The following is a 230,686-nucleotide window of genomic DNA, read 5'->3' on the forward strand; positions in this document are numbered from 1 at the left end:
GGTTCTGCGGCTGCCAGCGCGGTGGGTGAAGTGAAATCCTGCCATGTGATCCCACGCCCACACAGCGATGTAGAAGCCATTTTACCGACCTCTGCCTAAGGGCAAGAAGAGGAGCACAGCGTGAAAACGTCACTGGGTTTACTTGAAGTTAGCGGTCTAGCGCTGGCGATCAGTGCGGCAGATGCGATGGCAAAATCAGCATCTATCAACCTGATAGGTATAGAAAAAACCAATGGTTCCGGCTGGATGTTAATTCGTCTGACCGGTGATGTGGCCTCGGTACAGGCGGCAATCAGTACCGGTGCCGCCTTGGCCGAACTGCATCACGGATTAGTGTCCCGCGCGGTACTGGCCCGCCCGACAAAAGCCCTGTTGGCCTATTGGCTGACAGAGGCTGTCGAGGTCGCAGCCCCCGAAATCGCCGTGGCGATAGAGCCAGTTATCGCTACAGCACCCATTAACGAGGAGACGGAAGCCGCAGAGCCTCAGCCCGTTGCGACGACCGCCACAGATGATGTACCTGAACCTGTCTTTAGTGCTGAAAAAATCGGTGCCGAAGAAAGTAGTGTGGAAAGTGAGGCTCTAATCGCTCCTCGGGTGAGCTGTAATCTCTGCCTCGATCCGGCTTGCCGACGCCATAAAGGCGAGCCTCGCTTTCGCTGTATCCACTTGGGTAAACGAGGAAAAGTCTGATGGAAAAAGCGTTACTGGAACCCGTTGTCAATAAGATCCTCGACGAAATGCGTCTTCGTCCGATCCCACTTGGGGTTTCCAACCGACACCTGCATCTTTCGATGCAGGACTACCAACGGCTGTTCCCACAGCAGCCGATTACTGAAAAGAAAGCGCTGCTTCAACCCGGCCAGTACGCCGCCGAACAGACGGTAACGCTGGTCGGGCCGAAAGGCAGCCTGAAAAATGTGCGTATTCTTGGCCCATTGCGTAGCCACAGCCAGGTGGAGATCTCCCGTACCGATGCACGCACGCTGGGTATCAATGCCCCCCTGCGGATGTCTGGCAATCTGGACGATACCCCGGCCATCACGCTAGTCAGCCCATTCGCTGAGCTGACGTTACCCCACGGGGTGATTGTGGCACTGCGCCATATTCATATGTCGCCGCTGGATGCCCTTATCTATCGGGTAAAACACGGTGACCGGGTACAAGTTGCCATTCAGGGCAGTGGCCGTCGCCTGATACTGGATGATGTGGCGATCCGCGTTTCACCCCAAATGAAACTGGAGATGCATATCGATACCGACGAGGCCAATGCAGCGGGTGCCGACGACCCTGCGGCGTTTGCCACGATATTAACGTCATCAGGGACAACGCGGCCATGAATCTGACTCAGGCGCAAACCGAACAACTGGTCAGCCAGATTGTCACGCGGTTAGTTGAGCGCGAACGCCGGGTTCACGCCCTGCTACTGCCTCAATTGCGCGCCGGGCTTGATCCATCGGTATTCGTGCACTATGCCACGCTGCATCTGATGTTGCCGGATCTGGCATTTATCCACCGGCTGGCGCAGTTCGATACCACCTGCCCTGCGGTGGCGGCGTTAAACGAAGCATGGTCGTGGGGGATGAAAGTGCATATCAGCTTACATCGCCAACTGCTGGCTGCGTTGCCTTGTGCCGCACTGCACTCATTGCCGCTCAGTTTCAGCGACAGTCAGGGCGTTGCTATACGGTTGCACGCGGGCAAGGTTCTAAGTTATCGCGATATCGCCACTCTCGACCCCGGCTGGCTACTCATTGCAAGCCACACGCTGGTTACACCGCTGGCGCAGGACACCGTGTCAGCCCGTCACATTCAACTGTTAAGGCAGGAGTAAATCATGCAACTGGCCAGAGTGGTAGGTTCCGTGGTCTCAACGCAAAAATCACCCACGTTGATCGGTAGGAAGCTGCTGCTGGTACGCCGTGTTGCCGGTGATGGCTCACTGCCACCCGACAGCAAAACACCGGACGAAGTGGCCGTCGATTCCGTCGGTGCCGGTCAGGGCGATTTGGTCTTGCTGTCAGGCGGTTCCAGTGCCAGACGGGTATTTTCCGAGCCGAATGATGCCATCGATTTGGCGATTGTCGCCATCGTCGATGAATGTTCTTACTGATGATTAATGTTCTTACTGATTGAGCGGGGACCTTATGAGCATTTATACCAAAACCGGCGATGCAGGCACCACAGCCCTGTTCACCGGGCAACGTGTGAAAAAGAGCCATCCCCGGGTGGAAACTTACGGCACGCTGGATGAACTCAATGCAGCACTGAGCTTGTGTGCCCGCGTGACGCAGGGCGAGGAAAACCGTCAATTACTCGATGCCATACAACATCAGTTGTTTTATTTCAGCGCTGAATTGGCAAGCGAAGGTATCGCAACACCGCCTGCCGGGCGCAAAAGTATTAATGAACCTGAGATCCAAGCGCTGGAGCAAGCCGTAGACCGCTGTATGGCGGGGCTGCCACCGGTACAGGGTTTTATCCTGCCGGGTAGCAGTGAAGCCGGTAGCCGATTGCATTTTGCCCGCACTCTGGCACGGCGCTGTGAACGGCGGCTGATTGAACTGGCTGAACAAGTCCCGGTACGCCCAGTGTTATTGCAATATCTAAACCGTTTATCGGATTGCCTGTACGCACTGGCCCGTGATGAAGACCAGCGCCAACAGTTACAACACACCACGCAAACCGTGGTGGCCCGTTATCTGGCGGCAACAGCCCTCCCCCCAGCCACAAGTCAGCCACAAACAACGGCTTCTCTTGGATTTTCTGATGTTCATCAGTTAGTTAAATTGGCGGTCGATGCCGCCATGAAATTACAAATTGCTGTGGTCGTAGCACTGGCTGACCGCCACGGCAACATGATTATGACCTACCGCATGCCCGACACCTTGCTGGTCAGCAGCGAACTGGCACCGAAAAAAGCCTGGACCGCTGTGGCGATGAAAACAGCAACTCACCAACTTAGCGATGCCGTACAACCGGGGGCCGACCTGTTCCAGCTTGAGGCCAGTACCGGTGGCAAAGTAGTGAGCTTTGGTGGTGGCTACCCGCTATGGCGTAACGGCCAATTAGTGGGGGGGTTAGGCATCAGCGGCGGTAGCGTCGAACAAGATATGCACATAGCAGAAGCGGCCATATCGGCTTTACATCTGAGGAATGAATAATGAATACCAATGACCTTGAATCTCTCATTCGCACTATCCTCATTGAGCAACTGACGCCCACATCTGCGTCTGCCTCCAGCGCCATTTTTGCCAGCGTGGATGAAGCTGTCAATGCCGCTCATAACGCATTCTTGCGTTATCAACAAAGCCCGATGAAAACCCGCAGCGCGATTATCCGCGCCCTGCGTGAACAGCTAAAAGCACAGTTGCCCTCACTGTCAGAACGCGGTGCCAGTGAAACCGGCATGGGGAACAAAGAAGATAAATTACTGAAAAATAAAGCAGCGTTAGAAAACACCCCAGGTATTGAAGATTTGTCCACCACGGCGCTGACCGGCGATGGCGGCATGGTGTTATTCGAATACTCGCCTTTTGGCGTGATAGGTTCCGTTGCCCCTAGCACTAACCCAACCGAAACCATTATTAATAACAGCATCAGTATGTTGGCGGCCGGTAATGCCATCTATTTTAGCCCACACCCAGGCGCTAAATCAGTATCACTGGATTTAATCGCCCAAATTGAAGAAATCATCTTCAACAGTTGCGGTATTCGCAATCTGGTGGTGACCGTGAAAGAGCCAAGCTTTGAAGCCACTCAGCAGATGATGGCGCACGACAAAATCGCCTTGCTGGCCATCACTGGCGGGCCTGCCATTGTGGCAATGGGCATGAAGAGCGGCAAAAAAGTGATTGGTGCCGGTGCCGGTAACCCACCTTGTCTGGTGGATGAAACGGCTGAATTGGTAAAAGCGGCGCAGGATATCGTGGCAGGAGCCTCATTCGATAATAACCTGCCCTGTATCGCTGAAAAGAGCCTGATCGTGGTGGAGAGTGTTGCCGACAGGCTATTGCAACAGATGCAAGCCTTCGATGCGCTGCTGATCAGTAATCCGCAAGAGGTCGATAGCCTGCGCAAAGCCTGCCTGACACCTCAAGGCCACGCCAATAAGAATCTGGTGGGTAAAAGCCCGCTTGAACTGCTGAAAGCGGCGGGCATCGCTTGTCCGGCCAAAGCACCGCGCTTGCTGCTGGTTGAAGTGGCTGGTGACGATCCGCTGGTCACTACCGAACAACTGATGCCGCTGTTACCGGTGGTCCGGGTAAAGGATTTTGATGCTGGCCTGACGCTGGCACTGCAAGTGGAAGGTGGCCTGCACCATACCGCCACCATGCACTCACAAAATGTCTCGCGCCTGAATTTGGCCGCCCGACTGTTACAAACCTCTATTTTTGTTAAAAACGGCCCGTCCTATGCCGGGATAGGCGTCGGCGGTGAAGGCTTTACCACCTTTACCATCGCCACCCCGACCGGCGAAGGCACCACCTCGGCTCGCACCTTTGCGCGCCAGCGCCGCTGTGTGCTGACTAACGGTTTTTCCATTCGCTGAGCGAGGACGTATGAAGACTTTTTTCCTGCAAACACGTATTTACAGCGGGGAAGGCAGCCTTAAGGTGCTGCAACGCTTCCATCAACGCAAAATCTGGATTGTCTGCGATGGCTTTCTGGCCACCTCACCGTTGCTGGATCGCTTAAAACAGGTGCTGGCAGAGGATAACCAAATCAGTCTGTTCAGCGACATTACGCCGGACCCGAACATTAACACCGTGGTTAAAGGCATTGAGCAGATGCATGCCTTGCGCCCCGATGTGGTGATTGGTTTTGGCGGCGGCTCCGCACTAGATGCGGCGAAAGCCATTGTCTGGTTCAGTCGTAAACAAGGGATAGAGATCGAGACCTGTATCGCTATCCCGACCACCAGCGGCACGGGTTCAGAAGTGACCAGTGCCTGTGTGATCAGCGACCCAGAAAAAAGTATTAAATACCCTCTGTTTGACGATGATATTTACCCGGACATCGCCATTCTGGACCCGGCTCTGGTGGTTACCGTACCGCCAGTTATCACCGCCAATACCGGGCTGGATGTGTTGACTCACGCGTTGGAAGCCTATGTTTCCCCGCGTGCCAGTGACTTTACTGATGCGCTGGCAGAAAAAGCGGTGCAGTTGGTGTTCCGCCACCTGCCCACCGCTTGCCGCAAAGGTGATTGCCTGATTACCCGAGGCAAGATGCACAACGCTTCCACGCTGGCTGGCATGGCATTCAGCCAGGCTGGTCTGGGCATCAATCATGCTATCGCACACCAGTTGGGGGGGGCAATTTCATATCGCGCACGGTTTGGCGAATGCCTTGCTATTGGTGCCGGTGATTCGCTTTAACGCGCTTGATGCGCGGGCATGTAAACGCTATGCGCGATTGGCAAAACTGTGCCATTTCAGTGCGGAAAATGGCGATGAGCGCAGCGCAGTCAACCAATTGGTCCATCAGATTGAACAACTCAAACGCCAGTGCGGATTACCTCAGCCGCTGGCCGCGATGAAAATCAATGAGGGCCAGTTAGAGCAACGTATTCCCGACATAATTACCGCCGCACTTGCCGATGTGACACTGCGCACTAACCCGCGTGCGGCTGACGGCAATGATATCCGTGGGATTATCGAGGCGCTTTATGAGTGACCTACACAGTGCGGATACCTGCTTGCTACCCGCCTACGGTGAACTGGCTGATTGTGATGCCGTGACTATTCAGCAACGGGTTCAGCACGCGGGTGTGGTCGGTGCCGGGGGTGCGGGTTTCCCAACGGCAGTGAAGCTACAAGCGCAGGCTGAGATTTTTCTAGTCAATGCGGCTGAGTGCGAGCCAATGCTGAAAGTGGATCAGCAGTTGATGCCGCGCCAGGCAGCCCGACTGGTGCGCGGTGTGCTGTATGGCATGAAAGCCACCGGCGCACGCGAAGGCATCATCGCCTTAAAAGCCAAATATAGTGAGGCGATTGCCGCACTAACCCCACTATTACCGCCACAAATCCGGCTACATATTCTGCCCGATGTCTATCCCGCCGGTGATGAGGTTATCACTATTTGGCTGGCAACTGGCCGCCGGGTGCCACCTGCGGCGCTGCCAGTCAGCATCGGCGTGGTGGTGAACAACGTGCAAACGCTACTCAATGTGGCACGGGCGGTGGAACAGCAGTGGCCGGTGACTCGCCGCACCCTGACCGTAAATGGTGCAGTGGCGAAACCCTTAACCCTGACGGTACCGCTGGGTACCCCGCTGCGCGAGGTTCTGGCGCTGGCAGGAGGGGCTACCATCAACAATCCGGCCTATATCAATGGCGGGCCAATGATGGGTCATGCCCTGCATGACCTTGACCAACCGGTAACTAAAACTACCGGCGGCCTGTTGGTGCTGCCCGCTGACCACTTACTGATTACCCGCCGCGCCCGCAGCGACCAGGATGTGCTAGCCATTGCTCGTACCGTATGTGAGCAGTGCCGCATGTGTACTGAGTTATGCCCGCGTCATTTGATTGGCCATGAGCTTCCCCCGCATCTGCTGGTGCGCGCGATAACCTATCAACAAGTTGCCACACCAGACATTTTACTCAGCGCCCTGACCTGCTCGGAATGCGGGCTTTGTGAAAGTTACGCCTGCCCGGTGGATATTTCACCGATGCGCATTAACCGCCTGCTGAAAACGCAGTTGCGGGCGCAAGGTGCCCGCTATCAAGGGGCGCTACGTGAGGCCGATCCGATGGCTAATTACCGCATGGTACCGATATCAAGGCTGATTGCCCGTCTGGATCTCACCGACTGGTATCAGGCCGCGCCATTCAGCGAACAGGACTATCAGCCACTACAGGTGGTATTGCCATTGCGCCAGCATATCGGGGCTGCCGCCGACGCCATCGTCACGGTCGGCGAACGGGTCGATCACGGTCAACTTATTGGCCAAATTCCGAATAACGCGTTAGGCGCACCGGTGCATGCCAGTATCAGCGGCACGGTCACGGCTATTAGCGCAAATACCATCACCCTTAAACGGGCTGACGTTTATTAAAAGGAAGGGCTATGTCACAAGCCATTGGAATTGTTGAATTAAGCAGTATCGCCAAGGGCATGGAAGTCTGCGATTTGATGCTGAAAAGCGCTAACGTCAGCCTATTGGTGAGCAAAACCCTGTGCCCCGGTAAATATCTGTTGATGGTCGGTGGCGATATCGGTGCCGTTACCCAATCGGTACAAAACGGTGAGCGGCACAGTGGGCATCTGTTGGTCGATAGCATCGTCCTGCCCAACCTTCATCCATCTGTATTGCCGGCGATCAGCGGCCTGAATACGGTGGAGAACCGCCAGGCGGCAGGTGTGGTGGAAACCTGGAGTGTGGCGGCCTGTATTACTGCCGCCGACCGCGCGGTCAAAGCGGCCAATGTCACGCTGGTGCGGATCCATATGGCGTTTGGCATCGGCGGCAAATGCTATCAGGTGCTCAGCGGCGATATTGCTGATGTACAAACTGCCGTGGACGTTGCCAGCCAGTGTGCCGGTGAGAAGGGATTATTGGTTTACAGCTCAGTGATCCCACGGCCCCATGAGGCGCTATGGCGTCAGTTAGTTCAGGAGGCATGATGGAAAAGAGCAGCACCCCCGAGCGCGTGATTCAGGAATATGTTCCCGGTAAACAGATAACCCTGGCGCATCTGATAGCCAACCCCAATAAGGCACTTTACAAAAAACTGGGGCTGAATGATGTCAGTAGCGCCATTGGCATCTTGACCATTACGCCTAGCGAAGCCTCGATTATTGCCAGTGATATCGCCACCAAATCCGGTGCAGTTGAGATTGGTTTTATCGACCGTTTCACCGGTGCAGTGGTGTTTACCGGTGATGTATCAGCGGTGGAATATGCACTGAAACAGGTGATCCATACCCTCGGCGACATGATGAAGTTTACCGCCTGCCCGATGACCCGGACCTGATGCCATGCAACGCATCATGTTGATTGGCCCTAGCCAGTGCGGCAAAACCTCGCTTATCCAGCGTTTGCAGGGTGAAGCACTTAATTACCAGAAAACCCAGTCCATCGTCTGGCAGGACAATGCCATTGATACTCCCGGTGAATACTTGGAAAACCGCTGTTTATACAGTGCGTTACTGGCGAGTGCCTGTGAAGCGGATATCGTCGGACTGGTACAAAATGCGGATGCAACCCAAAGCTGGTTTGCCCCAATGTTGGCGCAGGTTTTCAACAAACCGGTGATTGGCATTATCAGTAAAGCCGACACAGTTAGCCACCCGGACCAATTGCGTTGGGCCGCTGACAGCCTCACACAGGCGGGCGCGCAACACCTATTTGTGACCTCGGCGCTGAGCGGTGAGGGATTAACCGACCTTATTACTTATTTGAATTATTCTGGAGAGTCGCATGCCCGGTAAGATTATGGCGATTAACGCCGGCAGTTCTTCGTTGAAGTTTCAGTTGTTTTCCTTACCTGATGAGCATGTGATCTGTCAGGGATTAATCGAACGTATCGGTATGGATGATGCGATATTTAACCTGCGCGCCACAGATGTGAAATGGCGCGAAATTCTGCCCATTTCCGATTGCCGCCAAGGTGCTGAACACCTACTTCACGCGCTGATTGAACACAATATTATTGATTCGCTGGATGAAATTACCGGTGTCGGCCATCGTGTCGCGCACGGCGGTGAAGCATTCGCCGATTCGGTCGTGATAACTCCCGAAGTGCTGGATAAGATAGAACAGCTTGGCGCACTGGCCCCCCTGCATAATCCGGTTAATGCGCTTGGTATCCGGGTGTTCCAACATGCCCTGCCCCATGCCAGAGCGGTGGCGGTGTTTGATACCGCATTCCACCAAACGCTGAGCCAGACCGCCTATTTGTATCCATTACCGTGGCGCTACTATGAAGAACTGGGTATTCGCCGTTACGGTTTCCATGGCACCAGTCATAAATATGTCAGTGCCGTTTGTGCCGAACGAATGGGGCGGCCACTGGAAGCATTGCGTATTGTCTCCTGCCATCTTGGCAACGGCTCCAGCATTTGTGCTATCGGCAACGGCCAGTCGGTGAATACCTCGATGGGCTTCACCCCGCAGGCCGGTATTATGATGGGCACCCGCAGCGGTGATATTGACCCCTCCATCCTACCGTTTATTCAGCAAGCAGAAGGGAAAAGTGCCAGTGAAATCAACCATTTGATTAATAATCAATCCGGCTTACTGGGTGTCTCCGGTATCTCCCACGATTATCGCGATGTCGAACAAGCCGCCGCCAATGGCAACCCGCGTGCCAAAGTGGCGCTCGAACTCTTTGCCGAACGTATCCGCGCGGTGATTGGCAGCTATATCGTGCAACTGGGCGGAATTGATGCACTGATCTTTACCGGCGGTATCGGTGAAAATGCCCGCACAGCCCGCCAGCAAATCTGCCGTGGTTTGGCCTTCCTCGGTATCGAGTTGGACGAAGAGAAAAATATCAGCAATCAGTCGTTTATCCAACATGACTCGGCGCCAGTACAGATTGCTATCGTCAATACCAATGAAGAATTAATGATTGCCCGTGATGTCATTCGCGTGGCCCTGAATCTGCCGGTACAACCGGCCCTCGCCGCACAATAAGAGGCAATATGAAAAGTGGGAAAGTTTGGTTGGTAGGCGCAGGGCCAGGGGATGCCGCGCTGATTACGGTGAAGGGATTACATGTTATTCGTCGCGCTGATGCGCTGGTCTATGACCGTTTGGTGTGTGCTGAGTTACTGGCAGAAGCCCCTGATGGTTGTGAAATGATCAATGTGGGCAAAAACCCCAACCACCATTTGGTACCACAAACGGAGATCAATCAAATTCTGGTTGATTGCGCTCAACGTGGGCTGAATGTGGTGCGGCTCAAAGGCGGTGATCCTTATGTCTTTGGCCGTGGCGGTGAAGAAGCTGAAACACTGGCGTTGGCCGGTATTCCGTTTGAGGTGGTTCCAGGGATAAGTTCTGCCATTGGCGGGCTGGCTTATGCGGGTATTCCGGTAACACATCGTGATTATGCCTCAGGCTTTCATGTGATAACCGGCCATCTGCGCCAAGGCAATGAGCCACAGGACTGGGCAACATTGGCCAAGCTGGAAGGTACGCTGATTATCCTAATGGGGATGACACAACTGACAACCATTTGCCAGCAGTTGGTCGCCGGGGGGAAAGCCCCCACAACACCTGCCGCCGTGGTGATGTACGCCAGCCACCAGCAACAGCAAGTTGCCAGCGGCACACTGCTCACATTAGCCGATCAGGTTGCCGCACAGGGTTTATCGGCACCGGCGCTGATTGTTATTGGTGACGTGGTACGCCTACGGGATGTGCTCGCCTTCACGCCGGAGCTATTGTCGCTAAACGCTATTCCCTCGCTGATATAGCCAACGTCATTGGCGTTGTAGGTAGGCAGCAAGTAAACGCATCCCGATGAGCTTATTCATATAGGGTCAACGACAAGTAAGTGATTCGGGTAAGTGTGCGTAGCAAACAACCCTACAGCATCAAGGGCGAAGGGTATGGTACTCTAAACACACAAGCTATATAGGGGAATAGAGTAGCAATGAGTGAGCATGGTGGGAATGTGCTGGAAATGGCACTGAAAATCGGCACAGATGCAGCCAATATCATTGACTTCAGTGCCAATATTAATCCGCTGGGCATGCCGGAATCCTTGAAAACGGCGATTATCGAACAATTGGCCCGTGCCGAACACTATCCTGATGTTGAGTATCGCCAATTACACGCAGCGTTGGCCCGCGCTCACCACTGCCTGCCAGAGAATATTATGGCGGGCAATGGTGCTACTGAGCTGATTTACGCGGTGGTGCAGCATCTGCAACCCCGCACTGCGGTGCTGTTGACACCAGGCTTTGCTGAGTACCGCCGCGCCCTGCAACGGGTCGGCTGCCAGATTCATGATTACCAGATGAGTGAGGCAGATGGCTATCAGCCCGATGAACGCCTACTGGCGCTATTAGCCCAACAGCGCCCAGACTGCCTATTTCTGGCGACACCCAACAACCCGACCGGCCTGATGCCGGATGCCAAATTGCTGCAAGCCATTGTGCAGTGTTGCCATCAGCACCACATTGCTTTGATTATCGATGAAGCTTTTATCGATTTCTTGCCAGATGCGCCGGGGCTTACCCCTCAATTAGCAGATTTCCCACACTTATACTTGTTGCGCTCACTGACCAAGTTTTTTGCCATTCCGGGATTGCGCCTTGGCTATCTGCTCAGTGGCGATCAGGCAGCGCTGGCGCAAATGAAACAGCAACGCGAGCCTTGGACTATCAATGCTTTTGCCGCACTGGCGGGTGAGATTATTCTCGACGACCAACCTTATATTCAAGCCACGCATCAATGGTTGGCGCAGCAGCGGCCTTGGTTATATCAGCATTTAGCCGCCCTACCCGCGTTGCAGGTGTGGCAAGGGTGCGCCAATTACATTTTCCTGCGCTGCCTTAAACCTGAACTTAATCTGCAACATGCGTTGTTGCAGCATCATATATTGATTCGCCATTGTGCGAATTACCCCGGTCTAACCCGCAACCACTACCGTGTGGCAATCAAAAGCGCAGCAGATAACCAACGGCTGATCAGTGCCTTACAGCAGATCTTTGGTCATGGCTGAAGCCCGTTGCCCGGCCTCTTGTGGTGAGCTGATTCAGGGCTGGATACTGGGTGGTGAGAAGCTTATCTCCTGCCCGGTCAACTGGTTTAGTACGGTATCGGTAACCGACGGTGTACCGGGCAAGAATGAACGCCCACGCATGCGCCAGATGCTGCGGTCGGTACTGGCCTATTTTGACCAGCCTGCGGAAAGGGTCAATGACCTGCACATCAGTTTTGATTCCACCATTCCGGTAGCAAAAGGGCTTGCCAGCAGTACCGCCGATATCGCTGCCACTGCACTGGCAACCGCCCGCCATCTCGGTGAAACACTCAACGAAGCTGCGCTGGCAGCACTGTGCGTCCGGTTAGAACCCACTGACAGCACGCTGTTTCGGCAACTGACACTGTTTGACCACCAAACTGCCGCAACACAAATCTCCTATGACTGGCAGCCCGCGATAGATATTTTGTTACTGGAAAGCCCGCAGCTCCTCAAAACTGAGGATTTCCACCGCCGTGATCGCCAACCGGCGCTACTGGCAAGTGCCACCTCGCTGGAGCGAGCATGGCAACTGTTTACCCAAGCCGCCGAGCACCGCGATTGTTCACTGCTGGGCCAGGCCACCACATTGAGTGCGCAAGCCAGCCAGCGTTTGCTGGTAAAACCAGACTTTACCGCCCTGCTGCAACTGGTGGAGGAGTTGGATTTATACGGGTTGAACGTAGCCCACAGTGGCAGTGTGGTTGGATTATTACTTGACCGTCAACGTCATGACGTGGAGCAGGTGTACTGGCAATTGCAGCAGCGCAACATCAACCGCCATTATCCACGCCAGCACCTGTTAACCATGGTACCCGGTGGCGTGCGTTAACCCGTAATTCAGCATCAGGCCATGATAGCGAAAAGTGGTGAATCATCTGAACCAGAATATCCATGAAAATATCGCTGTTATTACCTCTTCGCGTACCATTTCTATGTAATTCTCTTTGTCTTGCCCCCAAAAATCATGACTCCAGTCACAAACAGGGAATGCAGCTATTTTGTCCATGTAAATAGCATTCATGTATATGGGGGAAACTGCTATCAAGGTATTAGATTCGTCCTACAGGAAATGTAGTGAAGATGTAAAATCTGTTTCCTGTTAAATCTTCATTTTTTTAAAAACATAAATAAAATTCATGTAATACAGCATTTTGAATATTGCACCAATACCTTAAATAGCAACGACCTCAACCTACATGAGTTCCGGGAGCCTTAGATGAATAAATTGAGTGTGAAAACCCTGTTGGCAGCCAGCTTGTTCAGCATGATGGTGTGCTCAGGCAGCGCGCTGGCACAGGAAGTAGAAGTGGTTAATATCTCCAAAATCGCCGGTATGCCGTGGTTTAACCGCATGGGTGAAGGTGTGGAACGTGCCGGTAAAGATCTGGCTATCAAAGCCTATCAAATTGGCCCTTCCAGTACCGATGCCCCACAGCAGGTTAAGATCATTGAAGACTTAATTGCCAAAAAAGTCAGTGCTATCAGCATCGTACCTAACGATGCCGATGTGCTGGAGCCCGTATTCAAGAAAGCCCGTGAAGCCGGTATTGTGGTGTTAACCAATGAATCTCCAGGGCAACCAAGTGCTAACTGGGATATTGAAATCATCGATAACGCCAAATTTGCAGCAGATAACGTGGAAGAGATGGCAAAAGCCATGGGCGGTAAAGGCGGTTATGTGATTTATGTCGGCAGCCTGACCGTGCCACAACATAATCTGTGGGCCGATCTGTTTGTTAAATATCAGAAAGAGCACTACCCCGATATGTTCGAGGTGACCAGCCGTATGCCCGTTGCCGAAAGTATTGATGATTCACGCCGTACCACGCTCGATTTGATGAAAGCGCACAGTGACCTGAAAGGTATTGTCGCCTTCGGTTCGCAAGGTCCGATCGGTGCAGGCCGTGCAGTGAAAGAGAAACGCGCGAAAAACAACGTCCATGTCTTCGGTATGATGATCCCTTCACAGGCGGCATCTCTGATTAAAAGCGGTGATATCGCGATGGGCGTGACCTATGACCCAGGTTCTGCCGGTTATGCATTGACCGCCGTTGCGAACAAAGTGCTGAAAGGTGAAAAAATTGAGTCAGGTATGGAAATTCCTGGCGTGGGTAAAGCTGAAGTTGACCAAGATAAGCATCTGATCCAGTTCCACAATGTATTACGGGTAACCAAAGACAACGTGGATTCACTGTATTGATTCACTAAGTTATTGCGGGGCCGGACGCCCTGTCTGGCCCCGCAATTAATTCATTAGGGATCAAAAGGATATAGGATATATGCAGCCATTTATTACCCTGGAAAATGTTAGTAAGACCTTTTATGGCGTAAAAGCGCTAAATAAAGTGGCCATGACCCTGTTACCCGGTGAAGTCCATTGCCTCGCAGGGCAAAACGGGTGTGGCAAATCCACCCTGATCAAGATTATTTCTGGTGTCTATCAACCCGATGCGGATGCCACGATTACCATTGATGGCAAAACATACTCAAGCCTGACCCCTATTGAATCCGTTCGGTTAGGGATTCAAGTGATTTATCAGGACTTGTCGTTATTCCCGAACCTGACTGTGGCTGAGAATATCGCCATGAACCACTATCACCATCACTTATGGGTGGACAAACGCCAGATGCGTGCCACTGCTGAGCAGGTGATAAGTAGCATCGATGCGCATCTCAATTTGGATGAACTGGTTGAAAATTTGCCCATCGCCCAGAAGCAACTGGTGGCTATTTGCCGTGCCTTGGCACAGGATGCCCGATTGATTGTGATGGATGAACCTACCGCCTCCCTCACCCGACAAGAAGTTAACGGCTTATTGCGTGTGGTGCATGAACTGAAATCACGCAACATCTGCGTGGTATTTGTCAGCCACCGATTAAGTGAAGTGCTGGAGATATCAGACCGCATCACGGTGCTAAAGGATGGTGATTGGGTTGGCACTTACCCAGCCGCCGAAGTGGACAACCAGCGGCTGGCGTGGCTGATGACCGGCATGAAATTCGATTTTCAGGTGCTCCCCCCCTACAGTGCCGCCCGTCCACCGGTACTGGCCGTGGAGGAGCTTTGTCGCAGTAACGAATATCACAACATCTCATTGACGCTGCATCCGGGGGAGATTGTCTCGTTGGTGGGCCTGCTCGGTTCTGGCCGCACTGAACTGTGTCTTAGTTTATTCGGTTTGACCTCACCGGAGTCAGGCACCATCCGAATTAACGATAAACCGATGTATTTCAACAGTAACCGTGATGCTATTGCGGCAGGGGTCGGTTATGTATCTGAAGACCGAATGAGCACCGGGCTGATTATGGAACAATCCATTCGTGACAATATCAGTGCCACGGTTCTGCATCGCCTGAAAAACGTGTTCCATCTGATGCGTACCGAGCGGGTCGATACGCTGGTCGAGGATATGGTGAAACACCTGTCGATCAAAATCGGCAACAGCGACCTTCCGGTCAATACGCTGTCTGGCGGCAATGCGCAACGCATTGCCATCGCAAAATGGCTGGCAACCGATCCACAAATTTTGATCCTTGACTCACCCACCGTGGGCGTAGATATCGCCAACAAAGCCGGTATCTATAATATTATCAATGCATTAGCTGCTCGCGGCATCGCCGTATTAATGGTATGCGATGAAATTGATGAAGCTTATTTCAATAGCCACCGTATTTTAGTCATGCGGGCCGGGCGACTGGTACAAGAATTTTTACCGGGTAACAGCAGCGAAACAGCCATTGCGGAGGTAGTAAATGGCTAATCCCCATGCAGTTAATAAATCTGCGGCAGGTAAAACAGGTTTATTCAATAAAGAACAACTAAAACGCCATGAAGTGATGCTGGCATTCACTATTTTGCTTATTTCGACTTATCTTGCATTCACCAGCCCAGATTTTCTGACCCTTGCCAATATTTATGATCTGATAAATAACTATGCCATGTTAACCATCTTGGCCTGCGGCTTATTTATCGTATTAATTTCTGGCGGCATTGATATTTCATTCCCTGCGATGACCATTATTTCACAATATGTCATGGTGACATTAATTGTGAAGTTTGGTGGCAACTTCCCGGTAGCTTTTGCGCTGGCTGGCGGTATCGGCCTACTTTTGGGCTTGATTAATGCGCTGCTGGTTAACCGCTTGCGCGTGCCGTCGATCATTATCACTATTTCCACACTGAATATTTTCTATGGCTTACTGTTGTACCTCAGCCGTGGTGTTTGGCTATATAGCTACCCTGAATGGTTTGAACACGGGCCAATGCTGTTCGCCTTTACCGCTGCCGATGGTTATGACTACGGCCTGTCGCTCCCTATTCTAACGCTGCTAATTACCATTATTGTTACCGCTCTACTGATGACCCGCACCAGCATTGGCAGGCAAATCTATGCCTTAGGGGGCAATCAGGAAGCAGCGTCACGCATGGGGTTTAGCATTCTCAAACTGCAACTGTTCGTGTATGGCTATATGGGCTTTTTGTCCGGCATCGCCGGCGTAGTACAGTCTTATACCGTATTAACCGTCGCACCTGATTCATTGCTGGGTTATGAGCTAACGGTGCTGGCAGCCGTGGTGCTCGGCGGTACCAGTATTGTGGGTGGTCGTGGGACGCTAACCGGTACGTTGCTGGGCGTGATTTTGCTGGCAATATTACAAAATGGTTTGAATTTACTGAGTATTTCGTCGTACTGGCATACCGTGGTTATCGGGCTGGTGATTGTCATTAGTATCAGTGTGACGGCCTGGGGCCAACGCCATAAGGTAGGGATATAACCATGTCGAAAACAACGCAACGTGATCATACTGAACGCTGGCTGGTTACCCTGCTGGTGCTGGTCGGCGTGGGATTCAGCCTCTTTATTCCACAGGTATTTTGGTCGGCAGCTAACTTCCAATCCATCGCCTCGCAAATCCCTGTCGCGGGGGTATTAACCCTGGCAATGGCGATTACTATGTTAACCGGTGGCATTAACTTATCGATTATTGCTACCGCTAACGCCAGTGCCCTGGTGATGGCGTGGGTTTGCACCCATCTTGCGCCAACGTTCAGTTCAATGATGTTGATGTTATTGGCGGGTGCCTCGGTAGCATTGGTTGTGGGGCTTATCAATGGGATACTTATCTCGGTGGTGCGAGTATCCCCTATTCTGGCCACTTTGGGCATCATGACATTGCTCAAAGGCGTGAACGTGCTTATCTCCAAAGGTTCGGCTATCTCAAACTTCCCGAACTATGTACTGGCACTGGATCGCAGCAACTTCCTCGGTGTGCCAGTGCCACTTTATCTGTTCGTCGCGGTAGCGCTAACCATCTGGCTAATTCTGGCTAAAACGCCGCTAGGTCGCCAAATCTATTTGTCCGGTTCTAATGAGAAAGCCACCTTCTTCTCTGGGATTAACACGCGCCGCACACTGGTTTGGGTGTATGTGATTTCATCATTACTGTGTGCGGTAGCAGCCTTATTAATGATGTCAAAACTGAACTCAGCCAAAGCATCCTACGGTGAGTCGCTGTTGCTGATCACTATTTTGGCAACCGTACTGGGTGGGGTAAATCCCGATGGTGGATTTGGCAAAGTTTTCGGCATTGTACTGGCGCTGTTCCTGCTGCAAATGCTGGAAAGCGGGTTGAATATCATGGGTGTCAGTAGTTATATCACTATGGCGCTGTGGGGCTCGTTACTGCTGGCGTTTATCTTTGTCAAAGGCGCGAAAATCCCGGCATTTAGTTTCTTGCGGCAGAACAAACCGTCAAGCTAAGGCCGTTTTAGCCAAAAGAAAAGGCTGGCAATTAATGCCAGCCTTTCTCTTAATAGCGTTAAAATAAGCTATTAAACCGTGGTGAAGTTACTTAACTTCGCCCATCGCTTTCAGTTTTTTCGACAATTCACGACGTTCTTTAGACAGATCGGCATTTTTGATGGTGTAATCATCAACACGATCTTCATAAGCAGTACGCATGTCCGCGATAATGGCCTGAATTTCTTCAATACTCATCCCTGGCTTGATGTAATCACTCAGGTTATCGAGCAACAGAACGCGTTTTTGGTTATCACGGATTTTCTTTTCGTTATCAACGATTTCACGCTGCAACTTGTTTTTGCGACGAAACATACGCACAAACTCCAAAACGTCCTGGAAAGTCGGCTTAATTGCATTATCCATTTTTACACCTTCACTTAAGTTTTACACAAATTCAATTGCTGGTGACCAGGCTACCTGCACCATACCGCTTTGTCGTACCTGGTGACAAGATTCATTGGCTTATCTTACCTGCTTTACCCGCCAGACAGAAATTTCATCTGCCTTTAGCGGCGAGAGATCACCTGCGCAATGTCATATTAATCAGATCGTCGAGTTCCTCAAGCTGTTTGGTTCGCTCCATACTCAGCCAAACATAGCCATAAATGGACGTTTCTACCTGCTACCCCTGCGTTACCGCCAACATCCATGATTTCAGTTCGGCCGCAATTTCACTTAACTCGGCGGCAACCTCTCGCTCACGTGCTGATGAGCCATCACGCAAACTGTCGTCACGCGGGGAGAGATACTTACTTAAAATCAACCGCCATTTGTTGCTGGATAGTTATTCCATGGCTGGACTCTACACAACAGGCAATGTAATCGGTGAAGCGTGGTGATCTTGGCATACCCAAACTGAGCAGGCGCTCATTACTGAACCGCACATTTAACACCGCAAAAGAGCCATATAAGCGCATGGCTTTGAGCATTAAGCGCTCATTACAGGGGCCGAAAATATTTTTCAATTGCTTACGCATCTGCACCAGAGCACCGTAGTCTACCTGGCAATACTCTGTACCCATCGGTTTTTGCCGTGCCGCCGAGGACATGGCTTGATCAATTTCAGCAAAACTGACGCTGTCTTGTTCCCCAGCAGAAATATGATAAATATTTTCGGTCAAGTGGGGATGGAGCAAAATACACAGCAACGCGTCCGCGCAATAATCGACCGGGATAACGTCTATATAGTCATCTAATGAGCACATAAACTTACGCAGCATTAGTGCCATGCGAAATACCCAGAAAATACTGCTGGAGGGCTGGCACCCCAAACGGGTATGCCCAACGACAATCGATGGCCGGGCTAATACCAGCGGTAAACTTGGGCATTGCTCTGCCAGCAACCGCTCAATGGCCGATTTGGACTTGGTATATTCCACTAAATGCGCATCATCTTGTGCAGATAATACCTGCTCGCTAACCACCGTTCCGGCATCAGGTGTGCATGACATGGCGGTACCAACGTGGATAAACCGCTGTAAACCTGCCACTTTTGCCATTCTTTTGCCAAATGCCAAGGTGCCGTCTACATTCACTTTCCAGATTAAGGGGTTATTACCAAATGACGCGACAGCAGCACAATTAATAACATGAGTTACATCATCGATACGTGGATCATTAATAAAGCTATCCGGTTCAGCCAGATCACCTAATAAAATATGATCGATATTTATTTTATTTAGCCGCTGAGCAGGGAGATAAAACTTCGCCAAATTCTCGCGGATGCGGCTTAGCCCCTGCTCCGGGGTAGTAGCCCGCACTAATAGTAAATAATTAAAATCGGCGTCTGCCAACAATAATTTTTCAAGCACTGCCCCGCCCAGAAACCCTGTTGCGCCGGTTAGCAGAAGTTTTTTCACCATGAGTCCTACAGTATCATTTAGTAGGCGAATTGTATTAATAGCCGAGTAAACGGTAGGTAAATACTCATTAGATCGACATGCTTTTGGCGAAACATAAGTATGTCAAAATAAATCCTAACGTCTCGGCGCACCTGAAATGATATTCTAACGCTCACGTCATTGGTCACTGCGGCTTACCACCAGAACGGTTATCATCACTAAAGAATGACCATAGTAAAAAGGGTTAAACCGAATAATGTCAGATAAAAATAAGCAACCTACTTTCTACATTCACGATTATGAAACCTTTGGTCAGCGCCCGGCATTGGACCGGCCAGCGCAGTTTGCCGGGGTGCGTACCGATTTGGATTTCAATATTATCGAGGAACCACTGGTCATTTACTGTGCACCTGCCGATGACTATTTGCCACAGCCAGAGGCCGTGATGATAACCGGTATCACGCCACAACACGCTTTAGCTAATGGTGTGAATGAGGCGGAGTTTTCCCGCCAAATCCATCAGGCTTTCAATGTGCCGGGCACTTGTATCCTCGGTTACAACAATATTCGTTTTGATGATGAAGTCAGTCGCAATATTTTCTACCGCAACTTTTACGATCCCTATGCCTATAGCTGGCAAGGGGGGAATTCCCGTTGGGATCTGTTAGATGTGATGCGGGCGTGTTACGCCCTGCGCCCGGAAGGTATTGTCTGGCCGGAAAATGAAGATGGCCTGCCGAGTTTCAAGCTCGAACACCTGACCAAAGCCAATGGCGTGGAGCATTTGCATGCCCATGATGCAATGTCAGATGTGCATGCCACCATTGCGATGGCGAAATTGGTCAAACAGGCGCAACCCCGCCTATTCGACTATCTATATCAACACCGCAGTAAGCATAAAATAAATGCCTTAATTGATATCGCTGAGATGACGCCGCTGGTTCATGTCTCTGGCATGTTTGGCGCAGCTCGGGGCAATACCAGTTGGGTTGCGCCGTTGGCATGGCATCCTGAGAATAAAAATGCAGTGATTATGTGTGATCTGGCCGGTGATATGTCGCCATTACTGGCGTTGGATAGCGATACACTGCGCGAGCGCCTGTATACCCGCCGCGACAAACTCAATACTCAAGATGCAGCAGTGCCACTCAAACTGGTACATATCAATAAATGCCCGGTACTGGCCCCTGCAAAAACGTTATTACCAGAAAATGCTGAACGTTTGGGCATTGATCGCCAACGTTGTCTGCAAAATTTGCAATTATTGCGGCAAAACCCGCAAGTACGCGAAAAAGTGGTGGCACTGTTCGCCGAAGCCGAACCCTTTGCGGTATCCGATGATGTCGATGCACAACTGTATAATGGCTTCTTCAGCGATGCCGACCGCGCCACCATGAAGATCATTTTACAAACTGAACCGCAAAACTTGCCCGCGCTGGATTTAACCTTTCAAGATCCACGACTGGAAACGCTATTTTTCCGTTTCCGCGCCCGTAATTACCCCAATACGCTAACCGACAGTGAGCAACAGCGTTGGCTAGCGCATCGCCGCGAAGCCCTCAATCCTGAAAGAGTGCAGGACTACGTGCTGCAACTGGAGCAATTCTATAACCAGTATGAAGACGATAAAGAGAAGTTAGCTCTGCTGAAAGCACTGTTTGAGTATGCCAGAGGCTTGGTAAGCTAGGGTTATCACAGTCGGTTATCCAATAGAAAACGGAGCCATCAGGCTCCGTTTTAGTCAGCAATTACGCAATATCAGATGCGATTACTGTGCCAGTTCGCCATTAAACTGAGGCAGAGCCTGGCGGAAAGCACGGGTTTTCCAGATCATATAAACCAGGCCAATTGCGCCCCACACCAGTCCCAGCGTCATTGAACTGCTTTCCAGATTCATCCACAGCACCCCCACCGTTCCTGCACCAATCATTGGCAGAACCAGGTAGCTGAAATGGTCCCTGAACGTTTTGTTACGGCGTTCACGGATATAGAACTGTGAAATCACTGACAGGTTAACGAAGGTAAAGGCCACCAGCGCACCGAAGTTAATCAATGCGGTTGCCGTCACCAGATCAAAGGAAATAGCAGATAATGCCACGCCACCGACCAACAGTACGTTGATTGCCGGAGTCCGCCATTTCGGATGCACGTAACCAAATACTTTTTCTGGGAATACCCCATCGCGACCCATCACATACAGCAGGCGCGAAACGCCAGCATGTGCCGCCATTCCTGATGCCAATACCGTGACACAGGAGAAGCACAAGATAACTGACTGGAAGAATTTGCCAGCAACAAACAGCATAATTTCCGGCTGTGACGCATCAGGATCAGTGAAGCGCGAAATATCCGGGAAATAGAGCTGTAAGAAATAAGACACCACAATAAAGATCACGCCGCCAATCAATGCAGTCAAGAAAATCGCTTTCGGGATCACTTTACCGGCATTGGGGGTTTCTTCAGACAATGAACTAATGCCGTCGAAACCCAAGAATGAGAAGCACAGTATCGTGGCCCCGGTTATCATTGGCACCAAATGGGCATTTTCAGAATAGAATGGGCGTGGGCTAACCAATGTACCCGCACCTTCACCCTGATAAACGCCATGAATCAATAGCCCCATAAAGACCACCATGATAGCCACCTGAACCACAACAATAACCGAGTTCAGGTTTGCTACCACGTTGATACCACGCAGGTTGAACAGCGTCATCAAGCTGACCAGCGCGCCAACAAAAATCCACGATGGCACACCGGGGAAAATCGCTTCGAGGTAAATTTTTGCCAACAGAATATTAATCATCGGCATGAACAGATAGTCCAGCAGTGATGACCAACCCACCATAAAGCCAACATTCGGGCTAATGGATTTCTGGGCGTACGTATACGCCGACCCCGCAGACGGGAAGCGTTTAACCAGTTTGCCATAGCTGATTGCCGTGAATAGCACCGCAATCAACGCAATGGCGTAAGAGGTCGCGACATGACCATCGGTCAAGCCAGATACAATGCCAAAAGTATCGAAAATGGTCATCGGCTGTAAATAAGCCAGACCCATCATCACCACTTGGACCAGTGTCAGTGTTTTTCTGAGTTGAACGCGGTTGTTAGTACCCGTTTGGTTAGTACCGACTGCGACAGTAGCGTTATGCGTCATGATTCAGCCTCCCCATACCTTTAACCCGATTCGCAAGTGTAGCGCACAGGTTAGAGGTGACGGGGAAACTTCGTATCTGCCTGGGATACGTAAGTGGGGAAATGAGAGCGGAGTAACGGGTATTTGCCATACCTGCTGCGCCATAATCGCTGCATGTGCAGCGCATACCGGTGGGCACCGGTGCCAGTGTGAATAATTGCCCCATCTTTCTTTCCTCATAACGGCGATTTCAGTATGTGAATAATCGCTCGCGGACCTGTTTATCTATCCGGATCGTTGTCCGGCCTCTTTATTTGTGAAAACATGAATGCAAAAAAATAACCGACGCGTTTAAACGTCGGTTATTGCATGGTGCGTATTTTGCCCTAAGTTGAGAGCAAAAAACAAGATGTTAAAGCACTTGAAACAATATTCTTATGACAGTTTGATCTAAATGGCTATTCCCGCGTGCTATCAGCGCTGAGCCGCTATCTCTACTCGCTCAATTGCCGCCCACAGTTTGTCTGAATTCAATGCAATTGGCAGATAATGAATTGACTCACTCGGCTTCAGAATTCGGCCAATCACCCGCTCAATAGCATCGCGGTCATTGATATCAACATCCAGCGCCGCTAAATGGGTTGGCAAACCTAATGTGTTAAAGGCAATAATCAGCGATTGCAATGCATCATCCTGCTCCAGCAGGGCTGTCTGGACCAAGATACCGTAAGCCACTTTGGTGCCGTGCAGGAAATGTTCTGTTTGTGGCAACAGGGTCAGGCCATTGTGTACCGCATGTGCCGCCGCGACCCGGGTATAACGCTCCCCCAACCCGCCGACCATGCCCCCACCGGCAATAATCGCATCCACCACATCCAGAAAGTCTTGCGTCAGTTCACCTTGTTTAATCGCTTGTAACGCGGCCTCACTTTGCTTTAGCAGCACATTACGAATATCCAACGCAGCCTGTAATCCAAGGCGAACGGTGAGCGATAAAGTTTCCGGCTGTGGGCTAAGTACCACGGCTTCGTACCATTTCGCCAGCGTATCGCCAATACCCGCCAACAGATATTCCACTGGGGCCTGTAAAATGATGCGCGGTTCCACTAATACTAACTGATTGGCGTCATTGAAAATTTCAAAATTCAGTGCCTGCCCAGCGTCGCTATACCAGACGGATAGCGGCGTCCAGGCGGCGCAGGTTGCGGCGATAGTCGGGATAGCGACCAGTGGCAACCCCAGCTTACGCGCCACTACTTTTGCGGTATCCAATACTGCCCCACCGCCGATACCGATCACCACCTGGCGGTCATTGCCCGCCGTTTTCACTAAATCAGCAACAGTAGACTCACTGCAATGGGTTGAAAACGCAGCACGCACCGCTTGTGGCCCGTGGAACGCGGTGGGCAAGTAATCACTGGCTGCCGCCAAGGCGCGTTCACCGAAGATCCACAGTGCCTTATCCAGTACCGCCGGAGGATAGAACTCACTCAGTTTGTCGATAGCACCCGGAAAAGAAAAATAGTTGGCCGGGCCTACCTGTACCCGGATTGCATTCGTGCTCATCGCCGTTCCTTTTGAATGACATTCTTATCGCTGTTTTTCTCATCTTAAGGGGTAAGCCAACAATGTTTAATAATTTTTTGATATACCTTAAGTACTTTAGTTTGTTGCGAATAATAGAAACTGTGTTAAAAAAGAAAGCTATCAGCAGCATTATTGACTGCCTGTTTCTCCGGTGAGTTGGCCTGAGAGAATTCGTAAACCTTTCCCGGAAGAGCCAAAAAGGGTAGGTCGCCAATATACTTTATAGGGCAGTCACAGAAATTTATGTCCAGTATTAACTCCTCCCGCCTTGAGATGCGTAATATCTCTATTTCGTTTTCTGGATTTCATGCCCTGCAACAAGTTGATTTTACACTGGAAGGTGGTTCTACCCATGCTCTGGTCGGTGCTAATGGTGCTGGAAAATCAACCTTGATGGCTATTCTTTCCGGCGCTCACAGTCACTATCGTGGTGAGATCTATATTGACGGCCAACAGATAGATATTCATTCCCCCCGACAAGCTAAAAAACAGGGTATCCATGTGGTTCAGCAAGAGGTTGATGTCGCGCTGATCCCCACCCTGTCTGTGGCGGAAAATATTATGCTGGATACGCTGGCGGAGCGGGGACATCTGTTTAACTGGCCACAGCTTTACCGTCAGGCAGAAGCGCTACTCAGGCAACTTGATCTTAAATTGAATGTGCGTCAACGTTTGGCATCCTGCACGCTGGCAGAGAAACAACAGGTGTTATTAGCCCGCGCCCTTTCCCACCAATGCCGTTTCTTGATTTTAGATGAACCCACCGCACCACTGGATCAAGAAGAGAGCGCACGCTTATTCCGCGTAGTCCGCCGCTTGCAATCGGAAGGCATAGCAATCGTTTTCATTTCACATCGCATCCATGAATTACGCGAAATTTGCGATCAATTAACAGTGTTACGTGATGGGCGGCGTGTGAGCCATGATGCCATGGGTGAGCTAAGCGGCGAGCAGATTGTGGAAAAAATGCTTGGCCATACGCTAGATGATATTTTCCCCCCGCGGCGAGCGGTGGTCAGCCGTAAAACACTGCTGGCAGTACGTGGTTTACATGATCAACACAAATTGCGTGATATTTCCCTGACATTGCATGAAGGGGAGATCCTAGGCATTGCTGGGTTAGCCGGTGCGGGGAAAACCGAACTGTGCAAAGCGTTGTTTGGCGCAACACCCAGCCGTGTCGACAGTGGTGAATTACAAGGTAAAGCCTGGAAACCACGGTCGCCCGACCAATCTGTCGCACAAGGATTGGCATTGGTACCGGAAGAGCGGCGCAAAGAAGGTATTTTTATCCACGAAGGGATTCCGATGAATCTCAGTGTGGCCGCCGATGACAGTTTTTCCCGCTGGAGTATTTTTAGCCGCCGTCAGGAATTGAATTGGGCCAAAGCATTAATTCAGCGCCTTGGGGTGCGCACCTCTTCGCCGCAACAGAAACTCGCGCGCTTGTCGGGAGGCAATCAGCAGAAAGTGGCGATAGGCAAGTGGTTGCGCGGTGATGCGCAGGTACTGATTTTTGATGAACCGACTAAAGGGGTCGACATCAAAGCCAAGCAAGACCTGTTCACTCTGATTGACGGTTTAGCCCAGAGTGGGAAAGGCATTATTTATGCATCCGGTGAATTCTCAGAATTGGTCGGTTTATGCTCTCGCATCTGTGTGTTGTGGGATGGGCGTATTGTCGCCGAACTGAACGCCGCTGATGTTGATGAAGAGACATTATTACTATTCTCTACTGGAGGAACCCCTCAGTGAACAAAGAAATCCCCCTAGCCGACGCACAACCATGGCGTCATCAGCTCTTTGATTTTCTCTACAAATGGGGGATGTTGCTCACCGTTGTGGCGCTAATCGCGTTATTTGGCTTGACATCGGATAACTTCCTCGATCCAAACAATATTATCAATATTTTGCGCTCCATCGCCATCGTGACGGTGATTGCCATTGGGGTGTCGATTTCGCTGTCGATTGGTGGTTTTGATCTGTCGGTGGGTTCAACCGCCTCACTGGCGAATGCCATCGTGGTATCGCTATTTGTCTGGTACGGTTTTGGTACCACCGGTGCCATTATTCTGACGCTCTTGATTTGTACCTTGGTCGGTCTGTTTAACGCGTTTCTGATCGTGGTATTGAAGATCCCTGACATGCTAGCCACCCTTGCCAGTCTATTTGTGATTCAGGGCGTGGCGATGACCTACAGCTATGGCGGATCTATCACGCAAAATATGTTGTTACCCAGCGGCGATATGGCGGAAGGTGTCATACCTGAGATGTTTTCAGCACTGGGCCAAGTACCGGTAATTGTGCTGATAATGTTGGCGGTAACAATTGTAGTGCAGTTGTATCTGTCGCTAACCAAACATGGTCGGCGTATGTATGCGATTGGGGGGAATCCAGAAGCCGCTCGATTGGCGGGTATCCGTACCGTGCGTTATCGGGTGCTGGCCTATGTGCTCTCTTCACTGTTAGCGGCGCTGGGTGGCATTCTGTTGGCATCACGGATTGGTTCATCGCAAGTGAACGCCGGGGGTGGCTACCTAATGGATGCCGTAGCGGCGGCGTATATCGGTTTCTCTTTGGCGGGTTCTGGCAAACCCAATGCTTTCGGCACCTTAATTGGTGCGGTGATCTTGGGCGTATTACAAAACGGGCTGGTGATGCTGTCAGTACCTTATTATGCCATGGATATCATCAAAGGGCTGGTATTGGCGATGGCGCTGGCGCTGACCTATATCCATCAAAAGCGGTGATAGGGTATTGATTCTTATTTTGAATGCTTTCAATGCACATCCATTCAAGGCGTAGCGAGCTAAGTCAGACTGAGTGCGTACAGTGCGCAGTACCCGGAGCATACACGTAGTATGTGAGGAGTACGAGCACTGCACAATCTCAGTATGACAACGCGCAGTAGCCGATAAGATAATTAATTCAAAGGCATCCTGCTTGGATCTGGATATTGATACTCAAACCCCAGTTCGCTACAAATCTTGCTGCCATCAATCTCACGGGGTGCTTCCTCAATATCCTCGGGAGCAAACTCCGGTGGCGTCAATTGTAATGCGCGCGCGCACTCAGGATAGAAATCACGTTTAGCGGGGTGATGTGACGCGCACAGATTATAAATATGGCCGCCTCTGGGCAAATTAAGTAGCAATTCGATGGCAGAAATAACATCTTCCTGATGCACCAAATTAACACCTAAAGATCCACCTTTCACACCGGTTTTCCCTGCCAGAAAACGCCCTGGATGACGATCAGTGCCCACTAGCCCAGCAAGGCGCAAAATATCCACCGAGGTATTGGGTAACTTATGCAACCACAGTTCTAGCTCCATCAGCGTTTTACCGGCAGTGGTCACCGGTTGTAGCGGTGAACTCTCTTTGATTCGGCCACGGGTTTCGCCATACACCGAGGTAGAGCTGGTAAAAATAATGCGCGGCATACCGAAAGCCAATGCGCTGTCGACCACCATCTGTACCGCCTGAAGATATTGATCCCCACGTTCGGCGGTGCGGCTGGCAGGTAAGGTAATGACCAGAGCATCGGCGGTCATCAGTTGCTCCAGATCGTCTGGAGAGCAAATTAGTTGCGGTGTCAGTTGCAATTGAAAACAATCAATGCCGCTCATTCTGGCGGCCTCGACACCGTCTGGCGTAGTCTTGCTGCCAACCACTTGTACTCCACGGCGGATTAATGATTGCGCCAACGGCATACCCAGCCAGCCCAACCCAATAATGGCTACTTTCTTCATTTCAATTGCTCTCCACGGAGTCATACCGATAACACACGTAATACTCATAAGTTACGCCAACTACAGTTCCCTAACAATTACTCTCTATTATGAGTGTCTTTCTATAAATCGGTATAATGACCATTGGTAAATATTTCATGCTTAGGCTGCCATAGAACCAAGTGATAACCACCAAATAGAAAATCATTGCTGGTTGATAAGTCGAATCCAGGCATCGTGAAATAACAGCATCAGGCGAAAAAAAGGTTGCACCATACCAATCAGATGGTTTACGTTGTTTGACAGAGATTATGCCATGTTCTGGCTATGTGTTTATATCAAGGCTATTTTGATTTGCTCAAAACCGCCCAAACAGAGAAATTACTATGAACTGCGTTCAATTTAATCACCATCATCACCATCATCCTGATTAGTCTTACAGGCCGATGTGTGCTGGAAGACGGTTAACGAATCTTCCAGGTGGCGGTAGAACGCAATAGAGAAAGCCCTCGGAAGATTATCTTCCGAGGGCTTTTTTGTTGCTCATCATTTTATATGATTAATTAATAGATTGAGGATTTACCATGCTGGATAAAACACGTTTACGCATTGCGATGCAGAAATCAGGCCGCCTGAGTGATGATTGCCATGAATTGTTATCGCGCTGCGGGATTAAAATCAATTTGCAACAACAGCGCCTGATCGCTTTTGCGGAAAATATGCCAATCGATATCCTGCGGGTACGTGATGACGATATCCCAGGGCTGGTGATGGATGGGGTGGTTGATCTGGGGATTATTGGCGAAAACGTGCTGGAAGAAGAGCTGTTGAGCCGCCGCGCTCAAGGCGAAGACCCACGTTATTTCACATTGCGCCGTCTGGATTTCGGTGGCTGCCGTCTGTCGCTTGCGGCCTCATTGGATACCGAGTATACCGGCCCGCAATGTCTGCAAAATAAGCGCATCGCCACCTCTTACCCGCACATCTTAAAGCAATACCTCGACAAACAAGGGGTTGCCTTTAAATCCTGCTTATTGAACGGTTCCGTTGAAGTGGCACCACGCGCCGGTTTGGCCGACGTCATTTGTGATTTGGTGTCAACCGGTGCCACGCTGGAAGCCAACGGCCTGCGCGAAGTTGAAGTCATTTACCGCTCCAAAGCGTGCCTGATTCAGCGTGATGGCGAAATGCCAGCCGATAAGCAGCAACTGATTGATCGCCTGATGACCCGTATTCAGGGCGTGATTCAAGCGCGTGAATCCAAATACATCATGATGCACGCACCTAGTGATCGTCTGGACGAAATCATTACTCTGCTACCCGGTGCCGAGCGCCCTACCATTCTGCCATTGGCCGGCGATAAGAGCCGGGTAGCAATGCACATGGTCAGTAGCGAGACCCTGTTCTGGGAAACGATGGAAAAACTGAAAGCACTGGGTGCCAGCTCCATTCTGGTATTACCGATTGAAAAAATGATGGAGTAACTGATGCAGCCGACGAATTTCAATACCCTAATCGACTGGCAGCAATGCAGTGAAGAGCAGCAAAAGGCGCTGCTCAGCCGCCCGGCTATTAATGCCTCTGACAGGATCACCGCAACCGTCAGCGACATTCTTGATCGGGTGAAAGCCGAGGGTGACAGTGCCTTGCGTGATTTCAGCCAACGCTTTGATACGGTGCAGGTTGCCGATATCCGCATCAGTAGCGATGAGATAGCTGCCGCTGCCGGGCGCTTGAATGACGACATTAAACAAGCCATGGCGCAAGCGGTACGTAATATTGAAACCTTCCACAACGCGCAGAAAATGCCAGTGGTAGATGTTGAAACTCAGCCGGGCGTGCGCTGCCAGCAAATCACCCGCCCGATTGCCTCCGTCGGCTTGTATATTCCAGGGGGATCTGCCCCGCTGCTGTCTACCGTACTCATGCTCGGTACTCCGGCACGCATTGCTGGTTGTCAGCGGGTCATTTTATGTTCCCCGCCGCCGATTGCCGACGAAATCCTGTATGCCGCGCAACTGTGTGGGATTAAAGAAGTGTTCCAGATTGGTGGGGCACAAGCGATTGCGGCTATGGCATTCGGTAGCGAATCAATACCGAAAGTGAACAAGATTTTTGGGCCTGGCAACGCGTATGTCACTGAAGCGAAGCGTCAGGTAAGCCAACGTTTGGATGGTGCTGCAATTGACATGCCGGCTGGCCCATCAGAAGTGTTGGTTATCGCCGACAGTGGCGCGACACCGGCGTTTATCGCCTCTGACTTACTGTCTCAGGCAGAGCACGGGCCTGACTCACAAGTGGTATTACTGACCCCAGATGCCGCCATTGCCCAAGCGGTCGCCGTTGAAGTAGAGCGGCAGCTTAAGTTGCTGTCACGCGCCGATATCGCTCGTCAGGCACTGGAAAGCAGCCGCTTGATCGTCACCAAAGATTTGCAACAATGTATTGATATCAGTAATCAATACGGCCCAGAGCACTTAATTTTGCAAATCCGCCAGCCGGAAGACATTATCGATCAGATTGATAATGCCGGTTCAGTCTTTATGGGTGACTGGTCGCCAGAATCTGCGGGGGATTATGCCTCCGGCACCAACCACGTGTTGCCGACTTATGGTTATACCTCAACTTATTCCAGTTTGGGTCTGGCCGATTTTGTTAAGCGTATGACCGTGCAGCAATTAACACCACAGGGCTTGCTGGGTCTGGCTCCAACAATTGAAATCTTAGCGCAAGCCGAACAACTCACCGCCCACAAAAACGCCGTTACCCTACGTGTCGCGGCCCTGACAGCCGCCAATAAGGAGCAAGCATGAGCCAATCTACCAACGTCACCGATTTGGCCCGCGCCAATGTCCGTGCCCTGACCCCTTATATGTCTGCCCGCCGTTTGGGCGGTAATGGCGATGTGTGGCTTAATGCCAACGAATACCCGCTGGCAACTGAATACCAACTTACGGCGCAAAACTTCAACCGCTATCCCGAATGTCAGCCGAAACAGGTGATCGAGCGTTATGCCGCCTATGCCGGTTTAGCAACCGATCAAGTGTTAGTCAGCCGTGGTGCCGATGAAGGTATTGAGCTGCTGATCCGCGCATTCTGTGAACCAGGTAAGGATGCGATACTCTTCTGCCCGCCAACCTATGGTATGTACGGCGTTAGCGCGGAAACCTTTGGTGTGGAACTGCGTACCGTACAAACCACCGCTGACTGGCAGTTAGATCTACCAACAATTAAAGAAAACCTGGATCGAGTGAAATTGATCTATGTTTGCAGCCCAAATAACCCGACCGGCAATTTAATCAACCCAGCCGCGTTGCGCGACGTGCTGGAACTGGCACAAGGCCGCGCTATCGTGGCTATTGATGAAGCCTATATCGAGTTCTGCCCACAGGCCTCGGTAAGCGGTTGGTTAAAAGATTATCCGAATTTAGTCATTTTGCGCACCTTATCGAAAGCTTTTGCTTTGGCCGGTTTACGTTGTGGCTTTACCTTGGCTAACAGCGATATCATCCAATTGCTGCTTAAAGTAATCGCACCGTATCCGTTGTCTACACCGGTGGCCGACATTGCTGCGCAAGCGCTCAGCCCACAAGGTCTTGAGCAAATGCGCCAGCGGGTGAAAGAGGTGCAAGCTAACCGCGCATGGTTACAAAACGCGCTGCAAGATTGTGCCTGTGTTGAGCAGGTATTTACCAGTGAAAGTAACTATTTACTGGCCCGGTTTACCGCCTCCAGCAGCGTGTTCAAAACACTGTGGGATCAAGGCATCATTCTGCGTGACCAAAATAAGCAACCGGGGTTATCCAACTGCCTGCGCATTACGGTAGGCACCCGTCAGGAATGTGAGCGAGTGATTGCCGCCCTTGCTCCCCTGCCCGGTATTGATAGCTCCAATAGCACTAATACCTCCAGCCTCCGTAAGGAAACGATATGAGCCAGAAATTTCTTTTTATTGACAGAGACGGCACCTTGATTGCCGAGCCACCGGAAGACTTTCAGGTTGACCGGCTGGACAAACTGGCGCTGGAGCCAGAAGTGATCCCGGCCTTGCTGGCACTGCAAAAAGCGGATTATCGTTTGGTGATGATCACCAATCAAGATGGCTTGGGTACACACAGTTTCCCACAGGAAACGTTTGATCCTCCTCATAACCTGATGATGCAAATATTTAGCTCGCAGGGCGTCAATTTCGAGCAAGTGCTAATTTGCCCGCATCTGCCTGCGGATAATTGTACTTGCCGTAAGCCGAAAACCGCGTTGGTAGAAAGTTATCTGGCTGAAGGCGTGATGAACAGTGCCAATAGCTATGTTATCGGCGATCGCGAAACTGACCTGCAATTGGCTCACAATATGGGCATCAGCGGTTTGCGTTACCAGCGTGATGGCCTGAACTGGTCGCAGATTGCCAAACAGCTAACCCAGCGAGACCGTCATGCCTATGTTAACCGTGTCACCAAAGAGACGGCCATTGACGTAAATGTGTGGCTCGATCGCGAAGGGGGCAGCAAGATCAAAACCGGCGTGGGCTTCTTCGACCATATGCTGGATCAAATCGCCACTCACGGCGGTTTCCGTATGGATATTCAGGTCAGCGGTGATCTCTACATTGATGACCACCACACCGTAGAAGATACGGCGCTGGCACTGGGTGAGGCGATTAACAACGCACTCGGTGACAAACGCGGTATCGGCCGTTTTGGTTTTGTCTTACCAATGGACGAGTGCCTGGCGCGCTGCGCGCTGGATATTTCTGGCCGCCCGCATCTGGAATACAAAGCGGAATTTAATTACCAGCGCGTGGGTGACCTGAGTACTGAGATGGTCGAGCACTTCTTCCGTTCCCTCTCCTATGCCATGGCCTGTACTCTGCACTTGAAAACCAAAGGCCGTAACGATCACCACCGGGTCGAGAGCTTGTTTAAAGTGTTTGGTCGTACTTTACGTCAGGCGATCCGTGTTGAGGGCAATACCCTGCCAAGTTCCAAAGGAGTGCTGTAATGAATGTGGTGATTCTGGATACGGGGTGCGCCAACCTCTCCTCTGTCACCTATGCGGTGCAGCGTTTGGGGTACGCGCCAGTTATCAGCCGTGACCCTGAGATTGTACTGCGTGCAGATAAGCTTTTCCTGCCAGGTGTCGGTACTGCCCATGCGGCAATGGATCAGTTAAAAGAACGCGAACTTATCGAACTGATTAAGAGCTGTACTCAGCCAGTATTGGGTATCTGCCTTGGAATGCAGTTGCTGGCGACCAGCAGCGAGGAAAGTGGCGGTATTGAAACTCTCGGTATTATTGATACGCCGGTAAAACAGATGATGGATTTTGGTTTACCGCTGCCACACATGGGCTGGAATCAGATTACCCCACAGGCGGGTAATCATCTGTTTCGTGGGATCCCGGATGGGACCTATTTCTACTTTGTGCACGGATATGCAATGCCAATATGCCCAGATACCATCGCCCAGGCCAATTACGGCGAGCCATTTACCGCCGCAGTAGAAAAAGACAACTTCTTTGGCGTGCAGTTTCATCCGGAGCGTTCCGGTGCGGCTGGGGCCCAATTGCTGAAAAACTTTCTGGAGATGTGAGCACCATGATTATTCCCGCTTTGGATTTGATCGAAGGCAAGGTAGTGCGTTTGCATCAAGGCGATTACGGCCAGCAGCGTGATTACGGTAATCACCCACTGCCCCGCTTACAGGATTATCAGCAGCAAGGCGCTCAGGTGTTACATCTGGTCGATCTTACCGGGGCCAAAGATCCGGCAGCCCGTCAGATCCCGTTGCTGCGCGAGTTACTGGCCGGTGTGGATGTTCCGGTGCAGGTGGGTGGTGGCATCCGTAACGAACAAGATGTGGTCGCACTGCTGGAAGCCGGTGCAACACGGGTTGTCGTGGGTTCAACAGCCGTTAAACAGCCAGAAATGGTGCAACAGTGGTTTGAGCGCTATGGCGCTGAGGCCATCGTATTAGCACTGGACGTCCGAATTAATGAGGCGGGCCGCAAACAGGTGGCTATCAGTGGTTGGCAGGAAAACTCAGATGCTACGCTGGAACAAATCGTCGAGCAATATCTGCCGTTTGGCCTGAAGCATGTGTTATGTACCGATATTTCCCGTGATGGCACCCTGAGTGGTTCCAATGTAGAACTGTATCAGGAAGTGTGCCAGCGCTACCCACAAGTGGCATTCCAGGCTTCCGGTGGTATCGGTTGTCTGGATGATATTGCCCGCCTGCGTGGCAGTGGTGTGCAAGGTGTGATTGTGGGCCGCGCGCTATTGGACGGCAAGTTTAACGTGAAGGAGGCGATCGCATGCTGGCAAAACGTATAATCCCTTGTTTGGATGTGAAAGACGGCCAAGTCGTCAAGGGTGTCCAGTTCCGTAATCACGAAATCATTGGCGATATCGTGCCGCTGGCGCAGCGTTATGCACAAGAAGGCGCAGACGAGCTGGTGTTTTACGATATTACTGCGTCATCTGACGGCCGTGTGGTCGATAAAAGCTGGGTATCGCGAGTCGCAGAAGTGATTGATATTCCTTTCTGCGTGGCGGGTGGGATTAAAAGCGTTGAAGATGCAGGCCAGATCCTGACCTTCGGTGCCGATAAAATATCTATCAACTCACCAGCGCTGGCTGATCCAACCTTAATTACCCGTTTGGCCGACCGCTATGGCGTACAATGTATTGTCGTCGGTATTGATACTTGGTATGACGCGGAAAGTGGTAGTTATCAGGTATATCAATTTACTGGTGATGAAAAACGGACCAAAGCCACCACCTGGCAGACCGAGGATTGGATCAAAGAAGTCCAGTTACGTGGAGCCGGTGAGATTGTGCTGAATATGATGAACCAAGATGGCGTGCGCAACGGCTACGATTTACGTCAGTTGAAACAGATGCGAGCCATCTGTCATGTTCCGTTGATTGCCTCAGGTGGTGCGGGTACACCGGAACACTTCCTTGAAGCTTTCCGTGACGCAGATGTCGATGGTGCGCTGGCAGCCTCGGTGTTCCATAAACAAATCATTAATATCGGCGAATTGAAGAAGTATTTGTCTGAACAAGGCGTGGAGATAAGAGTGTGTTAAGCGAACAACAAGTTGCCCAACTGGATTGGGATAAAGTCGACAATCTGATGCCAGCCATCGTACAGCATGCCATTTCCGGTGAAGTTCTGATGATGGGGTATATGAATCAGGAAGCATTGGCGGTTACACAGCAAACCGGCAAAGTAACCTTCTTCTCTCGCACCAAACAGCGTTTATGGACCAAGGGTGAAAGCTCCGGTAACGTGCTGAATGTGGTGAATATCTATCCTGACTGCGACAATGATACTCTGCTCATTCTGGCTAATCCTATCGGCCCAACCTGTCATTTAGGCAATAATAGCTGCTTCGCCCCGGCGGCCAGCGATTGGGGCTTCCTATACCAGTTAGAGCAGTTATTGGCCTCACGTAAATCAGCCGACCCAGCCAGTTCTTACACCGCCAAGCTGTATGCCAGCGGCACTAAGCGTATCGCGCAAAAAGTGGGGGAAGAAGGGGTAGAAACCGCCCTCGCCGCAACAGTGAATGATCGTGAAGAGTTGACCAACGAAGCATCGGATTTGATGTATCACCTGCTGGTGTTGTTGCAGGACCAAGATTTGAATCTGAGTAAAGTGATTGGACGCCTGCGCGAACGTCACGAGAAGTAACGCCTTGATTGGTGTTCTTACTGGTAAAAAAACGCCTCCGATTCAGCATCGGGGGCGTTTTTATTAGGGCAAACCTTTTAAATCAGCGACTGTCTGTTCTTGCTAAGTTTGTCTTAACAGCAAGTCCATTCAAGGCGTCGCGAGCGAAAGTAGTTTGATTGCGGACAGCGCACAGTCACCGGAGCGTACACACAGTACGTGAGGATGACGAGCACTGCCCAATATCAAAATACGAACGCGCAGTAGCCGTTAACTTAAAGCCATTCGGTGTGGAACACGCCGTCTTTATCAATACGCTTATAGGTATGCGCACCGAAATAGTCGCGCTGCGCCTGAATCAAGTTGGCTGGCAGTACGGCTGAACGGTAGCTATCGTAATAATTAATCGCCGCAGAGAATGTTGGTGTTGGGATACCGTTTTGAACAGCATAAGACACCACATCACGCAGTGCTTGCTGGTATTCATCAGCGATCTGCTTGAAGTAAGGTGCCAACAGCAAGTTAGCAATATCTGCATTTTCTGCATATGCATCAGTGATTTTTTGCAGGAACTGTGCACGGATAATACAACCAGCACGGAAAATCTTAGCGATCTCACCGTAATGCAAATCCCAGTTATTTTCGTCAGAGGCTGCTTTCAATTGAGAGAAGCCCTGAGCATAAGAGACGATTTTACCCAGATACAACGCACGGCGGATCTTCTCGATAAATTCAGCTTTATCACCAGTAAAAGGCTGCACTTTAGGGCCAGTCAGCACTTTAGAGGCAGCTACACGCTGATCTTTCAGAGAAGACAAATAGCGGGCAAACACAGACTCAGTGATCAGTGTTAATGGCTCACCCAAATCCAAAGAACTTTGGCTGGTCCATTTACCGGTGCCTTTGTTCGCCGCTTCATCCAGAATCACATCGACCAGATATTTACCGGCTTCGTCTTTTTTGGTGAAGATATCTTTGGTGATATCAATCAGGTAGCTGTTTAGCTCTCCTTTATTCCACTCAGCAAAGGTGCTAGCCAGCTCTTCATTGCTCAAGCCTAAAGACTGTTTCAACAGGGAATAAGCTTCTGCGATCAATTGCATGTCACCGTATTCAATGCCGTTGTGAACCATTTTAACGTAATGGCCTGCACCATCGGCACCGATATACGCAACACAAGCATCACCGTCATCAGCACGGGCAGCAATCTTCTCAAGGATAGGCGCAACCAGTTCGTAGGCTTCTTTCTGGCCACCTGGCATGATAGATGGGCCTTTCAATGCGCCCTCTTCGCCACCGGAAACACCGGTACCAATAAAGTTGAAGCCTTGCGCAGAAAGTTCGCGGTTACGGCGGATGGTGTCTTTGTAATAAGTATTACCACCATCAATCAGAATGTCACCTTTATCCAGATGCGGAGTCAGTGAAGCGATAGTCTTATCAGTGGCTTCACCCGCTTTCACCATCAGCAGGATGCGACGCGGTTTTTCCAGTGAATCAACAAACTCTTCCACGGTATAACTCGGCACCAGATTTTTACCTGGATTCTCGGCAACCACTTCGTCGGTTTTGTCTGATGAACGGTTAAAGATAGAAACGGAATAGCCACGGCTTTCGATGTTGAGCGCCAGGTTACGGCCCATCACCGCCATACCGACAACGCCAATCTGTTGTTTGGACATTAAAAAACTCCTGTCTGAAGGATGACACCTGTTACCGGCCTTGAGGCCAACAGGTTTTTGATGTGGGAAACATGTTAACTCAGGATTATGTCAGCTGGGTAGTGATTGGTGCGATAGATAGCACAACTGACCAGTTGCTGTTCGCACACGTTTGCTTTGGTAAAGTGCAAACCAATTTGACTCAATTGACCTGGCTGGCTTATATACAAAAAAAGCAACCCCATGGATTGCTTTTCATTGCTGCTGAAATTGGCTTATGCCACGAACTCTTTCAACCAAGCCTTAAATTCTGCGCCTTGCTTTGGATGGCGAAGACCGTAGGCGACATAGGCCTTCATATATCCGAGCTTCTCACCACAGTTATAGGATTGACCGGTTAAAGCGACGGCATCTACCGGTTTCTCAGCGGCTAATGCATCAATAGCATCAGTCAGTTGGATACGACCCCAAGCACCAGGTTTAGTTTTTTCCAGCATTGGCCAAATATCAGCAGACAAAACATAACGCCCTACAGCCGACAGATTGGATTTCAAGTCAGCCGGGCTTTGCGGTTTCTCAACCATCGCGTTAATCCGGCTACTTTCACCGGGTGCTAAATCTGACACTTCACAGGAGATAACCGAGTAGTTGGATAATGCTTCAGGTTCTACGGCATGCACCAATACCTGGCTGGTACCAGATTCTTCAAATCGTTTAACTAACTGAGCCAAATTATCACGGGTTAAATCCGACTTGGCGTCATCAATCAAGACATCCGGCAACAATACTGCAAAAGGTGAGTCACCCACTAGCGGTTTGGCACATAACACCGCATGCCCCAAACCTTCAGGATGACCTTGGCGGATATGCATGATAGTCACACCCGGCGGACAGATAGATTGAACTTCATCCAATAACTGACGCTTTACACGCGCTTCCAGCATGGCTTCCAGCTCATAAGAGGTATCAAAATGGTTTTCTACCGCATTTTTCGACGAATGGGTTATCAGAATGATTTCTTTAATACCAGCAGCAACACATTCGTTGACCACATATTGGATCAATGGCTTATCGACGATAGGCAACATTTCTTTTGGAATGGCTTTAGTCGCGGGGAGCATTCGCATACCTAAACCGGCGACTGGGATCACTGCTTTCAATTTGGTCATAATTAACCTACTGATTTCTTAAGGCGAATTTAAAATCTATTCCTACTCAGCCGCTAAGCTGGCGTTAGTCGATTTGCTGTTTCAGCCAGGCGTTAAAGCTCTCGCCTTCGGTGTTATGGCGAACGCCATAAGTGACAAAGGCTTTCATATAACCCAATTTGTCCCCGCAATCGTGCGATTTACCGGTCATATGAAAAGCCTCAACATCCTCTTGCTCCATTAACATCGCAATGGCATCAGTAAGCTGAATTTCATCACCCGCCCCGCGTGGCGTTTTCTTCAGCAGCGGCCAAATGTCTTTTGACAATACATAACGCCCAACCACGGCAAGATTAGAAGGCGCATCAGCAAGTGAGGGCTTTTCCACCACTGCCGTCATCAGGGTACTTTCACCCGGTGACAAAGCCACATGACCACAATCAGCAATACCGTACTTGGAAACATCAGCTTTAGGTACCGGCTCCACCATGATCTGGCTACGCCCAGTCTCTTCAAAGCGTTTAATCATACTGGCAAGATTCTCTTTAGATAAATCTGCTGTTGAATCATCGAGTAAAACATCTGGCAGCAGCACGATAAATGGGTTATCACCCACCATCGGTTGGGCACACAATACTGCATGCCCCAGACCTTTGGCATGGCCTTGGCGCACTTGCATAATAGTGACATCCGGCGGGCAGATATTTTGGATCTCTTTCAATAACTGCCGCTTAACACGTGACTCCAGTGCTGCTTCCAGTTCAAATGATGTATCAAAATGGTTTTCTATCGCATTTTTGGACGAATGGCTGACCAGCACTATCTCTTTTACGCCGGCGGCAACACATTCATTAACGATATATTGGATCAGAGGCTTATCCACCACCGGCAGCATTTCCTTTGGGATCGCTTTAGTCGCGGGCAACATACGTGTGCCAAGCCCGGCAACAGGGATCACAGCCTTCAATTTCTTTTCCATCTACCATACCTTTTCTGGAGTGGCCGTTAAGCAGGCCTTTGAATAGATACAAATTCGATCAGGTGATACTAACAATTTAGCGCGCAAGACTGTATTCCAAATCTTACTTATCCTATATTCATATATTATTTCAATGTGTTACCAGCACATCCAGACAAATAAAAAAGTTAACGTTCTGGTTGCGTATTATATTCCACATTCACACTTTGTTCAGCCAGACTGGCGTAATTTGTCGATTTATAAGACTCATTTGGCCATTTTAAGAATAAACTGAGTTGATATATTTAACGACTGAATGTTTTAATGGCTAATTTGATTGTTTTTCAATCGATTAAAATCGATATTTACCACCTCTGATGACTGTAGGTTATTTGCGCCATTTGCAATCAGTCTAGGCTATTACATGATTGGATGTTGAATTTTAGCCTATCAGCGCCCATTATTCACTTTGGCGGCATAAGCCGTAGAAATCAAAGGTGAAATTGGATATATGGAATGGATCGCAGATCCTACTATTTGGGCAGGGCTGGCGACGCTGGTGGTGCTCGAAATTGTATTGGGCATTGACAACCTGATATTTATTGCCATTTTGGCGGAAAAACTTCCTCGTCATCAAAGAGATAAAGCCAGAGTTACCGGTTTACTGTGCGCATTATTGATGCGCTTGGTACTGTTAGCCAGTATCTCATGGCTGGCCACATTAACGACACCCCTAATCACCCTTTCCCAGCACCCATTCAGCGCCCGTGACTTAATCATGCTGATCGGTGGGATATTCCTGCTCTTTAAAGCCACCATGGAGCTAAACGAGCGACTTGAGGGCAAGGACCAGCAGCAAAACCAACAACGCAAGGGTGCACGGTTCTGGCCTGTTGTCGCGCAGATTGTAGTACTGGACGCGATATTCTCGCTTGATTCGGTCATTACCGCCGTCGGCATGGTAGACCACCTCGCGGTCATGATGGCTGCGGTCTGTATCGCGATTGGCTTGATGCTGTTAGCCAGTAAGCCATTGACGCGCTTTGTTAATGCACATCCGACCATTGTCATACTTTGTCTGAGCTTTTTACTGATGATCGGCTTTAGCTTAGTGGCTGAAGGTTTTGGTTACCATATTCCGAAAGGGTATTTGTACGCCGCAATTGGTTTCTCAGTAATTATCGAATCACTCAATCAGTTCTCACAATTCAATCGTCGCCGTTTTTTGTCAACAGTTAGACCATTACGTGAAAGAACCGCGGAAGCGGTGTTACGTATGCTCAGTGGCAAACATGAAGAGGCAGAGTTGGATAATCATACAGCCAACCTAATCGCCGATAATACCAGTGTCGGCCAAGAGGTCTTCAATGAACAAGAACGCCGGATGATTGAGCGGGTATTAGGGCTGGCACAGCGTACAGTGAGCAGCATCATGACATCACGGCATGATGTGGAGTATCTGGACCTTAACGATCCCCCAGAGAAACTGTCTCAGTTGCTGACCAAAAATTTGCATACCCGAATCGTGGTCACTGAAGATAGTCTGACAGATGAACCCTTGGGCGTTATTCATGTCATTGATTTATTAAGGCAGCAGTTAGCAGGCGAAAAGCTCGACTTACGCGCATTGATTCGCCAGCCGTTGATTTTCCCCGAACAGGTTTCGCTGTTGATGGCGTTAGAGCAGTTCCGTCAGGCGCAGACGCATTTTGCCTTTGTAGTAGATGAATTTGGCTCCATCGAAGGGGTGGTTACTCTAACTGATGTGATGGAAACTATTGCCGGTAATCTACCCGTCGCTGGTGAAGAGTTGGATGCCCGCCATGATATTCAGCAAACCGAGGATGGCTGCTGGATTGCGAACGGTTACATGCCGCTGGAGGATTTGGTACTCTATCTACCACTGCCTCTTGATGATAAACGCGAGTATCACACCTTAGCCGGGTTAATCATGGAGTATACCCAGCGCATCCCGCAGGTCGGTGAACAGATGAAAATTGGTGACTATCTCTTTGAGCCATTAGAGGTTAGCAGCCATCGTATCTTGAAGGTAAAGATAACGCCGTTGAAAATACCTGACCCGGATTATGAGGTGTAACAAGTCGTCGAGATTTGGTGCAAAAGCCGGGTAATCTACCCGGCTTTTTTGTCGCAATAAGCGGCGATTACAAGTGCACAGGCACCAGGATTTCAGTGGCAACAATCACCACTACCAACCCAACTAAAACCGGTACCGAGGTACGTTTTACCACTTCAAAAGGTGAAATTTTTGCCATCCCAGCGACTGCAACCACCACGCCAGAAACTGGTGATAAAGTACGCCCTAAATTTGAAGCCTGTAGCATCGGAATAACCAAATAGGCTGGATTTATCCCCATTTGAGCTGCAAGCTTTGGAATCAGTTCAACAAACGCATAGAACGGCGCATTGCCTGACCCAGTGGTCATAGCAGCCAGCATCGTAATCACCACCAGTACTAGCATCATAATAATGCCACCGGTGCCAAAAGATTGAGCTAATCCAATCAGGCCACTGATAAAACCAACGGTACTCAACCCTTGTGCGAATACCCCAGCGGCAACCAATAACATCACCACGGTAGCGAACGCATCAGCCATACCACGATAAGCCACTTCAAGGCCGGTAAATACCGTTTTAGCGCTGAAACTGCGTAAGAACTCAATGACAGCGGCAATCAGCATACAAATCACCAACACCGTAATGATATGCAGCTCCGGCCCCCATTTACCGTCAAATATCAGCACACCGATAATCGGGGTAAAGGGTAAAATGGCATAAAAGCCCGGTGCATTGGTGGTGATGTCATTAACATCCATCATCTCATGCTTTTCCTGACTTTTATTATCCAGATAGCGCTGCCAGAAGAAATGAGCGATAGCCATGCAGACAATCGCAGCAATAGAAATAGGCAAGGTGGTTTTAAAAGCAAAATCCACCAGTGGCATCTCAGAGGCTTTCGCTGCCAGCACCACATCACCTGATGTTGGGGCTAGAATAATCGCCGCCGGTGATGCACAGATTGCGGCTGCGGCACCCCGACTGATACCAACGTTAACCATTACTGGGAACAGTGTCGCCATCAGTAACACGCCCAACCCGGTCGCTGATGATACCGCTAACGACATCAAGCAGGCCACCAGATAAGCCGCAACCATCAGTAAGTATGGTGAGTTGATCATTTGCAGTGGCTTGGATGCAATTTTTACCACTACATCATTGGCACCAATATGAGTCATATAAGCCGCAAAGCCACATAACATCATGATCATCATGCCAAGATCGCCACCACGGCTCATCAGCAAGATTTTGACATATTCAACAATGTCCGTCGCTCGCCAGCCCGTTGATGTTGCACTGGCAGGTAATACATTCTTGCCCATCAAGGCACTGATAATTAATAGCAGTAAGCCACCAACCATCAGCACACCCGTTGCTGAGTAGCCTTTAATGATATAACGGCCTACACCGACGGCTACGACTATCCCAATCAAAAGATCTAACATATACCCTCTCTGAGTCTTGCCTGTTGCTGTGTGTTGCTAAATATTGCTTCAGCATTATTATCGTTAAAATACATAATTGGCTCTGCACTCTGCCCAAAGTCCATCGGCGAGTTTATGACATCTATCAATGATTCGCAGAGATTTTAGAAACAAATAGTAGTTTGTGAGCAAGAGAGAGGATTTTATGTTTTGAATGGCGAGGTTGGCGAACAGTTACACAACAAATACATAACAATATGCCGCTATTGCCCCCGATAAACAGCCACGCCTATCGGAGGTAATAGGTCATTAAATTAAAGCTTATCGATAAGCTTTTTAAGATCTTTGCTGCCACGGCTTTGCTGATTCCGCTCAGCCCAATCATTAAGTGCTTTTTTAGCTCGCTGCTGTAATTCGTTTCGCAACAACTGCTCGACATCCAATTGATAACTGAGTTGAGTCCACGGACCATAAATACGCAGAGGGATATCGGTGCTTTGCAATATTTTGACCAGGCTATCTTGCCCGCTCCAGCCTTGCATCACTCGCACCGCCAGATTCATATCACATTGCTGTGCAGGTAAATTAAGTGACCCGTTACCTTTAATGGAAATCAATGCAGAATCAGCACTCAGATTGCTGACTTTCATCGCGCCTCTGTGCAAAGCCAGATTCGCCTGTAGTTGCTTAACCTCAGTATAACGCTCATAGCGATCCTGACCTTTGACATCACTGGAACTGCGAGTAACCGCCTGTTGAATAAGCTGCTGAATATTCAGCCCTTCCAGCCGTGCATTATTCATGCTGAGCTGCGCATCCCCCTGCCAGCGGTGGTTGAATGCATCAACCGTGATGCCATCCCCCGACAACTGCGCTTTCATGGAAAACTTGCCTGTCATCATCTGTGGCAAGCCAGCGGCCAATAAAACCGGTCCCAGTTGCATATGGTTTATCACTGGGTTAACGGCAGCCAGAACCTTTTTGCCCGTCACATCCAATGAACCTGGCAACGAAAAATCCCCCTCAACCGCACTACCGGTTAAACGGCTAATTTCTACCTTACCGCGCTGATTGGAGGCTTGAAGATTGAGCTGACTGACGTTAATCGCCCGATAGACCAGATTATTCGCCGTTAGTGATATTTGGGCCGTAAAGTCACGTAATGCCTGCAAGTCCTGCCCGACATCATCATCGGCCTGAATAGCGATCACCGGTGCGGTCACAGCAGACTGTCGGGGCGTTTCTTTACTGGCAACTGTACTTTTAGGTTCCCACCCAAAGATAGTGTCCAGATTAAGATTGTCAGCAGCCAAATTGATAACATAATCGGGTACCTCGCCCAAGGTGGCTCTGGCGGTCCCCGTCAACTGGTTGTTATTAGCAGAAAAACTCAGTTGGTTCAGCAATAGTTGCTGAATATCGTGTTGATAACTTGCTTGTAATGTCCCCTCGCCGCTCACACCGCCAACCGGAATATCCGCGCCTTCCAATTTATAGCTGAATTGGCTGATATTGGCGCTGAACTGCTGCGGATAATGGCGCATGTCTGCATCGGCGACCATTGAGAAAGTGACATCACGTTGATTACGATTAACACGGCTGGAGAGAGAGATATGTACCTGGCGTTGGGCATCTTGTTGAAGTTCAAGATTGATATCACGAACATTAACTTGATCATTGTCCGTCCGCTGCCAAATCAACAGGCTATCGGCAACTTGTACTTTATTGATGTCGAGCTTCCAGGCGCGTTGCTCATTAAGCGGTGCATTACCGGATGGCGCAACAGGGGCATCAGGCTGTTGTTGCGCCTCACTCTCTGGCGTCAAGCGGATAACCGCCCCCTTCAGCATCACCTGTTTCACCTCGAGTTGATGCGATAACAGTGGCCAAAGTTTGACATCCAGTCGCATATTTTCCGCACTAATAACCGGTGCCGCTGCACCAGGGGCGGTCAGTGCGGTCCGGCCCGCAATAATGCTAAGCTGTGGCCAAACATGCCAGCGCAAATCCCCTTCCAGTTGCAACTGATAACCACTTTTTTTCTCTACCTGTTTGACCATGTAGGCACGAAAGTCATTAGGATTTACCAGCAATACTAATGCGCTCATCCCTGCAACTAGCACAACCAGCAGGATAATTAACGTCGTCAGTAATCGTCTCATGACATCCTCTTGTCTAATCAGGCTAAAAAGTCCAAACAGGCTAAACTCTCAGCGAGAAATGGCTAGTCTTTATCTATACGACTGGCTACAGCGCCTTGTTGACCACGATATTTTGCGTCCTGACGGCTATTATAAGGGCGAGCTGCCGGGCCGGAGAGTGGTTCAAAACTCAGCGCACCAATTAACATCCCAGGGCGCAGCGCTAATGGCAACTTACCTGAATTATAGAACTCCAGCACAATCCTGCCTTGCCAACCGGGATCTATACGGTGTGCGGTAACATGCACCATTAATCCAAGGCGAGCTAATGAGGAGCGGCCATCAAGCCAGCCAACCAAGTCATCAGGGATTGTCACCGACTCTAGTGTCACGGCCAGCGCCAACTCCCCTGGATGCAGGAAAAATGCCTCCCCTTCCGGCAGATTGATCTCATCACTCATGACTCGTTCCAGCGCTTCGCTGACTTCATCCTTCGGGCCGCTTAAGTCAATAAATGCCGCCGTGTGACCATTGAAGACACGGAATTGGTTGCCTAAGCGAACATCGACTGTGGCACCATTGATACGTTCTACCGGTGGGCGAGGATCAATGCCTAACTTACCGCTGTCCAGCCAGGCTTCTATGTCACGATCGCACAGTCTCATTGCTAAAATCTCCATCAAAATTCGCATGTTACAGCTTACCTACTACGCAAGCTGCCATATTAAGAAGCAAAGGTCCAGACGAACATTACTCAAAGAACTGACTGATTTTCGCTTTTAGAATATCGATCGCAATTCGGTTCTTACCACCGCGTGGAACGATAATGTCAGCATATTGCTTGGACGGTTCTATAAATTGCAGGAACATTGGGCGCACTGTCTTCTGGTATTGCGCCATTACCGAGTCCATTGAACGACCGCGTTCATTGACATCGCGCTTCATACGGCGCATCAGGCAGATATCCAACGGAGTATCAACAAAGATAGAAAAATTCATTTCCTGACGCAGGCGGAGATCCGTTAACAACAAGATCCCTTCCAAAATAATCACTTTTTTCGGTTCTAAATGGACGGTTTCTTTTTTACGGGTGTGCTCAGTGTAACTGTAAAGTGGCAATTCAACCGGCTTGCCTGCTTTCAACGATTGCAAATGCTCCAGCAATAAGTTGTGGTCCATAGCACTCGGGTGGTCATAGTTGGTTTTGACCCGATCTTCCATCGACAGATGACTCTGGTCTTTATAATAACCATCCTCAGGAATAACGCCGATATGTTGGTCACCTACCTGTTCGCGTAATTCGCGATACAGCGTGCTGGCGATAAGACTTTTCCCGGAGGCAGAAGCACCCGCTATCCCGATAATGACGCACTGGTGTGCTTTGTCAGTCATAAAATTAAAGACCTGATTACGAAGTGTGAGGGGAGACAAAGCACGTAACGTGCTTCGAGCGCGGCAATTATAAGGAGTTAGCGGGTTTGATGCCAGCACTATACCCTGCGTCTTTGACGCCGCAGGGGTGTTAGCGGCTCTCACGCACCCGAATCACTGACTTATGTCAGCTCATCGGGATTTATTCGTTTACTGCCTACCTGCAACGCCAATGACTTTGGGTATGATTTTGTGTCTTTGACGCCGCAGGGTATAATTTTGCGTCTTTGACGCCGCTGGGGTGTTAGCGGCTGTTACACCGCGCGGAATGAGATTTCCGTTGGGATAGCTTCCCCTTGCCAGTACATCTCTGCCGCCACATTTGATGCCAGTTGGCGATAGATATCAGCAAATTCACTGTCAGGATGGCTAACAACCGTTGGTTCACCGCGATCAAGGTCTTCGCGTAAAGAAATATGCAATGGAATTTGGCCCAACAGTTTGCAATGGTACTTCTGCGCCAGTTTCTCCGCCCCGCCGGTGCCGAAAATAGGCTCCAGATGGCCGCAATTACTGCAAATATGCATGCTCATATTTTCAATAATACCCAACACCGGCACATGCACTTTCTCAAACATCACAATGCCTTTCATGGCATCGATTAAAGCGATGTCTTGTGGTGTTGTTACCACCAGCGCACCCGTCACCGGAATGTTTTGCGACAACGTCAACTGGATATCACCGGTACCCGGCGGCATATCAATCACCAGATAATCCAAATCTGGCCATAAGGTGTCTTGCAGCATCTGCATCAATGCTTTACTGGCCATCGGGCCGCGCCACACCATAGCGTTCTCATCAGTGACCAGATAACCAATCGAGTTAGTCGCCAGACCGTGAGCCATGATCGGTGCCATATGCTTACCGTCAGGGGACGTTGGCCGCTGATTCATGGTACCAAGCATATTGGGGATGGAAGGGCCATAAATATCGGCGTCCAGAATACCGACTTTGGCCCCCTCTTCCGCCAATGCCAGTGCCAGATTAACGGCGGTACTGGATTTCCCCACACCACCTTTACCCGAGCTGACGGCCACAATATTACGCACACCTTTGATACCCGGCTGATCATTGGCACGCTTGAGTGTGGTGATATTATGCGACAACTTCCAATCAATAGCTGTAGCGCCAGTCACTGCCAGCAATTCCGCGCTGACCGACTCTTTCAATGCATCAAAACCATATTGCCAGGCAAACGGCATCACCAGCTCGATATGCAGCACATTGTCCAATAAGGCACAATGGTGGATAGCACGCAGAGTATGGAGATCCTTTTGCAAGGTTGGGTGAGTAAAGGCCGTAAGGACCTTCGAAATTTGTGATTGCAGCAGGTCAGGGGTGGTCTGCTCGGGGGATTTTGGGCTCATCCCGGCTCCTTGAATTTATCGTTATTAACCAAAGATAGTGTACCAGAACTCAGTTGCCCCTGTGTCACCAAAGTAAACCGATTATGACTTAAGGCAAAGTGCGGGTTGCCTTACCCTAGCGGCAAGCTTGCATATCGGTTAACATCAAAGACCCTTTAATCGACATAAAGAAAGCAATTTCCCACTATGGCTCAAGTCGCGAAAAAAATATTGGTGACGTCCGCGCTACCATACGCTAACGGTTCTATACATCTCGGCCACATGCTCGAGCACATCCAGGCAGATATCTGGGTCCGTTTCCAGCGAATGCGCGGCAACCAGGTTCATTTTATCTGTGCAGATGATGCCCACGGCACCCCGATCATGCTGAAAGCTCAGCAACTGGGTATCGAACCGGAGCAGATGATTGCCGAAATGAGCCAGGAACACCAACAGGATTTCGCCGGTTTCGCTATCAGTTATGATAACTATCACTCCACTCACAGTGATGAAAACCGTGAACTGTCGAGCCTGATATACAGCCGCTTGAAGGCGAACGGCTATATCAAGAATCGTACCATTTCTCAGCTCTATGACCCTGAGAAAGGCATGTTCCTGCCTGATCGTTTTGTCAAAGGCACCTGTCCGAAGTGTAAAGCGCCAGATCAATATGGCGATAACTGTGAAGTATGCGGCGCAACCTACAGCCCGACTGAACTTATCGATCCAAAGTCGGCGGTTTCCGGTGCGACGCCGGTGATGCGCGAATCTGAGCATTTCTTCTTCGACCTGCCAGCCTTCAGCGACATGTTGCAAGCCTGGACGCGTTCTGGTGCACTGCAAGAACAAGTCGCGAACAAAATGCAGGAATGGTTCGAGTCTGGCCTACAACAGTGGGATATCACCCGTGATGCGCCCTACTTCGGTTTTGAAGTGCCGGATGCGCCAGGTAAATATTTCTACGTCTGGCTGGATGCCCCAATCGGCTATATGGGGTCGTTTAAGAACCTGTGCGACAAGCGCGGTGATCTGGACTTTGATGAGTTCTGGCGTGAAGGTTCTGAAACCGATCTTTATCACTTTATTGGTAAAGACATTGTTTACTTCCATAGCCTGTTTTGGCCTGCCATGTTGGAAGGTAGCAATTTCCGCAAACCGACCAATATCTTTGTTCATGGTTATGTCACAGTAAACGGCGCGAAAATGTCGAAGTCACGCGGCACATTCATTAAAGCCAGCACCTATCTGCAACACTTTGATGCCGATTGCTTGCGTTATTACTACGCCGCGAAACTCTCTTCACGAATTGATGACATCGATTTAAATCTGGAAGACTTTGTCCAGCGTGTTAATACCGATATTGTCAACAAAGTGGTGAATTTGGCTTCGCGTAATGCAGGTTTTATCAATAAACGCTTTGGCGGTAAATTAGCCGATAAATTGGCCGATCCGGCGCTGTATAAAACCTTCACCGATGCTGCTGTCAGCATTGCAGATGCCTATAACAGCCGCGAATCAGGTAAAGCCATCCGTGAAATCATGGCACTGGCTGATATTGCCAATCGTTATGTTGATGAACAAGCCCCGTGGGTGATAGCGAAAGAAGAAGGTCGCGATGCCGACTTACAAGCTGTTTGCTCCTTAGGTATCAATCTGTTCCGCGTGCTGATGACTTACCTGAAGCCGGTGTTGCCATCACTGACTGAACGTACTGAGGCTTTCCTCAATACCGAACTGACGTGGGATAGCATTCAACAACCGCTGTTAGGCCATCAGGTCAATACCTTTAAAGCTCTGTTCAACCGTATCGATTTAGATAAAGTTAACGAAATGGTTACTTCGTCTAAAGCGGATATGGCACCCACCGTGATAGCCACCGGGCCGTTAGCTGACTCTCCGATTCAGGAAACCATCAGTTTTGATGATTTTGCCAAAGTGGATATGCGTATTGCGCTGATTCAGCAGGCAGAATTTGTTGAAGGCTCTGATAAGTTATTGAAATTAACTCTGGATATCGGCGGCCAAACTCGCCAAGTCTTCTCTGGCATCCGTTCTGCGTACCCTGATCCGAAAGTATTGGAAGGCCGATTGACCATGATGGTGGCTAACCTGGCACCACGTAAAATGCGCTTCGGCCTTTCAGAAGGCATGGTGATGGCGGCAGGCCCTGGCGGTAAAGATATCTTCCTGCTCAGCCCAGACAGTGGTGCCCAACCTGGCATGCAAGTGAAGTGATTTGATGTATGACGCCGTTCCCTGACGAAAGTGGTTGTCAGGGAATAATTAAATTGTCAGGCAATAGCCAAAATGCCGGTCAGGGGAAACCCAGCCGGCATTTTTTATCACTCGATGTTGGTGACGGTTGACAACCGATCCCGTTGCCATGCCTCCAACCAAAATAACATATTAATAAATAAGCTTAATGAGAAAATAAGAAACAGAATACTGTCCAGCAAGGAAACCTTAATTAGCGCGTTAACAATAATATTCTTATGATGTTTCATCTCGACAAAACCTGATGCAAAAAGCCCAAATATGCCAAGAGCGCCTAATAAATTTAGCATCACAACTGGCCAATGCCATTTGGCCAGTAAAAAGAAAATCCACGATAGTAGCATCAGTGAAATAATGGCATCATCCAGTTCAAATAACAGAAAGAAACTTATATACAAGGTACTAAAGCAAACGATAGTGAGACCAAACGGATACTCTTCTGCCTTAGCAGCAGCAAATTGTTTTTTCCGTTCGCAAGCAGGTAGTTTCACATCATAAATATTGATAAATATCAGATATAGCAAAAATAAATCTGATAAAAATGAGGTAACTGGAGTATATAAAACCATTTCAATAATGGGGAAAATATGAAAAACCAACCAATAAGGCGTCAGATTTTGGTAGATTAACCGATTGAGACAAGGCAGCAATAAGACGACTGAGTAGACGGCGGGAAAAGCCTGAATCGACAAAGACAAGACTTCATCTGCTAAATCAGGAAATAGTATTAGTATTAAAAAAATGAGTACCATTAATGCTAATAAATAGCGAATAAATAGAAATAAAAACTCACTGCGTGACAGATAAAAATAGATGTTTTTATAGGTAAAACAGCTAAAATTCAGTTGTGCGCCATCAGCACGTCCCTGCCTGAATTTATATAGACTGCTAACTTTTTCCATAGTGACTTTAATCCTTTAAATATCATTAACTTTAAAATTGCAAAACCCATCCTATATTATGGATATTGAGCCTCTATTATTGATTACTACGCATTTTCATTAGGGTATCAGTCCTGAGCAAACAACGAAATAAAAAATTAATCCTAATAAAAATAAGGGAATACTCACGGTAAAAATAAGCCTTTGTAATAGAAAGGTTATTAACCCTATTGCCTCACACCATAATAATCCTTTAGTCCTATTTTGCTGCTTATTTAAGCCATCCAAACTAAAAGATATAACCCGATCCAAAAATTCATAACAAAGTTAATTCCTAATCAAAATAGTTATGGTTATGATGCTGTACAGCGACAAATAGACGTCTAGACACAAAGATAGCCATAACAACGAAGATAATACTCATTTTGCCTAACTTATCGACACCATGACGGAGTTTCGGATGAAAAAAATTGCTTTCCCTTTGCTGGCCTTGAGCCTGCTGACAGCACTGCCGGTATTCGCAGCGGACACCGCCACGGTAGCCCCGATCCCGGATGCTATCGCCAAACATCCAGGGCAGATTAAAATTGCGGTGATCCGTAACCTGGGATCAGATGATAACACTACTCAGTTTTTGTCTGGTGTATTGAAAGAAGGCAAAAAGCTCGGTTTCAAAGTCGATACCTTCTTGAGCAACGGTGACGACGCCCGTTTTCAAGACTTTGTGAATCAGGCCATCAGCCAAAAATATGACGGAATCATTCTCTCTCAGGGGCGTGACCCGTATTCAACCGAACTGGTCAAACGAATTGCAGCCAGCGGCATTGCGGTATCTGTGTTCGATACCGCTATTCAGGGTGATATTCCCGGCCTGACCGTCACTCAACAGGATGATGCCTCCCTGACCAATGAATCCTTTGGTCAATTGGTTAAAGACTTCAACGGTAAAGCCAATATCATCAAGCTTTGGGTTGCCGGTTTCCCACCGATGGAGCGCCGCCAGGCCGCTTATCAGGCACTGTTAAAACAGAATCCGGGTATTCATGAACTGGAATCTATCGGGGCTGTGTCTTCTGATGTGCAGGGTGATACTGCCAATAAAGTCGGTGCCGTTTTGGCAAAATATCCGAAAGGCAAAATCGACGCAATCTGGGGAACATGGGATGCCTTTACTCAAGGCGCTTATAAAGCCTTACAGGAGAATGGCCGTACTGAGATCAAACTCTATAGCATTGATATATCGAATCAGGATTTACAACTGATGCGTGAAGCCAATAGCCCATGGAAAGTCAGTGTTGCCGTCGATCCTAAACTGATTGGGGCCATTAACTTGCGTTTAGTTGCCAAGAAGATTGCGGGGGAAGAGACACCAGCCAGCTATGAATTCCGGGCTGCGTCCATTCCACAAGCCTTGTTAGCCAGTCAACCCGGCCCAGTTAACGTGGCAGGGTTAAGTAAAATTATTCCGGGCTGGGGTCAATCCGATGATTTCAACTCACCATGGTTCGCCACCCTTGCCGCCAAAAACGGCCAGTAAATCTAACCGATTGGGAGTGAAATAAATGGCAACGCAAGCTTCCTTGCCACAACCAGAATACAGCCGCAATATGCGGCTGATTGGCCATAGCAATCAAGGCGGTAAACCGGACGGCGTACAGGTAATGGTGCACCGGGGCTATGCCTATGTCGGCCATATGGTATCGCAAGGGGTATCAATTATTGATGTGCGGGATGCAAAAAATCCGCGCCCGGCAGGCTTTATCGCCGCCCCCCCCCAATACCTGGAACGTACACTTACAAGTCCATGATGACCTGCTGCTGGTGATTAACGCCCGCGACCTGTTTGCTGACGCCAGTTTTGCGCAAGAGAAAGTCTATTACACCCGCTCGGTGGCACAAACCGTCAGTACCCGGCAGGAAGGCCGCAGTTGGTGTGCCGGTTTACGTATTTTTGATATTTCGATACCGGATAAACCGCGTGAGATTAGCTTCCTGCCGCTTGATGGTATTGGTATTCATCGTATCTGGTATGTGGGCGGCCGCTGGGCTTATGTTTCTGCATTGCTGGATGGTTACAGTGATTATATTTTCCTGACCATTGATCTGGCTGACCCGCAAAAACCACAGGTGGCGGGGCGTTATGCTTTACCTGGTATGCACACTGCGGCGGGTGAGCAACCAAGCTGGCCAGAAGGCAAACGGTACGCATTGCATCATGCCATTATCAGCGGTGATACAGCCTATGGCAGTTGGCGCGATGGTGGCCTGACCCTGCTGGATGTCGCTGATCGGCATGAGCCGAAACTAATAAGTCATCGCAATTGGAGCCCTCCCTTTGGCGGCGGTACCCATACTGCACTCCCATTACCAGACCGCGACCTATTAGTGGTACTGGATGAGGCGGTACTGGATAATCAGGAAGATGGTGAAAAGCATATTTGGCTGTTCGATATTCGCGAGCCAAGCAATCCGGTGAGTATCTCAACTTTTCCGGTACCGGATGAGCGGGATTACGTCAAAAAAGGGGCACATTTTGGCCCGCATAACCTGCATGAGAACCGCCCAGGCAGCTTTATCAGTTCGTCACTGATTTTTGCCACCTATCAAAATGCCGGAGTGCGCGCTTACGACATCAGTAACCCATACCAACCGAAGGAAACGGGTGCATTGGTACCTGCGGCCCCGGAAAAAATGGTCGATAAACGGCCTGGTCGGCCAAAAGTTATTCAGTCATGTGATGTGTTTGTTGATGCACAAGGGATTATCTATAGCACCGATTATAACGCTGGGCTGTCCATCATCGAATATTTAGGTTAATAATCCCCTTCGTCCTTGCCGTTACTGTTGCGTTAGCGGTATGCCCATGACGTTGGCGATATCAATTAATGGCAGATCGATTCAGGTCGATCTGCTGTTTGCAAAAAATTTTCCTCCCCCCCCTCTCTTTATCGCCGCAATAGTCTAATGTAGTTGGCTGAGCCACTGTCGTAGCGCTGTGCGAGCCGTTCTTTTCATTAGACATAATCCGCATAGATACACCTTATTATCCAAATAATTAAAAAAGAAAACACCATGAAAGGATTTCCATCACGAGTCACCAATTTGCTGATTGCTTCGCTAGTCCTGACTATTGGGCGAGCCATCACCCTGCCTTTTATAACTATCTATTTGGCTGAGCATTTTCAGTTGGCTCCCGATAAAGTCGGGCTGGTGTTAGGGGCAAGTTTAACGTTAGGTATTTTTACTAGCTTATATGGCGGCTATCTGGTGGACAAATTCAATAAAAAGCGCTTGATTTTGCTCGCAATAAGTCTGTTTTCTGCCACGTTTTTCACTTTACCATGGATTGAGCATCCGGCCTGGATCATTCTGATTTTGGCGCTGCTGCATTCGGCCTACTCGGTTTACAGTATCGCACTCAAAGCCTGCTTTGCTGATTGGCTGCCAGTGAATGAACGAATTAAAGCCTTTTCAGCTAACTACACGTTGGTCAATGTCGGCTGGGCGGTAGGTCCGGCGATGGGGGTTTTGGTGGTTGGTTTTGGCTCACAATTGCCTTTTATCATTTCTGGCGTATTGGCGTTGCTGGTGGCGGTTGCGTTGAAATTTAAAATAAGCAGTACCGATATGTCGGTAACAGAACGCTCAGCTAGCGAATCAGTACCGGATCTGCGCCAAACATTTACCATCTTACGTTGTGATAAGCGGCTGATTTACTTTACCCTCGGCAGCATGCTCAGTGCCATTGTCTTTGGCCAATTCTCGGGTTATTTATCCCAATACCTGATTACGGTGTCAGATGCGAAATTTGCCTATCAGGTGATCGGGGCGGTGATGACCGTTAATGCAACCATTGTGATTACCCTACAATACTTATTAAGTCGCCGTATGAATCAACAGAATTTAATGCGCTGGCTGATGTTTGGTACCCTGTTCTTCATCGTTGGCCTGCTCGGATTTATGGCGGCTCAAGATTCAATTCCGCTATGGATGCTGGCAATGGCGATTTTCTCATTGGGCGAAATTATTGTTATCCCAGTCGAATACTTGTTTATCGATTTTATTGCTCCGGCGAATCTCAAAGGCAGTTACTATGGAGTACAGAATCTCGGCCAGTTAGGTGGGGCCATTAACCCGATACTTTGTGGCTTCTTACTCGCCTGGGCCGCACCGCAGATGATGTTCTATATGCTGATTATCGCGGCTATTTTAGGGCTGGCATTTTTCTATCGCGGCTATCGGTTGGCTAAGACGCAGGCAGAAAACCCCCATCAGGTATCAGAACATACCCAATAGGTGCCAAGATGCAGTAAAGAGCCTGCGAATAAGTGGTGTGTAGTAGCAATCACCACGCTCACAGCTTGATACATGATGAGTCTATTATTCATAGTGTGACAGCTAGCACATAATCAAACTTAATTGTATGATGAATGCATTCCGTAACTCAGGACCTTTTCTATGCGCAATGTGACTTCACTTTGCTGGCAGTACCTGCGGGCTTTCGCCATTATTTATCTGTGCTTATGGGCAGGTAAAGCTTTGGCCTTGTTGCTACCTATCACCATCCCCGGCAGTATCATTGGGATGCTGATTCTGTTTGCTCTGCTGGCGTCCCAGATCTTGCCCTCAACTTGGGTAAAACCCGGTTGCCATCTACTGATCCGCTATATGGCGCTGTTGTTTGTGCCAATCGGTGTCGGTGTGATGCAGTACTACGACCAACTCACTAAACAGTTCGGCCCCATCGTGGTTTCCTGCTTTGTCAGCACCCTAATTGTGATGTTGGTGGTGGCTTACAGTTCTCATTATGTTCACCGCGAACGCAAAGTCATTGGTTCTCCTACCCATACAGAGGACGACAAATGATCAGCAATTTATGGTGGTCACTGCCACTGACCTTAATCGTGTTCTTTGGTGCGCGCCGTTTAGCACGCTGGCTGAAAATGCCGCTGCTTAACCCATTATTGATATCCATGGTTGTTATCATTCCATTGCTGCTGGTCACACATATGCCCTATGCCAACTATTTTGCTGGCAGCAAAGTATTAAATGACTTACTGCAACCTGCGGTGGTGGCGCTGGCTTTCCCGTTGTATGAACAGTTGCACCAAATTCGCGCCCGCTGGAAATCCATTATCAGTATCTGTTTTATTGGCAGTATTACCGCCATGGTCAGCGGTACGGCTGTCGCCCTGTGGATGGGGGCAACTCCTGAGATTGCGGCTTCAGTATTACCTAAGTCTGTCACCACCCCCATTGCCATGGCCGTCGCTGAGTCTATCCATGGCTTACCCGCCATCAGCGCAGTATGTGTAATTTTTGTCGGTATTTTGGGCGCAGTGTTTGGGCATAGCTTACTGAATTTATTAAAGATAACGACTAAAGCCTCACGGGGGTTAGCCATGGGTACCGCCTCACATGCATTGGGCACCGCCCGTTGTGCTGAAATGGACTTTCAGGAAGGTGCATTTAGCTCGCTGGCACTGGTAATCTGCGGGATTATCACTTCATTGTTAGCTCCTTTCCTGTTCCCGGTGTTGCTCCATTTGTTCGGCTAACAATGTGGCTCCCTGACGCGCATTAGGGTCTACAGTTACAAGGTAAAATGCCGCCCGTTTTCAGGTTTAAATTTGAGATACATCTCTCATTTGGGGTTTTACTTGCATCAATTTCATTGGTAACGAGATCTAAATCACATCAAGAAGCCCCTAAGCTGCCTAAAATAGTTTCCCGTTACTATTGGAGAGACCCCTATGCAAGCACGTTTTCAAGCCCCTTGGGCTAAGCTGCCCGCTTCACTGCAATCTGCACTTGAACCTATTCTGAGCGCAAACGATTTCCCTGCCATGCTGACAGCGAAACAAGTGGAAACGGTAAAAAGCATCAGTGGGTTAGATGACAATGCGTTAGCATTCGCGTTGTTGCCGCTGGCCGCCGCGTGTGCGCTCGCTCCAATCTCTCATTTTATGGTTGGTGCTATCGCGCAGGGGAGCAGTGGCAATCTCTATTTTGGTGCCAATATGGAGTTTAGCGGCGTTCCGCTACAGCAAACCATTCATGCCGAGCAGTGTGCGGTGACTCATGCCTGGTTACGCGGCGAAGCCAGCCTGGTCGCAATTACCGTTAATTACACCCCTTGTGGTCATTGCCGCCAGTTTATGAATGAACTGAATAGCGGAACCGACCTACATATCCATTTACCGGGCCGCCCTGCCGCAACCCTCGGACATTATTTACCAGATTCTTTCGGCCCAAAAGACTTGGATATCACCACTCTACTGATGGATCCGGTGTTTCATGGCTACACCGTGGCTGAAACCGATGCGCTAACTCAGGCAGCCCTTGAAGGCGCGAACCGGAGTCATGCCCCGTATAGCAACGCTCATAGCGGTATTGCATTGGAAGCGGCAGATGGCACTATCTATGTGGGCCGTTATGCAGAAAATGCCGCCTTCAACCCCAGCCTGCCCCCACTGCAAGCTGCATTGATTCTGACCAACATTACCGGTGGGGATTGCGCTGCAATTCGCCGTGCAGTATTGATTGAGGGCAGTAACCCGGCACTGACTCAGTGGGATGCCACACTGGCAACACTGGCGGCCTTGGGTTGCGATGATGTAAAACACATGACGTTTTTGCCGAAATAATGCCCCACCAATCGGGGGTTACATTGCTAACCCCCGGTTATCATGCTAATCCCGCCTATTCCCTTAAATAGCGGTGAAACGCATTCCCGCGTGTGCGATCTGTTCAATCATCTGGTATTCCATGCCATCAACCGGCCTGAGCGATGCCCATTATAGCACCGCAAGATCCCGCAACGAATGGCACCCGGTTGCGCTAAACTGCTCAGCTAAATCTGCAAGATGCCTCGCATTTTTACCGATTACAGACATATTTAACTAACAAAAGCTGTACATATTTCTCTTATCTTTTAGGATCGGGGTAACAATTACTGTCTATACCCATAGTCATTTAAGAGTAAAACTCATGGAACTTGAATACGAAAGTAAGCGCACCCTCTATATCCCCTACGCTGGCCCGATTCTGTTGGAATTCCCTCTTCTCAACAAAGGCAGCGCTTTTACTAATGATGAGCGCAACCACTTTAACTTACACGGTTTGTTGCCTGAAGCGGTTGAAACTATTGAAGAACAGGCTGAGCGCGCTTACCGCCAGTATCAAGATTTCAAAAACGACGACGATAAGCACATCTATCTGCGTAACATTCAAGATACCAATGAGACTCTGTTTTATCGCCTGCTGGACGCCCATCTCAGCGAGATGATGCCGATTATCTACACGCCAACAGTTGGCGAGGCTTGTGAACACTTCTCTGATATCTATCGCCGTGCGCGCGGGTTATTTATCTCTTACCCGAACCGCGAACACATTGACGATATGTTACAAAATGCCACCAAACAGAACGTGAAAGTTATCGTGGTAACTGACGGTGAGCGCATTCTCGGCCTTGGTGATCAGGGCATTGGCGGCATGGGCATCCCCATTGGTAAATTATCGCTGTATACCGCATGTGGCGGTATCAGCCCAGCCTATACATTGCCGGTAGTGTTAGATGTGGGGACCAACAACCCGCAACGCTTGAATGACCCACTGTATATGGGATGGCGTCACCCGCGTATTTCCGGTGATGAATATTATGCTTTTGTTGACGAATTCATTCAGGCGGTCAAACGTCGCTGGCCAAATGTGTTGTTGCAGTTTGAAGATTTTGCGCAGAACAATGCTACCCCGCTGCTGAACCGCTACCGTGACGAACTGTGTTGTTTCAATGATGATATTCAGGGTACCGCAGCGGTCACTCTGGGCAGTCTGATTGCCGCCAGCCGTGCCGCAGGCAGCCAGTTACGCGACCAAACCGTTACTTTCCTCGGTGCCGGATCAGCAGGTTGCGGTATTGCTGAACAGATCATTGCGCAGATGATTTCAGAAGGTCTGAGTGAAGATCAGGCCCGGGCGCGAGTCTTTATGGTTGACCGTTTTGGTCTGTTGACTGACAAGCTACCTAACTTATTAGATTTCCAAAGTAAACTGGTGCAAAAAAGTGATTCGCTACAAAGCTGGAATCTGGCCAGCGACTCCATTTCACTGCTGGATGTGGTGCGCAACGCCAAGCCGACAGTGCTGATTGGTGTATCAGGTCAGCCAGGGTTGTTTACTGAAGAGCTGATCCGTGAGATGCACCAACACTGCCCACGGCCTATTGTGATGCCATTGTCTAACCCAACATCGCGGGTTGAAGCACGGCCAGAAGACATTATTAACTGGACCGATGGTGCCGCACTGGTCGCCACAGGTAGCCCATTCTCACCGGTTAGTTATAAAGAAAAGCTGTATCCAATTGCACAATGCAATAACTCTTATATCTTCCCAGGGATTGGCTTGGGTGTGCTGGCATCGGGTGCACGGCGGGTGACCGACGGTATGTTGATGGCTGCCAGCCGTGCATTGGCTGAGTGTTCACCACTAGCGTTGAATGGTGAAGGAGCATTACTACCGCGTATCGACGATATTCAGGCGGTGTCAAAAAGCATTGCAATGCAGGTGGGTAAAGCGGCGCAGTTGCAAGGTGTCGCCATTGTGACATCAGAAGAAGCACTGAAAAAAGCCATTGAGCATAACTATTGGCAACCGCAGTACCGCACTTATAAGCGCACATCGTTCTAAATAGTAACCGGCTCATGTTTTGCGTGCGCCGGTTATCCACCAGCAAACACATACTCGATATTCGTCCCGATGAGCTGACTCAGGTCAGTGATTCGGGTTAGAGCGCGTAGCCAACAACGCTGTAGCTTCAAGGACGAAGGGGATATGTATTGCGCAACATGGGCAGGTACAGTAGCCTTACAATATGACCAGTGGATTGAATGCATCAAAGGCCTAAGAATGTGGAAACGCCTGATTATTAGCTTAATTATCATCGCAGGGTTGCTGATGGTGACAGCTATTGTGCTCGATCGCTGGATTAGCTGGAAAACGGCCCCCTTTATCTACGATGAGCTACAAGACTTGCCCCACCGGCAGGTTGGTGTGGTTTTGGGTACTGCCAAGTATTACCGTACTGGCGGTATTAATCAGTTTTATCAATACCGGATTCAAGGGGCGATAAACGCCTATAACAGCGGTAAAGTCAGTTATTTATTGCTTAGTGGTGATAATGCACTGCAAAGTTATAACGAGCCGATGACCATGCGCCGCGACCTGATCGCCGCCGGTGTCGCCCCCGCTGATATCGTGCTGGATTACGCAGGTTTCCGTACATTGGACTCCATCGTACGCACCCGTAAGGTATTTGATACTAACGATTTTATTATCATTACCCAACGTTTCCATTGCGAACGAGCACTGTTTATCGCCCTCCATATGGGCATTCAGGCGCAGTGTTTTGCTGTGCCGTCACCGAAGGATATGCTCAATGTGCGAGTGCGTGAGATTTTTGCCCGTCTCGGCGCATTGTCGGATCTCTATATTCTGAAGCGTGAACCACGCTTCCTTGGGCCATTAATTCCCATTCCGGCGGTACATGTGATCCCCGATGACGCACAAGGTTATCCGGCCGTTTCACCAGAACAATTGGTTGAGCTGGAACACCGGCTGGCAGAAGAAAAACCGAAAAATCCAGCACCAGCACCAGCACCAGCACCATGATGTTGAATTAACTTTTGATATTGGATTGGATTTTGACGTTAAGCGCAATCAGGAATATTACCGACAAAGATTGCAGGCCGAATGAGCCACATGGGCGCATTAGCCTGCAAACTGCCGGAGAGCACCGCAAACAGCAGTAATATTTCGCGTGAGCCGTGAAGCTCTGGCAACCGAAAGTAATCCGCTCCTGCTTTTAATAATATACCAGCCCGGTTACCCCCTTTGCCCCAAAAACGCCCCGACATCACTCTCAACCTCCCCCATCTGCTGTAACAACTGCAATGTTTCCAACGCTTCCTCTTCATCCAGCCGGCTCATGGCAAACCCAACATGCACCAACACCCAATGGCCGATTAATGCCAGACAGGCCTGTGAGTCGCCCGCCACCAGCATGATATTCACCGAACGCCGCACACCGCACACATCCACCCAGGCTGTACCGGGCTGAGTTTCATCCAATGCGACAATTTGACCGGGGATACCTATACACATAGCCTGACCTCTGCGCCATTCAATCGCACAATTTCAGTTAAAAAAAGTAAATTCATTCCACCTCCAACCGCTTAAGTATGACGCCATCATCAGATGCACCGATGCGCAAATGGCTCCCGGCACACAACGGGCAACGAGTCACTTTGCTGCTCAGCAAATTAATCTGCTGCTGGCAATCAAAGCACCACACCTGTGATGGCTGCTGGCTAAGATGCAGCACACAACCTTCCGCCAGCGTGCCTCGGCATACCAACTCAAAACAGAATTCTAATGCCTGCGGTTCGACGCAGGAAAATGCGCCCGTTTCCAGCCACACCCCGGTAATTCGCTGCGCGCCATGTAAACGGGCCTGCTGTTCCATCATGGCAATAGCATTCTGGCACAAGGTTATTTCATGCATGACCGTGCTGCTCCTGTGGCGTATCCATGACAATAGCAATGCAAAGAAGATGCCAGCCACGCGCTGGTTTCCACCAAAGCAACACCAAACCTAACTAACTAATAAATGACACTATTATTTAGATGTAGCCGCAACCAGAGGGTTAAAGTCAGCAATCACTGTCGAAGTGTCACTGATGAGCGGCGGTTTCGTCACTAATGTCGACACTTAACCACCGTAATTACGCCATTTTCACCGCCGTTTAAATCTCCGCACTTTACTGACCTCGCCCCAATGCACAGCAGGCGTGCCTTCACCGCTCTTTTGCAGCTGCAGCAGGCGTGCTGGCACAGAATATGCTTTGCAGCATAGAAATGATTGCTATCAGCCTGACTGTCACCAGATTTTTGTCCCGGAGGGTATGGCTATGAACCGCTTTGTCATTGCGGAGTCGAGGCTTTGTATTGGATGCAATACCTGCATGGCTGCTTGCAGCCAGGTGCATAAAGCCAAGGGTTTACAAGAGCACCCCAGATTGACCGTGATGCGTAATGCCACGGTCACCGCACCGATCCTCTGTCGCCACTGTGAGGATGCATGGTGCGCGCGAGTTTGTCCGGTCAATGCCATCACGTTGACCAATAACGCCGTTGAGTTGGATGAAACCACCTGCATCGGCTGCAAGCTCTGTGGTATCGCCTGCCCGTTTGGCGCAATTACGCCCGCTGGCAGTAAGCCATTAGCCGTGCCGGAGAGCTTTCCTGAATATATTCCGATGACCGAGCTGTCTGATGTGCCATTCAGCCCGGCCAATATGAACCCGTTCCTGGCCTGGACCGCCGGTGTTCGTGCCATTGCGGTGAAGTGTGACTTATGTAGCTTCCAACCACAGGGACCGGAATGTGTACGGGTCTGCCCCACTAACGCGCTGATGTTGGTGGATGAACACAGCATCGAGCAAGCCAATCAGGCTAAACGGCTCGCTGCGGCCCGTGGGTTTGCCAACGACCTGCCCTTTATCACCGGGGACAGTTCGCCCACCCTCTCTCACGAGGAGCAGAAAAGATGATGAACTCTCTGGAGCTACTGTGGCTCTCCTTACTGCTCTATCTGGCTGGTGCGCTACTTTCGCTACTTTTGGCCCGTCGCGAAACGCTGGCGATTTATGCCGCTGGGCTGGCTTCCTTGCTGGGTGGGGTCGCTGGCTTGTTTGCCGCCGCGCCAACCTTACTGGGGGGCGATATCATTACCTTTATCACCGCCGGGCCATTCCCCTTCGCGGCATTCAGCCTGCGCCTTGATCCATTGGCGGCCTTTATGCTGATGGTCATTTCACTGCTGGTGGTCGTCACTTCGCTGTATTCACTGGCCTATGTGCAGGAATACAAAGGGCGTGGAGCGTGGGGTATGGGGGTATTTATGAACCTATTCATCGCCTCGATGGTGGCACTGGTGGTAGTGGATAACGCCTTCTACTTTATTATTTTCTTTGAAATGATGTCACTGGCTTCCTACTTCCTGGTGATTTCCGATCAAGACGACGATGCTATTAGCGCGGGCCTGCTCTACTTCCTGATTGCCCACGCCGGTTCCGTGTTAATCATGATTGCCTTCTTCTTATTGTACCGCCAAAGCGGCAGTCTGGAATTTGCCGCCTTCCGGCAGGTGCATCCAGAACCGGTAATGGCTTCCGCTATCTTCCTGCTGGCTTTCTTCGGTTTTGGTGCCAAAGCCGGGATGCTACCGTTACATGGCTGGCTCCCGCGCGCCCACCCCGCAGCCCCATCTCATGCTTCGGCCTTGATGTCCGGCGTGATGGTAAAAATTGGTATCTTCGGCATCATCAAGGTAGGTATCGACTTACTCGGTGCCAGCCAAATGTGGTGGGGAGTGGTGGTGCTGGCCTTTGGTGCAGTGTCGTCGGTACTGGGAGTGCTGTATGCATTAGCCGAGCACGATATCAAACGGTTGCTGGCTTATCACACGGTTGAAAACATCGGCATTATTCTGATGGGCGTTGGGGTCGGCATGATAGGTATCGCGGGCCACCAGCCAGTATTGGCCGCCCTTGGCCTACTGGGTGCACTCTACCATCTGCTTAACCATGCGGTCTTCAAAGGGCTATTGTTCCTTGGCGCTGGCGCTGTCATCTACCGGGTGCACACCAAAGATATGGAAAAGATGGGTGGGCTGGCAAGGATGATGCCGTATACCGCACTGGCGTTTCTGGTGGGATGTATGGCAATTTCAGCGCTGCCACCCTTCAATGGTTTTGTCAGTGAATGGTTCACCTATCAATCGCTATTTACCATGACCAAAGATGGCGGATTTATTATTCGTCTGGCCGGACCGATTGCCATTGTCATGTTGGCGATTACCGGCGCACTGGCGGCCATGTGCTTCGTTAAAGTCTACGGCATTAGCTTCTGCGGCCTGCCGCGCATAGAAAAAGCCGCACAGGCGCGGGAAGTCCCGTGGCCAATGACGGCAGCCATGCTGTTGCTAGCCCTGCTGTGCCTGGCATTGGGGATTGGTGCCACCCAGGTAGCACCGGTGATTGCCCGCATTGCCAGCAGCCTGATAGCGGCCCCTGAGGCGCAGACTTTACAGGTTGCACAAGGGGCGGTGTTGTTCCCACAACACAGTTCTCAAGCGATGCTGTCTACCCTCTACATCTTCTTCGGCTTATTAATCCTGCCACTGGTGATTTTACTGATAGCCAGCCTCTACAAAGGCAGCCGTCTGGCATTCCGCCATGGCGGTGACCCATGGGCCTGTGGTTATGCCTACGAACAAGCAATGACTGTCTCCGCCGGTGGTTTTACTCAACCCTTGCGGATGATGTTTGCCCCACTCTATCGAATGCGTAAAACACTCGATCCCGCACCGATGATGCAACGTGCTCTTGAGCACTCGGTCAATGGTGCCGGACGGGTAGAGCCGCTATGGGACGACAAAATTGTGGCCCCGCTTATTCGCCTGATCCAATGGCTCAGCCAGCGTATTCAATGGCTGCAACAGGGTGATTTCCGCCTCTACTGTCTGTATGTGGTCGCCGCACTGGTTACCCTGCTGATAATCGCGGCTATTTAAGGAGACGAGCAATGCCAACTACTGATATGCCTGCGGTCTCTATGATTGCCTTCGCCATTGGGCAGGCGCTTTTCATGCTGGCGCTGGCACCATTGATGTCGGGTATTTCGCGCATGGTAAAAGCCCGAATGCACTCGCGCCGTGGGCCAGGTGTGCTACAAGACTATCGTGATTTAGCCAAACTGTTAAAACGCCAGGATGTAGCACCGGCTAACGCAGGCATCATCTTCCGCCTGATGCCTTATGTGTTATTAGGCAGCATGTTGCTGATTGCAATGGCGCTGCCCATTTTCACGCTGGCATCGCCATTTGGCGTGGCGGGTGACCTGATCACCCTGCTTTATCTGTTCGCGCTGTTCCGCTTCTTCTTCTCACTGGCCGGCCTGGACTGCGGCAGCATCTTTGCCGGTATCGGGGCCAGCCGTGAGTTAACCCTCGGTGTATTGGTGGAACCGACACTGATTCTGTCGCTACTGGTGGTGGGGTTAATCGCCGGTTCGACCAATATCGGCACCATCAGTACTGCACTTTCGACCGGCCACTGGCAATCGCCGACCGCTACCGCGCTGGCGTTACTGGCCTGTGGTTTCGCCGTGTTTATCGAGATGGGCAAAATCCCGTTTGATGTCGCCGAAGCTGAGCAAGAGTTACAAGAAGGGCCGCTAACCGAATACTCAGGTGCCGCGCTGGGCCTGGTCAAATGGGGCATCAGCCTGAAACAAGTGGTGGTGGCACAACTGTTCCTCGCCGTGTTTATCCCGTTCGGCAAGCTGGCGGTGCTCACTGGATTTGGCCTGATGTGGGCGCTACTGGCCTGCATTATCAAGCTGGTGGTGGTGTTTGTACTGGCCTCCATCGTGGAAAACAGTATCGCCCGTGGGCGCTTCCTGTTGACCTCCCGTGTTACCTGGCTGGGGTTTGGTGTTGCCGCCTTGTCCCTGGTTTTCTATCTCACAGGTCTTTAAGGAGCTAATAAACCCATCATGGAGAACATGGCTCTTATGAATATCGCCCTAATGAACATCGCCCTTGCGACCATTCTGGTCCCATTTGCCGGTGCCATCCTCACGGCCTGCTTGCCACAGCAATGGGCGAAATGGTCCTGTACTTTCTTTTCACTACTGGCAACCCTCGGGACCGTGTTGCTGGCCTATATCTACTTAAGTGGCGGGAAGATTGATGTCACGGTTGATCTGATTCACTACGGCGATATGGCGCTGTTTGGCCTGACTATCGACCGCATCAGTACCTTGATTGCTTTCGCCGTCGTCTTTCTTGGGCTGTTGGTCAGTATCTATTCCACCGGTTATCTGACCCTGGGTAATCGCGAGCACCCGCACGAAGGCACTAACCGCTACTACGCCCTGCTGCTGGTATTTATCGGTGCAATGGCCGGGTTGGTATTGTCATCCACTCTGCTGGGTCAGTTGTTCTTCTTTGAAATCACCGGCGGTTGTTCGTGGGGATTAATTGGTTACTACCAGAGTCAGAAGTCACTGCGTTCGGCACTCAAAGCGCTGCTGGTAACCCATGTTGCGGCTATTGGCCTGTATCTGGCGGCAGCGGTGTTGCTGGTTAATACCGGCACCTTTGCCCTAACGGCACTGGCGCAATTGGATAACAGCACCAAAATCATTGTGTTCGGCGGCATCCTGTTTGCCGCGTGGGGGAAATCCGCCCAGTTGCCACTGCATATCTGGTTACCGGATGCGATGGAAGCCCCAACACCTGTCAGTTCATACCTGCACGCCGCCTCGATGGTCAAAGTGGGGGTTTATATCTTTGCCCGCGCCATTTATTCCGCTGGCGATGTACCCCAAATAATTGGCACCGTGGGCATGGTGATGGCAGTGATTACGCTGATCTATGGCTTCTTTATGTATCTGCCACAAAAAGATATGAAGCGGCTGCTGGCCTACTCCACCATCACCCAGTTGTCTTACATCTTCTTCGCTCTGTCGTTGGCTATCTATGGCTCAAAAATGGCCTTTGATGGCGGCATTGCCTACATCTTTAACCATGCGTTTGCCAAGAGTCTGTTCTTCTTAGTGGCCGGTGCGCTGAGTTATAGCTGCGGTACCCGTATGTTGCCAAAACTCAAAGGCATCATGGGCAAAATGCCACTGCTGGGCGTAGGGTTTTGTGTCGCTGCACTGGCAATCACTGGGGTGCCACCTTTTAATGGCTTCTTCAGCAAATTCCCTATTTTTGCCGCTGGCTTCTCGCTCTCTCACGAACATTGGCTACTGATACCTCTGCTGGTGCTGGCGCTACTTGAATCGGTGGCGAGTTTTGGCTGGTTCCTCTACTGGTTCGGGCAAACCGTGCCCGGCAAACCATCACCAGAGGTCGCCAGCGCCAAACCACTGCCACTGGCGATGCAGGGGGTGTTGGTGATTCTGGTGATTATGTCGGTGTGCTCAAGCTTTATTGCTGTCGCCTGGCTCGGATAAGGGAGTAGAAAATGACCGGAACACTTTTTGTCAATAATTTGGTCGTAAATAACCTCGCAGGGCTGCTGATCATTACCTCACTACTGGTAATCATCGCAAAGAAACCCGCCACTTCGGCGCTGCTTTATGCCTTGCAGTCACTGGTACTGGTGCTGATTTTTCTGGTACTGGCTGAAACCTTGGGTGCCCATGAGCTGTACCTGTGGTCGCTGAGTGCCTTTGTTACCAAGGTGGTGCTGGTGCCGTGGATTATGTATCGCGCTTTTCGCCAAATGGACGATCCAAAAGCCAATGGCGGCATCATTGGTACCGCCAGCCTGATTTTTATCGCTGCCATCATTATCTTGCTGAGCTACTTCGTGGTTGAACCGGTGCAATTGCCCATGGTCAGCGCACTGAAACCGGCGCTGGCTGTCTCATTGGGGCATTTTCTGATTGGCCTGCTGTGTATCGTTACCCAACGCAATATTCTGAAAAATATCTTTGGCTATTGCCTGATGGAGAACGGGGCTCATCTGATGCTGGCGCTGCTGGCCTTCCGCGCACCGGAATTGGTCGAGATTGGCGTTGCCACCGATGCCATCTTCGCGGTGATTGTGATGACGCTCATGGCGCGCAAGATTTACCGCACGCTGCACACGCTGGATGTTAAACAACTGACGGCGCTAAAGGGGTAATGAAATGAGTAATACTGACCTGCTGTTGTTGCTGCTGGCGATACCTCTGATAGCCTCATTGCTCGCGTTTGCTTGCCGGGCGTTAGGCAGTGCCGCACGGATGGCAACCACTTGGGTGCATTTTACTGGCATCACGCTGTTGCTGGTGGTGGCGCTGACGGTAGTGTGCCGAGTTGCGCTGGGCGGGGAAATTCTGGCGGCGCACAACTGGCTGCATATCGATAGTCTCAGTGCGCTGTTCCTCGCTATTCTGGGCATTATCGGCTTTATCACCGGTATCTATTCCCTTGGTTATATGCGCCATGAAGTGAATAACGGCGAAATCACGGTTGGCACACTGTGCAACTACTACGGTTTCTTCCATCTGTTCCTGTTCACCATGCTGTTGGTGGTCACCAGTAATAACCTGATCCTGATGTGGGTTGGTATTGAAGCCACTACCCTCAGTTCAGCCTTTTTGGTGGGATTATACGGGCAGCGCTCCTCACTGGAGGCGGCGTGGAAATACATTATTATCTGTACTGTCGGTGTGGCATTCGGGCTGTACGGCACGGTGCTGGTATATGCCAATGCCGCGAATGTGCTGGCAGATCCGGGCAGTGCCATCTTCTGGACCGTGGTTTCCGAGCATGCTAAAGAGCTGGACCCCAGCCTGATGCATCTGGCGTTTGTCTTTATCCTGATTGGCTTCGGTACTAAGACCGGGCTGTTCCCAATGCATTCGTGGCTACCGGATGCCCACAGTGAAGCCCCCAGCCCCACCAGCGCCCTGTTATCCGCCGTGCTGCTTAACTGCGCCCTACTGGTTATCATCCGTTACTACATCATTATCAGCGCTGCCATCGGGCCACATTTCCCACAAATGCTGCTGTTGGTGTTCGGCATGATGTCGGTTGCAGTATCCGCCTTCTTTATTCTGGCACAGCGCGATATGAAGCGTTTACTGGCCTATTCCAGCGTCGAGAATATGGGGTTAATTGCTGTTGCACTGGGCATTGGTGGCCCGCTAGGCGTGCTGGCAGCACTGTTTCACACCTTGAATCACAGCCTGGCTAAGACCTTGCTGTTCTGTGGTTCCGGCAATGTGTTATTGAAATACGGCACGCGGGATATGGGCGCGATTAAAGGTATTATCCGCGTCGCACCGCTGACTGCGGTGTTACTGGCCGGTGGCGCATTAGCGCTGGCTGGGATGCCGCCATTCAACGTGTTTATCAGTGAATTTATGGTGGTGGCTGCCGCAATTAATGCCGGCCATATTTGGCTGGTTATCGCCCTGCTCTTGCTGCTAACACTGGTACTGGCCGGATTGGTACGCATGATTGCCAACACCGTGCTGGGAACACCACCGGCAGCGGTCAGCAAAGGCGAACTGGGTATTCTGACCACCGCACCGATGGCGATACTGTTGCTGTTGATGCTGTTGCTTGGCGTGCATATTCCGGCCCCAGTGACCCGTTTATTGACCGATGCGGCCCAGATTGTTCTCAATAACGATGGCAGTGAGCCAACCCAGCAACAATTTATGCTGCCGTGGCAGCACCTTTCCCCACCGCAGCCCGTAACTCAGCCTATTCCATCCGTTGCACAGAGCCATAGTGCGGTGCAACTAACCCCGAATCGTCAGGAGATGTAACGTGACTCGCGAAACCCCTATTTCAGCTATTCCGGTTTCAGGTCAGCCGGTTTCAGGTCAACCGGTTTCAAGCCATCCACACAGCGGTGAAAAGCTGGGTGCGGCCTATGTAGCCCGCCTGCGTGAACAATTTCCTGCGGCAATTTTAGATGAAGAGTGGCAAACCCCAGATCAACTGACCATTACCATCAAACTAAATAGCCTGCCCGATGTGGTAGAGCACCTTTACTATCAACAAGGTGGCTGGTTGTCGGTGCTGTTTGGTAATGATGAACGCAGCTTGAATGGCTATTTTGCCATTTACTATGTGCTGTCGATGGAAGGCCGTGAACAATATGGCGAAGAGACCGGTAAACAGTATGGCGATAAGTGCTGGGTGATTGTCAAAGCACTTATCAGCCCTGAACGACCAGAGTTCCCGTCAGTCACACCCCGAGTACCCGCCGCCGTCTGGGGCGAGCGTGAAGTGCGCGATATGTATGGTCTGCAACCGGTTGGCCTGCCTGATGAGCGCCGTTTAGTGCTGCCCGATGATTGGCCGGATGATCTCTATCCGCTGCGCAAAGACACCATGGACTATCGCCAACGCCCCACGCCCACCAGCGATACGGAAACCTATCAGTTTGAAAACGAAGCCGGTAGCAGTAGCCGGGTGGTGCCTATTGGCCCAATGCATATTACCTCTGACGAACCGGGTCATTTCCGGCTGTTTGTCGACGGCGAAGATATTATTGATGCCGATTACCGCCTGTTTTATGTCCATCGCGGCATGGAAAAACTGGCTGAAACTCGCATGGGTTACAACGATGTTACCTTCTTGTCAGATCGCATCTGCGGCATTTGTGGCTTTACCCACAGCGTGGCCTACACCTCTTCCATTGAGAATGCCTTGGGCATTATCGTGCCGCCTCGGGCGCAGATGATCCGCACCATTTTGCTTGAAGTAGAGCGGCTGCACAGCCATCTGCTCAATATCGGTTTATCGTGTCACTTTGTTGGTTTCGATACCGGTTTTATGCAGTTCTTCCGCGTGCGTGAAAAAGCGATGACGATTGCTGAGATGCTCACTGGCGCACGTAAAACCTACGGTCTGAATCTGATTGGTGGCGTACGCCGCGATATCCTGAAAGCGGATCGTATCAAAACGCTGCAATTGGTATCGGAGATGCGTGCCGATATCGGCCAGTTGGTGGATATGTTGATGAGCACCGCCAATATCGAACAACGCACCGTGGGGGTGGGCCTGCTTGATCGCAAAATCGCCCGCGATTTCAGCCCGGTCGGCCCAATGATCCGCGCCAGTGGCTATGCGCGCGATATGCGCCATGACCACAGCTACGCCAACTATGCCAATGTGCCCAAAGAGTTGTTTACCCTCGATGGCTGCGATGTCCACTCCCGCCTGCTGGTGCGGGTGCGCGAATTCTTTGACTCGCTGGTGATGATTGAATATGGCCTGAATCATATGCCGGGCGGGCCGCTGCTGGAAGAAAAAGTCAATTACCAACCTTACAAGTTCGCCCTCGGATTCTCAGAAGCACCGCGTGGCGAAGATGTGCATTGGAGCATGACCGGCGACAACCAGAAGCTGTTCCGCTGGCGCTGCCGTGCGGCAACTTACGCCAATTGGCCGGTGCTGCGTTATATGTTGCGCGGCAATACCGTCTCCGATGCGCCACTGATTATCGGCAGCCTCGATCCCTGCTACTCCTGTACTGACCGGGTCACTCTGGTGGATGTGCGCAAGCAAAAGTCCATCACCGTGCCGTACAAAGAGATCGAGCGTTATGGCATTGAGCGCACCCATTCGCCGCTCAAATAGAGGGATGAAGAATGTTCAAACTGTTTAAAACCATCCTGAAAGTGGGCGACACCACGGTGAAATACCCGTTTAAGCCGCTTGAGGTCAGCCACGGTTTTCGCGGCAAACCGCAATATGATGCCGAGCAATGTATCGCCTGTGGCGCTTGTACCATGGCCTGCCCTGCCAATGCACTCACCATGGAAACCGATCTTGCTAGTGGCACTCGTCAGTGGCAGTTATTTCTCGGGCGTTGCATTTTTTGTGGCCGCTGTGAGGAGGTCTGCCCGACCCGCGCCATTGTGTTATCGCAAGAGTTTGAACTGGCCGTCTTCAACAAAGCGGATTTATATCAGCGCGCCAGTTTTACCCTTACCCATTGCCAGCAATGCCAGCAACCCTTTGCGCCAAAAAAAGAAGTGGATTATGTCATGGCACTGCTGATTCATTCCGGGATGGCGGCCGATGATGTCGAGCAGCAGCGGCCACATTTTGAAACTTGCCCTGAGTGTAAGCGCAAGCAGAATATCGTTATTAATAACAACGTCATGCTGGATCAGCACAGCGAAGGGAGGGGCAAGCTATGAGCCAACCACATTCATTGAAACCGGGTTGGGGGCACCATGTTAGCCAGCCGATCGCACTTGATCCCTCGGTAGCCCAGTTAAAAAGTAAGTTATTGAAAGATATCAAGCGCTCCGCTTATGTCTATCGGGTGGATTGTGGTGGCTGCAACGGCTGTGAGATTGAGATTTTCTCCTCAATCACCCCACTGTTCGACACCGAGCGCTTTGGTATCAAAGTAGTCGCCTCGCCACGCCACGCAGACATTTTGCTGTTTACCGGCGCGGTCACTCGTGCCATGCGCGCACCTGCGCTACGGGCCTATGAATCGGCCCCGGATCCAAAAATCTGCGTTTCTTACGGCGCGTGTGGTTGTGGTGGTGGCATCTTCCATGACCTGTACTGTGTCTGGGGTGGCAGCGATACCATCGTACCGATTGATGTGTACATTCCCGGTTGCCCGCCGACCCCAGCCGCAACCATCTATGGTTTTGCCGTGGCATTGGGTCTGCTGGAGCAAAAACTGAAAGGCGAAGAGCATCAGGAGACTGCCGATGAACGTGTCGCGCTGATCCATCCCGATGCCCCGCTCAACCTACGAGTGCTGTTGGAACGTGAAGCGCGCCGTATGGCCGGTTATCGCCAGGGGCGGGAAATCACCGACAGTTTCTTGTCGCTGCTGGTCAATCAGCCATTACCGGAATTTGAACAGCGCTGCCAGCACTACCTGCGCCAACAAGATGATCCGCGTTTGAGCGAGATATTCGCCAGCTTGCAACACATTGCCCAGATACAACTGGCGGGAGGCAAGAGAGATGTCCGCTAAGGTTATTTTTTATGCACTGAATCAGAAGTTCCTCGACAGTGATGACGATATGCCCGAGCAAGCACAGCAAGTGATGTATTACTCACTGGCTATCGGCCACCATGTGGGGGTGATTGATTGCTTAAAAGCCATCATGGAATGTCCACTGGCAGAATATGAACAATGGTTTGGTCAGTTGCCCGCCGGCGAGGCTCACCGCAAGATGGCAGGCTTACTGAAGTTTGGTGAAATCACCATCGACAGTACCCATACCCAATTATTGGCAAAAGCCTTCGCGCCGCTGGCTGAAGACCCCGCCTCGCTCCACCAGCCATGGAGCCAACAACTGCTGCAAACCCTGTACGATATCGAGCAGGAACCGGCCATCTATTTAATGGTGAAACGCCGCCCATGAACATGCCACATCCCTCCGCCACTCACACCACCGCCCTCAATCTGGTGTTAACCGTTGGCAACAGCATGATGGGCGATGACGGTGCAGGCCCGTTACTGGCTGAGCGCATGACACAACAACCATTGATTGACTGGCAGGTAATTGACGGTGGTTCGGCACCGGAAAATGTCGTGCATCGTATTCGTGCGTTGCAACCGACACGGTTAGTTATTGTCGATGCTGCCGATATGGAGCTGCCGCCGGGTGAGATTCGCATTATTGATCCTGAGCGAATTGCCGAAATGTTTATCATGAGCACCCATAATCTGCCGCTCAACTTTCTAATTGATCAGTTAAAGGAAGATATTAGCGAAGTCATTTTTGTGGGGATTCAACCCACCTTAGTGGCGTTTTACTTCCCAATGACCGAGCCAGTAAAACAGGCGGTAGAAACGGTGTATCAACAACTGCCACACTGGCAAGGTGACGGCGGTTTCGCGCATTTATAGCTAAATGACGGCATGCCGTCGTCAATTTTGCCGACGTCATGCCTGCCGACAGTTTCCTGTTAATATTCCCTCCCGCATCAATATCCACTAATCCTTTATAAAACAATCATATTCATCCACTTTTACGCCACCATTTCAAGTTGGCATAAACCATGCAGTATGTAGGGCAATGAGCCAGATTAGCTGTTCTAAACGTGAATCTGCCAGATCTATCAATTTATCCCCAATAGATTTCAAGGTGCAGGAAGGCGGTAAGCGAGTGCAGCTAACACACCTGCAACTTGAAAGATGAAGGTATTTATCCCCAATAGATTTCAAGGTGCAGGAAGGCGGCAAGCGAGTGAGTCCCGATGAGCTTACTCAAGTAAGTGATTCGGGTAAGCGAGTGCAGCCAACACACCTGCAACTTGAAAGATGAAAGGGAAGGAGAGAACACAATGAACCGGTTCATAATCGCAGACCCCAAAAAGTGTATTGGCTGTCGCACCTGTGAGGTGGCCTGCGTGCTGGCACACAACGGTGGCAAGCTGGACACGCTAACTAAAGCCAATTTCGCGCCTCGGCTGAAGGTGGTTAAAGGGCTAAATGTCAGTACCGCCATTATGTGTCGGCACTGTGAAGATGCACCTTGCGCCAATGTTTGCCCGAACGGCGCAATTGTTCGGGCAGCGGACAGTATTCAAGTGTTGCAGGAAAAATGCATTGGCTGCAAAACCTGTGTCGTTGCCTGCCCGTATGGTGCGATGAGCGTCGTGACCAAACAGGTCGAAGTGATGTTTAACGGCCTCTCACAAGGATTCTGCCTGAAAGCCGAAGCACAGAAATGTGATTTGTGCGAAGGGCAAGCCGCCGGGCCGGCGTGTATCTCCGTTTGCCCAACACAGGCGCTGCACATGATTGGCCGCGACACCATGCAGGCTATGTTACGCAAAAAACAGATGCGCGCTGCTTTGGATGAAGCCAACGAAATGAGCTTTTAGTCAATAAGGCTGCGGCTCCAAAAACGAAGGATGACCCAAAGTAATTGGTGTTGCAGCAAGGCAGCAATTGAGCGACAACTTGGTTGTAAACCATGTTGAACATCGCTTGCGCTGGCCCGCAGGGTGAGTCTCATTAGAGGCTCATAATCCCGATGAGCTGACTCAGGTCAGTGATTCGGGTGAACGAGAGCAGCTAACACCGCTGCGGCTCCAAAAACGAAGGATGATTAATATGCACAAGGCACTCACTGTCTGTCCTTACTGCGGCTCCGGCTGCAAAATCAATTTACTGGTCGAAAATGGCAAAGTTATTGGCGCTGAAGGCGCAAATGGCGTCACCAATCAGGGCGAACTCTGCCTGAAAGGCTACTATGGCTGGGACTTTCTCAATGACACCAAATTGCTAACTCCGCGCCTTAAACAGCCGATGATCCGTCGCCAAAAAGGCGGCAAGCTGGAGGCGGTATCTTGGGATGAAGCGATTGAATTTGCTAGCAGTAAATTGCGGGCAATCAAAGAGAAATATGGCCCGGAAGCCATTATGCATACCGGTTCATCCCGTGGCCCTGGTAATGAAACCAACTATGTGATGCAGAAATTTGCCCGTGCGGTTACCGGCAGCAACAACATTGACTGCTGCGCCCGTGTTTGCCACGGCCCGTCGGTCGCCGGGTTGCAAGTGACATTGGGTAATGGCGCGATGAGTAATTCAATCTGTGAGATTGAAGATACCAAATGTATTTTAGTGTTTGGCTACAACGCCGCTGACTCCCACCCGATCGTGGCCCGCCGTATTCTGAAAGCCAAAGAAAAAGGCGCGAAAGTAATTGTCTGCGATCCACGCCATATCGAAACGGCGCGTATTGCGGATCTCTGGTTACCCCTGAAAAACGGCTCCAATATGGCACTGGTGAATGCCTTTGCCAATGTGTTGATCACTGAAGAGCTGTACGATAAAGATTATGTCTCCCGCTATACCGAGGGCTTCGACGAGTACCGTGAAATCGTCGCCAAATACACCCCGGAATATGTCGAAAGCATTACTGGCCTGCCGGCGAAATCAATTCGTGAAGCCATGCGTATCTATGCCGCCGCCCCTTCAGCCACTATCTTGTGGGGGATGGGTGTCACCCAGTGGGGCCAGGGCGTAGATGTCGTGAAAGGGTTGTCAGGACTGGCACTGTTAACTGGTAATCTGGGCCGCCCGAATGTCGGTGTTGGCCCGGTACGCGGGCAAAACAACGTGCAGGGTGCCTGCGATATGGGCGCATTGCCAAATATGTATCCGGGTTATCAATCGGTGACCGATCCCGCCACACTGGAAAAATTTGCCAAAGCCTGGGGGGTACCATCCCTATCCGGTAAAGTCGGTTACTCGCTGACCGATGTTCCGCATAAAGTGAAAGAGGGGAAAATTAAAGCCAACTACGTGATGGGCGAAGATCCACTCCAGACCGAACCGGATTTGTCCATGATGCGCGAAGCCTTCAGCGAATTAGAACTGCTGATTGTGCAAGATATCTTTATGACCAAAACCGCAGCCGAAGCAGATGTTATCTTCCCCGCTACCTCATGGGGTGAACATGAAGGGGTCTATTCCGCGGCAGACCGTGGTTTCCAGCGGTTTGAAAAAGCGGTTGAACCACAAGGTGATGTAAAACCAGATTGGGAAATTATTAGTCTGATGGCGACCGCACTCGGCTATCCAATGAAATATAACAATACCAAAGAGATTTGGGATGAACTGCGTGAGTTGTGCCCGCTGTACTATGGCGCAACCTACGAGAAAATGGCTGGTTTGGGCTATATCCCATGGCCATGTACCACTGAAGATAGCCCCGGTACACCCTGGTTATATGCCGGTAATAAGTTTGACCGCCCTGGAGGCAAAGGGTTGTTATTTGCCAGTGAATGGCGTGCGCCAATGGAACTGGTGGATGAGCAATATCCGTTGGTGTTGTGTACCGTGCGTGAGGTCGGCCACTACTCCTGCCGTTCGATGACTGGCAACTGTTCCGCACTGCAAACGCTGGCCGATGAACCGGGTTATGTGCAAATCAGCCCGCAGGATGCGGATAAAATGCGCTTGCAGGATCAACAACTGGTATGGGTAGAATCCCGTCGCGGTAAAGTTATCACGCGGGTCTCAGTCAGTGAACGCATTAATGTCGGTGCGGTATATATGACCTACCAGTGGTGGATTGGTGCCTGTAATGAGCTGACGCTGGACCATCTGGATCCAATTTCCAAAACACCGGAATATAAATATTGTGCGGTGAAACTGGAAGCCATTTCGGATCAGACGTGGGCAGAAAACTATGTACAACAAGAGTATAGCCAATTGAAGGCGCGGTTACGTAGAGAAGCCGAAGTGGGCTGATCGGTTAACGGCTACTGCGCTTTGCCATTCTGGGTTTACGCAGTGCTCGCCACCGCCATGTACTTATGTACACTCCGGTGGCTGTGCGCTGAGCGCGCCCAGACTGGCTTTGTTCGCGGTGCCTCGCAGGCAGAAGGGTTTGGCACTGCTTGGTTCCACACGGTATTCGGTAAATAGATATTAGTTTTATTCGTAGCAAATAAATGAGTTAATCCATCCCATCTTCATCTTCGATACTTTTGACTGATATTCCTAGCCGCTGCATCCGTGATAACAAGGTGGTGCGTTTTAGCCCTAACTTAATGGCGGCCCCTTTTGGGCCTGCAACCACGCCATTGGTTTCACGTAATACCCGAACAATTCGCGCGCGCTCAGACTCTGAAGATTCAGGCTCTTCACTTTCGGGTAATAAGGTTTTATGCACAACCCTTTCTGCCACAGGTTTAGTAGCCTCTAGCGGCGACAAATGATATTCCAACTCTTGTAACTGCAAATTCAGCGTAGTGCCACGGCTAAGGATGACCGCCCGCTCAATAACATTTTCCAATTCACGAATATTGCCCGGCCACGGTAAACGGCTGAGCAAACGTAATGTTTCACCAGGAATTGTGTCGATAGTGCGATTCATCCGTTTGGCTATTTTTTGAGTAAAGAATTTTACCAGCAACGGAATATCTTCCGGCCGCTCACGCAGCGGAGGGATCACAATCGGAAAAACATTAAGCCGATAATAGAGGTCGCTGCGGTATTCGCGATTCACCATCATCAATTTTAAATCACGATTGGTCGCAGCAATCAGGCGAACATCCACCGGAATAATTTTACTGCCGCCAAGGCGTTCTATTTCCCGCTCCTGTAATACACGCAATAATTTAGGCTGTAGTTCCAGAGGAATATCGCCCACTTCATCAAGAAATAGTGTGCCGCCGTCAGCCATTTCAAACCGGCCAATACGTTGTGATGATGCGCCGGTATAAGCCCCCTTCTCATGACCGAACAGATCACTTTCCATCAAACCCGATGGAATGGCTGCACAGTTCATTTTCACCATGCGTTTATTCTTGCGGGTACTCAAATTATGAATAGCCCGGGCAATCAGCTCCTTACCGGTGCCGGTCTCCCCCAGAATCAATACGGTACAATCACTGGAGGCCACCATCTCAACTTGTTCCAGTACCGCTTTAATCCCTGCACTATTACCGATTATCTCGCCAAACTCTCCATTATGAATAATTTGATCCGTTAGATAGAGATTTTCATTTACCAACGAATCTTTTAGGCGGGTAATTTCGTTGTAGGCCAGAGCGTTATCAACAGCAATGGCAATACGCGCCGCAATTTGACGCAACAGTTTTACATTGCTATCAGTGAAGATATCACTCTGACATTGTGCCAGTTTCAAAACACCTAACATTTTGTGGCCGAAAAAAAGCGGCAACAGGCAAACAACTTGTAACCCTTCATCCAGCATATTTGCCAGTTGCTTATCGTCCGGTGCCAAAAGAGAGATATCAGCCAAATTAACCAGCAATAACGTTTTACTCTGTAAAACCTGCCCAGCCAAAGTGCCGGTAATATCCACCCATGCCTGCTGATACTGTACGGCCTTGCCACTCTGGTAGCGGGTAGAAAATACATTTAACTTATTTTTATCCTTATGGGTACCACAGAGCGCTAAGCTAATGTAATCAATATTAAAAAATCGATGTATCTCTTTTGAGACTTCTGCCGCTAATACATCCAACTCCAGCTTAGAAATAACCGTATTGGTCACATCTACTAAAATTCGGTAGTGGTCGCGCTCAAAGCGCAGTTTTTCACGCTCGGAAAATGCCCGATTGATTTCAGCAATATTATCAACGGCGATTGCCACTACATCTGCCAGTAATCCCAGAAAAGTAACTGCTTGTTCATCAAACTCACTGTCATCAGTTTTAATAAATTCAATACAGCCCGACCAGTGATTGTCATGACCCAAGGGGAAATGGCAGCCGGAGTGCAATGCCTGATAAGGTGTCAAATCACAAACAGCAGAAAACTCCCTTTGCATACGGCGATGGTCAGTCTGCAAAGGCGTCTGCTGCTGCCAGGCTAAGCCACCGGGGCCTTCGGCAAACAAGATATTTTGCGATCCCTGCACCTTGTTGGTCGCATCGTCATGGGTATAAAGGGTATTTTGGTTATAAAGAGGGTTAAGCAGTAATAAATTGACCCGCTGAAAACGCACCACAGAAAAAGAGAGCTTTCTGAGTTCATTAACTAAATCGGTTATATCCCGTAGCAATAATAACTTTTTTGATACCGTGAACAGTGTATCTTGCCAAACTTGAGCCAATGTGGGACGGGGTAGTTTTTTTGCTCTATCCATAAACGTCGTTATTAAGCCCAGAAAAATGATCACTACTTTAAGGTATTAAACTGAACAAATATATATCAACAGACGATAAGCTTGATCTGGGTTAACAAACTATTTCTCCGTAATTTGTCCATCTTACCAATCAGTTGAAATCACGTCTCATTTACATCGTAAGATAAATAAAAACATTAGGTTACATGTGATACTCACCCTACATGGAACATCAAATGACAACCAGCGCTATATAAATAAATACATATCGAAAATAAAAATAAGTATTAATATCTGATCCAGAAAAAAACCAATTTTAGGGAAGATACAAAATACCACAGTAAAATCACTCAATGAATCTCTGGTATGAAAAATGCATTACATTTAGGTCAGAAAAATAATTTATTAATATTAGTTTTTATTCCCCTACACCGATAAAATAATAAGTAAGGAGTTATCAATGAGCATTGAAAATCCCTTTGATCTGCGACTTCCGGTTGATATGGCAAAACTGGCAGAGCAAGTCGGTATATATAAAGCCACTAAGAATCCGGCCACCACCTTTTATTTAGCCATGACTGCCGGTGTATTCATCTCTATCGCTTTTGTCTTCTACATTACAGCCACAACCGGCACCGCTGGCGTGGTGGCATTTGGGTTGGCAAAGTTGGTAGGTGGCCTGTGTTTCTCTCTCGGCCTGATTTTAGTGATTATTTGTGGGGCTGATTTGTTCACATCCACAGTACTCATTGTGGTGGCTAAAGCCAGTGGCAAAATCAGTTGGCGGCAATTAATCTGCAATTGGGTGAACGTCTATTTTGGTAATCTTATTGGCGCACTGTTCTTTGTGGCACTGATCTGGTTTGCCGGTCAGCATACAGCGGCAAATGGTTTATGGGGCTTGAATGTGCTGCAAACTGCCGAACACAAATTACATCATACGTTTGTAGAAGCGGTTTGTTTGGGGATTCTGGCCAATCTGATGGTCTGCCTGGCGGTATGGATGAGTTATTCCGGCCATACTTTGACGGATAAAATTGTGGTGATGTTACTGCCTATTGGCATGTTTGTCGCCAGCGGTTTTGAGCACAGTATCGCTAATATGTTTTTGATCCCGTTAGCTATTGTCATCCGCGATTATGCATCACCGGCGTTCTGGTTATCAATTAATGCTACCCCCGATCAGTTTTCCGCTCTGACCCTAAACAACTTTATTATCGATAATCTTATTCCTGTGACAATCGGCAATATTATTGGTGGAGGCTTATTGGTTGGCCTGACTTATTGGATTATTTATCTGCGAAATCCAGCCCATTAAGCCAATAGCGCCATTGATATCGACAAATTTGACGAAATGACGTGGATAAAAGTGACACCCATAACAGAACAGCCAGCCGGGTTTACCCCTGACTGGCTGTTACGTTAATTCACAATAGCCGATTATTTCTTCTTAGCGTATTTCAGTGAATCTAATGCGACGGCAAAGATAATGATCGCACCTTTAATAATATACTGCCAATAAGGGTTCACACCGATATAGGTTAATCCGTAGTTAATAACGGTAAAGATAATTACCCCTGTCACTACGCCGATAACGGTACCGACACCACCACTAAAGGACACCCCACCCACCACACAAGCGGCAATCGCATCCAGCTCGTACATGAAGCCAAGGTTGTTAGTCGCACTGCCGATACGGCCTGCTTCCAACATACCACCGAAGGCATAGAACACACCTGACAAGGCATAGATCATGATCAAGTTTAGTGGCACATTCACACCAGAAACTTTTGCCGCTTCTGGGTTACCGCCGATGGCAAAAATATTCTTACCAAAGCGAGTTTTATTCCACAGCACCCAAACAAAGCCTATAGCAATCAAAGCATAGAAGGTAATATAAGACAGTTTGAAATCACCAAACCGCAGGAACCCTTGTGCAAAGGTTGAGAATGCCGGATCAAAACCTGCAATCGGTGATGCGCCAACGAAATCGTAATACAGGGAGTTAATCCCGTAGACGATAATCATAGTACCTAATGTGGTAATAAATGGTGTCACATTCAGGTAAGCAATGATAATACCGTTGACCAAACCAATAATCGCACCAATCAGACAGACGGTTAAGATAACAATCGGAATCGGTACAGTGTGCAAATCAGGGAAAACTTTATTAACGTTATCCATTGCTTGCAACATGGTTGCCGCAACTACTGCCGCCAAGCCTACCTGACGGCCGGCTGACAGGTCGGTCCCTTGGGTAACAATCAGCCCCGCCACGCCCAGTGCGATAATAATACGCACCGATGATTGGGTCAGAATGTTACTTAAGTTCATCAGACTTAAAAACGTCGGGTCCTTAACAATAATAATTGCCAGTAATACGAACAACACCACATAAATCCCGCTCTCTTTAAGGTAAGTGAGCATACTTTTCTTATTTAACGCATTCATAATAAGAACCTTCGACTAGATTAGAGATGCAAGGATGCAAGACGTAATATTTCATTTTGCGTGGTTTGCTTAGTATCAACAATTCCCGCAACCTGACCATTACTCATTACTAAAATTCTGTCAGTGATCCCTAATAGCTCAGGCATTTCAGAAGAGATAATAATAATCCCTTTGTCTTTCTTCGCTAATTCAGTCATTAACTGATAGATTTCAAACTTAGCACCGACATCAATACCCCGAGTCGGCTCATCCAACATTAATATTTCTGGTTGAGTCAGTAGCCAACGGCCAATAATTACTTTCTGCTGATTACCACCGGATAAAGAGCCAATATTGGTACGGTGACCCGGTGTTTTTACCCGCATCGCATCGATAACCCATTGGGTGTCGCTTTTCATGCGCGTATTATCTAACAGCCCAAATTTATTTTTATAGTTACGGATATTAGCAATCAGGGAATTAAACCCCACATCGAGATAGGCGTAAATCCCGGTTGAGCGGCGTTCTTCAGTTACCAGCGCAAACCCATGATTAATGGCTTCATTGGCACTATGGTTATTAATACTTTTGCCATGTAGCTTAATGGTCCCAGCCACTTTTTCGCGGATACCAAATAAGGTTTCAACAATATCGGTGCGCTTGGCCCCAACCAAGCCGGCAATCCCCAAAATCTCACCTTTATGCAAATCAAAAGAGACATCACGGATCGAGGGTTGGCGCAGCGAGGTCAGATTTTTCACTTCCAGAATGACTTCACCCGGCTTATTCAGGCGGTCAGGGAAGCGCTGACTCAGTGAGCGCCCCACCATCATTGAGATTATCTGATCCATGGTCAGCCCTTCCAGCGGCTGGGTAGTAATCCACTGACCATCACGTAAAATAGTGATTTCATCACACAGTTGGAATATTTCTTCCATCTTGTGAGAGATATAAACAATGCCACAGCCGCGCTCTTTCAATTTACGAATAATCGTAAATAGATGATTAACCTCTTTCTCGGTTAATGAAGAGGTCGGCTCATCCATGATGACGATTTTGGCATTATAAGAGAACGCCTTGGCAATCTCGATCATTTGCATTTGAGATACTGATAATGTTGCGACTTTATCGCGGGGATCAATATCAATATCCAATTCATCAAAGATAGCTTTGGTATCTTTGTACATTTTATCTTGATCGACAAAAAAGCCTTTGGTTGGGTAACGCCCCAGCCACATGTTGTCCATCACTGTTCGTTGTAACACCAGGTTTAATTCCTGATGTACCATAGAGACACCGTGCTCTAATGCTTCTTTAGAGCTTTTAAATTCTATTTCTTGCCCCTGAAAGAGAATACTCCCGGAGTCTTTTTTATAGATACCAAACAGACATTTTAATAGCGTTGACTTACCTGCACCATTTTCTCCCATTAATGCATGGATCGAACTTGGCCGCACTTTAAGATTTACGTTATCTAACGCCTTTACACCCGGAAATGATTTATTGATATTACTCATTTCCAGCAACCACTCGCGAGGTTGTGCTGTATTAATATCGGCCATAGTTATACCTGGCTAAGAATTGCTACTCATCTGCGAGATAAATACCCTATCCGCCGATAAGTGCATATTCAAAATAAGGATCAATGCAAAAACCTTCCGCCCCAATGCTGGTCACCCAATATCGGGGCCAGAAGGTTAATAATTACTGCTTTACCCTCAGCACTAACACGGCTTTGGGCACCACCTATCACGACAGGCTGTTATTTAGTAAATTCAGCCAGGTTATCTTTATCAACGCCTACATACGGAATACGTACAATTTTGTTTTCGATTTTCCATTTAGTGCCTTCAGCCGCAGGTTTACCAGCAGCCAGATTTTTAACTAAATCGAAGGTTGCTTTAGCCTGATTGTTGGCATCGTTCAACACGGTACCGGCCATTTGGCCTGATTTCACCAGTGCTAACGCTTCTGGCAAGGCATCCACACCAAACACTGGAATATTGGTTTTGTTATGGGCTTTCAAGGCTTCTACTGCACCCATCGCCATCGCATCGTTGTTAGCAATAACCACTTCGATCTTGTTGGCGTTAGGGCCAGATAACCAGGCATCCATTTTATCTTTAGCTTGCGCGGTATCCCACATTGCAGTATCTAACTGCAATTGTTGAGTCGGCAGGCCTTTTTCATTCAACGTTTTAATCACATAAGTTGTACGTGCTTCAGCGTCTGGATGGCCCGGTTCGCCTTTCAACAGCACAAATTGGATTTTGCCATCTTTGTTCAGATCCCATGCTGGGTTGGCTTTCCAGTGTTTAGCGATCAGCTCACCCTGAATAACACCAGACTCTTTAGAGTCAGTACCCACATAGTAAGCTTTATCGTAGCTATCCAATGCCTTACGTGAAGGTTCTTTGTTATAGAACACAATAGGCACATCGTTGCCGCGGGCTTTCTCAATAACAACCGGTGCTGCTGCTGGGTCAACCAGGTTAATGGCCAGCCCTTTCACACCTTTAGCCAGCAATACGTCAATTTGATCGTTTTGCTTGGACTGGTCATTTTGAGAGTCATTCATCAGTAAGGTAACGTCAGGAGATGCTTTAGCATCTTTCTCGATAGCTTTACGGACCACGGACATAAAGTTGTCATCATATTTATAAATAGTGACACCAATACGGGTATCAGCTTGAGCAGCCGCGCCAAACATCATGCTGGCAACCAGGGTTGCTAATGTGAAAACCTTCTTATTCATTTGTATCTCCGGGTTTATGTAGGGTAGTACAGGGTGATAACACCGTCGCCTTAACGTGAGAAAGACCCATCGTTCAAAGCTGCTGACACTGAATATCTATCGTCCTTGAGCGCACTCCACTCCGAGAAAGCCGCCTGAGTCGTCAAAAACCATGCCACTTACAAACTCAACATCTGCGGAACGTGTGTTTGTAAATTACTATTCTAAAACCCGCTACCGTGTGTTTTTTATCCGGTAACCGATGACATATTGATACATTCAGGTAGAAAACAACTAGAGCATAGACGGGCCGTTGTTAAGAATCTGTGAATTTTCTCACAGATTGAAAACGGTTACACAAGAATAAATACCGAACTAGTGAGCGACCCCACAAATTGCGACAGAATGGCGCGGCACTAATGTGGGTTTAAAACAATAAGCCGCGTGCGGGTCTGGCGAGTGACAGGCCCCTTCAAGTGCCAGCTCCGTGGCCAAAGTTGCCATAGAAACAATAGGATAACGGACTGTGGTCAATTTGGGACTGGTATAGCGGGCAATAGGGATATCATCAAAGCCCACCAGCGAAAACTGCTCAGGAACACTGATACCGTTTTCTTTCAGCACCGCCAGCGCACCAGCGGCCATTGAGTCGTTATAAGCAAATACCGCACTAAGCTGTAAATTGCGCCCCAGCAAATCAATCATGGCACGCTCCCCCCCAGCTAAATCCGGGGTGCCAAAAGCTCGCCAACTGTCAGGAGCACTGATACCGGCGGCCTTAAGCGCATTTAGGTAACCCGTTTGGCGCTGAGTAACGTCATCAATGGGGTGATTAGAACCGAGGAAGCCGATACGATGATGGCCTTGTTTGAGCAGCAAGCGGCACGCCATTTGCGCACCGCTAACATTGTCTAATCCTACACAGCGGTGCTCAAATCCAGGAATAATCCTATTAATCAAAACCATACCTGGAACTTGATCTAAAAAAGCGATTAACTCACTGTCACTCAATGCCTTAGCGTGAACAACCAATGAGTTACAACGCTGACGTAGTAGCACCTCTATGGCATGGCGCTCTTTATCAGCCTGATGGTAACTATTGCCAATCAGCAGGTATTTTTGATGACGTTGCGCCACAGTGTCTACCGCTTTCACCAGCGCACCGAAAAAGGGATCGGAGACATCCATCACCACTACGCCGACAGTATCGCTGCTCTGTGTTGCCAGATTTTGTGCGTTGGCATTTGGCCGGTAACCCAGCTCTGATACCGCTTTCAGCACTGCGGCCCGCGTTTCTGGCCGGATAGCGGCGCTATTATTGAGGACACGAGATACCGTAGCCAGCGAAACGCCAGCGCGTGAGGCCACATCACGAATGGTGATACTATTTCCAGATGAATGCAAAGCAGCCATGACCTTATCCTATGAATAAGTAACCATGCGCGCGTTGGCGTGAACTGGGCATGGCAGGTGGCCTATCCTACCCAGTTTGTTGAATTTGCCACGTGAAATGCGTCACAAGAAAGAAAACGTTTACATACAAATTTGTAACCCGCTTAATCCTTTTTACTTTACAGATGCATTCAGAGCTTAGTGTTGCGTGGTTGTAACGATTGACCGCAGGCATAGGCGGTCAATTTTCGCCATAACCACTCGAGCGGCCCTTGAGCGAAGTAGCGCAGCCATAGCAGGGAGAACAGGATATTACACAGCCAGACCAGTGGAACAATCGCGAGGAGCTGTAGTCGGTCGAGTTGTTGGTATAAACCGAAGTGATAGAAGATCAGCGTACATAGCAATGTTTGCAGTAAATAATTACTCAGGGCCATGCGCCCTACCTGTGCCAACCAATGGCTGACACGCCAACCGGATATTGTCGGAGCGACGCCATACAGCAGAGCCAAATAGCCCACAGCCTGTAATGGAGCGCCTAACTCACGGGGAACTTGCAGCAAAAAACCGCTCCAGCGGTAGTCCCAACCCACTCCCCATTGCAGCGCCACCCCCGGTATTTGGATAACGAGTGAAAGCGGTATCAAACATGCGGCAAGCAAGCGGTAGTGACGCAAGCTAAAATCACCGCGTAGCCAGCCAGAACGCATTAACCCAGCACCAAATAACATCGAGCCAGCCAGCTCCCAGCCATATTGGGCACCGATGGCAATCAAATTGGATGAGAACAGATCTAACCGGTTCTTCCAGGCTTCCATCCCGCCACGCAACTTCCAAAATTGCTCATATTGCAGATCCGCAGGCCCTGGCTGCCAAAAACGCCCCGGTTCGCCATTGGTGATAAACCCCAGTAGCAGCAATACCGCGACACCCACTAAATAAAGCACCGCACCGGTACGCAACAAACTGGCGGCATCTTTGGCATCACGAATCATTCGCCAACACACCAGACCAATCAAACCATAAGCAAATAGGATGTCTCCATCCCAGAAAAAGATACCGTGAATCAATCCCAGTAATAGCAATAAGGAAAGTCGTGCCCGAATCCAACCCTTGCCACGTTTAAGTAATAGCTCAAGGCCCGCCCCAAACAGAATGGCAAAAATAGATAAGAACTTGGCCTGTGCCACTATATCGAGGATGGCCCAAGTCCAGGCATCTGACCGCGAAGGAAGGCCCAGATAGGCCGGATTAAGATAGGCAGCCTTTGACAGACCGAAGGCGCTGATATTGAGCAGCAGAATGCCAAGGATGGCCAGCCCTCGCGCACTGTCTAACGTTGCGATGCGTTGACGCATACCCGACATCCTGTGTACGGGCACCCACTGGCACCCTCTCTGAAAAGGCTAATTAGCCGTTGCGACGTTAGTTATTATGACGAACAGCACGCAGGAATTCCTGGCGTGTATTCTGGCTGGATTTAAATAACCCGCCTAATGATGTCGTCGTGGTCGCGCTGGTTGCATCACGAATACCACGAGCTTTAACGCAATAATGCACCGCATCAATAGAAACTGCGACATTATTGGTGCCTAACAACGTCTGTAGTGCTAACAGGATTTGCTGTGTCAGTCGCTCTTGTACTTGCGGGCGCTGAGCAAAGAACTGCACGATACGGTTAATTTTAGATAAACCAATCACACTGTCTTTGGGAATATAAGCGACGGTGGCTTTACCATCGATAGTGACAAAATGATGTTCGCAGGTACTGGTCAGAGTGATATCTCGTACCGTGACCATTTCATCGACTTTCATTTTATTCTGAATCAGGGTTATTTTGGGGAAATTTTCGTAATCCAGTCCAGAGAAAATCTCATCAACATACATTTTGGCAATACGCCTTGGCGTATCCGCCAGACTATCGTCAGATAAATCAAGATTCAGCAACTGCATGACTTCGGTCATATGCGCTTGAATCTTAGTTTTACGCGTTTGGGCATCTAACTCTTGTTTGCGCAGCGGGGTTTCAAGACCACGGGCTAGCAATGCCTCATGAACCAACTCAGCTTCTTTACTTAGCGATGACATTCTTTTCTCCAGCAGGCGTACGCCTCCGAACAGCATAAACATGATGTAGATCACGTTCGGATTTTGCTCCCCACTTTAGTTGAGAGCAAAATGATTATCCAGTGATTGTTCTTCATATCGAATTGTTATTTACATCATGATGAAATAGTTACATTTGGTACATTCACTGTAGCGTAAATCAACCAGTAACCACTTCCTGAGCACGACGTGGCGTTTTGATAACCAAACTACCCGCAATGAACAGTGCCACCACTGCCACGTACAGCGCTGGCTCTAACCGCTGAGTCAACGTCGTTGAGATAGCGGATAATATTGGGCCAACCAGTTGCCCAAGCGCATAACCGGTGGTCAGTAAACCGGCCATATAGCGGGTGTGTTGCGGAGCCAGCTCTCGACCATGCTGCAATGAAAGTTGCACTACACTCAGGAAACCACCACCGGTCAGTAATGCACCTAATACCAACCCACTGACTCCCGGCACTAGCTCCGCGCACAATACCCCCAATGCCTGCACCCAGAGCGTTAATGCCAAGCGGGTTTGCGAGCTCAGGCAGTGGCGGGTCAAAATACCGATAGTGATCCCTATCACCGCCGCGCCACCAAATACTGGCCAGACAAACTGGGCAAACAGGCTCTCTGGGAAGCGCGCTGTCGCCATTTGCGATAAAAATGTTGCGGGCAGAATATAACCGAATCCCGCCAGACTGTAGCTCCACACCAGGCGCTTGAGTGCGGGCGTTAAGGTCAGAGGAACCGCAGTAATATGCGGGCGATGCAACTCCCCACTACGTGGCAGATTAATGCTGATCATGGCAATAATAACTAACGCCAATACACCATAGACCAGCCAGGCTTGAGCGGCCGATAAACCATAGCTATGAATAACCACTGCTAACATACCGCTGATGAATATGCCCGCGCCCGGCCCGGCAAATACTGCGGCACTGAGTGCCGGACGACCAAAGTGGGCCAGACGTTCATTGGTCCAGGCGGCGATAAGCACCATCGACCAGCCACTGGCCCAGCCGATGACAAAACGTACCATGCCATGCCACCACGCCCCATCAACTATTGCGGATAGCAGCGTAAGCGTTACCACTCCCCACAATCCAAGCCATAAACGGCGCTCCACATGGCGGCTGGCGCGCATAGCATCAAAAGCGCCAAACAAGTATCCCAGATAATTAAATGCTGCCACCAACCCGGCACCCGTTAGGGTGAACTGATGCTCTGCGATCATTAGCGGCACTTGCGGCGTAAAAGCAAAACGGCCAATCCCCATTGCCACGACTAACGCGAGAAAACCACTTAATGCAATTCTCAATGCCATCTACTCTACCTATTGCTTGCTGACAGATGACCCTTGCCAGACAGTTAAAAGAAAGTTGCCAATATCATGCCTGAGCATTAGAATCACAAAAAATGAATAATGCTCATTAAGTTCATCACAAAAAGAGAACACCTATGGACCTGACCCAGCTACGCATGTTTTGCTGTGTAGCAGAAACCGGTTCCGTTGCCCGGGCAGCGGAGCAGATGCACCGCGTCCCTTCAAATTTGACGACCCGTCTGCGCCAACTTGAAGTTGAGCTGGGTGCCGACCTGTTTATCCGTGAAAAACAGCGGCTGCGGCTCTCCCCTATGGGCCATAACTTCCTCTGCTACGCCAACCGGATTCTGGCGCTAAGCGAAGAGGCAATGCGCATTACGCATGCTGGCGAACCTGCGGGTAACTTCCCGTTAGGCTCAATGGAAAGCACCGCGGCCACCCGCCTGCCTAACTTGCTGGCGGCCTATCATCAGCGCTACCCCAAGGTCTCCTTATCGCTTATCACCGGGACGTCTGGTGAAATCATCGAACAAGTACGGGCCGGGACACTGGCGGCAGCGCTCGTTGATGGGCCAGTTCAACATGATGAACTGCACGGGTGCCGCTCTTTTGACGAACAATTGGTGATCATTTCTTGTCTGGACCACCCCCCGATTATGCAAGCCCGCGATGCGGCGGATGAGACACTGTTTGCCTTTCGCCCCAGTTGCTCTTACCGCTTGCGCCTGGAGAGTTGGTTCCGTCAGGCCGGTGTTTTACCGGGCCATATTATGGAAATCCAGTCTTACCATGCCATGCTAGCCTGTGTTGCCAGTGGTGCCGGGCTGGCATTGATACCCCATTCCGTATTGGCGCTACTGCCGGGCCATGAACGGGTACAAGTTCATGCCTTACCGGCTGATATTGCCGATACCGCAACTTGGCTTATCTGGCGTAAAGATGCCTTTAGCCCAAATGTCCGCACCTTAAAAGAACTGATTATCGAGCAGATTGAAATTCAGTGACTTATCTGACGGCTTGCCGCTTATCGGCCATAATTTATACAAGCCATATTGACTTACGCCCAGACAGTTACATGCAACATATTAGATACATAAACAATTCATTTATATAACACCCATCACACAGAAGCTATAGGAGCAACACCATGCAGATGATTAAAACTCGCGCCGCAGTCGCATGGGGGCCAAACCAGCCGCTATCGGTTGAAGAAGTTGATTTGATGCCACCGCAAAAAGGCGAAGTGCTGGTACGGATTGTCGCCAGTGGCGTATGCCACACCGATGCCTACACCTTGTCAGGCAAAGATCCCGAAGGGATATTCCCTGTGATCCTCGGCCATGAAGGTGGTGGGATTGTAGAAGCAATCGGCGAAGGCGTTACCAGCGTTGCAGTAGGTGATCACGTCATTCCGCTGTACACACCAGAATGCGGTGAATGTAAATTCTGCCGCTCCGGTAAAACCAATTTGTGTCAGGCGATCCGCAGCACTCAGGGCAAGGGTTTGATGCCTGATGGCACCACTCGTTTCTCTAAAAATGGCCAACCGATCTTCCATTACATGGGTACCTCAACCTTCTCTGAACTGACAGTGGTACCGGAAATATCACTGGCAAAAATCAATAAAGAAGCACCATTAGAAGAAGTTTGTCTGCTGGGCTGTGGTGTGACCACCGGTATGGGGGCTGTGATGAACACAGCCAAAGTCAAACCGGGCGACACTGTCGCTATCTTCGGCTTGGGTGGCATTGGTTTATCGGCAGTGATTGGGGCGAAAATGGCTGGCGCCAGCCGCATCATTGGTATTGATCTCAATACCAGTAAATTCGAGCTGGCCCGCAAACTAGGCGCAACAGACCTGATTAACCCGAAAGATTATGATAAACCTATTCAGGATGTGATCGTCGAGCTGACCGATGGCGGCGTAGATTTCTCCTTTGAATGTATTGGTAACGTCAATGTCATGCGCTCAGCGCTTGAGTGCTGCCATAAAGGCTGGGGCGAATCAGTCATCATTGGTGTTGCCGGCGCGGGTGAAGAAATTTCAACCCGCCCATTCCAATTGGTCACAGGCCGTGTATGGCGTGGCTCAGCATTTGGTGGTGTTAAAGGGCGCTCCGAGTTACCGGGCATCGTGCAGCAATATCTGGACGGTAAATTCGCTCTGAATGATTTTATTACCCATACCATGGGGTTAGATCAAATTAACGAAGCCTTCGATTTGATGCATGAAGGTAAATCTATCCGTACCGTGATCCATTTTAATCATTCATCAGATACTCATTCTTCACAAAACAAATAAGGCAAGGAGGCAGGCAACGCATGAATACGTCACTTGAACTTCTCGAAGAGCACCGGATGTTTGGCGGGTGGCAGCAACGCTATCGCCACACCGCCAGCAGCCTGAATTGCAATATGACCTTCAGCATCTATCTGCCCCCCTTACGGGATGACAACCCGCCACCGGTGCTTTACTGGCTGTCGGGTCTGACCTGTAATGATGAAAACTTTACATTGAAAGCTGCTGCGCAGCGGGTGGCCGCTGAGTTGGGTCTGGTACTTGTTATGCCAGATACCAGCCCACGTGGCGATGATGTGCCGAATGACGAAGGTTATGATTTAGGGCAAGGCGCGGGGTTCTATCTCAACGCAACACAAGCGCCTTGGTCTAAACATTTTCAGATGTATGATTATATCAGCCAAGAGTTACCGGCGCTGATCGCCCAGCATTTCAGAGTGAGTGACCGTCAGTCTATTTGTGGCCATTCAATGGGGGGCCACGGGGCATTGATGCTAGCACTGCGTAACCCGCAGCAATACCAATCAGCCTCGGCCTTTGCGCCGATAGTCAATCCGTGTCAGGTGCCTTGGGGCCGCAAAGCCTTTACTGCGTACTTGGGTACCGATGAGAGTCAGTGGTTGCAATATGATAGTTGCCACTTACTTACACATGCCCACACCCAACTGCCGATGCTGGTAGATCAAGGTGATAGTGATCAGTTTCTGGCAGACCAGCTACAACCGGCAAAATTAGCTGAATTGGCACGGCAACGCGATTGGCCACTGACACTTCGTATTCAGCCGGGTTATGACCATAGCTATTTCACCATAGCCACATTTATTGAAGATCACTTACGCTTCCATGCAGAATTCTTACATCCGTAATCGATGTAATTAACGTGATTATCAATCATAACTATTTTAAGCCCTACGGGGCTTTTTTTTTATTTTAACGTAGAAATGCACAGTTGTTCCCGTTACAGCCATACCTAACTAACAATCAAAAAATTAAAATAATATGATAGTCAATCACATTCAATACAAAAATATCTATAAATAAAAATATTGATAAATTCCAAAAATAGAATTACAAATAAATAGCCAGAATCCTTCTGGCACTTAATTACATTCAAAGATAATTATTTAAATGGGGTGCTATATGAATATTTCAAAGCAATCAGATGATAAAGGAACAAAACACAGCCACTTAATGGCACTAAAAGGTAAGTTACAATCATTAGAAGAATCATTTAAGAATAATGCATTTTATATAAATGACAATGAAATAGAAAAAATAAAAAACAATACCCTGCGAAGCAAAATAACAGCATGGAACTGGTCAAGAAGTTTTGCTGAAGAATAGAAAAATGAACCATTCAGAAATTATTGGTTAGGCCATGAATTATTAATGGCCTAACCTTGTTCCACATAGCAGTAACAGTGAAAGCAATTCAACACACTTACGTGTTTGAAATCATGGGTATAAATAAAGTGAGATATTCTTGTATGTTTACAAGTGAATTCATTAATGATGTTAAGCTTAGCCCGATGGCAAGTATATTAGCGATAATAATAACGGCTTTAGGTATGCTCTCATCATTTTTAGTATTACTGCTTTATTTAACGGATAGAAGTATTGAAAGTTACCACAATGACCACACACAGATATATCGCATAGAAACTCAGTTTAACTTACCAAACGGTGACGATGTAAAATCAGCACAGGTACCATTCCCATTGATCCCAGCATTGCAGAATGCAAAGAACATAAAAGAGGTTATCTATGCACTACGTCTATTTACAGATTTACAAGTGAATGACCAAACTCACCGCAAAGTAGAGATTTATGCCGTTAGTCCGAATTTCTTCAATGTCATTAATCCCTATAAACTGAGTAATGATCAACCTAATCTATATGAACCAAATATTTCTCAATACCGCCCCCATCTGACCCAGAATGAAATTATTATTACGCCAGAATTTAATCGTCAATATCTTCATCTGGATAATCCGGTCGGGCACGTTATCACCTTAGGGAACAAAGGCCAATTCGTCATTAAAGATATGGTTAGTTTGCATAAGGATAGCCGTTTTAAAACCAACGCCGTGATTGCATTTTCTCCCGAACTCATAGATGGCTATCATGATAAAAGGCATGATTGGTACGATATGCACGCCTATGCCTTCATTACAATGGACGCAGGAGGAAAGCCCAATTCTGAACAATTGAATACACTCGTTACCCGTTACGCTCCCCAACTCCCTGGAGCACCATTTAGCCCCGAAGAGTTCATTCAATTGTCTGCACGTAATATTACCGATATCCATTACGATAATGGGTTACCTGATGAGATCAGCACAGTTATTGCAAAATCCTATTTATACAGCTTATATGCAGCCGGTATTTTTATATTTATAACAACCACCATGAACTTTTTTAATGTTAACAATGTAATAAATACCAATAAAAAAAATAGTTTCCAGATAAAGAAATCGCTCGGAGCCTCACGTTATCAACTATTGACTGAATCTCTTTCCATCGCACTGCTTCAAGCCTTTTTTGTACTCCTGTTCGCAATCCTCTTTCTGATTGTTTTAATACAGCTATCTATAGGCGTTAAAGAGTTAATTCTCATTCAAGAAACTAAAACATTACTAGCCTCCTTCTTTTTTACATTGATTTCAATTTATACAGCAATTCTCATTTCTCATATAACATATCTATATGTTACCGTTTTCCCCAATCAATCTGGCCATTATAATATTTATAATCAACAGCCAATATCACGCTACGTCCATCAAGGAGCACTGTGCATACAAATAACAATCGCAGGCATAATAGTATACTTATGGGCAGGAATATTGACGCAGAATAATTTTATGCAGCATCATAATTTTGGTTATGAAAAAGACAATATAGTGACATTTACTTTAAGTGATGAGTTAATCTCTCAAGCAGCAATAAATAGTTTACAAAATGAATTGAAGAATACTGTAAATATAGAGTCTATTGCACTTAGTAGCTGGCAACCCTTTGACATGTCGAGGACAAACACTTCAATATTTCATCTTAATCAGCAAGAGAAAGACAAGTTAGTAACAGTAAATACACTTAATGCCAATAAACACTTCCTTGATACCTGGGGAGTTAAGGTATTAGCAGGGTATGATAATGTACTAATACCGAGTGATGATGATAATGTTGTCCATGCGGTAGCGACTCAATCCTTTATGACTTTAATGGGGCAACATTCCTATGATGAAACATTGAATAGCATATTTTACATTAATGATAATGACTCTGAGCATAAAATAAGAATTCTTAGAATAATAAATGATTTTTATCTTGCAGATGTCAATAAAAGCACCACACCGCTATTGATATTTATTGAAAACAAGCCCCAACGATATGGCGCATTAAAATTGCAATATATACAGGATATTGGGGAAGTAAAAAAAACACTTGAGCGATATCGGGTTAACCCCACGCAAATACAAACAGTGGAACATTTACATCAAGCATATTTCAATACGAATAGACTTATGCAAAAAACAGCCAATTTTGTTGCCATACTTTCACTTTCGTTAATATTAATAAGCACCGTAATCATCAGTATATCCGAAACCAAACGAATCAGTAAGACATTAAGAATAATGGAGTCTATTGGTGGTTCTATTTATACCCATATCGTTTTCTTTATACAGCAAAATATCGCCCCCATTATTTTTGCTGCTATAATAGCATTCTCGATGGGTTTCTTTTTATTGCATCGATGGTTGGTTCAATACCATGCTGTGGATAATCTTTCATACGTCAATGCCACTGCTACACTTTTTATTTTCATAATTAGCATAGTTGTCATTATGACTATTACGCTGATCTTTAATAAAGACAACATAAATACCCAAAAGAAATAATAAACACATGGATATAAAAATTGAAAAAAATGCGTATACAAACTTACGCATAAAGTTAATTATTATAGGTGTATCGCTTATACTGATTGCCTGTTGTTTTTACATTTACTCTTTATTCACAAGCCAAAATACGTTATTAGTTGCGCGGGAAAACACTATTTTCATTACGGTTAAGCCTGAGGAATTTCAGGACGTATTAATTACACGTGCCATTACGGTACCGAAGGAAAGCACGATTATATCAAGTGAACGTGGGGGAAAAGTCATTGAAATTGCCAAAAAAGCCTTTGAAGCGGTTAACAAAGGTGATGTTATCGTTCGTTTATCCAATTATGATTTCATGTTAGAAACAACCTCCAGAATGGCAGATATCACCGAACAAATAAATAATCTGCGTAATATGAAAATGCAATTGGAACAAGATAATCGAGATACCAAACTCAACCTACAAGAAGCTCAACACCAGATCGAGGTTGTTAGCAAAAACCTTATCAGGCATCAAGTCCTCGATACAAAATCGATGATTGCAAAATCAGAGTTAGAAAACCAAAAAGATATACTGAAAAATTGGAAAACTAAGCGTGAGATATTACTAGAACATAATAACAAAAACCAAAAGTCACTTCCTAAGCAATTAAATAATATTAATGACTCTATTTTATTACTTGAACGAATGATGGGAATGATTGAAACGGGCATCGATCAATTAGTAATAACTGCGCCTATTGACGGCTCTTTATCTGTTTTGGACATTGAGTTAGGCCAGCAAATAAAACCTGGTGAAAAAATAGCAGTCGTAGATAATTTCAATTCATATTATTTCAATGTCTTTTTGAGTGAATATTACTTAGATAAGATAAAACCACAAACTCGTGTTATTGCAAAAATAAATGGCCAAGATATTGGCCTGCTTATTGAATCGGTCTCCACAGTTATTGATAATGGCAAGTTTAAGGCAAAGCTGACACCGACTCAATTAAACAAATTCCCGCTAAAAAGAGGCCAATCTATTGAAATAGAAATCTCATTGCAAGATGAAAAAGAGAAGATATTATTAGTACCCAATGAAAGTATTACTTCAGATAAATATGGGGGTAACTACCTCTATATCTACCAACAAAAACATGATCATGCAATTAAAACTAAAGTAGAAATTAAACGCCGCAATGCAGAAAAGACAGAAATAACAGCAGGACTAAATTCAGGTCAACGTATTATCATCCCTTCATATTCAAACAGTAACGAATATAATATAATTGAGTTTAAATAATATGCTAAACATACAAAATGCAGAAAAGTGTTTCATAACAAAAACGATTAAAACCCGGGTATTTCATCACCTGAACCTCGCTGTGGAACAAGGTGAATTCGTATCAATTATGGGTCCATCAGGATCGGGGAAATCGACTCTGCTCAACATTATAGGCATGTTTGACTCACTTGATAGTGGCTCACTTACCTTAGCAGGAAAGGATGTCGTATCCCTAAGTTACTCACAACGAATTATAGTAAGGCGTGAGTTGATAGGTTATATTTTTCAATCATTTAATCTTATTCCACATTTATCAATATTCGATAATATTGAGTTACCACTGAAGTATCGCCATGTTGCAAAAAAAGAACGTATTGAACGCGTTAATCGGATTTTAAACCTTTTTGCTATCGAGAATCGTAGAGATCATAAACCAATGCAATTATCGGGTGGTCAGCAACAACGAGTCGCTATTGCCCGTGCCATGGTATCCAATCCAACATTATTGCTAGCTGATGAACCAACCGGTAATTTGGACAGTAAAAACACCCGAAATGTACTTGAACAATTAAGCAGAATAAATCAGACCGGAACAACCATAATAATGGTTACACACTCAGATGAAGCCGCCACATATGGTAATAGAATAATAACCATGAGAGATGGTAAATTAACTTGAAAATAGGAGCGCAACATGCGTGATATAATACCCATCGTAAACATAGATAGCGTTAATATTAGAGACATAAATATTAGAAAACTGGAGGAATTAACCTCGTGTGAATATAAAGCATTATCAGCCTATCTCATCGGGAAGATTCCTGCTAGCCAATTATTGGATGGTGATGAGTTAACTCTATTTAATAAAGAGTTAACTCATCATATGGAGGTAAAAGCAATAAATGCAGATAAACTCGTGATTGTCCTGAAGGCCACACGATTATGCAACCTTCGTTGTACCTATTGTCACTCCTGGGCTGAAGGCCCTAACCAAAGCATTTCATTCGATATACTAATACGTGCGATACATAAAATCCTCTCAATTCCGAATGTAAATAGATTCGAATTTGTATGGCATGGTGGAGAAGTGACATTACTTAAGCCACTGTTTTTCAAAAAACTTATCTGGTTACAGCAGCAATTTAAACGCCCTGAGCAATATATCACCAATGCAATGCAGTCAAATATAGTGAATCTTTCTGAGGAGTGGTTAACGTTTATCAAAGGCATAGGAATGAACGTTGGGATCAGTCTTGATGGTGTACCTGCGGTTAATGATAAGCGGCGAGTGGACTACCGAGGGAAGGGAACATCTGAACGGGTAGCCATAGGAATAAAAAAACTACAGCATTACAATATACTATATGGTGCACTTATCGTTGTCGACCGGGAAGTATATCAAACAGACATGAGAGAGATGTTGGATTACTTTATTTCAATAGATTTAACTGGCATTGAATTCCTTAATATTGTTCCAGACAATCGTCTGGTTGCGGGTGAATATATTGGGAATGACTTTATCAGTTATGCTGAGTTCATCAAATTTCTATCAGATTTATTTATTATTTGGATAAAAGATTATCGTGAAAAAATACATATTACTATTTTCGAGGATTTTATCAAAGCCTTAAAATATCCTGATGAAAAACTCTCTGCCTGTTATTGGTCTGGCAATTGCTCACAAGAAATCATTACTTTAGAACCTAATGGTGATATCTCTCCCTGTGACAAATATAGAGGTGATGCCAATAGTATTTATGGTTCGATACTGAATATTGAGTTAGCCGACCTGCTTGCTAACTCATCACATAATCAGCAGGCGGTAATCGAAGAAATAGAGGCAACTAAAAAAATGCACCACTGTAAGTGGTTTCCTATCTGTCATGGCGGTTGCCCCCATGACCGGGTTATTAATCGCAGACATACCAAGGGATATAATGATACATGCTGCGGTACCGGGAAATTATTAGCTACCATTGAGGATTATTTAGCAACCACAGGCTGAAGCCACATTGGTACATGGCTTCAGCAATTAATGTAGGTTTCGCACTATAACTCAACCTCTTGCCCTTTGCGGTGCAAGCGCAATGAAACCAAGAAAGTGACGAAACACATTGCTGAAACATACCAGAAGAAGCTGTTTTCCATGTCAAAAGACTTGAGAGATAGCGCCACATATTCGGCACTACCGCCAAACATGGCATTTGCAACTGCATAAGACAGGCCGACACCCAGTGCCCTCACTTCCGGTGGGAACATCTCTGCTTTTAGTAATCCGCCAATAGAGGTATAAAAACTCACAATAATCAGGGCGGTAACAATCAGCATAAACGCAATATATGGACTGGTTACCCCTTTAAGGGCGTGCAGAATAGGTACTGTTAATAACATTGATAATAGGCCAAACGTTAACATAGATGTACGCCGGCTAATACGATCGGATAATGCACCAAATAAGGGCTGCACTAGCATAAAAATAAATAATGCAGCCGTCATTACCAAACTGGCGGTTTTTACATCCATTCCGGCGGTATTGACTAAATACTTTTGCATATAAGTGGTGTAGGTATAAAAAGAAAGAGAGCCACCCGCCGTGAAGCCTAGCACCATAATAAATGCGCGGCGGTTCTTCCAGAGCCCTTTCAAACTCCCCGCATCTTTCTTATTACGGGTCTTTTCATCCGAGGTTTCATTCAGTGAACGGCGTAAGTAAAGAGCGACCACTGCCAACAGTGCCCCCAGAACAAAAGGAATACGCCAGCCCCAACTGTGCAATACCTCTGATGAAAGAGTTTGTTGTAACAAAACCAGTACCAATAATGCCAACAATTGGCCACCAATTAATGTGACATATTGGAACGAAGCATAAAACCCTTTGCGCCCTTTCACTGCGACTTCACTCATATAGGTGGCACTGGTGCCATATTCGCCACCAACAGATAACCCCTGGAATAAACGGGCGACTAAGAGCAAGACCGGCGCCAGGCTACCAATTGACGCATAGGTTGGCAGGCAAGCAATCATCAACGAACCGGCGCACATCATATAGACCGAAATCAACATGGATAACTTGCGACCATGTTTGTCAGCAATATAACCGAACAGCCAGCCACCAATCGGGCGCATCAAAAAGCCAGCAGCAAAAACACCGGCAGTCTGCACTAATTGGGTGGTTGGATTATCACTGGGGAAAAAAAGCGGGGCAAAATAGAGTGCGCAGAAAGAATAAATATAGAAATCAAACCATTCAACCAAATTCCCGGAAGAGGCCCCGACGATGGCTCGTATTCGTTGCCGAGTATCCGCCTTCTCTGTCAGACGTGCTGATGCCCCCTTCCCCTCTGCCACAGTAGTGTCTAATGAATTTGTTTCAACCATATTGATGCGTCTGCCATATTGTTAAACGTCCATGCCACCATAAGCTCAGAACTGAGAAAGCACAGACACTGAACTCTCATTTTATATTGTTAGATTGTTATATATTGGTAACATTATCGTTTCAATGAGAGTTATCGTGCGGAGAGCAGTTTAGGAAAAACCTCAAATTCTCTTGTGATCTCAAGCACATAAATATGTTAAGTCGACTGTTTAATAAAGGTTTTCTTGTGAGCGGGGCTACAGAAAACAAATGGGATCAATCGGTAACGAAAGTGACGATCAATGGTCAGCACCAGGATTTCGCTGACCATGTGCTCGCCTCCCCTTGTCGTCTAGAAAGCAGAGCCTGGCTGTAAAAGAAAAGCCTGTTCCTCTGCGCTGGAGACTCGCCCAAGGATATGATTGCGATGTGGGTAACGGCCAAAGCGATCGATAATCGCTTTATGGCGTAACTCATAATCAAGCTGATTGTCATCATCCAATGCAGTAAAGAGCTCTAATGCTTGTTTATGAATAAGCGCCGATTCGGAATGCATAAAAGGAAGATAAAGAAAACCGCGTTGAATATCAGATAGTTGTTCCGCCTGACCACTGTTGATCGCTTCTTGCGCCAGGACCAGCGCCATACCATCGCAAGAAAATGACGCGGGTAAATCACGGAACAGATTTCTACTGAACTGATCCAGTATCAATATTTCCGCCAAACGCCCTTCTATTTTAGACCGCCAGTGAGCCAATTCCCCTTTAGACGCAGCTTGCCAAACAGGGCCAAACCGCTTGCGTAACAGAGCATCAAAATCTTCATTCTTTTTGAACCACAATACCGGGTCAATCTCACTAAACCAGAATTCCAGAATCTTTTGATACTCCATGTCACACCCCTGTGTTGCCTGCCGAAGGTTTATACCCATGAAAATAATAGCACTGATCAAGCTAGCATCAGTCTATCGTCTCTTTGCGCCGCCATCCATTCACCCACCTGACAATCTCTGCCATAATGGTTCCATTATTTGATGGTAGCTCAGCACCCATAATTACCTCTAGCTAACGGTGCACACTGACCACGGAGTCCAGCATGGATCACAGTAATACCTCGGATTTACTCTCTCTCGAACAAGCTCTGACTAAAATGCTGTCGCAGGTTACACCATTGCAAGCAACAGAAACCGTCGCATTAACCGAAGCGGCGGGCCGAATCACCGCCAGTGCAATTACATCACCGATTGCTGTCCCCCCTTTCGCCAACTCCGCGATGGACGGATATGCCGTGCGTTGTAATGAGCTTAGCAGCACATTACCGCTGCCGGTGGCCGGTAAGGCTTTTGCCGGTGCACCGTTTAAAGGTGAGTGGCCAGCCAATACTTGCGTGCGAATCATGACCGGTGCCCCTATTCCTGAAGGAGCCGATGCCGTCATCATGCAAGAACAGGCCGTGGCTAGCGAACAAGGTGTCATATTCAATAGCCATGTGCAGGTTGGGCAAAATATCCGCTTGCCGGGTGAAGATATCCAACAGGGTGCTGCCGTTTTCCCCGCAGGGGTAAAATTAGGCGCGGCGCAATTGCCGCTACTCGCCTCATTAGGCATTGCAGAGATTGCCGTGTTTCGCACACTGAAAGTGGCTATTTTCTCCACCGGCGATGAATTGCAACCGGTCGGGCAGCCCTTAGGCGAAGGACAGATTTACGATACCAACCGCTTCGCGGTACGGTTGATGCTGCAACAGTTAGGCTGCCAGATAGTTGACCTTGGCGTGATCCGTGACGATCAACACGCATTGCGCAAAGCATTTGAACAAGCCGATGCCGCCGCTGACCTTGTTATCAGCAGTGGGGGTGTCTCGGTGGGTGAAGCGGATTACACCAAACAGATGCTGGAAGAGTTAGGCGATATCGGTTTCTGGAAGTTGGCGATAAAACCCGGCAAACCGTTTGCTTTCGGCAAATTGGATAACGCCTGGTTCTGCGGCTTACCGGGTAATCCGGTCTCGGCTGCGCTAACATTCTATCAGTTGGTACAACCCCTTATTGCTAAACTCTCCGGCCATGCGGGGTGGCGTCCACCACTGCGCCTCAACGCGGTCGCGGCGACAAAATTGAAGAAATCCCCTGGCCGTTTAGATTTTCAACGCGGTATTTTCTCCACCAATGCTAACGGTGAATTGGAAGTACGTACTACCGGCCATCAGGGGTCTCACGTATTCAGTTCATTCAGCCAAGGTAACTGCTTTATTGTGCTGGAACGCGAGCGCGGCTCAGTCTCGGTCGGTGAAACAGTTGAAATCGAACTGTTTAACGGGCTATTGGGGCAATAAATTGTATATGGTGAAGAGGCTGACATGTTGCCAGAACTGACCGATGCCCAGGCCCTGCGTTATAACCGGCAAATCGTCCTGCGCGGTTTTGATTTTGACGGTCAGGAAAAACTGAATGCCGCTAAGGTGTTAATCGTTGGATTGGGGGGGCTGGGGTGCGCAGCCGCACAATATCTGGCAGCAGCAGGGGTGGGCCACCTTACCCTGCTGGATTTTGATACGGTTTCGCTTTCTAACCTGCAACGGCAGGTTTTGCATCGCGATAATCGTATCGGAATGTCAAAAGTGGCCTCTGCAGCACTGACGCTGTCTGAAATGAACCCCCATTTGGCACTGAAATCCATTGATGGTCAGTTAAATGACCAACAACTCGCGGCAACCATTGCTGAACATCAGTTGGTGTTGGATTGTACCGATAATGTCACCAGCCGCGAGCAACTCAATCGCCTGTGTCATGCACAACATAAACCACTGGTTTCAGGTGCAGCAATTCGCATGGAGGGGCAAATAAGTGTCTTCACTTATCAGCCAAACCAACCCTGCTATCGCTGCCTCAGTCGGTTATTCGGTGACAATGCACTGACCTGTGTTGAAGCTGGGGTAATGTCACCCTTGGTGGGTATCATTGGTAATTTACAAGCGATGGAAGCCATAAAACTGTTGGCTGATTATGGTCAGGTGATATCTGGGCGCATATTGATGTATGACGCCGCAACGGCAGAGTTTCGGACCATGAAGCTAGCCAAAGATGTCCATTGTGAAGTCTGTGGCAAAGATTAGCCGCCTATTTAGCGCAAAAAAAAAGCTGATGCAATGCATCAGCTCTCTTATCAACACACAATCAACTAATCAGGACTGAATACCCTGGCTACGCAGATAGTCTTCGTAGTTACCGGTAAAGTCGATCAGCTTGCCTGGTGTCATTTCAATCACTCGGGTTGCCAAAGAACTGACGAACTCACGGTCATGGGAAACGAAGATTAGCGTGCCTTCGTACATTTCCAATGCCATGTTCAGCGCTTCAATCGATTCCATATCCAAATGGTTGGTTGGCTCATCCATTACCATGATGTTAGGGCGCTGCATCATCAGCTTACCAAACAACATCCGCCCTTTCTCACCACCAGACAAGACCTGTACTTTCTTCTTGATATCGTCCTGGCTAAACAGCAAACGACCCAGCACACTGCGCACAGCCTGCTCGTCGTCTTTTTCCTGTTTCCACTGACTCATCCAGTCAAATACCGTCAAATCGATTTCAAAGTCGCTGGCGTGATCCTGCGCATAGTAACCGATCTTACTGTTTTCAGACCATTTCACGGTACCAGAATCCGGCTCATAATCCCCAACCAAGGTTTTCAGCAAAGTAGATTTACCGATACCGTTTGGCCCAAGGATAGCCACTTTTTCACCCACTTCCAGGCGCAAATCCAGTTTTTTAAACAGCGGACCGTCATCAAAACCTTTGGTCAACAGTTCAACTTCCAGCGCATTACGGAACAGCTTTTTATCCTGATCAAAGCGGATAAACGGGTTCTGGCGGCTAGACGCTTTCACTTCATCAAGTTGAATTTTATCAATCTGACGAGCACGAGACGTCGCCTGTTTGGATTTAGAGGCGTTGGCACTAAAGCGGCTAACGAAAGATTGCAGCTCAGAAATCTGGGCCTTTTTCTTGGCGTTATCTGACAGCAGACGATCGCGAGCTTGTGTCGCCGCCGTCATGTATTCGTCATAGTTACCCGGATAAACACGCAGTTCGCCATAATCCAGATCCGCCATGTGGGTACACACCATGTTCAGGAAGTGACGGTCATGGGAAATAATGATCATGGTGCTACTACGTTCGTTCAGCACTTGCTCCAACCAGCGGATAGTATCGATATCCAAGTTGTTGGTCGGTTCGTCGAGTAATAAAATTTCCGGGTCTGAGAACAGGGCTTGCGCCAGCAATACACGCAATTTAAAGCCAGGAGCGATTTCGCTCATCAACCCATAATGTTGTTCAACCGGAATACCGACACCAAGCAGTAATTCACCGGCACGTGCTTCTGCGCTGTAACCATCCATTTCACCGTAGGCAACTTCCAGATCAGCCACTTTATAGCCGTCTGCTTCGCTCATTTCAGCCATAGCGTAGATGCGATCGCGCTCTTCTTTTACTTCCCACAGTTCGCCGTGTCCCATAATAACGGTGTCCAGCACTGTGTTGTTTTCAAAGGCGAATTGGTCCTGACGTAACTTACCCAGACGCTCATTCGGGTCAAGGAATACGTTACCGCCGCTCGGCACTAAATCACCGCCAAGGATTTTCATGAAGGTGGATTTACCACAGCCATTAGCGCCGATCAGACCATAGCGATTACCGCCACCGAATTTTACTGAAATGTTTTCAAACAGCGGCTTGCTGCCGAATTGCATGGTGATATTGTTAGTACTTAGCACAGAGCTCGCTCTCGATTGGATTACTGAATAGGGATATTCAAGAATTATAGAAAATGTGATTCGGCGCGCATTATGCCACAAGATGGCAAGAGTATCGCCTCCAGTTTTGCACGAAATCTCAGCAAGCGCTTAAATCTGGCGCTAAGTGGCGATGGCAGTAAAAACTTGATGCCCCTAAAAGGGGCTATTAGCCCCTTAAATAAATAACCTAAACCCTGGCTTATTCGTGCTGTTACTCATCAAAACATTGCAATGCGCTGTATTTATCCAGCAGGAACGGTCGCAGATAGCCAACCGTGTTAGACATCGGTAGCACCTCTTCACTGAGATGGATATTCAGGATATCGCTGAGATAACTACGCCGTTTTTGTATTCTTTGCCAAACATCAGGATACTGTGCAGCCAGCGCATTACGTAAATGCTGATCAGCCAGTGCAATACACTCCTCAGCACTCACTCCGGCATAACCTTTTACCGAAGGAATGATATCGATTTGGAATATCATCCCACTGCGAATTCTCTCTTCAGAATCGCTATAAATGGGAGAGCACAACCATTCTTCATCAGCAACTAAATGGCCGGGGTTGAGCGACCAATGATATTGTGATTTAGGGAAAACCGTATCCACTAATGCGTACATCTCTTTACCTGGCATACCAATACGAATATTTTCCAGCCAAGCGACCACAGTGGTGTAATAAGGTAGCGCGACCTTAGCAAGATAGTCTCTTTCCGCGTGCGGCAGTTCACCTGCCTGATGCACCGCATAGCCGGTTCTACTGCTCAAACCGCCTTTAAAGCCGGTGGTCAATGATATTTTATCGCCGAGTTGTACCGCTTTATCACTGGGATATAAGTTAGCCTGTTCAAATCTGATGCCGGTCGCTGCAATCATCACAACGCTATTCGGTTGGCCTTCATCTGCCAGATAACTGCCAAGTTGCTTTTCTGTTATGCCGATATCAACCGCTGCTAATGCGTTAAGAATACAATTAGACGCCAAATTAGCGCCATATTCATAGTGTGCCAATTCATTAGCATTATTAGTCACTCTGGCAGCAATATCACTGCCAATAAATAGACTGGTAGCGTTGATAATCGTTGCTACGGGTGAAGCAGACTGCTTAATCGCATCAAAAATAAAATGCGGAATATCAAATAATTGGCTGTTATCATCCAACTTGCTGGTAAACAGTTTCCATCCCACAACCCCAATCTTTTTAGCCTGCTGAATCCTGGTTGCTGCCAATAATTCAGTAAGCGTTTTATTGTTGCCCATCGGTTGATTTGGCAATGAAAAATAGGGAACATGAATTGCGGTATTTTTCACTCTGGCATGGTGAGATAGCTTTAAATTCTCGTTACCTAATAATAAATAGACCTCACCTGACACATGTAACACCATAGCCGCTTCTTCAAAACGGGGAATAAACCCCGCCAGATATTCAAAGTTCCCGCCATGCTCTTTGTCCGCATACACCAATAAATAATCGATATCGGCACGGCGCATATTACGAATAACTTTAGCTTGGCGATATTCGATGGTTTCATCGTTAATGGCTACCTTGGTAACAGCATCAAATCTTGGTGGTGTATCAATAGCGTTAAGTTTTGCCTGGCGATTAATAATCATCTTATTCATAAAAATCATTACCCTGGTTAATTTATTTACACATCTCCAGACCCGCTAGTAATGTGACGCTATAACCACTTTGCATCGCGGGTAAAGGAGATCGTTAGCCAACGATGAGGGCCGGACTCGCCAATTTCTTTGGCTATTTCATCGCGTAATTTGTCAAAATGACTGACACCGTTTGTCTCCATCTCTGGCGGAATAACCACATGAATCTCAATAAATAACCCCCGCCCCATGCGAGTGGCATAATGGGAATAATCAATAAATTTGTATTTCGCCATTAATTTATCCATCAAGCTCTCAATGGCGTTATCCAGTGTGTCCGGCGTCATCTGTAATACTTCACGGACGGCCGAAATGACCGTTTTTATTGGCACAGGTATCAAGATTAAGGTTAACAATGCTAATACAGTGGGGTCGGTATAAACTATCAAGTGCTCATAGCGGGTGCCTTCCATACACCATGAAAGCAAAAAGGCCACTAATAACGCGGAACTGATGCATGCCGACATTAGCCAACTTTTGGTATCCAGTGCGATTAGCTCAGACTTGACACGTTTATTTAAACGGCTCTGTTTTAAAAAGAGAGTAAAACAGAAGATACTGACCACTAATGCATAGACGATCGCCCACCCCAGTTCCAGCTCTCTGCCGCCATCGACAATTCCCTTGATGGCATTGACGAATGCGTAAAGACATAGAAAAGCCAGCAAGCTGCCATTGAAAGCCAGAACCAGTGGTTCAACATGCCAGAAACCGTATTGAAAGCGCCGACTATGGGGTTGACCGAGTAACCGGGAAACCAATAGCGATAAACTGCACATTCCGGCATCTAAAGCAGAGAACATACCATCGAAAATAATCGACATCGAACCGCATACGATACCAAAAACAATCCCCATAATGGCGATAAATAAAGTGCAAAAAATTGAACGCCTTAAAATCTGCTGTTCAAGCTTAGTGTCATGTAGCAAAGGTGGCGCTTGTTCACTGAGTATCGTCATGATTTAAACCCATTAGTTATTACTACCTATGCATTATTATAATCTACTTTTATTACAACCCATTGATTAAATACAATATATCTTTATTTAACGTAATACTAAAACCATACTAGAAACTAAAAATAAGACTGTGCTAATAATAGTGTGTCATATAATCGCATTTTTACCAGTAAATTACGCCGCGCTGCCCAAACATAAGTCTTAGTTAATCTCTTGTTTTTGTTAATTTAAAATATTTTATCATTTGCTATTAGGGATTTTATATCGCCAATAGATTAATTCAGCACGTCATTTTCATCCTTATCTTAAAGCCATTAGCGCCCAGAGCTTTATACTTTAAATCTAATAACAGGTTTATTTAACTTTAATAACATCTGGCTATAAACAAGATTTTTAATTAACACGGGTAAATGAGCAGAAATTGTTATTCATCAAGAAGGCTATTTCGGCATAAAGATATTATGCATGATTTAGGATAATGCCCATTATGGGGGAGATATGGCGACAAAACTGAATATTGTCTTGGTACATGGTGCATGGGCTGACGGCTCGCAGTGGCGCTATATTATCCCAGCGCTGCACACCATGGGGCACCGAGTTATTGCGATACAAAATCCGCTGACATCATTAGCTGATGATGTGGAGCGCACAATGAAGCTGACCAGTGCATTATATGGCCCTACGCTATTAGTGGGCCACTCTTATGGCGGCATGGTCATCACGCAAGTCGGGCATCTACAAAATGTGGTTGGTATGGTCTATCTCGCCGCTTTTGCCCCGGATGCAGGAGAGAGCTTATCCAGTACTTTTGCATTGCGTCAGCCTCCTGTTGGTGCCGCTTATATTCGCCCGGATGATAATGGATTCCTATGGATTGACACTAACCAGTTCCACGAAAATATGTGTCATGACATTGATGAGAATGAAGCACTGGTGATGTCTATGGTGCAAAAACCCTTAGCAGCACGTGCTTTTACTGACAAGTCTGCTCAGCCTGCCTGGCGAGTAAAACCCTGTTGGTACCAGATTTCAACACAAGACAGAATGCTACCGGTCGAAACACAACGCGATTTTGCCGCACGAATCCAAGCCCAAAAAGTGATTGAGTTGCCCTCCAGCCACGCCTCAATACTTTCTCATCCACAGCAAATAATTGCGCTGATTGCAGATGCCGCAAATGCGGTTATTAGATGATTATCACCCGCGAATAAATACCGCGCCTGCACCATACGACAGGCGAAAAAAATCCGCCCGAAAGCGGATTTTTATCAGACACAGCATGACACCGTGAAAGCAGACTCTCAAGCAATCGCTTAGAAAGTGTAACCTACGCCAGCAACCCAAGTACCAACGTCAACACTGCGGATACGGCTCTGTTCGTAAGAAACGTCCAGGGCAACATTTTGCATTGGGTTGAACTGCATACCTGCGCCGTAAGTGAAACCGTAATCGCTGGTGCTGTTTTTGTCGCTAGCAGAAGTTGGGTAGTTCTGGCTGAAACGGCCGTAACCCACACCTACCAGGCCATAAACGCTAGCCCAATCGTTTATGCGGTAAGCTGGGCCACCGGTGATAGCGTTGTATTGTGCTTTATTGTATACAGACGCGCTGTCACCGAAGCTGCTTTTTTCAGTATGAGTGAAAGAGGTGATGTAGCCCAGTTGGGAATCACTCCACTCGTAACGGTATTTCAGGTTGAAGCCTGAAGATTTGTTTGCAACACCTTGGTAATCGCTCTGGGCATAACCACCAGAAACGGTACTTTGACCAGCAAAGGCTGAACCTGCGGTCACTGCTAATACACAAGCTGCTACGGCTGAAAGACATGCAATTTTATTCATAACCACCTCGAAAGACGCAAATTTTTAGATGAAACAAAAACACCATGAAATTATAACAATAAATAGTAGGAAACTCTGCCTACATATGATTGTCTAACCATTTATTTGGTGTAACAAAGAGTTTCAAGAATCTTCCATCTTGTTAATACGCTTACGAATTTCCCATATACTACACCTTTTTGTGACTTCCATCACCAAAAGCCATTCCAGATTATTCTTAGTTTTAGCGCTTAAATAACCACCAAAAATAGCGTTAAAAAACCGCAATCCTAAAAATTTATTATTTCCTTCACTGCTTTCCGTTTCTTTTTTCACTCCGTTGGTGATTTTCAAACACTTGGCTGACATTTCATTTACACTGGCAAAGACGGTTACCTAACAATTTTCTTTGAGGCTCAAAAGGATGTCTTTGTCTCCTTCATCCAAACATTCACTCCCCTTAGTCCCTATTCTGTTGCTGGTGATTGCTATGATCTCCATCCAGAGTGGTGCATCGCTGGCGAAAAGTTTGTTTCCACTGGTTGGCGCGCAAGGAATAACCTCGCTGCGACTGGGTATTGGCACACTTATTTTATTCGTCATCTTTAAGCCATGGCGGATGCGATTCGCTGCGGGCAGCCGTTTACCGCTGCTTATTTATGGCATAGCGTTAGGCGGAATGAACTTTTTGTTTTACCTGTCACTAAAAACGGTGCCATTGGGTATTGCGGTCGCACTGGAGTTCACCGGCCCATTGGCGGTTGCCATGTTCTCTTCTCGCCGCCCGGTGGATTTTATCTGGGTAGGGTTGGCCGTTCTGGGGCTATGGTTCTTATTACCACTGGGGCATAACATTGGTACCATTGATTTATTTGGTGCGGCTTGTGCCTTAGGTGCTGGGGCCTGTTGGGCGCTCTATATTATTTCAGGGCAGAAAGCCGGCGGTGACCACGGTCCGGGGACTGTAGCAGTGGGTTCTCTGATTGCCGCGCTGGTATTTTGCCCGATTGGGGTGGCTTATAACGGCCTTGCCCTGTTTGATCCCGCGATCCTGCCCGTTGCGCTGGCAGTCGCCATTTTATCGACGGCATTACCTTACTCACTGGAAATGGTCGCACTGACTCGGCTCCCTACGCGCACATTTGGCACGTTAATGAGTCTGGAACCCGCGCTGGCGGCCATTTCAGGATTGGTATTCTTAAATGAGCATCTGACATGGGTTCAATGGTTGGCTCTTGCATCGATAATCAGTGCCTCTATCGGGGCTACTCTGACTATCAAACCCAAGCCACAACTTGATCAAGTTGCCTGAAAGGCGGTGTGAAATCATCGTGTTCCATCAGACTGGAACCTTACAGCGGCCCTCTACTGACCAGCCAATCGGTGCGGTATTGTTTAGCGGGCCATTGCAGGATCTATAATAGACAGATATGCAGCAGCGTTAGCGGCTTTCACTTAGAGCCGCATACTGATCTTTTTCTATCGGAGGTTATGCATGCAAGACTGGGATCCTGAGTTATACCGCCAATTTGAAGCCGAGCGTACCCGCCCTGCAAGTGATCTGCTCGCCCGTATCAGCACCTCCCAACCACAGCACATCAGCGACTTAGGCTGTGGGCCAGGCAACTCCACCCAATTGCTGCACCAGCGTTTTCCTCTGGCGCAACTGGTTGGGATTGATAACTCGGTGGCTATGCTGGCCAGTGCGCAACAGCGCCTACCAGAATGTGCATTTCTTGAAGCGGATATTCGCCAGTGGCAACCTTCTGAACCACAAGATCTTATTTACGCTAACGCATCGTTACAGTGGTTAACCGACCACCAGCAGCTTTTCCCCTCATTGCTCTCCAAGCTGGCTACCCACGGCATACTTGCCGTCCAAATGCCGGATAATCAGGATGAACCCAGCCATCGAGCTATGCGTGAAGTTGCAGAAAACGGCCCATGGCAGCAAACACTACTGGAGGCAGGGGCAATACGGGCGAAGGTTCTGTCCGCCAATCAATATTATGACTTACTGGCCCCCAATGCAGAGCGGGTAGATATTTGGCGCACCACCTATTACCACCCGATGCCTTCCGCGCAAGCCATCGTCGATTGGCTACGTGCCACAGGTTTGCGGCCTTTTCTTGAACCGCTCTCTGAAGCAATGCGATTGGATTTTTTGCAATACTATCTGGCAATCATTGATGTGGCTTATCCGCAACAGGCCGATGGTCGCCGTTTGTTGGCATTCCCCCGCTTGTTTATTGTTGCCCACGCTCAGTAGTCATACCGGGTATGCTGGTTGAATTTATTGACTGGCATACCTGCTGATTCGTTCCGGTACGGAACTATTCATCGCATTATATATATTACTCATGTTCGCCAAGCTATTAATTAATAACACCTTCGCCTCATCCGTGGCATTAAATATTATTGAAAGCATCCAAATGGATATTGGCCTCATAAAAACCATACAAATCACAGCAATAGTTATTTTCAATTAGCCATAAAAACCGCGATGATAATATTATTAAAAAGAAACAATAAATTACATTTACAAATAAACACCACTATCAACTATTTAATTGATAGGCCGAATCTACCCTACAAATTTAAATATCTTTGTTATACTTAATCCGGTGAAGAAATTGGTAATCAACTCAATAAAGGGATACCTATTATGAGCACAGCAAAACTGGTAAAAACAAAATCTTCCGAACTGCTCTATACCCGCAACGATGTTGAAGAACATGTCAAAGTTGACACAGTGAAAGTATTAAACCATATGGTTATTCAGTTTATTGATCTGTCTCTGATGACCAAACAGGCTCACTGGAATATGCGCGGTGCCAACTTTATCGCGGTGCATGAAATGCTGGATGGCTTCCGCACCGCCCTCACTGATCACCTGGATACCTTCGCAGAACGAGCCGTACAACTCGGTGGTGTCGCGCTCGGAACCACACAAGTCATTAATGACAAAACACCGCTGAAAAGTTATCCAACCAATATCCATAGCGTGCAAGAACATCTTAAAGCGCTGGCAGACCGCTATGCAGTAGTGGCTAATGATATACGTAAAGCAATTTCAGTCGTAGAAGATGAAGACAGTGCTGATATGTTTACTGCCGCATCTCGTGATCTGGATAAATTCCTGTGGTTTATCGAGTCAAATATTGAGTAATACTCAGTTTGATACCCAATAGATCGTAAAATGCAGGAAGACAGGCCGGGTAATGGGAATAGCCAACGCACCTGCAATTTTAACGGTTATGGGCACAGGGCCGGTCATCCGGCCCTACGCACGGAGGTCATATGGCAAGTGGATGGGCCGGCGACGGCGCAGTACAAGATCAAATTGACTCCACCATTGAAGATGCGGTGCAACGCGCCAGACAGGCACTTGGCAGTGGTGAGAGTGAGTTATATTGCCTTGAATGTGGCCAAGCTATTCCAGAAGCACGGCGTAACGTTCTGGCTGGGGTAAAATATTGCCTGAGTTGCCAGAATGAATTAGACAAACACCAAGCTAGCCATGCCGGATATAACCGCCGTGGCAGTAAAGACAGCCAACTCAGATAGCAATCTCTCCCTCATCCCCGCCTTATTGCACCATTACCGAACAAAAATCGGAGATAGTTAACAATATTGTTACATTGATGTTGATTATCGATTGTATATTATTAACTAAGGAGTTAATAATAAGTAAATAATGGATTAGTTGCACCAAAATGATATTAACGCACTATTTTGGTGAGTCATGATGGTGCAAACAGTGCCAGCTAAGTAATTGCGTGCTAATCACTTAGAATAATTTCGTTATTTTTAAATAACTTGCATTTCTGGCACGATCTTTTCATATTGCTATCTGAAATATAAAAAACGGGTCTCCATCCACAAAAGTACAAAGGAACTCCCACTTATGAAGTCACTTGTCAAAGTTTCATTGGTCGCACTTACGCTGGCCTTTGCTGTTAGTTCTCACGCCGCAGAAAAAGAATTGATCGTTGCTACTGACACCGCGTTCGTTCCTTTTGAGTTCAAACAAGGGGATAAATATGTCGGTTTCGATATCGACTTATGGGATGCCATCGCCAAGAAACTGGATTTAAAATACACCCTGAAACCTATGGATTTCAGCGGTATCATTCCAGCACTGCAAACCAAAAATGTGGATCTGGCACTAGCCGGTATCACTATCACTGATGAACGTAAAAAAGCCGTTGATTTCTCAGATGGTTACTACAACAGCGGTCTGCTGGTGATGGTAAAAGCTGACAACCAAGACATCAAAGGCGAAGCTGATCTTAAAGGCAAAGTGTTGGCAGTGAAAAGCGGCACTGGTTCTGTGGATTATGCTAAAGCCAACATCAAAACCAAAGACCTGCGCCAATTCCCGAATATCGATAACGCCTATCTGGAGTTAGGTACTGGCCGTGCTGATGCCGTTTTACATGACACGCCAAACATCCTTTACTTCATCAAAACTGCTGGCAATGGCCAGTTCAAAGCAGTGGGCGAATCTATCAAAGCTCAACAGTATGGTGTTGCATTCCCACAAGGCAGCGACCTGCGTGACAAAGTTAACGTTGCTCTGAAATCTCTGAAAGAAGACGGCACTTACGCTGCAATCTATAAAAAATGGTTCGGCGTAGAACCTAAGTAATTCATTTTGCCGTTTTTAGACCAGGAGAATATCCATGCAGTTTGAATGGAGCGCTATTTGGCCCGCCATCCCAATCCTGCTTGAAGGCGCCAAGTTAACCCTATGGATCTCGGTCCTGGGGTTGCTTGGCGGCCTGATTATTGGGGTTATAGCAGGGTTTGCCCGCGCCTATGGCGGTTGGCTGAGCAGAAATATCGCATTAGTTTTTATTGAACTGATCCGTGGCACGCCGATTGTGGTGCAGGTGATGTTTATCTACTTTGCATTGCCGATGATGATGCCGGTGCGCATCGATCCTTTCTCAGCCGCCGTTGTTACCATTATTATTAACTCAGGGGCTTACATCGCAGAAATTACCCGTGGTGCGGTGCTGTCAATCCACAATGGGTTCCGCGAGGCGGGTCTGGCTCTCGGCTTATCCAAACGCGATACCTTGCGTTACGTAATTGCCCCTTTGGCCCTGCGCCGTATGCTGCCGCCACTCGGTAACCAGTGGATTGTCAGTATTAAAGACACCTCACTGTTTATCGTGATTGGCGTTGCAGAACTGACTCGTCAGGGTCAGGAAATTATTGCCGGCAACTTCCGCGCCATGGAGATATGGAGTGCGGTGGCGGTGATCTACCTGATTATCACCTTGGCTCTGAGCTTCGTTCTGCGCCGGTTAGAAAGAAAGCTGAAAATAATATGATTGAATTCAAAAACGTCTCTAAACACTTTGGTAAAACCCAGGTGCTTCACGATATCAATCTGAATATCACCAAAGGTGAAGTGGTGGTGATTATTGGCCCTTCCGGCTCGGGTAAGTCCACCCTGCTGCGTTGTATCAATAAGCTGGAAGTCATCACCAGTGGTGAGTTGATTGTCGATGGTCTGAATGTCAATGATCCCAAAGTCGATGAGCGCCTGATTCGTCAGGAAGCTGGCATGGTGTTTCAACAGTTTTATCTGTTCCCACATCTGACAGCCTTGGAAAACGTCGCTTTTGGTCCGATTCGCGTTCGTGGTGCGTCTAAAGAGGCAGCTAACAAACTTGCTATGGCGTTGTTAACCAAGGTTGGCTTGGAAGAACGTGCCCATCATTATCCGGCGGAGCTATCGGGTGGCCAACAGCAGCGTGTGGCTATTGCCCGTGCGCTGGCGGTAAAACCCAAGTTGATGCTGTTTGATGAGCCAACCTCTGCGCTGGACCCGGAATTGCGTCACGAAGTATTGACGGTAATGAAGGATTTGGCCGAAGAAGGTATGACCATGGTTATCGTGACTCACGAAGTGGGTTTTGCCCAGAAAGTGGCATCGCGCCTTATCTTCATTGATAAAGGCCGAGTCGCTGAAGATGGCAACCCGGATAGCCTGATCTCAAATCCACCAAGTGAACGTTTACGGGAATTCCTGCAACACGTTTCCTGATGATAGGCTAACATTACCCTAGCATACCGCTGGCGGGCATCTTGATGATCCCCGCCAGATTTTTTTTGTGTTGAGTTGATAAGCCGATCATACCTGCGGCCTCAAGGATGAAGAAAAGAATACCCAAAGTCATTGGCGTTGCAGGTAGGCGGCCAGCAAACGCATCCCGATGAGCTGACTCAAGTCAGTGATTCGGGTAAGTGCGCGCAGCCAACACCCCTGCGGCCTCAAGGACGAAGAAAAGAATACCCAAAGTCATTGGCGTTGCAGGTAGGCGGCCAGCAAACGCATCCCGATGAGCTGACTCAAGTCAGTGATTCGGGTAAGTGCGCGCAGCCAACACCCCTGCGGCCTCAAGGACGAAGAAAAGAATACCCAAAGTCATTGGCGTTGCAGGTAGGCGGCCAGCAAACGCATCCCGATGAGCTGACTCAAGTCAGTGATTCGGGTAAGTGCGCGCAGCCAACACCCCTGCGGCCTCAAGGACGAAGAAAAGAATACCCAAAGTCATTGGCGTTGCAGGTAGGCGGCCAGCAAACGCATCCCGATGAGCTGACTCAAGTCAGTGATTCGGGTAAGTGCGCGCAGCCAACACCCCTGCGGCCTCAAGGACGAAGAAAAGAATACCCAAAGTCATTGGCGTTGCAGGTAGGCGGCCAGCAAACGCATCCCGATGAGCTGACTCAAGTCAGTGATTCGGGTAAGTGCGCGCAGCCAACACCCCTGCGGCCTCAAGGACGAAGGGTATTACCAACGTTCAGCTTTCCACGCCACCTGCTGCTCCGGCGTCAGGAACGTCCATGCCACAAACCGGCTGACTTTTTGCCCTTGTGCCATATCAATGGTGCGGACCTCTACGGCGTTGGCATAGCGCAGGGCATGATAGATTGCCGGTAAGGTGGTCTTTTTAGAGATTAATGAGGTGAACCAAAAGCAGTTTTGCGCCTTAGTTGCGCTCTCCGCTACCATACGGCTAACAAACCCTTCTTCGCCACCTTCACACCATAATTCGCTATTTTTCCCGCCAAAGTTTTGTACCGGTTTAGCGGCAACTTCACTTTTACCCAGTTTATGTAACTTGCGACGCGTGGTTGCTGCGGCCTCCTCAGCGGAGGCATGGAACGGCGGATTACACAGTGTGGCATCGTAACGCTCATTCACCGCCAGAATACCGTCGAAAATAGCCTGGGGATCTTTTTGCTGTTTAAGGCGCAAGGTGTTTTTCAGCGTCGGGTTCATCGACACCACCATTTTTGCAGCACTGAGGGCTTGTGGATCAATATCAGTCCCGGTAAAACGCCAGCCGTATTCCCGCTGACCAATAATCGGATAAATGCAGTTCGCACCGACACCAATATCCAACAGCGCAATATTTCTACCCTGCGGGATAACCCCTTCATTGCAACTGGCCAATAAATCGGCCAAATGGTGCACATAGTCAGCACGACCAGGGATGGGTGGGCATAAGAAATCAGCCGGAATATCCCAATATTCAATGCCGTAAAAATGTTTCAGCAATGCCCGGTTGAGCATTTTGACCGCCAGAGGATCGGCAAAATCGATAGAAATATCACCATAGGCAGTAGGTGCCAGAAAAGGAACTAACTCAGGGCAACTTACTGAAAGAGAATCAAAATCATAGCGTGAGCGATGACGATTTCGTGGATGTAATCCGCTTTTTTCTTTGGGGAATATTTTTTTGTTTTCCATCGTCTGGCTCTCTGATCGGCATTTTCTGGCGCGTAAGATAGCATAAATCGCCGCAGAGCGGGTGGTGGGTATTGCCATCAAAATAAAAGTGAATCCTATCGGTTGGATACTTCATCTGATGTCATAACCACAACTCGCTCAGAACAAATTAGCTTAGTTGGGTGCCGCTATCTGATGCTACTTTACGTGACCGCGCGCGCAAAAAACTCACATAGTCTTAATCTGTTACAACGCATGATCGGGAGTATCCGCCCGCCCGACCGCGACCAGACAACATGCTAGTTGCTTCTGAATAGCATCAGGAATAGGCCACTCTCCAGCCAGACAACCTTCAATCCAGCGTGCCGTTATGGCGGCATCTTTCGACTGGGGTAACACCAGCTCACCCGGTTCTGGCTGACGTTCCAGTAAAATTTGCTGCACTCCCCCGTTAATGTAATGAATCGGTGGGCAGCGTGAGGGGTTAGCATAAACCTCCCCTTCAGTTCCTTGCTGTAGCAGTGCCGGTGAGCCGATCGCCTGAAAAAAACCGCCAACCTTTTGCATATATTCTGGGTGAGAAACACTGGCAAGGCGCAATGCATTATCGTGAATAAACGGGGTTGCCAATTTTGCCAGTGTGTGACTGCTGTTTCTAACCCCCATTCGCCAGCGTAACTGCAATTGCTGGTCTAATTGGGCCGATAATGCTGATACAGGGATAAATACCGGTAACCCACTATCAAGCCGCTGCTGGGCGTCGGCGGCGTTAAGTGACCACGGGATATTCAGTTGTTGGAAGATCTCGGCACTGGTTACCCGGCTGCTGTCCTCGGTCACGCCGTGTACCACCACGGGCAGTCCCATACGTGACAGGAGTAATGCCAGTAACGGTGTTAAATTCGCTTGTTTACGCGCACCATTGTAACTTGGGATCACTACTGGTAACGGATAGCCCGTAGGCGCGCGCAGTGACATGACCTGCTCTTGCATCGCCTGATAAAACCCCAGAATCTCCTGCTCAGACTCCCCTTTGATACGAAAGGCTATCAGGATGCCCCCCAATTCCAGATCGGGAACATGTCCAGCCAACATGGCTTTATACAACGCATAGGCGGTAGGCTTTTCCAGATCGCGGGCATGATTTTTACCGCGCCCAATTTCTTTAATAATGTTGCTGTAATCCATGGTGCGGTATTTCCCCTGTCCATCACGGTTAAACATAAATCAGGTAACTTATTGCTGAAACTTTATCACTAATAGTGATATTGATACCCGAAATAATTCGTGTTGCGCAGCCAAGAGAGAGGGGGCACTGCATGGTAGTTAGCTAGCGGGTGAAACCCGCCACTGCCGGAACAACTTGCAGCAGTGACAGGTAAATCACAGTGGCTTGTTCAACTCTTCCGGTGGACTAAACAGTACCCGATAAATAGCGCCACCTAAGGCTCCGCCTACCAATGGGGCTAGCCAGAATACCCATAACTGTTGCAATGCAATTCCACCGGCAAAAATTGCCACAGCAGTACTACGAGCAGGATTTACCGAGGTATTATCCACTGGAATACTGATTAAATGGATCAACGTAAGACATAACCCAATAGCCAGCGGCGCTGCAACGGTGGGAGAAGGCTTATCAGTCACCCCCATAATCACCATCACAAACCCCATAGTGAGAACCACTTCCGCCACCAGCACGGCTTGTAAGCTATAGCCCCCCGGCGAACGAACACCAAAACCATTACTGGCGAATCCGGCACTGACATCAAAACCGACTTTACCACTGGCGATTAAATACAAAACAGCCGCCCCCGCCAGCCCCCCCAGTACTTGCGCCACAATATAGGGTACCAATTGTGCGCCAGAGAAACGCCCTCCTACCCATAAACCGAGTGACACTGCTGGGTTAAAATGCGCACCAGAGATATGCCCCAGTGCGTATGCCATCGTGACAACTGTCAGCCCGAAGGCTAGTGCCACCCCCAAAAATCCGATACCCGCCACTGGGAACATTGCAGCCAAGACTGCGCTACCACACCCGCCCAACACCAGCCAGAAAGTGCCAATAAACTCTGCCATTAGCTGTTTCATTCTGCTTTACCCCTGCCCGCTAAACATGTCGATAACAGTTAACGTTGCCGCTAACCAATAATCCGCCATTTACACCGGAGGTACTGCCAGGCTTGACTTGTTCGAGTCAGCTCACCAGCGGCTTATATAATCTTAGTCACTGGATTTATACACATAGGGAAAGATTTCAGATGAAATAGTAATTTGTATTAATAATAAATTAAAAAGAGGAAATATTACTTTACTCCCCGTTTCCGTTTTGCTCGTTTTGCCGCAGGCTTAGCCACTACGTTGACAACGGATACCGGCCCCCCTTCAGGCATCTCCGGTTGCTCAATCGGGAAAACAGGTAGCGCTGCCAACAACCGCGAACCATAGCCTTTAGTTAATAAACGCCGGTCATAAATAACAATTTCACCATGGCATTGATTACTACGAATCAAACGCCCAACCTGTTGGATTAGGTTAAACGAAGCACTTGGCAAACTTTGTACTTCAAACGGATAACGTTTTAACGACTTCAGCCACTCCCCTTCCGTGAGGATCACCGGGCTATCGATAGGCGGGAATGAGATTTTGTGAATATGAACCTGGGTCAACAACTCACCTTTCAAATCCAACCCTTCTGCAAATGATTGCAGGCCAATCAATACACTGGCGGTACCGTTATTAACCCGCTTACGATGCTCTTCCACCAGCCGATAACGGGGTTGATCTCCCTGCACCAGCAGCATCAAGCGCAGATCCGTCACATGGCTGAGAAAGGTTTGCATCGCCCTATGGCTACTGAACAAAATCAACATGCCTTTATGCAGCCCGCTGGCCTGCTGCGCACGGAAAAATTGCGCCATTTCCGCCAGATGTTCAGCCTCATGGGCCATAGTCGGCTCGAAACGCATTTTGGGGATGATCAACTTCCCCTGTTCAATATGATTAAACGGTGATGACAGTGTTTCAAACCGGTCGCCGGCCTTCTCACTCAGGCCACTAAGCTCTTGCAAGCGGGCAAAGCTGTTGAGTGAACGTAATGTCGCTGAAGTCACAATCACATGGGGGACTTTACGCCATAACATTTTATCAAGTTGGTCACTGACACGTATCCCGACACAGTGGAAATAGAGATGTGTTTGATTCTCGCGGTAATCACGGGTTACCCATTTGGATATCGGCGCATTCGAGGCTTTTTCCATCGCGGCTAACCGCCAAAGTTTGCTCATGGCCTCCAGATAACCCAATGTACGGCTCATTTGCAGGATGGCGCGATGCAGGCGCACAATATCGTGCTTACCGGTTTGCTCACTCAAATCATTGAGTACAAATTCGACCAAGCCGCGCAGGGCATCTGTCAGCTTGAATAATTTGGCACAATCTTCCGTCAAACTCCCCGGTAACTCACCCATTTCAAAACGGTATACTGCCGGATTACCATCAGTAGGAAGCAGTTGACTGACTTGTTGCTCCACACTCAACATCAGCTCGCGCAACTGCTCGCAATGGTCTTTCAGACGTTCTGGATTCGCTAAACCCGGTGGATTTTTAGGCCGGTATTGCACCATGCATTGATCCACCAGCCGCACAATCATATCCAACTGCATATTGGCAAAGAACGCGGTGATCTCACCTTCAATTTCCAGTGCATCGCGCGCCACATCGGGCAAATGGTGGCCTTCATCCAACACTAGCAGTAACTCTTTCGGATTGGGTAGCACCGATTCAGTTTCCAATGCAGCCATCACTAATGCGTGGTTGGCGACCACAACATCAGCACTTTCTATTTCTTTGCGTGCGATAAAGAACGGACACTCACGAAAATAATGGCAGTTGCGCCCAAGGCAATTTGCCTTATCAGTACTCAATTTAGTCCACAGGCTGTCACTGAGCGCCAACTGATGATGGTCGCGCAGCCCGTCCCAGACATGGCTGCTCAGTAACTTAGACAGTGCCAGACAGGTTGCTTGTTCCTCACCATTGGCGGGAGCCAATTCATCGCCGAGAAACAGGGATAAATCCCCCTGCCCAGAAACATCGGTACACATAGCCGCCAGATTACGCGGACACACATACCGCCCGCGCCCAAATGCACCGGTGAATTTAAGGTCGGGAATTATTTTCTTCAACAGCGGCAAATCTTTACTGTAAATCTGATCCTGTAATGCCACGTTAGCGGTACTGACCACCAATGGCTTGCTTTCTGCTCGGCCGACTGCAATGCCAGGAATCAGATAAGACAGAGTTTTGCCAACACCGGTCGGGGCCTCAATAGCCAAATGACGGCCAGCGTCACCGGCCAGTGTTTTCGCCACTTCGGCGATCATCTGGCGCTGCGGTGCCCGAGAGATGAAATCCGGGATCTGCTGCTGGAGAGCCTTATACCACTGACTGATTTGTTCTTTTACTGCCGGGGACAACGCCATGCATATCTTATCTAAACTGAGTGTTGCCCTATTGTCCCACACCGCAACGCTCACGTCAGCCCGAAAGCATCGCCGTGATAGTTGATACGCCCCCCATGACAATGGGATGAAATTTACGCAATGTCGCAATTATTTATGATTTGTCATAAATATATCACACAGATGCGGTAAAAATTCTGCGCTGGCCGAATTCAGACAGATATTGAATACAGCAAAAAAAATCTACTACTCGCGTCTTTTTAAATAAGAGAAACAGGGCAAAAATATGAAACGTAATCTTCTGGCAATCCTGGTACCGGCGTTATTAGTTGCCACTACGTCACACGCAGCAGAAATTTATAACAAAGACGGTAATAAACTGGATTTATACGGAAAAGTCAAAGCACTGCATTATTTTTCTGATAATAATAAAAGTGACGGTGATAAATCTTACGTGCGCTTTGGTTTTAAAGGTGCCACCCAAATTACTGACCAACTGTCCGGTTACGGCCAGTGGGAATATAACATTGCTGCTAACTACGCAGAAAGCCAGGAAACAAAAGACAATAAAACACGTTTAGCTTTTGCGGGTTTACGTTACGGGAAATTAGGTTCAATCGATTATGGTCGTAACTACGGTGTGTTATATGATGTGGCCGCCTGGACCGATATGTTGCCTGAGTTCGGTAACGACAGCTACACCAGAACCGATAACTTCATGACTGGCCGTACTACTGGGGTGGCTACTTATCGCAACACTGATTTCTTCGGTCTGGTTGATGGGCTGAAATTCTCTCTGCAATATCAGGGTAAGAACGGCAGCGAAACCGATAGCAATAACGGCCGTGCAGATGCCACCAAACAAAATGGTGACGGCTTCGGCATGTCTTCTAGTTATGAAATTGGTGCTGGCGTGAGCGTTGCTGCTGCTTATGCCTCTTCTAACCGTACTACGGCGCAGAAGAACGGTAACTTTGGTAAAGGCGATAAAGCTGATGCCTGGACTACCGGTTTGAAATATGATGACAACGGTGTCTATTTAGCCGCAACCTATGCTGAAACCCGTAATATGACCCCTATTTCAGGCACTGCAACCATTAATAATGCGTCAACAAGTGTAAGTGGTTTTGCTAATAAAACTCAAAACGTAGAGTTAGTGGCACAATATTTATTTGATTTCGGGTTGAAACCATCCCTGGCTTATGTTCAATCTAAAGGGAAGGATATCGAAGGGATCGGTGATACTGACCTGGTTAAATATGTTGACATCGGTGCATCTTATTACTTCAATAAAAACATGTCCACCTATGTAGATTATAAAATTAACCAACTGAGTGACAATAATAAACTTAAGTTGAATACTGACAACGTTGTTGCGCTAGGTTTAGTTTATCAGTTCTAAGCTTCTTGCATTGGTATGACCCTCATTGATTTACTGTTTGAATGCTTCATTGTGAATTTATTACCTGTTATTACGCCGGGATAACTCCCGGCTTTTTTTTCTTATTTATACCTTAACAACTCACTATTTATTTTGCTGAGTGGTTACTGCCAATAACCAGGTATCTCGCAGCGCTTCAGCTACCGCCCCTTTGCGCTTCGCTCCCTCTTTACCTGCAATAACAGTAAAGTCGGCCTGTTTGATCCACCGCTGGTAGCGATTCTCGCCTAACGCTTTATCTGCCTGAACCATCAGTGGAACCAACCGCACACCCATGTGATCAAGACTGCGATAGGGCCACGTTGTCTGCTCATCAGAATAAGGGGCCATAAAATCAAGCGCTTTAATCAAACTACTGCCATTAGGTGTTTGATAACGCCACAGGTCGATTTGCACTTTATCTGCCAACTGCGCCATCAACGTCGCAGCCTGCAAACTGAAATAACTGTAATGGAAAGAACGGGTCCGTGCCAATTCCAGTGGTTGCGAGCCTTCCGCAGCGAGCTGAGTATCCAGTTTAGTTTTCAATAAGTCAGCCATCTCGGCAACCCGTTGTGGTTGTTGCAAATACCAAGCAATACCCGCTACCTGAACTGTGTACCAATTACCGTGGTTATTCTGCGCCGCCGCCTCTTTTTTACCTGCCGGGCTGTGTTGCAACCAGTGTAAATATTCCGTCATCCATTGTTGCATCTGCTTTTCATCTTGTGCCGTCCAGCGTGTATTTTGCCGCAACATAATCAGTGAATCGACAATACGGGTTGCAAAGTAGCGCCCATCCAAAACACCGGTTCCACGTCCCGCAGCAATACCCGGCACGCCTTGAGCATAATCGAGGTTCGGGTTCATGCGCGTTTGTGGGTTGATAAACCAGGTTCGAATCATACTAATCGCTTTATCGGCATATTTTTGCTGGCCAGAAAAATACCAAGCCAAGGTCAACGCCTGTACCTGAGCGGTAAAATCAGCCAATCGCACGCCATCGCTATCCGCATTTTTACTGGCTGGATTTATCTGCCCATCTTTGCGCACCCAAGGTAATCCATCACTTTTTTGGCTATCAGGCCACCAGTAGGCACTAAGACTGAGATAATCATGTTTCGAACCACTGGGCGGCACAATACTCTTGTCAGTAACACTTTGATCTGGCCGTTGCAGTGCTTTATCCGCCTGCTGTAACAACTGCTGATAAGCCCGTATGGTCTCCTTTGATGCCTGGTTTTGCGCAATACTCTGCTGGTTATGCTGCAATTCACTGGCTGATAAAAAGGCATAGTCGCCTCTGACTGTATTCCCCTGAGCGGCATCGGCAAACGGGATTATGAGCAAAGTAAACAGCAGCACCAACCCAAGGTATGCCTGTGACAGATTAAGTATTCGAAAATCAAACAGTTTAGTGGTTGGCAAAGCCTGTGATGTCATAAATAGTTCACCTTGTCAGATAACCAGCAACACGAGTATCGGATTTTATGCATCATGCCTGAAGCTACCTTAGCTTTCATGGAGAACACTGAAACTATCCGTTGTTTATTAACTCGTCAGTTATTATATTCAAGAATAACTCACTGTTTTTGCGTAAATTTCAGACGAAAAATTAAAACGTAAAAAAATGATAAAAACCTTTGCTAACGGCAGCCATTCTCATGTTTACTGATACCTTGATGTTTTACCGCTCCCTTTTTTATTGAATAATTATGCTTAAGCAAAATAGCCGTAATCTGTGGTTGCTGGTTGGTTCACTTTTCACTTTATACTTCGTTTGGGGTTCGACTTACCTGGTCATCCGTATCGGGGTAGAGAGCTGGCCCCCATTGATGATGGCTGGATTACGTTACCTGATTGCTGGCGTATTGCTGTTCAGCTTTCTAGCCATTCGTGGTCATGCCCTACCGACATTACGCCAATGGATGGGTGCCAGTGCGATAGGCATCTTATTACTGGCTATCGGTAATGGGCTGGTTACCATCGCCGAACACCAACATGTTCCTTCAGGGATTGCCGCCGTCATGGTGGCGACTGTTCCATTATTCACTTTGTGTTTCAGTATGTTATGGGGGATGCGTAACACAAAACTGGAATGGTCGGGGATTGCTCTCGGGTTGGTAGGTATCATCTTGCTCAATACTGGCAGCAACTTATTAGGTAATCCGGTGGGGGCAATGTTGATATTATTAGCCTCAGCCAGTTGGGCATTTGGCTCGGTCTGGGCTTCACGGCTGGCGCTACCCAGTGGGGCCATGTCAGGTGCCGCACAGATGCTGGTTGCCGGTGTAGTGCTGTTACTTGCCAGTACACTAAGTGGTGAAGAACTGGAACAAATGCCAACCATGGGTGGCATTCTCTCGTTACTTTACCTGATTGTTTTCGGCTCAATGCTCGCCATTAGCGCTTATATGTTCTTGCTAAAGAATGTGCGCCCAGCGGTAGCCACCAGTTATGCCTATGTGAACCCAGTTGTCGCGGTGTTGCTCGGCATTGGTTTTGCAGGTGAAAGCTTATCAACGACGGAATGGTGTGCATTAGCCGTGATTGTTTCTGCGGTGATATTGGTCACACTGGGGAAATTTCTGTTTAAGCCGCGTTAAGCTCCAACGACCGACGTATTTATTTTATTCAGAATATAAATGCATCAACCATGTAACATGGTTGTTTCATTCAGTGAGCAGATTATAATTCCCTCTGTTTCGATGAAAAGTGAAAAAATTATGCTAAGAAAAGCACTCATTATCCTGATTGCGATAATGGCACTGAGTTCATTAGGCGGCGTTTTTCTCGCCGGGTTGAACATCTATACCCGTTCAACCACCCCACATGAAACTGAAACGAGCGAATCCTCCCCACTGTCTGATATTGGCCCTGCTGGCTTATCCAACAATGGTCAGGAATCACCGTAAGCGCCCATCCAATCGCGGCATCGTTGTTGCAAAAAAGTCTGTAAACCCCTGACCCGCTCTGACACCTGCGAGCGGTGGGGGCACAATAGATTTAAGGGTAAGGCTTCTCCCAGCCAGCCTGGTAATACCTGAACCAAACGCCCTGCTCGGATATCATCGACTACATCGATAGCAGCCTTATTGGCAATACCCAGCCCTGCCAGCGCCCAACGTCGCGCTATCTCACCGTCATCACTGACATATTCACCAGACATCGTCACCTCTTGTTCTTCTCCCTGCCGCATTAGCCGCCATTGGTTATAAAGGTGACCATTGCGCTGATATAACACCGAATGATGGGCGGCCAATTGAGCTGGTGTTTGCGGTACACCATAGCGAGCAAGATAGGCGGGACTGGCACATAACATACGCCGATGTTGCGTTAGAACGGGCAATGCCACCAGACTGGAATCGGTAGGCACGCCGAAACGTAAAGCAATATCTACCGGTTCGCGAAAGAGATCGGCATGGCGATCGTTGAGTAACAAATGCAATTGAATATGCGGATGTTGTCGTTTGAAATCATTTAGCCAATCAACTAATAAATTGCGGCCAAAATCTGAAGGGGCGGAAAGCTGTAATACCCCGGATAAGCCCGTTATTTTTCGTTGAATGGCCTGCTCTCCTTCAATCAATGCCCCTAATGCAATGCGTGCACTGTCGAGATAGCTGGCCCCTTCTTCCGTTAGGCGCAAACTGCGGGTTGATCGGGCCAACAACCGCACGCCCAATTGCGACTCCAGGCGTTTAACCGCAATACTGGCTGCTGCGGGCGTGATATTGAGCCGACGGGCAGCCTCAGACAAACTACCGCAGTCAACAGTTCGAACAAATACATCCAAATCGCTAAATGAGATCATTAGTAAATTTCCTTTACAGGTGATTGTCTTTTTAGTCGATTGTTCGCCAACTTTCAATAGATGACTATAGATGAAGAGTGAAACCCTTATTCAAGTACAGGACTCATTATGGACATCACAATGTTATCTCAGCATCAATTCAGTTCTCCACTCAATCAGCAAAAGTTGGTTATTCTTGGGGGCAACAGTGGTATTGGCGCAGCCGTGGCTTATGCTGCCATCAGTCGGGGTGCCAAAGTGGTCTTGGTTTCGCGCCGTTCGGCAGGCTCGCAATCGGTCGATCATGATAGTGCTATGTTGCGCTTATCGGCTGATATGACTGATGAGGAATCACTCAAGCGGCTGTTTGCACAGGTCGGAGCCTTTGATCACTTGGTTATTACCGCCGGGCCAGTGGTGCAAGCACACGCTTTGGCTGACACCTCGTTACGCGAGGCTCAGGCAAATTTTGATGTAAAACTGTGGGGAGCACTGCGAGCGATACAATCTGCGTTACCTTATCTGCACGAACAGGGGTCGATAACCCTGACGTCAGGGTTGTTATCACGTAAGTTCGTCAGCGGCCAGTTCATCAAAACAACTATTAATGCTGCATTGGAAGCAGTCGGGAAGCAGTTAGCCAAAGAGCTGGCTCCACGCCGTGTCAATGTAGTCAGCCCCGGTGTAACCGCGACTGAAGCTTATAATAGTATGAGTAATGAGCAGCGACAGGCTATGTTTACAAAAATGGCCGCCTCACTACCTGTCGGCCGAGTTGGCCAACCGGTCGATATTGCCAGTGCCTTTGTACTATTACTGGAAAACAGTTTTATGACCGGTAGCGTGATTGATGTTGAAGGTGGCGGCTTGTTGTAATTGATATCGCTTAGTTTTTCTATTGAGCCATACACGGGGCAATGACTGCCTCGTGTGCTAAACAGTAAAGTATTTATCTCAGCGATTGCTTCAGCAGGAGATTGGCTTGTTTACTCACACCAATAACACTTCTTATCAAAGTGTTATTACTCCTGCGGAGAACGCTTTTTCTTGCATCTTTTTAATTACGTCATAAGCCGAAATCGGTAAAACACTAAATGATTTTATCAATAACCTATCTTTGGCAGACGCGGCTTCAGGAGAATTAACGGTAGCCGTAATAGCCTGGCGGATCTGGGTAAGTTGTTGTGCCGACGTTGATAATGACGTGATAAGGGGCAGACCAGGAGCCGCGTCGGTTTGCGCTATTATTTTTAAACCGGCAACGGCTGAGGGATTGGCTCGTTGTAATAGCGCAAAACTGACACAATCTATTGCGGCAATATCGGCCTGTCGCTGTTGGATCATCGAGATCGAATGGTAATGCCCGCCAGAGGCCAAACTGTGGGAAAAAAAACGCCCATTGATCGCCAGTGGGGTAATTAAAGCACGTAGTGCATTGTATCCAGACTGAGAATCCGTACTGTTGTAGGCAACTACTCTATGGCGAAAATCTGCCAATTGTTGGCCCTTTTCATCAGCACGGACCACAACCAAACTACGGTAATATTCCCCCGAGCAATAAGGTGATTGATAGCTAAATACGCCAATCAATTGCACCTGCTGTTGCAATAACATCATCAGAGGAAAACCGCAGGTTTGGCTCAACAGCAAATCAGGATCACGCCAATGTTGCAGTAAATCAGTAGGCCAGACGAGTTGATCACTTATCCCTGCAACACCACCTATTCCTATAACGTCATCTATCCCTATAGCACCATACCGGCGCAGTTGTTGCGATAATAACTGCCAAAAAGGCAAAACATCCTGCGGATCGACACCATACATAGGCAGCGAAATTAACATAGGCACCTGTTACTAATCAGAGCACTAAACAGCCAAAATATTAATCGTGCCTGGCTATTGGTAGAGATTGTAATTCCCGCCAACGTGACAGCCGCCTGGCCCAACGAGCAAAAATCATATCTGTAATAATAGCCAATAGTGCGACCACTACCGCCCCCTGAATAACGTAAGCCGTATTAAAACCGCTAAGCCCAATAATGATTGGAGAACCCAAGGTTTTCGTCCCAACGGTTGATGCTATAGCGGCAGTACCTATATTGATAATGACCGAAGTTCGTATACCCGCAACGATAACAGGTGCTGCCAGAGGCAATTCAACCTGCCACAAAATCTGTCTGGCACTCATTCCCACCCCTTCTGCCACCTCATGAATGCCACGGGAGACAGACTCGATGCCAGTGATAGTTCCTTGTAAAATCGGCAATAAACCATAAAGCACCAAAGCGATAATCGCGGGTTTCTCACTAAACCCCATCACCGGTACGGCAATAGCCAGCACAGCTACAGGTGGAAAAGTCTGCCCCATAGCAACAACGGTTTCCACGACTGAGCGAAACTCTTTCCCTTTGGGGCGTGTCACAGCAATACCTGCACTCACACCTATCAAAACAGCAATAATACTGGAAACCAGCACCAATAAGACATGAGCCACTACCAGTGACCAGAATGTATCTTGCAGGTAGACAGGCCGATCGAGATCAGGAAATAACGCAGCAAAGAAACCGTGCAAAGACGTCATACCAAAGACTAATCCAGTCAATAACAGCAGCGCCCAACAAAGAGGATCTCTTAGCCAACGTGATACGTAGGCTACTGCCCATGAAAACGTTATAGCTGTTTTATCACGAGTTGGTATCGTGTCGCGGGTATGAGCCGTATTAGGTTTCACACGCTCCCCTTATCTGCCACCAAATCAGCAAAATAAAGTACACCCAGTGATTGCCCATTTTCATCAGCCACCGGCAGTTTATCGGTCTGGCGGGAAACGAACAGGGAAAGCGCCTCGCGCAGGCTGGTGGTACCGAGAATCGGTTGCCCTATTAACGTTTCACCACGCCTGATTCGTTGCTCAGCCCATCCCAGAGATAACAGCTTAATGCCGAGATCACTGCGACCAAAGAAATCACGGACAAAATCATTGGCGGGTTGAGTTAGCATTTCAAGAGGCGTTCCCTGCTGAATGACTCGGCCTTCATCCATCAGGACTATGCGATCAGCTAAACTCAACGCTTCATCAATATCATGAGTCACCAGCACGATAGTCCGGCCCGATAATTGATGAATACGGGTAATTTCAAACTGGAGTGCCGAGCGCGTCACCGGGTCTAATGCCCCAAAGGGCTCATCCATCAGCAAGACTTCAGGATCAGCCGCCAAGGCACGAGCCACACCGACACGTTGTTGCTGCCCACCAGACAATTGATGAGGATAGCGGTGGAGAAATTGTTCTGGTTCCAGATGCAGTAGCTCGAGTAGTTCGATGACGCGTTGGCGAATACGGTCCTGGGGCCATTTCAACAACTGTGGCACAGTGGCAATATTGCGCGCCACCGTCCAGTGCGGAAATAAACCTATTGATTGGATGGCATACCCCATCCGCCGCCGGATATCTTCAGGTTTATAATTACGAATTTCTTCACCGGCAAAATGGATCTCCCCCTCATCATGTTCAATAAGGCGGTTAATCATTTTTAGAGTGGTCGACTTACCGGAACCAGAGGTACCAATGAGTACGGTAAACTCCCCCTTGGCTATCTGCAACGTCAGATTATCTACCGCCCGTTTACCGGCAAAATATTTACTTACCTGATGGAAATGAATCATCGACGTGAAGTATCCATAAAAATAACCATAAATTTAAACAGTGAATCAACCACGACCGCCATCACTATCACGGGGATAACACCAAGCAGCACGAGGTCCAGTGCACTGCTAAGCAAACCTTGGAACACAATCGCCCCCAACCCGCCTGCGCCAATCAATGCAGCCACAACAGCCAGCCCCACGGTTTGCACCGCAACAATGCGGATACCGGATAAAATAAGGGGCATTGCAATGGGTATTTGCACCAGAAAGAACAACTGGCTGCGGGTCATCCCCATACCTCGAGCCGACTCGACAACACTGTCAGGTACTGACTCTAGCCCAGCCACCACATTGCGCACTAATGGCAACAATGCATAAAGCACCAGTGCCACAATAGCCGGAGCCAGACCAATCCCACTAACACCATGCTCTGCCAACCAGGGGATAGCCGCAGCCAGCCCCGCTAAAGGCGCAATTAGCAGACCGAACAAGGCTATAGATGGGATGGTTTGGATAATATTCAATGTCGAAAAGATAGTGCTTTGAAAATGATGAGATCGAAAACAAAATAAGCCGAGAGGGATACCCAGCAGAATAGCGGGTATCAATGTTGCGAGTAAAATATGAAGATGTTGCCACAGCGCATCATTAAACACATCTTGCCGATTAACATACTCCTTCATTAGAGACAGTTGATCCAATTGCCCCATCATGAGCAATATCACCACTGGCAGAAGCAGTAAAACATTAGCCGCACTACGCCACACAGGGTTAACAATGGCACGAGATAAGCTATCGATGGCAATCAATAGACTCATCCCACTCATCAGCCAGAACCCGCAGCCCAGAGAGGTGCGAGCCAGACTCTCGCCACCGCCGGCAAGCTGTACGGCGGTCTTGCCAGCCAACAACAACAACCCCAATAACAGCAACTCGGCAAGTAACACCGTTAGCCAATACAGCAGAATATTTTGTTTCAAAAATGCAAAGGTAAGCAGGATCAAGATAGGAATTAACCACCACCAGCCTGATCCGCTGATTAGCGATAGCAACGAGATCCCCTGCCCGGAAATCAATCGGTTAGGTGCATGGCTCACAAAAGACAAACCGGTACCGGATAAGACCAATAAAATAGCCAGTACTAGCAGGACCCGGTTCTTTACAGCCATAAAAATCCATCTCCATGACAGGTAACTTTTACCGTAATAGCGGCTGACCTGTTTATTTAATCACGTTATAAATCAGATAACTACAGCGCCATCCCTGACACTCGAAGTTATCCTTTGATAAACCCTTTCTCTTTCAGATAATTAGCAGCTACTTTCTTCGCATCCTGGCCTTCAACCGCAATACGGGCATTCAGTTGTTGTAACGTCGGCCCATCAAGGGTGGCAAATACAGGATTAAGCAAAGCAGGTATCGTTGGATGTGCTTTCAGTGTAGCTTCACGAATAATCGGTGTCGGCGCATAAATAGGTTGCACACCCTTAGTGTCTTCCAGTGTTTGTAAGCCTAATGCGGCAACCGGGCCATCAGTGCCATACGCCATCGCAGCATTAACACCAGATGTCTGTTCTGCCGCAGCTTTAATCGTCACCGCAGTGTCGCCACCGGCTAATGATAACAATTGGTCTTGATTCAATTTAAAGCCATAGGCTTGCTGGAAAGCGGGCAACGCATCTGGCCGTTCAATAAATTCGGCGGAGGCCGCTAATTTGAATTTCCCACCGGCATTAATCCATTTGCCCAAATCCTCTAGCGTTTTCAAGTTATTCGCTTGGGCTAAATCCTGACGTACCGCAATGGTCCATGTATTGTTTGCAGGAGCCGGTGAGAGCCACACCAGTTTGTTCTTCTCGTAATCTAACGCTTTGACTTTTTCATAGCCTGCTTTCGCATTTTTCCAGGCAGGATCTTTTTCATCCGAGAAGAAAAAAGCCCCGTTACCGGTATATTCAGGGTAGATATCAATTTCACCCGCAGTGATAGCACCGCGCACTACTTTGGTGGTGCCCAACTGTGATTTATTGGTGGTTTTTATCCCGTTAGCATCCAGTACCTGCACAATAATATTGCCCAGTAATGAGCCTTCAGTATCAATTTTTGAGCCAACTCGGACAGTATCTGCGGCCTGTGATATACCGGTTGATGCCGTTAGCACCATTGCGGCCAATGCAAAAATCCGTCCACGGGTTAGGGTCATTGCCATACTTGCCTCTCATGTGCTCAAAGGTGAGTTAACGTTCATTCTTACATACATGTAGTCGCTGAATGTTTACAGGGTGCGCGGTCAGAACCCCTTTAACCAATCAGTAACCATATTAGATTTAGTCCCAAACAAGCCAAATAACCAATTGATATTAAATATATTATTAGCGTTACATTAGGCTTGCAGACTGGTATCTATGATACATAACCATTTGATAGCTAAGTGTTTAAGCCGAGTTGTAACAGTAAGACTTTCGGTTAAGATTACATAAAATACTGTATATAACAACAGCAAATTTCAAATAATAGGAGAGACCGCAAAGAATTTTTCCGCCTGAATTCACATCCGCATTAACCTCTGCGGATTTATTTAGGTTGATGCCGAACGGTGGTGACTGCTTTTAGTCACACCAGACCGCTCTTCTGCCGCGACAGTTTTATTCTCGCAATCGTAAAATGGGTGAACTTCTATTTCCAACGCAGTAAAAGCGAATGCATCAAACCATTGAGTATAGCCGTTCACGACAAATTGCCCGCTGCGCTGCTGATATTGAACACGGTTTTCCAGATAAATTTGGCGTAATCCATACCAAGGTAAGGCTGGCAAATCATGATGCACCAGGTGGTAATTGAGGTTTAGAAATAGCAGGCGCCATGGCCATGCAGCTTCATTCAAGACTGAGCGCGCGGAACTCTCTTGTGCTGCGCGATGTTCAAAAAAAGATCTTACTTTGGTGAGACTAAGTGCCGGATAGCTAATCACCAGTAGGTAGAAAACAGCAGAAATACCGTAGCCTGCCATCCAGTAAAGTAACCCGTAAAGTAGCCCCAAATGAATCAACCACATGAATATGGCTGGGCGATCACCGGACATAAAAGCCCGGCCTGCGCTGCGGAGGGTATTAATGATGTCCAGTAATGGCCCGATAGTTAGCCGCCCCACAAAGGTATTACTTAAACGAATAACACCTTTGAGTAATATATGGAAATATTGCCATTGCGTTGCCGTGTAGTAATAACACTCTGGATCTTTTTCCGGGTGCGTCAGATCCTCATCGCGGTGATGTTGAATATGAGAATCACGATAGAGTCCATAGGGGTACCACACCGCAAATGGTAACGTTCCAAATAGCTGATTTATCCACCGCCAACGGGTTGGGTGGCCATGAATCAACTCATGCTGCAGAGACATATACCACGCACTCAGCAAGATCAGCAGAACGCTCCCCAACACTGGCCCCAATTGCTGCCAATAAATAACACCAGCAAACCACCCGGTGTAAATTACACCGATCAGTACCCAAGTGGGGAGTTCCAGTCGCCATAACCAAGAGCGGGACAACTGCTTTATCCTTGCCCGTTGCTGGTCACTAAGGTAGTGAGCAGTACTTGTCGCGTGATTATTACGTTTAGTGCCAGCAGTGGGCATATTTAAAACTCACACATAGCCTAATTCGGGCCAGTATCAGCTAAATGATGCCCACTACTAACTAACTTAAGATGCTATGCAAATCTGAGAATTAGATAATCTCTCTTCACATTGACATGCTAGGAATTAAAAATGTTAGCCATAGTAGAATGGTCAATCTGTTAAGACATTTACCCAGCATCGTTCCTCGGCGGAGACGGCAATAGCATCCAATACTTTCGATACTTTCCATCCTTCTTCAAAATCTGGCCACATACGATCCCCGGCAGCAATACCGTTAATCAAATCGCGGATCTCGACCGTCTTTTGATCGTTGAAGCCAATGCCATGTCCTGCACTGACACAAAAAGCCGCATAGTCTGGATGCTGTGGCCCTGTAAGTAATGTTTTAAACCCTTGTCTGGCCTGTGGCTCATCATGGCGGTAGAGTTGTAATTCCGCCATCCGTTCTTGAGAATAACTGATCGCACCTTTAGTGCCGGTGACCACATATGTCAGCCCCATTTTGCGGCCACAAGCAATCCGCGACGTTTCTATGGTCCCCATTGCACCATTGGTAAAACGCACCAGTGCACTGGCCTGATCCTCATTCTCCACTGCCAAAAGCGATGACAGATCTTTCGGGTCGGGTCGTCGTCTGATGACCGTTTGCATATCACCACTAACACTCGCGATATCACCAACCAGATAATGAGCCATATTAACAATGTGTGCGGCTAAATCCCCCAAAGCCCCCAGACCCGCCTGTGCCTTGGTACAATGCCAGTCCAAAGGTGTAAGTGGGTCAGCCAGATAATCTTCATTATGAGTACCGTAAAAATGCACCACCTCACCAATCTCGCCGTTTGCAATAATCTCTCGTGCTAACTGACTCGTTGGGTTTTTCATATAATTGAAACCCACCAACGTTTTCACTCCTTTTGCCCTTGCTGCATCGACCATTTCTTTAGCATCGGCAGCACTAAGCGCCAGCGGCTTTTCTGAATAAACATGTTTGCCATGGCTAATTGCCGCCAGAGCCATCTCCTTATGCAAGAAATTTGGTGCACAAATATCCACCACATCAATATCAGGATCGGCAACCAGTTTGCGCCAATCAGCGGTAGATCGGGAAAAACCAAATTCTGCGGCGCGTTGTTGAGCCAATTCAGGGGTGACTTCGGCCAACATCTCTAATACTGGCTGCCCCTTGAGTGGAAAAACAGTCGCGACCTGCGCGTAAGCAATGGCATGACAACGGCCGATATAACCAGTACCAATAAGGCCAATTCGAACTTTTCTCATTTTATTCCCCTTACCTGTTTATAAATTAAAGCCCCGAGAAAGCAGCCTTATTTGGCAATGGTTATACGAAATTAAAATTTCACCATCAAGCTAAAATGAAATTAAAAGTTATTTTTTGCGAGGCGCCACGAAGAAAACAGTAAAGTTAATGAAAGCGTACATAAGCAGGATACTTATATCAGCACCCAGCTCACAGATAGCACTCCAAACTCAATAATTGATTATAAATTTTTACTATGTAATTTTTTGAATAATAAATTTCAATAAATGCGAGGCGTTACGCATCATTAGCAAGTCGGGGTTTCAATAGCGTAATTTCGTTATATAGTGGGTACCAAGATGAAGCGATAAATCCCATCGCTCCTTTATAATGTTGACAGGTAACTTGCTATGAACTCATCTTTTCTGGTTACACCACAATGGCTGGCAGAACACACTAATGATACCGATATCGTTATTCTGGATGCCAGAATGTCACCGCCGGGATTGATACCTAAAAGAGACATTCAGGCTGAGTTCGAGCAAGGGCATATCCCAGGAGCCGTTTACTTTGATATTGATGAAATTGCAGACAACAGCACTGAATTGCCGCATATGCTGCCATCGCCACAGGAATTCAGTGAGAGGGTTGGTCAATTAGGGATCAGTGAACAGCATGTTCTCGTGATTTATGACGATGGTAACCTGTTTTCCGCACCACGCGTTTGGTGGACGTTCCGTACTTTTGGCGCCAAAAATGTGCGTATATTGGCCGGTGGTGTCAACGGATGGCGGCAAGCGGGCTATGCATTAGAAAGCGGCCAGGCAAAACCAACCCCGCAAGTGTTCAAGGTGGCCTTTAATAGTGCTGCGGTCAAAAGCGTTGATGAGGTTGTCGCCGTACTGGGAAATAGTGAAGTACAAATTATAGATGCCCGGCCAGCCAGCAGATTTAAAGCCCAAGAACCAGAGCCTCGGCCTGGTCTGCGCCTTGGCCGTATCCCCGGCAGTATTAATGTCCCGTGGGGGAGCATGGTAGAAAATGGTAATCTGAAATCGCCACAAGCACTGGCAAGTATTTTTGCCGCTCAAGGCGTGGATTTAACCAAGCCCATTATTACCAGTTGTGGTTCTGGCGTAACAGCCGCAGTGGTGGCTCTGGGGCTGGCGGCAGTAAATGCACCATCGATATCACTCTATGATGGTTCTTGGGCACAATGGGGAGCATCCGATTCACTGCCTATCGAAGAGACACGCCTCCCATAAGAGTCCATCAGATAGCAACCAAGCCACGGACACCGTCTAGCTCCATGTCAGTACCGTGGCCACGCTGGATAATTTTGCCGCGGGACATCACTAAATAGTTATCTGCCAGCTCTGCGGCAAAATCATAAAACTGCTCAACCAATAAGATAGCCATATCCCCTTGAGCAGCCAGTTTTTTGATAACTACACCTATCTCTTTGATAACAGAGGGTTGAATTCCCTCAGTTGGCTCATCCAAAATGAGCAAACGAGGCTGGCAAGCCAAAGCACGCCCAATCGCCAACTGCTGCTGCTGCCCGCCAGATAGATCCCCGCCACGGCGATGTCTCATGTCGTGTAACACTGGGAATAGCTGATAAATACTCTCGGGTACCACCTTGCTCTGAGCGCCAGGAAAACGCGAAAGCCCCAATAGAATGTTCTCTTCAACCGTTAATCTGGGGAAGATTTCCCTGCCTTGTGGTACATAAGCAATGCCTCCTTTCACCCGTTGGTGTGGTGACTGATGGCTAATGTTTTTACCTTCCCATGTAATGCTACCGTTTTTGACCGGCACAAGTCCCATCAAGCATTTGAGTAACGTCGTTTTACCCACGCCATTACGGCCCAATAAGCAAGTAACCTCACCTATTGCAGCCTCGAATGACAAGCCACGCAAGATATGGCTGCCACCATAATATTGATCAAGTTCATTCACTTGCAGCATATATTGCCCCCAAATAGCCAGTTAACTGTTAGTCACCAAAACCCAATCACGTGATATAGAAGGAGAAACAATACCGAGTCAGAGCGGCTCAGCGCCCCAAATATACCTCGATCACTTGCTCGTTGGCCTGCACCTCTGCCAATGACCCCTCGGCCAACACCTGGCCCTGATGCAACACCGTGACATGATCAGCAATAGTCTCGACGAACCCCATATCGTGCTCCACGACCATCAGTGAATGCTTCCCGGCTAATTGATTAAACAACTCGGCGGTATAGGCGGTCTCAGCATCGGTCATCCCGGCGGCTGGCTCGTCTAACAGTAGTAAATGGGGGTCTTGTACCAATAACATCCCAATTTCAAGAAACTGCTTTTGACCATGAGATAACATGCCAGCCTGCCGCTGTCGCATCTCACTAAGGCGTAACATAGTAAGCGTTTCATCAATTTGATCCCGTTGCTCACTGTTCAACTTGGCGCGCAGGCTGGCCCAAACTGTCTTGGTGCTTTTTTGCGCCAATTCAAGGTTTTCAAAGACACTAAGCGCTTCAAATACCGTCGGTTTCTGGAATTTTCGGCCGATCCCTGCTTGAGCAATCTCTATCGTATTCATCATTGAGAGATCATGATGTTGGTCATAAGTCATTTTACCGGTCTGGGGACGCGTTTTACCGGTTATCACATCCATCAGCGTGGTTTTACCTGCACCATTCGGGCCAATAATGCAACGCAGCTCGCCAACACCTATTTGCAATGAGAGATCACGCAAGGCATGAAAACCATCAAAACTGACATTGATATTTTCGAGGGTTAATACCGGGTCTCTTTGCTGGCGATATTTGTCTGCCGCATGCTCTAACGCACCAGGTTCTTGAGCAATTATCTCGGGATAAATCAGTTGTTCCGTAATTTGAAACCGGCTCATTTGTCTTTCCCCCGCCGCAGTAACCCGATAACCCCCTTGGGTAAGAACAACGTAACCAAGATAAATATCAATCCGAGGAAGAATTGCCAATATTCTGGCATTGCCATGGTGAACCAGCTTTTTGCGCCATTGACAACTCCAGCCCCTAATACCGGGCCTATTAATGTCCCGCGCCCACCAAGAGCAACCCAGATTGCGGCTTCAATAGAGTTGGTTGGCGACATTTCACTTGGATTGATGATACCAACCTGAGGCACATACAATGCCCCCGCCAGAGCACAGAGTACCGCTGATAATGTCCAGACAAACAGTTTAAAACCTTTCGGATCATAGCCACAAAATGTCAGACGATTTTCAGCATCACGCACGGCGGTCAGCACTCGCCCAAATTTGGTGCGGGCCAACGCAAAACCCATAACCAAACTGGCGATTAACAAAGTGAGTGTGGCCAGAAACAGGGCAATACGGGTAGAGGTTGCCGATACCGGGAAGCCCAGCATGGTGGTAAACCCAGTGAAACCATTGTTACCGCCAAAGCCCGTTTCATTACGGAAAAACAGTAACATCCCCGCGTAAGTCAGCGCCTGCGTCATGATAGAAAAATAGACACCCTTTATTTTGGAACGAAAGGCGAAATATCCAAAAATAAAAGCCAGTAAACCGGGAACCAAGACGATCAGGCACAATGCCCAAATAAAATATTGGCTGCCACTCCAAAACCACGGCAACTCAGACCAGGATAGAAAAGACATGAATGCTGGCAAACCATCACCTGCCGCCTGACGCATCAGATACATGCCCATGGCATAACCACCCAGTGCGAAAAATAGGCCATGACCAAGGGACAGTAATCCGGCATATCCCCATACCAGATCAAGTGCGATAGCCACTACTGCATAGCATAGGATCTTACCGATAAGCGTTAAGGTATAGGTTGATATTGCGAGTGGATTATCCGCTGGCAGCAGTGCTAAAAAAGGCAGAATAATCAGCACAGTAACAGCCACAGCACCTAGTGACAAACTGATGACAGGTGCTTTTTGCGTCAAGGTTATCGCTAAAGGTTGATTCATTAATCACTCACCCTGCCCTTGAGGGCAAACAGACCCTGCGGCCGCTTTTGAATAAACAAGATGATCAGCACTAAAATCAAAATTTTACCTAACACTGCGCCAATCTGCGGTTCCAAAATTTTATTCAGCATGCCTAACCCGAGTGCCGCAACAACACTCCCCGCCAGTTGCCCGACACCACCGAGCACAACAACCAAGAAGGAATCGATGATGTAGCCCTGCCCTAATTCCGGGCCAACATTTCCCAGTTGTGACAAGGCAACACCGCCTAACCCGGCAATACCCGAACCAAGACCAAAAGCCAGCATATCAACCCTGCCGGTTGCCACCCCACAGCAAGCAGCCATGGCTCGATTCTGCGTCACTGCCCGTACCTGTAGGCCGAGGCGGGTTTTATTTAGCAACAGCCAGGTGAGTAACAGAACAATGATCACAAATGCGATAACGGCGATGCGATTCCATGGCAAAACCAGATTCGGCAAAATCTGTACCCCGCTAGATAGCCACGCAGGGTTTGCAACTTCCAAGTTTTGCGCGCCAAAAATCATACGCACACTCTGAATCAGCATTAGGCTGATTCCCCAGGTTGCCAACAGGGTTTCCAGCGGGCGGCCATAAAGGTGCCGAATTACCGTTCGCTCTAAAGCCATGCCGATTCCAGCCGTAATAAAGAACGCGACTGGCAAGGCGACCAATGGATAGAGAGCCAACCAATGGGGAGCTAACTGCTGAAACAAAGATTGCACCACGTAAGCTGAATAGGCCCCTAACATCAGCATTTCACCATGGGCCATATTGATAACACCCAATAGACCATAAGTGATGGCTAACCCAAGAGCTGCTAACAACAAGATAGAACCTAGTGATAACCCGCTGAAGACCTGCCCAATGATATCCCCAACCATCAACCGATTTTGTACCTGTTTCAGGCTACTGACTGCCGCCGCACGTACTTGTACATCAGGCTCGGTTTTAGCATCGGTTAAACTTTGCAAACGAGATTGGGTCTGTGGCGAACCTGATTGTCCGAGCAATTGCACGGCCTTCAGGCGTACTAAAGGGTTGCTATCGGTCAGTTGTAAATTAGCTAAGGCAATACTTAGCGCCTCTTTGACTTTGCTGTCCGTTTCCAATTTAAGGCGCTGATTAAGTAACGGTAATTGATCACTTTGCGCTTGCTGCTGTAACTCCAGTGCCGCTTGCAAGCGCACTGATTCATCTTCACTTGCCAGCCGTTGAGCCGTCAGTGCATTAGCAATAAGAATACGTAAGCGGTTATTGAGCCAGATTTTCTTTGGTGTACCGACAGGTTGTAACTGCCCTTCCAGCGGGGTGAAACTCTGATTATGCTGGACGAAGGCCTGCCCTGTGCTATCAACCACCAAGGTTTCCTGTTTCAGTGCTTGCAGTAAGGGTAATCGGCTAGCATCCGGTTCGGTCGCCCATTGCTGCAACATAGTGGCTTGCTGTGAACGATTAGCCACAGCAAAATCATGGGCTGGCCCCGCTGTTGCCAAGGTTGAAAAACTCAGTAACAGGCCTATCAGCGGCCTGAGCAAAAAATTGACTGCTCTACTCCAAACAGGAATTAACGATTTCATAGGCCCACTCATCACTGATATGTGGCAAAAAAGATCCAGAACCAACAAAACCTGGCCCTGGAGAGTCATCGCTACTGAGTGCTTTTCACTGGATGATCCGGTTTCTTGTCATTTCCGGCGATGAACGGGCTCCATGGCTGAGCACGAATTGGCGTATCAGTTTGCCATACCACGTTGAACTGCCCGTTAGCCTCAATTTCGCCAATCATCACCGGTTTGTGTAGATGGTGATTCGTCTTATCCATTGTCAGCGTAAATCCTGATGGTGCTGGATAGGTTTGTCCAGCCATCGCAGCACGAACCTTATCCACATCGGTTGATTTGGCTTTTTCTACTGCCTGGGCCCACATGTGCATACCTACCCAGGTAGCTTCCATCGGGTCATTGGTGACAGCAGTATCTGCATTCGGCAACTTATGTGCTTTGGCATAGGCTTTCCATTGTTCAACAAATGTCTTGTTAGTTGGATTATCCACCGATTGGAAGTAGTTCCAGGCGGCCAGATTCCCCACCAGTGGTTTGGTATCAATGCCACGCAGTTCCTCTTCCCCCACAGAGAATGCAATGACAGGTACATCAGTCGCTTTGATACCTTGGTTAGCTAACTCTTTGTAGAAGGGAACATTTGAATCGCCGTTGATGGTGGAAATAACGGCTGTTTTACCATCGGCAGAGAATTTCTTAATATTGCCCACAATAGTTTGGTAATCGCTATAACCAAACGGGGTATAAATCTCTTCGATATCTTTATCCTGAATACCTTTGGTATGCAGGAAAGCACGTAGGATTTTATTGGTAGTGCGCGGGTAAACATAATCAGTCCCTAACAGAATAAAACGTTTGGCACCGCCCCCATCTTCACTTAATAAGTATTCCACTGCGGGGATAGCCTGCTGGTTTGGTGCCGCGCCGGTATAGAACACGTTGGGCGACATTTCCTCCCCCTCATACTGTACTGGGTAGAACAGTAGGCCATTTAATTCTTCAAATACCGGTAATACAGATTTACGCGAAACCGACGTCCAGGCACCAAATACAACAGCGACTTTATCTTGTGTTAATAATTGCCGCGCTTTCTCGGCAAAGAGTGGCCAGTTAGATGCTGGGTCGACAATAACGGGTTCCAGTTGTTTACCCAATACACCACCATGAGCATTGATATCATCAATACTCATCAAAGCCATATCTTTCAATGGCGTTTCAGAGATGGCCATCGTACCGGACAACGAGTGCAAAATACCTACTTTGATGGTGTCGGCAGCCAGCGTGCCAAAAGCCACACCCATACTGATAACCGAAGCTGAAAGAGCAAAAACCTTAATCAAGTTACGATGTTGCATAGCGTTAACCTCTGGTCGTTGAGTAAAACACACAAGATCGGATTACTCTGCGCAATCGCCATGCCAGTTTTATATCTTAATAATTTAATTGAAGATTATAGATAACGTGGCCAAATAAGCGGATAAACGGCCTAATTGTCTGCACCAATAATGCGCAATGCACGGACACAGATAGTGCAACAATAAGAGGAAGTATGTGATTAGGTAATTAAAAAACAGAATGTGTTAATTCAGAGATTGGCGAGAAGAGTAGAGCTTAATTTTAACGAGAAACAGGAGTGCCAAATTGCCACTCCTGTTTTGTTATTAATAATCTATATCAGATACTTATATCGATATGATCAATTTTACTTTTTAGGACCACGGATACGTAGCGTCAAACCTTTCAGGAAATAACGCAAAACCTGATCACCACATGGGCGGAAGTTTTTGCTGCCCTCTTTGCGGAACAGTGCATTTAGCTCAGGTTTGGATACTGGGAATTCAACCGCATTAAAGACATCGTGCATATCGGTATCTTTCAACTCAAATGCCACACGTAGTTTTTTCAATACAATATTGTTGGTAATGACTGGCTCTACCGCTGGGGCCGGGAACTTGTCATCTTTACCACGTCTAAAAAAGATCAAACCATTAAGGAAATGTGCCATTACCAGATCAGGGCAATCCTGATAACCGGCCTCATCTTCTTTTTTAAGAAAATTAACGACATCCGCATTGTTCACTTCAAAATCAGCCAGCTTAATGATTTCTGCTATCTTGGTATCGTTTACGTTAAGCATGTAGCGAACACTACGGAGCACATCGTTGTTCATCATATTACTGCCCTATTCCTATTATTTAGAGTAGACGTGCGCGAATATCGCAAGAAAAACAAAAGGCTTCTTTCACGTCTAGCGGGCAGTATTGTATAGATTTACGTTGATTTTCTCAATGCAAATCTGATTAATGCGAAAAGTATGCATTCCGATAAAATAAACAAAAACCAATAATAAGGCAACTTGGAAGACCACGATAAATTAAATATTTTCTTCATCTTTCCATGCAACTAAATATCAGCTATTCATCTTACTATTATTGGGGGATTGATAAAGAGCAATATCCTCACCAATAATGTATTTTCTGCGTAATATGGCTGATATATTATCCATAATCATAACAATCACAACCATAATTAAGGTAATAAACATCACGACATCCCAGTTCCATAAGCGCATATTCTCGGCATAAACCAAACCAATCCCTCCGGCCCCGACAAAACCTAATACTGCAGCGGAACGCGTATTGGACTCGATTTGATAAAGACTTAACGCCAACAGTGTTGGAAAAGACTGCGTGAAAATGCCAAAGCGGTGTTTTTGTAGTGCATTTGCGCCCATGGCAGCCAGACCTTGATTAGGTGATTTATCAACAGCCTCATGTCCTTCGGCATAGAGTTTACCCAGCAACCCCATATCTTGCATGATAATAGCTAACACCCCCGCAAGTGGCCCCATCCCAACGGCACGAACAAAAATCAACCCCCAAATGGCCATATCGATACCACGAAAAATATCTAAAAAGCGCCGAATCATAAAGGAAACAATACGTAATCCCGGTGTCGACATGACGTTGCGTGCGGCCAGGAACGATAACGGTAACGCCAGTACCGTCGCGGTTAAGGTTCCTGCAAATACAATTGCCAAGGTAATAAATATCTGACTGAAATAGTATTTAAAGGGCCAATTGATAAAATCATGCCAAACAAACATACGCAAAAAATAGCGACTTATTTGCTGGCTGCCATTAGCAAATGTCAGCCAAGGGATACCAAAAACTTTGAAGAAAAACAGATAGTATAAAAAAATACCGATAGTAATAGCGGTAACTAACCTGATATATCGTTTTTGCTGTAAGAAAAACTGCGGATGTTGCTGTTTTAGAGCTAATATCTGTGTCGGTGTTAAATGATGAGTTAACATTATGAAGCTCCTTCCACAACACGCTGACGTAATTTACCCGAGGCGTAATCCAACAGCGATACCACAATAATAATCAGCAGCAATGTCATGCTCACCTGATCATAGCGGTCCAACTTTATTGACGTCATCAACTCCTGCCCAATCCCGCCAGCGCCAACCAGCCCTAAAATGGTCGATTGGCGGAAATTTATCTCCAGGCGCATAAAGCTATAGGAGAGAAATATCGGTTTTACCTGCGGCCACAGCGCAAAACGCATTCGTTGTAATTTACCCGCACCACAAGCGGCCAGCCCACGGACCGGTTTATCAGATGCTGTTTCAAGTGATTCATAGAACAACTTAGTCAGGCTGCCAATAGTATGTAATGCCAGCGCCAGAAAACCGGGGATTGCCCCGATACCAAAGGCCATAACAAACATCACTGCCCATGCCAATTCCGGCATGGTGCGTAAAAATGCTACGAAAGTTCGAATAGATAACCGTAACCAAGGCGGGCTTTGAGTATTATTTGCAGCCAGAAAGGCCAAGATAACCGCAACCACCACGGATAAAATAGTAGATGCCACTGCTAATTGCAGCGTTTCCCAAATCAGCGGCAACTGAATAGGTAACCGATAACCCCAATAAGCCAGAGAGCCCTCCGTGTGACCATCTGCGAATAAATTGTGCCAATGGAGTACGGGTATCGTTTCAGCTAGATAATCAAAGAAATGCGGAATAGAAATAAAAACAGTATGCAAATTAAACTCAGCAATACTTCCAGCACCAAGATAAATAATTGCCAGCGTTAATGACCAAATCAACGTCTCACGTTTCTGTTTACTACGAATTTGCTGATAGTAGTGGTTAAAATCAGTATTCAAAATAAGCTACCACCTAAAAGCAATAGCTCCGGCAAGCCAGAGCTATTTTGTTTTATCCGCCGGACCGAATTAACGATCACCTTTAGTTAATTCACGCTTCATATCAATGATCGTTTGATACTCACTGAGGGATGTTTCGCCAATATGCTGTTTGCCACCCATTGCTTTAATAAAGCAACCATGATCTTCTTTATCCAGTTTTTTAACCGCAGCCACTAATTGCGCTTTAAACTCAGGCGGTAATGCGCTGCGGACGAGAATCGGGCCATTGGGGATCAATGGCGACTGCCAGATGATACGGATCTGTTTCATTAAATCCGGGTGATCCATGCGAATCATGCGCGTAAATGCACCACTGGTGTAACCGGTGTTATAGTCACCTATCATTGAAGCCCAGGTGACTGCACCGGCAAATTGCCCATTAATAACGCCCAGAATATCTTGCTCATGACCACCAGAGAATGTCACGCTAGAGAAGAAGTTGTTATATTTGTTATCTGGTGTCCCACCAAGTTTCTGTTTAAAGCTTTGATTAGGGATCAGGAAACCGGAGGTGGAATCTGGGTCAGCAAAACCAAATGCTTTACCTTTCAAATCTTCAATTTTCTGATAAGGGCTATCAGCTTTTACAACAACAACAGAGTGATAACCGCGTGATTTGTCAGTATCATCGATAGCAATACCTACAATATCAACGGCTTTAGGATCTTTGATATAAACAGAGGCAAAAGAAGAAGGCGACATACTTAATACCAAATCAATCTTCCCACCCAATAAACCTTGTATTACGCCAGAATAATCGGAGGCATTATGTAGGTTTGTTTTTACATTTAACTCTTTATCTAAAAATTCTTTGACACACATATTATCGCCAATTTGTTGTGTCGCATTCTGCCCGCCAAGAATACCCAGATTAATTTCTTTTGGTGCATCCGCTGCTGTAGCATTAAAAACTATCAAACTTGCCACTAATGAGGTAAGACAAAATACTTTTTTCATTAAAATAACCTATTCGGATAAAGGGATAAGTGGGGATTAATGCAAAAGCTCGGTGGACTCGTCACTGTAAATATTTTGAATAATAGAATCATTCAGCATTGAGGGATGACCATCAAAGATAATCCGTCCATGGGCAATGCCAATCACTCGGGTACAATAGTCTTTCACTAAATCGACAGAATGTAAGTTCACGACTACCGCAATATCGTTTTCACTTATTTTCTGTAATGTATTCATAATGCGGGTGGTGTTTTTCGGATCCAAAGATGCGACGGGTTCATCAGCTAATAGTATTTTGGGGTTTTGCATCATGGCGCGGCAGATGGCCACCCGTTGCATTTGACCACCAGAGAGATTCTCGGCACGCTGCAACGCATGAGGTAACATATTAAGCCATTGTAATAGCTCAATTGCCCTGGCCCGGTCTTCATCAGCAAATATTTTGAAAAATGATTTAAACGTGGAGGTATAACTCAGGCGGCCTAATAAAACATTAGTTATCACATCAAGACGGGGTACCAAACAGAAATCTTGAAAAATCATGCCGCATTTTGCGCGCCATTTACGCATCTGCTTGGTTGTTAATGCCGTAATATTTTGCGTATCACCATTATCATGATAATTTATGATTTCACCGGCACTGCTGGGAATTGTGCCATTTAAAACATGTAATAATGTTGATTTACCGGCACCTGAGCGGCCAATAATTGCGACAAATTCACCAGCATGAAGCTCAAAATTTATATCATCCAAAACGCGGTGTTGAGATTTGTAAGCTTTAACTAATCCTTTAACGGCAAGTACCTTCTTACGCGGTTCTTGCACCGCAGCCGGATAGTCAGCCACAGTGAATTTACGTAATGCCTGGCCCATAACATGTCTCTCAGATTGCCTGTCGTCATGAGCTATTAACGGATAGTTCTATTGCATCTTGATGAAAGTTTTATGAGAGAAAGGTGACAAAAAATAGCCACCTTTCTTATATTTTACTCAATTACAGGATATTGATGAGTATCTAACTTCTTAATTTACGGTAGACAAATAGCACGACCAGTGAACCGACAACCGCCACGACAAAGCTACCAAAATTAAACCCATCAACTCTCCCCATACCAAAGAAGGTGCTAATATACCCTCCCACCAGGGCACCGACTACACCGAGAATAACGGTCATAATAAAGCCACCTCCATCCTCTCCGGGCATAATCCATTTAGCCAAAATACCGGCGATAAGACCAAAAATAATCCAAGATAGTATGCCCATAAACACCTCCGTAAAATTAATATTTGCTGCTAACTGGTTTGACTACCCACTGTTTTGATCCGCCTTTCAGCTTTGCGTTCAATCTTAAACACAGGTCTCAGGTAAACATAACGAGCTTAACCTGACAGTCTTAAAGCAGCTAACATCATTAAGTTAAGACCCGATTAACAAAATCTGCAAATCAGACCAGCTAAGTTCAACGCAGATCAAATAACCGGCTGTCGCGGCGAAAATATATGATTAACCCCTTGTTGTTTCAGTTTTTTCAACAAATCATATCCACCATTCGGCCCACTGTGGGCAAACTCTCGTTCACTCGTAAAGACAGGGCTGACCCAATACATATTAACCGGATCACCTTGTTGGTAAGGGAGCGTCAGATTATCTGCATCTGCATATAATGCTGATGATAAAATATAACCTTCATAACCCTGAGGGGCGACAGCCGATTCAAGTGTATGCCCTTCGCCAAGCCAAGTTATTTTACTCCAGGGAACATGAGCGAATCCCGCCAGTGCGCTGGCCATGTTGATAGCGTTGTCCTCATTAATATATTGGCTATCAATTGCAATCGCCATTTCCAGACGCCGGTATTGGGTCGCATCATCATTGAATAATATTTCAACCCACGGTTGAGGACGAATACTGACACCTAATGTCAGAAAATAATATATTCCTTCTTTCTCATGCTGGGAGATAGCCATTGGCGGCCATGTTCCCTGATCGATAGCATAATATTTCACCGATGGGCCAAAGTGCTGTTCATAACGCTGCATATAGTCAGCTTGCAAGGCAGGCCACGGATTCCCTTCTTCCTGTTGCCAGATCCGCCAAAATTGACGGGTATTTTGCGCACTGGCATATTGCGTATTAGTCGACGCTGATCCGAGGGGTAATGTCAGTGGATTATCTTTAATACAACTGGCGGAATAGCTAATGGAGTGATCAATATAGAGGCTCCAGCCAGGAATAATCGCCAGCAATTGCCCCTGATACCACAATGCTGCACCGTCGTCACTTTCAGACCAGACTATGGTAATAAACTGCGCATCCAATTCCGCCTCACCCGCCACATTACGGCAAAATTCTGCGGCTAATCGTGGGGCCAATCCTTGCTCAAGAGCGGAATTATCCGCCGATTGTGGCGCAGCAACCAGATTTCTCACCCAGCAGGCACGCACGGGGAAACGCTCCTCAAATGCCTCCTGCGGATAAATATAGAAGTAGACTACCCGATTATCCTGTTGCACCACGGCAACCAATGTCTGGTTTTCATTACTGACTTCGGCCAGCACCTCAGATTCTTTCATATCGCCTCAACTGTGTCGGCAAAGGGGGTCAGGCGAAACACACTGTATTGCCTGCCGTAAAATAAGCCTATTAGCGGGATACGGATAATCTCATGCTAATAACTTTAATGCTGATAATGTAAAACATGCCACGGTGTAGAACATGACATAGTGTAAAGCGTCTTATCCCTTTAAATCATCAGCAAAAGTCTCAAAAATACGCCGAAAACGATTATTATTTGAATCCTATTTTTTATAATCGATTCAATATGTTTCCATTGTGCGCCAACGTGATTATAGACGACCACCTGAATAACTATAACCAAATTGTTGATAGTCTACTGCCTGAATTCACGCTAAAATAAAGCCATTATTTCTTGTTGAATTGAAGGTTCACATGGCATATATACCGAAGAATTACACCCGTTTGGAAAGTGGTTATCGGGAAAAAGCACTGAAAATTTTCCCGTGGGTTTGCGGTAAATGTTCACGGGAGTTTGTTTATTCCAATTTGCGAGAACTGACAGTTCACCATATTGATCATGATCACAGCAATAATCCAGAAGATGGCAGTAATTGGGAGATGTTATGCCTTTTTTGCCATGATCATGAGCATTCTAAATACACCGAAGCAGACCAATATGGCTCTACAGTAATTGCCGGGGATGACGCCCAGAATGATCAGGGGGTTGCTACCCATAATCCATTCGCCAACCTTAAGTCTTTGATGAAGAAATAACGCTGTGTGGCCGTGGTATGCGTATGCGACACGGCCGACATGACATCGCAACCGGACTAAAAACCTAATAGCTGCCGGTAAGATTGAGTTTCTTGTTGTTGTGGCAGTAACCCTAATTTATCGGCTAACTGCTGGCATTCTACTTTAAGGCTATCCAGAGCCGTAGCATCATCGGTCATGATGGCTATTTCAGCAAAATCGCCAAGACCCGCCAAACTATCAACCGTGATATGAAACTTCCCGATAAAATAGATACTGCGGATTTTCTCAACAACAAATGCGGGCTGATAGCCTAACGTCACCAGCATGCTTTGCACCTTCGCTATATCCTCAATATTGCTGGCCTCACAGCGTTCAGTTCCCGGCCCTTTTACTATCCATAAACGGATACCTGACGGGTTCATCTCACGTAGCACCATACTGATCTGTTTAGCCGCTAAATCACCACCGTTGGCTTCCAGATAGATATCTTTTTCATTATTATTGAGGGTAAATGGCAATGCTTGATGTAATGCTAGTTTTTCATGTAAATGACTGATGTTCGATACATGGAACTTTAACTCAACTTCATATTTACCAACAAAATGCTCACTCATAAATACCTTACTAATCAGTGTAATTATTAAACCCGATCCTATACCTCATCATGTAACGATCAAAATATTTATCAGTATCCCGATGGGCCAACCTAACCTCAATACGCTGAATAACCGCCTGATTAATCATTAATGTTAGTAATGTTTAAACGACTAAAATGGTGAAGGTTGAAGACAATTTAAGCGCTAATAACGAGATGCAGCTCACAAAGTGTGCGATTTATCAGGAAACCCTTCCCTCCCTCATGTTTACTTCATGGCATCCGCAGAACACGTTCATATTAACCTAATGCGGGTGAGCACTAATAAAAATCAATGCCATTACAGGGAGCGGCACCAATGAATCAATCCAATGATGAAAAAATGCAAGCCTTGCTGAACCAGTTACGGTTGATCGTGGGTGTGCGCTACTTGTTAACCGGCGAGCGGCAAACGGAGCGCTATCGCACAGGGTTTCGCTCTGGTGCGGGGTCTGCTCTTGCGGTGGTATTCCCCTCCACGTTATTACAGCAATGGCAGTTGCTACAAGCCTGTGTAGCCGCCGATACCATTGTTATCATGCAGGCTGCGAACACTGGACTGACAGAAGGCTCAACCCCCAGTGGTAATGATTATGATCGGCCAATTGTTATATTAAATACTTTGCGCCTCAATCAAATCCAACTATTAAATGATGGGCAGCAGGTTATTGGTTTTCCCGGTAGTACCCTGAATCAGTTGGAGAAACGTCTGAAACCCTATGGCCGTGAACCTCATTCCGTCATTGGGTCCTCGTGTATCGGTGCATCGGTGGTGGGTGGTATTTGTAATAACTCAGGGGGGTCATTGGTTCAAAGAGGGCCAGCCTACACCGAGATGGCACTATACGCACAGATTGATGATCAAGGTAAGTTACAGTTAATAAATCATTTAGGGATTAACTTAGGCAATACACCAGAAGAGATTTTGCAACGGCTGGAACGGGGGAAATATCGTGCCAGCGATATTACACAGGGCACACAGCAAGCCTCAGATCATGAGTATGCCACGCGAGTAAGAGATATTGATGCGCCAACCCCTTCACGCTTCAATGCCGACCCAAGACGGTTATTTGAAGCCTCAGGATGTGCCGGTAAATTGGCTGTATTTGCGGTGCGGCTCGATACTTTCCCCAGTGAAACACAGCAGCAAGTCTTTTATATCGGTACCAATCAAACTCAGGTATTAACTGAATTACGTCGTGCAATTTTACGTGATTTTAAACACCTGCCGATAGCCGGTGAGTACATGCATCGCGATATTTTTGATATCGCTGAAGTATACGGTAAAGATACCTTTGTTATGATAAACCGCATGGGCACCAATAATATGCCCCGTTTTTTTACTCTAAAAGGTAAAATTGACGCTCGGCTTAGCAAAGTTCCTTTTCTAATCGACCATTTAACTGATCGGATAATGCAAGGCTTCAGCCAGGTATTGCCCAATCATTTACCTAAGCGGATTAAGACATATCGGAGTAAATATGAGCACCATCTGATGCTTAAAATGTCAGGTGCAGGTATTCCTGAAGCACAGCAATTTTTGAAGGACTTTTTTGCGACAGCGGAAGGAAATTTCATTACATGTACCGCTGATGAAGGTAAGAAAGCATTTTTACACCGTTTTGCCGCAGCAGGTGCCGCCGTGCGCTATCACGCCATTCACGCCGACAAAGTGGAGGATATTCTGGCTCTCGATATTGCTCTACCGCGTAATGAAGAACAGTGGTTTGAGACTCTTCCGGCAGAAATAGATCAATGCCTGGTCGCCAAGCTCTATTATGGTCATTTCTTGTGTCATGTTTTCCATCAAGACTATATCGTGAAGAAAGGTGTCGACACTCAGGCATTAAAACAAAAAATGCTGGCATTGCTCAATGACAAAGGTGCGGAATATCCGGCTGAACACAATGTGGGGCACCTCTATATAGCCAAACCTGCCTTGAAGAATTTTTACCAACAGATAGACCCAACTAACAGTTTTAATCCGGGGATTGGCAAGACCTCAAAACTTAAAAACTGGCAGAAAAAGTAATATCACACAGATACTGTGCTCCATATCAAGCCGATATTAGGCATTATCTGAATTCAAGCCCTCTATCTCCTGAATTCTGCCAAACAAACTATAGTCATAGTCTAGAGCCAACGAGGTTGGTGCGGCTAACACATGTTAGTCGGTATTAAGCTAAATCTGGGAGACAGAATGAAAATAATACTGTGGATTATCGCCATTATTTTTATTGTCGGTTTGCTGACGATTACTGGCGTGTTTAAATTAATTTTTTAATGTTTATCTGAGTGGTGTAAATATCACACCAGTACGTTAAGCAGAATTTGCAGGTCTGACTGCAAATTCTGCCATTTGAATACTGTTTTCTATACCTATTCTGATACCTGAGCTAAGCGACCTTGGGTATCTTTTTGCTGACGATAGCTTTTGGCCGCTCCTGGGATCGGGGCTGCTTTACCGGTTTCCATCCAACTACGCAGGCGGTTTGCATCAGCAAAATGCGTATATTTGCCAAAAGCATCTAACACCACAAGTGCTACAGGACGATTGCCAATGACGGTACGCATTGCCAGACAGTGCCCAGCTTGGTTTGTAAAACCAGTTTTAGTGAGCTGAATATTCCATTTATCGTTATAAACCAAATGGTTAGTATTACGGAATGGCAGTGTATAATTAGGATCACGGAAAGTTGCCATTTTCTCAGTCGTGGTGCTTAATTGCCCAATCAGTGGGTATTGTTTGGTTGCCATCAGTAACTTGGTCAAGTCACGCGCAGTCGAGACATTATCAATCGACAGACCAGTTGGCTCAACATAACGTGTTTTGGTCATTCCCAAAGATTTCGCTTTCACATTCATTGCTTTAATAAATGCGTTATAGCCACCTGGATAGTGATGCGCCAGACTCGCCGCAGCGCGGTTTTCTGATGACATCAATGCCAGTAGCAGCATATCTTTGCGGCTAATCTCACTGTTTACCCGAACCCGAGAAAACACCCCTTTCATTTCTTTAGTTTGATGAATATCTACTGAGATAATCTCATCCAATGGCAATTTGGCATCCAACACCACCATTGCTGTCATTAATTTGGTGATTGATGCAATAGGAACCACTTCATCTGCATTGTTAGCGTAAATAACTTTATTTGTTTGTAAATCAACCACCATCGCACTGCCGGATGCCAGTTCCAAGGGAGCTTTCCCTTTAATTTCAGCCATCCCACCACTGGCTGTGGCTAAAGGAATGACGCTGATACCGGTAGATAAAAGCAAAAAACTTAATAGTGCAAAACGGATTTTCACATGCATGTTCGTCAGCTTAGACAGGTTGTCGGGAGTGATTGTGGTTGGTCCGGCGCATTATAAATTACAGCAATGACCTGCGCACCACACATTCTTCAAATGATTGTTACAAAGATTAAAACTGCCTAATCGCTACTCATCGGTAAACATTTTTCAAAGAAAGGAACAGTTACTGATTGTGAGCATTATTTTGAAAGATAGTAATTGTTTATAAAACAATCAAGCAGCCATAGTGAACGAATTTGGGTTAGGCTAATTCAATGCTGCTAAATTGCGCGGGATGTGACGTTAATTGGTGGAGAGATTAATGCTATAAATCTAAACAGACTCTCAATAATAATGAAAAAAAACTTATAAGACTCATTGTTAGCCTATAATTACCAACATAATTTTTAGATATACCCTAAATAATTCGAGTTGCAGGACGGAGGCAAGCAAGAGACAAATCGGTCGGGAAGCTATTTGAACAGCATTTATGCTGCCCGCAGGGTGAGCCTCAGGGATGAGGCTCATTAACCCGATGAGTTTACCTGTGTAAGTGATTCAGTTGATTGAACGTAGCCAACGCAGATGCAGCTTGAAGTATGACGGATATAAAACTGATTCATAGGTATTTATATGGGAACAACAATCTTTGGTATTCTCTTCGGTGTATTTCTAATAGCGGCAGGTTTAGCGGATATCCATGATGAAAATCTAGCATCACTCACGTTCTGGGTTGATGCATTGCTGATTCTTGTTGGTGCAGTATTCCTATTAGGTATTGCAAAATTTATCGGGCGTAAAAAGAAATAACCGCGCCGTTTATCAGAAAGGCCGCACGCGGCCTTTTCATTGTCAGCCAATTATGCCAAATCACTCATCACTAACTGTGCTATTTCAAAGTAAATAATCAGGCCCGTACCATCAATAAAGGTAGCAATAAAAGGCGCAGAAACCACAGCAGGATCAATTGACATCCGCTTTAATACCATTGGAATAATAGAAGAGACAATGGCACTCCACACGGTGATGGCAACAACAGTCAAGCTCACCACGATGGTGACTTCCATTCCTACGCCCAAGAACCAAGCGCGGATCCAGGCAGCCAGGCCAATAGTCGTTGCCACCATAAGAGAAGTAGAAATCTCTTTACGCAATACCGCCCCTACATTGCGCAGACTCACCTCCCCCAAGGCCATGGCCCGCACCAGAGTCGAGGTGATTTGCGTACCACTGTTACCGCCGGTTCCAATCAGTAATGGAATAAAGAAAGCCAGAGCGATAGCCGCTTCCAACTGCTCTTCAAACGCTTTCAATACTGTTCCGGTATAAGCTTCTGCCACAAACAGCAGTAATAACCATATAACGCGTTTGCGCCATAATGTTATCGGACTCGTTTGCAAATAAGGCTCATCGAGAGGCAGGCTGGCACCTTGCCGTTGGGCATCCTCAGTATTTTCATCTTCAATCAATTCGGCAATATCTTTCGCCCGTAATACCCCCACTAATTTTCCGTGGCTTAATACCGGAACAATGTCCAGACCGCTTTTTGCCAATAAACTTGCCGCTTCATGGCGATCCTGATCTGGAGATAGTGAGAAATAACTCTGATTGATAATTTGGAATACTTTTATATCCGGCTGATCTTCAGTCAGTAAATTCTTAACCGAGAGTAAGCCGACCAAATGCTGCTTGCCATTGGTTACCAACAATTGCGTTGGTATTTCATTGTCTGAAATATTCTGCAAGAAATAGGCTTTAGCCTCAGAGACTGACATATCAGCCGATACCGTAATATAAGCATCGCTGATATAGGCACCTAAGGTGGACTCTTTATCCTCGCCTTGATTGGATTGGTTTGGTATTGCTAAATCGAGATGTGAACTCATAAATGACCCTATTACTGTTATAAATTAGCTAAACAGTCCTCACATAGGGGCGCAACCAGATTAGAGAGTGCTCTATGGCTATCTCCGTGTCTAAGTTTTAGCACTATACAACGTATCTGATTTCTCAGAAGTTACTTTGGGTTATACCTTAATCCGATATAACCTGTCCTAACCTTGGGCGTCTCTGGACGTCGTCAGATCAGTAACCTGTGTTTGTATAGGAGCCTCGCCTAACGAGATACTGCATTTAAAATGCAGGCACACTATAAACGCGATACTTAAAATAAATCAAAAGAACAATCATTCTTCTTTAGGCTATATTTAAGATAGATATTCGCCTAATGAATATAAAAACAGTGAAAACCTACGCCCGTAAAATTGTAATCGCAATGTCTTTTGAGGTTTTTAACGCACGGATTTCGCTAAATAAATCGCTGGCTTCAGCATATTCTTTACGTAAATAACCCAACCACTGTTTGATACGGGCAACATGATACAAGCCGGTATCGCCCTGTTTCTCCAACAGCACATATTTTTGCAATAGCTTGACCACTTCAGGCCAGCTCATACGCGGTTCGTTATACTTAACTACCCGGCTCAGATTCGGTACATTCAATGCACCGCGCCCTAGCATCACGGCATCGCAGCCCGTGACCTTCATGCATTCCTGCGCGCTCTGGTAATCCCAGATTTCACCATTGGCGATCACGGGGATAGTCAGCCGCTGGCGGATCTCGCTAATTGCCTGCCAGTTAATGCGCTCGGCTTGGTAACCATCTTCTTTGGTGCGGCCATGCACCGCCAGTTCAGTCGCGCCAGCTTGTTGCACTGCGTCAGCGATTTCAAACTGACGATCACCAGAATCCCAGCCCAAACGAATTTTGACAGTGACCGGCAAGTGCGCTGGCACTGCTTCACGCATCGCTTTGGCCCCCTGATAGATCAGTTCAGGATCTTTCAGCAATGTGGCACCACCGCCACTACCATTAACGAGCTTTGAAGGACATCCGCAGTTGAGGTCAACGCCGTACGAGCCAAGTTCTACTGCGCGAGCCGCGTTTTCCGCCAGCCACTCTGGATATTGACCCAATAATTGGATGCGAACTAAGGTGCCTGATGGAGTACGGCTTTGATGATGTAATTCAGGACAGAGACGATAGAAGGATTTTGCCGGCAAAAGTTGATCGACCACCCGTAAAAACTCGGTGATACAAAGGTCATAATCGTTCACTTCGCTGAGGAGTTCGCGCACCAGTGAGTCTAATACCCCTTCCATCGGCGCCAATAATACTCGCATGCTAATTACCCTGATCCATTATCCGCACTCGCCCAGTATAACCGTAAAAAAGACCGGCAATGATACGGGGAAGTTGGGGTGCAAAACAAGGAATAACCCAGTAAGCACGCCGATTCAGATGAAAAAAAACCGCCTCAAAGAAGCGGTTTGATCAGCGAAAGGGATTACTGCTTATTCGCCGGGTTTACTACTACGACCACGTGAAGAAGGGCCCGCCGGGCGACGTTGACCATCAGCCTGGCTACGTGGGCGACTGTTACGGCTATCGCCGCGACCGGCTGCACCACCGCCATTCTGTGGGCGACCCGCGCTACTACCACGGCCCATTCCTGGACGTTGTGCACCACGACCCTGACGGCCATTTTGAATCGGATCAGCTTTGATGCTTGGATCCGGCTCATAGCCATCCAGCGCGATGCGCGGAATTTCACGTTTCAGTAAACGCTCAATATCACGCAACAGTTTATGCTCATCAACGCAAACCAGTGAAATCGCTTCACCTGTGCGTTCCGCGCGGCCAGTACGGCCGATACGGTGCACGTAATCTTCTGGTACGTTAGGTAATTCATAGTTAACCACATGGGGTAACTGATCAATATCCAGACCACGGGCAGCAATATCAGTGGCTACCAGTACACGGATTTTACCGTCTTTAAAATCAGCCAATGCACGAGTACGTGCACCCTGGCTCTTATTACCGTGAATTGCCGCTGCGGTAATGCCGTCTTTATTCAGTTGTTCAGCCAAATGGTTAGCACCATGCTTAGTGCGGTTAAACACCAACACTTGCTGCCAGTTGCCTTCACCAATCATCTGAGACAATAATTCACGTTTGCGGTTTTTATCCACAAAATGAACACTTTGCGCGATTTGCTCAGAAGCAGTATTGCGACGCGCCACTTCAACAGAAGCTGGGTTGTTCAACAATTTGCTCGCCAAACCTTTAATCTCGTCTGAGAAGGTGGCGGAGAACAGCAAGTTCTGGCGCTTAGCGGGCAGTTTTGCCAATACGCGGCGGATGTCGTGAATAAAGCCCATATCCAGCATGCGGTCAGCTTCGTCCAATACCAAAATCTCAATCTTGGACAAATCTACTGCGTTCTGATGTTCCAGATCCAGTAAACGGCCAGGCGTCGCCACCAAAATATCAACACCACCACGCAATTTCATCATCTGTGGGTTAATGCTAACGCCACCAAATACCACCAGCGAACGTAGCTTCAGATATTTACTGTAACTCTGTACGTTTTCGTCAATCTGCGCAGCCAGTTCACGGGTCGGCGTTAAGATCAACGCACGTACCGGGCGACGGCCTTTAATTGGCTGTTGATCCAGACTAAGCAGTTGCAACAACGGCAAGGTGAAACCCGCAGTTTTACCGGTACCGGTTTGCGCGCTGGCCATTAAATCACGGCCTTCCAATACCACAGGAATTGCCTGACGTTGAATCGGTGTCGGCACAAGGTAGCCCTGCTCTTCAACAGCACGCAGGATGTCGGCGTTTAGGCCGAGAGAATCAAATGACATATTACAAGAAGCTCCAGATCTTCCCAATCCCAACGATATCGTCAGGTGCAGTTTCAAGGGAAGATTATCAGACGAGGCATGAATTGAGGCATTACCACGAGGATTGGCACAAACTGCAGTGCACCATTACGGCTGATTGTAGCAGATCTTTAGCAAGAAAAGGGATATTTACACATTTCTTAAGATTTTTATTAGCGCAAACATCAAGAGAATTGATTTATTACTTGTCATTTATCCATCCCCGATCGCAAAAACAGGGCTTTTATTCACGCTGACTTTACATCTTCTTTGGGGAGGCCTAAAGTTAATCATATGATTGATTTATTGTTCAGCTATCCATTGGCATTCAACTAATTTCAATTTATTGAGTATGGTGACTATGTCTCATTCCACACCTCATTCTTTAATATCATCTGCTCCCGTGACCAGCCGTGGTGAGCAAGCCCGCCAACAATTGATTCACGCGGCTACCGAATTATTCGGTGAGTTAGGCCTGAAAGGGGCCACTACTCGGGATATCGCGCAGCGGTCAGGGCAGAATATTGCAGCCATCACCTACTATTTCAACTCTAAAGAAGGGTTGTATCTGGCGGTCGCGCAACAAATAGCAGATTTCATTCAGCAGACCTTCTCACCGTTGGCGCAAGAGATTGACCAGTTTCTCCAACAACCGATTCACGCACAAACGGCCGAGCAACAGTTGCATTTTATTCGCCGTGGGTTGCTGGAATTCAGCCATCTAATGACGCAGCCAGAAACGTTGAATATAAGTAAAATCATGGCGCGTGAGCAACTCTCTCCGAGCGACGCTTACCCACTGATTCATATGCAGGCTATTGCGCCATTACACCAAAAACTCAATCTACTACTGGCCGCATTTATTGGTGCCGATGCCAGTGCGACCAAAACGATTCTTCATACCCATGCCTTGATTGGTGAAGTGCTGGCCTTTCGCATGGGCCGCGAGACTATCCGTCGCCAGGCCGGTTGGCTGGATATTGGTGAGGCAGAAAGTGAAATGATCAATCAGGTACTTATCGAGCACATTGACCTGCTGCTTTACGGACTGCGAGGCAAATCAATACGGTGAGCTTATTAAATGGGGCGTTATAAAATTGTAGCTATAGAAATGGTTGATAGGGAGCATTATGAATCGCAAGAAGATTATAGTGGCCGTCGTTATTGTTGCCCTACTGGCGGCAGTAGGTTATGGCTGGAGCTACTACCGTCAACAACACGACGCATCATTGACGTTGTATGGCAATGTGGATATTCGCACAGTGAACTTGGGCTTTCGGGTTGGTGGTCGGCTGGCTTCTCTGACTGTCGATGAAGGGGATAAAATCCAGCCAGGGGAAGTACTGGGGAAACTGGATAACGGCCCTTATCTCAATGCACTCAAACAAGCGCAAGCCAATGTTCAAAGCGCGCAAGCACAATTAGCTTTATTGAAGGCAGGATACCGTGACGAGGAGATAGCACAGGTAAAATCTGAAGTTGCTCAGCGAGAAGCCGCATTTAGCTATGCTGATAGCTTCCTAAAACGCCAACAAGGGTTGTGGTCAAGTAAAGCCACCTCTGCCAACGAGCTAGAAAATGCGCGGACTGCCCGTAATCAAGCACAGGCTAATCTGCAAGCCTCCAAAGATAAGCTTGCACAATATTTGAGTGGCAACCGGCCACAGGAAATTGCGCAAGCCGAAGCGAATCTGGCCCAAAGTGAAGCGGAACTGGCTCAAGCTCAACTCAATCTGCAAGACACCACCCTGCTTGCGCCATCAGCGGGTACCGTACTCACTCGTGCGGTTGAACCGGGGACCATTTTATCCGCCAGTAACACCGTATTTACTCTGTCATTGACCGATCCGGTATGGGTACGGGCCTACGTCAGTGAACCCCACTTGAATCAGGCCATTCCCGGTACCGAAGTCGACGTATTTACCGATGGTCGCCCAGGCAAGCCATATCACGGCAAAATAGGTTTCGTATCACCCACGGCAGAATTTACCCCTAAAAGTGTTGAAACACCGGAACTGCGTACCGATCTGGTTTATCGCTTACGTATCATTATCACTGATGCCGATGAATCGTTGCGACAAGGTATGCCCGTCACCATCCGTTTCGCACAACCTTAAGGTGGTATGAGCTATGAATGGAATCCAGCATCTTATTACTTTGGAGGGCGTTGAAAAACGCTTCCCCGGACTGGATAACCCTGCCGTCGCCAGCCTGACAACAGAGATCCGCAGTGGCGCGGTCACCGGTTTGGTTGGGCCGGACGGTGCCGGTAAAACCACCCTGCTCCGTATGCTTGCCGGATTGCTCAAACCCAGTCAAGGCAAGATGACGGTGGTCGGGCTAGACCCGTTAGAAAACGATCGCCAGTTACATTCCATTCTCGGGTATATGCCACAAAAGTTTGGTTTGTATGAAGACCTGACGGTGATGGAGAACCTGACGCTGTATGCCGATCTACGCGGAGTTACCGGTGAGCTTCGCCGCCAAACATTTGAGCGCCTGCTGACGTTTACCGATTTAACCCGCTTTACTGACCGGCTGGCGGGAAAACTCTCCGGCGGGATGAAGCAAAAACTGGGGTTGGCCTGTACTCTGGTCGGTCAGCCCAAAGTACTGTTGCTCGATGAACCGGGTGTCGGCGTTGACCCGATTTCACGCCGCGAGTTATGGCGCATGGTGCATGAGCTGGCAAGCGATGGCATGCTTATCCTGTGGAGCACATCATATCTGGATGAGGCAGAGCAATGCCGTGAAGTGCTATTACTAAATGAAGGGAAATTGCTGTACAGCGGTGCGCCGCAACACCTGACGCAACGGATGAGTGGCCGCACAATTTTGCTGGCAGCGCAAACCGGAACTAACCGTAAGCTGTTACAACATGCGCTGGCATTGCCTCAAGTGAGCGATGGAGTCATTCAGGGGAAGTATGTACGGCTAATCCTCAAACCTGACGTGGATCACAGCCAACTATTGCCACTCCTCAATCAGCCCAATGCCGAGATAACTGAAGCAGAACCGCGCTTTGAGGATGCCTTTATCGACCTATTGGGGGGCGGCCCCGCCAGTGAGTCCGCTTTGGCGAAAATTATGCCCAAAGTCGCCGGTAGCCATCAGGAAACCGTGATTGAAGCCCAAGAGTTAACCAAAAAATTTGGCGATTTCGCCGCAACTGATCATGTGAATTTTCAAGTTAAACGCGGTGAGATATTTGGTCTGCTCGGCCCGAATGGCGCGGGGAAATCCACTACGTTTAAAATGATGTGCGGTCTGTTAGTCCCCAGTTCAGGTAAAGCATTGGTACTGGGAATGGATCTGAAAACCAGTTCGGGTAAAGCCCGGCAGCATTTGGGTTATATGGCGCAGAAATTCTCGCTGTATGGCAATCTGACCGTTGAACAAAACCTGAAATTTTTCTCCGGCGTTTATGGTCTACAAGGCAAAATACAACGCGACAAAATAGCTGACATGACATCAGCCTTTAACTTTACCCCGATCCTTAGGCAAACCCCGGACTCACTGCCTTTGGGGTTTAAACAGCGTTTGGCGCTGGCCTGCGCGTTAATGCACGAACCAGACATTCTGTTCCTGGATGAACCGACATCCGGCGTCGACCCTCTAACTCGGCGTGAGTTTTGGTTGCATATCAATGGGATGGTAGATAAAGGCGTCACCGTCATGGTTACCACCCACTTTATGGATGAAGCAGAATACTGTGATCGTATCGGGCTGGTTTACCGTGGCAAGATTATCGCAGCCGGCACACCTGATGAGTTAAAACAACAGGTTGCCAGTGATGATAATCTTAATCCCTCCATGGAAGAGGCCTTTATTGGGCTGGTGCAACACTATGATCAGCAAAATGATAAGGAGCAGCAGTCATGACCGAGCCACGTCTATTGCCAGTGGATAAATCGCCGGTAAATGAGAGCGAAACCTATCAGGACACAGGGTTTTCCTGGCGTCGCTTGCGGGCCTTATGCCGTAAAGAGACCCGGCAAATACTGCGTGACCCGAGCAGTGGATTGATCGCATTCGTCATCCCGTTGTTGCTGCTGTTTATCTTTGGTTATGGCATCAATCTGGACTCCAGCAAACTGCACGTCGGCATTTTAATGGAGCAACAGAGCAAACCGGCTCAGGATCTGGCTAACGCCTTCGCCAGTTCACCTTATATTTCACCGCAAATCAGTGACAATCGCCAGGCGCTAATTCAGGCGATGCAAGCCGGCAAAATTCGTGGGCTAATTGTGATCCCCAATGATTTTGCACAGCAACTTGCGCGCCCCGAAAGTAAAGCGCCCATTCAGGTCATTACTGATGGCAGTGAACCCAATACCGCCAACTTTGTGCAAGGCTACGCACAAGGGGTGTGGCAAATCTGGCAACAACAACAGGCGCAAAACCTAGGGCAAAAAAACGATCCTCTGATTGAGATTCAGGTCCGTTATTGGTTTAACCCTGCCGCCATCAGCCGACACTTTATTATTCCCGGTGCCATTACCATTATTATGACGGTTATCGGCGCGATTCTAACCTCGCTGGTGATCGCCCGTGAATGGGAGCGCGGTACCATGGAAGCACTACTGTCGACCCAGGTCACGCGCAGCGAGTTGCTGTTGTCGAAACTGATCCCCTATTACGCCCTGGGCATGATAGCCATGACACTCTGCATGGCGGTGTCGGTATTTATCCTCGATGTGCCTTTCCGTGGCTCACTGTGGATATTGTTTGTTATGACCAGCCTATTTTTGGCCAGCACTCTGGGTATGGGATTGCTAATTTCGACTATTACCCGCAATCAATTTAACGCCGCAATGGTGGCCTTGAATGCCGCATTCCTGCCGGCAGTGATGCTGTCTGGCTTCATTTTCGAAATTGACAGCATGCCCGCTATCGTGCGCGCCGTAACCTATATCATTCCCGCCCGCTATTTTGTCAGCAGCCTGCAAACCCTGTTTCTGGCGGGGAACATCGGTACCGTACTGGTGATTAACCTGTTGTTCCTGGTTGCCTCAGCAACCGTATTTATCGGCCTGACGGCATGGAAAACTAATCGTCGGTTAGATTAGACGCCGATTAGATTAAAGGAAGGAAGCAAGATATGTTTCATCGCCTCTATACATTGATTATCAAAGAGTTACAGTCACTGCTGCGCGAGCCACAGACGCGGGCGATATTAATTATGCCGGTTATATTACAAGTCATTTTGTTCCCATTCGCCGCCACATTGGAAGTGACTAATGCCACCATCGCTATTTATAGCGAAGACAGCGGGAAAGCGTCTGTAGAACTGACCCAACGCTTTGCCAAAGCAGAGGCTTTTTCTCATGTCTTACTGCTCCACAGCCCACAAGAGATTCAGCCGGTGATTGATAACCAGCAAGCACTGCTTTTGATACGTTTCCCAGAGCAATTCAGTGCTGACCTGGCTAATGGCAAAACCACTCAGTTACAGTTATTACTGGATGGGCGTAACTCCAACAGCGCGCAAATTGCCGCCAATTACATTCAGCAAATCGTACAAAATTATCAATTAGAGTTAACCCAAGGCCAGATAAAGCCCAACAACAGCGAGTTGGTCATCCGCAATTGGTATAACCCGAATCTGAACTACAAATGGTTCGTGGTGCCATCATTGATTGCGATGATTACGACTATTGGGGTGCTTATTGTGACATCACTGTCGGTGGCTCGTGAGCGGGAGCAAGGGACACTCGAACAGTTGTTAGTTTCGCCGCTTACCACCTGGCAGATTTTTATTGGTAAAGCTGTCCCGGCACTGATTGTCGCGACTTTCCAGGCCAGTATCGTCTTGTTTATCGGTATCTTTTTTTACCAAATTCCGTTTGCTGGTTCGTTGGCGCTGTTTTACGGCACCATGCTGCTCTACGGCTTGTCGCTCGTTGGCTTCGGTTTGTTGATTTCCTCGTTATGTTCCACTCAGCAGCAGGCTTTTATTGGCGTGTTTGTTTTCATGATGCCCGCTATCTTGTTGTCTGGGTATGTCTCGCCGGTGGAGAATATGCCTATCTGGCTGCAAAATATTACGTGGATCAACCCTATCCGCCACTTTACCGATATCACCAAACAGATTTACCTCAAGGATGCCAGTTTCGATATTATCTGGCACAGTTTGTGGCCGTTACTCGTAATAACCGCCACAACGGGGAGTGCCGCCTATGGGATGTTTAGGCGGAAAATCGCATAGCGACATTAAGTGGTAGTAAGGCTTACCGGCATTCACCAAAAAACAAAAAGGACACCACAGGGGTGTCCTTTAAAATTTTGATCAACCTATAATACGGCGAGCAAGTTTGCCACACCGCAACTTTGAATCAGCCAGCTTAAGCTGAGTTTGATTCAGTGACGAGACCAAAAAATTGACCGACGCCCGCAGCGCAGAAAGCGCAGTTGACATCGGTCAATGAGCATTTCGCGCAGCGTACGGCGAGCAAGTTTGCCGCGTCGCAGCCCTGAATCAGCCAGCTTAACGGCGGTTGCCGAAAATCCGCAGCAACATCAAGAACAAGTTAATGAAATCAAGATACAGCGTCAAAGCACCCACTATGGAGTATTTACGGAAGTTATCTTTATCATTGGCATCCAACTGTGAACCCATGTTTTTCAACTTCTGGGTATCATAAGCAGTCAAACCAACAAACACTAACACCCCGATGTAGGTCACTGCCCACATTAGCGCCGTGCTTTTCAGCCAGATGTTAACAATGGATGCTAACACGATACCGATCAGGCCCATAAACAGCATGCTGCCCATACCACTCAAGTCACGTTTAGTGGTATAGCCGTAGAAACTCATGGCACCAAACATACCGGCAGCAATCAAGAATGTGCTGGCGATAGAAGAGCTGGTGTACATGATGAAAATGCTGGATATCGTCAAGCCGGTTAATGCGGAATAGAGCATAAACAGCGAGGTAGCCATCGAGCCACTCAGGCGGTTAACCATGCCAGAAATAACAAATACCAGACCTAACTGAACAATAATCAGCCCGAAAAAGGTGATCTGACTGGAAAATATAAAGTTGAGTACCGCAGGGGTATTCGCTGCGTACCAAGCGACAACCGCCGTTAATAACAGACCACAGGTCATCCAGCCGTATACCTGCGCCATATATGCCTGAATGCCTGTGTTGGCACGTTCGACAATCGAACCATTAGAGCGTGGATAGCGATCCATGGTAGTTACCTTATGCATATAAATAATGATACAGGCCATCTAAATTGACAGCCCACCGACTTTTTAAGGGTACCACAGAAGTACAGTCAACAAGGGAGTAAAAATAGACATTTAGCGGTGATCTTTACACTGGTTTACGCTCAATTTACCAGCGCTTGGCCGCCAGATGATCACTGTCGCGTGATTCAACCCAACGTTCGCCGTCCGTTGTGGCTTCCCGCTTCCAAAATGGGGCCTTTGTTTTCAGGTAATCCATTATAAATTCAGCCGCATCAAACGCCATACTGCGATGGGCGCTGGTTACCCCAACAAAGACAATTTCATCGCCGGGGAACAGTGGCCCCACCCGATGAATAACGCTAACACGCTGTAAAGGCCAACGGCTACGGGCTTCATCAATAATCTCAGTTAGCGCCTTTTCTGTCATGCCTGGGTAATGTTCCAGCGTCAGTGCGCTAACGCTATCACCCAGATTGTGATTACGAACTTTGCCGGTAAACGTCACCACCGCGCCATCTTCATCACACTGTGACAACCAGTGATACTCATCACCCACACTGAAAGTCTCAGTACCCACGCAAATACGGGTATGGTCCATTATCAACCTCCGGTCACCGGCGGGAAGAACGCCACTTCATCACCCGCCACCAGCGGATGATGAACATTGACCAATGATTGATTCACCGCAGTCAGTAATTTGCCTTCTTCAAGAGCTAATTGCCAGCGCTCACCCCGTTGGCACAGGGATTGACGCAGTGCCTCAACAGTGGGAAATTCCGCCGCCAATTGCAAACTGTCGGTTCCGACCAGTTCACGCACCTGAGCAAAAAAGAGAATTTGAATCATGAGTTCACCTTAAAATCACCGGATTTCCCGCCACTTTTTGCTAACAGGCGCACCGGGCCAATTATCATGTCTTTTTGTACCGCTTTGCACATATCGTAAATTGTCAGGGCGGCAACGGAAGCTGCCGTCAGCGCTTCCATTTCCACGCCGGTTTTACCGGTCAGGCGGCAGCAAGTTTCGATACGCACACGGTTGTGTTCTGGTTGTGCTTCCAGTTGAACTTCAACTTTGGTCAGCAACAGTGGGTGGCACAGCGGGATTAATTCCCAGGTTTTTTTAGCTGCCTGAATCCCGGCAATACGCGCAGTGGCAAAGACATCACCTTTGTGGTGGCTGCCCTCGATAATCATCGCCAACGTCGCGGCCTGCATTTCGACAAAAGCCTCCGCCCGCGCTTCACGCACGGTTTCTGCTTTAGTGGAAACATCCACCATATGGGCTTCGCCTGCGGCGTTAATGTGAGTTAGTTGGGTCATATATTCTCTTCTGTTCTTAACGTTGCCCGCTATCAACCGCCAATAAACGATAAATTCTGGGTAATACCGCTGTTGCCCTGATGCAGAAAATGGGTCTGTTTCTTGGTTTGCAATGCACTCTGGATGCGTGCCATTAACTCATCTTGCTGGTCATCGCTGCCCAGCAAGTCACGTAGTGTAATGCCTTGCTCACCAAATAAGCATAAATGCAGATTCCCCAGCGCTGAAACACGCAAGCGGTTACAACTGGCGCAGAAGTCTTTCTCATACGGCATAATCAGCCCGACCTCCCCCAGATAATCCGGGTGATGGAACACCTGCGCCGGGCCATCACTGCGTGCCCGCGCTTGCTGTTGCCAGCCTTGTTGGAGTAATTGCTGGCGGATGACACCACCGGAGACATGGTGTTGATGAAACAGATTGCCCCCCTCGCCGGTTTCCATTAATTCGATAAACCGCAGTTGAATCGGCCGTGACTTTATCCAGGTGAGGAAGGCATTCAGATTGCGATCATTGACATCACGCATCAATACGGCGTTAATTTTAACTTTCTCAAAACCGGCATCAAAAGCAGCATCAATGCCTTGCATGACCTGATGAAATTTATCCTGCCCAGTTATGGCATGAAATTGCCGTGGATCAAGGCTATCGACACTGACATTAATGGCTGTCAACCCAGCCTCCCGCCATTGGGCGGCATCACGGGCTAAACGATAGCCATTGGTGGTGACTGCCAGAGTGCGGATCGCTGGATTTTGTCTGATGGTGGCAATGATATCGCTGAAGTCGCGCCGCATAGAGGGTTCGCCGCCCGTCAGACGAATTTTTTCTGTTCCCAATAGAGCAAAGGCGCGGCTGACGCGGCTTATTTCGTCCAGACTCAGAAAGCTTTTTAATCCGTCGGGGCGATAGCCATCCGGCAAGCAATAGGTGCAACGAAAATTGCACACATCGGTAATTGATAGGCGCAAATAATAGAACTTGCGCGCAAATGCGTCAGTGAGTTGTACCATAACACCTTTCCAAATACGGGAGATGCAGGCATTTCTACCTCGCACCCTGGTGGCTTAAAGCCACGGCCAGAGCATCATATTGTTCGCGAACGAGACAACGTAGACGCCAAGGCTAGGAGTTTATGTTCAGTGACAGTTTACCCACTGCCCACCGAACCATGGTTTAAAAAGTAAAGCAGTTAGCGGCAGATGAGTCGCTAAAACCCCTACTTTTCCTAGAGATTCTAACGCTAAAACGGCAGGATAGCCAATGGCTGTTTTCCGTTATATATTTTTATATACAACGACTTATATAACAAAACTTACTGTTATTCAGTCTATTGTAATCCATTGCTAATACTTTGTTTAAAATCACGAAAACAATGGCTTTTATCGCGTTTTCACGGCAAATCCGTTAACTTATGCAGCAATTTCACCATTAGCTACGCTATTAGAGCCAGGCAACAATATTTAGACAGGAAAAATATGCGAAATCGCACATTAGCGGATCTCGATCGGGTGGTTGCTTTAGGAGGAGGCCATGGCTTGGGGCGCGTGATGTCAGCCCTTTCTCCACTGGGTTCACGCCTGACAGGTATTGTTACCACCACCGATAATGGCGGCTCGACGGGTCGCATCCGCCGTTCAGAAGGAGGAATTGCCTGGGGTGATACCCGCAATTGCCTTAATCAGTTGATCACTGAGCCGAGTGTGGCTTCGGCAATGTTTGAATACCGTTTTAGCGGTAATGGCGAACTCTCAGGCCATAATCTGGGTAATTTAATGCTCAAAGCGTTAGACCATCTCAGCATCAGACCTATCGAGGCAATCAACCTGGTGCGTAGCTTGCTAAAAGTAGAGGCATGGCTCATCCCGATGTCTGAGCAACCGGTCGATTTGCTGGCCATCGATCATGAAGGACACCCCGTTTATGGTGAGGTGAATATCGACCAACTGGCGAAAATGCCACAAGAGATGTTGTTGTCACCGCACGTTCACGCCACGCGGGAAGCCGTGGAAGCAATTAGCCAGGCAGACGTTATTTTGATTGGGCCAGGTAGTTTCTTAACCAGCCTGATGCCCTTGTTACTGCTAGATGACTTAACTCAGGCCCTACGTCGCAGCTCTGCCAGTATGATTTATATCGGTAATCTGGGGCGTGAACTCAGTGTGGCGGCAGCCGCGCTGTCGTTGCAAGAAAAACTGGCGATAATGGAAAGCAAGATTGGCCGCAAAATTATTGATGCTGCTATTGTCAGTCCACGAATTGATATCAGTGGCGTAACGGACAGAATTATTATCCAGCAACCACTGGAAGCCAAAGATATCCCTTATCGCCATGACCGTGAGCTGCTCCGCCAAGCGCTGGAAACCACGTTGCAACAGCTCGGTGGCGCAAACTAGCTAAGAGGTTTTGCTCGAGTTTGAGCTTGCAATGTTGCGCTGTCATTCATATGGATATACAGCGCCTCCACTTTAGTTCTAGCCCATGGTGTACGGCGTAAGAATTTCAGGCTGGATTTAATGCTGGGATCGCTGATGAAACAGTTGATATTGATACGGTATGCCAACTCCTCCCAACCATAATGCTCAACCAGTTTAGTCAACAGTTGTTCAAGGGTAATACCGTGTAACGGATCTTTCGACAAGTGATCGCTCATTATTTATCTCGCGTTTTATACTCTTCCGACCTGGCGCTGCTGAATTGTTGGCTTGCCACCGAGCTGCCACCCCAGGTTATTTGAGTCTATTTAGGTGATGATTTTATTAGCCGCACACCTTAATCAGGATGGGTTGATGCGGCAAGCAGAAATTCCTGATTTGCCACACGGCCACCACACAATGTGAGGCTAATGAGCATCACGATATTGCGATAAACTGTTGGCGCAACTGATGAACTTGATCGCGCAGTTCTGCCGCCTGCTCAAATTCCAGATTCTGTGCATGGGTGTACATTTTAGATTCCAGCTCACGGATTTTCTGGTCAAGCGCTTTCGGTGGCAAGGCGTGATAATTATTGGGATCAGCCACTTTGCCGCCCCGCCCTTTCCCTTTACCACGGGAAGAGGGTTGGCCCAGTTGCAGAATATCGCCAATTTTCTTGTTCAACCCTTGTGGAATGATGCCACGTTCTTCGTTGTAAGTTTGCTGTTTGACACGCCGCCGTTCCGTTTCACCAATAGCCTTTTCCATTGAGGCGGTAATTCTGTCGCCATACAGTATCGCTTTACCATTAAGGTTACGCGCGGCACGACCAATAGTCTGGATTAAAGAGCGTTCAGAACGCAGGAAACCTTCTTTATCAGCATCAAGAATTGCGACCAGAGAAACCTCTGGCATATCCAAACCTTCGCGCAGTAAGTTGATCCCCACCAGTACATCAAACTCACCCAAGCGCAGATCACGAATAATCTCTACCCGCTCAACGGTATCAATATCCGAATGCAGGTAACGAACACGGGCACCATGCTCCCCCAGATACTCAGTCAGGTCTTCGGCCATACGTTTAGTCAGCGTTGTTACCAGTACCCGCTCGTTAATCGCTGCACGAATACGGATCTCTGATAGCAAGTCATCGACCTGTGTTGCTACTGGCCGTACTTCAATTAACGGATCGAGCAGGCCCGTCGGCCGCACGACCTGATCGATGATATCGCCACCGGATTTCTCCAGCTCATATTTACCCGGAGTTGCTGAAACATAAATAGTTTGTGGTGCCAGTGCTTCAAACTCTTCAAAACGCATTGGCCGGTTATCCAGTGCCGATGGCAGCCGGAAACCATATTCCACCAGTGTTTCTTTGCGCGAGCGGTCACCTTTGTACATCCCGCCGATTTGCGGAATAGTCACGTGGGATTCATCAACCACCAACAAACCGTCAGCCGGTAGATAGTCAAATAACGTAGGTGGTGCTTCGCCGGGACCACGGCCGGAAAGGTAACGTGAATAGTTTTCAATACCGGAGCAGTAGCCCAGCTCATTCATCATTTCAAGGTCAAACTGGGTCCGCTGGCTAATACGTTGCTCTTCCAACAACTTATTGTTGGCTAATAGCACCTGACGCCGGTCGGCCAGTTCGACTTTGATCTCTTCCATGGCCTGCAAAATACGCTCACGCGGGGTAACGTAGTGCGTTTTAGGATAGACCGTAAAACGCGGTACTTCATGCTGTAACTGGCCAGTCAATGGATCAAAAATTGACAACCGCTCGACCTCTTCATCAAACAGTTCTACCCGCAGCGCCCACTCATCAGATTCCGCAGGGAAGATGTCGATGACTTCACCACGCACCCGGAAAGTACCGCGCTGGAATACCTGATCATTACGGCTGTATTGCAATTCGGATAAGCGACGCAAAATAGAGCGCTGATCGATGATCATACCCTTAGTCAGATGCAGCATCATTTTCAGGTATAAGTCAGGATCACCCAGGCCATAAATCGCAGAGACCGATGCCACTACGATGACATCACGCCTTTCCAACAATGCTTTGGTCGCCGATAGCCGCATTTGCTCAATATGCTCGTTTACCGAGGCGTCTTTTTCGATAAACGTATCAGAGCTTGGGACATAGGCTTCAGGCTGATAGTAGTCATAGTAGGAGACAAAATACTCTACCGCGTTATCGGGGAAAAACTCTTTCATCTCACCATAAAGCTGTGCTGCCAATGTTTTATTGGGTGCCAGCACCATGGTCGGGCGGTTCAAATCAGCAATAACATTGGCTATCGTAAAGGTTTTACCCGATCCCGTTACCCCCAACAGTGTCTGATGAGCCAGACCATTCTCTAGCCCTTCTTCCAGCTTACGGATAGCCTCAGGCTGGTCGCCTGCTGGCTTAAACTCAGAATGTAGTTTGAATAATTTACTCATGAATTTGCTACCCGCCGGAGAAATACACACTATCAGGAGGCTAATTATGAAAGCCCCATAGAATTTTGCCACCCCTATGATACTGGATATAAAACCAGCTTCAAGCACCAAAATGTAGGAATTTCTTTAACCAAGAGATTGTTTGCCTCGTTACAGTGACATACAAACGACAGTTGCACTGTAAAAGCATTTTTATCCCCAACTGTTAACATAAACGCATTAGTGATAACTAATTGATTAAAGATCATCCATCAATTCTGCCTATGAATTATCAGCGCTTGATTTTAATTAACCCATTGAAAATAAAATAAATTATTAAAAAGTAGAGAATGCGGACAACAGGAGCGCAAGCCGCGTCCGCTCTCGCTTGCCATCAGTTTTCTATGGCTAATGCACAAGGTTATCCACAGGAATGGTGGATAACTCATTCAACCCCACAGCGGCTGGGAGTTGGCGAAAAGCAAAGCTTGGGAAAGAAATAGGGACTAACTGGCTTTTTTAGTGTTTTTTTTACATTTTTATTTCACCGTATATTTCAATTAGTGCTAACTATGTAGCTTGCTAATTCTATAACTTTCACTAGCTCACCCTCACATCTAATCACTTCTGGCCTTACTGTTTTTTTCTGCACCATTATCTCCAGCAGAGCACCGCTTAAGTGCATGCTATCCGTCACTCTACGCCTTTATCGCTGTGGTCTGGGTCATTTCAGCCCTGATCTGTACGTTAAAACGATTTACAGACTGTTAACATACAAATGTTGTCCTCTGCATGGCAACTTGGCCCAAGAGTTGCTTTATATCTATAGAACAGAGGAGTGAAAGAGGAAATGGTCTAAAGCGGTGCAACATATTCATGAACCAAAAACCATCCTATCTCAGGGTGATTAGGGGCAAAAATAACCTGTTGATACCATTTAACACCACAATTAACCCATTTCACCTCAATTTACGCCAACAACCACCCGTTAGAAGTGTGGTGTTTTATGTTGTACTGCCGCTATCAAGTATGCAGATTTGCTGGTTAATCCTTCGCTAGCCGTTACAGAACACTGGGTCACCTGTGAGCTACTGAGATCGACTGAGGAGAAGCACTGATGCTGAGTTTAACCGCTGTAAATCAATACTATGGTCAGAATCATATCCTTTGGGATATTAATCTGGAGATCCCTCGTGGGCAATGTACCTGCCTGATTGGCCGCAATGGGGTAGGGAAAACAACATTAATTAATTGCATCATGGGACATCTGCCGATTAAGAGTGGCACCATGACCTGGCAACCGAACCATGAACCGCCACAGAATTTGCTACAACAACCCGTTGAGGGGCGCACTGCTCTGGGTATCGGCTATGTACCACAAGGGCAACAGATTTTCTCTCAACTGAGTGTGGAGGAGAATATGCTGATAGCCGTGCTGGCAGGCCGCTATAAATCGCGCCAAATTCCGGGATGGATTTTTGATTTGTTCCCGCAACTGTATGATAAACGCACCCAGCGCGGCGGGGAGCTAACCCGCAATCAACAACAGCAGTTAGCCATTGCCAGAGCACTGGTGGCAGAGCCAGAATTACTGATCCTTGATGAACCTGGGAGTGGAGTTTTACCGCCGTTGAGTGAGGATATTGGCAATATCCTGCATCAACTCAGCCGTAGCCTGGGTCTGACAGTGCTGTTAGTTGAACATCGTTTAGCTTTTATTCAACATGTTGCAGATCGATTTTGTTTGATGGCAGGCGGTAGAAATGTGGCACAAGGGACATTGGCTCAATTGGATGAAGACATGATTATTGAGCATTTGGCCAGTTGATATGGCGCAGAACTGTTCCCCTCTCACGCGAGCTAAAGCCGATAACACCGGCCATACTCAGCAAAAAAACCAGGGCTAATAATGTCTATTAGCCCTTTAGTGCCATATCGTAGTGAAAAATTCACGTGGTGATTTAGTTCATTTCTGTGTCAGCCAAAAGCCCCAAATCCAGATAGCCGCCAAGATCACGCCGCCGGGTGATAGGATTCACGTCAAGATCCGTCAGATAGGGGACGACACCTAATCGCGGGGCGCTGATCATCTGTGTCAATGTTGCCATATACTCAACTTGTCGCTCCCCCGCAGGTATCACCTCGTTGGCAACCCAGCCCGCCAGTGTCAGCCCAGCTTGCCGGATAGCCAAAGCGGTCAACAAAGCATGATTGATACATCCCAGTTTTATACCAACAACCATAATCACCGGGAATTGCTCTCGCTGTACCCAATCGGCAAAAGTTGCCTGTGGCGACAGTGGCGTAAACCAGCCGCCAGCCCCTTCGATCAATACCCATTCTGCCGCGTGCTCAAGCTGTTGTAGCCCTTGCGATAAAACTGACAAATCAATCTCACGCCCTTCACTGGCACTGGCAATATGGGGTGAGGTCGCTTCCAGAAACGTGAATGGATTCACCTGTGAATAACTGAGTGCCTCACTGCTGTTTGCCTGTAGTGCCAAAGCATCGCTGTTACGCAATCCGTCAGGCGTCATCTGGCTGCCGGATGCCACCGGTTTATAACCGGCGGTGCGATAGCCCTGTTGGGCTGCGGCTTGCAGTAAGGCACAACTGGCAACTGTCTTACCGACATCAGTATCCGTGCCAGTGATAAACCAACGTTTAGTCACGATAGATAACCCCATAAACTAAGTGGTAACTCAGCGGGTAGGTGCCAGATTGAGTGCTATAAGCGCGTTGCAGGGCCACCAGCCGCTGACGACCACTTAACCCGGCATCACGCCCCTGATGTAAATGCGTAGCGCCTATGCCTTGCAGAGAGCGCATAAGCGCTATCACATCAGGAAACTGTTGCTGATATAACTCGGTAGTCAGGTGATGGCGATACCCCTGACAAGCGTCACTGATATGTTGAAAGGGGAGAAAATCATTCACATGGCGTTTACCATCTACCTGTTGCCACGCCTGCCCCAACTCATCAAGAGATCCTTTTGCCAAGGTAGAAAACAGGATGATGCCGCCAGCCCGAGTGACACGATATAGCTCAGCTAACGCCTGCGGTAAATCAGCACACCACTGTAGCGCCAGATTACTAAAACAAATATCAACTGTTTGATCTGGCAGCGGTATATTTTCAATATCAGCCAATAAATAGCTATCAGCAGCCTGTTGCCGGCGGGCGTGATCCAACATTCCAGCGGCCAAATCTAGCGCAGTAACAAATCTGTCTCGTTCACGCCAACAGCGGCTGAAATAGCCAGTACCGCACCCGGCATCCAGCACTGACGCCCCCGGATGCTGATTACCCAGCGCCAATAAGGTATTCCCCGTTTCTCGCTGTAAACATGCCGCTGAGTCGTAACTGCCAGCAGCCCGGCTAAATGCAGCCGCAATCGCCGGTTTATCAACCAAAGGTAATCGTGGATTATCAGCGACAAACGCCATACAGCACCTCCAGCAATCTGTCGATATCATCACATTGATGCGCAGCACTCAGGGTAATACGCAATCTGGCGCTCCCCGGCGGAACTGTTGGGGGGCGAATCGCCGTTACCCATAACCCCTCGGTACGGAGCTGCTCCGCCAGTGCCAGCGTTTGCTGATTGTCACCCACCAGCAGTGGCTGGATAGCGGTTTCAGATACCCCTAATTGCAACGGTAAATCTGCCGCGCCACGCCGAAATTGCGCAATACGTTGCTGAAGCTGCTGTCGCAAGTCATCACCTTGCTGAATACGTAACAATGCTGCTTGCAGCGCACAAGCCTGTGCTGGTGGCATTGCAGTGCTATAAATCAGATGGCGGGCATATTGCAGCAGATACTCGGCAACCGGCTCCTGACACAACACTGCCGCCCCACTCAAGCCGAATGCCTTGCCAAAAGTGACCACTAACAGTTCGGGTTTCACCCCTTGCTGCCAGCAACTACCACGGCCACCTTCGCCACACACACCAATTCCGTGCGCATCATCCACCAGTAACCAGCCACCTGCCGCCACTGTTTTTTGCTGCAAAGCAGCCAGTGGAGCGCTATCACCGTCCATACTAAAAACGCCTTCGGTGACCACCAATGTTTGGCCTGCACAGGGTTTATCGAGTAGGTTTTGTAGCGCATCGGGCTGATTATGCACAAAACGCCGTAATTGGGCCGGAGAGTGTGCCGCCGCCTCCAGCAAAGAGGCGTGGCTGAGTTTATCAGCCAGTATCCTGTCGGCGGCAGCAGTTAACGCTGCCAACACCGCCTGATTTGCTGCGTAGCCTGAGATAAACAGCAATGCGCGCGGATAGCCCAGCCAGTGCGCCAATTGGTGTTCCAGTTGAGCATGAGGCCGGCTATAGCCGGTAACATGACCAGAGCCACCACTGCCAACACCATAGCGTTGCGCCCCCTGCTGCCACGCCGCAATCACATCAGGATCCTGACTTAACCCCAGATAATCATTACTGGCGAAGTTGAGATAACGCCGCTCTCCTGATTGCAACCAGCGCCCATTAGCACCTTCATTAACCTGACGGCTGCGGTAGGCTGCTGTATCGCGCCGCTGTTGCAGCCCCTGCTCTATCTTGCTTTGCCAGTCCATCAGATTGCCGCGTTATAAAATTGTGTGCTCTCGCCGGGCAATGAGTCACCCTGCAACAGTTGCTCAGTTAATACTTGCTGCTGCTCACGATCCCCTTGCTCAGTGGCGGTTTGCTGTGGATTCAGCCCCAATTTACGGAACAGTTGCAGATCTTTATCTTCTTCAGGATTCGCCGTGGTAAGCAATTTACAGCCGTAGAAAATAGAGTTTGCCCCCGCCATAAAGCACATCGCCTGGGTTTGCTCGTTCATTTGTTCGCGACCGGCAGATAAGCGCACATAGGAGGTTGGCATCATGATACGTGCGATAGCAATGGTACGGATAAACTCGAAAGCATCTACGTCGTCGTTATTTTCCAGCGGTGTGCCTTTCACTTTTACCAGCATATTGATCGGCACACTTTCAGGCGGTTTGGGCAAATTAGCCAGTTGTACCAGTAGCCCTGCGCGGTCGCGGACAGTTTCGCCCAATCCGACAATGCCACCCGAACAGACTTTGATGCCGGCGTCACGAACTTCACTGAGGGTATCGAGCCGTTCCTGATAACTGCGGGTGGTAATGATGCTGCCATAGAATTCCGGCGAGGTATCAAGATTGTGGTTGTAATAATCCAGCCCAGCTTCTGCTAACCGGTGGGCTTGCTGCTTATCCAGCGAGCCAAGCGTCATGCAGGTTTCCATCCCCATGGCCTTGACACCTTCAACCATTTTCTCCAGATAGGGCATGTCACGCTCATGGGGATTTTTCCATGCTGCGCCCATACAGAAACGGGTTGAGCCAGCGGCTTTGGCCTTTTTCGCTGACGCCAGCACTTGTTCAACCTGCATTAAGCGCTCACTTTCCAAGCCAGTTTTGTAGCGCGAACTTTGCGGGCAATATTTGCAATCTTCCGGGCAAGCGCCGGTCTTAATCGACAGCAAAGTACTGACTTGCACCTGGCGCGGGTCAAAATGCTGGCGATGAATCTGCTGCGCTTCAAACAATAAATCCAGCAGTGGTTTTTCAAACAAGGCCTGGGCTTGCCCGACTGTCCAGCGAATATAATTTGCCATTACGGCTTCTCCAAGGAAGAGAAAAAAGTTTCGCCAGTGTAAATAAACTCGATATACTGTCAACCATTCTTGCAATGAATTGGTTTACAACAATCCTCATGACACCTTCTGACCTGGCTTTTGATGAACGTCATATCTGGCACCCCTACACCTCAATGACTGACCCGCTTCCCTGCTATCCGGTGGTCGCGGCTGAAGGCGTTGAGTTACAACTGGCTGATGGGCGGCGTCTGATCGATGGCATGTCATCATGGTGGGCGGCCATTCACGGCTATAATCATCCCGTGCTGAACCAAGCGGCACATCAGCAGTTGGATAAAATGTCCCATGTGATGTTTGGGGGGATCACCCACCCGCCTGCCGTGGAACTCTGCCAACAGTTGGTTGCGCTAACCCCTCCGGCATTAGAGTGTGTGTTCCTCGCTGATTCAGGTTCAGTGGCCGTTGAAGTGGCGTTGAAAATGGCATTGCAATACTGGCAGGCCAAAGGTGAACGGCGGCAACGGATTTTAACCCTGCGCCACGGCTACCATGGTGATACTTTTGGTGCGATGTCAGTCTGCGATCCCCAGAATTCAATGCACAGTTTGTATCAGGGGTATTTAGCTGAAAATCTGTTTGCCCGCGCGCCACAATGCCGCTTCGACCAGGCGTGGGACCCAGAAGATATCACTGATTTTGCTGCAATGATTGCTGCACATTCCAGCGAGATAGCCGCAGTTATTCTGGAACCGATAGTGCAAGGTGCCGGTGGAATGCGTATCTATCACCCCGCCTATTTGCGGGAGGTCAGAGCATTGTGCGATCAGCACCAGATTCTGTTGATTGCTGATGAAATTGCTACCGGTTTTGGCCGTACCGGTAAACTTTTCGCCTGTGAACATGCGCAAATCGTGCCGGACATTCTGTGTTTGGGTAAGGCGTTAACCGGCGGCTACCTGACCTTATCGGCTACCTTAACTACCCGTAAGGTGGCAGAAACCATCAGTAATGGTGATGCGGGTTGCTTTATGCACGGCCCGACCTTTATGGCAAATCCATTGGCTTGCGCTGTCGCCTCAGCAAACTTGAATCTGTTGGCTGAGGATCACTGGCAACAGCAGGTTGCCGCCATAGAAAACCAATTGAAACACGCGTTAATGCCACTTGCAGAACATAAAGCAGTGGCAGATGTGCGGGTATTAGGGGCGATTGGAGTAGTGGAGATGAGCGAGCCGGTTAACGTCGCGCGCCTGCAACGGCAATTTGTCGAGCACGGCGTGTGGATCCGCCCGTTTGGTAAACTGATTTACCTGATGCCGCCTTATATTATCTCGCCGCAATCACTGGCGCGGTTAACGGATGCGGTGAAGGCTGTGATAGTGAATATCCGCTAAAGCAGTGCTGGGCAATATTGTCCGCAGACTGGCGGGGCGATGGCACCGATGGGCGTTGTGACGGCTTACGCCATTACGGCCCCTTCGGTACATTTCCCCGCCTGGTAATAATAGTTAAGCTCTTGGTGCCAAAATGGTGACCCACATTGGCCCTTTCCCTACCGGATAGCGCTTCAGGGTGGTTAGCTCACCGCTGTTTTGATCAATACGATACACGGCAATGTGATCCGATTTCTGGCCGGAAGAGATCAGGAAGTTACCGCTATTATCGATATTAAAACCGCGTGGCTGTGCTTCAGTCTGATGATGCCCGACCAACGCAATCTCACGCCCATCCTCAGAAACACTGAAAATCCCCAGCAGACTGGCAGTACGGTCACTGATATAGAGATGACGGCCATTTGGCGTAATATGGATATCAGCCGCCCAACGAGTACCGGTAAAATCTGTTGGCATCGCATCCAGCGTCTGTATTAGCTGGTATTCCTGGCCGTTTTTGCTGATTTGATACACATCTACCGAGCTATTTAGCTCGTTAACACAATAGGCGACGTGCTTATTAGGATGGAAGGCCATATGACGTGGGCCAGCACCGGCAGCAACCGTTATCGCCTCCTGGGCATGTGGGGTCAGTTTGCCCTCAAGACTCAAATCAAATAACCGCACCTTATCTTCTTTCAGGCAAGGTACCAGTAAGATTTGATTGGTCGGATCAATATTCGCCGAATGTGGAGCGGGTAAATCATCCAATTGCTGAATAGGTGCCTGTACCACACCCTGCTCATCAATAGGGCTGATGCTGACACAGTTAAAACTATAAGAAGCAGAGAACAGGAAGCGGCCGTGTAAATCAGTGCCAATGTGCGTTGGGCTGCCTGGCAGTGGTGCCATGCCAGCGGCGGTCAATGTGCCATCGTCGCTGATGTTGTAGCTGACAATGGCAAAATCTGGGCGCACCCCTACATACAACTGACGCTGGTTCGGGTTGATTGTCATCGGCTGCACTTGCCCCGGTGCCTCCACCGTTTGCAATAAGGTTAATGCACCGGCGGAATCTAATTGCCAAACATGGATCTGCTGACTGTCTGGGCTTGCCACGTAAACCACTTGCTTCATCTCTACTCCTTAGTCGAACCTATTAGGCAACGCTGTTTAGCTGAATTTATCTGACTCACCAAATTCGACCTATACACTAAATAATTCGAGTTGCATGAAGGCAGCCAACACACATGCAGCTTGAAGTATGACGGGTATAAACCAAATATCGATTATTAACACACTATTTTAGCCTAGCTTACCTGACTCGGCGGACATAACAACAGTCTGCTGTCGCGCTGTTTAAAACTTATCCTGCTTATTTTTAGCTGATTATGCTACCCACTCCCAGGCTTGGTTTAATCAACCCGCCATCCGGTGTACCATCGGGTAATACTATGCAAACATACTATTAATGCCCTTATTAACGAGACTATTGCTGCCATGACCTATCGCATAATTGCACTGGATCTAGACGGAACGCTACTGGATCACAAAAAACGTATTCTGCCAGAATCCTTGTCCGCACTGGCGCAAGCCCGTGCTGAAGGCATCAAAGTGGTAGTGGTGACCGGCCGCCATCATGTTGCTATTCACCCGTTTTATCAGGCACTAGAACTTGATACACCTGCAATTTGCTGTAACGGTACCTATATTTATGATTACCATGCCAAAAAGGTATTAGACTCAAACCCCTTACAACCTCAACAAGCGGTTCAGGTATTGCAATTACTGGAGCAAACCGGTATCCACGGGCTAATGTATGTGGACGATGCCATGCTCTATCAGCAAACCAGCGGGCACGTGATCCGATCACTCAGTTGGGCTGAGTCATTACCACCCGCTCAGCGCCCAACGCTACTCCACGTTGATAGCTTGCTTGATGCTGCTCACACTGCCAGTTCTATCTGGAAATTCGCTACGTCACACTCGGATATTGAGCAACTGAGAGCGCTCGCAACCCAGATTGAGAATGACATGGGGTTGGCTTGCGAATGGTCATGGCATGATCAAGTTGATATCGCTCAGGCAGGTAACAGCAAAGGTAAGCGGCTACAGCAATGGGTAGAATCTCAGGGCTTGAGCATGAAAGATGTGGTTGCTTTTGGTGATAACTTTAATGACCTCAGCATGCTGGAAACCGCTGGTTTAGGGGTAGCAATGGGGAACAGCGCCGACGCTATCAAACAACGGGCTGACTTGGTGATTGCCGATAACGAACAGCCTGGGATCGCTGCCGTCATCCGCCAGCATGTACTGGCTTGATAGTGAAAAAACGCCCGACTGACGGGCGTTTTACCACCGGGTGAACCCAGCGGTTATCACCCTCAATTCTTGCGGTTAAATGAGACACTTTTTATCTGCGCATACACCCACTGACCGGGTCTAAGCGCCAACTCATCACGCGCCCATGGCGTGATCCGTGCCCACAGCCATTGATCACCAACCGCGAGTTTGACATCGACCTGCCCATCTACCTCAAGGCATTCGGCAATTTTTACCGGCAAGATATTACGGATACTGCTGCTTTGCGGCGGCTGTAATACCAACGAAACATCGGCGGCATTAATCCGAATACGCATTGAGCTACCCTCTTGCGCATCGAGCTTACCCACCCACAAGCGCTGATCGCCTAACGCCAGCGCGGTCATGGCATAGCGGTCATGGTGACCAATGACACTGACCCGCAGTATGCTGCTCGGTTCTTCCCGTTGCAGCCACGGGCGCAATGCGCTACTGGCCCACACTTCCTCCAGCCCGCCGACCGCGCGCACTTTGCCGCCATCCATAACCACCACTTGATCTGCCAGCCGTAGGATCTCATCCATGCTGTGACTAACATACAAAATAGGGGTGTTAACATCTTGCGCCAACCGCTCCAGATAAGGCAGCAGTTCACGTTTACGGGGCAAATCCAGAGAGGCCAGTGGTTCATCCATCAACAACAGTTCGGGGGCAGTCAATAATGCGCGACCAATAGCAACACGCTGTTTCTCGCCACCAGAGAGGGTCAGTGGGAAACGACTTAGTAGTGGCTCGATACCCAGCAAACCAACAATCGCATCAAATTGCCCACGCATTGACGGGGCCATGCCGTATTGTAAGTTGCCCCGCACCCGATAATGGGGAAATAAGCGCGCATCCTGAAATACGTAACCAACTTTACGTTTTTCCGGTGGCAGATAGATTTGCTGCTCCACATCCACCAGCACCCGGCCATTTAGCACTACTTTGCCTTGCTGCGGGCGGGTCAGGCCACCGATGACGTTAATTAATGAGGTTTTACCGGCCCCTGACAACCCGAAAATAGCCGTGATACCTTGGGCGGGTAGATTGGTGGAAACACGTAAATCCAAATCACCCAGTTGTTGACTGAAATCCAGCTCTAACATGGTGCCCCCATGCGTTTTTTACCCCAACGGGCCAGCCATTCGGATAACAACAACGCCACCAACGACAGAATAATGGCGATGACACACAAACGCGCAGCAGCCGCTTCTGCCCCAGGGGTTTCAATTAATGTGTACATTGCCAGTGGAATAGTGCGGGTTTCACCGGGAATATTGGAGACGAAAGTGATGGTCGCCCCAAACTCCCCCAGCGAACGGGCAAAAGAGAGCACGGTGCCCGCAATCACCCCCGGTAAAGAAAGGGGTAATGTAATGGTGAAAAACACCCGCCACGGATTGGCTCCTAGCGTGCGGGCCGCCAGTTCCAGACGCGTATCAACCGCTTCCAACGCCAGCCGGATAGCCCTCACCATCAGCGGAAAAGCCACCACCGCCGAGGCTAACGCCGCACCACGCCAACTAAAACTGAAATTAATGCCAAACCAGCTATAGAGCCACTCGCCAATAAAACCGCGCCGCCCCATGCTTATCAATAATAAATAGCCAATCACCACTGGCGGCAGCACCAGTGGTAAGTGAATAATACTGTCTAACAACGATTTACCGGGAAAACGGCAGCGCACTAAAATCCACGCCATTAAAATGCCTAACGGCAAACTGCATGCCACCGCAACCGCTGAAACCTTCAGACTAAGAATAATTGCCTGCCACTCATACTCACTCAATATCATTAGCGTGGGGTAAATCCATATTTTTTGAAAATAACCGCCGCTGCTGGGCTTTTCAGGTAATCATAAAAAGCACTCACGGTCGGGTTTTCATGGCCTTTAACAATTGCCATCGGGTATTCAACCGGCTTATGACTTGCTTCCGGGAATATCCCCACAACCTTAACTTTGTTACTGGCTATCGCATCTGAACCATAGACAATACCCAGCGGCGCTTCTGCCCGTTCGACCAGTGCCATTGCACTGCGCACGTTATTGGCCCGCGCCATTTCAGGAGCTAAAGTTGACCAGGCACCTAAATTCTCCAGTGACTCTTTGGCATAAATCCCAGCAGGAACATGATCAGGATCGCCCACGGCCAAACGGCCACCATCCAATAACGTCTTCCAGTCGGTTTTTTTATCGATTTCGACTTTATCTATTTTACTGTCTTGTGGAGCAATTAATACCAGTTCATTACCTAATAAGGTGTAGCGAGTATTGACAACAATTTGCTGTTTATCAATAGCATAATCCATCCATTGCTGATCGGCAGAAATAAACATATCAGCCGGTGCACCCTGCTCAATCTGGCGGGCCAACGTTGAAGATGAAGCATACGACGCCACGACATCAACCTGCTTCTCTTTTTTATACTGTGCGGCAATATCTTGTAATGCATTGGTCAGTGAAGCCGCAGCAAACACTGTAATGTTGCCCGCCGCTAACGTGGTGCCGGAAAATGCTGCCAGCAGTGCCGCACTCGCTATCCAAATCTTGGCTTTACCGTATTGATTCTTCATGTTGTTCTCCGCATTAATGAAATCGTTATATACGAAGGAATATAACGTAACATTATAAGCAGGTCATGCAGTTTATCGGCAAGATGCGAGGTATCTTGAGCTAAGGCAATAAGTGGCGGGGAATAGAGGGATAAAAACGAAAATGCCCAGCGTTAGTACGCCGGGCATTCTGAAATCAGATTAAGAACGTTCTTTAGTGTGGCCGGTCTTAGAGATGACGTTGAACACCTCTCCCAGTCCATAGATCAGACCCAAAATCACTGCCATCACCACCGGTACCATGACCACGGCAAAGGCCAGACTTTTCAATAAATCCAACATATCAGCCTCTCATTACTGCTTATTGAGCGATAACTTACGTTACCACAATAACTAGCATCTATCATTTACTGTAAATTATATCAGCAATGAATGAACCCTGTTATTTTAACTAACAGCAAAAGAATGTAACCTGCCAAACGTGCGATTCAGGTGTATACAAGCACTTAGATAGCAATAATCCTTTCCCGCCGGAGTAAAAAAATCATGCAGGCTGAAATTCTTCTGACCCTAAAACTTCAGCAGCGGCTGTTTGCCGATCCCCGGCGCATTGCATTACTGAAACAAATACGGCATACCGGTTCCATCAGTCAGGGCGCAAAACTGGCCGGAATTAGCTATAAAAGTGCCTGGGATGCGATCAACGAAATGAATACCTTAGCCGAAGAAGTCTTGGTTGAGCGAGCAACTGGCGGTAAAGGTGGCGGTGGCGCACACCTGACCCGTTACGGCGAGCGTTTAATTCAACTTTATGATTTGCTCGCCAAGATTCAGCAAAAGGCATTTGACACGCTGAAGGATGACTCGCTACCGCTCGATAGTTTGCTGGCTGCCATCTCGCGTTTTTCTTTGCAAACCAGCGCCCGTAATCAATTTTTCGGCACGCTGATTGAGCGGGACCATCAACAGGTTCAGCAGCATGTCAATATTCTGTTGTCAGATGGTAAAACACGTCTATCTGCGGCATTGACCCAACAGAGTGCTGATCGCTTACAACTTTCGGCTGGCAAAGAAGTACTGGCGCTGATCAAAGCCCCTTGGGTAAAACTGGTTACTGATCAGGCACTGGCGGGGGCTGCTGATAACTCTCTGCCCGGCACTGTAGCCAGTATTGAACCCGGCAACGATCATAGTGAAGTTATCGTGACCTTGACCGGAGGAGCCAGCTTGTGTTCGACACAAAACAACAGCGAATTACATAAATTGAATTTACATGTTGGCAGCCATGTCATTGCCCAATTCAATGCAGATCGGGTCATTATCGCGACACTTTGCTAAATAATTCCGCTTAGTTATTAAGGGCTATCAGGGTATTTGCTGTTGACATTTTGCCCCTTTCCGCTTATCCCTAACACTCTTATTGTGTTGCGAAATATGGAAAGAATGATGTCTGAGTTGCAAATATCGCAAGGTTGTTTTCGCCTGAGTGACACCCGGACACTCATTCTGCCTGAATTGCATGTTCAATCGGGTGATAGCTGGGCCTTTGTCGGTGCCAATGGCAGTGGGAAATCCGCATTGGCAAAGGCATTAGCAGGGGAATTAATTCTGTTGAGTGGTAGCCGTCAGAGCCATTTTCGCCACAGTGTGCGTTTGTCGTTCGAGCAACTTCAGCAGTTAGTCAGCGAAGAGTGGCAGCGCAATAACACTGATTTACTCAGCGCAGATGAAGACGATACCGGGCGCACTACCGCAGAGATCATTCAAGAAGAGTACGTTGATCCGCAACGTTGCCAGCAGTTGGCAGAGCAATTTGGTATCAGCCAGTTACTCTCACGTCGCTTTAAATATCTTTCTACCGGTGAGACCCGCAAAACACTGCTGTGCCAAGCGCTGATGCCACAACCGGATCTGTTGATTCTGGATGAACCCTTTGATGGTCTGGACGTCGCTGCCCGTGCGCAGTTGGCTGGCATGCTATCGACCCTTTCAGCACAGGGGGTCACGCTGGTGCTGGTGCTAAATCGTTTTGATGATATCCCTGATTTTGTGCAATACGTCGGCGTACTGGCGGATTGCCAATTAACCCATACTGGCCCCCGCCAACAGATTCTTTCCGAGGCATTGATTGCCCAACTGGCGCACAGTGAAAACCTTGATGGTATGTTGTTGCCAGAGACAGAACACCCGCAGCAGCAGACTACTTTAGCACCAGATAAGCCACTAATTATCTTGCGTAATGGCGTGGTTGAATACAATGACCGCCCTATTCTTCATAACCTGAGTTGGCAGGTTAATCCCGCTGAACACTGGCAGATTATCGGCCAGAACGGTGCCGGGAAGTCAACCTTACTCAGCCTGATTACTGGCGACCATCCGCAAGGATACAGTAATGATTTGACACTGTTTGGCCGCCGCCGTGGTAGTGGTGAAACCATCTGGGATATCAAACGCCATATTGGTTATGTCAGCAGTAGTTTGCATCTGGATTACCGCGTCAGCACCAATCTGCGCACTGTGATTCTCTCCGGTTTTTTCGATTCAATCGGTATTTATCAGGCGGTGTCTGATCGCCAACAACAACTAGCCGATCAATGGTTAGATTTACTCGGTTTTTCCGCCACGACGGCCAGCCAGCCCTTTCACAGTCTCTCCTGGGGACAACAACGATTGGCATTGATCGCCCGAGCGCTGGTTAAGCACCCTGCACTGTTGATTCTTGATGAACCATTGCAGGGGTTAGACCCACTTAACCGCCTGTTAGTTAGGCGTTTTATTGATGTGATGATCAGTGAGGGTGACACGCAACTGTTGTTCGTTTCTCACCATGCTGAAGATGCACCACAATGCATTACCCACCGTCTGACCTTTGTTCCTGATGGCGATATCTATCACTACAAACAAGAAAAGCTAGCAGACTAAGGTGTTTCTGACTTTTCGTTGAGGATAATGAGAGATATTCTCAACGCAAGCGGCGTTTATTGGCGGGGGCTTATGCTATCATTCTTACCACCAGCGCCGATCAACGCTGGTGATAAAATTAACATATTCAATCACCATCAGGATTTATACCCGATAGATTTCAAGGTGCAGGCTAGCCGCAAGAAACAAACCACTCATAAGCCGATTTGAACTGCATGCCAGTCCGCAGGCTGCGCCGCAAAAAGGCCGTAGCCATAATAAGCCGAGTGATTCAAGCGGCCAACACACCTGTAATTTGAAAGATAACGGGCATAACAATAAAGGGATATTTATGTGGGGCATACTTGCTGCTTCGTTACTTTTCTTATCAATTAACTGGGTGCTTTCCCTGTTTCTCTTGCTGTCGTCACTGTCAATTGCCCTGTATCACGGTGTTTTGACTCTGCCATCAGCCGCATTCTTGCTCTTAACCCTGATGGTCACACTGCTGTTGCAGAAATATCGGCGACGAAAATGGCCGGCTACCGCGCTGGAATTGCTGCTGGTAATGGCAGCAATCGCACTGTTTCTGCATCTGGTACCCGGTTTTAATAACCTAAACGTATTGAAGAACGTGAAAACAGGGCCACTCAGCGCCCCCTTCAGTATGTATTATAATCTCGATAAAGCATTGATACCCTTCATTTTACTGGCTTGTCTACCAACCTTATTTGTCACTAAAAAGCACCCATCAGTGAGTCGCTTAGCCTGGCTCGGCCTAATTGTCAGTATCCCCGCATTGCTGCTGCTGGCTGTTGCCTTAGGTGGCCTGAAAATTGAAATGCACACCCCGGCATGGATGGGTTCCTTTGTTGTCGCTAATGTATTTTTTGTTTGTTTGGCAGAAGAAGCGCTATTTCGTGGCTATTTACAACAGCGGTTAAGCCAGTGGTTGGGTAACTATCCTGCTCTGCTACTCACCGCGCTGTTATTTGGCGCAGCGCATATTGCAGGTGGCCCGCTATTGATGGTGTTCGCGGCATTGGCGGGGGTGATTTACGGCCTGGCATGGTTGTGGAGTGGCCGTTTATGGGTGGCGGTAGGCTTTCACTTCGCGCTCAATTTGATGCACTTATTGTTCTTCACCTATCCACTTTATTTACCATACTAATCTTTATTTACGGTGTTATCTGCCGGCCTGGGGCTGCCTTTCTTCACTGAAAGCGGGTCGGTATACATGAGGCAGGACATTCCTGCTGAATTAATGGATGAGAACGCTACCACTTCAGTTATCTATGCAGTGACCATAATTTATCGCTTGTTTTGCCTATCCTCGTTCATTCCCCTGTCTTTATACTTTTACAGGGATTAAACTGAGGAAAAATTAAATGTAAACGATTCCATTATTGAGCGCAGATCACCTTTTCTCACATAATGGCATGCTATCTTTCTTAGACCAAAGTCATTCGAGGAGTCTTATATGTACGTTCTGGTAACAGGTGGTAGCGGTTACATCGGTAGCCATACCTGTGTGCAATTAATTGAAGCTGGCTACAAACCGGTCATCCTCGATAACCTTTGCAACAGCAAATCCAGCGTATTAGCCCGGATACATGGCCTTACCGGCTATACACCTAAGCTTTATAAGGGTGACATCCGTGACCGCGCCTTACTCGATCAAATATTTGCTGAGCATTCTATCCATGCGGTCATTCACTTTGCTGGTTTGAAAGCCGTGGGTGAGTCGGTCAGTAAGCCACTGGAATATTATAATAATAATGTCTTCGGCACCTTAGTATTGCTGGAAGCCATGCGTGCTGCACAGGTCAAAAACTTTATCTTCAGTTCTTCTGCCACGGTCTATGGCGATCAGCCACAAATTCCGTATGTGGAGAGCTTCCCGACCGGCATGCCATCCAGCCCGTATGGCCGCAGCAAGTTAATGGTTGAGCAAATTTTGCAAGATGTGCAACTGGCTGATCCACAATGGAATATGACCATTCTGCGCTATTTCAATCCCGTTGGTGCACATCCGTCAGGCTCCATGGGTGAAGACCCACAGGGCATCCCGAATAACCTGATGCCATTTATTGCACAAGTTGCCGTGGGTCGTCGTGAGTCGCTGGCCATATTCGGTAATGACTATCCGACACCGGATGGCACCGGAGTACGTGATTATATTCACGTAGTCGATTTAGCGGATGGTCATGTAGCAGCGATGAAAAAGCTACACAATCAGCCCGGCGTGCATATTTTTAATCTCGGTGCTGGCGTGGGTAGCAGTGTTTTGCAAGTGGTCGAGGCATTCAGCAAGGCGTGTGGCAAGCCGCTGGCCTACCATTTTGCCCCGCGCCGCGAAGGTGACTTACCGGCTTACTGGGCAGATCCAACTAAAGCTGCCGAGCAACTGGGTTGGCGGGTGCGCCGCTCACTTGATGAAATGGCGGCAGATACCTGGCATTGGCAATCCAATAATCCTCAGGGCTATCCCGATTAAGGTGCTGTTATGACTGATTTTAACCCTGTGGATCATCCACATCGTAGATACAACCCATTAAGTGATCAGTGGGTGTTGGTCTCGCCTCATCGGGCTAAACGCCCATGGCAAGGCCAGCAAGAAGCCCCTGCGACGGAGAATTTGCCCGCGCACGATCCTGATTGCTTCTTGTGCCCTGGTAATACCCGGGTGACCGGCGATGTCAATCCTGACTATCCGTCAACCTATGTGTTTACCAATGATTTTGCCGCGCTGATGCCTGATACACCTGATGCGCCGCACAGTGATGATCCTTTGATGCGGAGCCAAAGTGCGCGCGGCACCAGCAGGGTTATTTGCTTCTCACCAGACCACAGTAAGACGCTGCCACAACTCTCTTTGCCCGCATTGGAAGAGGTTATCCAGACCTGGCAACAACAGAGTGCTGAGTTGGGTCAAACCTACCCTTGGGTACAGGTATTTGAAAATAAAGGCGCGGCGATGGGGTGCTCTAATCCGCATCCCCATGGACAAATCTGGGCCAATAGCTTTTTGCCGAATGAAGCTGCACGGGAAGACAGCCTGCAACAGCACTATTTTCAGCAAAATCAGTCCGTCATGCTGGTCGATTATGCTGAACGTGAGCGTCGTGACGGCAGCAGGACGGTGGTTGAAACCGAGCACTGGCTGGCGGTAGTGCCCTATTGGGCAGCATGGCCGTTTGAAATATTATTACTGCCAAAAGCCCATGTACTGCGATTAGAAGACCTCTCCGTGGAACAGCGCAGTTGCCTCGCCATTGCCCTGAAGAAGCTGACCAGCCGCTACGACAACTTGTTCTCGTGCTCTTTTCCCTATTCGATGGGGTGGCATGGCGCACCGTATAACGCAGGCGACAACACCCACTGGCAATTGCATGCTCATTTTTATCCGCCGTTGCTGCGCTCGGCGTCGGTACGTAAATTTATGGTGGGTTATGAGATGTTGGCTGAAACCCAGCGCGACCTTACAGCAGAACAGGCGGCTGAACACCTGCGGGCAGTAAGTGATGTTCATTATCGAGAAGCCGGAGTCAAATAATGAGTTTAAAACAGCATACCCAGGCTATTTTCCGCCAACAGTTTAATCAAGAACCTGACATCACTATCAAAGCACCGGGTCGCGTTAATCTTATTGGTGAACACACCGATTACAACGACGGTTTCGTGCTGCCCTGCGCCATTGATTATGAAACGGTTATCAGTTGTGGCAAACGTGATGACCGCCAGATTCGTGTTATTGCTGCTGATTATGAAAATCAGCAGGATATATTCTCTCTGGATGCGCCAATCGTCCCACATGCCGAATACCGCTGGGCGGATTACGTGCGCGGCGTCGTGAAACACTTGCAACTGCGCCATGCCGATTTTGGTGGTGCAGATCTGGTGATAAGTGGCAATGTGCCACAAGGTGCGGGCCTCAGCTCTTCAGCCTCACTTGAGGTCGCCGTCGGGCAAGCACTACAGTCTCTTTATCAATTGCCCCTTAGCGGTGTCGATCTGGCGCTAAATGGGCAAGAGGCAGAGAACCAGTTTGTTGGCTGTAACTGCGGCATTATGGATCAGCTCATTTCAGCGCTGGGTAAACAAGATCATGCGCTACTGATCGATTGCCGTACCCTTGAAACCCGTGCCGTGGCAATGCCAGCAAACGTTGCGGTCGTCATTATTAATTCCAATGTGAAACGGGGCCTGGTTGATAGCGAATACAACACCCGCCGCCAGCAATGTGAAACTGCCGCCCGTTTCTTTGGTGTTAAAGCCTTGCGTGATGTGGATCCAACGCTGTTCTTCTCTATTCAAGATGAACTGGATCCTGTCGTCGCTAAACGCGCCCGCCATGTGATTACCGAAAACGAACGCACGCTAGCAGCCGCAGATGCCCTGGCCTCCGGTGATTTGAAATTGATGGGGCAATTGATGCAGGAGTCTCATATTTCTATGCGTGATGACTTCGAGATCACAGTTCCGCCGATCGATAGCTTGGTGGATATTGTGAAATCCGTTATTGGGGAGCAAGGTGGTGTTCGTATGACTGGCGGGGGGTTCGGTGGCTGTATTGTCGCACTGATGCCAACGTCGCTGGTCGAGCAAGTTCGTGCAGCCGTAGCTCAGGAATATCCAGCTCACAGCGGCGGTAGGATCGAAACCTTCTACGTATGTCAGGCTTCACAAGGAGCGGGTTTATGCTGAAAAACGACGCTGCATCACCAAGCAGTGTTGACCAGTTAGCACCAGATGGTCAACCCTTTGAATTGACCGAATTGCATAATAAAACCGGTATGAGTGTGACGCTGATGGACTGGGGCGCAACTTGGTTGTCAGCGGTGCTACCGCTCAACGATGGCGAAAAACGTGAGTTACTGCTGGGGTGCCAGACTCCCGCAGACTACCTGCACCAAGCCGCTTACCTTGGTGCTACCGTTGGCCGCTATGCTAACCGCATTGCTAATGCGCAAATCACGGTGGAGGGTAAAACCCTCAATCTGTTACCTAATCAAGGCCCTAACCAACTGCATGGTGGCCCGGAAGGTTTCCATGCTCGCCGCTGGCAAAAGATTAAGCAGGATGAACGGCAGGTCACTTATCAACTGCACTCACCTAATGGTGATCAAGGTTTCCCCGGAAACCTGACCGCCGAAGTGCAATATCTGTTGACGGAAGATAACCGATTGGAAATTCACTATCAGGCTCAGGTTGATAAAACCTGCCCAGTGAACCTGACTAATCATGCTTACTTTAATCTTGATGGTGAAGGGCTGGACGTGCGGGCACATCGATTGCAGTTATTTGCGGATCGTTATTTACCGGTCGACAGTGAGGGGATCCCAAGCGGCGAGCTGGCTAATGTTGAGAAAACCGGCATGGATTTCCGTCAACCGAAAACGCTGGCACGCGACTTCCTGCAAGACCGCTGCCAACAGCGGGTTAAAGGCTATGATCATGCTTATCTACTCCATCGGACTTGCGGTGCGACGGAAAGCCCGGCGGCTCATTTGTGGTCATCTGATAACCGTGTACAAATGAGTGTTTATACCACCGCACCGGCGTTGCAGTTGTATAGCGGCAACTTCCTTGGTGGAACACCGGCGCGCAAAGGGGGCACTTATGCCAGCTACACCGGTGTAGCACTGGAAAGTGAATTCTTACCTGATAGCCCTAACCACCCCGAATGGCCGCAACCTGATTGCTGGTTAAAACCGGGCAAAACCTACCGCGCCACCACGGTTTATCACTTTATCGCGCTATAAAACGATATACCCGACAGATTTCAAGATGCAGAAAGGCGAAATCCCGATGAGCTGACACCGGTCAGTGATTCGGGTGACAAATCGGTCGGAAATCGATTTGAACGCAATTTGAAAGATGACGGGGACAACTACCCATATTCAACACTGCCGACTACGCTTAACAGCATCTATCTGCGGTGATACTGACCTGTTCTCCGCCCTTCCCGACCCTCAACATTATTTAAGGAACGTTTATGCGCCTAACTACCCTATGGTTACTTTGTGCTGGATTACTACTTAGTGTAAATGTAATGGCAGCAGATACGGCGAAAACACCGTCACCCGCTCAGGCCGCACAACAGAAAAAGATGACTGACTGTAATCAGCAAGCGACGACCCAGTCACTGAAAGGTGATGAGCGGAAGACGTTTATGAGCCAGTGCCTGAAAGCACAGATTCATCCCGATGAAAAAGCCCTGACGCCGCAACAGCAGAAAATGAAAAGCTGCAATGCCGACGCGGCGACCAAAGCGTTAAAAGGTGATGAGCGTAAAACCTTTATGAGCACCTGCCTGAAGAAAGCCGCCTAATCCCCGCAACCGATGGGGTATTTAATACCCCATCTATTAATTGGTTATATACCCTAAATAATTCGAGTGGCACGAAGGCGGTAAGCGCGGGAACCCCAATGAGCTTAACTTCCGCTAAAAAATTGGCTATGGTTAAACACAAACCATTGCTGTTGGCGGCAATCCCGCAATATAATGATAATAGTTATCATTGAACATTAATCTATACCCAACGATAATTGGCATAGTCAGACGACGTCTTCAAGTCCTACGGGTGTAGAGATTGAGTTTCACATTAAAGGAGTTAACGCTATGGCAGTAACTAAGCTGGTTCTGGTACGACACGGCGAAAGTCAGTGGAACAATGAAAACCGTTTCACCGGTTGGTATGATGTTGATTTATCAGAGAAAGGCCGTGGAGAAGCAAAAGCGGCGGGCAAGCTGTTAAAAGACGAAGGCTTCGCGTTTGATTTCGCTTATACCTCGGTACTGAAACGCGCTATCCACACCTTGTGGAGTGTGCTGGATGAACTGGATCAAGCCTGGCTGCCAACAGAAAAAACCTGGAAACTGAATGAGCGTCATTACGGCGCACTGCAAGGTCTGGATAAATCAGAAACTGCGGCCAAGTATGGCGACGAGCAAGTTAAATTGTGGCGTCGTGGTTTTGCTATCACCCCACCTGCGCTGGAAAAAAGCGATGAGCGCTTCCCCGGCAATGACCCACGTTACGCAAAACTTACCGATGCAGAACTGCCAACCACAGAAAGCCTGGCGCTGACCATTGAGCGTGTCATTCCTTACTGGAATGAAGTGATCAAACCACGCATTGTCAGTGGTGAGCGTGTCATTATCGCCGCCCACGGTAACTCTCTGCGAGCATTGGTAAAATATCTGGATGACCTGAGCGAAGATGAAATTCTTGAGCTGAACATCCCAACAGCCGTACCTTTGGTATATGAGTTTGATGAAAACTTCAAACCAATCAAACGCTACTATCTGGGTAACGCTGATGAAATCGCGGCTAAAGCCGCTGCGGTTGCCAACCAAGGCAAAGCGAAGTAATCATCCCTGATTAACACCATTAAAAAACCCCCGTACATGATCAATGCCGGGGGTTTTTATTTGCCCGCTCGCTATTATTGGCGGCGCGCTTTCACGGCATCTGCTAACTCACGTAATACTGTCTCGGTGTCTTCCCAGCCGATACACGCATCAGTGACACTTTTACCGTAAGTCAGTGGTTCGCCACTTTCCAGATTCTGATTGCCTTCCACCAAATGGCTCTCAATCATCACACCCATAATCGATTTTTCGCCATGAGCAATCTGGTTGCAGACATCTTTACTGACATCCATCTGCTTTTTGAATTGCTTGCTGCTGTTAGCATGGCTGAAATCGATCATGATCTGTGGTTCCAGGCCCGCTTTGCTCAGCCCTTCTTTAACCGCAGCAACATGAGCACTGCTGTAGTTTGGCTCTTTGCCACCACGTAGAATGATATGACAATCGTCGTTACCGGCGGTATTTACAATCGCTGAATGACCCCATTTGGTCACAGACAGGAAGCAGTGCGGTGCACTGGCTGCATTAATGGCATCAATAGCCACTTTGATAGTGCCATCGGTACCATTTTTAAAACCAACTGGGCAAGACAGGCCTGAAGCCAGTTCACGGTGAACCTGCGATTCAGTAGTACGAGCGCCGATGGCACCCCAGCTCATCAGGTCAGCTAAATATTGCGGGGTTATCATATCCAAAAACTCACCCGCTGCTGGCAGCCCGCTCTCGTTGATATCTAACAATAACTTACGCGCGATACGCAAACCGTCATTGATGTCGTAGCTAGCGTCCATATGCGGATCGTTAATCAGACCTTTCCAACCCACCGTGGTACGTGGTTTTTCAAAATAAACCCGCATCACCACTTCAAGCTCGCCTTGCAGCTCTTCACGCAATGTCAGCAAACGGGCCGCATACTCTTTGGCCGCTTGGGTATCATGAATAGAGCATGGGCCAATGACGACCAACAAGCGATCGTCTTGAGCGCGCAGGATGTTATGAATCGCTGTGCGGGTCTTGGCTACCGTTTTTGCCGCATTCTCGCTGGCTGGAAACTTCTCTAACAAAGCAACAGGGGGCAGGAGTTCCTTAATTTCATTAATCCGTAGGTCATCATTCAGGTAATTCATAGTTCTTCCATTAAGCCTTGTGGCGATCATCGCACGACGTCTATCTGTACCAATCTAGTTGAACCAATCTAGCTGGTGAATTGAACGCTGTAAATCTTCTTTATTACATTTGGTATTCTGTACAGATAAATAGCAATAACGCGGTTTACTCGATAAGACATCAACTTATTGAATGAAACCATCAATTTTTATCTGGATTATTATTTGTTATAAAATCATTAATAAGAGCCATAATCGGTTATCACCACCTCCTATCCCTAAAGGTTAATACGTTTTATGCCTAGGTTACTGTTAGTTGATGATCACCCGGTGGTACATGTTGCCCTTGAAGCCGCGCTGATGCGCGCGACCCAACGCTACCACCTGCATTGCGCTGCTGATGACCAGCAGGCGTTGGCCTTATTGGCGGAATATCACTTCGATCTGCTCATTTTGGATATCAGTTTGCCACAGCTTGACGGCTTGCAGTTTTTACGCAAAATCCGCCGCCACTATCCGCAGCAATCCATCATGATTTATACCGCCCAGGAAGAAGAGGTTTATGCCAAAATGGCTTATTCCGCTGGGGCTCAGGGTTTTATGCATAAAGGGCAGCCGATGGATCAACTATTGCAGGCCATTGGTGACGTGATTGCGGGCCAATTAGTGTTCCCCGCCAGTACACTGGAAAGCGGCTCCACACCTAACAATGAAAAATACCATTTAACCCAGAAAGAGCTGCAAATATTGGGATTACTCAGTAAAGGCCATTCTAATTTACATATTGCTGAGTTACTGAATATCAGTAATAAAACGGTCAGCACACATAAGAAAAATATCCTCAATAAAACCGGTGCCGCAAATTTACTGGCATTGATTGCCGTATTTAACGAGCTACAGCCATGAGAAGATGCTGGTTGGTATTGTTATTAATTGCTCAATTCAGCCTGCTGCTACTGCCCGCACAAGCGATCTCTGCTTTGCACTACAATTTAGTTAGTAGTCTGAACATGCCAGCCAGCACACCGTTTATCACGCCCAATAATCCATGGCGCAACGCTACTTTGCGGGTTGGCATCCTCAACGACAATGTGAGTCCCTATAATATTATTGTCGACCACGACCTGTACGGGCTGAATGCCGATTATCTTAACTATATTAAGCAGGCAACCGGTGCCAATGTAGTGGTGATAGGTTTCTCTGACGCCAAAACCCTGAATCAGGCATTAAAACAAGGTGATATTGACCTGTTGTTTGGTTTGCCTCGTAGCGCATTAAATCCTAATTTATTTATATCAAAACCCTATTTTGTCAGTAAATTACTGGTATTACGTAGCCGCCAGAATAGCCGTCAGGTGATGCTAAACTCGGCTGATGCGCGCATTGCTATTAGTAAAATGGCCGGTATGCAGTTGGTCGATGAAATTCAGAATAAAATACCGCATAACCAACTGTTTGATAATAACCTGCAAGCCATTTACTCCCTGTTAAACGGCCTTAACGACTACTTTATTGCCGATGAAACCAGTGCCAGCTTTATTATTGATCAACTGCAACTGGGGCAAATTTATCAAGTTGAAAGTGATATAAAACCCGGCAGTCTCTCTCTGGTGTTTGCGGCAACCAACCCGGCATTGATAGAGACGCTTGATCACGTTATCAGCAACGCCCCAATGGAGGTTCTGAATACTATCCAGGGCCGCTGGAGTAAAAAGATCCCCAGCTATCTCGATACCGGCAATGCTGATCTCACCCGCATGGAGCAAGAGTGGGTTAAGGCCCACCCCGTGGTTTATTATGCCGCCATCGATGATGATTATCCCTTTACTTATCGTGACAGCGATAAACAACCGCGTGGTTATATTGTCGATATCCTCAATACTATTGCGCAAAATACTGGCCTGCAATTTTCGCCAGTCTGGAGCAGTAACCCACGGTTGGCCGATCAACAAGTTCAACAAAATCAGGCCATGATGCGTGCCTTGCTGCCGCTAGCGGGGGGTTTCAAAGCACAATATGACAGCTCGATACCCATTCACCGTGCTCTGTGGGGGGTGTATACCAATGCGTTCACCCGTGATGTCTCAACGTGGGGAGATCTGTCTGGCAAGCGCCTCGGTGTGGTGGAAGGGGATTTAGGTCAGCAACTGCTCCCCAGACAAACCACGGCTATAGTCTTTACTAACCGCAAAGCGATGTATGATGCATTGGCTAATGGCCAGTTAGACGGGCTGATTGATAATGTTATCTCGGCCAACTTTATGGTTCTCTCTCGCTATGCCGGCGTAATCAAACTGGCATTTGCAGCAGATAACATTGCTTATCCGTTGGCCTTTGGCGTCGCCCAGCACTCGCCGTTACTGTTGTCGATTCTCAATAAAAACTTGCTACAAATTCCCCCCGCCACTCTGCAATCGTTACGTGATGAATGGGTGTCCGATCCTCGTAATATCATTGATGCGGTGAATGAGAATCGCATGATGCCCCCTGCCACATGGTTGTTTAGCACCCTTGGCGGGTTGTTGATATTGCTCTTAGTGGTCATGATCCGCCGTTTTATTCAGCGGCGCAAAGAGCGGCGTGAACGAGAAATCTTGGAACAGGCACGCCAGCAAGCCGAAACCGCCAATAAAATGAAAAGTAAGTTTCTGGCGACCATCAGCCATGAACTACGAACACCAATGAATGCCATCCTTGGTCTATTGGAACTGGAGCTAAAAAAAACCACTGCCACACAGGGTAACTTGCCCGTTATTTACAGCTCAGCATCATCATTACTAAGCCTGCTCAATGACTTACAAGATTATGCCAAGCTGGAAACCGGTTCGTTACAGCTATTACCACAACCTACTGCGTTGATCCCTTGGATTAATCATATTCGCGCGGTTTATCAACCGTTGCTGGGTATGCGGCCAATAACCTTAAATGTCAGTTACAGCGATAACTTACCTGAAAGAGTTCTGCTTGATGGCGGTCGTTTACTTCAGGTCATGAACAATCTAATTAACAATGCCATTAAGTTTACCCGCCAAGGTGAAATTAATGTTCGGATGGCGTGGCAACCGCAGCACGAGGGGCAAGGAGAGTTGATATTGCAGGTGGAAGACAGTGGTTGTGGGATAGCCGCTGCGGAAATACCCCACCTGTTCCAGCCCTTTTATCGAGTTGAGACCAGCAACAATCTGATGATTCAAGGCAGTGGTTTGGGCTTGTCGATCTGCAAGGAGCTGATTGATCGAATGGATGGCACTATCAGTCTGACCTCAGAGCTGAATCAGGGTACGGTAGTCACCGTCCAATTATGGGTTGCCGTGGAGACGACATCGGCTGCCATAATGAGGCCCGCAACAGCATCGACTGGCATGTTATATCTACCGCCCTCCCGTGTCGCGATAGTTGATGACCACCCGAGTAATCTGCTGCTGATGCAACAACAACTCAGGCATTTTGGTATTGAATCTGAACTGTTTGATAATGGCCGCCAGCTATTACACGCGCATTCTCAGCAGCCTTTCGATATGCTGTTTGTCGATTACAATATGCCCACGTTGGATGGTTTTACCCTCGCGCGGATCATTCGCCGACAGGAGCGCCAATCTCAGTGTATGGCGGCAAAAATCATCCTTTGCTCAGCTGATGTACAAGAATTTACCCATATCCAGCCAGGGAATATTGTTATCGACCATTGGCTGACCAAGCCAGTGATACTCAGTGACATTGAGCGGGTGTTACGCATACAAACCGTGATGGCCGAAGAAAAGCAGGTTAACGATAATCTGCGGGAAACGCTCTTACGGTTGGGTAATCAAGACCCAATCATGGTGCGCAAGTTAACAGTTACGCTACTTGATTCCGTGGTGCATGACAGCCAACAACTTGCACTGGCACAACAGCCACTGGCGGCCCGGACACCAGTATTACACCGAGTGAAGGGCAGTTTTCTGATACTGCAAAATGCCGCCGGAGCCGCACTATGCCAGCAGTTAATTAGCCAATGCCAGCAAGGGAAAATCACCCCTGCGGCTTATACTCAACTGCAAAATCTATTAGAGCAGTTAATTCAAGGCTTGAATCAAACCCTGTCAGAGTTAACATAACGCGACAGTTCAGCGCACACTTCTTATGGTTCAAGGATCAATATGGCTGTATCTTCATTTTTCCCCCAAGACAGCAACAGCAAACGCCTGCTGATAGCCTTTGTGGTTACCAGCCTATTTATGGTGGTGGAGGCCATTGGCGGCTGGCTATCGGGTTCGCTGGCGTTATTGGCAGATGCCGGGCATATGCTGACGGACTCCGCCGCATTATTTATCGCATTGATGGCAGTACATTTCTCTCGGCGTAAACCAGACGCCCGCCATACCTTTGGTTATTTGCGCCTAACCACACTGGCGGCGTTCGTCAACGCTGCTGCATTATTGTTGATTGTGGTATTGATTGTCTGGGAGGCGGTGCGGCGTTTCTTTTCTCCTCATGAAGTGATGGGGGTGCCGATGTTAATCATCGCCATCGCCGGCTTATTTGCGAATATTTTCTGCTTCTGGATTCTGCATCGTGGCGAGGAAGAAAAGAATATCAATGTGCGCGCCGCAGCCTTACATGTCCTGGGAGATCTATTAGGTTCCGTTGGGGCGATTGTGGCTGCGGTGGTGATTCTGACTACCGGTTGGACACCGATTGACCCGATATTATCGGTATTGGTCTCAGCGTTGGTGCTACGCAGCGCCTGGCGGCTGCTGAAAGAGAGTTTTCACGAACTGTTGGAGGGCGCGCCGCAAGAGATTGATATCGACAAATTGCGCAAGGATTTATGCGCCAGCATATATGAAGTGAGGGATGTCCATCACATTCACTTATGGCAAGTTGGCGAACAACGGCTAATGACGCTGCATGTGCAGGTTATCCCCCCCATGGATAACGATGAGTTACTGCATCGTATCGAGCATCATTTACTGCATCACTACAATATTGGGCATGCCACCATTCAAATGGAATATCAGCAGTGCAAAGCACCGGATTGTGGTATTAATCACACCGCCAGTAGCGGCGGGCACCACCACCATCATTAATGGTTAATCAGGCCACGCGTTCAACGGGAAGAAACTCGATGAAAGGTGGCCTGCCTGAGCCGTTATTAACTCTGTGCCGATAACGGACGTGAATGATTTAGGGTTGCGCTCTTCATCCACAACCAAGAGCCATTTAGGGCAATCAGTGTCAGTATCACGTATTCCAGAGCCATCGCATAAACCCCCTGATAGGCAAAAATCGCCACACTGATGACGTCAATCACCACCCAAATCAGCCAGTTCTCAACATATTTGCGTGTCATCAGGATCATCGCCACAATGGATAGCACCATCATGGTGGAATCCCAGAATGGGAACGCATCAGGCTGTAGCTCAGGCATTTGCACATCAGCACCCAAATGCTGCATCACGGTCACGGCGACACGGGTCAACCAGGCAAAAACAGTATCGATGTGCAGCGTCATTAAGGCGATACCAGCCACGCACACTGCGCCCCAAGTCAGTGCTTTCGGCCATGATAACCAGCGAATTTTCAATTCAGTTTGATTGTCTGGTGTTTGCCTGCTCCAGGCGTACCAGCCATAAATATTGGCGACGAAGAAGAACAACTGCAATAACAGGCTGGCATAGAGCTGAATCTGGAAAAAGATTACCGCAAAGAGCGTTACGTTAATCAGGCCAAACAGATAATTAATTATCTTCTCTTTGCTGGCAAACCAAATACAGAGCAACCCAAACAGGGTACCAATTGCCTCTATCCATGAAAGGTCATATCCCCCCGCCCCCAGTGGAATATGCACCAATATATTGCTTGTACTGAGAAAATCCATCTGGCAATCCTTTTATCGGAGAGAAATAATAAGTGTTGAGGTTAATTGTGTCATTTGCGACTTAGGCATTGCCTTTAATCTGTAACTTCAACTGGTTGGCAAAATCCAACATCCGATTCAGCGGTATCAGCGCCTGCTGACGCAATTCTTCATCGACATGTATCTCATGCATCACCCCTCCCTGCTCCAGCCCCTCAGCAATCGCCCTGAGGCCATTCATTGCCATCCACGGGCAGTGCGCGCATGTTCTGCACGTTGCACCTTCACCCGCCGTCGGGGCTTCGAATAATTCTTTATCTGGACACGCCTGCTGCATTTTGTAAAAAATGCCACGGTCAGTCGCCACAATAAGTTTTTGCTGCGGCAACGTTTTTGCCGCCTGAATCAGTTGGCTAGTCGAGCCGACAGCATCAGCCATATCCACCACTGCCTGAGGTGATTCCGGGTGAACTAACACCGCAGCGTCAGGATGCAGTGCTTTCATGCGGGCTAATGCCTGGGTTTTAAACTCGTCATGGACGATACAGGCCCCCTGCCAGCACAATACATCTGCCCCACTCTTCTTCTGCACGTAATTGCCCAAGTGGCGATCCGGTGCCCAGATAATTTTTTCACCCAGACTATCGAGATGTTCAATAAGCTCAACCGCAATACTGGAGGTCACTACCCAATCAGCTCTGGCTTTAACCGCCGCTGAGGTATTGGCATACACCACCACGGTGCGGTCTGGATGGCTGTCACAGAACGCGGCAAATTCATCTGCCGGGCAACCTAAATCCAGCGAACATTCTGCCTTCAGGGTTGGCATCAGCACTTGCTTCTCGGGGTTTAGGATTTTGGCTGTCTCCCCCATAAAACGCACGCCAGCGACCAGTAATGTCGACGCCGGATGGTTATTACCAAATCGAGCCATTTCAAGGGAATCTGCCACGCAACCGCCGGTTTCTTCGGCTAAAGCTTGAATTTCGGGGTCAGTATAATAGTGAGCGACTAACACGGCATCGCGCTGCTTCAGCAGTGTTTTGATTTTCTCACGGTAAAAGGCTTTTTCCTCTTCATCCAAAGGGACAGGCCGTGGAGGAAATGGATAAATAGCCGCATTCACATCAAAAGTTTCACTCATCGCTCACATCTCTGTTGCCAGTTATTCCAGGGTCAGCAAACGTTGCTGGCTGCCAGTAAGTCTTGATTTGTTTTTTATCCTAAACAAAATACTCAATATCCAGCTAAAAGTCGCCCAAAATTGTCTGATAATGGTGAAAATGTTTAATAGAGTTAAAAATTAGATGGAAAAATGAGATACAGATGGGATGTCAGAGAATTATAGGGTGGCGCTTTGGAATATTGTGATAAGGAGTATAAGTAAAATTGCAGGGGAAAGGTATAGCTGGAGAGGTGGCATAATGGTGGGTCGTGCGGGATTCGAACCTGCGACCAATTGATTAAAAGTCAACTGCTCTACCAACTGAGCTAACGACCCATTATGTGTACTGCTAATGACAATTCAGTGCCTGTCGTGCGGGATTACTTGACATAATGGTGGGTCGTGCGGGATTCGAACCTGCGACCAATTGATTAAAAGTCAACTGCTCTACCAACTGAGCTAACGACCCATTATGTATACTGCTGATGACAATTCAGTGCCTGTCGTGCGGGATTACTCACACTTCGGGTATTATTTAGACAAAACAGGAAGAAAAATCTTTGCGCTGATTTCAACTTCTTACATTCAAACCGGCGTGCGGGGAGAATGGTGGGTCGTGCGGGATTCGAACCTGCGACCAATTGATTAAAAGTCAACTGCTCTACCAACTGAGCTAACGACCCGCTGTAATGCGGTACTGCCTAATATAATGGTGGGTCGTGCGGGATTACTCGTCCTGCGGACTCGCCCTTCGGGTCAACGCTACGCGTTGCTGTCTCGCTTCGCTCGACTCGAACCTTTACGGCTCTCATCCCTACGATTTGATACCCTGATAACTCTGCATAATGGTGGGTCGTGCGGGATTCGAACCTGCGACCAATTGATTAAAAGTCAACTGCTCTACCAACTGAGCTAACGACCCATTATGTGTACTGCTGATGACAATTCAGTGCATGTCGTGCGGGATTACTCGTCCTGCGGACTCGCCCTTCGGGTCAACGCTAACGCGTTGCTGTCTCGCTTCGCTCGGCTCGAACCTTTAACCAATTGATTAAAAGCCAACTGCTCTACCAACTGAGCTAACGACCCATTATGTATACTGGTTACTATAATTTCCTGCTGCTTTAACGTTTTACAAGTTGTCTTGGCAACGGCGGCATATATTACTAATTTCTCTTCACAGTGCAACTTAAATTTCTATTGAAGCGTTTAACTGCTTGTTCTTCACTCGCCAAAGTCCAGAAATTAGTCAATATGACCAATTCCTGGACTCGAAAATGGCTAAAGAGCAGATAAACGTTTCTGTGCCTGTTTAGCAGCATCAGTATTAGGATATTGCTTGATCACTTGTTGATAAACCGCCTTCGCTTTATCGCTTTGGCCTTTATCCTGCATGATCACCCCAACTTTAAACATCGCTTCTGAACTTTTTGGAGACTTTGGATAATTTTTTACTACAACAGCATAATAATATGCAGCATCGTCTTTCTTACCTTTGTTGTAATACAACTGCCCTAACCAATAGTTGGCATTAGGCTGGTAAGTCGACTTTGGATACTGTTTCACAAAACCTTGGAAAGCAGTGATCGCTTGATCGAATTGCTTTTTCTCAAGAGCCAGAGAAACGGCTGCATTATAATCGCTGTTTTCATCACCAGTACTTGCTGCAGGTGCCGCTGTAGCAGCCGCTGCGCCTGCGGCAGCAGTATCGGAACTTCCAGCCGCAGAATTATCTGTCGCAGCACCAGTAGCCGCAGAAGCTGAACCCTGCGCACCCTGACCACCGCTCAGACTCTCCATCTGCTGATAGATCTGTTTTTGCCGCTCAACAATTTGATTGAGCTGGTACTGATTTTCTTGGATCTGACCGCGTAAACTATCTACATCGCGTTGCGAATCGGATAGCTGTTGCTGAAGTTGAGTTAATAGTTGGCTGTGAGCGTTGGAAATACGCTCAAGTTGAGTGACTCGATCTTCTACCGAGCCGGAGCCGACATTACTGATTGGCGCTTGGGCAGTAGCGGCCCATGGGACCGCTACGCCAACCAGTAACGACAGACCCACTAAGTGACGTCTGAAGTTACTGTTCATGCGATTCTCTTAGTAAACCAGAACTGCACGACGGTTTTTAGCGAACGCTGCTTCGTCATGGCCCAGTACTGCTGGTTTCTCTTTACCGTAAGAAACGATAGAGATCTGGTCAGCAGAAACGCCTTTACCTTGCAGATACATTTTCACAGCATTTGCACGACGCTCGCCCAACGCGATGTTGTATTCTGGCGTACCGCGTTCATCCGCGTGGCCTTCAACAACAACTTTGTAAGATGGGTTGCTACGCAGGAATGCAGCGTGTGCATCCAGCATTTGAGCGAAGTCAGAACCGATATCGTATTTATCGAAACCGAAGTAAACGATATTGTTCTTTTGCAGTTCTTGCATCTGAAGACGAGCTTGCTCTTCTGAAGACAGGTTGCTGCCATTTTCTGTACCAGTGCCAGCGCCCATGCCAGATTGGTCATTATTTGCGCTTTTGTTAGAACTACACGCAGCGATTGCCAGAACTGGCAAAGCCAACATTAGCCCTTTTAGCACTTTGTTCAGTTGCATCTCTTTGATCCTTTTATAGTTTGCCATACATACGTATTTACACATGCATCACAGATACGGCGACCAGGCAGGAAATTTGACCTGTCCATCAGTTGCCGGAAGACGCGCTTTGAAACGCCCATCAGTCGAGACCAGTTGTAACACAGCTCCCAGCCCTTGTGTCGAGCTATAGATAACCATGGTGCCGTTAGGTGCGATACTAGGCGTTTCATCCAGGAACGTGTCCGTTAATACTTGAACGGCTCCCGTTTCTAGATCCTGTTTGGCGATGTGTTGTGCTCCACCATTGGAACTAACCAATGCCAGGAACTTACCATCAGGGCTCACATCTGCGTTCTGGTTCTGAGAACCTTCCCACGTGATTCGCTGTGGCGCACCGCCATTAATATTCACTTTATACACTTGTGGACGACCGCCCTGATCCGAGGTATAAGCCAGATTTTGGCTATCCGGGAACCAGCTTGGTTCAGTGTTATTGCTACGGCCATCGGTTACCTGGCTGATTTGACCAGACCCTAAGTCCATAACATACAAATTCAGGCTACCGCTTTTAGATAACGCGAAGGCCAGTTTAGTCCCATCCGGTGAGAAAGAAGGCGCACCGTTATGACGAGGGAATGAAGCCACTTGTCTGATTGCACCATTAGCCAACGTCTGAATAACCAGTGCTGACTTACCACTCTCGAAAGTGACATAAGCAATTTTGCTACCATCTGGAGACCAGGCTGGTGACATCAAAGGTTCAGGAGAACGGTGAACAACAAATTGGTTGTAGCCGTCGTAATCAGAAACCCGCAATTCGTGTGGGAACTTGCCACCGTTGGTTTGCACAACATAGGCAATACGGGTACGGAAAGCACCTTTAATCCCAGTCAGCTTTTCAAATACTTCATCACTGGCAGTATGCGCTGAATAACGTAACCATTGTTTAGTTACTTTATACTGATTTTGCGCTAAAACGCTACCGGCTGCACCAGAAGTATCAACTAACTGGTAAGAAACCACATAGCTACCATCAGCACTCGGTTGAACCTGGCCAACAACAACAGCATCGATACCCAACGCAGTCCAGGCTGCTGGCGTTACTTCTGCCGCAGTTGAAGGCTGTTGTGGCATGCGAGCCGCATCAATTGGGTTAAATTTGCCACTGTTACGTAAATCTGCGCCAACAATAGCACCGATCTCTTCCGGTGGTGTACCCGGCCCCATCCATTTAAACGAAACAACACCAATTGGACGAGCAGAGTCTACCCCTTGGGTAATCTCAATTCGAACTTCTGCATGTAACACAGAAGCCCACAAAACTAAAAAGCCTAGCGCAACTCGAAATGCCTGCTTCATCTTATCTCCCTTATCCGAGCGGGATGCCCGCGATAATTAGCAGAATTTTAACAAACCAACGCAAACAAAACTACATAATCCACGGTTGATTAACAAAGTCATCCCCCTCTTAATCAAACCTTATTGAGGTTTAAATACAAGCGGAGCATTCTTAAACACTTCATAAACATCCGAACTTGGAGGCTTAGGAATCTTCGCTTGTTTTGCAGCAGCGATAGCAGCCTGGCACAGTGCCGGGTCACCCCCTTCTGCCTTAACATCAATTAATAGACCATCTGGTGCTAATTTAATTCGCAAATCACAGGTACGGCCTTTGTAAAGATCTGCATCATAAAATTTACTCTGGATCGCGGCAGTGATCTGGCCCAAATAGCCACTGACATCACCCGCTGATGCTCCACTCTTCTTGCCACCGCCTTTACCCGCAGCAGCGGCACCTGCACCGGAACCACTTTTCGGCGCATTTTTGGAGTTAGCTAAACCACCGAATAAATCATCAACATCAGTTGCTGCGGCTGCTGCTTCTGCAGCTGCTTTTTTCTTGGCATCAGCAGCAGCTTTCTTGGCCTCTGCGGCCGCTTTCTTCTCGGCATCAGCCGCAGCTTTCTTCTCAGCGGCGGCAGTTGCTGCTTTCTCGGCAGCATCAGCAGCTTTCTTCGCCTCAGCGTCAGCTTGTTTCTTTGCCTCAGCATCAGCAGCCTTCTTCGCTGCTGCTGCTACAGCCGCCTCTTTTTTGGCTTCAGCTTCTGCTTTTTTCTGCGCGTCAGCTTGTGCCTTCACGATTTTATCGGCTTCTGCTTTTGCTTGTGCGGCTGCGGCCTCTGCCTGTTTCTGCTCTTCTTTCGCTTTTGCAGCAGCGGCGGCGGCAACTTTCTGTTCCTCAGCGGCCTGTTTTTGCTGCTCAGCGGCTTGTTTCTTCTGTTCTTCAGCCGCCTGCTTGGCATCTTCTTGCGCTTGCAGACGCTCTTTTTCCAATTCTTTCAGTCGCTGCTGCTCAGCGGCCTGTTTTTGCTGCAATTCTTCTGCTTGCTGATCGGCTTTTTTCTGGCGCTGTTGTTCTGCACGTTTCGCGTCCGTCTGCTGTTGCTGCTGACGGTTATACTGCTCTGTCACTGCGCCCGGATCGACCATAACGGCGTCAATAACTTCGCCGCCAGCACCGCCGCCGCCCATTTCAGTCTTCTGCGTCAGAGAGCCCCAAATCAACAGGGCAATCAATATGATGTGCAGAACCACCGACACGATAACGGCGCGATTCAGCTTATCATTTTGCTCGGTTGCCTTACCCACGCTCGATTTCCACACTCGATGTCCGCGATCTATTGCTAAAAAACGGAACTGCTAAAAACAAGGTATCTACTGGCTGGAGTGACTCTCAATCCAACCAGTATCAACGCAAATTTATATCGGTTGAGTCATTAAGCCCACCGACGTTACACCCGCCTGATGTAGCATATTCAGCGCCTTGATAATTTCATCATAAGGCACCTCTTTAGCGCCACCGATCAGGAACACGGTTTTCGGATTCGATTTCAATCTGGCCTGAGCTTCGGCCACAACTTGTTCTGAAGGCAGTTGCTCCATCCGCTGGTGATCTATCACCAACGAGTATTGCCCCACTCCTGACACTTCAACAATCACCGGTGGATTGTCATCGCTTGAAACGGTTTTTGAATCTGTCGCGTCAGGCAAGTCCACCTCAACGCTTTGCGTGATAATCGGCGCGGTCGCCATAAAGATCAGCAATAGCACCAGCAAAACGTCCAGTAAGGGAACAATGTTAATTTCAGACTTAAGCTCGCGACGTTTACGACCACGTACTCGCGCCATACAACCCCCTACTTATTTGCTCTCGGCGCTGGCAAAAGCCTGACGATGCAGAATAGCGATGAACTCTTCCATGAAGTTGTCATAGTTTTGTTCAAGTTTATTCACGCGCTGATTCAGACGGTTATAGGCCATAACAGCAGGGATTGCGGCGAACAGGCCGATCGCGGTAGCAATCAGGGCCTCGGCAATACCTGGGGCGACCATTTGCAATGTTGCCTGCTTTACTGCACCCAGAGAAATAAAGGCATGCATAATCCCCCATACCGTACCAAACAGGCCGATATACGGGCTGATGGAACCAACAGTACCCAGGAACGGAATATGTGTTTCCAGTGCTTCTAATTCACGGTTCATTGAGATGCGCATCGCACGGGAGGCTCCGTCAATAACGGCCTCTGGTGCATGGCTGTTTGCACGATGTAAACGGGCAAACTCTTTAAATCCAGAATGGAAAATCTGCTCGGAGCCCCCGAGGGTCTCGCGGCGAGCCTGGCTTTCCTGATACAAGCGAGACAGCTCAATACCGGACCAAAACTTATCTTCAAAGGCTTCTGCATCGCGGGTGGCAGCATTCAGAATACGCGTTCGTTGAATGATGATCGCCCATGAAGCAATAGAAAAGCCCATTAATACCAGCATGATAAGCTTAACGAATAGGCTTGCCTGCAGGAATAAATCCAGAATGTTCATGTCAGCCACTACTTAAACTCCGCGACAATAGACTTAGGAAGCGCTCTTGGCTTCATTTGGTGTGGATCGATACATGCGATCAATACTTCTGCACTACTCAGAAGATTGCCATGTGTGTCGAGAATTCGTTGAGCAAACGTGAGAGAAGCCCCACGCATTGCGGTAATTTCACTCTGAACTTCCAACATATCATCAAGACGTGCTGGTGCCAGGTATTCTACCGTCATGCGGCGGACAGCGAAAGCGACATGCTCACTGAGCAATTGCTGCTGGTGAAAATTGCGTTGGCGCAACATTTCAGTGCGCGCCCTTTCATAAAAGGCAACGTAGCGTGCGTGGTATACCACGCCGCCAGCATCGGTGTCTTCAAAATAGACACGTACCGGCCATCGAAACAACGTATTACTCACTCTACTTCCCAGTAATGCAGTTAACGGACACACTATACTGAAGAGCGTTAAGCTTTGGAATCACTTGAGAGAATAGAACGAAAATAATTATGGGCCGAGTGGCCCATAAGGATAGATTGTGTTCAAATTAGGCGAAACATGTACAGATTAGACAAAAAAGTAGAATAATCCCGCGCCCAAGATCACAATTGCTGGAAGTGGTGAGAAAAAAGCACGCAACCACATCCGCTTAGGGCGAAAACCAACCCCATGAATCACACCAGTACAAACCGCCCACACAATAAACACCTCTTGCCAGACCTCAAGTGAACTGGTTGCCGCCGCAAAACGCGAAGGGTCCCAAAACACACAGAATGCCACAGCAAAGGCGAGCACCAGTGAAAGGGCCCTAAAAGGGCCCTTATCCATTAAATCGTATAACTTATCGGACAACATCATCATTGCCGTTGTTAGCGGCCTTCGCTGCTGCATTGGCTTCACTCTGCTCCAGCGCCAGAGCAGTAATGATACCAAAGGAGCAGGCCAGAAGTGTCCCTAGAATCCAGGCAAAATACCACATGCTTTATGCTCCTTAGTACAGTGAGTGCTTGTTGTTTTCGATAAAATCTTTATCAATGCGCCCGAACATCTTGTAGTAACACCAACTGGTGTACAGCAAGATGATAGGAACAAAGATTATCGCAACAATAGTCATCACTTTCAGCGTCAACAGGCTAGATGTTGCATCCCACATTGTCAGACTGACATTTGGCACAGTGCTTGATGGCATAACGAACGGGAACATAGTTACCCCGGCAGTCAGGATCACACAGGCAATAGTCAGTGATGAGAACAGGAAGGCCCAAGCCCCTTTTTCAAAACGCGACAGCAAAATGGTGAACAGTGGCAGAATAACCCCAAGAGCTGGCAGCGCCCACAGGCTTGGGTACTTGTTGAAGTTAATCAACCATGCACCAGCCTGATGTGCAACTTCTTTGCGCATCGGGTTAGATTCAGCCGCCGTATCCAAAGCTGAAGTAATAACAAAACCATCGATACCTTTAACTAACCAGATACCGGCCAGCAGGAAGGCCACACTCATCACCAGAGCCGAGATCTGAGCCGCAGTACGGGAACGCAGATGCAACTCACCACGGGTACGCATTTGCAGATAAGTAGCACCTTGCGTTACCAACATGGTTAAGCTGACAACCCCCGCCAGTAAACCAAACGGGTTCAGCAACTGGAAGAAGTTACCGGTGTAGAACAAGCGCATGTAGCTATCCATATGGAACGGTACGCCTTGCAGCAAGTTACCGAATGCCACACCGAAGACCACTGCTGGCACGAAGCTACCAGCAAAAATGCCCCAGTCCCACATATTGCGCCAACGGTTATTTTCCAACTTAGAACGGTAATCAAAACCGACCGGACGGAAGAATAACGCAGCCAATACCAGAATCATCGCAATATAGAAGCCGGAGAATGCGGCTGCATACACCATTGGCCAGGCAGCAAACAGCGCCCCACCCGCAGTGATCAACCAAACCTGATTACCATCCCAGTGAGGGGCAATCGAGTTAATCATAATACGACGTTCTGTATCATTCTTACCGATGATGCGCAGCAGGATACCGACACCCATATCGAAACCATCGGTTACTGCGAACCCAATCAGCAGCACACCGATCAGCAGCCACCAGATAAATCGTAATACTTCATAATCAAACATAAGTGGACTCCTGTTTACCGTGCTTCCTGCACTGGGGCAGTCGGCTGTTCAAAATGATAGCGGCCCGTTTTCAGGCTACTTGGCCCAAGGCGCGCGAATTTGAACATCAGGTACATTTCTGCAACCAGGAACAGCGTGTACAGACCACAGATCAACCCCATGGAGAACAGAATATCCCCAGCGGTGACTGATGAGTTTGCAATTGCTGTCGGCAGCACTTCACCGATAGCCCATGGCTGACGACCATATTCCGCCACAAACCAACCTGCTTCTACTGCAATCCACGGCAACGGAATACCGAACAGTGCGGCACGCAGTAACCATTTCTTCTCACCAATCCGACCACGAATCACATTATAGAAGGACAGACCAATGATCAGTAACATCAGCACGCCACAGGCAACCATGATGCGGAACGCGAAATACAGCGGCAGAACCCGTGGGATTGAGTCTTTGGCTGCTAACTTAATTTGTTCTTCAGTCGCATCGGTAACGTTTTGTGTATAACGTTTCAGTAACAGACCATAGCCCAGATCTTGTTTCGCCTTACTGAATGCTTCACGCACAGCAGGGTCAGTATTACCTGAACGTAATTTTTCTAGCAGACTGTAAGCTTGGATACCATTACGAATACGCACTTCATGTTGCGACATCAAATCACGCAAGCCAGTTACCGGTGTATCCAGTGAGCGCGTAGCGATAATGCCCAGTGCAAATGGGATCTGAACAGCAAACCGGTTCTCCATGGTTTCCTGATTCGGGATAGCAAACAGGGTGAAGGCTGCCGGAGGCGGTTGGGTTTCCCATTCAGCTTCAATTGCAGCCAGTTTGGTTTTCTGCACGTCACCCATTTCGTAACCAGATTCATCACCCAGCACGATAACGGACAATACGGCAGCCAAGCCAAAGCTCGCAGCAATTGCAAAGGAACGCTTGGCAAACGGAATATCACGGCCTTTCAACAGGTAGTAAGAGCTGATACCCAGCACAAACATCGCACCAGTAACATACCCTGCCGCTACAGTGTGAACGAATTTCACCTGTGCAACTGGGTTGAGAACCAGTTCAGAGAAGCTCAGCATTTCCATACGCATAGTTTCAAAGTTGAAATCAGATGCAATCGGGTTTTGCATCCAACCGTTGGCAACCAAGATCCACAACGCAGAGAAGTTAGAGCCTAATGCAACCAGCCAGGTTACAGCCAAATGCTGATGTTTACTCAGGCGATCCCATCCGAAGAAGAACAGACCGACGAAAGTAGATTCCAGGAAGAACGCCATCAGACCTTCGATTGCCAGAGGGGCACCGAAGATATCACCGACGTAATGTGAGAAATATGACCAGTTAGTCCCGAACTGGAACTCCATGGTCAAACCAGTAGCAACCCCCAGAGCAAAGTTAATAGCAAATAACTTGCCCCAGAATTTGGTCATATCTTTATAGATTTGTTTACCAGACAGCACATAAACCGATTCCATAATTGCCAACATAAACGCCATACCCAGCGTTAATGGGACAAATAAGAAATGGTACATTGCCGTTAAGGCAAACTGTAACCGTGACAGTTCGACAATATCAAACATCTTGACTCCTTGCTCCTCGCAGGAAGACTCCGACTTGCGGCAACTGAGCTTCCGCTAACTAAATTGGAAGCCCCGCAATTACCCGCAGTGAATGCCCAAAAAAACACAACAAAAATAACAATATCAACTACCCAGTATTACACCGTGGTAATAGTACGCTTCTAATCCCACACAATAAATAGGATTTTACGTGACCCAGCTTTGAGTTCTGGATACAGGTCAACAAACAGGTCATTTACCCATCTGGCCGTAGTTTGATCCAGAACAATTTAAGCTCATATGAACATTATTGCCATATTCAAAACTTGATTTAGAACAATTAATTCTTTTTCATGTTAATTAAAAGTTCGATTGTTTTTATATAATCCCGAACTGTTAATGAGATGTAATTTTATGGTTTATCTAATGCATTATTAGTTCATTATTATGCGATCCAGGTTAACGTTTAAATTTATTAGACTCAGGGTGAGTTAAATCACAATTCCGAGTTTTATATGAATATATTAGTCTAGGTTGAGGGAAGCGTTCGCAAGTGTTGCCATTTTGTTGCATGATGAAATGCTATTTCTTGATAAAATATTGAATCTCCTACAATGAAAAAAATAGCGCTCACCACATTACTCTGTGTCAGTACTGCATCCATCGCTGCGCAACAAGTCGATATCACTATTTTGGGTACCTCTGACTTACATGGCACTTTTGTGCCGTGGGACTATGCCAGCGACACTGAGAACCTGGCTGGTAGCCTGAGCCAGATAGCCACTAAAGTGCAAAAAATACGTGCTGAACAACCGAATCTGATTCTGGTTGATGCCGGTGATACCCTTCAGGGCAACTTTGTTGAAACCTTTAAAAATGAGCCAATCAGCCCGATGATTCTCGGCTTCAATGCTTTGAAATATGATGCCTGGGTGATGGGTAACCACGAGTTTGATTTTGGCCTGAAAGCCCTTTCCACTTCACTAAAACAATTTGATGGCACGGCACTGGCGGGGAACATCTTCTGGGATTCGGGTAAGCCTTACCTCCCCTCTTATAAAATCATCGAACGTCAGGGGGTGAAAATCGGCATTATTGGTATGGATACCCCAATGACTGCGGAGTTCGCACAGGGTACTGACCGTATCAATGGCATCCATTTCACCGATCCAGTGCAAGAAGTAAAAAAGGTTATTCAGCAGATAGAACCACAGGTAGACGCCATCGTGTTGGTCGCCCATATGGGCGTCGATAATGAGAATCAGCGCCCCGGCACCGGGGTTGGCGATATCGCCAAGGCCAATCCAGAGCTGGCAGCCATTGTCGCAGGCCATATGCATGTGAAGATTGATAAAGCAGTGGTTAACGGTGTCATTATCACTGAACCGGATAAATATGGCCGCGCGCTCTCCCGCATTGACCTGAAATTTGAGCAGCGTGAGGGTAAATATCATCTGGTGGATAAAAACAGCTATACCTATCCGATCAAGGGGGTCGAGTCTGATAAAAAGCTGGAAGCGATTTACCAACCTTATCATGATATTTTGCGCGCCAATGCTAATCGGGTAATTGCGACCTTGAGCGGCAGTAATCTGGTACCGGCCGATGAGATTAAAGGTATTCCTCAGGTCCATATTCAGGATACCGGTATCAGCGCGTTGTATCAGGAGGCGGCGCATTATTATGCTCCTCAGGCGCAGGTTATTGCCTTACAAATTGATAATGACCATCCGAAACTGGATGTCGGTGATATCACCGCTAAAGACATTGCTTTTAACTATCAATATGCCGGCGGTGAAATCACCGTTTATGCCCTGACCGGCAAAGCGTTAAAACAATATATGGAATGGTCGGCTGATTACTTTAATCAGGTTAAAGCGGGCGATGTCACCTACAGTTTTAATCCGCAACGCCGCGCCTCAAAATATTCGACCAATGACTTCTTCGATGGTGTGACCTACACCATTGATTTGCGTAAACCAACAGGTTCGCGCATTACCAACCTACGCCTCAATGACGGTACACCTGTTACAGATAGCACCCCTATTCATCTGGGAATGAACAGTTACCGGATGGGGCATTTGACGCAAAAAGGTGGCGCGTTGGAAGGACAGAAATTCCAGATACTGTCTGACAGTAAAGCGCAATACGGTGAGGAAGACGGCACAATACGTAATCTGACCATTCGCTATTTGACTGATATTAAAGCTGGAAAATATGAGGGTAAAGCTCAGCAGCGCTGGCATTTAATCGGGTTAGAAGGCTTTGACAAAGAGCAGGAGATCGTCAAGCAGTTGATTAATAGCGGTAAAATTTCAGTGCCAGCAACAGCAGATGGCCGCTACACCAATATTGCATCAATTAACGTCAAAGATAAGTTGTTTAAGGATAGAGCCAGTTACGATGCCGCATTGGCTACGTTGCAGCAACAAGCTGCCAGTGCCAGCACTGAACAGGCTAAGCAGCAAGTACAAACTGATATAACACTAATCACCGCCCTGAATACGTTCTGATTAGGCAAAAAAAGGCCACCGCAAGGTGGCCTCTATCTTGAGTTAGTTATCAAACTAACATCGCACCTAATGACTTACTGCGGTAATACCGCTTTAACGGCATTGCCGATTTCAGCCAGACTGCGGACAGTTTTCACACCGGCAGCTTCCAGCGCAGCGAACTTGTCATCCGCAGTACCTTTACCACCCGCAATGATGGCGCCTGCGTGGCCCATACGCTTGCCTTTTGGTGCTGTTACACCGGCGATGTAACCCACAACAGGTTTGGTCACGTGATCTTTAATATAAGCAGCCGCTTCTTCTTCAGCGTTACCACCGATCTCACCGATCATCACAATAACTTCAGTCTGCGGGTCTTCCTGGAACAACTTCAGGATATCAATAAAGTTAGAACCTGGGATCGGGTCACCACCGATGCCAACACAAGTTGACTGACCGAAACCGATATCCGTGGTTTGTTTTACCGCTTCGTAGGTCAAAGTCCCTGAACGGGAAACAATACCCACTTTGCCCGGTAAATGAATGTGGCCTGGCATGATGCCAATCTTACATTCACCTGGGGTGATAACACCTGGGCAGTTCGGGCCGATCATCCGTGCATCAGACTGTTCTAATCTGACTTTTACTACCAGCATATCCAGTGTTGGGATACCTTCAGTAATACAGATGATCAGTTTGATACCCGCATCGATAGCTTCAAGAATGGAGTCTTTACAGAACGGCGCTGGCACGTAGATAACCGATGCCGTAGCACCGGTGGCCTCTACGGCTTCACGCACAGTATTGAATACTGGCAGGCCCAGATGCTCAGTGCCGCCTTTACCTGGCGTAACACCGCCAACCATTTTAGTACCATAGGCAATAGCTTGTTCGGAGTGGAAAGTCCCCTGGCTACCGGTAAAGCCCTGGCAAATAACTTTGGTGTTTTTATCAATTAAAATAGACATTATTTAGCCCCCACTGCCGCTACAACTTGCTGAGCCGCATCTGTCAGGCTGGTCGCAGCAATGATATTCAAACCGCTGTCTGCCAATTTTTTGGCACCCAGTTCAGCGTTATTTCCTTCCAGACGAACCACGACTGGCACATTGACGCCCACTTCTTCAACCGCACCAATGATGCCGTCAGCGATCAGGTCACAACGCACAATGCCGCCGAAAATGTTAACCAGAACCGCTTTCACTTTGTCATCAGACAGAATGATTTTAAACGCTTCAGTCACACGCTCTTTGGTTGCGCCACCGCCAACATCAAGGAAGTTAGCCGGCTCACCACCGTGAAGTTTCACAATGTCCATGGTTCCCATTGCCAAACCGGCACCGTTTACCATGCAACCAATGTTGCCATCCAACGCCACGTAGTTCAGTTCCCACTGCGCCGCATCGGCTTCACGTTTATCTTCCTGCGACTTGTCACGCATTTCACGCAATTCTGGTTGACGGAACAAGGCGTTACCATCAGCACCCAGCTTGCCGTCCAGACAGATCAGATCGCCCTGTTTGGTAATCACTAGCGGGTTGATCTCAACCATCGCCAGGTCACGTTCCAGGAACAGCGTTGCCAAACCCATAAAGATCTTCGTGAACTGAGTAACTTGCTTACCGGTCAGCCCCAGTTTAAAGGCTAATTCGCGGCCTTGATAAGGCTGCGGCCCCGTCAACGGATCCAATGCGATTTTGTGGATCAGTTCAGGTGTTTCTTCGGCAACTTTCTCAATTTCAACACCGCCTTCAGTGGATGCCATAAACACCACACGACGGGAGCTACGGTCAATAACTGCGCCCAGATACAGCTCTTTATCGATATCAGTCGCTGCTTCAACCAGAATTTGGTGAACCGGCTGACCGTGAGCATCTGTCTGGTAAGTCACCAGGTTTTTACCCAACCACTGTTCAGCGAAAGCACGAATATCTTCTTTGCTGTTAACCAGTTTCACGCCGCCCGCTTTACCGCGACCACCAGCATGCACCTGACATTTAACCACCCACGGGCCAGCACCGATTTTAGATGCGGCTTCTTCTGCTTCACGCGGTGTAGTACAAGCGTAGCCAGTTGGCGCTGGCATGCCATACCGAGCAAACAGTTGTTTTGCCTGATATTCGTGTAAATTCATGATGTTCTATCCATATAAGGTCTGAGATGGGCCGAAGCCTACTAGGTAGCCTGATTGCGCGGAGGCAGGTTAATCAACACCTTGCAACCAGACTGACCTTGTCATTTATCTTTTTTATACGTCGAGCAATAAGCGAGCTGGATCTTCCAGCATCTCTTTCACCGTCACCAGGTAGCCGACAGACTCGCGGCCATCAATCAAACGGTGATCGTAGGACAGTGCCAAATACATCATTGGCAGAATCACTACCTGACCATTTACCGCCATTGGCCTGTCTTTGATAGCATGCATACCAAGGATCGCGCTTTGTGGTGGGTTAATGATCGGAGTCGACATCAGGGAGCCGAATACGCCGCCATTAGTAATCGTGAAATTACCGCCAGTCAGTTCTTCAACCTTCAGTTTGCCGTCACGGCCTTTTACAGCCAGTTCTTTGATTTTCTTCTCGATATCAGCCATACCCAGGGTATCGACATCACGCAACACTGGGGTTACCAGACCGCGTGGAGTAGACACCGCAATACTGACATCAAAGTAGTTGTGGTAAACCACATCTTCGCCATCAATAGAAGCATTCACTTCAGGATAGCGTTTCAGAGCTTCAACTACCGCTTTGATATAGAAGGACATAAAGCCCAGACGAACACCGTGACGCTTCTCGAAAGCTTCACCGTACTGCTTACGCAGGTCCATGATCGGCTTCATATTGATTTCGTTAAACGTGGTCAGCATCGCTGTACTGTTTTTCGCTTCCAACAGACGCTCAGCAACACGTTTACGCAGACGGGTCATAGGTACGCGTTTTTCGCTGCGGCTAGCCAGTGCCGCAGGTGCGGCGGCAGCGACTTTGGTTTCAGCCACTGCTGGTGCCGATTTACGGTTTGCCAAATGACTATCGACATCTTCACGGGTAATACGGCCACCCACGCCGCTGCCTTTAATGGCAGTAGCATCAAGGTCATGTTCCGCAATCAGACGACGAATTGCCGGGCTGAGAGTCTCGTTACTCTCTTCTTCCAGGCTAGCAGTCTGACGCTGTGCCGGAGTGGACTCGGTACTTTGACTTTTTTCTTCCGTCGGCTTGCCTGAGCTGTCACTTGGACGAATACGGCCCAGAACCTGACGTGAGGTCACAGTCGCGCCTTCGTCTTCCAAAATGGCGTCTAAAATACCGTCCTGACTGGCCGGAACTTCCAGAATCACTTTGTCCGTTTCAATCTCAACCAGCACTTCATCGCGTTTAACGCTGTCGCCCGGTTTCTTGTGCCAAGTTGCTACAGAGCCATCAGCCACAGACTCAGGGAGGTCAGGAACATTAATATCTACGCTACTCATTCTCTATCCTTTATATGTTAACCGGCTCGCTACTCGACGGTCAGCGCGTCATTAACCAGAGCTTGTTGTTGTTTCTGGTGTACGGAAATGTATCCAACTGCCGGTGAAGCTGATGCCGGGCGACCTGCATAACGCAAGGAAGCACCGAATGGAATCACTTCGCGGAAATTGTGCTGGCTGCAATACCAGGCCCCTTGGTTCAGCGGCTCTTCCTGGCACCAGACGAAATCATGCACATGAGCGAATTGTTCCAACACCGCTTGTACAGCATGATGCGGGAACGGATAAAGCTGCTCGATACGCACGATAGCAACATCGGTTTGCCCATTCTTACGGCGTTGTTCCAGCAAATCGTAATACACTTTGCCTGAACACATGACGACACGTTTGACGCCTTTCGCATCCATCTCGTCAACTTCGCCAATCGCTGGCAAGAAGCTGCCATTTGCCAATTCATCAAGCGATGATATGGCCAACGGATGACGCAACAATGACTTAGGTGACATTACCACCAGCGGACGGCGCATACCGCGTAATGCCTGGCGGCGGATCATGTGATAAACCTGCGCCGGCGTAGAAGGGATACACACCTGCATATTTTGTTCGGCACAAAGTTGCAGATAACGCTCCAATCGTGCAGAGGAGTGCTCTGGACCCTGCCCTTCATAACCATGTGGCAGCAGCATCACCAGGCCACACATCCGGCCCCATTTCTGCTCACCGGAGCTGATGAACTGGTCGATAACCACTTGCGCACCGTTGGCAAAGTCACCAAACTGCGCTTCCCAGATAGTCAGGGTGCGTGGTTCAGCGGTGGCATAGCCATATTCAAATGCCAACACCGCTTCTTCTGACAGCACGGAGTCCCAGACCTGGAAGTCACCCTGCCCGCTGTGTACATTCGCCAGCGGCACATAAACCGAGCCATTTTTCTGGTTATGAATGACCGCATGACGATGGAAGAAGGTACCGCGCCCCGCGTCTTCACCGGACAAACGAATAGGGATCCCTTCATCTACCAGCGTTGCATAAGCCAGTGTTTCAGCCCCACCCCAGTCAAACGGCTTCTCGCCACTTGCCATCAAGGCACGATCACCATAAATCTTGGCAACACGGGATTGCATTTCAATGGCTTCCGGCGCATGGCTGATGCGACGCGCCAGATCTTGCAGGCGTTTCATCTCAACTTTGCTTGGATATTCTTCGTCCCACTCATGGTTCAGATACGGCGACCAGGTGAAGGATTGCAGATTCATCGGACGCCACTCTTCCACCACACAGTCACCACCATCCAGCGCATCACGATACAGGTTGACCATTTCCGTGGCATCTTCCAGGCTGGCGATATTTTGCTCGGTCAGCTTGTCAGCATAAATCTTGCGCGGCGTCGGGTGCTTTTTAATCTTCTGATACATCACGGGTTGCGTTGCACTTGGCTCATCGGCTTCGTTATGCCCATGGCGGCGGTAGCAAACCAGATCGATCATCACGTCACGTTTAAAGGTGTTACGGAAATCCAACGCCAGACGGGTAACAAACGCCACAGCTTCAGGATCATCAGCATTCACGTGGAAAATCGGTGCCTGTACCATTTTGGCGATATCGGTACAATATTGGGTAGAACGGGCATCCAGTGGGTTCGAGGTGGTGAAACCAATCTGGTTGTTGATAACAATGCGCACTGTCCCGCCCACTTCATAGCCACGCGCCTGTGACATATTCAGTGTTTCTTGTACTACGCCCTGCCCGGCAATCGCCGCATCACCATGAATGGTAATTGGCAGAACCATATTGCTGCGGGCTTCATCCAGACGGTCACGGCGTGCACGTACCGAACCGATAACCACTGGGCTGACAATTTCCAGATGGGATGGGTTAAAGGCCAATGCCAGATGAACCAGACCACCTTCAGTTTCCACATCGGAGGAGAAACCTTGGTGATATTTAACGTCACCGGTCCCCAAATGCTCTTTATGCTTACCGGCAAATTCGTCAAACAAATCTTCCGGTTTCTTACCCAAGACGTTGATCAATACGTTGAGGCGGCCACGGTGAGCCATACCCAGAACCACTTCGCGGGTGCCATTTTTACCCGCATGGCGAATCATCTCTTTCAACATGGTGACCAGCGAATCGCCGCCCTCCAGCGAGAAACGCTTCGCGCCTGGGAATTTAGCCCCTAAATAACGCTCCAGACCTTCAGCGGCAGTCAATTCGCTCAAGAAGCGACGCTTCTCTTCATCGCTGAATGTCGGTTTCCCAACTACCGACTCAATGCGCTGCTGAATCCAGCGTTTCTCTTCGGTGTTGGTAATGTGCATGTATTCAGCGCCAATAGAGCCACAATAAGTCTGCTTCAGTGCTGTATACAAGTCAGACAACTTCATGGTTTCTTTGCCAATAGCAAAAGAGCCCACATTGAAGGTGTTCTGGAAATCGGCTTCGGTCAGATGGTGGTAGGAAGGCTCGAGGTCTGGAACAGACTCCTGCTTCCACAAACCGAGTGGATCAAGGTTGGCATGTTGATGACCACGGAAGCGGAAGGCGTTGATTAACTGCAACACCTTAACTTGCTTGGCATCATTTTCAGGATCGCTGATGGATGAGTTATAACGAGAGGAATCCTTCGCCAGGCGACGGAAATACTCACGTGTTTGAGAGTGGAACTGATCAGGTTTTACACCCGTTGTTGGTAGCTGTTGAAAAATTGAACGCCAACTATCATCAACGGAACCAGGATCGGTTAAAAAGTCTTCATAGAGCTGCTCTATGTAGGACTGGTTCGCGCCCGCCAGATAGGAGGAATCCAGCCAGGCCTTCATTGCGCCGTTCTGCATCATGATCCCTTAAGCTTTGAAGCTTCAGTTTTCGCCGTGGTTAACATATACACCGTAATATAAACGGTTTGCCGTAAAAACGGTTCACTCGACGTGCTCAATGCACGTTCTGTTATGGACCTTAACGGTCCCGTTCAAGGAACCTCTAAAAACTGACTGCGTGCCGGCTTTTAGAGATTCCCTACCTTGAAGCAACCCGGGAAATACATTCCCCGGGCTAATAAACTCACATCATGCTCTACGTTGCAACTATCATTCACGACAGCGTAGCTATCAATCACTACGCTGCCGCTATACATGCGCTACGCGGTAACTATCATGCGCTACGCTGTAACAACATAGACTTAATGTGACCAATTGCTTTGGTCGGGTTAAGGCCTTTAGGACAAACACTGACACAATTCATGATGCTATGGCAGCGGAAAACACTAAAAGCGTCGTCCAGATCATCCAAACGTGCTGCTGTTTCAGTATCACGGCTGTCTATCAGGAAACGATAGGCAGCCAGTAACCCTGCCGGGCCGACAAACTTATCTGGATTCCACCAGAATGACGGACAAGATGTCGAGCAACAGGCGCACAGGATACATTCATACAAACCATCCAGTTTTTCGCGCTGTTCCGGTGATTGCAAATGCTCACGTGCCGGCGGATTTTTGCCATCATTCAACAGGTAAGGTTTGATTTTCTCGTATTGAGTATAAAACTGCCCCATATCGACCACTAAATCCCGCACCACCGGTAACCCCGGCAATGGGCGAATCACAATCTTTTTATTACCCTTTTGCAACGCCGAGACTGGCGTAATACAAGCCAGACCGTTTTTGCCATTCATATTCAAACCGTCTGAGCCACACACACCTTCACGGCATGAACGGCGAAACGACAGGGTGGGATCTTTTTCTTTCAACTGGATAAGCGCATCCAGCAACATCATATCCCGGCCTTCTTCCGCTTCCAGCTCAAAATCTTGCATGTGCGGCGCGTTATCGACGTCCGGGTTATAACGATAAATTGAGAACTCAAGTTTCATGACCTTTTCCTCCGCAACGGGTTAGGTTTAACCCTCTCAACACAACACATGCATTAATAAGAACGCACTTTCGGCGGGAATGCCGCGCGTAGCTTAGGCTGCATGTTTACCTCACGGCGGGTCATGCTTTCAGTGCCTGGCAAATAGAGCGAATGGCACAACCAGTTAGCATCATCACGGTCTGGGAAGTCGAAACGGCTATGAGCACCACGACTTTCGGTACGGAAGTTTGCTGATACGGCAGTGGAAAACGCAGTTTCCATCAGATTATCCAATTCCAGGCATTCAATACGCTGGGTATTGAACTCACTAGAAGTGTCATCCAGACGGGCATTTTGCAGACGTTCACGGATAGTTTTTAGCTCTTCCAACCCTTTTGCCATTGCATCACCTTCACGGAATACCGAGAAGTTATGCTGCATGCAAGATTGCAGTGCTTTGCGGATCTCGACTGGATCTTCGCCTGAACGGGTATTGTTCCAACGGTTCATTCGCGCCAGTGAGGCTTCAATATCTGATTCACTGGCATCGCGGCTAGCCCCCTGCTCCAGTAACGACTCTTGCAGATGCATACCGGCGGCACGACCAAACACCACCAGGTCCAGCAATGAGTTGCCACCCAGACGGTTGGCACCGTGGACGGAAACACAGGCAATTTCACCTACCGCAAACAAGCCAGGGATAACAACATCTTCACCCTTTTCATTTACAGTAATTGCCTGACCGGTCACTTTGGTCGGAATACCGCCCATCATGTAATGGCAGGTTGGGATAACAGGAATAGGCTCTTTGATTGGGTCAACATGAGCAAAGGTGCGAGATAACTCAAGGATACCCGGCAGGCGGGATTCCAGCACATCTTTACCCAAGTGATCTAATTTCAGTTTGGCATGCGGGCCCCAAGGACCATCACAGCCACGACCTTCACGGATTTCAATCATAATGGAACGTGCCACTACGTCACGACCCGCCAAATCTTTGGCGTTCGGGGCATAACGTTCCATAAAACGTTCACCGTGTTTATTCAGCAGATAACCGCCTTCACCACGGCAACCTTCAGTAACCAACACCCCCGCCCCGGCAATGCCTGTCGGGTGGAACTGCCACATTTCCATATCTTGCACCGGCACACCGGCACGCAGTGCCATGCCCACGCCGTCACCAGTATTAATGTGCGCATTGGTGGTTGATTGATAGATACGCCCGGCACCACCGGTGGCCAACACCGTTGCCCGCGCTTTGAAATAGACCACTTCACCGGTTTCAATACAGATAGCCGTACAGCCAACAAAGGCGCCATCCTGATTTTTCACCAGATCCAGGGCATACCACTCAGAGAAGATAGTGGTGTGGTTTTTCAGGTTTTGCTGATAAAGGGTGTGTAATAGCGCATGGCCGGTACGGTCAGCGGCTGCCGCAGTACGCGCCGCCTGCTCACCGCCAAAGTTGCGCGATTGCCCACCGAATGGCCGCTGATAAATGCTGCCATCTTCTAAACGGGAGAAAGGTAACCCCATATGTTCCAGTTCAAGTACCGCTTCTGGACCGGTTTTACACATATATTCAATGGCATCCTGGTCACCGATATAATCGGAGCCTTTTACCGTGTCATACATATGCCATTCCCAGTTATCTTCATGGGTATTACCCAGCGCCACGGTAATACCGCCCTGCGCAGATACCGTATGAGAACGGGTAGGGAAAACTTTAGATATCAGGGCACAAGACAGCCCCATTTGTGAAATTTGCAGTGCGGCGCGCATACCTGCACCACCTGCACCGACAACAACAGCGTCAAACTCTCTGACCGGCAGTTTCATTTAAGCACCCCACACCACAATTGTTCCATACAGTAGATAGACCAGCAGCGTAACCACGACGGCCAGTTGTAACACCAGTCGTACCGCTAGCGGCTTTATATAGTCCGTTAATACCTGCCACAGACCAATCCAGGCGTGAGCCAGAATCGACAGCAAGGTCAGCAGGGTAAATACTTTTGTGATGTGCGAGGCGAAAAAGCCGCGCCAGACTTCGTAGGTGATGTCTGGGACAATAGCAACGAAGCCCAGAATATAAAGAATATAAAGAGTGATGACGATTGCAGAAGCACGCAGTAACAGCCAGTCGTGTACTCCATTACGCCCTAACGCAGAAGCATTGCTTACCATACAAGGACTCCAGCTAAAACTGACAGCACCAAGGTTAACACCATTGCTACTTGGGCGGAGCGGGTCCCCGCAGCCAAGCTCTCTTCGATATAGCCGAAATCCATAAGCAAGTGACGGATGCCACCGCAAACGTGATAGGCCAGTGCAGTGAGTATTCCCCAGAAGATGAATTTAACAAAAAAGCTATTCATGATGACTGCTGCTTGCATGAATCCCTCTTGCGAGGAAACAGACAAACCTAACAGCCAGAGGAGGATACCAACGGCAACGAAAGTAATTACGCCAGAGACTCGGTGTAAAATGGACGCTATCGCAGTAACAGGAAATCGAATCGTTTGCAGATCCAAGTTGACAGGTCTTTGTTTTTTCACGGTTTTGCCCACACAGCTCTTATTATTTTCCTTCCTCCGGGCCTTGTTGGGATCAGACAGCGTTAAGAGCCGAAACCCTTCACATCGCACATTTAAACATAACATCCTGCATGCTTAGATGACGTGTTCTGTATAACGCTGGGTGCTCCTACTACAGGGTAATCCGGAGACCTGGCGGCAGTATAGGTGGTTCACATTCTTATTACAATTCCCACACAAACTGATTGGTAACATTTCCCCTGAACAGTGATTAGGATCACGATTTACACAATTTATATAAAATTAATTATCTGATTTGACAAAGAATAAACATTTCCATTACAACTAAGGTAGAAATAAGCCCTATGATGCACTAAAGGTCTGCGGATACACTTCCCCATAAGCCTAAGTTATGCAACAGTGTATTAAGTGAATATCCCCATAGATATCGTAGGCAATGAACCATAAACGATAAGTATCCGACAAATCGTTAACAACTTTGTAACGTCGCTATCGATCCAACCTCTCGGATCGCTGGCCGCATTGGTAAAACACTCTGTACCCTAAATCATGTTTTAATCGTGAATAAAACGTTTAATCGTGAATCAAACAGAGCAGTGCCGATGAGATAATGCCCTGCGGGCATCTAAGACATTCCAGTTGTTAGAGGTTTTTAAAATAAGCGCGAAGGAGACTGTAAATGGCTGATAAAAAAGCGACGCTGAATCTGACAGGCGAAGCTGCGATTGAACTGAAGGTTCTATCCCCAACCCTCGGCACTGACGTGATCGACGTCAGCACTTTAGGTTCTAAAGGGTATTTTACCTATGACCCTGGGTTTACCTCTACCGCGTCCTGTGAATCAAAAATCACGTTTATCGATGGTGATAAAGGGATCCTACTGCACCGTGGATACCCCATTGATCAATTGGCAAAAAACTCTACTTATCTGGAAGTTTGCTACATTCTGTTGTACGGCGAAACACCCACAGCAGAAGAGTATGAAACCTTCAAAGCGACAGTAACCCGCCACACCATGATCCACGAGCAAATCACCAGCCTGTTCCGTGGGTTCCGTCGCGACTCACATCCGATGGCAGTATTATGCGGGGTGACAGGTGCGCTGGCCGCTTTCTACCATGATGCTCTGGATGTTAATAACGAGCGCCATCGTGAAATTACCGCCTTCCGTCTGCTGTCTAAAATGCCAACAGTGGCTGCCATGTGTTACAAATATTCCATCGGCCAGCCGTTTGTTTATCCACGTAACGACCTGTCCTATGCCGGTAACTTCCTGCGCATGATGTTCTCCACACCCTGCGAGGAATATGAAGTCAACCCGGTACTGGAACGTGCGATGGATCGTATATTTATCCTGCATGCCGACCACGAACAGAACGCCTCTACCTCTACGGTGCGCACCGCCGGTTCTTCGGGCGCTAACCCGTTTGCCTGTATCGCTGCGGGGATAGCATCCCTGTGGGGGCCAGCTCACGGCGGCGCGAACGAAGCCTGTCTGAAAATGCTGGAAGAGATTAAATCCGTCGAGCACATTCCAGAATTTATCAAACGTGCGAAAGATAAAAACGACTCGTTCCGCCTGATGGGCTTCGGTCACCGTGTGTATAAGAATTACGATCCACGCGCGACGGTGATGAAAGAAACCTGTGACGAGGTATTGAAAGAACTCAAACTGGAAAATGACAGCCTATTTGCTGTCGCGAAAGAGCTGGAACGTATCGCTCTGGAAGACCCTTACTTCGTTGAGAAAAAACTGTATCCAAACGTGGACTTCTATTCAGGTATCATCCTGAAAGCCATGGGGATCCCGTCTTCAATGTTTACTGTGATGTTCGCGATAGCCCGTACCATTGGCTGGATTGCTCACTGGAATGAAATGCACGATGAGGGCCTCAAAATTGCCCGTCCGCGTCAGCTTTATACCGGTTATGCCGAACGTGATTTCAATAGTCAACTGAAGAAATAAGCAGAGTAGTCAGGCTGTTTATGATGAGAGCGCCACCTGTGAAGGTGGCGTTTTTTATAGATAAATCAGTGAATTGCGCCACCTGATATATGCAGATCGTGTTCAATTTGCATGGCAATAGAGATAGCCAGTTCTAAGGCTATCAACACTGAATGTGTCGACATACTGGGTGCTCCAGGGTGAGCTACCGCCTGTTCCGGCAGATAAGGGATATGAATGAATCCCCCCTTTACCTCATTATTGAACTGATTTAAGCGATGTAATAACCCGTACATCACATGGTTACAGACATAGGTCCCAGCCGTCTGGGAGACCGAAGCCGGAATGCCCGCCTCACGGATACCTTGCACCATCGCCTTGATCGGTAAACGGGTAAAGTACGCCGCCGGGCCATCCTCAACTATCGGTTGGTCTACCGGCTGATTCCCCAAATTGTCAGGAATACGAGCATCATCAACGTTAATGGCTACCCGTTCGATAGTAATATCGGCACGCCCCCCGGCCTGACCGACAGCCAGCACCAATACTGGCTGAATCTCATCTATCGCGGCATTCAGTGCAGTTAATGCTTCACCAAAGGCGCAAGGCAACTGGCGAGCCACCACTCTGACCCCACCCAGCATTAAATCATTCAGTTGTTTGACCACTTCCCAAGAAGGATTTACTCGCTCCCCACCAAATGGCTCAAACCCGGTAATTAATACACTTCTCATCACCACTCCTAGAGGAACATCAGGAAATACAGCAAGAATACGTTAACAATCAACAGAGTCACCCCGGTTGGAATTTGGGCTTTAATCACCGCATTCTTATCCGGCAACTCCAATAACGCAGCAGGAACGATATTAAAGTTGGCTGCCATCGGGGTCATTAAGGTACCGCAGTAACCCGAGAACATACCAATAGCCGCCATCACTGCGGGATTACCGCCGTGTTGCAACACTAAAATTGGAATACCAATACCGGCAGTGACGATGGGGAAGGCAGCAAAGGCATTACCCATGATCATGGTTAACAGTGCCATGCCAATAGCATAGACCGCCACAGCGACAAAGCGATGATCTACCGCCAGATATTCTTGTGTCAGATGGGCAATCGCGGTTCCAACCCCGGCGGTGGTAAACAGCAAGCCAAGGGTGGCCAATATTTGTGGCAAGATAAATGCCCAACCGATGGAGTCCAGCAGACGCCGTGCTTCCTGCACCGGTTGTGCCGCAGTTTCGTGGGTCATGCCGACCGCAATAATCAAACCGAGAACACAACCAACAGTCATGGAGAATAAGGTGACCAAGGTAGAGTGGTTACCGGTGCCAAACAGCCATTGATCCAGCGCGGGGATATTGTTAAACAGCAGCACACCAATAACCGTCACCACCGGGATCGTCAATGCCGGGATGAACAGCCGGTTACCCAAACGCTTGGCACTCACTTCGCGCTGCTCTGGGGTGCGTTGATGATAACTACCCAGTTTTACCCCACCAAAACCGGCAATCAGCGCCATAATCACGACGACCACACCGACAGTAATATTCAGAATGCGTTTCTCATCCGGCCCCTCGCCCGCCAAAGTATTGGCCAGACGATAGGTCCAATCGCCCACCAGGAAAATCAGCCCGTATAACCCCCAAAATAAACCGGTGGTGATACGGCGCGGGTTGGCCTTATCACGAAATGACATTAGCGCGACAATCAGCAGCACCACGCCAGCCAACCAATAAAGATATTGTTGTTGGAAAATCATTTTGCGTCTCCCTTGGTAGCCAAAGCAGACTGATTCAGCGCGGTTAACTCAGCGGCGAGGTGTTTATCCAAACGTTGCAAACGGTAAGCATGGATCAGGAAAGCACAAATCGCGGTCGGGATACCCCACAACGCAATGTGTAACGGCTCAGTCTGAATGCCACCGGATTCCAGCATAAAGTTGTGCATAAAAATAATCGCACCGAAAGCGACAAAGATATCTTCACCGAAAAACAACCCGACGTTATCGGTCGCGGCCGACATTGCACGCAGGCGATAACGCACTTTTTCCGGTAACTCACCATAACGGGTCTGAGCCGCGCCTTCTGCCATCGGCGCCAGTAATGGCCGTACCATTTGCGCATGACCACCCAAGCTAGTTAAACCCAGCGCGGCTGTCGCTTCACGCACAAACAGATACACAATCAACAAACGGCCAGAGGTGGCACTTTTAATTTGTGAAATCCACGCCTGCGCTCGCTCTTTCAAGCCGTGGCGCTCCAGCAAACCGATAACAGCCAGTGGCAGTAACAGAATCAGGGGCAGGTTGCGGGTATTGAGAAAACCTTCACCCAGCTTTTCCAAAATAGTGCCTATTGGCATTAACGCCGCCAGACCCGTGATGATGCCGGCGGTAATCACCACCAGTACTGCGTTTATGCGCAGTAAAAATCCGATTACGATCGCCGCAATACCAATTAGCGGCCAAAGGTTTACCGTTTGTTCCAAGGTGACTCTCCTGTCCTAAAGTGTTTTTATAAAGTGTGATACGTAGCTAATTGATGAAGCCATTCCACCCGGGCCAGGCGGTTATGATTTTTACTGCCCAACGACCATCTTACTGCGCGGTTACTGTAATATTTTGCTGTTGAAAACAGTGGCGTAAACGGCGGGCAAAATCCAAGGCATGGGCACCATCACCGTGGACACATACTGTATCCGCTTGTACCGCTACCCAACTGCTATCACGAGCCTGAACCTGCTGACGCTGCACCATTGCCAGGGTTTGTGACAACGCCAACTCGTCACTTTCAATTAAGGCATCTGGCTGGCTGCGCGGCACTAGAGTGCCATCACCTTGATAGCGACGATCAGCAAATACCTCTTGCCGGGTCACCAAACCTGCGCGCTCACCGGCACGGATCAATTCGCTTCCCGCTAATCCAACCAGCCGTAACGACGAGTCCACCGCTTTCACTGCTTTTGCTATTGCATCCGCCAGCAAAGGATCAACCGCCGCCTGGTTATACAACATGCCATGAGGTTTCACATGTTGCATCACGCCGCCCTCCGCCTTCACGATGGCTGCCAAAGCACCTAATTGATAAACCACTTGGGCATACACCGTCTCAGGGGGCAACTGCATCGCGGTTCGACCAAAATTCTCGCGATCAGGGAAGCTCGGATGCGCACCGATAGCAACACCATATTCCATAGCCCAGAGCACCGACTGGCGCATGGTCTGCGCATCACCGGCATGAAAACCACAGGCTATATTGGCTGAACTGACTAATTGCAGCAGCGCGTGATCATTAGCGCAGCCTTCACCTAAATCGGCGTTTAAATCAATCTTCATTTGGCCTCCGTCGCATCGAATCCTTGCTGTAAACCCCATTCGATTTGTTTTAAGAAATGCTGTTGCTCCACTTTGGCACGCAGCGCCTCCTCAACCGTGCATGGCACAAAATGCACTGGTTCACCGAGCCTAAGTTGAGCTAAATGGTAAAGATCTGCTTCGATAACGCAGGCAATGCGCGGATAACCGCCGGTTGTCTGTGCGTCAGCCATCAGCACAATCGGCTGGCCGTTGTGCGGTACTTGCACCACACCGGGCAATAGCCCATGGGATAGCATCTCGCGGTCCGTGGTGCGGGCTAATTCGCGCCCGGTCAGGCGATATCCCATACGATTGCTCTGTGGGCTGAGTTGCCAGGCTTCACGCCAAAAAGCACCCTGTGCGATATCGTCGAACTCATGATATTCCGGGCCAGGAACTGCCCGAACACGGTTACCAAATAGCAATTGCTTGATGCCGACAGACTCACGAGGCAAACGTGTGATCTGGCCTAATGGCAGGATGTCACCATCTTTGATCAGCCGCCCCTGATAACCGCCAAACCCGGCTTTTAGGTCGGTACTGCGTGAACCCAACATCTCCGGTACTGCGATCCCTCCAGAGATAGCCAAATAGCTGCGCATTCCCCGATATGGCACACTGAGTTTTAGCTGCTGCCCTGGTTTGACTGGATAACGCCAGCCAGTCCACAGCAATTGGTTATCAAGCCGGGCATCGCAACCGGCTCCTGTCACCGCTATCCAGCCCGGTTGAGTAAATTGTGCCGTAAACTGACCGAGGGTAATTTCCAGCCCGGCAGCATCAGGCTCATTACCTACCAGCATATTCGCCATGCTCAGCGCCGGTAAATCGAGTGCTCCACCTTGGCTGATTCCCAAACGGCGAAAACCGCCACGGCCATTATCTTGTACTGTGGTGTAAATGCCTGAACGGATAATATTCAGCATACGCCCTCCTTTAAGGGTAGGAAGCGCACGTTATCGCCGGGCCGTAACAAGGTTGGCGGCATCTCCAGCGGGTTAAACAGTGCCAACGATGTGCGGCCAATAAGTTGCCAGCCACCGGGCGTTGCCAGTGGATAGATTCCGGTTTGGCTGCCGCCGATGCCGACAGAACCGGGCGCGACCACTAAGCGTGGCTCAGCACGCCGTGGCGTAGCGAGTTTTTCCGGCATGCCGCCCAAATATGAGAAGCCCGGTTGGAAACCCAGAAAATAGACGATATAGCTCGCACCAGCGTGGCACTCCACCACCTGACGCTCTGTCATGCCGGTGTGACGAGCCACTTCAGCCAGATCTGGGCCAGCCTCACCGCCATAAATCACCGGAATGGTGATATCACGTGATTCAGGTACTAATGACTCGCTCTCCTCCCACCAGCGTTGGAGGCGTTCAATGGCGTCCAGCGCCGTGTTTTGTGGATCTGACAGTAATAAGGTCAGATTATTCATACCCGGAATCGCTTCAAGGACATCAGGATGATGAATCAGACGATCAGCCAAGCCCCAGATCCGTTGCTGGCTTGCTAATGTTACCGGCGGTTCCAACTCCAGAACCACCGCACTCTCTCCCAATAAATAGCA

The 230,686-nt window shown here is 48.3% G+C and carries 210 protein-coding genes, 4 tRNA genes, 2 other RNA genes, 3 pseudogenes, 2 riboswitches and 1 other annotated feature (2 of these 222 running past the window's edge); of the genes and pseudogenes, 106 read left to right on the forward strand and 113 right to left on the reverse strand.

The annotated features are described in order from the left end of the window. The 20 genes and pseudogenes from pduJ to EL015_RS13535 all read left to right on the forward strand — a co-directional run. Window positions 1-99 carry the 3' end of a propanediol utilization microcompartment protein PduJ gene (gene pduJ, locus EL015_RS13440; protein ID WP_004090424.1) on the forward strand. 177 nt of this gene lie to the left of the window's left edge, so only the last 99 of its 276 coding nucleotides appear in the window; its start codon lies off the left edge, out of view; its stop codon occupies window positions 97-99. Between the two features lie 21 nt (window positions 100-120). After that, window positions 121-693, forward strand: coding sequence for a BMC domain-containing protein (locus tag EL015_RS13445; protein WP_032906377.1), 573 nt, complete (start codon window positions 121-123; stop codon window positions 691-693). Further along, the gene (locus tag EL015_RS13450; protein WP_005185300.1) at window positions 693-1,340 is read left to right on the forward strand and encodes a phosphate propanoyltransferase; all 648 of its coding nucleotides are present in this window, start codon (window positions 693-695) and stop codon (window positions 1,338-1,340) included. The genes EL015_RS13445 and EL015_RS13450 overlap by 1 nt, the downstream gene beginning before the upstream one ends. Further along, entirely contained in the window at window positions 1,337-1,834 is a 498-nt protein-coding gene (gene pduM, locus EL015_RS13455; protein ID WP_032906375.1) for a microcompartment protein PduM, read from the forward strand. The genes EL015_RS13450 and pduM overlap by 4 nt, the downstream gene beginning before the upstream one ends. A gap of 3 nt (window positions 1,835-1,837) precedes the next feature. After that, window positions 1,838-2,113 (forward strand): EutN/CcmL family microcompartment protein, encoded by a 276-nt coding sequence (locus tag EL015_RS13460; protein ID WP_005185294.1) that lies wholly within the window; start codon window positions 1,838-1,840, stop codon window positions 2,111-2,113. A 34-nt stretch (window positions 2,114-2,147) separates the two neighbouring features. Beyond that, the gene (locus EL015_RS13465) at window positions 2,148-3,164 is read left to right on the forward strand and encodes a cob(I)yrinic acid a,c-diamide adenosyltransferase (protein WP_032906373.1); all 1,017 of its coding nucleotides are present in this window, start codon (window positions 2,148-2,150) and stop codon (window positions 3,162-3,164) included. Further along, on the forward strand, window positions 3,164-4,552 hold the full coding sequence (locus EL015_RS13470; RefSeq protein WP_005185292.1) for an aldehyde dehydrogenase family protein: 1,389 nt from the start codon (window positions 3,164-3,166) through the stop codon (window positions 4,550-4,552). Before EL015_RS13465 ends, EL015_RS13470 begins: the two co-directional genes overlap by 1 nt. A gap of 10 nt (window positions 4,553-4,562) precedes the next feature. Continuing rightward, window positions 4,563-5,679, forward strand: a pseudogene (locus EL015_RS13475) (1-propanol dehydrogenase PduQ). Then, entirely contained in the window at window positions 5,672-7,063 is a 1,392-nt protein-coding gene (locus tag EL015_RS13480) for a 4Fe-4S dicluster domain-containing protein (RefSeq protein WP_032906371.1), read from the forward strand. The pseudogene EL015_RS13475 and the gene EL015_RS13480 overlap by 8 nt, the downstream one beginning before the upstream one ends. Window positions 7,064-7,074: 11 nt before the next feature. After that, window positions 7,075-7,632, forward strand: a complete 558-nt coding sequence (locus tag EL015_RS13485) for a BMC domain-containing protein (protein ID WP_005185285.1) — start codon at window positions 7,075-7,077, stop codon at window positions 7,630-7,632. Continuing rightward, entirely contained in the window at window positions 7,632-7,982 is a 351-nt protein-coding gene (gene pduU, locus EL015_RS13490; protein ID WP_032813079.1) for a propanediol utilization microcompartment protein PduU, read from the forward strand. The genes EL015_RS13485 and pduU overlap by 1 nt, the downstream gene beginning before the upstream one ends. A 4-nt stretch (window positions 7,983-7,986) precedes the next feature. Further along, window positions 7,987-8,439 (forward strand): EutP/PduV family microcompartment system protein, encoded by a 453-nt coding sequence (locus EL015_RS13495; protein WP_005185284.1) that lies wholly within the window; start codon window positions 7,987-7,989, stop codon window positions 8,437-8,439. Further along, window positions 8,429-9,646, forward strand: coding sequence for an acetate/propionate family kinase (locus tag EL015_RS13500; RefSeq protein WP_032906369.1), 1,218 nt, complete (start codon window positions 8,429-8,431; stop codon window positions 9,644-9,646). Before EL015_RS13495 ends, EL015_RS13500 begins: the two co-directional genes overlap by 11 nt. Before the next feature lie 8 nt (window positions 9,647-9,654). Beyond that, window positions 9,655-10,431, forward strand: a complete 777-nt coding sequence (cobA, locus tag EL015_RS13505) for a uroporphyrinogen-III C-methyltransferase (RefSeq protein ID WP_005185279.1) — start codon at window positions 9,655-9,657, stop codon at window positions 10,429-10,431. A gap of 179 nt (window positions 10,432-10,610) precedes the next feature. Next, window positions 10,611-11,684, forward strand: a complete 1,074-nt coding sequence (gene cobD / locus EL015_RS13510; protein ID WP_053011625.1) for a threonine-phosphate decarboxylase CobD — start codon at window positions 10,611-10,613, stop codon at window positions 11,682-11,684. Continuing rightward, the gene (locus tag EL015_RS13515) at window positions 11,677-12,537 is read left to right on the forward strand and encodes a GHMP family kinase ATP-binding protein (RefSeq protein ID WP_032906858.1); all 861 of its coding nucleotides are present in this window, start codon (window positions 11,677-11,679) and stop codon (window positions 12,535-12,537) included. The genes cobD and EL015_RS13515 overlap by 8 nt, the downstream gene beginning before the upstream one ends. A gap of 435 nt (window positions 12,538-12,972) precedes the next feature. After that, window positions 12,973-13,908, forward strand: coding sequence for an autoinducer 2 ABC transporter substrate-binding protein (locus EL015_RS13520; RefSeq protein ID WP_226715553.1), 936 nt, complete (start codon window positions 12,973-12,975; stop codon window positions 13,906-13,908). 79 nt (window positions 13,909-13,987) lie between these two features. Next, window positions 13,988-15,469 carry a sugar ABC transporter ATP-binding protein gene (locus EL015_RS13525; RefSeq protein ID WP_005187783.1) on the forward strand — a complete coding sequence of 494 codons (1,482 nt, stop codon included), beginning with the start codon at window positions 13,988-13,990 and terminating at the stop codon, window positions 15,467-15,469. Beyond that, window positions 15,462-16,484, forward strand: coding sequence for an ABC transporter permease (locus EL015_RS13530; RefSeq protein ID WP_072088651.1), 1,023 nt, complete (start codon window positions 15,462-15,464; stop codon window positions 16,482-16,484). The genes EL015_RS13525 and EL015_RS13530 overlap by 8 nt, the downstream gene beginning before the upstream one ends. Before the next feature lie 2 nt (window positions 16,485-16,486). Further along, entirely contained in the window at window positions 16,487-17,470 is a 984-nt protein-coding gene (locus EL015_RS13535) for an ABC transporter permease (protein WP_005187777.1), read from the forward strand. A gap of 87 nt (window positions 17,471-17,557) precedes the next feature. On the opposite strand, the gene tmaR is transcribed toward EL015_RS13535, so the two are convergent. The 3 genes and pseudogenes from tmaR to EL015_RS13550 form a co-directional block, all read right to left on the reverse strand. Beyond that, window positions 17,558-17,875 carry a PTS system regulator TmaR gene (tmaR, locus tag EL015_RS13540; protein WP_005187773.1) on the reverse strand — a complete coding sequence of 106 codons (318 nt, stop codon included), beginning with the start codon at window positions 17,873-17,875 and terminating at the stop codon, window positions 17,558-17,560. Between the two features lie 157 nt (window positions 17,876-18,032). Continuing rightward, window positions 18,033-18,248 (reverse strand): annotated as a pseudogene (locus EL015_RS22090) (FUSC family protein); the annotation flags it as partial. A gap of 13 nt (window positions 18,249-18,261) precedes the next feature. Further along, window positions 18,262-19,371 (reverse strand): SDR family oxidoreductase, encoded by a 1,110-nt coding sequence (locus EL015_RS13550; protein ID WP_032906865.1) that lies wholly within the window; start codon window positions 19,369-19,371, stop codon window positions 18,262-18,264. A gap of 238 nt (window positions 19,372-19,609) precedes the next feature. Between EL015_RS13550 and sbcB the strand changes: the two genes are divergently transcribed. Beyond that, on the forward strand, window positions 19,610-21,040 hold the full coding sequence (sbcB, locus tag EL015_RS13555; RefSeq protein ID WP_005187767.1) for an exodeoxyribonuclease I: 1,431 nt from the start codon (window positions 19,610-19,612) through the stop codon (window positions 21,038-21,040). A gap of 81 nt (window positions 21,041-21,121) precedes the next feature. Here the strand turns inward: sbcB and EL015_RS13560 are convergent, their stop codons facing one another. The 3 genes from EL015_RS13560 to EL015_RS13570 form a co-directional block, all read right to left on the reverse strand. Further along, window positions 21,122-22,510, reverse strand: coding sequence for an APC family permease (locus EL015_RS13560; RefSeq protein WP_005187764.1), 1,389 nt, complete (start codon window positions 22,508-22,510; stop codon window positions 21,122-21,124). After that, window positions 22,500-22,715 (reverse strand): hypothetical protein, encoded by a 216-nt coding sequence (locus tag EL015_RS22095; RefSeq protein ID WP_032906857.1) that lies wholly within the window; start codon window positions 22,713-22,715, stop codon window positions 22,500-22,502. Before EL015_RS22095 ends, EL015_RS13560 begins: the two co-directional genes overlap by 11 nt. Window positions 22,716-22,963: 248 nt before the next feature. Next, entirely contained in the window at window positions 22,964-24,055 is a 1,092-nt protein-coding gene (locus tag EL015_RS13570; RefSeq protein ID WP_005187760.1) for an oxidoreductase, read from the reverse strand. Window positions 24,056-24,319: 264 nt separating this feature from the next. Between EL015_RS13570 and EL015_RS13575 the strand changes: the two genes are divergently transcribed. Together EL015_RS13575 and EL015_RS13580 are read left to right on the forward strand one after the other, a co-directional pair. Beyond that, window positions 24,320-25,831, forward strand: a complete 1,512-nt coding sequence (locus EL015_RS13575) for a sugar ABC transporter ATP-binding protein (protein ID WP_005187757.1) — start codon at window positions 24,320-24,322, stop codon at window positions 25,829-25,831. Beyond that, entirely contained in the window at window positions 25,828-26,826 is a 999-nt protein-coding gene (locus EL015_RS13580) for an ABC transporter permease (RefSeq protein WP_032906856.1), read from the forward strand. Before EL015_RS13575 ends, EL015_RS13580 begins: the two co-directional genes overlap by 4 nt. Window positions 26,827-26,999: 173 nt before the next feature. On the opposite strand, the gene EL015_RS13585 is transcribed toward EL015_RS13580, so the two are convergent. Further along, window positions 27,000-27,827, reverse strand: coding sequence for an SDR family oxidoreductase (locus EL015_RS13585; RefSeq protein WP_032906855.1), 828 nt, complete (start codon window positions 27,825-27,827; stop codon window positions 27,000-27,002). 365 nt (window positions 27,828-28,192) lie between these two features. On the opposite strand from EL015_RS13585, the gene hisL reads away from it, so the two are divergent. The 9 genes from hisL to hisIE all read left to right on the forward strand — a co-directional run bounded on the left by hisL (window position 28,193) and on the right by hisIE (window position 35,503). Beyond that, window positions 28,193-28,240, forward strand: coding sequence for a his operon leader peptide (gene hisL, locus EL015_RS13590; protein ID WP_105877057.1), 48 nt, complete (start codon window positions 28,193-28,195; stop codon window positions 28,238-28,240). Further along, window positions 28,216-28,346, forward strand: a sequence feature (His leader region). (Overlaps the previous gene by 25 nt.) A 44-nt stretch (window positions 28,347-28,390) precedes the next feature. Further along, window positions 28,391-29,290, forward strand: a complete 900-nt coding sequence (gene hisG, locus EL015_RS13595; RefSeq protein ID WP_005187744.1) for an ATP phosphoribosyltransferase — start codon at window positions 28,391-28,393, stop codon at window positions 29,288-29,290. A 3-nt stretch (window positions 29,291-29,293) separates the two neighbouring features. Beyond that, window positions 29,294-30,619, forward strand: coding sequence for a histidinol dehydrogenase (hisD, locus tag EL015_RS13600; protein ID WP_005187741.1), 1,326 nt, complete (start codon window positions 29,294-29,296; stop codon window positions 30,617-30,619). Continuing rightward, window positions 30,616-31,740: a histidinol-phosphate transaminase gene (gene hisC, locus EL015_RS13605; protein WP_032906854.1), complete on the forward strand. Its 1,125-nt coding sequence runs from the start codon at window positions 30,616-30,618 to the stop codon at window positions 31,738-31,740. Before hisD ends, hisC begins: the two co-directional genes overlap by 4 nt. After that, on the forward strand, window positions 31,737-32,804 hold the full coding sequence (gene hisB / locus EL015_RS13610) for a bifunctional histidinol-phosphatase/imidazoleglycerol-phosphate dehydratase HisB (RefSeq protein ID WP_032906853.1): 1,068 nt from the start codon (window positions 31,737-31,739) through the stop codon (window positions 32,802-32,804). Before hisC ends, hisB begins: the two co-directional genes overlap by 4 nt. Further along, on the forward strand, window positions 32,804-33,394 hold the full coding sequence (gene hisH, locus EL015_RS13615) for an imidazole glycerol phosphate synthase subunit HisH (RefSeq protein WP_032906852.1): 591 nt from the start codon (window positions 32,804-32,806) through the stop codon (window positions 33,392-33,394). The genes hisB and hisH overlap by 1 nt, the downstream gene beginning before the upstream one ends. A 5-nt stretch (window positions 33,395-33,399) precedes the next feature. Continuing rightward, a complete protein-coding gene (hisA, locus tag EL015_RS13620; protein ID WP_005187731.1) occupies window positions 33,400-34,137 on the forward strand; it encodes a 1-(5-phosphoribosyl)-5-[(5-phosphoribosylamino)methylideneamino]imidazole-4-carboxamide isomerase in 738 nt (245 codons plus the stop codon). Next, on the forward strand, window positions 34,119-34,895 hold the full coding sequence (hisF, locus tag EL015_RS13625; protein WP_032906851.1) for an imidazole glycerol phosphate synthase subunit HisF: 777 nt from the start codon (window positions 34,119-34,121) through the stop codon (window positions 34,893-34,895). Before hisA ends, hisF begins: the two co-directional genes overlap by 19 nt. Further along, window positions 34,889-35,503 (forward strand): bifunctional phosphoribosyl-AMP cyclohydrolase/phosphoribosyl-ATP diphosphatase HisIE, encoded by a 615-nt coding sequence (gene hisIE, locus EL015_RS13630; RefSeq protein WP_032906850.1) that lies wholly within the window; start codon window positions 34,889-34,891, stop codon window positions 35,501-35,503. The genes hisF and hisIE overlap by 7 nt, the downstream gene beginning before the upstream one ends. Before the next feature lie 254 nt (window positions 35,504-35,757). On the opposite strand, the gene gndA is transcribed toward hisIE, so the two are convergent. From gndA to galU (EL015_RS13645), 3 genes are all read right to left on the reverse strand, one after another. Beyond that, entirely contained in the window at window positions 35,758-37,164 is a 1,407-nt protein-coding gene (gene gndA / locus EL015_RS13635; protein WP_005187719.1) for an NADP-dependent phosphogluconate dehydrogenase, read from the reverse strand. 254 nt (window positions 37,165-37,418) lie between these two features. Beyond that, window positions 37,419-38,312, reverse strand: a complete 894-nt coding sequence (gene galU / locus EL015_RS13640; protein WP_005187716.1) for a UTP--glucose-1-phosphate uridylyltransferase GalU — start codon at window positions 38,310-38,312, stop codon at window positions 37,419-37,421. A 64-nt stretch (window positions 38,313-38,376) separates the two neighbouring features. After that, entirely contained in the window at window positions 38,377-39,270 is an 894-nt protein-coding gene (gene galU / locus EL015_RS13645; protein ID WP_005187713.1) for a UTP--glucose-1-phosphate uridylyltransferase GalU, read from the reverse strand. A gap of 490 nt (window positions 39,271-39,760) precedes the next feature. On the opposite strand from galU (EL015_RS13645), the gene EL015_RS13650 reads away from it, so the two are divergent. Then, complete coding sequence (locus tag EL015_RS13650; protein WP_005187709.1) at window positions 39,761-41,347, forward strand: TerC family protein; 1,587 nt, start codon at window positions 39,761-39,763, stop codon at window positions 41,345-41,347. A gap of 67 nt (window positions 41,348-41,414) precedes the next feature. Here EL015_RS13650 and dcuC read toward each other — a convergent pair whose 3' ends face one another. The 5 genes from dcuC to apbC all read right to left on the reverse strand — a co-directional run bounded on the left by dcuC (window position 41,415) and on the right by apbC (window position 47,691). Further along, window positions 41,415-42,773: an anaerobic C4-dicarboxylate transporter DcuC gene (gene dcuC / locus EL015_RS13655; RefSeq protein ID WP_005187706.1), complete on the reverse strand. Its 1,359-nt coding sequence runs from the start codon at window positions 42,771-42,773 to the stop codon at window positions 41,415-41,417. A 293-nt stretch (window positions 42,774-43,066) separates the two neighbouring features. Next, window positions 43,067-44,914 (reverse strand): outer membrane assembly protein AsmA, encoded by a 1,848-nt coding sequence (gene asmA, locus EL015_RS13660; protein WP_005187703.1) that lies wholly within the window; start codon window positions 44,912-44,914, stop codon window positions 43,067-43,069. A gap of 62 nt (window positions 44,915-44,976) precedes the next feature. Beyond that, window positions 44,977-45,558: a dCTP deaminase gene (gene dcd / locus EL015_RS13665; protein WP_032906849.1), complete on the reverse strand. Its 582-nt coding sequence runs from the start codon at window positions 45,556-45,558 to the stop codon at window positions 44,977-44,979. A gap of 85 nt (window positions 45,559-45,643) precedes the next feature. After that, entirely contained in the window at window positions 45,644-46,285 is a 642-nt protein-coding gene (udk, locus tag EL015_RS13670; RefSeq protein WP_005187697.1) for a uridine kinase, read from the reverse strand. A gap of 293 nt (window positions 46,286-46,578) precedes the next feature. Then, window positions 46,579-47,691, reverse strand: a complete 1,113-nt coding sequence (gene apbC / locus EL015_RS13675; RefSeq protein WP_005187694.1) for an iron-sulfur cluster carrier protein ApbC — start codon at window positions 47,689-47,691, stop codon at window positions 46,579-46,581. Between the two features lie 186 nt (window positions 47,692-47,877). Between apbC and metG the strand changes: the two genes are divergently transcribed. Beyond that, the gene (gene metG, locus EL015_RS13680; RefSeq protein WP_032906848.1) at window positions 47,878-49,905 is read left to right on the forward strand and encodes a methionine--tRNA ligase; all 2,028 of its coding nucleotides are present in this window, start codon (window positions 47,878-47,880) and stop codon (window positions 49,903-49,905) included. Between the two features lie 107 nt (window positions 49,906-50,012). On the opposite strand, the gene EL015_RS13685 is transcribed toward metG, so the two are convergent. Then, on the reverse strand, window positions 50,013-50,846 hold the full coding sequence (locus EL015_RS13685; protein WP_005187686.1) for a hypothetical protein: 834 nt from the start codon (window positions 50,844-50,846) through the stop codon (window positions 50,013-50,015). Window positions 50,847-51,285: 439 nt separating this feature from the next. Here EL015_RS13685 and EL015_RS13690 point away from each other — a divergent pair, with 439 nt between their 5' ends. From EL015_RS13690 to sanA, 8 genes and pseudogenes are all read left to right on the forward strand, one after another. Next, window positions 51,286-52,362 carry a sugar ABC transporter substrate-binding protein gene (locus EL015_RS13690; protein ID WP_032906847.1) on the forward strand — a complete coding sequence of 359 codons (1,077 nt, stop codon included), beginning with the start codon at window positions 51,286-51,288 and terminating at the stop codon, window positions 52,360-52,362. A gap of 25 nt (window positions 52,363-52,387) precedes the next feature. Further along, window positions 52,388-53,642: pseudogene (locus EL015_RS13695) on the forward strand (LVIVD repeat-containing protein). A 255-nt stretch (window positions 53,643-53,897) separates the two neighbouring features. Next, complete coding sequence (locus EL015_RS13700) at window positions 53,898-55,121, forward strand: MFS transporter (protein WP_005187675.1); 1,224 nt, start codon at window positions 53,898-53,900, stop codon at window positions 55,119-55,121. Window positions 55,122-55,283: 162 nt separating this feature from the next. Continuing rightward, window positions 55,284-55,691, forward strand: a complete 408-nt coding sequence (locus EL015_RS13705; protein ID WP_005187673.1) for a CidA/LrgA family protein — start codon at window positions 55,284-55,286, stop codon at window positions 55,689-55,691. Further along, on the forward strand, window positions 55,688-56,383 hold the full coding sequence (locus EL015_RS13710; RefSeq protein WP_032906846.1) for a CidB/LrgB family autolysis modulator: 696 nt from the start codon (window positions 55,688-55,690) through the stop codon (window positions 56,381-56,383). Before EL015_RS13705 ends, EL015_RS13710 begins: the two co-directional genes overlap by 4 nt. Before the next feature lie 195 nt (window positions 56,384-56,578). Then, entirely contained in the window at window positions 56,579-57,472 is an 894-nt protein-coding gene (gene cdd / locus EL015_RS13715; protein ID WP_005187666.1) for a cytidine deaminase, read from the forward strand. 343 nt (window positions 57,473-57,815) lie between these two features. Continuing rightward, window positions 57,816-59,513 carry an NAD-dependent malic enzyme gene (locus tag EL015_RS13720; RefSeq protein WP_005187662.1) on the forward strand — a complete coding sequence of 566 codons (1,698 nt, stop codon included), beginning with the start codon at window positions 57,816-57,818 and terminating at the stop codon, window positions 59,511-59,513. 219 nt (window positions 59,514-59,732) lie between these two features. Next, window positions 59,733-60,494 (forward strand): outer membrane permeability protein SanA, encoded by a 762-nt coding sequence (gene sanA / locus EL015_RS13725; RefSeq protein ID WP_005187660.1) that lies wholly within the window; start codon window positions 59,733-59,735, stop codon window positions 60,492-60,494. Window positions 60,495-60,707: 213 nt separating this feature from the next. On the opposite strand, the gene EL015_RS13730 is transcribed toward sanA, so the two are convergent. Together EL015_RS13730 and hypA are read right to left on the reverse strand one after the other, a co-directional pair. Then, the gene (locus EL015_RS13730) at window positions 60,708-60,986 is read right to left on the reverse strand and encodes a HypC/HybG/HupF family hydrogenase formation chaperone (RefSeq protein ID WP_005187654.1); all 279 of its coding nucleotides are present in this window, start codon (window positions 60,984-60,986) and stop codon (window positions 60,708-60,710) included. Window positions 60,987-61,038: 52 nt separating this feature from the next. After that, a complete protein-coding gene (hypA, locus tag EL015_RS13735; protein ID WP_005187645.1) occupies window positions 61,039-61,386 on the reverse strand; it encodes a hydrogenase maturation nickel metallochaperone HypA in 348 nt (115 codons plus the stop codon). Window positions 61,387-61,792: 406 nt separating this feature from the next. Here hypA and EL015_RS13740 point away from each other — a divergent pair, with 406 nt between their 5' ends. The 13 genes from EL015_RS13740 (at window position 61,793) to fdhF (ending at window position 76,657) form a co-directional block, all read left to right on the forward strand. Continuing rightward, on the forward strand, window positions 61,793-62,434 hold the full coding sequence (locus EL015_RS13740; protein WP_032906844.1) for a 4Fe-4S dicluster domain-containing protein: 642 nt from the start codon (window positions 61,793-61,795) through the stop codon (window positions 62,432-62,434). Continuing rightward, the gene (gene hyfB, locus EL015_RS13745; protein WP_032906843.1) at window positions 62,431-64,458 is read left to right on the forward strand and encodes a hydrogenase 4 subunit B; all 2,028 of its coding nucleotides are present in this window, start codon (window positions 62,431-62,433) and stop codon (window positions 64,456-64,458) included. Before EL015_RS13740 ends, hyfB begins: the two co-directional genes overlap by 4 nt. A gap of 11 nt (window positions 64,459-64,469) precedes the next feature. Continuing rightward, window positions 64,470-65,423 carry a respiratory chain complex I subunit 1 family protein gene (locus tag EL015_RS13750; protein WP_005187639.1) on the forward strand — a complete coding sequence of 318 codons (954 nt, stop codon included), beginning with the start codon at window positions 64,470-64,472 and terminating at the stop codon, window positions 65,421-65,423. A 36-nt stretch (window positions 65,424-65,459) separates the two neighbouring features. After that, entirely contained in the window at window positions 65,460-66,911 is a 1,452-nt protein-coding gene (locus EL015_RS13755; RefSeq protein WP_005187634.1) for a hydrogenase 4 subunit D, read from the forward strand. Window positions 66,912-66,922: 11 nt separating this feature from the next. Next, window positions 66,923-67,588: a hydrogenase 4 membrane subunit gene (hyfE, locus tag EL015_RS13760; protein WP_005187625.1), complete on the forward strand. Its 666-nt coding sequence runs from the start codon at window positions 66,923-66,925 to the stop codon at window positions 67,586-67,588. A gap of 4 nt (window positions 67,589-67,592) precedes the next feature. After that, window positions 67,593-69,224: a hydrogenase 4 subunit F gene (locus EL015_RS13765; protein WP_005187624.1), complete on the forward strand. Its 1,632-nt coding sequence runs from the start codon at window positions 67,593-67,595 to the stop codon at window positions 69,222-69,224. Between the two features lies 1 nt (window position 69,225). Continuing rightward, window positions 69,226-71,046, forward strand: coding sequence for a hydrogenase large subunit (locus EL015_RS13770; RefSeq protein ID WP_005187619.1), 1,821 nt, complete (start codon window positions 69,226-69,228; stop codon window positions 71,044-71,046). Between the two features lie 11 nt (window positions 71,047-71,057). Next, on the forward strand, window positions 71,058-71,612 hold the full coding sequence (gene hyfH / locus EL015_RS13775) for a hydrogenase 4 subunit H (protein WP_005187616.1): 555 nt from the start codon (window positions 71,058-71,060) through the stop codon (window positions 71,610-71,612). Continuing rightward, window positions 71,609-72,415 carry an NADH-quinone oxidoreductase subunit B family protein gene (locus tag EL015_RS13780; RefSeq protein WP_032906841.1) on the forward strand — a complete coding sequence of 269 codons (807 nt, stop codon included), beginning with the start codon at window positions 71,609-71,611 and terminating at the stop codon, window positions 72,413-72,415. Before hyfH ends, EL015_RS13780 begins: the two co-directional genes overlap by 4 nt. After that, window positions 72,405-72,809, forward strand: coding sequence for a formate hydrogenlyase maturation HycH family protein (locus EL015_RS13785; RefSeq protein ID WP_032906840.1), 405 nt, complete (start codon window positions 72,405-72,407; stop codon window positions 72,807-72,809). The genes EL015_RS13780 and EL015_RS13785 overlap by 11 nt, the downstream gene beginning before the upstream one ends. 2 nt (window positions 72,810-72,811) lie before the next feature. Beyond that, on the forward strand, window positions 72,812-73,297 hold the full coding sequence (gene hycI, locus EL015_RS13790) for a hydrogenase maturation peptidase HycI (protein ID WP_005187608.1): 486 nt from the start codon (window positions 72,812-72,814) through the stop codon (window positions 73,295-73,297). 437 nt (window positions 73,298-73,734) lie between these two features. After that, window positions 73,735-74,277: a 4Fe-4S binding protein gene (locus EL015_RS13795; protein ID WP_032906839.1), complete on the forward strand. Its 543-nt coding sequence runs from the start codon at window positions 73,735-73,737 to the stop codon at window positions 74,275-74,277. A 232-nt stretch (window positions 74,278-74,509) separates the two neighbouring features. After that, the gene (fdhF, locus tag EL015_RS13800) at window positions 74,510-76,657 is read left to right on the forward strand and encodes a formate dehydrogenase subunit alpha (protein WP_032906838.1); all 2,148 of its coding nucleotides are present in this window, start codon (window positions 74,510-74,512) and stop codon (window positions 76,655-76,657) included. 208 nt (window positions 76,658-76,865) lie between these two features. Here fdhF and flhA read toward each other — a convergent pair whose 3' ends face one another. Then, window positions 76,866-79,025: a formate hydrogenlyase transcriptional activator FlhA gene (gene flhA, locus EL015_RS13805; protein WP_050088186.1), complete on the reverse strand. Its 2,160-nt coding sequence runs from the start codon at window positions 79,023-79,025 to the stop codon at window positions 76,866-76,868. Window positions 79,026-79,464: 439 nt separating this feature from the next. Between flhA and focA the strand changes: the two genes are divergently transcribed. Then, window positions 79,465-80,322 (forward strand): formate transporter FocA, encoded by an 858-nt coding sequence (focA, locus tag EL015_RS13810; RefSeq protein WP_005187598.1) that lies wholly within the window; start codon window positions 79,465-79,467, stop codon window positions 80,320-80,322. 122 nt (window positions 80,323-80,444) lie between these two features. Here the strand turns inward: focA and mglC are convergent, their stop codons facing one another. The 7 genes from mglC to EL015_RS13845 form a co-directional block, all read right to left on the reverse strand. Beyond that, on the reverse strand, window positions 80,445-81,455 hold the full coding sequence (mglC, locus tag EL015_RS13815; protein ID WP_005187595.1) for a galactose/methyl galactoside ABC transporter permease MglC: 1,011 nt from the start codon (window positions 81,453-81,455) through the stop codon (window positions 80,445-80,447). Between the two features lie 20 nt (window positions 81,456-81,475). Further along, on the reverse strand, window positions 81,476-82,996 hold the full coding sequence (mglA, locus tag EL015_RS13820; protein WP_005187591.1) for a galactose/methyl galactoside ABC transporter ATP-binding protein MglA: 1,521 nt from the start codon (window positions 82,994-82,996) through the stop codon (window positions 81,476-81,478). A gap of 200 nt (window positions 82,997-83,196) precedes the next feature. Beyond that, complete coding sequence (mglB, locus tag EL015_RS13825; protein WP_005187589.1) at window positions 83,197-84,189, reverse strand: galactose/glucose ABC transporter substrate-binding protein MglB; 993 nt, start codon at window positions 84,187-84,189, stop codon at window positions 83,197-83,199. A gap of 354 nt (window positions 84,190-84,543) precedes the next feature. After that, window positions 84,544-85,581, reverse strand: a complete 1,038-nt coding sequence (gene galS, locus EL015_RS13830; RefSeq protein WP_005187588.1) for an HTH-type transcriptional regulator GalS — start codon at window positions 85,579-85,581, stop codon at window positions 84,544-84,546. Window positions 85,582-85,751: 170 nt separating this feature from the next. Then, window positions 85,752-86,918 (reverse strand): DUF418 domain-containing protein YeiB, encoded by a 1,167-nt coding sequence (gene yeiB, locus EL015_RS13835; protein ID WP_005187586.1) that lies wholly within the window; start codon window positions 86,916-86,918, stop codon window positions 85,752-85,754. A gap of 67 nt (window positions 86,919-86,985) precedes the next feature. Beyond that, window positions 86,986-87,648: a GTP cyclohydrolase I FolE gene (gene folE / locus EL015_RS13840; protein ID WP_032906837.1), complete on the reverse strand. Its 663-nt coding sequence runs from the start codon at window positions 87,646-87,648 to the stop codon at window positions 86,986-86,988. A 178-nt stretch (window positions 87,649-87,826) separates the two neighbouring features. Then, entirely contained in the window at window positions 87,827-88,978 is a 1,152-nt protein-coding gene (locus EL015_RS13845; protein ID WP_005187582.1) for a YbfB/YjiJ family MFS transporter, read from the reverse strand. Between the two features lie 134 nt (window positions 88,979-89,112). Between EL015_RS13845 and ptrR the strand changes: the two genes are divergently transcribed. From ptrR to darE, 8 genes are all read left to right on the forward strand, one after another. Then, complete coding sequence (gene ptrR, locus EL015_RS13850) at window positions 89,113-89,982, forward strand: putrescine utilization regulator PtrR (RefSeq protein WP_005187581.1); 870 nt, start codon at window positions 89,113-89,115, stop codon at window positions 89,980-89,982. A 143-nt stretch (window positions 89,983-90,125) separates the two neighbouring features. After that, window positions 90,126-91,280, forward strand: coding sequence for an S-(hydroxymethyl)glutathione dehydrogenase/class III alcohol dehydrogenase (locus EL015_RS13855; protein WP_005187580.1), 1,155 nt, complete (start codon window positions 90,126-90,128; stop codon window positions 91,278-91,280). Between the two features lie 20 nt (window positions 91,281-91,300). Continuing rightward, window positions 91,301-92,143, forward strand: coding sequence for an S-formylglutathione hydrolase (gene fghA / locus EL015_RS13860; RefSeq protein ID WP_032906836.1), 843 nt, complete (start codon window positions 91,301-91,303; stop codon window positions 92,141-92,143). A 274-nt stretch (window positions 92,144-92,417) separates the two neighbouring features. Further along, window positions 92,418-92,621, forward strand: coding sequence for a darobactin family peptide antibiotic (gene darA / locus EL015_RS13865; RefSeq protein WP_005187575.1), 204 nt, complete (start codon window positions 92,418-92,420; stop codon window positions 92,619-92,621). A gap of 143 nt (window positions 92,622-92,764) precedes the next feature. Beyond that, window positions 92,765-95,176, forward strand: coding sequence for a darobactin export ABC transporter permease subunit (gene darB / locus EL015_RS13870; RefSeq protein WP_032906835.1), 2,412 nt, complete (start codon window positions 92,765-92,767; stop codon window positions 95,174-95,176). 7 nt (window positions 95,177-95,183) lie between these two features. Continuing rightward, the gene (gene darC, locus EL015_RS13875) at window positions 95,184-96,446 is read left to right on the forward strand and encodes a darobactin export ABC transporter periplasmic adaptor subunit (protein ID WP_005187565.1); all 1,263 of its coding nucleotides are present in this window, start codon (window positions 95,184-95,186) and stop codon (window positions 96,444-96,446) included. Window position 96,447: 1 nt separating this feature from the next. Continuing rightward, on the forward strand, window positions 96,448-97,107 hold the full coding sequence (gene darD, locus EL015_RS13880; RefSeq protein WP_032906834.1) for a darobactin export ABC transporter ATP-binding protein: 660 nt from the start codon (window positions 96,448-96,450) through the stop codon (window positions 97,105-97,107). Between the two features lie 15 nt (window positions 97,108-97,122). After that, window positions 97,123-98,433, forward strand: coding sequence for a darobactin maturation radical SAM/SPASM protein DarE (gene darE, locus EL015_RS13885; RefSeq protein ID WP_032906833.1), 1,311 nt, complete (start codon window positions 97,123-97,125; stop codon window positions 98,431-98,433). A gap of 44 nt (window positions 98,434-98,477) precedes the next feature. Here darE and EL015_RS13890 read toward each other — a convergent pair whose 3' ends face one another. Further along, window positions 98,478-99,806: an MFS family transporter gene (locus EL015_RS13890; protein ID WP_005187556.1), complete on the reverse strand. Its 1,329-nt coding sequence runs from the start codon at window positions 99,804-99,806 to the stop codon at window positions 98,478-98,480. A gap of 332 nt (window positions 99,807-100,138) precedes the next feature. Then, entirely contained in the window at window positions 100,139-100,678 is a 540-nt protein-coding gene (locus tag EL015_RS13895) for a DUF924 family protein (protein ID WP_005187551.1), read from the reverse strand. Between the two features lie 203 nt (window positions 100,679-100,881). Here EL015_RS13895 and moeA point away from each other — a divergent pair, with 203 nt between their 5' ends. Next, window positions 100,882-102,120: a molybdopterin molybdotransferase MoeA gene (moeA, locus tag EL015_RS13900; RefSeq protein ID WP_005187548.1), complete on the forward strand. Its 1,239-nt coding sequence runs from the start codon at window positions 100,882-100,884 to the stop codon at window positions 102,118-102,120. 24 nt (window positions 102,121-102,144) lie between these two features. Beyond that, window positions 102,145-102,900 (forward strand): molybdopterin-synthase adenylyltransferase MoeB, encoded by a 756-nt coding sequence (gene moeB, locus EL015_RS13905; protein WP_005187544.1) that lies wholly within the window; start codon window positions 102,145-102,147, stop codon window positions 102,898-102,900. A gap of 69 nt (window positions 102,901-102,969) precedes the next feature. Here the strand turns inward: moeB and EL015_RS13910 are convergent, their stop codons facing one another. The 3 genes from EL015_RS13910 to EL015_RS13920 all read right to left on the reverse strand — a co-directional run bounded on the left by EL015_RS13910 (window position 102,970) and on the right by EL015_RS13920 (window position 107,205). After that, window positions 102,970-104,565, reverse strand: coding sequence for an ABC-F family ATPase (locus EL015_RS13910; RefSeq protein ID WP_071843536.1), 1,596 nt, complete (start codon window positions 104,563-104,565; stop codon window positions 102,970-102,972). Window positions 104,566-104,797: 232 nt separating this feature from the next. Beyond that, window positions 104,798-106,207, reverse strand: a complete 1,410-nt coding sequence (locus EL015_RS13915; RefSeq protein WP_032906860.1) for a M24 family metallopeptidase — start codon at window positions 106,205-106,207, stop codon at window positions 104,798-104,800. 59 nt (window positions 106,208-106,266) lie between these two features. After that, window positions 106,267-107,205, reverse strand: a complete 939-nt coding sequence (locus EL015_RS13920) for a cation diffusion facilitator family transporter (protein WP_005187537.1) — start codon at window positions 107,203-107,205, stop codon at window positions 106,267-106,269. 498 nt (window positions 107,206-107,703) lie between these two features. Here EL015_RS13920 and EL015_RS13925 point away from each other — a divergent pair, with 498 nt between their 5' ends. After that, a complete protein-coding gene (locus EL015_RS13925) occupies window positions 107,704-108,399 on the forward strand; it encodes an alpha/beta fold hydrolase (protein WP_005187536.1) in 696 nt (231 codons plus the stop codon). Window positions 108,400-108,518: 119 nt separating this feature from the next. Here EL015_RS13925 and ompX read toward each other — a convergent pair whose 3' ends face one another. Further along, entirely contained in the window at window positions 108,519-109,046 is a 528-nt protein-coding gene (ompX, locus tag EL015_RS13930; protein ID WP_005187535.1) for an outer membrane protein OmpX, read from the reverse strand. 123 nt (window positions 109,047-109,169) lie between these two features. Next, the gene (locus EL015_RS13935) at window positions 109,170-109,361 is read right to left on the reverse strand and encodes a hypothetical protein (protein ID WP_164711356.1); all 192 of its coding nucleotides are present in this window, start codon (window positions 109,359-109,361) and stop codon (window positions 109,170-109,172) included. Window positions 109,362-109,449: 88 nt separating this feature from the next. On the opposite strand from EL015_RS13935, the gene rhtA reads away from it, so the two are divergent. The 7 genes from rhtA (at window position 109,450) to glnQ (ending at window position 115,086) form a co-directional block, all read left to right on the forward strand. Then, the gene (rhtA, locus tag EL015_RS13940; RefSeq protein WP_005187532.1) at window positions 109,450-110,337 is read left to right on the forward strand and encodes a threonine/homoserine exporter RhtA; all 888 of its coding nucleotides are present in this window, start codon (window positions 109,450-109,452) and stop codon (window positions 110,335-110,337) included. A gap of 183 nt (window positions 110,338-110,520) precedes the next feature. Continuing rightward, window positions 110,521-111,294 (forward strand): trans-aconitate 2-methyltransferase, encoded by a 774-nt coding sequence (gene tam / locus EL015_RS13945; protein ID WP_005187529.1) that lies wholly within the window; start codon window positions 110,521-110,523, stop codon window positions 111,292-111,294. Between the two features lie 396 nt (window positions 111,295-111,690). Then, a complete protein-coding gene (dps, locus tag EL015_RS13950; RefSeq protein WP_005187524.1) occupies window positions 111,691-112,194 on the forward strand; it encodes a DNA starvation/stationary phase protection protein Dps in 504 nt (167 codons plus the stop codon). 131 nt (window positions 112,195-112,325) lie between these two features. Further along, window positions 112,326-112,592 (forward strand): DksA/TraR family C4-type zinc finger protein, encoded by a 267-nt coding sequence (locus EL015_RS13955; RefSeq protein WP_005187523.1) that lies wholly within the window; start codon window positions 112,326-112,328, stop codon window positions 112,590-112,592. A 340-nt stretch (window positions 112,593-112,932) separates the two neighbouring features. Next, on the forward strand, window positions 112,933-113,676 hold the full coding sequence (gene glnH, locus EL015_RS13960; RefSeq protein ID WP_005187518.1) for a glutamine ABC transporter substrate-binding protein GlnH: 744 nt from the start codon (window positions 112,933-112,935) through the stop codon (window positions 113,674-113,676). A gap of 34 nt (window positions 113,677-113,710) precedes the next feature. Then, a complete protein-coding gene (gene glnP, locus EL015_RS13965) occupies window positions 113,711-114,367 on the forward strand; it encodes a glutamine ABC transporter permease GlnP (protein WP_004709093.1) in 657 nt (218 codons plus the stop codon). Continuing rightward, entirely contained in the window at window positions 114,364-115,086 is a 723-nt protein-coding gene (gene glnQ, locus EL015_RS13970) for a glutamine ABC transporter ATP-binding protein GlnQ (protein ID WP_032906831.1), read from the forward strand. Before glnP ends, glnQ begins: the two co-directional genes overlap by 4 nt. Window positions 115,087-115,833: 747 nt before the next feature. Here glnQ and rlmF read toward each other — a convergent pair. The 4 genes from rlmF to dinG form a co-directional block, all read right to left on the reverse strand. Beyond that, on the reverse strand, window positions 115,834-116,796 hold the full coding sequence (gene rlmF, locus EL015_RS13975) for a 23S rRNA (adenine(1618)-N(6))-methyltransferase RlmF (RefSeq protein ID WP_032907226.1): 963 nt from the start codon (window positions 116,794-116,796) through the stop codon (window positions 115,834-115,836). 225 nt (window positions 116,797-117,021) lie between these two features. Continuing rightward, window positions 117,022-117,963 carry a DNA-binding protein YbiB gene (ybiB, locus tag EL015_RS13980; RefSeq protein WP_032907215.1) on the reverse strand — a complete coding sequence of 314 codons (942 nt, stop codon included), beginning with the start codon at window positions 117,961-117,963 and terminating at the stop codon, window positions 117,022-117,024. Between the two features lie 195 nt (window positions 117,964-118,158). Next, window positions 118,159-118,866: an aquaporin Z gene (gene aqpZ / locus EL015_RS13985; protein ID WP_005189641.1), complete on the reverse strand. Its 708-nt coding sequence runs from the start codon at window positions 118,864-118,866 to the stop codon at window positions 118,159-118,161. 215 nt (window positions 118,867-119,081) lie between these two features. Continuing rightward, window positions 119,082-121,259, reverse strand: coding sequence for an ATP-dependent DNA helicase DinG (gene dinG, locus EL015_RS13990; RefSeq protein WP_005189639.1), 2,178 nt, complete (start codon window positions 121,257-121,259; stop codon window positions 119,082-119,084). 265 nt (window positions 121,260-121,524) lie between these two features. Between dinG and ompF2 the strand changes: the two genes are divergently transcribed. Then, window positions 121,525-122,640 (forward strand): porin OmpF2, encoded by a 1,116-nt coding sequence (gene ompF2 / locus EL015_RS13995; RefSeq protein WP_005189637.1) that lies wholly within the window; start codon window positions 121,525-121,527, stop codon window positions 122,638-122,640. Window positions 122,641-122,763: 123 nt separating this feature from the next. On the opposite strand, the gene EL015_RS14000 is transcribed toward ompF2, so the two are convergent. Beyond that, window positions 122,764-124,101, reverse strand: a complete 1,338-nt coding sequence (locus EL015_RS14000) for an alginate lyase family protein (protein WP_005189634.1) — start codon at window positions 124,099-124,101, stop codon at window positions 122,764-122,766. Between the two features lie 272 nt (window positions 124,102-124,373). On the opposite strand from EL015_RS14000, the gene yedA reads away from it, so the two are divergent. Then, window positions 124,374-125,264 carry a drug/metabolite exporter YedA gene (gene yedA, locus EL015_RS14005; RefSeq protein WP_005189633.1) on the forward strand — a complete coding sequence of 297 codons (891 nt, stop codon included), beginning with the start codon at window positions 124,374-124,376 and terminating at the stop codon, window positions 125,262-125,264. 120 nt (window positions 125,265-125,384) lie between these two features. Continuing rightward, window positions 125,385-125,573 (forward strand): hypothetical protein, encoded by a 189-nt coding sequence (locus EL015_RS14010; RefSeq protein ID WP_032907223.1) that lies wholly within the window; start codon window positions 125,385-125,387, stop codon window positions 125,571-125,573. Here the strand turns inward: EL015_RS14010 and EL015_RS14015 are convergent. Continuing rightward, the gene (locus EL015_RS14015; RefSeq protein ID WP_005189630.1) at window positions 125,558-126,472 is read right to left on the reverse strand and encodes a LysR family transcriptional regulator; all 915 of its coding nucleotides are present in this window, start codon (window positions 126,470-126,472) and stop codon (window positions 125,558-125,560) included. The genes EL015_RS14010 and EL015_RS14015 overlap by 16 nt on opposite strands. A 108-nt stretch (window positions 126,473-126,580) precedes the next feature. On the opposite strand from EL015_RS14015, the gene EL015_RS14020 reads away from it, so the two are divergent. Continuing rightward, window positions 126,581-127,327: an SDR family oxidoreductase gene (locus EL015_RS14020; RefSeq protein ID WP_032907212.1), complete on the forward strand. Its 747-nt coding sequence runs from the start codon at window positions 126,581-126,583 to the stop codon at window positions 127,325-127,327. A 135-nt stretch (window positions 127,328-127,462) separates the two neighbouring features. Here the strand turns inward: EL015_RS14020 and EL015_RS14025 are convergent, their stop codons facing one another. The 7 genes from EL015_RS14025 to EL015_RS14055 all read right to left on the reverse strand — a co-directional run bounded on the left by EL015_RS14025 (window position 127,463) and on the right by EL015_RS14055 (window position 135,020). Next, the gene (locus EL015_RS14025) at window positions 127,463-128,293 is read right to left on the reverse strand and encodes a phosphate/phosphite/phosphonate ABC transporter substrate-binding protein (RefSeq protein WP_230830714.1); all 831 of its coding nucleotides are present in this window, start codon (window positions 128,291-128,293) and stop codon (window positions 127,463-127,465) included. A gap of 40 nt (window positions 128,294-128,333) precedes the next feature. Continuing rightward, on the reverse strand, window positions 128,334-129,032 hold the full coding sequence (locus tag EL015_RS14030; protein WP_032907221.1) for an ABC transporter permease: 699 nt from the start codon (window positions 129,030-129,032) through the stop codon (window positions 128,334-128,336). Between the two features lie 146 nt (window positions 129,033-129,178). Continuing rightward, window positions 129,179-130,117, reverse strand: coding sequence for an ABC transporter ATP-binding protein (locus tag EL015_RS14035; RefSeq protein ID WP_032907210.1), 939 nt, complete (start codon window positions 130,115-130,117; stop codon window positions 129,179-129,181). After that, on the reverse strand, window positions 130,114-131,268 hold the full coding sequence (locus EL015_RS14040; protein ID WP_005189615.1) for an ABC transporter permease: 1,155 nt from the start codon (window positions 131,266-131,268) through the stop codon (window positions 130,114-130,116). The genes EL015_RS14035 and EL015_RS14040 overlap by 4 nt, the downstream gene beginning before the upstream one ends. A gap of 107 nt (window positions 131,269-131,375) precedes the next feature. After that, window positions 131,376-132,308: a glycine betaine ABC transporter substrate-binding protein OsmF gene (gene osmF, locus EL015_RS14045; protein ID WP_005189613.1), complete on the reverse strand. Its 933-nt coding sequence runs from the start codon at window positions 132,306-132,308 to the stop codon at window positions 131,376-131,378. Between the two features lie 369 nt (window positions 132,309-132,677). Continuing rightward, window positions 132,678-133,736 carry a fatty acid desaturase gene (locus tag EL015_RS14050; protein WP_005189612.1) on the reverse strand — a complete coding sequence of 353 codons (1,059 nt, stop codon included), beginning with the start codon at window positions 133,734-133,736 and terminating at the stop codon, window positions 132,678-132,680. A gap of 153 nt (window positions 133,737-133,889) precedes the next feature. After that, window positions 133,890-135,020 carry a Gfo/Idh/MocA family protein gene (locus EL015_RS14055; RefSeq protein WP_005189611.1) on the reverse strand — a complete coding sequence of 377 codons (1,131 nt, stop codon included), beginning with the start codon at window positions 135,018-135,020 and terminating at the stop codon, window positions 133,890-133,892. 390 nt (window positions 135,021-135,410) lie between these two features. On the opposite strand from EL015_RS14055, the gene sseA reads away from it, so the two are divergent. After that, window positions 135,411-136,265 carry a 3-mercaptopyruvate sulfurtransferase gene (gene sseA / locus EL015_RS14060; RefSeq protein ID WP_005189609.1) on the forward strand — a complete coding sequence of 285 codons (855 nt, stop codon included), beginning with the start codon at window positions 135,411-135,413 and terminating at the stop codon, window positions 136,263-136,265. A gap of 7 nt (window positions 136,266-136,272) precedes the next feature. Here the strand turns inward: sseA and urtE are convergent, their stop codons facing one another. From urtE to EL015_RS14120, 12 genes are all read right to left on the reverse strand, one after another. After that, the gene (gene urtE / locus EL015_RS14065) at window positions 136,273-136,971 is read right to left on the reverse strand and encodes an urea ABC transporter ATP-binding subunit UrtE (protein WP_005189607.1); all 699 of its coding nucleotides are present in this window, start codon (window positions 136,969-136,971) and stop codon (window positions 136,273-136,275) included. An 88-nt stretch (window positions 136,972-137,059) separates the two neighbouring features. After that, a complete protein-coding gene (urtD, locus tag EL015_RS14070; protein WP_071843531.1) occupies window positions 137,060-137,896 on the reverse strand; it encodes an urea ABC transporter ATP-binding protein UrtD in 837 nt (278 codons plus the stop codon). After that, window positions 137,893-138,969 carry an urea ABC transporter permease subunit UrtC gene (gene urtC, locus EL015_RS14075; RefSeq protein WP_032907207.1) on the reverse strand — a complete coding sequence of 359 codons (1,077 nt, stop codon included), beginning with the start codon at window positions 138,967-138,969 and terminating at the stop codon, window positions 137,893-137,895. Before urtC ends, urtD begins: the two co-directional genes overlap by 4 nt. Continuing rightward, window positions 138,969-140,570: an urea ABC transporter permease subunit UrtB gene (gene urtB, locus EL015_RS14080; protein WP_050413768.1), complete on the reverse strand. Its 1,602-nt coding sequence runs from the start codon at window positions 140,568-140,570 to the stop codon at window positions 138,969-138,971. Before urtB ends, urtC begins: the two co-directional genes overlap by 1 nt. 71 nt (window positions 140,571-140,641) lie before the next feature. Further along, window positions 140,642-141,910, reverse strand: coding sequence for an urea ABC transporter substrate-binding protein (gene urtA, locus EL015_RS14085; protein ID WP_005189601.1), 1,269 nt, complete (start codon window positions 141,908-141,910; stop codon window positions 140,642-140,644). A 347-nt stretch (window positions 141,911-142,257) separates the two neighbouring features. Next, window positions 142,258-142,728: a YehS family protein gene (locus EL015_RS14090; RefSeq protein ID WP_032907205.1), complete on the reverse strand. Its 471-nt coding sequence runs from the start codon at window positions 142,726-142,728 to the stop codon at window positions 142,258-142,260. A 237-nt stretch (window positions 142,729-142,965) separates the two neighbouring features. Continuing rightward, window positions 142,966-143,871, reverse strand: a complete 906-nt coding sequence (gene phnE / locus EL015_RS14095) for a phosphonate ABC transporter, permease protein PhnE (RefSeq protein ID WP_005189595.1) — start codon at window positions 143,869-143,871, stop codon at window positions 142,966-142,968. After that, window positions 143,871-144,734 (reverse strand): phosphonate ABC transporter, permease protein PhnE, encoded by an 864-nt coding sequence (gene phnE / locus EL015_RS14100; RefSeq protein WP_032907202.1) that lies wholly within the window; start codon window positions 144,732-144,734, stop codon window positions 143,871-143,873. Before phnE (EL015_RS14100) ends, phnE (EL015_RS14095) begins: the two co-directional genes overlap by 1 nt. A gap of 69 nt (window positions 144,735-144,803) precedes the next feature. After that, the gene (phnD, locus tag EL015_RS14105) at window positions 144,804-145,733 is read right to left on the reverse strand and encodes a phosphonate ABC transporter substrate-binding protein (RefSeq protein ID WP_005189592.1); all 930 of its coding nucleotides are present in this window, start codon (window positions 145,731-145,733) and stop codon (window positions 144,804-144,806) included. A gap of 36 nt (window positions 145,734-145,769) precedes the next feature. Continuing rightward, window positions 145,770-146,606 carry a phosphonate ABC transporter ATP-binding protein gene (phnC, locus tag EL015_RS14110; protein ID WP_005189589.1) on the reverse strand — a complete coding sequence of 279 codons (837 nt, stop codon included), beginning with the start codon at window positions 146,604-146,606 and terminating at the stop codon, window positions 145,770-145,772. 142 nt (window positions 146,607-146,748) lie between these two features. After that, window positions 146,749-146,997 (reverse strand): GlsB/YeaQ/YmgE family stress response membrane protein, encoded by a 249-nt coding sequence (locus EL015_RS14115; RefSeq protein ID WP_005189587.1) that lies wholly within the window; start codon window positions 146,995-146,997, stop codon window positions 146,749-146,751. A 206-nt stretch (window positions 146,998-147,203) separates the two neighbouring features. After that, on the reverse strand, window positions 147,204-148,307 hold the full coding sequence (locus tag EL015_RS14120; RefSeq protein ID WP_005189585.1) for a suppressor of fused domain protein: 1,104 nt from the start codon (window positions 148,305-148,307) through the stop codon (window positions 147,204-147,206). Window positions 148,308-148,683: 376 nt separating this feature from the next. Here EL015_RS14120 and yajD point away from each other — a divergent pair, with 376 nt between their 5' ends. Beyond that, window positions 148,684-149,025, forward strand: a complete 342-nt coding sequence (gene yajD, locus EL015_RS14125) for an HNH nuclease YajD (RefSeq protein ID WP_005189583.1) — start codon at window positions 148,684-148,686, stop codon at window positions 149,023-149,025. 56 nt (window positions 149,026-149,081) lie between these two features. On the opposite strand, the gene EL015_RS14130 is transcribed toward yajD, so the two are convergent. Further along, on the reverse strand, window positions 149,082-149,621 hold the full coding sequence (locus EL015_RS14130) for a class IV adenylate cyclase (protein WP_005189582.1): 540 nt from the start codon (window positions 149,619-149,621) through the stop codon (window positions 149,082-149,084). Window positions 149,622-149,960: 339 nt separating this feature from the next. On the opposite strand from EL015_RS14130, the gene dld reads away from it, so the two are divergent. Further along, window positions 149,961-151,673 carry a D-lactate dehydrogenase gene (gene dld, locus EL015_RS14135; protein ID WP_032907199.1) on the forward strand — a complete coding sequence of 571 codons (1,713 nt, stop codon included), beginning with the start codon at window positions 149,961-149,963 and terminating at the stop codon, window positions 151,671-151,673. 168 nt (window positions 151,674-151,841) lie between these two features. Beyond that, on the forward strand, window positions 151,842-151,925 hold the full coding sequence (locus tag EL015_RS22210) for a small membrane protein YohP (RefSeq protein WP_017346848.1): 84 nt from the start codon (window positions 151,842-151,844) through the stop codon (window positions 151,923-151,925). 95 nt (window positions 151,926-152,020) lie between these two features. On the opposite strand, the gene pbpG is transcribed toward EL015_RS22210, so the two are convergent. Beyond that, window positions 152,021-152,956: a D-alanyl-D-alanine endopeptidase gene (gene pbpG, locus EL015_RS14140; protein WP_005189576.1), complete on the reverse strand. Its 936-nt coding sequence runs from the start codon at window positions 152,954-152,956 to the stop codon at window positions 152,021-152,023. Between the two features lie 612 nt (window positions 152,957-153,568). On the opposite strand from pbpG, the gene EL015_RS14145 reads away from it, so the two are divergent. Then, complete coding sequence (locus tag EL015_RS14145) at window positions 153,569-153,745, forward strand: hypothetical protein (RefSeq protein ID WP_005189574.1); 177 nt, start codon at window positions 153,569-153,571, stop codon at window positions 153,743-153,745. A 50-nt stretch (window positions 153,746-153,795) separates the two neighbouring features. On the opposite strand, the gene mgtE is transcribed toward EL015_RS14145, so the two are convergent. From mgtE to rhlE, 3 genes are all read right to left on the reverse strand, one after another. Continuing rightward, complete coding sequence (gene mgtE, locus EL015_RS14150; protein ID WP_005189572.1) at window positions 153,796-154,821, reverse strand: magnesium transporter; 1,026 nt, start codon at window positions 154,819-154,821, stop codon at window positions 153,796-153,798. 75 nt (window positions 154,822-154,896) lie between these two features. After that, window positions 154,897-155,066: riboswitch (M-box (ykoK) riboswitch) on the reverse strand. A gap of 119 nt (window positions 155,067-155,185) precedes the next feature. Beyond that, window positions 155,186-156,118 (reverse strand): tRNA dihydrouridine(16) synthase DusC, encoded by a 933-nt coding sequence (gene dusC / locus EL015_RS14155; RefSeq protein WP_005189567.1) that lies wholly within the window; start codon window positions 156,116-156,118, stop codon window positions 155,186-155,188. Between the two features lie 171 nt (window positions 156,119-156,289). Continuing rightward, window positions 156,290-157,645, reverse strand: coding sequence for an ATP-dependent RNA helicase RhlE (gene rhlE, locus EL015_RS14160; RefSeq protein ID WP_005189563.1), 1,356 nt, complete (start codon window positions 157,643-157,645; stop codon window positions 156,290-156,292). A 379-nt stretch (window positions 157,646-158,024) separates the two neighbouring features. Between rhlE and EL015_RS14165 the strand changes: the two genes are divergently transcribed. The 5 genes from EL015_RS14165 to EL015_RS14185 are packed head-to-tail and all read left to right on the forward strand — an operon-like array spanning window position 158,025 to window position 163,871. Further along, on the forward strand, window positions 158,025-158,735 hold the full coding sequence (locus EL015_RS14165; protein ID WP_032907197.1) for a transcriptional regulator: 711 nt from the start codon (window positions 158,025-158,027) through the stop codon (window positions 158,733-158,735). 58 nt (window positions 158,736-158,793) lie between these two features. Continuing rightward, window positions 158,794-159,780, forward strand: coding sequence for a secretion protein HlyD (hlyD, locus tag EL015_RS14170; protein WP_032907196.1), 987 nt, complete (start codon window positions 158,794-158,796; stop codon window positions 159,778-159,780). Window positions 159,781-159,793: 13 nt separating this feature from the next. Further along, entirely contained in the window at window positions 159,794-161,545 is a 1,752-nt protein-coding gene (locus EL015_RS14175; RefSeq protein WP_032907193.1) for an ATP-binding cassette domain-containing protein, read from the forward strand. Beyond that, window positions 161,542-162,732, forward strand: a complete 1,191-nt coding sequence (locus EL015_RS14180; RefSeq protein WP_032907191.1) for an ABC transporter permease — start codon at window positions 161,542-161,544, stop codon at window positions 162,730-162,732. Before EL015_RS14175 ends, EL015_RS14180 begins: the two co-directional genes overlap by 4 nt. 32 nt (window positions 162,733-162,764) lie before the next feature. Then, a complete protein-coding gene (locus EL015_RS14185) occupies window positions 162,765-163,871 on the forward strand; it encodes an ABC transporter permease (protein WP_005189548.1) in 1,107 nt (368 codons plus the stop codon). Between the two features lie 279 nt (window positions 163,872-164,150). Here EL015_RS14185 and EL015_RS14190 read toward each other — a convergent pair whose 3' ends face one another. The 5 genes from EL015_RS14190 to moaA all read right to left on the reverse strand — a co-directional run bounded on the left by EL015_RS14190 (window position 164,151) and on the right by moaA (window position 167,196). Continuing rightward, the gene (locus EL015_RS14190) at window positions 164,151-164,861 is read right to left on the reverse strand and encodes a Bax inhibitor-1/YccA family protein (protein ID WP_032907190.1); all 711 of its coding nucleotides are present in this window, start codon (window positions 164,859-164,861) and stop codon (window positions 164,151-164,153) included. Window positions 164,862-165,006: 145 nt separating this feature from the next. After that, window positions 165,007-165,459: a molybdopterin synthase catalytic subunit MoaE gene (moaE, locus tag EL015_RS14195; protein ID WP_005189542.1), complete on the reverse strand. Its 453-nt coding sequence runs from the start codon at window positions 165,457-165,459 to the stop codon at window positions 165,007-165,009. 2 nt (window positions 165,460-165,461) lie between these two features. Continuing rightward, window positions 165,462-165,707, reverse strand: a complete 246-nt coding sequence (moaD, locus tag EL015_RS14200) for a molybdopterin synthase sulfur carrier subunit (RefSeq protein ID WP_032907188.1) — start codon at window positions 165,705-165,707, stop codon at window positions 165,462-165,464. Next, the gene (moaC, locus tag EL015_RS14205; RefSeq protein WP_005189536.1) at window positions 165,704-166,183 is read right to left on the reverse strand and encodes a cyclic pyranopterin monophosphate synthase MoaC; all 480 of its coding nucleotides are present in this window, start codon (window positions 166,181-166,183) and stop codon (window positions 165,704-165,706) included. Before moaC ends, moaD begins: the two co-directional genes overlap by 4 nt. 32 nt (window positions 166,184-166,215) lie before the next feature. Continuing rightward, on the reverse strand, window positions 166,216-167,196 hold the full coding sequence (gene moaA / locus EL015_RS14210; protein ID WP_005189532.1) for a GTP 3',8-cyclase MoaA: 981 nt from the start codon (window positions 167,194-167,196) through the stop codon (window positions 166,216-166,218). Then, window positions 167,183-167,327: riboswitch (molybdenum cofactor riboswitch) on the reverse strand. Its footprint overlaps the gene before it by 14 nt. A gap of 334 nt (window positions 167,328-167,661) precedes the next feature. Between moaA and EL015_RS14215 the strand changes: the two genes are divergently transcribed. Further along, complete coding sequence (locus EL015_RS14215; protein ID WP_005189527.1) at window positions 167,662-168,579, forward strand: gluconeogenesis factor YvcK family protein; 918 nt, start codon at window positions 167,662-167,664, stop codon at window positions 168,577-168,579. On the opposite strand, the gene EL015_RS14220 is transcribed toward EL015_RS14215, so the two are convergent. Both EL015_RS14220 and uvrB read right to left on the reverse strand, forming a co-directional pair. Further along, window positions 168,576-168,836 (reverse strand): VF530 family protein, encoded by a 261-nt coding sequence (locus EL015_RS14220; RefSeq protein ID WP_032907187.1) that lies wholly within the window; start codon window positions 168,834-168,836, stop codon window positions 168,576-168,578. The genes EL015_RS14215 and EL015_RS14220 overlap by 4 nt on opposite strands. Before the next feature lie 199 nt (window positions 168,837-169,035). Continuing rightward, window positions 169,036-171,048 (reverse strand): excinuclease ABC subunit UvrB, encoded by a 2,013-nt coding sequence (gene uvrB / locus EL015_RS14225; RefSeq protein WP_032907185.1) that lies wholly within the window; start codon window positions 171,046-171,048, stop codon window positions 169,036-169,038. A 1,096-nt stretch (window positions 171,049-172,144) separates the two neighbouring features. Between uvrB and EL015_RS14230 the strand changes: the two genes are divergently transcribed. Further along, window positions 172,145-172,855 (forward strand): ABC transporter ATP-binding protein, encoded by a 711-nt coding sequence (locus EL015_RS14230; protein WP_005189521.1) that lies wholly within the window; start codon window positions 172,145-172,147, stop codon window positions 172,853-172,855. Window positions 172,856-172,988: 133 nt separating this feature from the next. Here the strand turns inward: EL015_RS14230 and bioD are convergent, their stop codons facing one another. From bioD to bioB, 4 genes are read right to left on the reverse strand one after another with little or no spacing between them, the layout of a single operon-like run. After that, complete coding sequence (gene bioD / locus EL015_RS14235; protein ID WP_032907184.1) at window positions 172,989-173,699, reverse strand: dethiobiotin synthase; 711 nt, start codon at window positions 173,697-173,699, stop codon at window positions 172,989-172,991. Beyond that, window positions 173,692-174,474, reverse strand: a complete 783-nt coding sequence (bioC, locus tag EL015_RS14240; RefSeq protein WP_032907183.1) for a malonyl-ACP O-methyltransferase BioC — start codon at window positions 174,472-174,474, stop codon at window positions 173,692-173,694. Before bioC ends, bioD begins: the two co-directional genes overlap by 8 nt. After that, complete coding sequence (gene bioF, locus EL015_RS14245; RefSeq protein WP_005189515.1) at window positions 174,458-175,609, reverse strand: 8-amino-7-oxononanoate synthase; 1,152 nt, start codon at window positions 175,607-175,609, stop codon at window positions 174,458-174,460. Before bioF ends, bioC begins: the two co-directional genes overlap by 17 nt. Then, window positions 175,609-176,661 (reverse strand): biotin synthase BioB, encoded by a 1,053-nt coding sequence (gene bioB, locus EL015_RS14250; RefSeq protein ID WP_032907182.1) that lies wholly within the window; start codon window positions 176,659-176,661, stop codon window positions 175,609-175,611. Before bioB ends, bioF begins: the two co-directional genes overlap by 1 nt. A 98-nt stretch (window positions 176,662-176,759) precedes the next feature. Here bioB and bioA point away from each other — a divergent pair, with 98 nt between their 5' ends. Next, window positions 176,760-178,037, forward strand: coding sequence for an adenosylmethionine--8-amino-7-oxononanoate transaminase (bioA, locus tag EL015_RS14255; protein ID WP_005189513.1), 1,278 nt, complete (start codon window positions 176,760-176,762; stop codon window positions 178,035-178,037). A gap of 114 nt (window positions 178,038-178,151) precedes the next feature. Here the strand turns inward: bioA and pgl are convergent, their stop codons facing one another. Next, window positions 178,152-179,153, reverse strand: a complete 1,002-nt coding sequence (gene pgl / locus EL015_RS14260; protein ID WP_005189511.1) for a 6-phosphogluconolactonase — start codon at window positions 179,151-179,153, stop codon at window positions 178,152-178,154. 363 nt (window positions 179,154-179,516) lie between these two features. Between pgl and EL015_RS14265 the strand changes: the two genes are divergently transcribed. Next, the gene (locus EL015_RS14265; protein WP_005189049.1) at window positions 179,517-180,338 is read left to right on the forward strand and encodes a pyridoxal phosphatase; all 822 of its coding nucleotides are present in this window, start codon (window positions 179,517-179,519) and stop codon (window positions 180,336-180,338) included. Window positions 180,339-180,400: 62 nt separating this feature from the next. On the opposite strand, the gene modC is transcribed toward EL015_RS14265, so the two are convergent. From modC to EL015_RS14285, 4 genes are all read right to left on the reverse strand, one after another. Continuing rightward, entirely contained in the window at window positions 180,401-181,465 is a 1,065-nt protein-coding gene (gene modC / locus EL015_RS14270; protein WP_032907072.1) for a molybdenum ABC transporter ATP-binding protein ModC, read from the reverse strand. Next, a complete protein-coding gene (gene modB, locus EL015_RS14275; protein WP_032907071.1) occupies window positions 181,459-182,154 on the reverse strand; it encodes a molybdate ABC transporter permease subunit in 696 nt (231 codons plus the stop codon). The genes modC and modB overlap by 7 nt, the downstream gene beginning before the upstream one ends. Continuing rightward, on the reverse strand, window positions 182,154-182,933 hold the full coding sequence (modA, locus tag EL015_RS14280; RefSeq protein WP_005189043.1) for a molybdate ABC transporter substrate-binding protein: 780 nt from the start codon (window positions 182,931-182,933) through the stop codon (window positions 182,154-182,156). Before modA ends, modB begins: the two co-directional genes overlap by 1 nt. A gap of 180 nt (window positions 182,934-183,113) precedes the next feature. Beyond that, a complete protein-coding gene (locus tag EL015_RS14285) occupies window positions 183,114-183,254 on the reverse strand; it encodes an AcrZ family multidrug efflux pump-associated protein (protein WP_005189041.1) in 141 nt (46 codons plus the stop codon). 204 nt (window positions 183,255-183,458) lie between these two features. Between EL015_RS14285 and modE the strand changes: the two genes are divergently transcribed. The 9 genes from modE (at window position 183,459) to gpmA (ending at window position 193,191) form a co-directional block, all read left to right on the forward strand. Next, window positions 183,459-184,250 carry a molybdenum-dependent transcriptional regulator gene (gene modE / locus EL015_RS14290; protein ID WP_005189038.1) on the forward strand — a complete coding sequence of 264 codons (792 nt, stop codon included), beginning with the start codon at window positions 183,459-183,461 and terminating at the stop codon, window positions 184,248-184,250. A 108-nt stretch (window positions 184,251-184,358) separates the two neighbouring features. Continuing rightward, window positions 184,359-185,834 (forward strand): molybdate ABC transporter ATP-binding protein ModF, encoded by a 1,476-nt coding sequence (gene modF, locus EL015_RS14295; RefSeq protein WP_032907070.1) that lies wholly within the window; start codon window positions 184,359-184,361, stop codon window positions 185,832-185,834. 331 nt (window positions 185,835-186,165) lie between these two features. Further along, window positions 186,166-186,984, forward strand: a complete 819-nt coding sequence (locus tag EL015_RS14300) for a CPBP family intramembrane glutamic endopeptidase (RefSeq protein ID WP_032907068.1) — start codon at window positions 186,166-186,168, stop codon at window positions 186,982-186,984. A gap of 309 nt (window positions 186,985-187,293) precedes the next feature. Then, a complete protein-coding gene (gene galE / locus EL015_RS14305) occupies window positions 187,294-188,310 on the forward strand; it encodes a UDP-glucose 4-epimerase GalE (protein WP_005189027.1) in 1,017 nt (338 codons plus the stop codon). Window positions 188,311-188,319: 9 nt separating this feature from the next. Continuing rightward, on the forward strand, window positions 188,320-189,369 hold the full coding sequence (gene galT / locus EL015_RS14310; protein ID WP_032907067.1) for a galactose-1-phosphate uridylyltransferase: 1,050 nt from the start codon (window positions 188,320-188,322) through the stop codon (window positions 189,367-189,369). Beyond that, window positions 189,369-190,520: a galactokinase gene (gene galK / locus EL015_RS14315; RefSeq protein WP_005189023.1), complete on the forward strand. Its 1,152-nt coding sequence runs from the start codon at window positions 189,369-189,371 to the stop codon at window positions 190,518-190,520. The genes galT and galK overlap by 1 nt, the downstream gene beginning before the upstream one ends. Continuing rightward, a complete protein-coding gene (gene galM / locus EL015_RS14320) occupies window positions 190,514-191,578 on the forward strand; it encodes a galactose-1-epimerase (RefSeq protein ID WP_032907066.1) in 1,065 nt (354 codons plus the stop codon). Before galK ends, galM begins: the two co-directional genes overlap by 7 nt. A 233-nt stretch (window positions 191,579-191,811) precedes the next feature. Then, window positions 191,812-192,147: a PsiF family protein gene (locus EL015_RS14325; protein WP_032907065.1), complete on the forward strand. Its 336-nt coding sequence runs from the start codon at window positions 191,812-191,814 to the stop codon at window positions 192,145-192,147. A gap of 291 nt (window positions 192,148-192,438) precedes the next feature. After that, complete coding sequence (gene gpmA / locus EL015_RS14330; RefSeq protein WP_005189004.1) at window positions 192,439-193,191, forward strand: 2,3-diphosphoglycerate-dependent phosphoglycerate mutase; 753 nt, start codon at window positions 192,439-192,441, stop codon at window positions 193,189-193,191. 74 nt (window positions 193,192-193,265) lie between these two features. Here the strand turns inward: gpmA and aroG are convergent, their stop codons facing one another. After that, window positions 193,266-194,318, reverse strand: coding sequence for a 3-deoxy-7-phosphoheptulonate synthase AroG (gene aroG / locus EL015_RS14335; protein ID WP_005189002.1), 1,053 nt, complete (start codon window positions 194,316-194,318; stop codon window positions 193,266-193,268). A gap of 276 nt (window positions 194,319-194,594) precedes the next feature. On the opposite strand from aroG, the gene EL015_RS14340 reads away from it, so the two are divergent. The 3 genes from EL015_RS14340 to zitB are packed head-to-tail and all read left to right on the forward strand — an operon-like array spanning window position 194,595 to window position 199,366. Then, entirely contained in the window at window positions 194,595-195,203 is a 609-nt protein-coding gene (locus EL015_RS14340; protein WP_005188997.1) for a response regulator, read from the forward strand. After that, complete coding sequence (locus tag EL015_RS14345) at window positions 195,200-198,394, forward strand: ATP-binding protein (protein ID WP_032907064.1); 3,195 nt, start codon at window positions 195,200-195,202, stop codon at window positions 198,392-198,394. Before EL015_RS14340 ends, EL015_RS14345 begins: the two co-directional genes overlap by 4 nt. 42 nt (window positions 198,395-198,436) lie before the next feature. After that, on the forward strand, window positions 198,437-199,366 hold the full coding sequence (gene zitB, locus EL015_RS14350; RefSeq protein WP_005188993.1) for a CDF family zinc transporter ZitB: 930 nt from the start codon (window positions 198,437-198,439) through the stop codon (window positions 199,364-199,366). A gap of 65 nt (window positions 199,367-199,431) precedes the next feature. On the opposite strand, the gene pnuC is transcribed toward zitB, so the two are convergent. From pnuC to cydA, 19 genes are all read right to left on the reverse strand, one after another. After that, a complete protein-coding gene (gene pnuC, locus EL015_RS14355) occupies window positions 199,432-200,157 on the reverse strand; it encodes a nicotinamide riboside transporter PnuC (RefSeq protein ID WP_005188991.1) in 726 nt (241 codons plus the stop codon). 61 nt (window positions 200,158-200,218) lie between these two features. Then, the gene (gene nadA / locus EL015_RS14360; protein WP_005188982.1) at window positions 200,219-201,280 is read right to left on the reverse strand and encodes a quinolinate synthase NadA; all 1,062 of its coding nucleotides are present in this window, start codon (window positions 201,278-201,280) and stop codon (window positions 200,219-200,221) included. A gap of 281 nt (window positions 201,281-201,561) precedes the next feature. Further along, a tRNA-Lys gene (locus tag EL015_RS14365) sits at window positions 201,562-201,637 on the reverse strand. Between the two features lie 57 nt (window positions 201,638-201,694). Continuing rightward, a tRNA-Lys gene (locus EL015_RS14370) sits at window positions 201,695-201,770 on the reverse strand. A gap of 138 nt (window positions 201,771-201,908) precedes the next feature. Continuing rightward, window positions 201,909-201,984, reverse strand: a tRNA-Lys gene (locus EL015_RS14375). 27 nt (window positions 201,985-202,011) lie between these two features. Further along, window positions 202,012-202,133, reverse strand: a non-coding RNA gene (locus EL015_RS14380) — RtT sRNA. 14 nt (window positions 202,134-202,147) lie between these two features. After that, window positions 202,148-202,223 (reverse strand) — tRNA-Lys (locus EL015_RS14385). Between the two features lie 27 nt (window positions 202,224-202,250). Next, window positions 202,251-202,380: non-coding RNA, RtT sRNA (locus EL015_RS14390), on the reverse strand. A gap of 202 nt (window positions 202,381-202,582) precedes the next feature. Then, complete coding sequence (gene cpoB, locus EL015_RS14395; protein ID WP_032907063.1) at window positions 202,583-203,392, reverse strand: cell division protein CpoB; 810 nt, start codon at window positions 203,390-203,392, stop codon at window positions 202,583-202,585. Window positions 203,393-203,401: 9 nt separating this feature from the next. Next, window positions 203,402-203,908 (reverse strand): peptidoglycan-associated lipoprotein Pal, encoded by a 507-nt coding sequence (gene pal / locus EL015_RS14400; RefSeq protein ID WP_004393299.1) that lies wholly within the window; start codon window positions 203,906-203,908, stop codon window positions 203,402-203,404. Between the two features lie 48 nt (window positions 203,909-203,956). Beyond that, window positions 203,957-205,249, reverse strand: a complete 1,293-nt coding sequence (gene tolB / locus EL015_RS14405) for a Tol-Pal system beta propeller repeat protein TolB (protein ID WP_032907062.1) — start codon at window positions 205,247-205,249, stop codon at window positions 203,957-203,959. A 120-nt stretch (window positions 205,250-205,369) separates the two neighbouring features. Then, window positions 205,370-206,539, reverse strand: coding sequence for a cell envelope integrity protein TolA (tolA, locus tag EL015_RS14410; protein WP_005188974.1), 1,170 nt, complete (start codon window positions 206,537-206,539; stop codon window positions 205,370-205,372). A gap of 111 nt (window positions 206,540-206,650) precedes the next feature. Next, window positions 206,651-207,079 (reverse strand): colicin uptake protein TolR, encoded by a 429-nt coding sequence (gene tolR, locus EL015_RS14415; RefSeq protein ID WP_004393306.1) that lies wholly within the window; start codon window positions 207,077-207,079, stop codon window positions 206,651-206,653. Between the two features lie 12 nt (window positions 207,080-207,091). Continuing rightward, on the reverse strand, window positions 207,092-207,778 hold the full coding sequence (gene tolQ / locus EL015_RS14420) for a Tol-Pal system protein TolQ (protein ID WP_005188971.1): 687 nt from the start codon (window positions 207,776-207,778) through the stop codon (window positions 207,092-207,094). Continuing rightward, window positions 207,778-208,179 carry a tol-pal system-associated acyl-CoA thioesterase gene (gene ybgC, locus EL015_RS14425; RefSeq protein WP_032907060.1) on the reverse strand — a complete coding sequence of 134 codons (402 nt, stop codon included), beginning with the start codon at window positions 208,177-208,179 and terminating at the stop codon, window positions 207,778-207,780. Before ybgC ends, tolQ begins: the two co-directional genes overlap by 1 nt. A gap of 147 nt (window positions 208,180-208,326) precedes the next feature. Beyond that, window positions 208,327-208,614, reverse strand: a complete 288-nt coding sequence (gene ybgE / locus EL015_RS14430) for a cyd operon protein YbgE (protein ID WP_170930806.1) — start codon at window positions 208,612-208,614, stop codon at window positions 208,327-208,329. Continuing rightward, a complete protein-coding gene (gene cydX, locus EL015_RS14435) occupies window positions 208,601-208,738 on the reverse strand; it encodes a cytochrome bd-I oxidase subunit CydX (protein ID WP_004712290.1) in 138 nt (45 codons plus the stop codon). Before cydX ends, ybgE begins: the two co-directional genes overlap by 14 nt. Window positions 208,739-208,750: 12 nt before the next feature. Next, window positions 208,751-209,890, reverse strand: a complete 1,140-nt coding sequence (gene cydB, locus EL015_RS14440) for a cytochrome d ubiquinol oxidase subunit II (protein ID WP_005188967.1) — start codon at window positions 209,888-209,890, stop codon at window positions 208,751-208,753. A gap of 14 nt (window positions 209,891-209,904) precedes the next feature. Beyond that, the gene (gene cydA, locus EL015_RS14445) at window positions 209,905-211,473 is read right to left on the reverse strand and encodes a cytochrome ubiquinol oxidase subunit I (protein WP_005188961.1); all 1,569 of its coding nucleotides are present in this window, start codon (window positions 211,471-211,473) and stop codon (window positions 209,905-209,907) included. 593 nt (window positions 211,474-212,066) lie between these two features. Here cydA and EL015_RS14450 point away from each other — a divergent pair. Then, window positions 212,067-213,965 carry a bifunctional metallophosphatase/5'-nucleotidase gene (locus EL015_RS14450; protein ID WP_005188958.1) on the forward strand — a complete coding sequence of 633 codons (1,899 nt, stop codon included), beginning with the start codon at window positions 212,067-212,069 and terminating at the stop codon, window positions 213,963-213,965. A gap of 74 nt (window positions 213,966-214,039) precedes the next feature. On the opposite strand, the gene sucD is transcribed toward EL015_RS14450, so the two are convergent. The 8 genes from sucD to sdhC all read right to left on the reverse strand — a co-directional run bounded on the left by sucD (window position 214,040) and on the right by sdhC (window position 223,834). Continuing rightward, on the reverse strand, window positions 214,040-214,912 hold the full coding sequence (sucD, locus tag EL015_RS14455; protein ID WP_032907056.1) for a succinate--CoA ligase subunit alpha: 873 nt from the start codon (window positions 214,910-214,912) through the stop codon (window positions 214,040-214,042). Further along, the gene (gene sucC / locus EL015_RS14460; protein WP_005188956.1) at window positions 214,912-216,078 is read right to left on the reverse strand and encodes an ADP-forming succinate--CoA ligase subunit beta; all 1,167 of its coding nucleotides are present in this window, start codon (window positions 216,076-216,078) and stop codon (window positions 214,912-214,914) included. The genes sucD and sucC overlap by 1 nt, the downstream gene beginning before the upstream one ends. Window positions 216,079-216,192: 114 nt before the next feature. After that, window positions 216,193-217,413, reverse strand: coding sequence for a 2-oxoglutarate dehydrogenase complex dihydrolipoyllysine-residue succinyltransferase (odhB, locus tag EL015_RS14465; RefSeq protein WP_005188954.1), 1,221 nt, complete (start codon window positions 217,411-217,413; stop codon window positions 216,193-216,195). A gap of 29 nt (window positions 217,414-217,442) precedes the next feature. Next, window positions 217,443-220,250, reverse strand: coding sequence for a 2-oxoglutarate dehydrogenase E1 component (sucA, locus tag EL015_RS14470; protein WP_032907054.1), 2,808 nt, complete (start codon window positions 220,248-220,250; stop codon window positions 217,443-217,445). Between the two features lie 316 nt (window positions 220,251-220,566). Further along, window positions 220,567-221,283: a succinate dehydrogenase iron-sulfur subunit gene (locus EL015_RS14475; RefSeq protein ID WP_005188950.1), complete on the reverse strand. Its 717-nt coding sequence runs from the start codon at window positions 221,281-221,283 to the stop codon at window positions 220,567-220,569. 53 nt (window positions 221,284-221,336) lie between these two features. Next, a complete protein-coding gene (sdhA, locus tag EL015_RS14480; RefSeq protein WP_005188948.1) occupies window positions 221,337-223,103 on the reverse strand; it encodes a succinate dehydrogenase flavoprotein subunit in 1,767 nt (588 codons plus the stop codon). Further along, window positions 223,104-223,451 (reverse strand): succinate dehydrogenase membrane anchor subunit, encoded by a 348-nt coding sequence (gene sdhD, locus EL015_RS14485; protein ID WP_005188945.1) that lies wholly within the window; start codon window positions 223,449-223,451, stop codon window positions 223,104-223,106. It lies immediately after the preceding gene. Further along, a complete protein-coding gene (gene sdhC, locus EL015_RS14490; RefSeq protein ID WP_032907076.1) occupies window positions 223,445-223,834 on the reverse strand; it encodes a succinate dehydrogenase cytochrome b556 subunit in 390 nt (129 codons plus the stop codon). The genes sdhD and sdhC overlap by 7 nt, the downstream gene beginning before the upstream one ends. A gap of 667 nt (window positions 223,835-224,501) precedes the next feature. On the opposite strand from sdhC, the gene EL015_RS14495 reads away from it, so the two are divergent. Then, complete coding sequence (locus tag EL015_RS14495) at window positions 224,502-225,788, forward strand: citrate synthase (protein WP_005188942.1); 1,287 nt, start codon at window positions 224,502-224,504, stop codon at window positions 225,786-225,788. Between the two features lie 65 nt (window positions 225,789-225,853). On the opposite strand, the gene pcp is transcribed toward EL015_RS14495, so the two are convergent. The 6 genes from pcp to pxpB form a co-directional block, all read right to left on the reverse strand. Beyond that, entirely contained in the window at window positions 225,854-226,501 is a 648-nt protein-coding gene (gene pcp, locus EL015_RS14500; protein WP_032907052.1) for a pyroglutamyl-peptidase I, read from the reverse strand. 8 nt (window positions 226,502-226,509) lie between these two features. Beyond that, entirely contained in the window at window positions 226,510-227,529 is a 1,020-nt protein-coding gene (locus tag EL015_RS14505; protein WP_032907050.1) for a DUF979 domain-containing protein, read from the reverse strand. Then, the gene (locus EL015_RS14510) at window positions 227,526-228,257 is read right to left on the reverse strand and encodes a DUF969 domain-containing protein (protein ID WP_005188931.1); all 732 of its coding nucleotides are present in this window, start codon (window positions 228,255-228,257) and stop codon (window positions 227,526-227,528) included. The genes EL015_RS14505 and EL015_RS14510 overlap by 4 nt, the downstream gene beginning before the upstream one ends. A 109-nt stretch (window positions 228,258-228,366) precedes the next feature. Beyond that, a complete protein-coding gene (pxpA, locus tag EL015_RS14515) occupies window positions 228,367-229,104 on the reverse strand; it encodes a 5-oxoprolinase subunit PxpA (RefSeq protein WP_032907048.1) in 738 nt (245 codons plus the stop codon). Next, window positions 229,101-230,051: a 5-oxoprolinase subunit PxpC gene (pxpC, locus tag EL015_RS14520; RefSeq protein ID WP_032907046.1), complete on the reverse strand. Its 951-nt coding sequence runs from the start codon at window positions 230,049-230,051 to the stop codon at window positions 229,101-229,103. The genes pxpA and pxpC overlap by 4 nt, the downstream gene beginning before the upstream one ends. Beyond that, window positions 230,045-230,686 carry the 3' portion of a 5-oxoprolinase subunit PxpB gene (gene pxpB, locus EL015_RS14525; RefSeq protein WP_050086195.1) on the reverse strand. The gene runs 15 nt beyond the window's last position, so the window shows 642 of its 657 coding nt (coding positions 16-657); its start codon lies beyond the right edge, outside the window; the stop codon is at window positions 230,045-230,047. The genes pxpC and pxpB overlap by 7 nt, the downstream gene beginning before the upstream one ends.

The sequence above is a fragment of the Yersinia intermedia genome (assembly GCF_900635455.1).
Taxonomy (GTDB): domain Bacteria; phylum Pseudomonadota; class Gammaproteobacteria; order Enterobacterales; family Enterobacteriaceae; genus Yersinia; species Yersinia intermedia.

What these genes read in the sequence shown, in the direction of transcription:
- EL015_RS13450 (WP_005185300.1), top strand. Translation starts at nt 693, where the DNA reads ATGGAAAAAGCGTTACTGGAACCCGTTGTCAATAAGATCCTCGACGAA.
- pduM (WP_032906375.1), top strand. Translation starts at nt 1,337, where the DNA reads ATGAATCTGACTCAGGCGCAAACCGAACAACTGGTCAGCCAGATTGTC.
- EL015_RS13460 (WP_005185294.1), top strand. Translation starts at nt 1,838, where the DNA reads ATGCAACTGGCCAGAGTGGTAGGTTCCGTGGTCTCAACGCAAAAATCA.
- EL015_RS13465 (WP_032906373.1), top strand. Translation starts at nt 2,148, where the DNA reads ATGAGCATTTATACCAAAACCGGCGATGCAGGCACCACAGCCCTGTTC.
- EL015_RS13470 (WP_005185292.1), top strand. Translation starts at nt 3,164, where the DNA reads ATGAATACCAATGACCTTGAATCTCTCATTCGCACTATCCTCATTGAG.
- EL015_RS13480 (WP_032906371.1), top strand. Translation starts at nt 5,672, where the DNA reads ATGAGTGACCTACACAGTGCGGATACCTGCTTGCTACCCGCCTACGGT.
- EL015_RS13485 (WP_005185285.1), top strand. Translation starts at nt 7,075, where the DNA reads ATGTCACAAGCCATTGGAATTGTTGAATTAAGCAGTATCGCCAAGGGC.
- pduU (WP_032813079.1), top strand. Translation starts at nt 7,632, where the DNA reads ATGGAAAAGAGCAGCACCCCCGAGCGCGTGATTCAGGAATATGTTCCC.
- EL015_RS13495 (WP_005185284.1), top strand. Translation starts at nt 7,987, where the DNA reads ATGCAACGCATCATGTTGATTGGCCCTAGCCAGTGCGGCAAAACCTCG.
- EL015_RS13500 (WP_032906369.1), top strand. Translation starts at nt 8,429, where the DNA reads ATGCCCGGTAAGATTATGGCGATTAACGCCGGCAGTTCTTCGTTGAAG.
- cobA (WP_005185279.1), top strand. Translation starts at nt 9,655, where the DNA reads ATGAAAAGTGGGAAAGTTTGGTTGGTAGGCGCAGGGCCAGGGGATGCC.
- cobD (WP_053011625.1), top strand. Translation starts at nt 10,611, where the DNA reads ATGAGTGAGCATGGTGGGAATGTGCTGGAAATGGCACTGAAAATCGGC.
- EL015_RS13515 (WP_032906858.1), top strand. Translation starts at nt 11,677, where the DNA reads ATGGCTGAAGCCCGTTGCCCGGCCTCTTGTGGTGAGCTGATTCAGGGC.
- EL015_RS13520 (WP_226715553.1), top strand. Translation starts at nt 12,973, where the DNA reads ATGATGGTGTGCTCAGGCAGCGCGCTGGCACAGGAAGTAGAAGTGGTT.
- EL015_RS13525 (WP_005187783.1), top strand. Translation starts at nt 13,988, where the DNA reads ATGCAGCCATTTATTACCCTGGAAAATGTTAGTAAGACCTTTTATGGC.
- EL015_RS13530 (WP_072088651.1), top strand. Translation starts at nt 15,462, where the DNA reads ATGGCTAATCCCCATGCAGTTAATAAATCTGCGGCAGGTAAAACAGGT.
- EL015_RS13535 (WP_005187777.1), top strand. Translation starts at nt 16,487, where the DNA reads ATGTCGAAAACAACGCAACGTGATCATACTGAACGCTGGCTGGTTACC.
- tmaR (WP_005187773.1), bottom strand. Translation starts at nt 17,875, where the DNA reads ATGGATAATGCAATTAAGCCGACTTTCCAGGACGTTTTGGAGTTTGTG.
- sbcB (WP_005187767.1), top strand. Translation starts at nt 19,610, where the DNA reads ATGTCAGATAAAAATAAGCAACCTACTTTCTACATTCACGATTATGAA.
- EL015_RS13560 (WP_005187764.1), bottom strand. Translation starts at nt 22,510, where the DNA reads ATGACGCATAACGCTACTGTCGCAGTCGGTACTAACCAAACGGGTACT.
- EL015_RS22095 (WP_032906857.1), bottom strand. Translation starts at nt 22,715, where the DNA reads ATGGGGCAATTATTCACACTGGCACCGGTGCCCACCGGTATGCGCTGC.
- EL015_RS13570 (WP_005187760.1), bottom strand. Translation starts at nt 24,055, where the DNA reads ATGAGCACGAATGCAATCCGGGTACAGGTAGGCCCGGCCAACTATTTT.
- EL015_RS13575 (WP_005187757.1), top strand. Translation starts at nt 24,320, where the DNA reads ATGTCCAGTATTAACTCCTCCCGCCTTGAGATGCGTAATATCTCTATT.
- EL015_RS13585 (WP_032906855.1), bottom strand. Translation starts at nt 27,827, where the DNA reads ATGAAGAAAGTAGCCATTATTGGGTTGGGCTGGCTGGGTATGCCGTTG.
- hisG (WP_005187744.1), top strand. Translation starts at nt 28,391, where the DNA reads ATGCTGGATAAAACACGTTTACGCATTGCGATGCAGAAATCAGGCCGC.
- hisD (WP_005187741.1), top strand. Translation starts at nt 29,294, where the DNA reads ATGCAGCCGACGAATTTCAATACCCTAATCGACTGGCAGCAATGCAGT.
- hisC (WP_032906854.1), top strand. Translation starts at nt 30,616, where the DNA reads ATGAGCCAATCTACCAACGTCACCGATTTGGCCCGCGCCAATGTCCGT.
- hisB (WP_032906853.1), top strand. Translation starts at nt 31,737, where the DNA reads ATGAGCCAGAAATTTCTTTTTATTGACAGAGACGGCACCTTGATTGCC.
- hisH (WP_032906852.1), top strand. Translation starts at nt 32,804, where the DNA reads ATGAATGTGGTGATTCTGGATACGGGGTGCGCCAACCTCTCCTCTGTC.
- hisA (WP_005187731.1), top strand. Translation starts at nt 33,400, where the DNA reads ATGATTATTCCCGCTTTGGATTTGATCGAAGGCAAGGTAGTGCGTTTG.
- hisF (WP_032906851.1), top strand. Translation starts at nt 34,119, where the DNA reads ATGCTGGCAAAACGTATAATCCCTTGTTTGGATGTGAAAGACGGCCAA.
- gndA (WP_005187719.1), bottom strand. Translation starts at nt 37,164, where the DNA reads ATGTCCAAACAACAGATTGGCGTTGTCGGTATGGCGGTGATGGGCCGT.
- galU (WP_005187716.1), bottom strand. Translation starts at nt 38,312, where the DNA reads ATGACCAAATTGAAAGCAGTGATCCCAGTCGCCGGTTTAGGTATGCGA.
- galU (WP_005187713.1), bottom strand. Translation starts at nt 39,270, where the DNA reads ATGGAAAAGAAATTGAAGGCTGTGATCCCTGTTGCCGGGCTTGGCACA.
- EL015_RS13650 (WP_005187709.1), top strand. Translation starts at nt 39,761, where the DNA reads ATGGAATGGATCGCAGATCCTACTATTTGGGCAGGGCTGGCGACGCTG.
- dcuC (WP_005187706.1), bottom strand. Translation starts at nt 42,773, where the DNA reads ATGTTAGATCTTTTGATTGGGATAGTCGTAGCCGTCGGTGTAGGCCGT.
- asmA (WP_005187703.1), bottom strand. Translation starts at nt 44,914, where the DNA reads ATGAGACGATTACTGACGACGTTAATTATCCTGCTGGTTGTGCTAGTT.
- dcd (WP_032906849.1), bottom strand. Translation starts at nt 45,558, where the DNA reads ATGAGACTGTGCGATCGTGACATAGAAGCCTGGCTGGACAGCGGTAAG.
- udk (WP_005187697.1), bottom strand. Translation starts at nt 46,285, where the DNA reads ATGACTGACAAAGCACACCAGTGCGTCATTATCGGGATAGCGGGTGCT.
- apbC (WP_005187694.1), bottom strand. Translation starts at nt 47,691, where the DNA reads ATGAGCCCAAAATCCCCCGAGCAGACCACCCCTGACCTGCTGCAATCA.
- metG (WP_032906848.1), top strand. Translation starts at nt 47,878, where the DNA reads ATGGCTCAAGTCGCGAAAAAAATATTGGTGACGTCCGCGCTACCATAC.
- EL015_RS13685 (WP_005187686.1), bottom strand. Translation starts at nt 50,846, where the DNA reads ATGGAAAAAGTTAGCAGTCTATATAAATTCAGGCAGGGACGTGCTGAT.
- EL015_RS13690 (WP_032906847.1), top strand. Translation starts at nt 51,286, where the DNA reads ATGAAAAAAATTGCTTTCCCTTTGCTGGCCTTGAGCCTGCTGACAGCA.
- EL015_RS13700 (WP_005187675.1), top strand. Translation starts at nt 53,898, where the DNA reads ATGAAAGGATTTCCATCACGAGTCACCAATTTGCTGATTGCTTCGCTA.
- EL015_RS13705 (WP_005187673.1), top strand. Translation starts at nt 55,284, where the DNA reads ATGCGCAATGTGACTTCACTTTGCTGGCAGTACCTGCGGGCTTTCGCC.
- EL015_RS13710 (WP_032906846.1), top strand. Translation starts at nt 55,688, where the DNA reads ATGATCAGCAATTTATGGTGGTCACTGCCACTGACCTTAATCGTGTTC.
- cdd (WP_005187666.1), top strand. Translation starts at nt 56,579, where the DNA reads ATGCAAGCACGTTTTCAAGCCCCTTGGGCTAAGCTGCCCGCTTCACTG.
- EL015_RS13720 (WP_005187662.1), top strand. Translation starts at nt 57,816, where the DNA reads ATGGAACTTGAATACGAAAGTAAGCGCACCCTCTATATCCCCTACGCT.
- sanA (WP_005187660.1), top strand. Translation starts at nt 59,733, where the DNA reads ATGTGGAAACGCCTGATTATTAGCTTAATTATCATCGCAGGGTTGCTG.
- EL015_RS13730 (WP_005187654.1), bottom strand. Translation starts at nt 60,986, where the DNA reads ATGTGTATAGGTATCCCCGGTCAAATTGTCGCATTGGATGAAACTCAG.
- hypA (WP_005187645.1), bottom strand. Translation starts at nt 61,386, where the DNA reads ATGCATGAAATAACCTTGTGCCAGAATGCTATTGCCATGATGGAACAG.
- EL015_RS13740 (WP_032906844.1), top strand. Translation starts at nt 61,793, where the DNA reads ATGAACCGCTTTGTCATTGCGGAGTCGAGGCTTTGTATTGGATGCAAT.
- hyfB (WP_032906843.1), top strand. Translation starts at nt 62,431, where the DNA reads ATGATGAACTCTCTGGAGCTACTGTGGCTCTCCTTACTGCTCTATCTG.
- EL015_RS13750 (WP_005187639.1), top strand. Translation starts at nt 64,470, where the DNA reads ATGCCAACTACTGATATGCCTGCGGTCTCTATGATTGCCTTCGCCATT.
- EL015_RS13755 (WP_005187634.1), top strand. Translation starts at nt 65,460, where the DNA reads ATGAATATCGCCCTAATGAACATCGCCCTTGCGACCATTCTGGTCCCA.
- hyfE (WP_005187625.1), top strand. Translation starts at nt 66,923, where the DNA reads ATGACCGGAACACTTTTTGTCAATAATTTGGTCGTAAATAACCTCGCA.
- EL015_RS13765 (WP_005187624.1), top strand. Translation starts at nt 67,593, where the DNA reads ATGAGTAATACTGACCTGCTGTTGTTGCTGCTGGCGATACCTCTGATA.
- hyfH (WP_005187616.1), top strand. Translation starts at nt 71,058, where the DNA reads ATGTTCAAACTGTTTAAAACCATCCTGAAAGTGGGCGACACCACGGTG.
- EL015_RS13780 (WP_032906841.1), top strand. Translation starts at nt 71,609, where the DNA reads ATGAGCCAACCACATTCATTGAAACCGGGTTGGGGGCACCATGTTAGC.
- EL015_RS13785 (WP_032906840.1), top strand. Translation starts at nt 72,405, where the DNA reads ATGTCCGCTAAGGTTATTTTTTATGCACTGAATCAGAAGTTCCTCGAC.
- hycI (WP_005187608.1), top strand. Translation starts at nt 72,812, where the DNA reads ATGCCACATCCCTCCGCCACTCACACCACCGCCCTCAATCTGGTGTTA.
- EL015_RS13795 (WP_032906839.1), top strand. Translation starts at nt 73,735, where the DNA reads ATGAACCGGTTCATAATCGCAGACCCCAAAAAGTGTATTGGCTGTCGC.
- fdhF (WP_032906838.1), top strand. Translation starts at nt 74,510, where the DNA reads ATGCACAAGGCACTCACTGTCTGTCCTTACTGCGGCTCCGGCTGCAAA.
- flhA (WP_050088186.1), bottom strand. Translation starts at nt 79,025, where the DNA reads ATGGATAGAGCAAAAAAACTACCCCGTCCCACATTGGCTCAAGTTTGG.
- focA (WP_005187598.1), top strand. Translation starts at nt 79,465, where the DNA reads ATGAGCATTGAAAATCCCTTTGATCTGCGACTTCCGGTTGATATGGCA.
- mglC (WP_005187595.1), bottom strand. Translation starts at nt 81,455, where the DNA reads ATGAATGCGTTAAATAAGAAAAGTATGCTCACTTACCTTAAAGAGAGC.
- mglA (WP_005187591.1), bottom strand. Translation starts at nt 82,996, where the DNA reads ATGGCCGATATTAATACAGCACAACCTCGCGAGTGGTTGCTGGAAATG.
- mglB (WP_005187589.1), bottom strand. Translation starts at nt 84,189, where the DNA reads ATGAATAAGAAGGTTTTCACATTAGCAACCCTGGTTGCCAGCATGATG.
- galS (WP_005187588.1), bottom strand. Translation starts at nt 85,581, where the DNA reads ATGGCTGCTTTGCATTCATCTGGAAATAGTATCACCATTCGTGATGTG.
- yeiB (WP_005187586.1), bottom strand. Translation starts at nt 86,918, where the DNA reads ATGCGTCAACGCATCGCAACGTTAGACAGTGCGCGAGGGCTGGCCATC.
- folE (WP_032906837.1), bottom strand. Translation starts at nt 87,648, where the DNA reads ATGTCATCGCTAAGTAAAGAAGCTGAGTTGGTTCATGAGGCATTGCTA.
- EL015_RS13845 (WP_005187582.1), bottom strand. Translation starts at nt 88,978, where the DNA reads ATGGCATTGAGAATTGCATTAAGTGGTTTTCTCGCGTTAGTCGTGGCA.
- ptrR (WP_005187581.1), top strand. Translation starts at nt 89,113, where the DNA reads ATGGACCTGACCCAGCTACGCATGTTTTGCTGTGTAGCAGAAACCGGT.
- EL015_RS13855 (WP_005187580.1), top strand. Translation starts at nt 90,126, where the DNA reads ATGCAGATGATTAAAACTCGCGCCGCAGTCGCATGGGGGCCAAACCAG.
- fghA (WP_032906836.1), top strand. Translation starts at nt 91,301, where the DNA reads ATGAATACGTCACTTGAACTTCTCGAAGAGCACCGGATGTTTGGCGGG.
- darA (WP_005187575.1), top strand. Translation starts at nt 92,418, where the DNA reads ATGAATATTTCAAAGCAATCAGATGATAAAGGAACAAAACACAGCCAC.
- darB (WP_032906835.1), top strand. Translation starts at nt 92,765, where the DNA reads ATGTTTACAAGTGAATTCATTAATGATGTTAAGCTTAGCCCGATGGCA.
- darC (WP_005187565.1), top strand. Translation starts at nt 95,184, where the DNA reads ATGGATATAAAAATTGAAAAAAATGCGTATACAAACTTACGCATAAAG.
- darD (WP_032906834.1), top strand. Translation starts at nt 96,448, where the DNA reads ATGCTAAACATACAAAATGCAGAAAAGTGTTTCATAACAAAAACGATT.
- darE (WP_032906833.1), top strand. Translation starts at nt 97,123, where the DNA reads ATGCGTGATATAATACCCATCGTAAACATAGATAGCGTTAATATTAGA.
- EL015_RS13890 (WP_005187556.1), bottom strand. Translation starts at nt 99,806, where the DNA reads ATGGTTGAAACAAATTCATTAGACACTACTGTGGCAGAGGGGAAGGGG.
- EL015_RS13895 (WP_005187551.1), bottom strand. Translation starts at nt 100,678, where the DNA reads ATGGAGTATCAAAAGATTCTGGAATTCTGGTTTAGTGAGATTGACCCG.
- moeA (WP_005187548.1), top strand. Translation starts at nt 100,882, where the DNA reads ATGGATCACAGTAATACCTCGGATTTACTCTCTCTCGAACAAGCTCTG.
- moeB (WP_005187544.1), top strand. Translation starts at nt 102,145, where the DNA reads ATGTTGCCAGAACTGACCGATGCCCAGGCCCTGCGTTATAACCGGCAA.
- EL015_RS13915 (WP_032906860.1), bottom strand. Translation starts at nt 106,207, where the DNA reads ATGAATAAGATGATTATTAATCGCCAGGCAAAACTTAACGCTATTGAT.
- EL015_RS13920 (WP_005187537.1), bottom strand. Translation starts at nt 107,205, where the DNA reads ATGACGATACTCAGTGAACAAGCGCCACCTTTGCTACATGACACTAAG.
- EL015_RS13925 (WP_005187536.1), top strand. Translation starts at nt 107,704, where the DNA reads ATGGCGACAAAACTGAATATTGTCTTGGTACATGGTGCATGGGCTGAC.
- ompX (WP_005187535.1), bottom strand. Translation starts at nt 109,046, where the DNA reads ATGAATAAAATTGCATGTCTTTCAGCCGTAGCAGCTTGTGTATTAGCA.
- rhtA (WP_005187532.1), top strand. Translation starts at nt 109,450, where the DNA reads ATGTCTTTGTCTCCTTCATCCAAACATTCACTCCCCTTAGTCCCTATT.
- tam (WP_005187529.1), top strand. Translation starts at nt 110,521, where the DNA reads ATGCAAGACTGGGATCCTGAGTTATACCGCCAATTTGAAGCCGAGCGT.
- dps (WP_005187524.1), top strand. Translation starts at nt 111,691, where the DNA reads ATGAGCACAGCAAAACTGGTAAAAACAAAATCTTCCGAACTGCTCTAT.
- EL015_RS13955 (WP_005187523.1), top strand. Translation starts at nt 112,326, where the DNA reads ATGGCAAGTGGATGGGCCGGCGACGGCGCAGTACAAGATCAAATTGAC.
- glnH (WP_005187518.1), top strand. Translation starts at nt 112,933, where the DNA reads ATGAAGTCACTTGTCAAAGTTTCATTGGTCGCACTTACGCTGGCCTTT.
- glnP (WP_004709093.1), top strand. Translation starts at nt 113,711, where the DNA reads ATGCAGTTTGAATGGAGCGCTATTTGGCCCGCCATCCCAATCCTGCTT.
- glnQ (WP_032906831.1), top strand. Translation starts at nt 114,364, where the DNA reads ATGATTGAATTCAAAAACGTCTCTAAACACTTTGGTAAAACCCAGGTG.
- rlmF (WP_032907226.1), bottom strand. Translation starts at nt 116,796, where the DNA reads ATGGAAAACAAAAAAATATTCCCCAAAGAAAAAAGCGGATTACATCCA.
- ybiB (WP_032907215.1), bottom strand. Translation starts at nt 117,963, where the DNA reads ATGGATTACAGCAACATTATTAAAGAAATTGGGCGCGGTAAAAATCAT.
- aqpZ (WP_005189641.1), bottom strand. Translation starts at nt 118,866, where the DNA reads ATGAAACAGCTAATGGCAGAGTTTATTGGCACTTTCTGGCTGGTGTTG.
- dinG (WP_005189639.1), bottom strand. Translation starts at nt 121,259, where the DNA reads ATGGCGTTGTCCCCGGCAGTAAAAGAACAAATCAGTCAGTGGTATAAG.
- ompF2 (WP_005189637.1), top strand. Translation starts at nt 121,525, where the DNA reads ATGAAACGTAATCTTCTGGCAATCCTGGTACCGGCGTTATTAGTTGCC.
- EL015_RS14000 (WP_005189634.1), bottom strand. Translation starts at nt 124,101, where the DNA reads ATGACATCACAGGCTTTGCCAACCACTAAACTGTTTGATTTTCGAATA.
- yedA (WP_005189633.1), top strand. Translation starts at nt 124,374, where the DNA reads ATGCTTAAGCAAAATAGCCGTAATCTGTGGTTGCTGGTTGGTTCACTT.
- EL015_RS14010 (WP_032907223.1), top strand. Translation starts at nt 125,385, where the DNA reads ATGCTAAGAAAAGCACTCATTATCCTGATTGCGATAATGGCACTGAGT.
- EL015_RS14015 (WP_005189630.1), bottom strand. Translation starts at nt 126,472, where the DNA reads ATGATCTCATTTAGCGATTTGGATGTATTTGTTCGAACTGTTGACTGC.
- EL015_RS14020 (WP_032907212.1), top strand. Translation starts at nt 126,581, where the DNA reads ATGGACATCACAATGTTATCTCAGCATCAATTCAGTTCTCCACTCAAT.
- EL015_RS14025 (WP_230830714.1), bottom strand. Translation starts at nt 128,293, where the DNA reads ATGTTAATTTCGCTGCCTATGTATGGTGTCGATCCGCAGGATGTTTTG.
- EL015_RS14030 (WP_032907221.1), bottom strand. Translation starts at nt 129,032, where the DNA reads ATGACGTCTTTGCACGGTTTCTTTGCTGCGTTATTTCCTGATCTCGAT.
- EL015_RS14035 (WP_032907210.1), bottom strand. Translation starts at nt 130,117, where the DNA reads ATGATTCATTTCCATCAGGTAAGTAAATATTTTGCCGGTAAACGGGCG.
- EL015_RS14040 (WP_005189615.1), bottom strand. Translation starts at nt 131,268, where the DNA reads ATGGCTGTAAAGAACCGGGTCCTGCTAGTACTGGCTATTTTATTGGTC.
- osmF (WP_005189613.1), bottom strand. Translation starts at nt 132,308, where the DNA reads ATGGCAATGACCCTAACCCGTGGACGGATTTTTGCATTGGCCGCAATG.
- EL015_RS14050 (WP_005189612.1), bottom strand. Translation starts at nt 133,736, where the DNA reads ATGCCCACTGCTGGCACTAAACGTAATAATCACGCGACAAGTACTGCT.
- EL015_RS14055 (WP_005189611.1), bottom strand. Translation starts at nt 135,020, where the DNA reads ATGAGAAAAGTTCGAATTGGCCTTATTGGTACTGGTTATATCGGCCGT.
- sseA (WP_005189609.1), top strand. Translation starts at nt 135,411, where the DNA reads ATGAACTCATCTTTTCTGGTTACACCACAATGGCTGGCAGAACACACT.
- urtE (WP_005189607.1), bottom strand. Translation starts at nt 136,971, where the DNA reads ATGCTGCAAGTGAATGAACTTGATCAATATTATGGTGGCAGCCATATC.
- urtD (WP_071843531.1), bottom strand. Translation starts at nt 137,896, where the DNA reads ATGAGCCGGTTTCAAATTACGGAACAACTGATTTATCCCGAGATAATT.
- urtC (WP_032907207.1), bottom strand. Translation starts at nt 138,969, where the DNA reads ATGAATCAACCTTTAGCGATAACCTTGACGCAAAAAGCACCTGTCATC.
- urtB (WP_050413768.1), bottom strand. Translation starts at nt 140,570, where the DNA reads ATGAAATCGTTAATTCCTGTTTGGAGTAGAGCAGTCAATTTTTTGCTC.
- urtA (WP_005189601.1), bottom strand. Translation starts at nt 141,910, where the DNA reads ATGCAACATCGTAACTTGATTAAGGTTTTTGCTCTTTCAGCTTCGGTT.
- EL015_RS14090 (WP_032907205.1), bottom strand. Translation starts at nt 142,728, where the DNA reads ATGATGAACAACGATGTGCTCCGTAGTGTTCGCTACATGCTTAACGTA.
- phnE (WP_005189595.1), bottom strand. Translation starts at nt 143,871, where the DNA reads ATGTTAACTCATCATTTAACACCGACACAGATATTAGCTCTAAAACAG.
- phnD (WP_005189592.1), bottom strand. Translation starts at nt 145,733, where the DNA reads ATGAAAAAAGTATTTTGTCTTACCTCATTAGTGGCAAGTTTGATAGTT.
- phnC (WP_005189589.1), bottom strand. Translation starts at nt 146,606, where the DNA reads ATGGGCCAGGCATTACGTAAATTCACTGTGGCTGACTATCCGGCTGCG.
- EL015_RS14115 (WP_005189587.1), bottom strand. Translation starts at nt 146,997, where the DNA reads ATGGGCATACTATCTTGGATTATTTTTGGTCTTATCGCCGGTATTTTG.
- EL015_RS14120 (WP_005189585.1), bottom strand. Translation starts at nt 148,307, where the DNA reads ATGAAAGAATCTGAGGTGCTGGCCGAAGTCAGTAATGAAAACCAGACA.
- yajD (WP_005189583.1), top strand. Translation starts at nt 148,684, where the DNA reads ATGGCATATATACCGAAGAATTACACCCGTTTGGAAAGTGGTTATCGG.
- EL015_RS14130 (WP_005189582.1), bottom strand. Translation starts at nt 149,621, where the DNA reads ATGAGTGAGCATTTTGTTGGTAAATATGAAGTTGAGTTAAAGTTCCAT.
- dld (WP_032907199.1), top strand. Translation starts at nt 149,961, where the DNA reads ATGAATCAATCCAATGATGAAAAAATGCAAGCCTTGCTGAACCAGTTA.
- EL015_RS22210 (WP_017346848.1), top strand. Translation starts at nt 151,842, where the DNA reads ATGAAAATAATACTGTGGATTATCGCCATTATTTTTATTGTCGGTTTG.
- pbpG (WP_005189576.1), bottom strand. Translation starts at nt 152,956, where the DNA reads ATGCATGTGAAAATCCGTTTTGCACTATTAAGTTTTTTGCTTTTATCT.
- EL015_RS14145 (WP_005189574.1), top strand. Translation starts at nt 153,569, where the DNA reads ATGGGAACAACAATCTTTGGTATTCTCTTCGGTGTATTTCTAATAGCG.
- mgtE (WP_005189572.1), bottom strand. Translation starts at nt 154,821, where the DNA reads ATGAGTTCACATCTCGATTTAGCAATACCAAACCAATCCAATCAAGGC.
- dusC (WP_005189567.1), bottom strand. Translation starts at nt 156,118, where the DNA reads ATGCGAGTATTATTGGCGCCGATGGAAGGGGTATTAGACTCACTGGTG.
- rhlE (WP_005189563.1), bottom strand. Translation starts at nt 157,645, where the DNA reads ATGTCATTTGATTCTCTCGGCCTAAACGCCGACATCCTGCGTGCTGTT.
- EL015_RS14165 (WP_032907197.1), top strand. Translation starts at nt 158,025, where the DNA reads ATGTCTCATTCCACACCTCATTCTTTAATATCATCTGCTCCCGTGACC.
- hlyD (WP_032907196.1), top strand. Translation starts at nt 158,794, where the DNA reads ATGAATCGCAAGAAGATTATAGTGGCCGTCGTTATTGTTGCCCTACTG.
- EL015_RS14175 (WP_032907193.1), top strand. Translation starts at nt 159,794, where the DNA reads ATGAATGGAATCCAGCATCTTATTACTTTGGAGGGCGTTGAAAAACGC.
- EL015_RS14180 (WP_032907191.1), top strand. Translation starts at nt 161,542, where the DNA reads ATGACCGAGCCACGTCTATTGCCAGTGGATAAATCGCCGGTAAATGAG.
- EL015_RS14185 (WP_005189548.1), top strand. Translation starts at nt 162,765, where the DNA reads ATGTTTCATCGCCTCTATACATTGATTATCAAAGAGTTACAGTCACTG.
- EL015_RS14190 (WP_032907190.1), bottom strand. Translation starts at nt 164,861, where the DNA reads ATGGATCGCTATCCACGCTCTAATGGTTCGATTGTCGAACGTGCCAAC.
- moaE (WP_005189542.1), bottom strand. Translation starts at nt 165,459, where the DNA reads ATGGACCATACCCGTATTTGCGTGGGTACTGAGACTTTCAGTGTGGGT.
- moaD (WP_032907188.1), bottom strand. Translation starts at nt 165,707, where the DNA reads ATGATTCAAATTCTCTTTTTTGCTCAGGTGCGTGAACTGGTCGGAACC.
- moaC (WP_005189536.1), bottom strand. Translation starts at nt 166,183, where the DNA reads ATGACCCAACTAACTCACATTAACGCCGCAGGCGAAGCCCATATGGTG.
- moaA (WP_005189532.1), bottom strand. Translation starts at nt 167,196, where the DNA reads ATGGTACAACTCACTGACGCATTTGCGCGCAAGTTCTATTATTTGCGC.
- EL015_RS14215 (WP_005189527.1), top strand. Translation starts at nt 167,662, where the DNA reads ATGCGAAATCGCACATTAGCGGATCTCGATCGGGTGGTTGCTTTAGGA.
- EL015_RS14220 (WP_032907187.1), bottom strand. Translation starts at nt 168,836, where the DNA reads ATGAGCGATCACTTGTCGAAAGATCCGTTACACGGTATTACCCTTGAA.
- uvrB (WP_032907185.1), bottom strand. Translation starts at nt 171,048, where the DNA reads ATGAGTAAATTATTCAAACTACATTCTGAGTTTAAGCCAGCAGGCGAC.
- EL015_RS14230 (WP_005189521.1), top strand. Translation starts at nt 172,145, where the DNA reads ATGCTGAGTTTAACCGCTGTAAATCAATACTATGGTCAGAATCATATC.
- bioC (WP_032907183.1), bottom strand. Translation starts at nt 174,474, where the DNA reads ATGGCGTTTGTCGCTGATAATCCACGATTACCTTTGGTTGATAAACCG.
- bioF (WP_005189515.1), bottom strand. Translation starts at nt 175,609, where the DNA reads ATGGACTGGCAAAGCAAGATAGAGCAGGGGCTGCAACAGCGGCGCGAT.
- bioB (WP_032907182.1), bottom strand. Translation starts at nt 176,661, where the DNA reads ATGGCAAATTATATTCGCTGGACAGTCGGGCAAGCCCAGGCCTTGTTT.
- bioA (WP_005189513.1), top strand. Translation starts at nt 176,760, where the DNA reads ATGACACCTTCTGACCTGGCTTTTGATGAACGTCATATCTGGCACCCC.
- pgl (WP_005189511.1), bottom strand. Translation starts at nt 179,153, where the DNA reads ATGAAGCAAGTGGTTTACGTGGCAAGCCCAGACAGTCAGCAGATCCAT.
- EL015_RS14265 (WP_005189049.1), top strand. Translation starts at nt 179,517, where the DNA reads ATGACCTATCGCATAATTGCACTGGATCTAGACGGAACGCTACTGGAT.
- modC (WP_032907072.1), bottom strand. Translation starts at nt 181,465, where the DNA reads ATGTTAGAGCTGGATTTCAGTCAACAACTGGGTGATTTGGATTTACGT.
- modB (WP_032907071.1), bottom strand. Translation starts at nt 182,154, where the DNA reads ATGATATTGAGTGAGTATGAGTGGCAGGCAATTATTCTTAGTCTGAAG.
- modA (WP_005189043.1), bottom strand. Translation starts at nt 182,933, where the DNA reads ATGAAGAATCAATACGGTAAAGCCAAGATTTGGATAGCGAGTGCGGCA.
- EL015_RS14285 (WP_005189041.1), bottom strand. Translation starts at nt 183,254, where the DNA reads ATGTTGGATTTATTGAAAAGTCTGGCCTTTGCCGTGGTCATGGTACCG.
- modE (WP_005189038.1), top strand. Translation starts at nt 183,459, where the DNA reads ATGCAGGCTGAAATTCTTCTGACCCTAAAACTTCAGCAGCGGCTGTTT.
- modF (WP_032907070.1), top strand. Translation starts at nt 184,359, where the DNA reads ATGTCTGAGTTGCAAATATCGCAAGGTTGTTTTCGCCTGAGTGACACC.
- EL015_RS14300 (WP_032907068.1), top strand. Translation starts at nt 186,166, where the DNA reads ATGTGGGGCATACTTGCTGCTTCGTTACTTTTCTTATCAATTAACTGG.
- galE (WP_005189027.1), top strand. Translation starts at nt 187,294, where the DNA reads ATGTACGTTCTGGTAACAGGTGGTAGCGGTTACATCGGTAGCCATACC.
- galT (WP_032907067.1), top strand. Translation starts at nt 188,320, where the DNA reads ATGACTGATTTTAACCCTGTGGATCATCCACATCGTAGATACAACCCA.
- galK (WP_005189023.1), top strand. Translation starts at nt 189,369, where the DNA reads ATGAGTTTAAAACAGCATACCCAGGCTATTTTCCGCCAACAGTTTAAT.
- galM (WP_032907066.1), top strand. Translation starts at nt 190,514, where the DNA reads ATGCTGAAAAACGACGCTGCATCACCAAGCAGTGTTGACCAGTTAGCA.
- EL015_RS14325 (WP_032907065.1), top strand. Translation starts at nt 191,812, where the DNA reads ATGCGCCTAACTACCCTATGGTTACTTTGTGCTGGATTACTACTTAGT.
- gpmA (WP_005189004.1), top strand. Translation starts at nt 192,439, where the DNA reads ATGGCAGTAACTAAGCTGGTTCTGGTACGACACGGCGAAAGTCAGTGG.
- aroG (WP_005189002.1), bottom strand. Translation starts at nt 194,318, where the DNA reads ATGAATTACCTGAATGATGACCTACGGATTAATGAAATTAAGGAACTC.
- EL015_RS14340 (WP_005188997.1), top strand. Translation starts at nt 194,595, where the DNA reads ATGCCTAGGTTACTGTTAGTTGATGATCACCCGGTGGTACATGTTGCC.
- EL015_RS14345 (WP_032907064.1), top strand. Translation starts at nt 195,200, where the DNA reads ATGAGAAGATGCTGGTTGGTATTGTTATTAATTGCTCAATTCAGCCTG.
- zitB (WP_005188993.1), top strand. Translation starts at nt 198,437, where the DNA reads ATGGCTGTATCTTCATTTTTCCCCCAAGACAGCAACAGCAAACGCCTG.
- pnuC (WP_005188991.1), bottom strand. Translation starts at nt 200,157, where the DNA reads ATGGATTTTCTCAGTACAAGCAATATATTGGTGCATATTCCACTGGGG.
- nadA (WP_005188982.1), bottom strand. Translation starts at nt 201,280, where the DNA reads ATGAGTGAAACTTTTGATGTGAATGCGGCTATTTATCCATTTCCTCCA.
- cpoB (WP_032907063.1), bottom strand. Translation starts at nt 203,392, where the DNA reads ATGAACAGTAACTTCAGACGTCACTTAGTGGGTCTGTCGTTACTGGTT.
- pal (WP_004393299.1), bottom strand. Translation starts at nt 203,908, where the DNA reads ATGCAACTGAACAAAGTGCTAAAAGGGCTAATGTTGGCTTTGCCAGTT.
- tolB (WP_032907062.1), bottom strand. Translation starts at nt 205,249, where the DNA reads ATGAAGCAGGCATTTCGAGTTGCGCTAGGCTTTTTAGTTTTGTGGGCT.
- tolR (WP_004393306.1), bottom strand. Translation starts at nt 207,079, where the DNA reads ATGGCGCGAGTACGTGGTCGTAAACGTCGCGAGCTTAAGTCTGAAATT.
- ybgE (WP_170930806.1), bottom strand. Translation starts at nt 208,614, where the DNA reads ATGTTGTCCGATAAGTTATACGATTTAATGGATAAGGGCCCTTTTAGG.
- cydX (WP_004712290.1), bottom strand. Translation starts at nt 208,738, where the DNA reads ATGTGGTATTTTGCCTGGATTCTAGGGACACTTCTGGCCTGCTCCTTT.
- cydB (WP_005188967.1), bottom strand. Translation starts at nt 209,890, where the DNA reads ATGTTTGATTATGAAGTATTACGATTTATCTGGTGGCTGCTGATCGGT.
- cydA (WP_005188961.1), bottom strand. Translation starts at nt 211,473, where the DNA reads ATGTTTGATATTGTCGAACTGTCACGGTTACAGTTTGCCTTAACGGCA.
- EL015_RS14450 (WP_005188958.1), top strand. Translation starts at nt 212,067, where the DNA reads ATGAAAAAAATAGCGCTCACCACATTACTCTGTGTCAGTACTGCATCC.
- sucD (WP_032907056.1), bottom strand. Translation starts at nt 214,912, where the DNA reads ATGTCTATTTTAATTGATAAAAACACCAAAGTTATTTGCCAGGGCTTT.
- sucC (WP_005188956.1), bottom strand. Translation starts at nt 216,078, where the DNA reads ATGAATTTACACGAATATCAGGCAAAACAACTGTTTGCTCGGTATGGC.
- odhB (WP_005188954.1), bottom strand. Translation starts at nt 217,413, where the DNA reads ATGAGTAGCGTAGATATTAATGTTCCTGACCTCCCTGAGTCTGTGGCT.
- sucA (WP_032907054.1), bottom strand. Translation starts at nt 220,250, where the DNA reads ATGCAGAACGGCGCAATGAAGGCCTGGCTGGATTCCTCCTATCTGGCG.
- EL015_RS14475 (WP_005188950.1), bottom strand. Translation starts at nt 221,283, where the DNA reads ATGAAACTTGAGTTCTCAATTTATCGTTATAACCCGGACGTCGATAAC.
- sdhA (WP_005188948.1), bottom strand. Translation starts at nt 223,103, where the DNA reads ATGAAACTGCCGGTCAGAGAGTTTGACGCTGTTGTTGTCGGTGCAGGT.
- sdhD (WP_005188945.1), bottom strand. Translation starts at nt 223,451, where the DNA reads ATGGTAAGCAATGCTTCTGCGTTAGGGCGTAATGGAGTACACGACTGG.
- EL015_RS14495 (WP_005188942.1), top strand. Translation starts at nt 224,502, where the DNA reads ATGGCTGATAAAAAAGCGACGCTGAATCTGACAGGCGAAGCTGCGATT.
- pcp (WP_032907052.1), bottom strand. Translation starts at nt 226,501, where the DNA reads ATGAGAAGTGTATTAATTACCGGGTTTGAGCCATTTGGTGGGGAGCGA.
- EL015_RS14505 (WP_032907050.1), bottom strand. Translation starts at nt 227,529, where the DNA reads ATGATTTTCCAACAACAATATCTTTATTGGTTGGCTGGCGTGGTGCTG.
- pxpA (WP_032907048.1), bottom strand. Translation starts at nt 229,104, where the DNA reads ATGAAGATTGATTTAAACGCCGATTTAGGTGAAGGCTGCGCTAATGAT.
- pxpC (WP_032907046.1), bottom strand. Translation starts at nt 230,051, where the DNA reads ATGCTGAATATTATCCGTTCAGGCATTTACACCACAGTACAAGATAAT.